Source organism: Actinomadura sp. CNU-125, assembly GCF_001942465.1.
Taxonomy (GTDB): domain Bacteria; phylum Actinomycetota; class Actinomycetes; order Streptosporangiales; family Streptosporangiaceae; genus Spirillospora.
Window position 1 is genome coordinate 1 of sequence record NZ_MKJY01000111.1, and the last position, 194,872, is coordinate 194,872.

Below are 194,872 nucleotides of genomic sequence, written 5' to 3' on the forward strand. Positions count from 1 at the left end.
CGGTAGTGCTTCAGCAGCAGGTACTTCGCCATCGTGTCTCTCCTCGATGCTCGTACGACCCATTCTCGGCCGCGCTCGCCCCGGGGACGGAGCCGGTGACGGATTCTCGACATCCCCGTCCGGGATTTTTTGCGTTCCGCCGCGCGGTCAGGCGCGGCGGCGGGCGGCGCGCAGGAGCAGCAGCCCGCCGGCCAGCACCGCGGCGGCCGTCGCGCCGTGGACTCCGAACGCCGCCGCCTTCGAGCCGCCGTGGGCGAGGATCGTCAGCATGTCCCCGGCCGGGATCGTCGAGAACGCGAGCATCACCCAGCCGAGCGCCGCGCGCTTGCCCGCGGCCAGCAGCGCGAAGACGGTCAGGCCCGTGCCGAGGTCGCGCACGCCCTTGATGTTCAGCCACGCGGCGGCCTCGCCCTCCGGCCAGGCGGGCAGGCCGAAACCCGACGCGGTGGCCACCGGGTCGATGAGGAAGCTCAGCCCGACGTAGGCGATGCCCGCGCCGGTGAGCGCGGCGAGCGCGGTGCCGGTACGGGACGTGCGGACGTCCTCGCGGAGCCGCCGCATCCGGGCGGCGTGGTGCCGCGCGCCGAAGCGCCGCCAGATCGTCCCGGCCGGGGCGGGCAGCCCGGCGAGGAACTCCGCGCGTTCCCGCGGCGTCGCGTCCTCCAGGACGACGCCGAGCAGGGTGAGGATCTTCGTCTTGGGGGTGGCCTCGGCGAAGTGTTCGCCCTGCGCGTTCCATTCGGCCTCGGTGAGGTGCCGTTCGGCGATCGGCAGGAGGTTCGCCTCCTCGTCGTCCAGGTGCTCGGTCAGGACGACCAGGTGTTCGGCGAGCGCGGCGGCGAGGGCGTCGCGGGCGGCGGCGTCGGCCGTCCGCGCCCACGGCCCGGCGAGTTCGCGCAGCCGCGCGATGGTCGCGGCGACCTTCTCGTGCTGGGCCTCCATCCGCAGCACCACCTCGGCGTCCAGGTCCACCCGCGACAGCAGCAGCGGCCAGATCAGCTCGTCCTCGCCGTGGTGGTGGTTGTGCAGGCCGAGCAGGTAGTCGTCGAGGTGCGCGACCAGGGCGCGGGCGCGGCGGCGGTCGCCGGGCCGGGCCGCGCCGACCAGCTCGGCCAGCAGGCGCGCCTCGCGGCGCATCCCGCGGTGGATGACGACCATCGAGTGGGTGAACGGGGTCTTGGAGATCGTGTCGCTGTTCATGTCCCCAAGGCTGCGCGGGGCGTCTTGGAACCGGCTTGGAGCGCGACTTGGAACGCGACTTGGAACCGGCATGGGGTGAGGGGACGAACGGTTAAGATCACCCCGACATGGTGCGGATTCGGGTGTTCGGGACGTTCGAGGCCGAGGTGTCGGGCGTCCGGGCGGCGCTCGGCGGGCCCCGGCAGCGGGCGGTGCTCGCGCTGCTGGTCGCCGCGGGCGGGCGCGTCGTCCCGGTGGACCGCATGATCGAGGAGCTGTGGCACGGCGAGCCCCCGGCCCGGGCCGTCACGACCCTCCAGGCGTACATCTCCAACCTGCGCAGGCTGCTGGAACCCGATCGGGCGCGCGCGCACCCGCGCGGATACTCGTGTCGGCCGCGCCCGGCTACGCGCTGCGCCTCCCGGACGACGCCGTGGACGCGTGGCGGTTCGGCGCGCTCGTCCGCGCCCCCGGCCGCGCGGCGGAGGCGCTGGCCCTCTGGCGGGGCCCGGCGTTCGCGGAGTTCGCCGACGACGAGTGGGCGCGGGCCGAGATCGTCCGGCTGGACGGGCTGCGGACGGCCGCCCGGGAACGGCACGTCGCGGACCTGCTGCGCGCGGGCGACGCCGCCGGGGCCGTGTCCGAGGCCGAGCTCCTCACCCGCGACGAGCCGCTCCGCGAGGAGGGGTGGCGGCTGCTGGCGCTGGCACTGCGGGGCGCGGGCCGTCAGGCCGACGCCCTCGCCGCCCTCCGGGAGGCCCGCGCGATGCTCGCCGACGAGCTGGGCCTCGACCCGGGGCCCGCGCTGGCCGACACCGAGACGGCGATCCTGCGGGGCCGCGCCGACGCCCTCGACGTCCCCGCGCCCGCCCCGCCGCCCGCGCCGGAACCGGCCCCCGAGCCCGAACCGTTCTTCGGACGCGACGACGAGCTCGCCGCGCTGACCGGGCTCGCCGACCGCGGCGACCTGCGGGTCGCGCTCGTCACCGGCGAGGCCGGGCTCGGCAAGACGGCGCTGCTGGACCGCCTCTCGGACGACCTGGAGCGGCGCGGCCGCCTCGTCGTGACCGGCCGCTGCCCGGAAAGCGACGGCGCGCCCGCCGCCTGGGCGTGGACGGAGGCCCTCACCGCCCTCGCCCGGCACGTCCCCGCACCGGACGACGTCGCGCCGCTGCTGCGGGACGCGTCGGCCGCCGGGCCCCGCGACACCACCGGCGGACGGTTCCGCCTGCACCGGGCCGTCTGGACGTGGCTGGCCGACGCGGAGCGGCGCCGTCCCCTCGCCGTCATGCTCGACGACCTGCACTGGGCCGACGCCGAGACCCTCGCGCTGCTCGCCGCCGTCTCCGGCGACGGGCCCCTGCTCGTGGTCGCCGCGTTCCGCGCGGAGGAGACCGGCGCCCGGCTCACCGAGGCCCTGGCCGTCCTGGCGCCGGTCGCCGCTGCGGCTGCCGCTGCGCGGGCTGCCCGAACCGGCCGTCGCCCGGCTCGTCGCCGCCGAGGTGCCCGCCGGGGTCGACGCCGGCACGGTCGCGGCGCTCGCCGAACGGACCGGCGGCAACCCCTTCTACGTGCGGGAGAGCGCGCGCCTCCTCGGCGGCGAGGGCGCCCTGGTGGCGACCTCGCAGGTCCCCGAGGGGGTGCGGGACGTGCTGCGCCGCCGCCTCGCCCGGCTGCCCGAACCCGCCGTCGCCGTGCTGCGCCTCGCCGCGCTCGCGGGCGGCCGAAGCCGACGTCGACGCGCTCGTCCTGGCCGCCGACACCGGCGAGGACGGCGTGCTGGACGCGCTCGACGCGGGCCTCGTCGCCGGGCTGCTCACCGAACCCGCGCCGGGCCGCGTCCGGTTCGCGCACGCGCTCGTCCGGGACACCATGATCGCCGACCTCAGCGCGCTGCGCCGCGCCCGCATGCACGCCCGGCTCGGCGCGGCCCTCGAACGGCTGACCCCGGACGACGCGCCCGCCCTCGCGCACCACTTCCACCGCGCCGCGTCCGCGAGCACCGCCGCCAAGGCCGTCCGGTACGCGATCCGGGCCGCCGAGCAGGCCGAGCACCGCTACGCGCACGACACCGCCGCCGGCCTGCTCGCCCGCGCGCTGGAGGCGTTCGACCGCAGCCCGCGACGGCGACGACGACGGCGGCGTCGGCCTCCTCGGCCGCCTGCTGCGCGCGCAACTGCGCGCCGGGGCGCTCCAGGAGGCCCGCGCCACCCGCGACCGGGCCGTCGACCTGGCCGAACGCGCCGGACGCGACGACCTGCTGCTCGCCGCGTTCACCGCGTGGACCGAACCCGTCCCCTGGATGCAGCGCGCCTACGACACCGTCGACGACCGCATCGTCGGCCTGCTCTCCCGCCTCCTCGACCGCGACGACCTCGCCCCGGACGTCCGCTGCCGGCTCCTCGACGCCCGCGCCGCCGAACTGTCCGGCGACGAACGCGCCCTGCCGCAGGCGGCGCAGGCCGCCGCGCTCGCGCGCGACCTCGGCGACCCCCGGCTGCGCGTCCTGACGCTCTTCACGCTCGCCCGCGAACTCGACGTCCCCGACACCGCCCGCATGAGGGAGTGCGCCCACGAGCTCCGCGACCTCGGCGCCGAGCACGACATGCCCGCCGCGCGCTGGTCGGGCACCTACAACCTCGCCGCGCTCGCCGTGCACGAGCAGCGCCCGGACGAGGCGCGCCGCCGCGTCGACGAGGCCGCCGAACTCGCCCGCCGGTACCGGATGCCCGAGGCCGCCGCCGTCTCCGAGACCGCCGCCGCCGCCCTCGCCCACGCCGCCGGGCGCCTCGACGAACGCCGAAGCCCGCTACCTCGCGGCGACGACGCGATGGCCGCCCAGGGCTCCCTGCACGCCACCGGGTTCGCGCTGCTCGCACGCGCGACGCTGGCCGTGTCGCGGGGGACCCTGCACGCGTTCGCGGACGAGGCGGGGGACGTCCCGTCCGATCTGCTCCCGGTCGTCGCCGACATCCTCGCCGCCGCGCACGCCGCCGCGGGCCGTCCCGACGAGGCACGCCGCCTCCACCGGTCGGCGCTGACGGCCCACCCCGGCTACTTCTTCACGACGTTCCGCACGTTCCGGGCGATGACGGTGCTCGCCCTCGGCGACGCGGCGGAGGCGGCGGAGGTGTACGAGGCGCTGCTCCCCTACCGGGACGGCCCGCCCGCCGGGCTCGAAAGCCTCTCGGTGGCCCTGCCGCCGCCCGCCCGCACCCTCGCCGACCTCGCCCGCATGCTCGGCCGCGACCCGTCCGTCCACCTCGAACGCGCCGCCGAGATAACCGCCCGCTGGGCCGCGGACTAGCCCGCTCATAGCCGCGTTGCCGCAGCAATGGCGAGAATGACGAGTTCTGTGCGTACCTTCGCGGTGGTCCAGCCCCGGTGTTCCCAGGCCGCACCGGACAGATCGTCCCCGGCGTAAAGGTACTGGCAGAACTTCACCCTGCGGAATCGGGCAACGGCGAGGAAACCGCAGAAGTTTCAACCGAAGGTTCAACGATACGGTCGAGGCAAGAGCCGCCCCTACGTAAGAGGCCGAGCCATGCCGGACGACTCCATCACCTTCGAACTCACCATGCCGGAACTCCGCGAGGTCGCCGGCTACGCGGCGGCGTGCGCACGGCCCGCCCTCGCGGTCTTTGAACGTGCGAACCCCGGCGACGGGCGCCCGCGGGCCGCGATCGACGCCGCGCAGGCGTTCGCGGACGGCGCCGCGCGCACGAAGGCGCAGCGCGACACCGCCTGGGCGGCGCACCGCGCGGCCCGGGAGTCCCGCGACGCGGGACGGGCCGCGGCGGGCGAAGCCGCACGCGCGGCCCTGGCCGCCGCGAGCGCGGCCTACCTCCACCCGCTGGCGAAAGCCACCCAGGTCAAGCACATCCTCGGGGCGGCCGCGCACGCCGCGCGGCGTCGAACTCGCCGCCGGAGACGACCCCCGCACCGGAGCCGAACACATCGCGAAGGCGCGGGCCCTCGCGCGTCCCACCGTCGCGGACGTCCTCAGGCGCTACCCGCCCGCCCCGCCCGGCGGCGGACGCCCCGGCGAACTGCTCCGCCTGCTGGACGCGTCACTCCGCTGAGTCGCCCCGTCCGACCGGCGCGAGCGTCATCAGCGGCAGGACGTGTTCGGCGATGTACGCGCGACCGGGGGGAGCACCGTGCAGGAGGAGATGCTGGACGATCAGCGCCGGGCCGGCGTCGACGCGGGCGGGCAGGTCGGGGACGGGCCCGATCATCCGCTCCAGGAGGAGCCGGACGGCGTCGCGGACGGGTTGCAGCTTCGCCTCGCGCACCGCCGCGGCCACCTCCGATTCCGGGTGGGTCAGCAGCACCGACAGCAGCGCGCCGTGCCCGGCGAGTTCGTCGGCGAGCCCCAGCAGGACCGCGACCAGGCCGTCGGCCGGGTCACCGGCGGGCTCCGCCGCGGGGGACGGCGCGGCGGCGCGCAACGCGTCGACGACCAGGGCGTACTTGGTCGGCCAGCGCCGGTAGAGCGCGCCGAGGCCGAGCCCGGCGGAGCGGGCGACGTCGGCGACGCGCAGCCCCTCGTAGCCGCCGTCGTCCAGCCGGGCCATGGTCTCGCGCAGCACGGCACGGTCGGCGGCGGCGTCCCGGGGCCGTGCCGGTCTCCTGTCGGCGCACATCATCGGGAGTTTAACGGGCGCCCCGCTCCCGGCCGCCGCGGCGGGCGGCGCCTCACGGCAGCCGCTCGTAGAGGACGAGCGGGTTGCCCGCGGGGTCGCGGACGACGATCCGGCGCTCGTGCGGACCGGCGACCGGTTCCCCGGCGGACAGCCGCGCGGCGACCGCGTCCAGATCGTCGACCTCGATGCCGAGCATCGTCCGGCCCGCGACGGGCTGCTGCGACTCGTCCGCCAGTCCGATGACGGTCGTCCCGTCGGTCAGTGCGGCGTACCGCTCGCCGTCGCGGAACTTCACCGCCAGCCCGAGCGAGGCGTAGAACGCGACCTGTTCGTCCATTCCGGCGGACGGGACGATGACGTGACCGATCTTCATGGGCGGAACCTCGGCATCACCTCGCGCGCGAACCGTTCCACGATCTCGACGGAGCGCTCGATCGGCAGGCCGAGCCACTGCGCCCGGAAGACGAAGTGATCGAACCCGGCCTGCGCGAAGTCCTCGATCTTGGCGGCGATGTCGTCGGGCGAGCCGAAGAACAGGGCCTTGTGCTTGATGCCCTCCCACTGCGTGTCGAAGTAGTCCATGCCGTACTGGACGTACTCGCCGTAGGACGCGCGGACCGCGGTGCCCGCCGTCGCGTACGCGTCCTCGAACGAGTCGGCGACGCACAGGTCGCGGTGGATCGGGAAGACCGCGCCGTCCTCCCCGAATCCGGCCTCCTTCCGCGCGGCGCGGTAGTCGGTCAGGTTGCCGACCGCCCAGTTGCGGCGGACGTTCGACGGCGCGATCCACGGCAGCCCCTGCCCGGCGATCCGCTTGATGCCGACCGGGCCGTTCGCGCCCACCCAGACGGGCGGCCCGGGCCGCTGCGCGGGCAGGACGCTGCACCGCACGCCGTCGAGCTCGAAGTGCCGTCCGTGGTGCGTGACCTCCTCGCCCGTCCACAGTTTGCGCATCACGTCGAGCGACTCGTTCATCCGCGAGACCCGGGTGCGCCGCTCGATGCCGAACGACCTGAACTCGTCCTCGCGGTACCCCGACCCGATGCCCAGCACGAACCTGCCGCCGGACATCTGGTCGATGGTCGCGATCTCCTCCGCCCAGTGCACCGGGTGCCCCATCGGGAGGATCAGGATGCCCGTCCCGAGCTGCATGTCGCCCGAATGGTCGATGAGCCGTGACAGCAGCGGGAGGGGTTGCGGGGTGCTCAGCGACGACAGGTAGTGGTGGATGCCGAACACCGAGTCGTAGCCGAGGTCGCGGATGTGCTGGGTGAACTCGACCAGTTCGCCGGTGCGGCGGTGGATGTCGTCGCCCCGTTCGTACTGGTGGTCCAGCAGGACGCCGAACTTCACGCCGGGTCCTGCCCGTCCCGTCCGTCCCGCCCGTCCCGTCCGTCCTCGGCCGAGCGGGTCTCGCTGAGGCGGAAGTACGGCGCGACCAGCCGGTCGCGCTCCTCCAGGGCCTTCGCGACGCCCACCTCGCGGCGCCGCTTCAGGAAGTTCCAGTCGCCGTCCTCGAAGGCGACGTTGGTGGCCCAGCCGTGCCCGACCCAGCCGGTCATGGCGCCCAGCCCCTTGCCGCGGGCCTCCAGCATGACCTGCATCATCGACTTGCCCATCATCAGCGAGTCCAGCGGCATGACGGCGATGGCCTCGGCGTAGTCGGCCACCCACCGGTCCAGCTCGTCCGGCTCGACGACCTTGGTGACCAGGCCCTTGCGCTCGCCCTCTTCGGCGCCGATCGCGCGCATGGTGAGCATGACGTCCTTCATGGTCGTCAGGCCCACCTTCTCGATCCAGTGGTACATGTCCTGCGGGCCCGGCCCGAGGTACCGGAACGCCGGGTGGGTGAACCGGGCGTTCGGCGTCGCGATGACGATGTCGGCCGACAGCGCGATCTGGAAGTGGCCGCCGTAGCAGTAGCCCTGCACCTGGCAGATCGTCGCCTTCAGCGACTCGATGATCGGACGGGTGAAGCCCGAGCTGAGCACGTTGCGGTCCGGGAGGATCCGCTGGCGCTGGGCCGGGCGGCGGCGCGACGCCTTGTCGGTGCCGGACTTGTAGCCGATGTAGTGGCCCAGCTCGGCGGCGTCCGCGCCGGTGCCGAAGTGGTCGCCCTCGCCCTTGAAGACGATGACCTTGACGCGGTCGTCGGCCTCGGCCTCCCGGACCAGGTCGCCGACGCGCTCGAAGGCGGCGACCGGGACGGCGTTGAGCCGGTCCGGACGGTCGAAGGTGATGGTGGCGACCGAGCGGCGCTCGTCCACGTCGTACCGGACGTACGAGGCGAGGACCTCCGGGTCCACCTCCATGTTCGCGACGTCCCACTGGTTCTCCAGCAGCTCTGCCTCGGTCTTCTTCATGGTTCTCCTTGCCTGTTCGTCGATGGTCGGTGCGGGGGGCGGCCCGTGGGCGGGGCCGGGGTCAGCGGAACGCGGGGAAGACCTCCGCGGCGAACAGCCGCAGCGAGTCGCGGACGCGGTCGGCCGGCATCCCCAGCCAGCCCGGCCGGAAGATGAGGTGGTCGAACCCGAGGTCGCGCAGCGCGGAGATCCGCTCGATGAGGAACTCCGGGGAGCCGAGCAGCAGCGTGTCGCGCACCAGGTCGTCGAACCGGTCGCGCTGCCACCGCAGGGCGGGGTACTCGGCGTAGGTGGAGTACTCGACGCGGGCGTGCGGCAGCGCCGTCTCGACGGCCCGCTCGGTGGTCGGCGCGCAGTACAGCTCGACCCCGACCGGCCGCTCGACCGACGCCGGGTCCCGCCCGGACTCGGCGAGCGCCTCGTCGTAGACCGCCACGTGCTCGGCCAGGTATCCGCGTTTGGGCGAGTTGCCCGGCGCGTACCAGGCGTCGCCGAGCCGCGCCGCCCGCCGCACCGACTTCTTCCCGCCCGCGCCCACCCAGATGGGCGGGCCGCCGGGGGTCAGCGGACGGACGCCGATGGACGCGTCGGCGAGCGGGTAGAACTCGCCGTCGTGGTCGACGGGCCCGCCGGACCACAGCGACCGGATGAGGCGGATGCTCTCGTCGAACCGGCGGAACCGCGTCGCCGGGTCGACGCCGAACGCGGCGAACTCGTTCTCGCGGTAGCCCGCGCCGACGCCGAGGACGACCCGTCCGCCGGACAGGTGGTCGAGGGTGGCGAACTCCTCCGCCACGTGCGCCGGGTGGAACAGCGGCAGGAGCAGGATGCCGGTGCCGAGCGTCATGTCCCCCGACCGCGGGATGAGGCTCGCCATCATCGAGATGGGCTGCGGGGTCGCGAGGTTCGACTGGAAGTGGTTGATCGTCCACACCGAGTCGTAGCCGAGCTCCGCGGCGAGCTCGACCGTCCCGAACAGGTCGTTCAGGTGCGCGCCGAGGTCGTCGGAGTGCGGGTACTGGTGCGAGGCCATGATCCCGAACTTCATGCGGACGGCTCCCCTTCCGGGCCGGGCACCGCGGCGCGGCTGATCTTTCCGGTGGCGCTGCGTTCCAGTTCGGGCACGAACTCGACCCGGCGCGGCGTCTTGAAGTGGGCCAGGCGGTCGCGGGCGAACGCGACGAGGTCCGCCGCGAGCGCGTCGGCGGAGACCGGCCCGCCGTTGGGCCCGCCACCGGACGCACCGCCGGACGCACCGGCCTCGCGGACGACGAGCGCGACCGGGATCTCGCCGAGCCGGTCGTCCGGACGGCCGTGCACGCGGACGTCGCGGACGAGCGGGTGCTCGCGCAGCGCGTCCTCGATCTCCTCGGGCCACACCTGGAAGCCGCCGCACTTGATCATGTCGCGCTTGCGGCCCGCCAGCCACAGCACGCCGTCGGCGTCGACGCGGCCCATGTCGCCCGTGTGCACCCAGCCGTCGCGGACGAGCGCGGCGGACGCCTCGGCGTCGTCGACGTAGCCCTTCGTCAGCTCGGACCGGACGACGACCTCGCCTTCGGAGCCGGCGGGCAGCGCCGTCCCGTCGTCGGCGCGGATCTCCAGCTCGCGCCCGGGTAGATCCGGCCCGCCGAGCCCGGCTTCCACAAGCCCGCCTTCATGTCCTTGCCGGTCCAGCCCGCGATGTGGCCCGACTCGGTCGACCCGTAGTTGACCAGGATCGGGACGCCGTAGCGCAGCTCGAACTCGCGGCGCAGCGGCCACGAGATCGCCTGCCCGGCGACGAGGACGTGCTTCACGCCCGCGAACGGCAGGTCGCGTTCGGCGTGCACGATGTCGTAGACCATCGTGGGCAGCAGGAAGAGGTTGTCGAACGCGAACCGGTCCATGAGCGCGGCGAGGCGGTCCACCCCGAACCGTTCCCAGACGACCGCGCCGCGCCCGACGAAGAACGCGAACAGCAGCGAGTGCTGGCCGCCGGAGTGGAACAGCGGCAGCGCGATCAGGTTCGGCTTCGCGTCCGCCGCGGCCGTGCCCTGCTCCTCGCCGCCGGTCGACACGCGGGCGAGCCGCCGCAGCGACCCGAGGGTGCCGCCGTGCGTGACGCTGACCGCCTTCGGGCGTCCGGTCGTCCCGCCGGTGAACAGGATGCACGATTCGGCGTCCGCCGCGACGTCGGCCGACGCGACGCGGGACCGCGCCCCCCACTCCAGCGGACGGACGCCGCCGTCGTCCGCCGCGCCCGGGCCCGCCGGACCCGCCGGGCCGACCGACCGGACCGCCGCCCCGGCGGCGTCGAAGCCCCCGTCGAGGACGGCGGTGCGGTGCGCGTCGACCAGGAGCAGCTTCGGGGACGTCTTCGCGACCGACTCCGCCAGCTCCGCCGCGTTGTACAGGCTGCTGATCGTGACCGGCACCGCGCCGAGCTTCCAGGCGCCGAACAGGAAGAACACGATCTCCGGGCCGTTGGTGAGGTAGCACGCGACGCGGTCGCCCGCGCCGACGCCCGCCGCCGCGAGCGCCTCGGCGACCCCGCCCGCGAGGAGGTCGATCTCGTCGAACGTCCAGGACCGCCCGTCCTCGCCGTGCAGGCCGACGGCCCGCCCGCGGTCGGCGGCGCGCGCCTCCAGGACGCGGGCGAGGTTCGCGCCGCTCATCGCGCTCCCCCGTCCCCCGCCGCGGCGAGGCGCGGGACGACTTCGGCGCCGAATCGCCGGATCTGCTCCATGGTCTCCTCCTGCCCCGCGCCCACGAACTGGAGCCGCAGGCACACCTCGGTGATGCCGAGTTCGTTCTCCCATCGGCGCAGCTTGGCCACGATGTCGTCGGCGGTGCCGACGAGGCAGTCCTCGGCCATGTACCGGTCGATGTCGAGCGTCTGCGCGTCCTCCCACGACCGGTATCCGGCGTACTGCCGCTCCATGTGGGGCCGGACGCCCGCGAACGCCGCCGCGCGCGTGTCGGCGACGAACGCCTCGCGCGACATGGGGTACTCGCGGTCGAGCGGGAACCCGTGTTCGGCCAGGGTGTCGCGGTAGATCGCCAGCATCGCCGCGATCTCCGCGTCGGCGCCCTTCGGCCCGATGAGCCAGGGGGCGTCCAGGCGGGCCGCGCGGCGCACCGCGGGTTCGGCGAACGCGCCGATCCAGATCGGCGGGCCGCCCGGCTGGACGGGCCGCAACGGCAGCGCCGCGCCGGGCGCCTCGCCCCAACTGCCCGCGGCGTCGACCGTCTCGCCCCGCCACAGCGACCGCAGCAGCGGGACGTACTCGCGCAGCCGCCGCAGGCGGTCCTCCCACGCGACGCCGAACGCGGCGGTCTCGCGCCTGCGGTAGCCCGCGCCGATCCCCACGGTGAGCCGTCCCCGGCTGATCACGTCGAGGGAGGCGAGGTCCTCGGCGAGCGCGATCGGGTTCAGCAGCGGCGCCAGCAGGACGCCGAAGCCGATGCGCAACCGCGCCGTCGCGCCCGCCAGGTGCCCGGCGAGCGGGATCGGCTGGACGAACGCGGACTTCGCCAGGTAGTGGTGCCCGAGGTAGACGGCGTGGAACCCGGCCTCCTCGGCGGCGACCGCCTGCCGGACGACGCCGTCGAGCCCGTCGGCCGCCGGCGCCGACGGATCGAACTGGGCGCTCAGAAAGGCGCTGATCTTCACCCGGCGACCGCCCGCCCCATCGAACCCGCGCCCGCCCTGCCCGCCGCTCCGGCGGCCGGTCCGGCGGCGGAGGCGGCCTGCTCCTGCGCGCGGAAGTGCGGGATGACCTTCGCGGCGAACTCCTCCATCGACTTGAGGGCGGCCTTGCGGTCCAGGCCGGGGATGCGCAGCCAGCCGATGTAGTGGTTGATGCCGAGCTGCTCGCGCAGCTTCTCGATGGTGTCGATGACCTGCTGGGCCGAGCCGAAGTTGCCGCCGTGGGTGAGGGTCTGTTCGAGCGTGAGCAGCTCGATGTTCTTGGCGACGGCCTCGTAGTAGGCCCGCTCCTTCTCCATGGCCTGCTCGGACCCGGGGATGACCTTCCCGACCGTCCGGTAGTAGCCGAGCGCGGCCTCGGCCGCGGCGGTGAGGCCCGCCTCCCCGTCGCCGCACCAGACCTGCTGCATGAACGGGAGGTCGTAGGACGAGACGTCGAAGCCGTTCTCCGCCATCGCCGTCCGGTACAGGTCGAAGTTCTTCTGCATGATGCCGAGGGGCGTGAAGTTCGGCGAGGTGATGATGGCCTCGCCGATCGCGCCGCGGTCGCGGAAGCTGTCCGGGGACACGGTTCCCTGGAGGATCGGCGGGCCGCCCGGGGTGAACGGGCGCGGGTACGTGGTGATGCCGTCGTAGTGGAGCACTTCACCGTGGTAGCTGAAGTTCTCCCGCGTCAGGGCGAGCCGCAGGACGTCCAGGGTCTCCTTGTACCGGACCTTGGACTCTTCGAGCGGAATCCCGAACCCCGCGAACTCGCTCGGCTGGTAGCCGCGGCCGACGCCGATGGTGACCCGGCCGCCGGACAGGACGTCGAGCGCCGCGATGTCCTCGGCCAGCCGGAGCGGGTCGTGCAGCGGCAGGACCAGGACGGCGGTGCCGATGGTGATCGACTTGGTGCGTTCCGCGACGGCCATCGCGAAGCTCACGGGACTGCCGAGGATGCCGTACTTGGAGAAGTGGTGCTCGGCCAGCCAGACCGAGTCGAAGCCGAGCTCGTCGGCGAGCTCGATCTCCTCGAGCGTCTCGCGCAGCACCTGGTGGTCCGACGCCCCGTCGCTCACGGGAAACAGGTTCATGATCCCGAACTTCACTGCCACTCCTTATATTCCGACCAGTCGGTATCTTATCTGTCGATGACGGCGGCCCGGCGCCGTCCGCCACCGGACGGCCCCGGGCCCGGCTACGCGCCCCGGCGCCGCCGGACCTGCAGCTCGCCGACGCGGCGCCGGTGCCACGAGCCGCGGCCGAGCCGCGCGTCGAGCACGTGCGCGCGGCGCAGGAACAGGTGCGGATCCGCCTCCATCGTGATGCCCATGCCGCCGTGCACCTGGACGCAGCGCTCGGCGGCGAACACCGCGGCGTGCCCGGCGGCCGCCTTCGCGGCGTGCACCAGGTCCGCCGCCTCGGGCCGGTCCCGGTCCACGGCCCAGGCCGCGTACAGGGTCAGGTCCCAGGCCGCCTTCCGGTGCTTGACGGCGTCCGCGAGCTGGAACGCGACCCCCTGGAAGGAGCCGATGACCCGGCCGAACTGCGTCCGGGTCCGGGCGTGCTCCGCCGCGAGGCCGATCGCCCCGGCGGCGACGCCGCACAGCTCCGCCGCCGCGACGAGCGCCGCGCGTCCCGCGCCCGGCGCCGCCGGCGCAGACGTCCCCGCCGGTAGGACGACGTCGGACAGCGGGACCGACGGGTCGAACGACTCCCGCACGGTGACCTCCCCCGGGGCGATCCGGACGCCGTCCGCGGCGAGCACCGCGAACGCGTCCGCCTCGGCCGCGTACGGCACGAGCGTCCGGACGAGCGTCCCGGCCGCGCCCGTCCCGGCCGCGCCGGGTTCGGCGGTGCCGGGCTCGGGCCAGCCGGGCGCGCCCGGCACGTCGACCGCGGGCGTCAGGACCGTGCGTCCGTCGAGCACGTCCGCGGGCAGCTCGCCGAGCCCGGCGGCGAGCTGGACGGCGGCGGCGTGCGCCGGGAACCGGCTCGGCACCAGGCGCTCGCCCAGCACCTCCACCGCGACCAGCAGATCGATGAGGGACGACCCCATACCCCCGGCGGACTCGGGCACGCCGAGCAGCCCGAAGTCGGCGAGCAGGACCGCGTCGCAGCCGGGCGGGCTCCAGCCCCCCGCGAGCGCGTCGCGCGCGGTGGCCTTCTCCTCCTTGACGATCGAGCGGACGGACGCCTCGATGTCCGCCTGCTCCCGGGTGAACGTCGCTTCCATGACCGGTACTCCGCTCAGCGTGAACGGGGCAGGCTCAGCACCCGCTCCGCAAGGATCGACTTCTGGACCTCTTCGGTGCCGCCCTCGATGGTGTGGGCGCGCGAGCGCAGGTAGTGGCGCATCCGGGCGGCGGCCCCGCCGCCGTCGAGGAGGACGCCGCCCGCCCCGTCCAGGCGCACCGCGAGGCGGTTCGCGTCCTGCACCACGCCCGCCCACAGGCTCTTGAGCGCGGACGTCTCGGGCCCGGGGGCACCGCCCGCGCGGGTCTCCCCGACCATGCGCAGCGAGCCGATCCGGACGGCCTCGGCGTCGCAGCGCAGCGCGCCGACCGCGTCGAGGAACGCGGTGTCGTCCGCCATGCCCCGCTCCAGGGCGAGGTCGGTGAGGCGGTCGACGGCCTGCCGCGCCCACACCCACAGGCTGAGCGCCATGCTGCCGCGCTCGAACGCCAGCGTGGTCAGCGCGACCCGCCAGCCGTTGCCGACGCCGCCGAGCACGTCCTCGTCGGGGACGAACACGTCGTCCAGGAACATCTCGTTGAACTCGGTGTCGCCGTTGATCATGACGAGCGACCGGACCTCGAAGCGGTCCATCGGCGCGAGGAAGTAGGTGATGCCCGCGTGCTTGGACGCGTCCGGGTCGGTGCGCGCGAGCAGGAGGCATTTCGACGCGTTGTGGGCGTTCGACGTCCAGATCTTCGCGCCGTTGACCCGCCAGCCTCCGTCGACCTTGACCGCGGACGTCTGGAGGCTCGCCAGGTCCGAGCCGGAGCCGGGTTCGCTGAAGCCCTGGCACCAGTAGTCGGTCCCGTCGAGGATGCCCGGCAGGTGCCGGGCCCGCTGCTCGTCGGTGCCGTGCGCGATCACGGTCGGCCCCGCGAGGTACATGCCGACGCCGTTCAGCGCGTACGGGGCGCCGCGCAGCTCGGCCTCCTCGTTGAAGATCGCCTGCGCGAGGGCGTCCATGCCGCGGCCGCCGTGCTCGACCGGCCAGGACAGGCCCGCCCAGTTCGCCGCGCAGATGCGGTCCTGCCACACCCGGGACCAGGCGGTGCGCTCCTCCTCGGACAGGTCCTCCTGGTCCGGGACGTCGGCGAGCGCCTCGTCGAGCCAGCCGCCGACCTCCCGGCGGAACGCCCGCTCCGCGGGGCTGTCATCGAAGTCCATCATCACCTGCCGGCTCGCTGTATCGGAAAGGGAGAAATACGGAAGTAGCGGTCACGCGGAAACCTCCACGACATCCCCGGCGTCCCCGGCGTCCGCGGGGGTCGTGAGGCGGGCCTTGTAGAGCTTCCCGTTCGGGTCGCGCGGCAGTTCCGCGTGCACGAAGTACCGGCGGGGCAGCTTGGGCGCCGCCAGCCGGGCGGCGAGGTGCGCGCGGATCCCGGCGACGGCGGACGGGACGTCCGGTGCGTCGTCGGCCAGCACCAGGTGCGCGACCGGGACCTCGCCGTACTCGGGGTCCGGGCGCCCGACGACGCCCGCGTCGCGGACCCACGCGTGCCCGGCGAGGGCGCCCTCGATCTCGGCCGGGTAGACGTTCACGCCGCCCACCAGGATGAGCTCGGCGGCGCGGCCGGTGATGAACAGGAAGCCGTCCTCGTCGACGTGGCCGACGTCCCAGACGGTCATCAGGCCGTGCCGCCGCGCGCCGCCGGTCTTGCCGGGATCGTTGTGGTACTCGACCGTGTCGGAGCCCTGCCGCATGTAGACGATGCCGGTCTGCCCGGCCGGAACCTCGTTGCCGTCGTCGTCGAGGATCTTCAGGGTCGAGATCGACGCGGGCCGGCCGACGGTTCCGGGACGCTCCAGCCACTCGTGCGGCCGCGCGATCGTGGTGCCGACCTCGGTGGAGCCGTAGTACTCGTAGACGACCGGGCCGAACCAGTCGAGGATCCGCTGCTTGACCTCGACCGGGCAGGGCGCGGCGCCGTGCAGCACGTAGCGCAGGGACGACACGTCGTAGGCCGCGCGGACCTCGTCCGGCAGGTGCAGCAGCCGGTGGAAGTGCGTGGGGACCATGCTCGTGCCGGTGACCGCGTGCCGCCGCACGCGCTCCAGGAAGCCCTCGGGCGTCCAGCCGTCCATCAGGACGAGCGTGCCGCCCCAGTTCAGCGCGCCCATCGCGGGCGTGATGTTGGCCGAGTGGTACATCGGCGCCGACACGAGCCAGGAGCCGAACGCCTCGCGGCGCATGCCGAACTCCTCGAACAGCCACACGTACGTCAGGGCGCCCTTGTCCGCGTCGATGCCGCTGAGCGGGCGCTTGACGCCCTTCGGGCGTCCGGTGGTGCCCGACGTGTACATCATCAGCGACCCGTGGGGCGTCCGCTCCGGGTCGGTCGGCGGCATGCCGCGGGTCAGTTCCGCCAGCGCGCGCGCCCGTCCGGTGGTGTCCGCCGGGGTGCCGTCGACGTACACCTCGACGCCGGCGGGGGCGGCGGCGAGCACCGTGGCCTCGACCCGCTCGGAGCACAGGACGGCCTTCGCCGCGGAGTCCTCAAGGATGTACGCGATCTCCGGGGTCGTCAGGTGGTAGTTGACGGTGACGAGGTAGAGCCCGGACTGCATCGCCGCCAGGTAGGCCGCGACCAGGGCCGCGCTGTTGGCCAGGACGACCGCCACCGTGTCGCCCTCGGTCACCCCGCGGGCGCGCAGGCCGTGGCAGATCCGGTTCACCTCGGCGAACAGTTCGCCGTAGGTGATGCGCGCGTCGTCGGCCGTGATGATCGCGCAGAGGTCCGGGTCGGACACGGCCCACAGGCGGAAGCCGATCTGCTCCTGCGGCTGCTCGCTCATCTCGCTCCCTTGAACAACATTCCGACCATTCGGTATCTTTTATCGCAGAGTAGAGGGGATCCGCCACCATGTCCATACCTGCGGGCGGCCGACGCGCCGCCGACCACCGGGCCCGTGAGCTGCGGGAACCACTGCGGGAACCGCAGCGCGAGCCCCTTAGCGAACCCCTCAGCGAACCGCTGGACGAACCGCTGCGGGTCGCCGACGGCGTCTGGGCCGTCCCGGTGCCCCTGCGCGGCAGCCCCTTGCGGTCCGTCACCGTCTTCCTCGTCGAGACGTCCGACGGGCTCGTCCTCATCGACGCCGGCTACGACCACCCCGCCTGCTGGGACGCCTTCACCCGCGGCCTCGCCGAGACCGGGCACGCGCTCGACGCCGTCCGGCTGGTGCTGCTCACCCACAACCATCCCGACCACGTCGGCTTCGCCGGGCGGGTCCGCGACCTGACCGGCGCCCGCGTCGTCATGGGACGCGACGACGACTTCGAGCACCAGCGCCGCGTCCGCGGCGGCGGCTTCCTGGTCCAGCTCCGCGCGACCCTCGACCGGACGGGCGCGCCCCCGGACGTGATCGAGAAGATGTACACCGGGGCGCTCGGGATCGCCGAGCACGCCGAGGACCTGCGCCTCGACCTCGCACCCGAGCGCGACTCCGAGCACGTCCTCGGCGACGTCACGATCCGCGGGCTGCACGCCCCCGGGCACACCCACGGCCACACCGTCTACGTCGACGACGCGCGCGGCGTCGTGTTCACCGGCGACACGCTGATGGCCGAAGGCCCCACCCAGCTCGCCGTCCCGAGCCTGCCGGGCGACGACCCCGCGGGCGACCTGCTCACGTCCCTGGACCGCCTCCGCGACCTCGGCGCCGGACTCGCCTGCCCCGCGCACGGGCGTCCCTACCGGGACGTCGCGCGGCGCGCCGAGGAGCTGAAAGCCTTCCACCTGGCCGAACTCGACACCGTGGCGCGGCTCCTGCCCGACCGCGGGACGGCGTGGGAGATCGCACCGTTCCTGACCCGCGGCAAGCCCTGGACCGAGCTCGGCACGGGCGGCAAGCGGTTCGCCCTGATCCATACGCTGTCACTGATCCTCGGCGTCGTCGCCCGCTGACCCGTCGCCCGCCGATTCGCGGCCCGCCGGCCGGTCCGGGTAGGACCAGTCGGGGGCCAGGGTCGGGCGGAGGTCGCGCAGCACCCGTTTGAGGACCTTCCCCGACGGGTTCACCGGGAACTCCTCGACGATGTAGATCTCCTTCGGCACCTTGAACCGGCCGAGCCGTTCCCGGGCGTGCCGCACGAGATCGTCCGCCTCCAGGCCCGGCCTGCCGACGACGAACGCGACCGGCATCTCGATCCACACCGGATGCGGCGCCCCCACCACGGAGGCCGCGAGGACCAGCGGGTGATCGGCCAGGACGTTCTCGATCTCGGCGCTCGACATGTTCTCGCCGCCGCTGCGGATCATGTCCTTCAGCCGGTCCCGGATGTAGAGGTAGCCGTCCTCGTCGAGGCTGCCGACGTCACCGGTGTGGAACCAGCCGTCGCGGAACGACTCCGCGGTGGCGGCGGGATCGTCGAGGTACCCGGGGCTCACCTTCGGCCCGCGGGCGATCACCTCGCCGCTCTCCCCCGCACCGACGTCGTTCCCGGTCTCGTCCACGACCCTGACGTCCACCCAGGGGACGGGGACGCCGACGGACCCCTGCTTGCTTTCCATGTGGGCCTCGTCCAGGTAGGTGAGGCCGCTGCAAGTCTCGGTGAGGCCGTAGCCCTCGATGAGGCGCGCGCGCGGAAACAGCTCCCGGGCGACCTTGAACAACGCGGACGTCACCTGGGAGAAGATCAGCCAGCGCACCGAGGACAGGTCCGCGTCCGCCGCGCCGGGCGCGCGGCGGATCATGTCGAGCATGGTCGCCGCGACGACCATCCCGGTGATGCGCTCGGTCTCGATCGCGGCCAGGATCGCGGCCGGGTCGAACCGCCGCTGCAAAACCATGCGGCCGCCGACATGCCAGATCGCGTACCCCGGCAGGTCCGTCCCGCCGACGTGGTAGAGCGGCGCGAAGTTCAGGATCCGGTCGTCCGCGCGCAACCCCAGCTCGACGATCTGGGCGTGCATGTTCGCGTTCACGTTCCCGTGCGTCAGCAGCACGCCCTTCGGCAGGCTCGTCGTCCCCGACGTGTAGACGATCCGCTGCAGGGCCGCGTCGTCCAGTTCGGCGTCCGGGACGCGCTCGCCCCGGTGGGCCTCGATGAGCGCGCGCACGTCCGTCCAGCCGGGCCCGCCCGGTTCGCCCGGCTCCGCGACGGGTTCGAGGGCGAGGCGGCGGACCGCCGGGAGACCGGCGACGGCGCGCGCCGTCCGCGCTCGAACTCCGGGACGGTCGCGACCGCCGCCACGCCCGCCCGCTCGATCAGCCGCCCCAGCTCGCCCGGGGCCAGCCGGTAGTTCAGCGGGACGCACACCGCGCCGAGCCGCGCCAGGGCCAGCGACAGCAGCAGGAACTCGGGGACGTTGTCGGCCACGACCGCGACGCGGGTGCCGCCGGTGACGCCGTCCGCGGCGAGGCCCGCGGCGAGCGCGTGCACGTCCGCGTCCAGCTCGCGGTACGTCCAGCGCAGGTCCCCCGCGACGAGCGCGTCCGCGGCGGCGAAGCGGGCCGCGCCCGCGCCGAGCATCCGGGCCAGGTTCGCGGTGCTCACGACGCCGCCGCCGGCGCGTTCTCCAGCTCCCGGAGCCGCTTCTTCAGGACCTTGCCCGAGTCGTTGCGCGGCAGGGAATCGACGATCGCGACGTGCTTCGGCACCTTGTACTTGGCGAGGTTGTCCCGGCAGTGCCGCCGGATGTCCTCGGGCGTCGCCGCGCCGGGCGCGCGCAGGATGACGAACGCCTTCGGCACCTCGTCCCACCGCTCGTCCGGGACGCCGATGACCGCGACCTCCGCGACGTCCGGATGCCCGGCGATGACGCGCTCCACCTCGGCGCCCGCGATGTTCTCGCCGCCGGACTTGATGAGGTCGGTGCGCCGGTCGACGAACCACAGGTAGCCGTCCGCGTCGATCCGCCCGACGTCGCCGGTGCGGAACCAGCCGTCCCGGCGGGTGGCCGCGGTGGCCTCGGGGTCCTTCCAGTATCCGGGCGAGACCTTGTCGCCGCGGATGACGATCTCGCCCTCGACGTCCGCCGGGACCTCCGCGAAGTCCTCGTCGACGATGCGGACGTGCACCCCCGGGAAGGGAGCGCCGAGCGCGCCTACCTTGGACTCCTCGTGGGCCGCGTCCATGTAGCAGACGCCGTTGCACAGCTCCGTCATGCCGAACGTGTCGATCGTCCGGACGTGCGGGAAGCGCCGCTTCACGTCGCGGCGGACGCCCGGCGCCACCCCGGCGAACAGCAGGTAGCGCAGCGCGCCGAGGTCGGGACGCGGGTCGAGGTCCATGAGCGCGAAGAGGATCTGGGCGGCCAGCACCATGCCGGTGACGCGTTCCGCGGCGGCGATGCGGGCGATGTCGTCCGCCTTGAACGTCGGCGTGAGGATCATCGTGGCCCCGGCGGTGAACGTCGCGAGGCCGGGCGCTTCCAGGCCGCTGACGTGGAACAGCGGGGCGGTGACGAGGATCCGGTCGTGCTGCGTGAGCTCCAGTTCGAGGAGCTGCGCCCACTGGTTGGCGTGCACGTTGCCGTAGGTGTGGATCACGCCCTTGGGGCGGGCGGTGGTCCCGGACGTGTAGAGGATGCGGTGGACGTCGTCCGGTCCCTTCTCGGCGTCCGGGACGCGCACGCCGCGCGGCTGCGCGTCGAGCAGGGCGTCCAGCGACGCGGCGCCGGGGACGGCGTCCCGCCCGTTCGCGACGACGACCCGCAGGCCGGTGTTCGCGCGCAGATGATCGGCCTCGGCGCGGAAGTCGTCGTCGTACAGCAGGCAGGTGATCCCGGCCCGGTCCACGACGTACGCCTGCTCGGTGGCGTGCAGGCGCCAGTTCAGCGGCACCCCGACGGCGCCGAGGCGGCTGATCGCGAGCAGTTCGAGGACGTAGCGGGCGGTGTTGCGGCCGAGGACGCCGACCAGGTCCGCGGGCGTCGCCCCGGCGGCGCGGAGGGCGGCGGCGTGCCGGTCGACGTCGGCGTCCAGTTCGGCGTAGGTCCACCGCCGGTCGCCGTCGACCAGGGCTTCGCGGTCGGCGCGGCGCAGCGCCTGGACGCGGAGCGTCTCGCTGGTGTTGCTGGTCGCCACGGCCGTCAGCCCTCCGCCCCGGCGCGGAACGCCAGGACCTCCGCCCGGCTGGGCAGGCTCACGAACTCCAGCAGGTTGCCGTCCGGGTCGCGGGCGGCGAACGCGGTGATGTGCCCGTAGTTCTCGAGGAGCTGCCGGTGCGGCGGGCGGACGCAGTCGGCGCCGAGGCTCACGAGCCGCTCGTACACCTCGTCCATCTCCTCGGCGGGGACCTGGAAGCTCAGCAGGAACGTGCCGAGTTCGAGGTGCCCGGCGGTCGCGGTGCGCCGCTTCGTCCCGTTCCATTCGATGAGTTCGAGCTGCCCGATCCGTGTCGGGCCCTGGAGGTACTGGACCTTGCCGGTGGTTCCCGCGGGCAGCCCGAGGGACTCCTCGATCCCGGCCCCGCCGACGTCGGTGCGCAGCGTCTTCCGGTAGCCGAGGGCCTTCTCGTAGAAGTCGGCGGCGCGGTCGAGGTCGGACACGGTCATCGCTACGTGGTGGACTTCGCTGACGGGCATGTTTCCTCCTGGACGGCGGCGGCGGGGGCGGGGCGGTTGCGGGACGGGACGGAGCCTGAGGACGGCTACGTGCCGAGCACCCGCTGGATGAGCGCGACCTCGTCCTGACCGCTCGACGGGACGATGTGCTCGTCGAGCGAGACGATGTCGTCGATCGCGGCGGCGACGCCGGCGGGCGACGCCGGCTCCGGGCCCGAATACCAGCCGGGGGTCACGCCGAGGAAGATCCGCCCGACGCGGCCGCCGCCGACCGTGAGGATGTGCCGGTTCAGCCCGCACCGCTCGGACGCCAGGTACGTCGCGACCGCCGCGACGTGCCGCGGGTCGAACCGGTCGGCGAGGTCGCCGAGGAGCCCCTCGGTCATGCGGGTCGCGGCGGTCGGCGACAGCGCGTTCACGAGGATCCCGTTGCGGGCGCCCTCCAGCGCCAGCACGTTCATCAGCCCGACGAGGCCCGCCTTCGCCGCCGCGTAGTTCGCCTGCCCGAACGTCCCGAGCAGCCCCGACGAGGACGTGGTGAGGACGACCCGTCCGTACCCCCGTTCGACCATGTGCGGCCACGCGGGGCGCAGCACGTTGAACGCGCCCCCGAGGTGGACGTCGAGGACGGCGGTGACATCGTCGTCGGTCATCTTCGCGAAGGTGCGGTCCCGCAGGATCCCCGCGTTGTGGACGACGGCGTCGATCCGCCCGTACTCCTCGACGGCCCGCGCCACCAGCGCGGCGCCGCCCTCGACGGTCGCGACCGAGTCCGCGGACGCGACGGCGTCGCCGCCGCGCTCGCGGATCTCCCGGACGACGTCCGCGGCGGCGCCGGACGAGCCCGTCCCGGCGACCGTCCCGCCGAGGTCGTTGACGACGACGCGCGCGCCGTGTTCGGCGAGCGCGAACGCGTGCGCGCGTCCGATGCCGTTCCCGGCCCCGGTGACGATGACGACCCGGCCGGTGAAGTCGATGGTCTCGCTCACAGCTCGCTCCCGAGGACGGCGACGAATGCGACGGACGAGCCGGGCTGCCCGCCGAGGTTCTGCGCGACGGCGAGCCGCGCGTCCGGTACCTGCCGTTCGCCCGCCTCGCCGCGCAGCTGGGCGAAGCATTCGAACATCATGCGCAGGCCGGTGGCGCCGACGGGGTGCCCGAACGACTTGAGCCCGCCGTCGGTGTTGACCGGCAGGTCGCCGTCGAGGTCGTAGCGGCCGTCGAGGATGTCGCGCCACGCCTTGCCGCGCTCGGAGAACCCGAGGTCCTCCATGAGGACGACCTCGGTGGGGGTGAAGCAGTCGTGCACCTCGGCGAGCGAGATCTGCGTCGCCGGGTCGGTCACCCCGGCCTGCGCGTACGCCTCCCGCGCGGCGGCGACGACCTCGGGGAACGTGGTGAAGTCGTAGCCGCCGGACGCGAGCCCGGCGCCGGATCCGGCGATGAAGCCCATCCCCCGCAGGAACACGGGGCGGTCGGTGTACTCGTAGGCGTCCTCGGCGCGGACGATGACGGCCGCGGCGGCCCCGTCGGACACGCCGGAGCAGTCCAGGACGCCGAGCCGGCCCGCGATGCGCGGGGACTTCTCGACGGCCTCGGCGGTGACGGGACGGCGGAACTGGGCGCGTTCGTTGAGCGCGCCGTTCGCGTGGTTCTTCACCGCGACGTGCGTCAGCGCGCTGCGCATGTCGGCCTCGCCGACGCCGTGCGCCGCCTGGTAGGCGGGGTCGAGGAGGGAGAACCCGGCGGGCGCGTCCAGTCGACGTCGGTGCCGTCGGCGGGCGGCAGGACGGCCGACAGGCCGGACTGCGAGCTGTCCTTGAGCTTCTCGACGCCGGTCGCCATGACGATGTCGTAGGCGCCGGACGCGACGCCGAAGACGGCGTTGCGGAAGGACTCCGAGCCGGTCGCGCAGTAGTTCTCGACGCGGGTCACGGGCTTGCCGGACAGCCGCAGCGGCCGGGCGAGGACCTGCCCGGACAGGCCCGTCCCCTGGGTGCCGACCCAGAACGCGCCGATGTCGTCGAGGGTCAGCGCGGGCAGCGCGGCCATGCATTCGGTGACCGCGTCGACGAGGAGGTCGTCGGCGGACGAGTTCCAGTGGTCGCGGAACGGCGTGCAGCCCATCGCGACGATCGCGACGTCGTGGGTCGTCCGCCTGCCCGTTGCGGGCCCGCCCGTTCCCGGCCTGCTCGTCCCTGATCTTTTCGTCACCGGTCGTCGCCCTCCCACGGACGGAGCTTCCAGAAGTAGTTGTGGATCGCGTCGGTGGTCCACAGGCGGCGGAACACGGGCCGCATCTTCATGCCCACGCGGACGGCGTCGGACCGCACGTCGGTCGCGTAGGCGCACAGCCGCCCGCTTCCGCCGCCGTCCGCGTCGTCGAAGTCGGCGACGACGACGGCGACGTCGGTCTCGGGCATGGTGGTCAGCCGGTCCCGGGTGACCGAGACGACGGTGGCGACGCGGTCGCGCAGCGAGACCTTGCCGGGCGCGGCCGGGTCGCCGGGGACGCCGCAGACCGCGCAGACCCGGCTCGGCGGCGTGGTGACGCCGCCGCACGCGTCGCAGCGGGCGCCTTCCAGCCGGTACTTCCACCCGGCCCGCCGGTACATCGGCGGGGCGGCCGGGGACGGCGCGGCCGGACGGGCCGGGCCCTGCACGTCGAGGAGGCCGCGCCAGCGCAGGTAGCGGCCGTAGCCGAGGTCCTCCCGGTCGGCGAGTTGCGCGCGCACCGGCCGTCCGCCGCGGGCGTCCCGGACGCCGTCGCCGACCCGGAACACGAACGCGTCCGCGCCCTCGGCCGCCGACAGCAGCAGGACCGTCTCGCCGGGCCGGGCCGTGTCGAGGGCCGCGGCCAGCAGCAGTCCCGGGTGGGCGGCGCCGGTGTCGCCGGTGAGCCGCTCGATCTTCCGCGTCCGTGCCGGAGCCGCCGAACGCGCGGCGCAGCGCCGCGGCGGCGCGGGCGTGGCGGACGCGACGGCGACGTGGTCGACGGCGTCGAGCCCGGCGTCGGCGAGCGCCCGCCGCGCCGCCTCCCGCCCGGCCGCGACCAGGATCTCGGCGGTGAACCGCTCGTCCCAGACGCGGTCGTGCCGCTCGCCGGGCAGCCGCCAGCGGTCCAGCACCTCGGCGGTCCGCCCGGCCCGCGCCAGCAGCACGGCCGCGGCGGTGCCGGGGACGAACCCGGCGGCGGCGTCGCCCCGCGCCAGCTCGTCCGGTGCGCCGGGCCGGGCCGTGCGGACGTCGGCGAGCGCCGCGCGGCCCGGCGTGCAGCACCAGGTCGAGCGCGGTCGCGCCGGACCGGTGGCCGTGCAGGTCGGCGGCGGCGACGCCGAGGTCGAGCCCGAGGGCTTCGTGGACGATCCCGGCCGCGGTCTTGCCGTCGTAGGGCGCGGCGGTCGTGGCGAGCAGGAGCCGGCCGCCGGGCGGCGGCTGCGCGGTGATCTCCCGGAGCGCCTCGACCGCCATCGTCACGGCGTCCTCGTCGTAGGCGGCGACGCCGCGGGCCGGGCCGCCGGGGCGCGGCGCGTCCCGTCGAGGGACGTGCCGGTCAGCGCGTAGGCGGGCAGGTGCACCGCGTACGCGCCGATGCCGTTGAGTTCGGGCATGGGTGGGTCGTGCCTCCTCAGGTCCAGGTGGGGACGGACGCGAGCAGCCGCCGGGTGTAGTCCTCCCGGGGCCGGTCGAGCACCTCCTCGGCGGGGCCCTGCTCGACGACGCGGCCGCCGTTCATGACCGCGATCCGGTCGCACAGGTCGCTGGCCAGCATCAGGTCGTGGGTGACGAACAGCAGGCCGATGCCCAGTTCGTCCGTGAGCGTCCCGAACAGTTCGACGACCTTGGTCTGCGTGGTGACGTCGAGTGCGGTGGTGCATTCGTCGGCGATGACCAGCGACGGCCGGGTGACGACGGCGAGGCCGATCGCGACCCGCTGCCGCAGGCCGCCGGAGAGCTGGTGCGGGTAGCTGTCCAGGACGCGTTCGGCGTCGGCGATCCGCATCTGCTCCAGCACCTCGACGGAGCGGCGCCGGACGTCGTCCTTGCCGATCCCCCGGACGTGCCGCCGCAGCACCTCGGCGAGGTGCGCCCGCACTTTCAGGAGCGGGTTCAGGGACCGGGACGCGTCCTGGAACACCATGCCGACGGCGGAGCCGCGGACCCGTCCGGTGCGTTCGACGCCCGGCGCGACGATCCGCTCGTCCCCGAGGGAGATCGAGCCGCCGTCCACCCGGACGTTCTTCTCCAGCAGCCCCACGACGGCCCGCGCGAGGGTGGTCTTCCCGCTGCCGGACTCGCCGACGACGCCGACGACCTCGCCGCGCCCGACCGTCAGGTCGACGTCGTCCAGCAGCGTCAGGTCGCCGTGCGCGACACGGGCCGTGATCGTGAGGCCCGAGACGTTCAGTAGCTCGGTCATCGGCGCCGCTTCCGTGGGTCGTGGTGGGTGAGCAGTGCGTCGCCCAGCAGGTTCACCAGCAGGACCAGGACGGTGATGGCGAGCCCCGGGAAGAACGCGATCCACCACGCCTGCCCCAGCTCGTCCTGCCCGGACGCCAGCATCGAACCCCAGCTCGACCGGGGCGGCACGACGCCGAGGCCGAGGAAGCTGAGCGCGCTCTCGACCAGGATCGCGGTCCCGACCTGGAGCGTTCCCAGCGCGACGATCGTCCCGGCGAGGTTCGGCAGCACGTGCCGGAACACGATCCGGCCCTCCGACGCGCCGACGGCGCGCAGCCCGAGGACGAACTGCCGTTCCCGGATCGCCAGGGTCGACGCGCGGGTGACGCGGGCGCAGGACGCCCAGCCGGTGAGCGCCAGGACGATGAACAGCACCGGCAGCGAGCTGCCCCGGTTCGCGATGATCGCCAGCGCGATGAGGATGAACGGCAGCGCGAGCTGCGCGTCGATCACGATGGAGATCACCCGGTCGGCCCAGCCGCGGAAGTACCCGGCGAGCAGGCCGACCAGGACGCCCGGCACGATCGCGGCGAGCGCGCCGACCAGCCCGATCATGATCGTCAGCCGGCCGCTGGTCACCAGCTCGGTGAGGATGTCCTGGCCGCGCTTGTCCGTGCCGAGGGGATGGTCCCAGGTGCCGCCGGACAGCAGCGCCGGAGGCAGCCGCGTCTTCGACAGGTCCTGCCCGCCCTCCGGCAACAGACCGGTCAGCGGCAGCACGAAGACGAGCGCCGCGACCGCCACGAGCGGCACCGCCAGCCAGAACACGGCCGTGCGGGGACGCCGCGGACCGCGGGCCCGCCCGGACGGCGGGTTCTTCCCGGCCGCCCGCCCGGCGACGGGGACGCCCGGGGCGTCGGGGGCGTCGAGTTCGGTTCGGCTCATCGCGCGTTCACCTCACCCTCGGGTCGACGACGGAGTGGACGACGTCGACGAGCAGGTTCAGGCAGACGAACACGACCGCGCCGAACACCACGATGGCCTGGACCAGCGGGAAGTCGCGGAACTGGACCGCCTGCAGGGCGAGCTGCCCGAGGCCGGGCCACGAGTAGACGTACTCGATCGCGACGGCGCCGGACAGCAGGATTCCGGTCTGCAGGACGACGACCGTCAGCACGGGCATCATCGCGTTCTTGAACGCGTGCCGCCAGACGACGCGCACCCGTCCGATCCCGCGTGCGCGGGCGGAGTCGACGAACGGCTCGGCCAGGGCCTCGCTCATGGACGCCCTGGTCAGCCGGGCGATGTGCGCCATCGGATACAGCGACATCGTCAGGCTCGGCAGGATGAGATGCTTCGGCGTCCCCGACTGGCCCGCCGGGAGCCAGCCGAGCTTCACCGCGAACAGGACGACGAACATCATCCCGAGCCAGAACACCGGGATGGACTGGCCCAGCAGCGCCACCGTGGACGCCGCCCGGTCCCACCAGGTGCCCTCGCGGGTCGCCGCGAGGACGCCCAGCGGCACCCCGACGAGGATCGCGACGGCCATGCCCGCCCCGACGAGCTGCAGCGTGAACGGCACCCGCTCGAAGATCATCGTGGTGTTGGCCTGGTAGAACTGCAGCGATTCGCCGAGGTCTCCGGTGAACACGCCGCGCAGGTAGTCGAAGTACTGGGTCGGGAGCGGACGGTCGAGGCCGAGCTGCGCGCGCAGCGCCGCGCGCTGCTCGGGCGGCGCGGTCGGCCCGAGGATGTTCGCCGTCGGGTCTCCCGAGAGCCTGCCGAGGACGAACGCCATGGTCAGCGCGATGTACAGGGAGGCGAACAGCGTCGCGAGGCGGACGGCGACGCGTCTGAGGCGTCCGGTCGTCATCGGCGGGCCCTCCAGCGTGCGCCGGGCATCGCCGCGAGCAGCTCGCGGGTGTAGCCGTCGGCGGGGTCGGTGAAGACGGTCTCGCACGGCCCGGACTCCACGGCCTTCCCGCCCCGCATGACGTGCACGGAGTCGCAGACCGACCGGACGACCGCGAGGTCGTGGCTGATCATCAGCAGTGCGGCGCCGGTGCTCTCCCGCACCTCGCGGAGCAGTTCGAGCACGTCGGCCTGCACGGAGACGTCCAGGCCGGAGGTGGGCTCGTCCGCGACGATCAGCCGGGGCCGCATGAGCAGCGCGCGGGCGATGCAGACCCGCTGCGCCTGCCCGCCGCTGAGCTGGTGCGGATACCGGTCGAGCAGGTCCGGGGAGAGCCGGACCCGTTCGAGGAGCGCGGCGTCGTCGATCCACGCGGTGCGTTCGCGTTGCAGCCCGCGCAGTTCCCGCAGCCCCGACCGGACGGACTGGCGCGCGTCCAGCGACCCGTGCGGGTCCTGGAACACGACCTGGACGTCGGGGCGCAGCGCCCGCAGCCGCCTGCGGCCGAGCGTCGCCAGCGAGTGCCCGAGCAGCCGGACGTCCCCGGCGGTGCGGGGTCCGAGCCCGATGGCGGCGAGTGCCAGGGTGGTCTTGCCGGAGCCGGACTCGCCGACCACGGCGCTGCTCTCGCCCGCGCCGACGCGCAGCGACACGCCGTCCACGGCCCGGAAGACCTTCCCCGTGGTCCGGTCGCGGTGCTCGACGACGAGCCCGTCGACGACGAGCGCCGGTGCGTCCGCCGGGCCGGGGAGGTCCCGGCCGGTGCCGGCCGGGGTCTCCTTCTTCAGCGTCTCGGCCATGGTCAGCGCGTCGTGTTCGTGAAATCGACGGAGTTCAGCGGCCCGTAGACGACGCCCTGCACGCCCTCGCCGAGGCCGTAGTTGTAGACCTGCTTGTAGAGGGGGACGTAGCAGTGCTTCTCGACGACGCCGAGCGTGTTGAGTTCCTCGTAGATGGGCTTCGCGGCGGCGGCGTCGTCCTGCTCCAGCGCCTCGGCGACCAGCGCGTCGATCTTCGGGTCCGGGCAGTTGCCGGTGATCGACTTCGTCTTCATGAAGCCGCTGGCGAAGAAGTCGGGGACGGCCACGTTCGGCACCCCGGCGAACAGGTACAGGCCGTCGATCTGCTTGCCGCCCACCTGCTTGACCAGCGTTCCGTAGTCGACGGGCAGGTACTTCACCTTGAACCCGGCCTCTTCGAGGCTGGCGCCGACGGCTTGGGCGACCTCTTCCATGTTGGTGTACTGGGCGGCCGGGTAGGTGAGGTTGACGGACGGCGACGACGACCCGACGAGCCGCTTGGCCTTGGCCGGGTCGGCGGTGACCGCCTGCGCGGGCTCGGTACCGGGCTTCACGTTGAGCAGCCCGCCGTCCGCCACGGCCTGGCCGTCGAAGATGCCCTGGACGATCTGGTCGCGGTCGATCGCGAGCGCCGCGGCTCGCGCAGCTTCGGATCGTCGAAGGGCTCCTTGGTCGACTCCAGGAAGCCGGTGATCTTCAGGGCGGACTCGGTGCTCACGACCTCGATCCCGGCGTCCTTCGCCTGCGCGGCCTGCGCCGGAGGAAGGTCGAACGAGACGTCCACGCTGTCGCTCTGGAGCAGCGCGAGCCGCTGCGACGCCTCGGTCGCCCAGGTGAAGGTGACGCCGCTGTTCGCGGGCTTCTCGCCCCAGTAGTCCGGGTTCGCCTTGACCGAGATCTCGCGCCCGGCCTTCGCGCCCTCGAACACGTACGGGCCGGTGCCGACCGGGGCGGCGGAGAAGCCCGCCGCGCCCTTCTCCGCGTAGTACTTCGGCGGGAGGAGGTACACCGTGGTGAGCAGGTTCGGGATGTCGTACTGCGGGGTCTTCGTCTTGACGACGAACGTCGTGGCGTCCGGCGCCTCGAAGGACTCGACGTTCCCGAAGTAGGACTTCAGGATCGAGGTGTCGGCGTCGCGCGTGAGCTTCAGCGTGGCGACGGCCGCGGCGGCGTCCGCCGCTTCACCGTTGCTGAACTTCAGGTCCGGACGCATCGTGAACGTCCATTCGGTGGGGGACGTGCGTTCCCAGCCGGTGACGATCCCGGTCTCGTCGGGCTCCAGGTCCTCGCCGGTGGCGACGAGCGGTTCCACCATCGTCGCCCAGACGACCTGCGCGGAGCGCGCCCCGGCGATCGGGTCGAGGGTGGCCGGCTGCGCGTTGAGCAGCGCCCGGACGTGCGAGGTGTCCGACGAGCCGCTCGGCGACCCTCCGCACCCGGCGACGCCGATCGCCACCGCCGCCGCGACGGCGACGCCCGCCAGCCGCCGCAGGGTCAGGCCGTTCTTGATCATTTGGATCCTCCTCGGCGTCGAAGTGTCCGCGGCTTCGGGGTGACGGCGTGCACATGCCGCCCGGTGCCGAATCCCGTGACGCCGGTCACAAAGTACCGACCAGCCGGTATCAAGTCAATCGTCCTTCGCAGGTCATGATGCCGGAAGACGTCCAAAAAACCCAGGTCTGGGGCTTACTTCATACCGACCGGCATGTATGATTTCGCCATGCCGATCACGATGACGACCGAGCGTGACGGACGCGTCGCGAGGGTCACCTTCGACAACTCCGCGCGGGGAAACTGCCTCGACACCGCGCTCCTGCGGGAACTCGCCGAGGCCCTGGAACGCGCCGCCGCGGACCCGGCGCACGTCGTCATCCGCCTGGAAATGGCCGGACGGCACTTCTGCGGCGGCTGGGACACCGCGTCGTTCGCGGGGCTCGCGGACGAGCCCGCCGAAACCGTCGCCGAACGGCTCCGGGAGAGCGACGCCCTCGTCGACCGGATCCGGCGGCTGCCCGTACCGGTGGTCGCGGGCGTCCGCGGCCGGATCGTCGGGTTCGGCCTCGGCCTGCTGGCCGCCGTGCACCTGCCGGTCGCCGCCGCCGAGGCCCGCGCGTCCCTGCCGGAGGCCCGGTTCGGGTTCGCGCCCGCCGGGGTCGGCCACACGGTGGCCCGGGCGCTGCCGCGCGCGCAGGCGTACGCGCTGCTGTGCGGCCTCACCACGGCGACGGGCCGGCAGCTCTCGGCGTGGGGCCTGGTCGCCCGGGTGGCGCCGGAGGCTCAGCTCGACGCCGCCGTCGAGGAAGTGCTCGACGGGCTGCTGGAGATACCGGGCGGCACACTCCGCGGGATCGTCGAGGTCGTCGGATCGAGCGTCGACACCGGCCGTCCCGACCGCGCCTACGCGGTCGCCGCCCGGACGATCGTCGCGGGGGCCGGGTCATGACCGAACACGCGTTCCGCGCGGGCGAGGCGGTCTGGGTCGAGCTGTGCACGCCCCGTCCCGAGGCGGCGGAGGAGTTCTACACCGCGCTGCTCGGCTGGACGGTACGGCACGAACGGCTCGGCGGCTCGACGTACCGGATGTGCTCCGTCGCCGGACGCGACGTCGCCGGGATCTCCGACGCGGCCCTGCACGGCGGGCGGCCGCGCGGCTGGCTCACCTACTTCGCCGTCGACGACATCGACGCGGCGGCGCGCGACGCGGTCGCCCTGGGCGGCGAGCTGCTCACCGCCCCGCGCTACCTCCCGGCGGCCGGGACGGGCGCGACGGTGCTCGACCCCTTCGGCGCCGCCTTCGGCCTCTACCGGGGCGAGGCCCGCGCGGGCGTCCAGCTCCTCAACCTCCCCGGGGCGCTCTGCTGGAACGAACTGGACACGGGCGAGCCGGAGAAGTCGGTGGCGTACTACCGGTCGCTGTTCCGCTACGGGACCGAGTCGCGCGACGACGCCCCGACCGGGCGCCCCTACACGGTCCTGACCCTCGACGGCGTCCCCGTGACGGGCGTGCTGGAGATGGACAGCGCGTGGCCGAACCTCGTGCCGTCGAAGTGGATCACCTACTTCGCCGTCGCCTCGCTCGACGCGGCGATCGCCGCGGCGGTCGAGCTCGGCGGCACCCCGACCGTCGGGCCGGTCGACGGCCCGCACGGTCCGCTGCACCTGGTGAAGGACCCCGGCGGCCACACGGTGGCCCTGATCCGGCTCGACGGCGGCCTGCGCCCCGACCGGACCCCTTCGCACGTCCCTTCTCCCCCGGCGGTGACCCGATGACGACCGAGCCGTTGTTCGACTCCACCCGGTTCCGCCGCGTGTGCGGGCAGTTCCCGACCGGCGTGACGGCGGTGACCGCGGTGACCGCCGACGGGAGGGTCGCCGCGCTGACGGTGAACTCCTTCACGTCGGTGTCGCTCGAACCCGCGAAGGTGCTGTTCTGCCTGGCTGACTCCTCGTCGAGCTACCCGCTGCTGACGGAGGCGGAGCGCATCGCGATCCACATCCTGAGCCGCGACCAGGAGGACGTCGCCCGGCGGTTCGCGACGTCCGGGCTCACCGGCGCGCAGCGGCTGGCGGGCGTCGGCTGGACCGCGGGCCCCGGCGGCGTCCCGCTGCTGCCCGACACCCCGGCGATCCTCGCCGGCCCGCCCGGCGAGATCATCACCAGCGGCGACCACGCGATCATCCTGGTGGCCGTCGACCACGTCCACCTGAAGCCGAGCGACACGCCCGCCCTGTCCTTCTACCAGGGGCGTTTCACCACGCCGGTCGTCGCCCGGGCGGAGTGACCCGGACGCTGCGGACGGCGCGGACGGCCCGTCCGCGCCGGACGACCATCACTCGCTGAGGAGCCCCATCAGGACCAGTTCGCAGAACTGGTCGGCGACCTCGCCGATCCCGAGGCTGCCGTCCGGCTTGTACCACTGGAACGCCGACGCGCACATGCCGACGATGCCGAAGGTGATGACGCGCTCGCTCATCGCCGGGCGGAACGCGCCGGCGTCGATCCCGCGCTGGACGACCTCGCGGAACATGGTTTCGAGCATGTCCCGCTTCTCGGTGACCGAGCGCAGCCGCTCCCCGGTGAGGTGCCGCCGCTCCTGGTAGAAGATCGCGACGTGCGCCCGGTACGCGGCGACGCCCGCGAGGCTGAGGCCGATCAGGGAGCGGAGCTGCTCGACGGGGTCCGCGCCGTCGTCGAGGATCTCGCGGGCCGACTCGATCTGGGTGTCCAGGTACTCGTTCTGGATCTGCCAGAGCAGGTCTTCCTTGCTCTTGAAGTGGTGGTAGAACGCACCTTTGGTGAGGTTCGCGTTCACGACGATCTGCTTGAGCGTCGTCCGGTCGAAGCCGTCGCGTTCGAACAGCTGGAGCGCGCTGTCGACGATCTCCCGGCGGGTCCGCCGCGGATCGTAGCCGTCGGACCAGCGCCAGCCGGCTTCGGCGGCGCGGGAGGGCACCGCCTCCTCCGCCGTCGTGGCCGGAGCGTCGCCCGGCGCCGTGACTGCGGATTCCTCTGTCATCGCGCTCCTTGCCGTCTCGGTCACGGATAGTAGCGAAACAGGATCTCCGCCACGCAGCACGTGGTGGCGTCGTCCGCGAACTCCACGGTCACGGACGCCTTGGCCTGCACTCCCTCGGCCCCGCCGCCCCCCGCGGGGAGCCGCACGGCCGACGTCAGCTCGGCCACGCCCTGGATCTCGGTGCCCGGCGGGAGCGGCTTGACGAACCGCACCCGGTCGAGCCCGTAGTTGATGCCCATCGAGAAGCTTTCGATCGTGAGAACGTCCTCGAGGAGGCGGGGAACGAGGGCGAGGGTCAGAAAACCGTGGACGATGGTACCCCCGAACGGCCCGGCCTCGGCCCGTTCGACGTCGACGTGGATCCACTGGTGGTCCCCGGTGACGTCGGCGAACCGGTCGACGTCGTCCTGGGTCACCACCCTGGGTTCGCTGGCGCCCAGTTCCGTGCCGACCAGGCCGAGCAGTTCGTGGGGTTCGCGGAGGACGGTTCGCCGCGGTGTCCGCATGGTGGAGACTCCATTCCGACTGGTCGCAATGTAATTGTACGGTGTCACTTCGGTCGCCGAGCGTTCCCGGAACCGGCGATCTGGTCGTCGATGTGCGCCCGGAGCACGGCCGCCTCGCGTGCCCACGCCCGCTCGTCCAGCGGCGGCCGGGCGACCTCCAGCATCCGGGCGACCGCGGCGGCGTCGAGTGCCGCGATGTCGCACGCGAGGTCGGCGGCGCGCTCGTCGAGCCCGGCGTCGTCCACGACCTCGCCGACGAGGCCGCGGCGGGCGGCGTCGTCGGCGGACCACGTCTCGCCGGTCAGCAGCAGCCTGCGCGCGAGGGCGGGCCCCACCGCCAGGGGGAGCATGACGCTGCTTCCCCAGCCGGGCACCTGCCCGACCGCCGCATGGCGGTCGCCGATGCGCGCGCTCCGGGCGGCCACGGCGATGTCGCAGGCCAGGAGGAGTTCGAGCCCGCCCCCGTAGGCCGCCCCGTTGACGGCGGCGATGGTGGGCCGCGGCGCCGCCCGGAGCCGCCGGACGAGGTCGCGGCCGCGGTCGAGGAACGCCCGCAGCGCGGGCGGGTCGCCGAGCAGGGCCCGCCCCTCGGCGAGGTCCGCGCCCGCGCAGAAGGCCCGTCCCGTGCCGGTGAGGACCAGGACGGCGACCCCGGGGTCGGCGGCGCGGTCGAGCCAGTCCTCCAGCCCCGCCATGACCGCGGAACCGCAGGCGTTGCCCGCTTCGGGACGGTCGATGCGGGCCCAGAGCGCGGCCCCGCGGCGCTCGACGGCGACGGGGCTCATCGGACGGTCACGCAGAGCTTGCCGAAAGCGTCCCCGCCGAGCATCCGCCGCACCAGCGCCGGGACGTCGGCGAGCCCGGCCGTCCGGTCGATCACCGGCCGGAGCCGGTGCCGCTCGACGAACCCGACGAGGTCGGCGAACTCCTCGCGCGTCCCCATCGTCGAGCCGTGCACGGTGATCTCGCGGGCGAACAGCCGGGCGAGGTGCAGCGGCGCGGTGAACCCGGTCGACGCGCCGCAGACGACGATCGTCCCGCCGGGCCCGACGGACCGCGTCGAGTGGTCGAAGGTCGCCGGGCCGACGGACTCGATCACGACGTCGACGGGTTCCGGGACGCGCTCGTCCGTGCGGAGAGCGGCGTCGGCCCCCGCCCGGAGCGCGCGCTCCCGCTTCGCCGCCGAGCGGGAGGTGACGGCGACCGAGGCGCCCGCCGCCTTCGCGAGCGCGATGACCGCGGTGGACACTCCCCCGCCCGCGCCCTGCACGAGGACGCTCTGCCCCGCGCGCAGCCGGGCCTTGGTGAACAGCATCCGGTAGGCGGTGAGCCACGCGGTGGGGAGGGCCGCGGCCTCCTCCCAGGTCAGGTGCGCGGGTTTCGGGACGAGCCCCGCGGCGGGCACGACCGCCTGCTCGGCGAGCAGCCCGTGCCCCCGGTCGCCGAGCAGTTCGGTGTGGCCGACCGTCCGGCCCGGCACCGGGAGCACCGGATAGACGAGGACGTCGCGGCCGTCGCAGACCCCGGCCCCGTCGCTGCCGAGGACGCGCGGCGTCCCGGCGGGTCCTCCGGCGACGCCGCGCAGCGTCCACACGTCGTGCATGTTGAGCGCGCCCGCGCGGACGTCGACGCGGCACCAGCCGTCCGGTGGCCCGGGCACGTCGAGGTCCCCGACCTCGACGGCGCCCGCGGGATCGTCCGCCGAGGGGGCGGTGACGTAGGCGGCTCTCATCGGCCTTCCTCTCCGATCGGCAACTTCATACCGACCGGAAGGAATCTATCATCAGCGGCTCAGCGGGGTCTCCGTCTCCACCCGCGCCCGGCTTCGCGGGGTTGCGCACGTGGTGGGCGCCGGTGACCAGGCGCTGCAGGTCACCGGTCCCGACCGCCCGATGGGCCGCGGACCAGCGCACGCGCGTCCCGCGGTCATCGACGTCCTCACGCGATGCCCGCCCCGCCCGGCGGCGGACGCCCCGGGGAGCCGCACCGTCAACTGGACGCGTCACTCCGCCGATCACCGGCGAGGTGCGCGATCTCCGCGCCCGCCCGGCTCCTCCGCCGAGGTCCGCGGAACATCGCCTCAGACGCGGCCTCGGCCGAACGTCCGCTGCACCGCGATGCGCGCGAGCCAGCCGAGTCCGGCGGTGAAGAGCGGCGGCCACACGATGGGTCCGAAGGTGTAACCGACGATCACCGCGAGCGGGATCCACACGCGGTTGACGGCCTGGTAGAGGACGCCCGGCGACCGCGCCCCGGCGAACCGCGCCAGGTCGGGCAACGCGAAGAACAGCAGCGCGGCGCCTGTCGTCGGCAAGCCGTACTTGAAGCTTTCGAAAGCCGCGAACGCGACCAGGAACAACGCGAACGCTCCCCAGCCGATCTTCCGCGGCAGACCGACATCACCCGAAACGCCCTGTTGCGGATCGTCCGGCGCATGCTCAGCGGTCACGCGTTGAGTCTAAGCCCAAGATCGTCCCGTGGCCCCGGGGTCGTTCCCCATCAGCGGCTCAGCGGGGTCTCCGTCTCCACCCGCGCCAGCTTCTCGGGGTTGCGCACATGGTAGGCGCCGGTGACCAGCCCCTCCTCGACCCGCACCGCCACCACGCCGTCGACCTCCCCGTCGATCCGGACGAGCAGCCCCGGGCCGCCGTTGACCTGCACCAGCTCGACCGTCCTGTGCGCCCGCTTCCACCAGCCGACGGCCAGCAGGCGGGCGACCTCGTCCGCGCCCACGACGGGGCGCGGCAGTGCGTGCGTGACTCCGCCGCCGTCGCTGAGGGCGACGACGTCCGGCGCGAGGACGTCGAGCAGACGCTGCAGGTCGCCGGTTTCGACCGCCCGCTGGAAAGCCTGCAGCGCCGCCCGGGTCTGGGCCGGGGACGCGACGCCGCGCGGGCGGCGCGCGGCGACGTGCGTCCGCGCCCGGTAGGCGAGCTGGCGGACCGCCGCCGGGGACTTGTCGACGGCCTCCGCGATCTCGTCGTACCCCAGGTCGAACACCTCGCGGAGCACGAACACCGCCCGCTCCACCGGCTGCAGCGTCTCCATGACCAGCAGCATCGCCATCGACACGTTCTCGGCCAGCTCGACGTCGTCGGCCACATCGGGCGCGGTCAGCAGCGGTTCGGGCAGCCACGGCCCGACGTAGGACTCCCTGCGCCGGCCGAGCGCCCGCAGCCGGTCCAGCGCCTGCCGGGTGACGATCCGCACCAGATAGGCCCGCCGGTCCCGGACGCCGCCCAGATCGACGGCCACCCACCGCAGCCACGTCTCCTGCAGGACGTCCTCGGCGTCCGCCGCCGAACCGAGCATCTCGTACGCGACCGTGAACAGCAGGTTGCGGTGCGCGACGAACACCTCGGTGGCCGAGTCGTCCGTGCCCGTCGATCGTTCGCTCATACCCGGCTCCCGCCCGTCCGCTCGTCCCGGCAACACGCACTAGACGACGCTCGCCGCCGATTTGTGACATCCGCGCGCGATGAACCACGTCACACTTCCGCGCCCGTTACGGGGCCCGGCCCACCGGCGTCTCGTGAACGTCAGGACACGAGGAACCACGAGCAAGGACGAAGTCATGGCAACCACGAAGGCCCAAGCCTCCCCGCGCCGCTGGGCCGCGCTGTTCTTCATAGCGTTGGCCCAGCTCATGATCGTGCTGGACGGGACGGTCGTGAACATCGCGCTGCCGTCGCTCCAACGCGACCTGGGGATCTCCGACGGCGACCGGCAGTGGATCATCACCGCCTACACGCTCGCGTTCGGCAGCCTGCTGCTCCTCGGCGGCCGGATCGCCGACTACACCGGCCGCAAACGGACATTCCTCATCGGACTGCTCGGCTTCGCCGCCGCCTCCGCGCTCGGCGGCGCGGCGAACGGCTTCGAGATGCTGCTGATCGCCCGCGTCCTGCAGGGCGCGTTCGCCGCGCTGCTCGGACCGTCCGCGCTGTCCCTCCTCACCGTGACGTTCACCGACCCGAAGGAGCGCGCCAAGGCGTTCGGGGTCTGGGGCGCCGTCACCGCCGTGGGCGGCGCGATCGGGCTGCTGGCCGGCGGCGCGCTCACCGACTACCTGGACTGGCGCTGGTGCCTGTACGTCAGCGTCCCGATCGCCCTGATCGCGGCCGTCGGCGGGTACGCGCTGCTCGCCGAGTCGCGGAGCGAGGGCGCGGCCCGCCTCGACGTCCCCGGCGTCGTGCTGGTGACGGGCGGACTCGTCGCGATCGTGTACGGGACGGGCCGGGCGGAGTCCGACGGCTGGGACTCGGCGATCGTCCTCGGCCTCCTGGCCGCGGGCGCGCTGCTGCTCGCCGCGTTCGCGCTCGTCGAGAGCCGGGTGCCGCAGCCGATGCTCCCGCCCCGCCTGATCGCCGACCGGACCCGCGGCGGCGCCTACCTGAGCGTCGGACTCGCCATGCTCGGCATGTTCGGAGCGTTCCTGTTCATGACCTACTACGCGCAGGCCGTCAAGGGATACTCCCCGATCCGGACGGGCGTGGCCTTCCTCCCGATGACCGTGGCGGTCCTGGTGTCGGCGGGCGGGCTCACCACCCGCCTCCTGCCCAAGGTCGCCCCGCGAACCCTGATCGTGCCGGGCCTCCTGCTGATCGCGTCCGGCATGCTGTGGCTGCGCACGATGGAGACCGACACGTCCTATGTCGAAGGCATGCTGGCCTCGGGCCTCCTGCTCGGCCTCGGAGCGGGCATGATCATGCCGGTGGCCTTCAACTACGCCACCCACAACGTGGACGAACGCGACGCGGGCATCGCCTCGGCCAGCGTCAACACCGCGCAGCAGGTCAGCAGCTCGATCGGGACCGCGCTGCTCAACACCATCGCCACCGGCGCCACCGCGACCTACCTGGCCGCGCACGGCCCGTCCCTGGCCAGGGAAGCGATGCTGGAAGGCTTCATAACGGCCGGCACGTGGGCCGCGGGCATCCTCCTGACCGGCGCTCTGATCGTCGCCGTCCTGATGAACACCCCGCGCCCCGCGACGTCGCCCGAACCGACATCGCCGAAACCCCAACGGTCACCGGCCCGTCACGTGTAGGCGATCAGCCGCCCGCAGACGATCACGATCGTCCAGGTGGCGAGGGAGACGAGCCCGGCCGCACGGGCGGACGGCGGCGGCCGGGCGTCGACGTCCCAGTCCCGAACCGTGCGGAACACACCGGTGTGGAAGAGCCAGATGTTCAGGCCCGCCGCTCCGATGAGGAGGACCTTGACCTGGAACGCGGTGTTGTGCGCGACCTGCGAGGCGTTGGCCGAGAACAGGAGGAACCCGCTCGACGCGGTGAGGGCGAAGGCCGCGCGGGACCACGGGAGCGCGTGCCGGGCCAGCGCCGTGACCGGCAGCCGCCGGGAGGCGCCCAGCAGCCGCAGATCGAAGATCGCGATCGCGCCGAACAGCATCGCCAGCCCGACGAGGTGGACCGACCCGGTCAGCGCGTACGTCCACCGCCCGTCGCGCACCGCGACGGCCGGCGCGGTCCCTTCGAGCCAGACCAGGACGCCGTCCGGGCTCACTGCCCGGCCCGGCGGTTGCGCAGCCGGATCAGGCCCGCCACCGCCCCCGCCGCGACGAGCGCGCCACCGCCCAGCAGGAACACCGGCGGGTCGTCGTCCGAACGGGCTCCCGGGCCGGGCCGCCGGGCGGTGTCCAGGCAGCGGTCCACGATGCGGGTGATACTGCCCCGGTACCGGTGGGCGCCTCCCGCCGCGTAGATCATCTGGACGCGCAGCTCGCCCGAGTACTCGTCCCCCTCGGTGTCGCACCGCCGGTAGACGATCGCCGCGACCTCGTCCCCCACGTTCGGCCGTCCGGGCAGGTCGCCCAGCGTTCCGGTGATGTCGGGCGGGAGCAGGAGGTCACGGACCTGCCCCGCCCCCTCCGGCACCGGCGGCCCGCCCCACGCGTCGTGCCCCCGCAGCCGCTCCGCGCCGGGCAGCCGGGACGGGACGGTCAGCCCGGCCGGGACCTCGATCCGCAGTTGCGCGTGCGGATACCCGTACCGCGCCTGGATCACCTGTCCCCGCAGGTAGAGCGGCCTGCTCGCGTCGTTAGCTCCCGCCGCCCCCGTGGTGCGCGAGCACGCCGTACGACGCGAGGAACCCGATGGGCAGCACCATGCGCCCCCTCCTTTATGCGCGAATGCCCCTTTTCTAGAGAGACCCGCATAAAGAAGCGCGAAAGACGGTGGCCCGGAGGCCGTCGGGTTCAGCCTTGCTCGGATTGGCGCGCCGCGCGCTCCAGCCGTCCGCGGTAGTCCGCCCACCAGGCTTCGTCGCCGGGCGCCATGTTGTCGTTGCCGGGCCGCAACCCGACGGTGCCGTCGATCAGTTCGCGGACGACGTCGGCGTGACCGGCATGCCGGTCCGTCTCGGCGATCACGTGCACCAGGATTCGGTGGAGCGTCACCTCGTCCCGTCCGGCTCGCCAGTGCGGCACCCGGCCGACCGCGTCCAGCGCCAGCGCGTCGAGCGTGGCGTCGGAGTGCATCCACGCCCGGCGATACAACCCGAGGATCTGCTCGCGGGACTCGTCGGCGGTCGCCCACATGTCCGCGTTGATCTCGGCGCCCTCCTCGAACCATGGCATCGCCTCGCCGGACGGCCGACCGAACGTGTCACCGAAGTAGATCAGCTCCATGCTGGCCACGTGCTTGACCAGGCCCAGCAGGTTGGTGCCGGTCGGCGTCACCGGACGACGGACGTCGTACTCCGACAGCCCGTCCATCTTCCAGACCAGGGCATCGCGCCCCGCCTGCAGGTAACGCCGAAGGTCCGCCTTGGGATCCGATCCGCTCACGCCCGCACTCTCCCACCAACACAGCCAGACAGATCACCGCTCCAGGTCGCCACCAAGGCCCCATGGTTCCGTTGACCTGCGGCGTGTTGCCCTAACTCGGACGCCCATAAGGGCAACACGCCGCAGATCAACATCTGGGCCGTCACCCCAGCGGACGTTCGTGGACGCCGCACCCCTCGACGGAGTCGGGCTTGGACGGGCGGGTCAGCGCTTCAGGTCGGCCACCAGCGCCGCGAACACATCCCGACGCACGAGCAACTTCGCCCCGTCCGGATCCTTGCTGTCCCGGACACCGATGTTTCCGGAGAGGGACGCAACCTCCACGCAGTCGCCCCCTTGGGCGCTGCTGTACTTCGACTTACGCCACTTGATCACGTCCACGTTCATGGCTTCAGATTGACGTCTGAGATTGCCTGGTGACAAGGACGTAGGGCGCACGAGCGCCGGCCCTGGGGGATCCGAGGCTTGGACGGGCGGTCAGCGCTTCAGGTCGGCCACCAGCGCCGCGAACGCGTCCCGACGCACGAGCAGTTTCGCCCCGTCCGGATCCTTGCTGTCCCGGACAACAACCCCGTCGGCGTACTCGGCCAATTCCACGCATTCACCCCCGGTCGACGTGCTCTGGCTCGCCTTGCGCCAGACGACTTTGGTCATCTCCACGCCTCCACCTTGGTACGGATCTCGGTCAACGACTGGGCCACAGGGAGCGCAAGCCCCTGAACCTGTCGGAGTGCCTTGCCGAAGGCTACAAGATCGGACGGTTCGGACATGGTGTATCCCCGTGCGACCGTCTCGACATACGCCACTTGCTGCATGTCCTCCAACGTGGCGATTGTGAATGAGTGCGTGTTCCCGAGGTGGGTTCCGTCTGACGGGACGACCTGTATCTGCATCCCCTCTTCGATCTTGGCGGCCAGGTGTTCGAGTTGCTCCACCATCACTTCCGGCTCGCCGACGGGGCGGGTGAGCACCTGGGCGTCCAGGAGGAACAGGACATCCGGCGGTGGCGGGTCCGACCGGGTGAAGATGGCTTGCCTCGACATGCGGGCGCTCACCGCGTCCTTGTCACCGTGCAGCATCGCCGCCGCGTAACTCGGAACCTGGAGCAGCCCGTGGACGACGGTGAGGCTGTAGGACGCGAGCATGATGGCGTCGCTCTCGACGGCCACCCAGTCGAACCAAACGGGGAACGCCGAGTCCATGGCGAGGTCGTGCCATAGACCGAGGAGCTCTCCGTTCGCCCCGAGCACTTCGTCCATTTCGGCGGCGAACTTTTCCGTGCACCTGGCGCGTCCGTTCTCGATGGCCCCGATGTACTGGGCCTTAACGCCAGCGCCGTTGTGCGCGCGCGCCGCGAGTGCCTCTTGGGTTAGGAGCTTCGCGTCGCGGAAGCGCCGGAAGCGTCTTCCGAACGCGAGAAGCGTTGGACTGGTCGAACTCCTTCTACGGCGACTGCTCATGCGGCGCCTCCCGTCGGGACAGGGCCAAGCGCGCCTCAACCGGACTCAACCGCTTGGGGGGCCGACTGCGCGACTTGGGGTCAGGACTCCAGTGCTTTGTTACGCAGAGTACATGTCCGGTGGCTCAATGGGACGCGGAATGGCAACCCGATCAGAAGGGCATACCGATGACACTCACAACACCGGCGCCGGAGGTTCCTACGCTGGTTCTCGAATCGAGTGAGCGGGCGCCGAAGGCGGCTCGGGAATTCGTGGGCGAACGAATGCGCGAATGGGGTATTTCCGACGACTACCTCGCACGGTTGGTCACGTGCGAGCTCGTCACCAACGGCTTCCAGCACGGGGAAGGTCCGATCGTCGTGCGGGTGTTCCGGGACGAACGGGACGGCCTCGTCGTCATCGACGTGTGGGACGGCGGCGCGGGACGTCCGGTGGTGCGTCCCTCGAACTGCGCCGCGACGTCGGGGCGCGGGCTGCTGCTCGTGTCGGAGCTCGTGCACTCGTGGGGCGTCCGCGAACTGAACGAGGGCGGCAAGGCCACGTGGGCGAAGCTCCTCGCGGGGTGAGCGACGACATCGTGCTGCTGTTCCTCCGACATCTCCTCCCCGAATGGGCGATCACGCGGGACGTCCACGGCGTCTGGCGGACGATCGGACGGGTGCACGGTGCGGCGTCGTCCGTCGACGGGCTGCTCGACGTGATCCGCGCGGCGGATCCCGGCGGGGTGGAGCGGGCCGCCCGTCGGCTCGGCCATGGTGTTGACAAGGTTGGCTAATGCCCTTAGCCTTTAGCTAATCGAGTTAGCCGGAGGATGTCATGACCGAGCACCTGACCGTCGAGGGCGGCACGCTTGCTTACGAGGTCACGGGGACGGGCCCGCTGATCGTGCTCGCGCACGGCATGGGCGACAGCCGGGCGGCCTACCGCGCCGTGATCCCGCGGCTGGTGGCGGAGGGGTTCCGGGTCGCCGCGGTCGACCTGCGGGGCTTCGGCGAGTCCAGCGTCGACTGGCCCGAGTGGAGCCGGGCCGCGGTCGCGGACGACCTGCTCGCTCTCATCCGCGAGCTGGGCGGCCCGGCCGTGCTCGTCGGGCACTCGTTCGCCGGTGGCGCCGCCACGATCGCGGCGGCGCGGGAGCCCTCGCTGGTCACCGCGGTCGTCGAACTCGCGCCGTTCACCCGCAAGCAGTCGATCCGTCTCGGCGATCTGAAGGTGAAGCGCTTCCGGCGCGGGATGCTGCGGCTGCTCGGCGCGGGCACGCTCGGCAGCGTGCCGCTCTGGCGCTCCTACCTCGACGTGGCCTACCCCGGCGCGAAGCCGGACCACTGGGACGAGCGAATCGGCCGTATCGACGCCATGATGCGCGAGCCCGGCCGGATGAAGGCCATGCAGGGCATGGGCCGCAGCGCCCCCACCGACGCGGGTGCCCGGCTCGGCGACGTCCGGTCCCCGGTTCTGGTCGTGATGGGCACGCTCGACCCCGACTGGGCGGACCCGCGGGCCGAGGGGTCGGCGATCGTCGACGCCCTGCCGTCCGGCATCGGCCGCCTGGAGATGATCGAGGGCGCCGGGCACTACCCGCACGACCAGTTCCCCGACCGGGTCGCCTCGCTCATCGCCGGCTTCGCGGCGAAGGCCGCCGGTGCCTAGGGCCGGTCTGGACCCCGCGGCCGTGGTCGCCGCCGGTGCCGCGCTCGCCGACGAGCTGGGCCCGGCCGGGCTCACGATGGGTTCGCTGGCCGAGCGGCTCGGCGTGCGCACCCCGTCCCTGTACAAGCACGTCGGCGGTCTCGACGATCTCAACCGGCGCATCGCGGCCCTGGCGTTGCACGAGGCCGCGGACGCGGTCGGCACGGCGATCCAGGGGTACGCGGGACGGGACGCCCTGGCGGCGGCCGCGCGCGCCTTCCGCGCCTTCGTCGTGGAGCACCCCGGACGGTACGCCGCGTCGATCGGCGTGGAACCGTCCGGCCCGGACGATCCGGTGGCGGAGGGGAGCCGGCGGCTGGTCGACTCGTTCACGGCGGTGCTGCGCGGCTACGACATCGCGGATTCCGACGCGGACCACGCCCTGCGCATGATCCGCAGTCTCTTTCACGGTTTCGCCACGTTGCAGGCGGGCGGCGGGTTCCGGTGGAGCGCCGACGTCGACGAGAGCTTCGAGTGGCTGATCGCCTTCACCGACCGGGGCCTGCGCACCGGTTGAGGCCCACGCGGCGTCCGCCCGGCGGCCTTAGGAGCGGTGGTTCAGGCGACACGCGGGTCGATCCGGCGGGTGAGGGTGTAGCGGGCGGGCGCGAAGCCGTGACCGCGCCAGAAGGCGTCGCCGACCAGGTTCGCGGAGGTCCATTCGGCCCCGCAGGCGCTGAAGCCGCGACCCGCCGCCCAGTCCACCACCCCGGACAGCAGGGCGGTGCCGACCCCCTCGGCCCGGACCGCGGCGGTCACCACCGCGATCCCGATCGTCGCCGCCTTGAGATGGCGGCTGTCGGGATCCGCCACCATCACCCCCACGGGACGTCCTTCCGCCTCGGCGACCAGCACGAGGCGCCGTTCGTCCGCGATGGCCGCGTGCAGGTCGTCCTTGAGCGGGTGCAGGTCGGGCGGAGCGGGCCTGAGGATCGGCGCGGCGGCGTGGAATCGCTGTAGTTCCACGGTGAGGCGGACGATTTCCGCCAGATCGTCCGGACGCGCCTGGCGCATGCGAACCCGCGGCGCGGAGCGGCGCGGCGGCGTCAGGGGACGGAAGCCCTTGATCTGATCGATGCCGAAGCCGAGTTCGACGAGACACGCGATGGTGTCGCGGTGGGCGGCGACCACAACGGTGTGCTCGAAGCAGCCGATGCCGGCCAGGTCCCGGGAGAGGGCCTGGTACAGATGGCGGTAGGTCGAGCGCAGGTCGTCCGGGACGGCCGCGTGGTGCGGCAGGCGGATGCGCCCGAGCGGATCGCCCGGGCCTCTCGCCAGCGTGGCCGCCATGAAGCCGACGAGGACCCCGCCGCGCAGCGCGGCCACCGCCGGGCCCGCGGTGTCCCACCCGTCCAGCTGCGCACGAGCCACGCCGGGGTCGGCCAGGTCCACGGCGGGGGCCGTCGCGTGGGCGGCGGCCAGCAGAGCCGCGGCCCGGTCGACGAAACGGTCCTCGAACGGAACGATGTGGAGCGCCACCGGCTCACCTCGGTTCTCCGATTCCGGGTGCCACCCTAGCCTTCGGCCCTCGGACGCCCGTGGCGATATGCCCGGACGCGTCCGTGCCCTCGGCGGTGCGGCGCCCGTTCACCCGACGGTCATCCGGCGCGTCATTCGCGTCGGCTACCGTGCGGACCCCGCGCGGGCATCGCCGCGCCACGCCCCGAAGCCGAGGAGGGCCACGCCGGTGGCCGATGCCACGTACGTGATCGTGCGGCGCGACGGCGAAGACCTGACGCGCCTCGACCCCGACCCGCTCCGGATCGTGGAACCGCCGGCGGGCTCCCGCCGCCTCGCCGGGATGCTCGTCGTCGCGATGCTGCTCACGGCGGGTGTCGCCTTGTACGTCACGTGGACGGTGTCCCGCGTGGTGCATTCGGAGACGAGCCCGGGGAGCGAGAGCGAGCTGGGCGTCGCGTTGTCCCTTGCCGGGATCTTTCCCGCCGTCGCCGCCACGGCGGGAGCATGGTTCCGCTACCTGCGCGAAGCCGTCGGCCGTACGGGGCGGGCCGATCTCGTCGCGGCGTACGGCGTCCTCTGCGCCGCCGAGCCGAGCCCGCGGTTGGGAACCGTGCGGGGCAGCACGTACGACTCGAACGAGACCTCGCGCGCCTACCGCTGCGCGGTGACGGTACGGCTTGCGGACGGGACGACGCTCCGGGCGCACGAGCACCGGCGTCTCCCCGCACGCACCGCGGACCGGGCGCCGACCCGCTACACCCCGTTGCAGGTGCCCCGGTTCGGGGACACCGTCACCGTGTTCACCGGCCCCGAGGCCGGGGGTATCACCGTCGTGCAGGCCAACCACTCGTGGAGTGCGCTGCGGAAGGCCACCGGTCGGCGCTGACGCGCGGCGCGCGCGTCCGGGCTCGCGCTCTTCGACGCCTTCGCCTCACGCCGATACCGGCCGGGGCGCGGCGGGAGCCGCGCCCCGGCGGTCAAGCGAAGACGGCCCGGCCGCCCGACAGGACGGTGCGGTCTTCAACCGAGGCTTCGAACAGGATCGCGCCGTCGTCCGACCATGTCTCGATCGTCAGCTCGTCGCCCGGGAAGACGGGCGACGCGAAGCGTCCGTCGAGTTCGGACAGGTCCGCTGGGTGCCGCTCGTGGGCTTCCGCGATGGGCAGCGTCACCGCCGCGAGGGTGCACAGGCCGTGCATGAACGGGCGGGGCATTCCGGCCGCTTTGGCCGCTTCGGGGTCGATGTGCATGTGGTGCCGGTCGCCCAGGAGGCGGTAGAGCGCCGCCTGGTTGCCGGTGGTCCGCAGGGTGAGCGTGCGGTCCGGTTCCGTGGACGGGCGTCGCTGCGACGACGGGCCCCGTTCGCCCCCGAAACCGCCCGAGCCGGGCGCGAAGATCGACCAGGTGGCGTCGAAGTACTCGCTCTCGACGACGACCTCGAAGACGGCGGCGCGTCCCTTGTCCCAGACCTCGCCGACGCGGGCCCGCATCTCGACGGTGCCCGCGGACGGCAGGGGCTTGCGGACGCGGAGGCGCTGCGAGCCGTGCACGGCGGTGGACATGTCGAACGCGCCCGCGGGGCCGAGTTCGTCCGGCGCCCACTGCGCGAGGGTGAGCGCGAACGTGGGGAGGACGCGCAGGTTCTTCTCGAAGACGAGGTCGAGCGCGTCCGCGGGCGCCCCGACGGCGAGGGCGTAGAGGATCGCGCGGGTCTCGTCGTGGGTGGTCTCGCGGGTGCCGAGGGTCCGGCCGCGCCAGTCGCTCATCCGTCCGCTCCGAGGATCAGGCCGCTGGTCGGGACGCCGGTGCCGGCGGTGACCAGGACGTTGTGGACGTCGCCGGGCTGGTTCGGCGAGCTGCCGCGCAGGAGCCGGACGCCTTCGGCGATGCCGTTCATACCGTGGATGTACGCCTCGCCGAGCTGGCCGCCGTGGGTGTTGACCGGCAGGCGGGCGCCGACTTCGAGGTTGCCGTCGGCGATGAAGTCCTTGGCCTCGCCCTTGGGGCAGAAGCCGAGCTCTTCGAGCTGGGGCAGGACGAGCGGTGTGAAGTGGTCGTAGAGGATCGCGGCCTGGATGTCGGCGGGGGTCAGCTTGCTCTGCGCGTAGAGCTGGCGGCCGACGAGTCCCATTTCGGGGATGCCGCTGATTTCGGAGCGGTAGTAGCTCGTCATCATGTGCTGGTCGTTGCCGGAGCCCTGCGCGGCGCCCCAGATGAGGGCGGGACGGTGCGGCAGGTCGCGCGCGCGCTGGGCGGACACGACGACGATGGCCTGGCCTCCGTCGCTCTCCTGGCAGCAGTCGAGGAGGCGGAGGGGTTCGGCGATCCAGCGCGACGCCTGGTGGTCTTCGAGGGTGATCGGGCGGCCGTGGAACCACGCGGCGGGGTTCTTCGCCGCGTGCTTGCGGTCGACGACGGCGACGCGGCCGAAGTCCTCGCTGGTCGCGCCGTACTCGTGCATGTACCGCTGGGCGAACATCGCGACCCACTGGGCGGGGGTGTTCAGCCCGTACGGGGTCATCCACGAGTAGGCGGCGCGGTCGGCGCTGACGTCCATCGGACGGTCGGCCTGGCCGAGCCCGTAGCGGACGCCGGACCGTTCGTTGAAGGCGCGGTAGCAGACGACGACGTCGGCGACGCCGGTCGCGACGGCCATCGCGGCCTGCTGGACGGTCCCGCAGGCGGCGCCGCCGCCGTGCCCGATGCGGGAGAAGAACTTCAGCTCGCCGATGCCGAGGTTGCGGGCGATGTGGATCTCGGAGCTGGTGTCGGCGGTGAAGGTGACCATGCCGTCCACGTCGGACGGCTGCAGCCCCGCGTCGGTGATCGCGGCGAGGACGGCCTCGCAGGCGAGGCGCAGTTCGCTGCGGCCGGACTCCTTGGAGAACTCGGTGGCGCCGATGCCCGCGATCGCGGCGGCTCCGGGCAGCACGCTCATGCCTTCTTCCCTTGCAGCTGGACGACGACGGTGCCGGTCACGTGCGGGCCGAGCGCGTTCACGCCCTTGACGGCGATCTCGACGGCGTCGCCGTCGGCGGCCGTGACGGTGCCGGTCAGCCGCATCGTGTCGCCCGGGTAGTTGGGCGCGCCGAGGCGGATCCGGATGGCCTTGACGACGCAGGACGGCCCGGCCCACGCGGTGACGTACCGGTCGACGAGCCCGTTCGTCGTGAGGATGTTCATGAAGACGTCCTTCGAGCCGCGCTCGACCGCGAGGGACGGATCATGGTGGACGTCCTGGTAGTCGCGGCTCGCGAGGGCGGTCGCGACGATCATCGTGCGGGTGAGCGGGACGTCGAGGGGCGGCAGCTCGTCGCCGACGGAGACGTTCACAGCGCGGCCCCCAGGAGTGCGAGGTCGGCGGAGGCGCCGCCGAGGGTGCCGGCGATCTGCTTGCCCCACAGGAAGTAGCGGTGGATCGGGTAGTCGACGTCGACGCCGATGCCGCCGTGCAGGTGCTGGGTGCGGTGCACGACGTTGAGGCCGCCGTCGTCGGACCACCACTTCGCGACGAGCGTCGCCTGCTCGGCGTCCTCGCCCGCGGCGGCGAGGGAGATCGCGTGCCAGAGGCAGACGCGCAGCGCGTCGATCTCGATGTAGGAGTCGGCGAGCTGGTGCTGCACGGCCTGGAAGGTGCCGAGGGGGCGGCCGAACTGCTCGCGGGCGGACAGGTAGTCGGCGGTCATCCGCAGGGCGCCTTCGGCGACGCCGAGCTGGACGGCCGACAGCGCGATCCGCGCGAGCCGCAGCGCGGTGCGCAGGGCGGCGCCGCCGAGGTGCTCGGCGGGCGCGCCGTCGAGGGTGACGGTGCCCGCGATGTCGTGCGTGGTGGTGCGCGCCTGCTCCCAGGTCGTGCCGGACGCGCCGGTGTCGACGGCGAACAGCGCGGGGCCGTCCGGGGTCGTCGCGGACACGAGCATCTTCGACGCGAAGGACGCCGCGGGGACGACGGCCTTCGTCCCGGTGAGCCGCCACGCGCGTCCGTCCCGACGGCTTCGCAGCGGGGTTCGGCCGGGTCGTGCGGGCCGAACTCTTCGAGCGCGAGCGTGTACCGCAGGGTGCCGTCGGCGACCTCGGGCGGGCACGTGCCGTGTTCGGCGAGCGTCAGGCCGGCGACGAGCGCGGGCCAGATCGGGACGGGCGCGACCGTCCGGCCCTGCTCTTCGAGCAGGACGCACAGGCCGGAGACGCCGAGGCCCGCGCCGCCCGCGGATTCGGGGAGCGCGACGCCGAGCAGGCCCGCGGCGGCCAGCTCCTTCCAGAGCGGCTCGTCCACGCCGGTCTCCTCGGCCGCGCGGACGCGCTCGGGGGTCGCGTGGTCGGTGAGGATCTGCCGGGCCAGGTCCCGGACCGCTTCCAGTTCCTCGCCAAGGGTGAAGTCCATCAGCTCTCCTTCGGGCGGAAGATCGGCAGGGACAGGTCGGGGTCGGCGTCGAGCCAGTCGAGGACGACCGGCATGCCGATCTCGACGTCCTCGGGTGCGACGCCCGTCATGTTCGCGATGAGGCGGGTGCCCTCGGCGAGCTCGATCACGGCGACGACCAGCGGATACTCGAACGCCGGGTGGCGCGGGTGATGGTTGACGGTGAACGTGTAGACGTGTCCGTCGCCCGACGACTCGACGGTGTCCCACCGGAACGAGCCGCACTGCGGGCAGGCGGGGCCGGGCGGGTGCCGCAGCGACTTGCAGTCGGCGCAGCGCTGGACGACCAGGCGGTGCTCGCGCGCGGCCTCGAACCAGAACGCGTTGTCGGGGTTGATCGCGGGACGCGGGCGCAGCGGCTTCGGTGCCGGCTTCTCGGCCGGGCGGAAGCGCAGCAGGCGCCACCGCTGGGTCGCCACGATCTCGCCGGACGCGTCCCGGTACGTCCGGATCGTGCTGACGAACCGTCCCGCGCCGAGGCCGGTCTTCTTCTCCGGGGAGATCGACTCGACGCTCTCCTCGACACCGACATGGTCGCCGGGGACGAGTTCGCGGTGGAACTCGAAGTCGGAGTCGGTGGCGACGACCGACGTGTAGCCGCCTTCGGCGAGGAGGTCGGTCAGCTCGTCCATGCCGCCGGGCACGGGCTCGGGGTGGACGTGCGCCGCGTAGCCGCGCATCGTCCACGCCTGCACCATCGACGCGGGCGCGACGATCCCGTCGCGTCCGGTGGCGCGTGCGGCCTCGTCGTCCAGGTAGACCGGGTTGTCGTCCTCCATGGCCTCGACCCAGTGGCGGATCATGGGGACGTTCACCGGGTCCTGGCCGCGCCGCGGCTCGCCGAGCTTGCGGCCGACCCACGCCTGGAGGCGCTCTTCGTAGTCGTTCATCGCGTCGTCGCTCATGCGCGCTTCCCCCGGGGGAGTCCGAGGCCCTGGACGGCGACCATGTCCCGCAGGACCTCGTTGACGCCGCCGCCGAACGTGTTCACGATGCCCTGCCGGGAGAGCTGCTCGATCTGCCCGTGCAGGACGGCGCCGGGCGATTCCGGACGGATCCGGCCCGCGGCCCCGAGCACGTTCGTCAGCGTGCGCTGGACGTCGATGTGCGTCTCCGTCCCGTACGACTTCGCCGCCCCGGCCTGGGCGCCGGTGAGGGTGCCGTGTTCCACGGCCATCGTCATCTTCCAGTTCATCAGCCGCATCGCCTCCAGCTTGGCGTGCGTCCGGGCGAGGTCGCCGCGCACCCACGGGATGTCGATGACGCCCTCGTCGCGCGCCCACGCGGCGACGTCCTCCCAGAGGCGGATCATCCGGCCGCCGAGCGCGGCGAGGCCGATGCGCTCGTGGTTGAGCTGGGTGGTGATGAGGCCCCAGCCGCCGTCGACGTCCCCGACGACGGACGAGGCGGGCACGCGCACCTCGTTGTAGTACGTCGCGGTGACGATCATGCCGCCGACGCACTGGATCGGGCTCCACGAGAACCCGTCGGCGTCGGTCGGCACGATCAGGATCGAGATGCCCTTGTGCTTCGGCGCGTCCGGGTTCGTGCGGGCGGCGAGCCAGACGTGGTCGGCGGTGTTCGCGCCGCTGGTGAAGATCTTGTTGCCGTCGACGACGTAGGTGTCGCCGTCGCGGACCGCGCGGGTGCGCAGGGACGCGAGGTCGGTGCCCGCGTCGGGCTCGGTGTAGCCGATCGCGAAGACGAGGTCGCCCGACAGGATCCCCGGAAGGTATTTCTTCTTCTGCTCGTCCGTGCCGAACCGCATCAGCGTGGGGCCGACGGTGTTGACGGTGACGAACGGGAACGGCAGCCCGGCCCGCTGCACCTCGTCGAAGAAGACGTACTGCTCGGCGGTCGAGCGGCCCTGGCCGCCGTACTCGACCGGCCAGCCGTAGCCGAGCCAGCCGTCGTCGCCGAGCAGCTTGACGATTTCGCGGAACCGGTCGCCGCCGACGCCCTCCTCGCCCGCGCGGCGGCGGACGTCCGGGGGCAGCAGGTTCGCGAAGTACGCCCGGAGTTCGGCCCTCAGTTTCCGATGTTCGGCGGTCTCGCGCAGGTCCATCAGGCGCTCTCTTTCTCAGGGGAGGAAGCGGCGGCGGCCGTTGGCGATGAACTCCTCGCGCAGTGCCGTCTTGTCGTCGTCGGTCATCGGCGCGTAGGCGGGCCCGCCCCGCCCGGTCCAGCGGTACACGGGATCGGTGGTCCGCCAGCCTTCGAGCTGCATCTCCTTCTTGCGCAGCTTGCCGGAGCCCGTGGTCGGCAGGGAGTGCGAGACGCGGACGAACCGGGGCGCGCCCTTCGTGCCCAGATCGTCCTGCGCGGCCAGGAAGGCGCCGAGGTCGAGGTCGTCGAACCCGACGCCCTCGGGGATCTCGATCGCGGCCATCACCTGGTCGCCGGAGCGCGGGTCGGGGACGCCGAACGCGACCGCGTCGACGATCTTGGGGTGGCGGCGGACGACGAGCTGGGTGAGCAGCGCGGAGATGTTCTCGGAGTCGACCCGGATCCAGTCGCCGGAGCGGCCGCCGAAGTACAGGTAGCCGTCGGCGTCGATGTAGCCGAGGTCGCCGGTCCAGTACCAGCCGTGCCGGACGCGTTCGGCGTCGGCCTCCGGGTTGTTGTAGTAGCCCTCGAACTTCGCGGCACCGTCGACGTCGATGATCTCGCCGACGGCCTGCTCGGCGTTGACGACGCGTCCGTGGTCGTCCAGGACGGCGACGTCGCAGGTCTCGCGCGTCTCCGGGTTGACGATCCGGACGCCGCCGTGCATGGGTTTGCCGAACGCGGTGGGCGGCGTGTCGGGGTCCTGCTTGATCATCCCGGCGCTCTCGCTGGAGCCGTAGCCTTCGACGAGGCGGGCGCGAAGCGGCGGCGGAACTCGATCTTGTCCTCGGGGGACGCCTCGGTGCCGAACCCGTGCGTGAGGGTGTTGCCGGAGTCGTCCGGCTGCTCGGGGGTGGCGAGGACGTAGCCGATGGCCTTGCCGACGTAGGTGAAGAACGTCGCGCCGAAGAACCGGACGTCCGGGATGAAACCGGATGCGGAGAACTTCGGCGTCAGGCACACGCAGCCGCCGGCGGCGAGGGTCGGCGCCCACAGCGCCATGAGGCGTTGCCGTGGAACAGCGGCATCGGGCAGTACGAGATCTCGTCGCGCTTGATGTCGTACTTCGCGGAGTTGTTGCGCCCCAGCTCGGCGAGCCGCCCCTGCGAGCAGCGGGCCGCCTTCGACGCGCCCGTCGTCCCGGACGTGAACAGCAGGAGCAGCTGCGTGGCCGGCGTGACGGACGGGTCGGCGGCGGGCTCGGCGCCCGCGTGCGCGGCCACGCGCGACGCGTACGTCCCGTCGTCCACCAGCAGGAACCGGTCGCGGGGGACGCCGATGTCGAGGCCGTCGAGCAGTTTCGCGCCCGCGGCGTCGGTGACGATCAGCTGGAGGTCGGTGTGCCGGACCTCCTGCTCCAGGTAGGCGCCGGTGCGGGTCGGGTTGATGCCGACGATGGTGGCGCCGCCCAGCGCCGCCGCGCCGAGCCACAGGATGTACTCGGGCACGTTGTCGAGCAGGACGCCGATGTGGAACGGACGGTCGGCGCGGCGCAGCTCCCGCGCGAGACCCGCGCGGGCCGCGCCCTCGCGGACGACCTCGTCCCACGTCCACGTCCGGTCGCGGCTGCGCAGGCCGGGACGGTCGTCGCCCAGCCGCGCGAGCAGCAGCCCGGCGATCGTCTCGTCGCGCCCCGGCACCGGCACGACCGCCGCGTGCGCGGGAACTTGCGATGTCATGGGCTCCTCCGTCAGCGCGTTCTCCAACAGGTCGAACGTAATGAGCGGGATGCCCGGACGGTCCGGGCATCCCGCTCACTGGGAGCGACGGGCGCTGCCGCGCCGGGCCGCTAGACCGTCTCGCGCTCCAGCGCGGCGGTCAGCCGGTCCGCCTGGGCCTGCGACTCCATGAGCTGCCGCAGCAGCCACAGCCGCAGGACGCGCGCCAGCACGGCGCCCAGGTACAGCGCGGCGCCCATGACGGTGACCGCCACGAACCCGGTCGCGAGCGTCTGCAGGGAGCCGACGTTGCGGATGTCGTCCTGCTGCAGCGACACGTTGTAGGTGACGAACACTCCGATCACTCCGGTGAGCATCAGCAGCGCCCCGACGATGCGGAGCGCGCCGTCGTTGCGCGACCCGTCCGTCTTGAGCTTCTGCCGTGACACGTCTTCCTTGAACTGCTCGCGTCGTTCCTCGGTCAGCATGGTTCCGTCAACCTCCCAGGTAGTCGCTGGACAGCCGGTCTTCGATCGCGGCGGGCGCGCCTACCGCGACGACCCGTCCGTGGAGCATGAGGGCGGCGGTGTCGGCGATCGGCAGCACCGCGCGGGCGAACTGCTCGGCCACCAGCACCGAGAGGCCGCCCTCGACCAGCTCGGCGACCGTGTCGTACATCTGTGTGACGATCATGGGCGCGAGGCCCATGGACAGCTCGTCGAGCAGCAGCACCGCCGGATCGGTGCCGAGCGCGCGCGACAGCGCCAGCATCTGCTGCTCGCCGCCGGACATCGACCCGGCGAGCTGGTCGCGCCGCTTCGACAGGATCGGGAAGCGGGCGAAGGCCTTCTCCTCGACGTCGGCGCGGCGGGCGCCCGTCCCGGTGGCGAGCCACAGGTTCTCCCGGACGGTCAGGTTCGGGAAGACCCCGCGCCCCTCCGGGATCGAGCACACGCCGAGCCGGGCCGCCTCCTGCGCCGACACGCCGTTGACCCGCCGCCCGGCGAACCGCAGCTCGCCGCCGGACGGGACGTGCAGCCCGCTGCACACCCGCATCGTCGTGGACTTGCCGCCGCCGTTCGGGCCGAGCAGGGCCAGCAGCGAGCCGGGGCGCAGCGCCAGGTCCACGCCGTGCAGGACCTCGATGGCGCCGTAGGCGGCCCGGACGTCCCGCAGTTCGAGCAGCGGCTCGACGCCGGTCGTCGCCTCGGCCTCCGACTCCGTTTTCGTGTCGGTGTCGGTGTCGGTCATGCCGCTTCCTCCGTCCCGATGTAGGCCGCGATGACCTCGGGCGACTCCTTGATCTCGGCCGGGGTGCCGGACGCGATCAGGGCGCCGTAGTCGAGGACGTGGATCGTGGAGCACAGCCCCATGACGAGGGGCAGGTCGTGCTCGACGAGGCAGATCGCCAGGCCCTCGTCCGCGAGGCCGGTGAGCATCGCGGCGAACGCCTCGGTCTCCTGCTCGGTCTGCCCGGAGGCCGGTTCGTCCAGGAGCAGGACGCGCGGTGACGTCATCAGCGCGCGCGCCACCTCCACGACGCGGGCCCGGCCGATCGGGATGTCGGACACCTCACGGTCGGCGATGTCCGCGAGCCCCGTCCGTTCCAGGATCTCGTCCGTGGTCTTGTCCAGGTCGAACCGCTTCCGGCTGCTGCTGCGCAGGATGTCGCCCGCGACGCGGACGTTGTCGCGCACCGACAGCGACAGGAACAGTTCGAGCCGCTGGAAGGTGCGAGCCATGCCGCGCCGCGCGCGCTTGGCCGGGGACAGTTTCGTGATGTCGGTGCCGTCCAGAAGCACCTGCCCGGACGCCGGCTTCTGCAGGCCCGTGATGGTGTTGAACATCGTGGTCTTGCCTGCGCCGTTCGGCCCGATCAGGCCGGTGATCGCGCCTTCGGCGACGGCGAGGCTGACGCCGTCCACGGCGGTGTTGCCGCCGAACTTGACGGTGACGCCGCGGGTCTCAAGCAGTGACACTGGCCTCTCCCTTCTCGACCGGTGCGGGCTCGGCGAACCTGACCGCCCGGACGGTCGCGGGCAGGCCCAGCTCCCGGTCCAGGCGCGCGCGCAGTTCGTCGGTGTACGGCTCGTCCACGCCGAGCAGTTCCGGGGGCGTCGCCCGGTTCTTACCCTCGTCCAGGTACATGCGGCCCACCACCGGCAGGACGAAGACCACGCAGATGGCGACGAGGGAGAACGTCCACACGTTGACGACACCGGTGACGGCGAGGACGTACAGCACCACTCCCAGCGCACCGGCCCCGTACAGGACGGGACGTGCCGTGCGGATCGCGCGGTACCCGTCGGCGATGTCGTGGACGACGCCGCTCGGGTTCTTGCCGACGCCCATCCCGACCAGGGCGGTGCCCACGAGCACGAGGTTGCCGAGCGCCCCGTAGACGTCCGACAGGCCCTCGTGCGACAGGGCGAGGTCGCTGAACGTCGCCACCAGGACCGCCGAGCCGACCCCGGCCATCAGCCCGCCGAACAGGGCGCCGCTGAGGTAGCCGATGCCCGCCACCACGACGAGCATCAGCAGGCTGAGGCTGCCGATGAACGTGAAGTTCTCCTGCGCCACGGTCCCGGTCGCGGCCGACATCAGCACGCCGCCGAGGCCCGCGATCGCGGCGGACAGCATGAAGACGCTCAGCTTCAGCCGGACGAGGTTCTGCCCGAGCATCGCCGACGCCGCCGGGCTGTCCTTCATCGCCGCGAGCCGCCGCCCGTAGCCGCTGCCGCGCAGCGCCGCCAGCCCGATCGCGATCAGCGCGAACAGCACGGTCGCGGTCAGCAGGAACGTCCGCCCGTCGCGCAGGTCGAGCGGGCCGACCTTGGGCGGCGGGACGACCAGCGACCCGTCCGGGAACAGCGTGAACGCCACCCCGAACCATTCGTGCTCCGTGGTGTCGCGCAGCACCATGTTCGACAGGAACTCGCCGAACGCGAGCGTCGCCAGCGCCAGGTACAGGCCGCGCAGCCGGACGGCCGGCAGCGCGACCAGCCCGCCGACCAGCGCCGCCACCGCGACGCCGAGGACGATCCCGTCGATGCCGAGCCGGGCGGCCAGGCCGCTGCCGTTCACGCCGAAGTGGTACGCCACGACCGTCGCGACCGCCGCGAACGACAGCGGCGCGAGGTTCAGCTCGCCCGCGTAGCCGGTCAGGACGGTCAGCGACAGCGCGATGATCGCGAACGTCATGCCGAGCGCGAGCGTGGTGACGCCGCCGTCCGTCAGCAGCAGGCTGTAGAGGAACACGACGCCGACCAGCACCAGCGCCCACACCGCCGCCGAGCGGACGGACGGCGGCCGGTACCGCTCGCGGGTGCGCACGGCCGCGACCCGCAGCCGGTCCTGCGGCAGCACCACCAGGACCACGAACAGCAGGATCATCGGCAGCGACACCCGCAGGTTGCCGGTGATCGCGCTGGCCGACGGGAGGTAGGCCAGCACGTAGTTCGCGATGAGGCCGAGCACCATCGCGCCGACGAACGTGCGGGGGATGCTGCGCAGCCGTCCGAACATCGCCGCCGCGAACGCGTCGATGACCAGCAGGGTCAGCATGTTGGCGTCCAGGCCGCCGCCGCTGATCGGCACGATCAGCACGCCGGCCAGCACCGCCAGCGTGGAGCCGAGCGCCCACGCCGTCATCGCCGCCCGCTCCGGGTCGTGCCCGTTGAGCCGCAGCAGGTCCGGGTCGTCGACCGAGCCGCGCATCACCACGCCCATCCGGGTGCGGGTGAACAGCAGCCGCAGCCCGACGGCGATCGCGACGGCCGCGACCAGGCAGACGATCTCGTGGAACCGGATCACGACCCCGGCGATCGTGATCTTCGATCCGGCGCCGAAGAACATCTCCACGGTGTACGGCTCGTCCGGATCCCAGAGCCACTGCGCCAGATAGACCGTTCCAAGGAGCACCGCCACCGTCACGATGATCTTCGTGACGTCCGCGGTGCCGCGCAGCCCCTTCATGATCGCCGCGTGCAGCGCCGCGCCCATCATCGGGCCGACCACGCCGACCACGGCGACCAGCGCCAGCCACGTCGGCCAGCCCCACTGCGTGAACTGCCAGTAAAGGAACGTTCCGAACATCGCCTGCGCGCCGTGCGCGAAGTTGAAGATGCCCGAGGTGTTGTACGTCAGCACGAGGCCCGAAGCGGCGATGGAGTACACCGCGCCGAGCACGAGCCCGAGGATCGTGTAGGTGAGGAACGTCGTCATGTTTCACCCGTCATGAGTCACCCTTTGTGGGTCCCGCCTGAGCGGGCGCCGGTCAGGACGTCTTGGGCTTGATGACGTCGTCGGTCAGGAACTTCTTCGAGATCCGGTCGTCGTTCAGCTCCGCGCCCCAGGTCTTCGGGTCCGTCTCGACGACGAACTCCTCACCGCACTCGAACTCGCCGGTCTCCTTCGGGAAGACCTGCTTCCACTCGTCGCCGGTCAGCTTCACCATCAGCGCGCACTCGGCGGGCTTGTTGGCGCCCGGGTCGGTCGGCGCGTGCAGCCCGCCGCCCGTCCACTCGTGGATCGTCGACAGCTCGTTGATCACGCACTGCCGGGTGAGGTCGGAGCCGCACTCGTCCGCCGCCGTCGCCCACAGCAGGAACGCCGACGTCGCCTGCATGCCGAGCAGCGCGACCTTGCCGTCGCTCTTCTCGACGAGGTCCACGTACTGCTTGACCGCCGGGACCTTGTCGGCGTTCTCGAACGGCTGGAAGATCATGCGACGTGGATGCCGTCGCCCGCGCCGCCCTTGTTCCACTCCGACACCTTGGTGCTGTACCAGGTGGCCTCAAGGAGGTACTTCGGGTCCGCGCCCGCCCGCTGCACCGACTCCAGCAGGCTGAACTGGCCCGGGTCCGGCGTCTCCGACGACCACATGTAGCCGACGCCGCACTTCTTGATCTTCTCCGCGAACGGCATGTAGCTGCTCTCGCCCGCGTCGTTCAGCCGGACGCCGCACTCCATCGGCTCGACGCCCATGCCCTTCAGCGCCGACGCGACCTTGTTGACGCCCGTCGTCACCGCGGGCGACGTGGACAGCAGCACGTCCGTCTTCTCCTTGAAGTCGGAGAAGAGCTTCCCGGCGATGACCGGGCCGCCGACGTTCAGCATGTCCACCGGGTACGGGACGGCCTCGTACTTCATCGGGCCCATCGCCGCGTTCGGGCCGACGGTGTAGCCGGCGACCGTCGGCAGCTTGCAGGCCACCCGGTACTGCTCGGCGGCCTCGTCCATCGCGAAGCCCTGGCCGACCAGCATGAAGTCCTGCTTGCACGACTCCTGCATGACCTGCGCGGACTGCGTGTAGGCGGCGTCGTACTGGTTGCCCTTGATCTTGCGGCCGTTGATGCCGCCCTGCTCATTGCACCACTCGATCATCGCCGAGACCGCGTCGCCCATCTCCTTCGACAGGCCCGGCGCGGAGGCGAAGCCCCGGTCGTCACCGAAGCCGATCGTGATGGCGTCGTCGGTGATGCCCTGGTCGGTGGCGCCCTTCGCGTCGCCCGGGCCGCACGGCGACGCGAGCGTCCCGAACTTCCCGGCGGACGCGGCGGCCTGCCCGCCGCCGTCCGCACCGCCGCCCTGGATCATCGCGGTGCCCGATCGTTCGGTGGTGCACGACGCGACCATCGCGATCGCCAGGGCGCCCGCCGCGAGGCGCCCGATCTTGCGGACCTTCATCGGTCGTCTCCTTTTGGAGTGAATGGGGTGGTGTGGCGGGGGGCGGGATCCGCCGGTGGCAGAGGTCCTCGGGACGGCGAGCGTCGGCCGAAGAGCGTCAGCCGAAGAAGGCCTGGCCTCCGTCCAGGGGGATCGTGGCGCCGGTCAGGTAGCGCAGGTCGGGCTGGACGAGCGCGAGCACCGCCCGGCCGATGTCCTGCTCGCAGTCGCCGATGTAGCCCAGCGGGATCGTCTTGCGGAACTCCTCGGCCGCCTCGGGGAACGCGTCCGCCCACCGCTTCAGGCCGGGCGACAGCGCGTGCGGCGCGATCGAGTTCGCGCGGATGCCGTCGGGGCCCCACTCGGCGGCGGCCGTCCTGGTCAGCGACCGGAGCGCCTGCTTGGCCGCCGCGTACGCCCCGTAGGTCTTGGGGTCCCAGCGGACCATCGCCGAGGTGACGAGGTTGACGATGCTGCCGCCGCCGCGCGCCTTCATGAGCGGATGGCACGCCTTCATGAACGCGAACGCCGCGAACGGCCCCGTCTGGAAGCCCTTCCGGAAGTCGGCGTCGCTCATCTCCAGCAGCGGCCCGTACTTCCCCGAGTAGGCGTTGTTGACGAGGATGTCGACACCGCCGAGCCGCTCCGCGATCGCGTCCACCAGGCCGGGGATCGCGTCGGTGTCGGCCACGTCGCAGGCGAACGGCTCGGCGCGTCCGCCGCGTTCGCGCACGAGCCCGCACGTCGTGTCGAGCTTGGCCTCGGTCCGTCCGAGCACGGCGATCGTGGCGCCCTCCGACGCCAGCGCCAGCGCGATGCCCTGGCCCACGCCCTGCCCGGCGCCCGTCACGATGGCGACTTTCTCGTCGAGGGTTCCCATGCTGCTCCCGCGGTTGTTCGGCGTCCCGGTGCTGGTAGCGGCCATCCGGTGCTGGTAGCGGCCATCGTGATGTGACGCGGCCCACCCGCGTCCCCCAGTCCCGCTCACCGGGAATCCGCTGCGCGACCGCGCGAACACGCCATCGGTCCCGCTCACCGGAATGTTCTGGTGCCTCCGGTCACACTGATGAGAATCTGCGGCGAGGCCAGCGAGGAGGACCTATGACGACGGCGATGGAGATCGTGCAGGGGCTGACCGGCCCCGGCGGCGAGTTCGAGCTCCGCGAGGAGGAGGTCTTGGGCGCCCGGCTGCCGGTGTTCACCGGACGGGCCGCCAACCTGCCCGCCGTCCTCGCCCGCTCCGCCGCGTACGGCGACCGCGACTACATCGTCACCGCGACCCGCCGCATCTCCTTCGCCGAGCACGCCGCGCAGGCCGCGTCCCTGGCCAAAGCCCTGCGGGACGACCACGGCGTGCGGCCCGGCGACCGCGTCGCGATCAACGCCGCGAACTCCCCCGAGTGGATCCTCGCGTTCTGGGGCGTGCTCGCCGCCGGGGGCATCGTCGTCGCCTACAACGCCTGGTGGACGCCCGCCGAGATCGAGTACGCGCTCGGCCACACCGAGCCGGTCCTCGTCATCGCCGACGCCAAGCGCGCCGAACGCACCACCGGGGTCCGGGTGCTGACCGTCGAGGACGACGTCCCGGCCCTGGCCGTCCGGTACCCGGGCGCCACACTGGACGGGCTCGGCGTGCCGGCGGCCGCCGAGGACGACCCGGCGGTCATCCTCTACACGAGCGGCACCTCGGGACGGCCGAAGGGCGCCGTCCACACGCACCGCAACCTCACGTCGTGATCGAGTACCACCGGTTCAACGACGCGATGATGCGGGCGATGGGCGTCCCCGGCGACCCCGCCGACCGCCGCTACCTGCTCGTCCTCCCGCTGTTCCACATCGCGAGCCTGCACAACCTCGCCGTCCCGCGGCTCGCCACCGGCTCCGCCGTGATCATGCACGAGGGACGGTTCGACGTGGACGCGGTCCTCGCGCTGGTCGAGCGCGAACGCGTCACGAACTGGGGCGCGGTGCCGACGATGGCGAACCGGATCGTCGAGCACGGCGGCGCGGCCAAGTACGACCTGTCGTCGCTGACGGCGTTCTCGCTGGCCACGGCCCCGTCGTCGCCCGCGTTCAAGGAGCGGCTGCGGAAGGTCTTCCCGCCCGCCAAGGACGCGCTCGTCGACAGCTACGGCCTAACCGAGTCGTGCACCGGCGTCGCCACCGCGACGCCCGCCGACCTCGCCGAGGCCCCCGGGACGCTCGGTCGCCCGATCATCGGCGTCCGGATGGAGATCCGCGACCCGGACGGCAACGCGCTGCCGGAGGGCGTCGAGGGCGAGGTGTGCGTCCGCAGCGCCTACAACATGCTCGGCTACTGGAACGACCGGGACGCCACCGACCGCGCGATCCGCGCGGACCGCTGGCTGCACACCGGCGACATCGGGATGCTCGAGAACGGGCGGGTGCGGCTCACCACCCGCCGCTCCGACCTGATCCTGCGCGGCGGCGAGAACGTGTACCCGGCGGAGATCGAGAACGTCCTCGCCGAGTTCCCGGGCGTGCGCGAGTGCGTCGTCATGGGCGTCCCGCACGCCGACCTCGGGCAGGAGGTCATGGCGGTGGTCGTCTTCGCGGACCCGGTGCCCGCGGAGGAGGAGATCGCGGCGTTCGCCCGCGAGCGGCTCTCGTACTTCAAGGTGCCTTCGCGGTGGCGCCTCACAACCGAGCCGCTGCCGCGCAACGCCACGGGCAAGGTCGTCCGGCGGGAGATCGAGCCGACGGCCTGACGCCCGACCCGGCCGCGCGCGCCGGTCCGCGGATCAGCGGGCGTAGCGGGCGGGGGGCTCCCCGACCGCCGCCGTGAAGTCGCGGACCAGGTGCGCCTGGTCGTAGTAGCCCAGCTCACCGGCCAGGGCGGCCCAGTCGACCGGGTCGCCCCGGTCCGCGCGCGTCGCGGCCTCGTGCAGCCGCGCCCGCCGCAGCACCCACTTCGGGCTCGCCCCCACGTACTCGGCGAAGAGCCGCTGGAGCGTGCGGGACGAGACGTGCAGCAGTTCGGCGGCCTGGCCGACGCGGAACACCGCCGGGTTCGCGGTGAGCCGCTCGACCATCTCGGCGACCTCGGCGCGACCGGGTCGGGCGCGGGCAGCCTGGGCAGCAGGAACTCCTCGGCCGCCGTCGCCATCAGATCGGTGTCGGACGTGCCGAGGACCTCGCGGCACGCGGCGCGGACCTCGGGGCCGAAGAACTCCGCGGCCGGGAACCTGCCGTCCGCCAGCTCGATGACCGGGCGGCCCGCCAGCGGCCGGAAGCACCCCGGCCGGAACTTCACGCCGAGGACCTGCCCCTCCCCCGTCAACCGCCGGACGAACAGGTCGCGGTCGACGCCGTAGACCAGCGGCTCCGGCTCCTCGAACACCAGATGGACGCTCGGGTGCGCCAGCACCTTCGTGTCGTACGGCTCCCGCACCCGCCACCGGACGTGCCAGTGGTGCTCCACGAACGGCCGCAGGTCCGCGCCGGGCGGGCGCCGCCGCATGTCGACCCTCAGCGCGTGCTCCTGCGGGTACAGCACGCCTCGTCCGAACTCGCCCATGTGCCCAGCATATTGGCGCTTTTCTCCAAGAGGCGGGCCGCCGCGCGACCCTACGGTCGAACACATGAACGACATCGAGCGCCATCACGCACATATGAAGGAATGCGCCGCCGAGGCCGCGCGCATCGCCCGTGCCGTCGCGGCCGCCGGACCGGACCGGCTCGGCGACCCGACCCCGTGCGCGGGCTACGACCTGCGCACGCTCGTCAACCACTGGGTGCTGTACACCTCGCACGGCCTGGAGCACCGGGCGCTGCGCGCGCAGCTCCCGGACGAGCTGACCGAACGCGACTTCACCGTCGGCGCCTCGTGGGCGGAGGAGTACGCGGCCCAGCTCGACCGCGCCGTCGCCGCCTGGGCGGACCCGGCCGTGTGGGAGGGCGACGTGGACTTCGGGGGCGGTTCCGCGCCCGCCGTCGACGTCGCCTCGATGGTGATCAAGGAGATGGCCGTGCACGGCTGGGACGTCGCCCGGACCGTCGGCGAGGACGTCCGGATCTCGCCGGAGGCGGGCGAGTTCGTCCTCGGCGTCGTCGAGGAGCACGGCGAGCTGTACCGGCAGTACGACGGTTTCGCCGACCCGGTGCCGGTGGACGCGGCCGCCTCCGCGTTCGAGCGCGCCCTCGGCTCGTCCGGCCGGGACCCGCGGTGGAGCGCCGCCTGAACCCGCGCGGCGGCGTCCCGCCCCGCCGGCGGCGGGACGGGACGGGTGCCGGGCGGACGGGCCGCCGGACCGGAGGGCGCGCGTCAGCGGGCCAGGTCGCGGCGGGTGAAGCGCCACGCGCCGACGGCCATGACGAGGAGCGTCGCGGCGGCCAGGACGGCCGCGTCGACCGGCCGCAGGCCGTTCTTCAGCGGCTCGCCGCCGATGTAGTAGTGGAACGGCGTCAGCTCGCGCAGCCGGTCGGCGCCGATCTGCGGGGCGAACCCGTTGACGGCGTAGGCCGCGACGCCGATCCCGGCGGTCACGCCGAACACCGTGGCGCGTCCCCTGCCGGTGGCCGCGCCGAGGCCGGTGGCGAGGGCGCCGAACAGCAGCGTGAGCAGGGCGAGCTGGACGGCCTGCGCCGCGAACTCCCCCGCGCTCACGGTGCCGAGCCCCGCGCTCGTCCGGACCGCGAGCAGCCCGGCGAGGACGGCCGCCGCGATCACGACCGCGCCCACCGCCAGCGCGGCGAACCGCTGGAGGAGCAGCCGGATCCGGCCGACGGGGTGCGCGAGCAGCAGGTCGAGGTGGCCGCTCTCCTCGTCGGCGGAGATCATCCGGGCGCCGGTCGCGGCGCCGTAGAACACCGCGAGCAGCGGTACCAGCAGGCCGAACACCGGGCCTTGCAGGTATCCGGCGGCCGACGACATGTCGTCCAGGCCGAACCCGCTCATCGCGTCCGGCACCGAGGCGGCCGTGTCCGCCGTCATCTGCGGGTAGAACGCCGCGTACATCGTCGCGAGCGCGCCCGTGGCCAGGGCCCAGACGGCGAACACGCGCCGGTTGTCGTACAGGGTCTTGGAGAACATGTTCGCGGTGAACAGTGAGCGGGTGACCCCGCCTGCGATGGTGGCCATCGTGACGCCCTTCAGGCGGCGCGGGCGGCTTCGCCCTGCGCGTAGTAGGTGTGGAACAGTTCGTCGAGGTCCTGCGCGTCGGCGTGCAGGCCGACGACCGTGTGCCGGGCGGCGGCCTTGACGAGCGCGTCCGGCGAGCCCTCGACCGCGCACGTGAGGACCGTCCCGTCCACCCGGAGGTCGGTGACGCCGGGGAGCGCGAACTCCTCGGCGGGGACCGGGGCGGCGAACGTGACGCGGACCCGCAGGGCCGAGCGGGCGCGCAGCGCGGCGACGGTGTCGAGGGCGACGAGCCGTCCCGCGCGGACGATCGCGACGCGGTCGGCGACGGCCTCGACCTCGCTCATGATGTGGCTCGACATGAACACCGTCCGGCCGTCGTCGCGGGCCTCGGCGACCATGTCGAGGAACGTCTGCTGCACGAGCGGGTCGAGGCCCGACGTCGGCTCGTCCAGGATCAGCAGTTCGGGGTCGTGCATGAACGCCTGGACCAGGCCGACCTTCTGCCGGTTGCCCTTCGACAGGCTCTTCACCCGGGCGCCGAGGTCGAGGTCGAGGCGGTCGGCGAGCCCGGTGATCCGCCGCGCCGGGACGCCGCCGCGCAGGTTGCCGAGGAACGTCAGGCACTCGCCCGCCCGCTGCCGCCCGTCCACGACGAAGTCGCCCGCGAGGTAGCCGGTGCGGCGGTGCAGCTCGACGGCGTCCGCGCGGGGGTCGAGGCCGAGGACGCGCGCCGTCCCGGACGTCGGGCGGATCAGGTCCAGCAGCAGGCGGATGGTCGTGGACTTGCCCGCGCCGTTCGGGCCGAGGTAGCCGAGGACCTCGCCCGCCCGCACCCGCAGCGTCAGGTCGTCCAGTCCGCGCCGGGAACCGTAGGTCTTGGTCAGCCGGTCGATGTCGATCACCGTGTCCATGCCGACGACGTTAGCACTATTTTCAGAAATCTCTGAAGACTCAGAGCTGTTAAGATTCCGTATACGCCGATGAGAAGGGGGACGACCTTGGCGGACACGACCGAGGCGGCGGAACGACTGGCGCTGGTACTGACGCAGGGCGGGCTGCAGAAGTCCACCGCGCGGGTGCTGGCCGCGTTCATGTTCGCCGACGCCGACAGCGTCACCGCGGGCGAGCTCGCCGAGCGGCTCGGGATCAGCTCCGGCTCGGTGTCCGGCGCGATCAAGATGCTGTCGACCGTCGGGCTGATCGAACGCGCGCCCGCGCCGGGCAGCCGCCGCGAGCACCACCGGATGCGCGACGGGGCCTGGGCCACCCTCATGTCGTCCCAGAACGGCATGGTGCAGGCGATGTTCGAGGCCGCCGAGCAGGGCATCGACGCCGCGGGCGAGGACACGCCCGCCGCCCGCCGCCTGCACGAGATGCGCGACTTCTACGGATACATGTTCCGCGAACTGCCCGTGCTCATCGACCGCTGGCGCGCCGAACGCGGTACCTGAAACGCGGTACCTGAAACCTGGCCGCGATCACCCGGCGGGACCGGACGGGACGCGCGGTGCCGTCCCCGCGAGGGAGAACCGGGTCGCTACCCCGGCGGGACGCCCGTCCGCACCGGCCGCTCGTAGCGTGACGATCTCCCGAGCGACAGGAGACACCATGCTGCGCGAAGCGATCGCCGTACTCGGCCTCGTCGGCGTGTCCGCCGCGGGCACCGCGGTGCCCGCGGCCGCCGCCGGCGGGGACCGGCCGCAACTCCGGCGGCTGCTGGACACGATCACCACCGAGGACGGCGCGCCCGGCGCGTTCGCCGAGGTCGGCGACCGGCACGGACGCACCGTGCTCACCAGCGGCGTCGGCGACGTGCGGACCCGCGCCCCGATGCCAGAGCGGAGCCACTGGCGGATCGGCAGCATCACCAAGACGTTCACCGCGACCGTCGTGCTGCAGCTCGTCGACGACGGGCGGATCGACCTGGACGCGCCCGTCGAGCGTTACCTGCCGGGCGTCGTGCGGGGCAACGGCAACGACGGGCGGAACATCACCGTCCGGCACCTGCTCCAGCACACCAGCGGGCTGCCCGACTACCTCGACGATCTCGGCATCGACGAAGTCGTCGAACACCCCTTCACCCACTACGAGCCCCGGGAACTGCTCGACCTCGCGCTCGGCCGCCCGCCGGGCTTCGAGCCCGGCACCGACTGGGCGTACTCCAACACCGGCTACGTCGTCGCCGGGCTCATCGTCGAGGAGGTCACCGGCCGCCCGCTCGGCGACGAGGTCGAACGGCGCATCCTCGAACCGCTGCGGCTGAACGGCACCCGCGCCCCCCGCGACTCGGCCGCACTGCCGTGGCCGCACCCCCACGGCTACGTCCGCACGGACGGGCCCCTGCTCGACCGCACGTGGCTGAACCCGTCCGCCGCGTTCGCGAACGGGAGCATGGCGTCCGGCGGGACCGACCTCAACCGGTTCTACGCCGCCCTCCTCGACGGGCGGCTGCTGCGCCCCGGAACCCTGCGGGAGATGACCACGATCACCGGGGTCAGCGACGACTACGGGCTCGGCCTGATGCGGGTCCCGCTGTCGTGCGGCGGGTACCTGTGGGGGCACGGCGGCGAAACGATCGGCTTCACCGGCTTCAGCGGCACGACCGGCGACGGGCGGAGCGCCACCGTCATGGCGAACGTGGGCCCCGAACTGGGCGACTCCGGACGCTCGCACCTGCAAGAAGCCCTCGACACCGCCCTCTGCGAGGACGCCGCCTAGTCTTGCCCGCATGTGGCGAGAGCTGGCCGAGCGGACGTACCCCGGGACCGAATTCCGTCCCCCGGTAGGCGGGCCCGCGCTGGACGCGGCGGAACGGCGGCTCGGCGCGCCGCTCCCGCCCGTCCTGCGCGACCTGCTCCGGGAAACCGACGGCCTCCTCGGACCGTACGGCCTCGACGTCGTCTGGCCCCTGGAGCGGATCGTCGAGGACAACCTGGCGTTTCGGACGGACGAGTCGTTCGCCGAGCTGTACGAGCCGTTCGACCCGCTGCTGTTCTTCGGCGACAACGGCGGCGGCGACCAGTTCGCGTTCGTCCGGACGACGCGCCGCGCGGCGACGTCCTCGTGTGGGACCACGAGGACGACGCCCGCTACCCCGTCGCCGCCGACCTGCGAAGCTACGTCGAACGCGCGCTGCCGAGCGAGGGCGACTGGTACCGGGACTGAGGCGTCAGCGGAGCGTCTCGACCTCGTGCAGGACGCCCAGTGCGTCCGGCACGAGGACCGCGGCCGAGAAGTACACCCCGACCAGGTACGAGCTGATCGCCCGGTCGTCGACGCCCTTGAACCGGACCGACAGGCCCGGCTCGCGTTCGTCCGGGATGCCGGTCTTGTGCAGGCCGATGACCCCCTGGTCGTCCTCGCCGGTGCGCATCGCGATGATCGAACTGACGCCGGTGCCGCTCACCGGGATCTTGTCGCACGGCAGCAGCGGCACGTTCCGCCAGGCCGTCACCCGGACACCGTCCACCTCCGCCCGCCCCGGGTAGACGCCCTGGCGGGTGCACTCGCGCATGAACGCCGCGATCCCCTTCGGGTGCGCGAGCAGCACCCGCGTGCCGCGCCGCCGCGCCAGCAGTTCGTCCAGGTCGGCCGGTGCGGGCGGGCCGCCCCGCGTCGTGACCCGCTGCCGCGGATCGACGTTGTGCAGGAGCCCGAAGTCGCGGTTGTTGATCATCTCGTTTTCCTGGCGCTCCCGCAGCGCCTCGATCGTCAACCGGAGCTGCTGCTCCACCTGGTCCATCGGCTTGTCGTAGAGATCCGCCACGCGGGTGTGCACGCGCAGCACCGTCTGCGCCAGGCTCAGCTCGTACTCGCGCGGCCCCGCCTCGTACTCGACGAACGTCCCGGGCAGCCGCGGCTCCCCCGAATGCCCGGCCGCGACCTCGATCGACGCCTCACCGCGCTTGTTCGCCTTCGGCGGCCCCGACTCGGCGAACCGCTCGACCTGCTCCCGCAGCGCCGCCGAACTCCCGGCGACCTCCGCGAACGCCTCCCGCGTCAGCGACAGCACCGTGCACCCCGTCACCGCCTTCGCCGTCGCGCCCCACACCGCGTCCCCGTCGGTGAGCGCCTCCGCGCCGAAGTACTCGCCGCCCGCCAGCGTCCCCAGCCGCGCGGGCTCCCCGAACGCGCCGTCCCCCAGCCGGACGACCTTCCCGTGCACGATCAGATGCACCCGGTCCGCGGGGCGCCCCGCCTCCGCGATCACGTCACCGGCCGCGTACTCCGCCTGCACGCACCGTCCCGCGAGCACTTCGAGGACGCGCGCGTCCGCGAATCCCCGCAGCGGCGCCAGCTCCGCGAGCTCCGCGGGGATCACCCGGACCCGCGCGCCCGTGTTGACGAACGTCACCCGTCCGTCCGCCACCTGGTACGCGAGCCGCCGGTTCACCCGGTACGTCCCGCCGGGAACCTGCACCCACGGGAGCGCCCGCAGCAGCCACCGCGGCGAGACGCCCTGCATCTGCGGCCGCGTCTTGGTGGTCGTCGCGAGGTTCCGCGCGGCGTCCGTCCCCAGGCTGAGCCGCGTGCCCGTCGCACCGTTCGTCATCGGTCGCCTCCCGTCGCATCACCACATGCAACGGAGAAGTTACGCTGCGCGTTCCGGCGGCTCTATGGCCGACCGGCCCGCACAGGCACACCCTCGGGACACCCACATGTCACTCCGCAGTGCCCCCGAGCAGGGGAAACCGGCCGCACGCGACATCCGGCCCCGGCACGGGCCCGGCACGTGCCCGCGCCGCGTCAGGCGGGCGCGCGGTCCGGACACGAGACGTCGTCGAACTCCCCGCCCGCCGCCTCGACGGGTTCGGCGCTCGGCGTCTCGTCCGCCCCCGGGCTCGGCGCCTCGTCGACCGCGTCGGCCGGTTCGTCCTCGGCGGCGTCGCGGTTCGCGCGGGCGCGGCGGCGGACGGCGAGAACCACAACGATCAGGGCCGCGACCAGGCCGAACAGGATCCAGGCGCCCCAGCCGAGGAGTTGTTCCAGCCGGGACGCGGAGGCGCCCGCGAACGCGCCGAGGCTGACGAACACCGCCGACCAGAGGAGCGATCCGGCGAGCGAGGCGAGGAGGAACCGCCGGTACGGGACGTTCGCGACCCCGGCCGCGGCGGGCGTCAGCGTCCGCACGACCGGGACGAGCCGCGTGACGAACACGGCGGCCGCGCCGTACCGGCGGAGCGCCCCCGTGGCGCGGTCCCAGTGCCGGACGCCGAGCCGCCGCACCGCGCGCGTCTCGCGCATCCGCTCGCCGTTCGTCCGGCCCAGCCAGTACCCGACATGATCGCCCGCCGTCACGCCCAGCGCGACGATCACGAGCATCGCCGGATAGCGGACGGGATCGGCGGCGGCGGCACCGAGGATCACGACCGCCGTCTCCCCCGGGACGACCGACCCGACGCCCAGGCCGGACTCGGCGAACGCCAGCACCCCCGCAACCGCCAGCAGCAACGGGAAGGGCAGGTCGCTCAGCCCCCGGACCCCCTCAGTGACCCACTCCATTCTTCCCATCGTCTGCGAATTCGGGCCGGTCCGAATCCGCCGAGAAGATGATGTCGGTCCTCCGCCGGAAGGCTGATTCATCCGCACGAACACCGACCTAAGACGGGTTCGCCCCCCTCCCAGAAGACACCTCCCAAGACCTTCCGCGTACGAGAGCGACCCGTCTTTCCCCTTGAGGACTTACTCGGGCACGTTATGGAGCATCGGGGGGCGGAGTCAGTCTGTAGCTGCCTGTTCGCGTGCCAGGAGGAGGGGGCCCAGGACTCGGGTGGCGGGGCCGATGCGGCCTCCGGGGCCGGGGCGCTGGTCGGTGTTGTCGACGGTGAGCTGGCCGCCGCAGTGCGCGCAGGCGAGGACGGGCGTGGTCTCGTGGCCGCAGTCGCGGTGGTGGACGCGCGCGGGCGGGCCCGCCTCTCCCGCGTACCAGCGATCGCCCCAGTTCATGAGCGCGAGCAGGACCGGGTAGAGCTCCTTGCCCTTGTCCGTCGGCCGGTAGTGCGCGCGCGGCGGATGGTCCTGGTACGGCTCGCGGACGAGGACGTCCTCTTCCACCAGGCGGGCGAGCCGTGCGGCGAGGACCTTGCGGGAGATGCCGAGGTCGCGGGCGAGGTCGTCGAAGCGGGTGATCCCGGCCAGGACGTCGCGCATGATCAGCGCCGTCCAGGCGTCCCCGAACAGGTCGGTCGCGCGGGCGATCGAGCAGGCCGCGTCGGACAGCGGGGTGCGGGTCATACCCGGCAGGCTACCCGAAGTTCCCTCAAGGAACTCAATGGGTATCCTTAAGGAACTCACGATGGAGAGGACGTCCGGCATGGGCACCGCACCGATCATCGAACTCGACTCGACCCGCCCGGAGGCCATCGACGGGCGCCGCCTGCGCGCCGTCGCCTTCCAGGACGTGCGCATGGCCTACCTCGCGGAACACGGGCCCGCGCGGGGCCGGGCCCTCGTCCTCGGCGGCGGCCACGGCGTACTGCCGCGCGGACTGGCACGGGCGGGCCTGGACGTGACGGCGCTCGACCCGTCCGAGGCGGCGACGCGCATGGCCGCGGACATCGCCACGGCGCAGAACCTCGCGATCGCGCACCGCACCGCGCGGGCCGAGGAGTTCGACGCGCCGCCCGGCTCCTTCGACCTCGTGTACGTCGCCGACACCTTCGAGATCACCGAGGACCCGAACCGCGTGGTGGAGCGCGCCGCGCGCGCCCTCAAACCCGGCGGCGCGCTCGTGTACGACACCGTCAACCGGACCGTCCCGGCGAAGCTCGTCTACCTGGGCGCCTTCCAGCGCCTCCCGTGGACCCGGATCATGCCGCCCGGCCGCTACGCGAGCGCCCGGCTGCGCCGCCCGTCCGAGGTCGAGGCCCTCTTCCGGCGTCACGGCCTGCACCCCGAGGGCGTCTGCGGCTTCAAGCCCGCGAGCGTCGCCGGCCTGGTCAAGACCGTGCTCGCCCGCCGCCGCGGCGAGATCGGCGACGACGGCGTGGCGTCCATGGCCGGGGTCGTCCTGGATCCGGACGGCCCGCCCGTCGTCACCTACCTCGGCCACGCCCGCAAGCGCGGCGCTCCGGACCGCGATGACGATGGCGCGGCGACGGGCCGGCGTGCCGGAGCCGGCGGCCTCTCGGGGGCGCCCGGGTCCTTCCCCGGCCGGTCGCGGACGACGTCTGCGCGCGATGGGCCGTTCGGCGATGATCGGAACCGCCGCGCGGGCGGGCGCGGCCGGGTCATTTGCGTCGGCCGAGGGCCTTGGCCCGGCCGTGCGCCCATCCCGCGAGGAGCGCGCCGACGACGGTCGCGGCGAGGTAGCCGGTCAGGGCCGCGGGGAACCCGCCGGGGATCCCGCCGAGCAGGCCCGTCTCGTCGTGGTCGATGAGCAGCCGGATCGCTCCCTGGGCGCCGAGGACGAGAAGGAGCATCCCGGCGATCTGCAGTGCGTCGAACTTCATCGGAACCTCCCGGGCTCGTTACAATGCATCTGCATGGTAACCGCCGGGGAGTGCGGTTGCAATGCGACCGCATTGCGAAAGGGAGGGCGCGTGCCGAAGGTCGTCGATCACGAGGAGCGCAAGCGGCGGCTGGCGGAGGCCGTCTGGTCGCTGACGGTCCGCAGCGGCCTGGAGAGCGTGACGCTCCGGAAGGTCGCGGCCGAGGCGGGCGTGTCGATGGGGCAGGTCCAGCACTACTACGCGACGCGGTCCGAGCTGGTGTCGGACGCCGTCGCCCGCGCGGTGCGGGCGCTCAACGCCCGGATCGAGACCTCGATCCGGGCGGCGGGCGCCGAAGGCGACCCGGAGACGATCCTGCGCGAATGCCTGTACGCGATCCTGGCCAGGGACGAGGAGGGCCTGCGGCTGCTCCGGCTCTCCGTCGCGGTGCTCGGTCAGGCGGTGTCCGACCCGGCCATGGCCGCCGTGCTCGCGCCGGGCGACGACGAGCTGGTGTCGTTCACGGCGGGCCTCATCGCCGCCGCCCGCCACGACCGCGGGTCGGCCGCGCGCGACGACGACCGGATCGCGGCCGACATCTGCTGGACGCTCGCCACCGGCCTCGGCGTCGACGTCGCACTGGGGCATCGTTCCCCGGACGTCGCCAAACGGGTCCTCGACCACCACATCGACACCGTCCTCGGCGGAATGGGCGGCTGACGCGGGACGGGGCCGGTCAGAGCGCCCACCGGCAGTACAGGCGCAGGCCGTTCGCGCGTGCGCGGCGGGCGAGGCCCGCGAGGAGGATCGCCGCCTCGGCCCCCGTTTCGGGCGACACCCCGCCGGCGCATGTCCGGCGGACGGTCAGGTGCGGGCGGCGGGGCGGCGGACGGCGCGGGCGAGGAGGGCCGCGGCCGGGCCGGTGGGGGTGGTGCCGGTCCGCCAGACGGCGCGCAGGGACCGTTCCAGCGTCATGCCCTCGATGGGGATCTCGAACGAGCGTTCCGGCGGCCAGGTCGGGGCCCACGACTAGTTCGCTGATCAGGGCGGGTCCGGCGCCCGCGGCCACGGCGTTGCGGACGGCCGTGCCGGAGCCGAGTTCGAGGAGCGGCGGCGCGAGGTCGAGGTCGTGGGCGGCCATCGCCTGGGCGGCGGCCTGCCGGGTGCCGGATCCGGCTTCGCGGCTGATCAGCGGGGTGGCGGCGACCTCGGCGGGCAGGACGGGACGGCGGCGCCGCGTCCAGCGGTGCCCCGGCGGGGCGACGAGGACGAGCCGGTCGCCCGCGACGGCCCGGCTGCGCAGACCGGACGGGCGTCCGGGCGACTCGATGAAGCCGATGTCGACGTCGCCGTGCCGCGCGAGTTCGCAGACCCGGGACGAGTTCGTCACCTGCATGCCGACGTGCAGGTCGGGGTCGTCGCGGCGGAGTTCGCCGATCCACGCGGGCAGGAGGTGCTCGGCGACGGTGAGGCTGGCCGCGACCGTGAGCCGTCCGGTGCGTTCGCGGCGGAGCGCCTCGGCGCCGTCGGTGAGGGCGGCGAGGTCGTCCAGGACGCGCTGCGCCCAGCCCGTCACGACCCGTCCGGCGGGGGTGAGGGCGGAGCCGCGGCGGGTGCGGTCGACGAGCCGCAGGCCGAGCCGCCGTTCGAGGCGGGACAGCCGCTTGCTCGCGGACGGCTGGCTGATGCGGAGTTCGGCCGCCGCGGCGGTGAGGCTGCCCTGCTCGGCGACCAGGACGAGGAGCCGCAGCGAGTCGATGTCGGGCGGCGCGGTCATGCCCTGAGGCTATGACGTGAGGTCGAACCGGCCGGTACCGGGATCCGCCGGACGGCTGAAGGCTCGGACGCATGGATCCTGTACACGCCGACGCGGCCCCCGAATCGAACATGACGCGCATGCGGGCGTGGTGGGGGCGGGTCGGGCCGGGTGTTTCGGTCGCGGTGACCGGCGCGGGCGCGGCGATGGTGCTCAACCGGTTCGTGCCCGCGGTGAGCGCCCTCACCGTGGCGGTGCTGCTGGGGGTGCTGCTGGGCGGCGTGCTGCCCGGGCGGGCGTCGGACGGGCTGGAGTGGGCCACGCGGAGGTTCCTCAGGGTCGGGGTGGTGCTCCTCGGGTTGCAGCTCAGCCTCGGTGAGGTGCTGCGGCTGGGGCCGGGGACGATCGCGGCGGTGGTCGTCACCGTGGCGGCCGGGTTCGCCGGGACGCTCGCGCTCGCGCGGGTCCTCGGGGTGTCGCGGGGGCTCGGGTTGCTGGTCGCGACGGGGTTCTCGATCTGCGGGGCGTCGGCGATCGTGGCGATGGACGGCGTCGCGCGGAGCGAGCGGGAGGACGTCGCGAGCGGTGTCACGCTCGTGACGATCTACGGGAGCGCGGCGATCGTGCTGGTACCGTTCCTCGGCACCCGGGTGTTCGGCCTGGACGGCGAGGCGCTCGGGATGTGGGCGGGGCTGAGCGTGCACGAGGTCGCGCAGGTCGTCGCGGCGGCGTCCCCGGCCGGTGCGGCGGCGGTGGGGACGGCGGTGATCGTGAAGCTCACCCGGGTGGTGCTGCTGGCGCCGATGGTCGCGGGGGTGGGCGTCCTGCGGCGGCGGGACGGGGAGGTGTCGCGGCCGCCGATCGTGCCCCTGTTCGTCGTCGGGTTCCTGGCCGCGATGCTCCTGCGCAGCGCGGACGTCGTGCCCGGGGCCGTCCTCGCGGGGGCGCGGGACCTGTCGACGGTGCTGCTGGCGACCGCGATGTTCGGGCTGGGGTCGTCCGTGCGGATCGGGCGGCTGCTGCGGACGGGACGGCGGGGGCTCGCGCTCGGCGGGCTCTCGACGCTCCTCGTGGGGGCGGTCTCGCTCGGGGCGCTGGCTCTGGTCTAGTCGAAGCCGAGGCCGCGGAGGGCGGCCTGGCAGCCGTGGGCGACGTGCATGCGGGTCATCGCGACGGCGCCGACGGTGTCGCCGGTCTCGAAGAACCGGACGAGTTCGGCGTGCTCCCGGTAGGCCTGCTGCAGGCGGTCGCCGCGGGCGGACGCGTTGATGTAGCGCTCGCAGGCGTGCCACAGCATCTGCGAGGTGCGGCGGAGCATGCCGGGGCCGAGGGCGGCGAACACCTCGAAGTGGAACGCGCGATGCGCGAGGAGGTGTTCGAGGGGGTCGGGGTCGGTGGCGAGCTCCTTGAGCCGGAGCAGGTGGGGGCGCATGCGTTCGGCGGTGTCGGCGGAGGCCGTGGCGGCGACGCGTTCGGCCGCCATGACCTCCACCTCCTCCAGCATGCGGTAGCCGTCCTCGACGTCGTGGCGGCGGATGTCGGACACGACGGCGCCGCGCCGGGGGTAGACCTCGGCGAGGCCCTCGGCGAGGAGTTCGCGGAACGCCTCCCGGACGGGGACGCGGCTGACGTCGAGTTCGGCGGCGAGCGGGTCGACGCGCAGCTTGGTGCCGGGCGGCAGCCAGCCGAGCACGATGCGCTTGCGGATCTCGTCCGCGGCGAAGTCGGTCAGCGTCGCGTCGCGGCCCGGCCCGGTCGGCCCCACGGGTCCCCCTCTCGCCCCCGGCATGATCTCACGCGAACGGCCAGCCGAGCGGTGGGCCGATGTAGCTCTCGGCGAAGTTGCGGGCGTAGGCGGTGGAGTGTTCGAGCTGCCACAGCCGGGAGCGCTGCAGCTTCTGCCGGAACGCGGCGTCGGGCGAATCGCTCTCGTAGGTGTGCATCATGTGGATGAGCGCGTGGCTGAACTCCTGCGCCTTCCAGATGTCGGGGAGGCGCGCGCGGAGTAGACGTCGAGGTCCGTTTCGTCCCCGGATTCGGCGAAGCGGGCGAGGACGGCGTCGAGTTCGGCGGCGTCCGCCATCGCCAGGTTCATCCCCTTTCCGCCGGACGGTGTGATGATGTGCGCGGCGTCGCCGAGCAGGAACACGCGTCCGTGCCGCATCGGCTCGCACACCTTGCTCTGCATCTCCAGCATGTTCTTGCTGAAGACGGGCCCCTCGTTGAGGGTCCAGCCGGGCTGCGCCAGGCGGATCCGGAGCTCGTGCCAGATGCGGTCGTCGGGCCAGTCGTCGACGGTGTCGGCGAAGGGGACCTGCAGGTGGAAGCGGGTGACGGTGTCGGAGCGCAGCAGGTGCCCGGCGAACCCGGCGGGGTGGACTGCGTAGATCGTCGAGTCGGAGGACGGCGGGGCCTCGGCGAGCAGCGTCAGCCAGCGGAACTCGTGCTGCATGCGGTATTCCGTGAACAGCTCCCACGGCGCGGACGCGCGGGCGGCGCCGTGCTGGCCGTCGGCGCCCGCGACAAACTCGGCGTGCACGACCGTTCCGTCCGCGCACTCCACGCGGGGCGACCCCTCCCATTGCAGGACTTTCGTGGCGGTCGTCTCGTACAGGGCGGTCCCGCCGCCGCTTCGAAGCCGTCCAGGAGGTCCGACACGACTTCCTGCTGGGGGAAGACGTAGTGCGGTTTGTTGTCGTACATGGCGGAGTAGTCGGCGAAGAAGCTTTCGCCCTCGACGCGGAACTCGCAGCCGTGGTGGACGGCGCCTTCCTTGTGCAGCCGGTCGGACAGCCCCATCTGGTCCATCAGTTCGACGGTCCGGTGCTCCAGCAGTCCGCGCGCGCGCGGCCGCGGATGGATTCGGGGTTGAACTTGTCGAGGACGACGCAGGAGACCCCACGGCGTTGCAGCAGGTTCGCCAGGGTGAGACCGGCGGGGCCGGCGCCCACGATGGCGACCGTGGTGTGCAGTTCACGAGCCACGTACGGCTTCCTTTCGTGTTCAGCGGCGGGACGCCGGCTGCATTTCGGGGACGACGACGTCGCCGTCCAGGACGATCGGGTCGTCGTCCAGGAAGAGGCTGCAATCGCGCATGGGAATGTCGAAGTGGCAGGCCGTGTCGTTGGGTCCGCCCAGTTCGTTGTTGGGTCCGATGGAGAACATGACGTTCCCGTAGACCGCGCGGGGTTCCATGCCCATGCCGCCTGGGAAGGCCGGGGGCAGCAGCCCGTGCCAATGCGCGTTCTCGTTGAGGCCCCAGCCGACGTGCGACATGCCGTAGCCGCGGGGGTCGTCGAACGACTCGATGTAGGAGCGGAGCATGTGCGCGTCCAAGTCGCCCCGGATGTCGGTGATGAACCCCTTCTCGACGGTGATCTCGACGGGGTTCCGCACGTAGGTGTTGAACGGGAGGAGGACGTCGCCGGGCGCGAGCACGATGCGTCCGTCCACTCCGTCGTCGTCGCCGCCGGTGAACACGAAACCGGACGGCCAGTGGTCCCAGCGGCCGGGCTCGTCGGTGTACCCGTACTCGGTGATCGCCGGGTAGCGGCCGAGACGGTACGTGACGTCGGTGCCGAGCGCGTTCGTGAACCGGAGCGAGCGCGCCCCGCGCATCAGCTCCTGCCCGACTTCGACGCGTTCGCGCAGTTCCTCCGTCGGGAACAGGCGGGCGAGCAGCTCCGGCGGCTCGACGGCCGACAGCACGCGCGTCCCGGCGTCCTGGATCGCCGTCTGCTCCTTGGAGAACAGCAGGAAAATCAGGTCGACGAGCATGTCGGAGCGCTTCAGCGCCTCGACGGCCTCCGGGTTGGACGCGAGCCCGGAGGCGCCGACCGCCCACGCGCCCCCGGCGGCGCCCGGGGCGGGCAGCCGCAGGTGGTAGGCCTTCGCGCCGAGCGACCGCGCCGCGTTCAGGAACGCGTCGGCGTAGTTCATCCGCTCGTCGCCCTGCGACAGAACGGTCACCGACTCGCCCTCGTGGACGCCGCTCAGTGCGAGCTGCCTGCGGCAGAGTTCGGTGAACGCGACCTGGTCGATCATCGTGGGCCTCCCATCGCCCGGGTTTCCTGCAGAAATGCGCGGACGGCCGTGACGAACCCGTCGAACTCGTCCCACGGGATCATGTGGCCCGCGCCCGGCACGTCCACGACCGGGACGCCGCCGTTCGTCCGGCGGAGCTCGGCGGCGCCCGCATCGGTCACGACGGGGCTCGCACCGCCCCGGATCAGCACCGCCGGACGTCCGAGCCGCTCCCAGTACGGGAAGAAGTCCTCGGTCTCGAACCCCTCGTGCGTCTCGCGGACCGCCGTCTCGTCGCACGACGGGAGCTCCTGCGCGCGGATCAGCAGCTCCCGTTCCGGCCATTTCGGGTAGAAGCGCCGCATCTCGTCGGGGGTGGTGCCGCGCCGCGCCTCGTCGAGCTGCGTCCGGAACGCCTCCCAGCCCGTCGGGTACGGGCCGCGCCCCGGCCCGGACAGCGGCGGGTCCGCCAGGACGAGCGGGCCCCGCGCCCCGTGCAGGACGTGCCGCGCCGCGGCGATCCGCGCGCCCATCGAGTGCCCGAGGACGATCGGGTCGCCGAGGCCGAGCGCGTCGATGACGCCCGCGAGGTCGTCCGCGTAGTGGCGGAGCGTGTAGTTCCCGGCGGGCGGTGCGTCCGATTTGCCCCGGCCGCGCACGTCCAGCACGTACACGCGGTGGTCGCGGGCCAGTTCGAGGGCGACGAACTCCGCCGTCAGTGCCGGGCTCGTGATGCCGGGGACGATCACGAGCGGGTCGCCCGCGTCGCCGTAGCGCAGCAGGTGGTGCCGCAGGCCACCGGCGGTGACGAACTCGCTGGTCCCCTCCGGTTCGATCATGCCGGCACCAGGGGTCCGTCGAGGAGGGCGCCGCCGCCGGGGACGCGCGGGTCGAGGGCGAGCGCGTCCAGCAGCTCGCGCGTCGTCGCGGTCGCCGCCGAGAAGACCGGCAGGCCGAGGGAGTCCTGCGCCGCGGTGACGGCGGCGAGCGACGGCATCTGCACGCACGCCGACAGCACCACGCCCTGCGCGTCCCCGAGGTCCAGGTCGCGGGCGTGCCGCAGCGGCGCGAGCGGGTCGAGCCGCCCGACCTCCCGGTTGTCGGTGACCGACAGGCTCCGGACGGCCGTCACCTCGATGTCGTACGCGGCGAAGTACCGGACGACCATGTCGGTCAGCTCCGGCGCGTACGGGGCGACGATCGCGATCTTCGACAGGCCGAGCCGCCGCACCCCGCGCACCAGCGCCCCCGCGCTGCTGGTCACCGGCGCCTCGCAGCCGCCGCCGACGCCGCGTCGCGCAGCCGCCGCTCGGCGTCCTCGTGGGCCCTCGGGCCCTGCGCCATGACCGCGATCAGGCACGCGTACGCGATCGCGTCGACGCCCGCGTCCGCGACCTCCGCCGCGCACCGGTCGGCCTGCCCCGCCATCGCGCGCAGCGAGTCCGCGTCGACCGTGTGCAGCACGGCGCGGCTCGAATGGAACGTGAACCGCTCGTCCCCCGGCCGCCGGGCGAGCAGTTCGGGGACCTCGGTCTCCATCGTCGTGTTGGAACTCGGCACGATCAGGCCGATCCGGCGATAGTTCACTGCACCTCCACATAGTCGAGCGCCTGCTCCAGCGACACCACGTCGGCGTACTTGGCCTGGACGTCGACGAGGGTCGCGTCGTGCGCGGACCGGACCCGGTCGGCGACGGCGTCGGCGACCACCAGCGTCGGGAACCCGTACTGGACCGCGTCGACGGCCGTCGCCCGCACGCACCCGCTGGTCGTGGCGCCGCAGACCACGACGGTGTCGGCGCCGTAGGCGCGCAGCAGCCCGGCGAGGCCGGTGCCGAAGAACGCGCTCGCGCCCGTCTTGGTCACCACGGGATCCGCCTCGCGGCGCGGCAGCCGCTCGTCGATCTCGACCAGCCGGGTGCCCTCCCGCAGGACGCCCAGCCCGGGCGCCTTGTCCAGCCACGCGCTCGGCGCGTGCCCGGCGAAGGCGATGGTCGTGAAGACGACGGGCGCCGCGGCCTCGTGGAAGGCCCGCACGAGCCGTCCGGCCGCCGCGATCTCGTCCGGCATGTCGGCGCCGACGGGGACGGACGGGTCGGTGAAGCCCTTCTGCAGGTCCACGACCACGAGCGCCGGGCGGCGCCCGCGCCGGACCGTCCCGCCGAACCCGGCACGGACGTACCGGTCATGCACGTCGTCGGTCATCAACGCTCCTCTCCGAAGCCTTCGGCCGCGGTCGAGCGTCACCATAGATTTAATTAAATCTTGCCGTCAAGAGCAGCGACAGCCACCCTCGACAACCCCACAACATCGGATGTACTTGCAGTTCAAAACATGTCTTCCAGGAAGATTCGCCCCCGCTCGCACCGGAAGCACGGATCGACCCTTGACAGGATTGCATTAAACATACGAGCATCCTCGGAACCAACGGCCGGTGCTGCCCCGCACGGCGACCCACCGGCGAGCGTCTAGAGCGAGGTTCGACATGGTGAACGCTCAAGACCGTCCACCCACCCCCACCCCGTCCGTCCCCCACTACCGGACCCTGTGGCTGGTCCTGTTCGCCGGCTGGCTGTTCGCCTACGCCGACCGGGCGATCACCGGCCCCGTGGTCACCTGGATGATCGACAACGACGTCGACTTCCTGCAGGCGGCGGAGAATCCGCACGCCCTCGGCGGCCTGATCGGCAGCCTCTTCTTCGCGGGCTACATGCTCACCCAGCTGCCGAGCGGCCACCTCGGCGACCGCTACGGCCACGCGGCCGTCCTCACCGTCTCGTTCGTGTGGGCCGGCGTCGCGACGATCGTCAGCGGGCTCTTCGCGGGCCTGTTCACGTTCGTGGCGCTACGCGTGATCACCGGGCTCGGCGAGGGCGCGTTCTACTCCAACGACCGTTCCCTCGTCGTCACCCACACCCCCGAGCACAAGCGCAGCCTCGGCCTCGGCGTCGCCATCACCGGCCTCGCCTTCGGGCTGACCGTGGCGAACATCGCCGCTCCCCCGCTGCTGAACCTCGGCGAGGACGTCCTCGGCCGCAACGACGCGTGGAAGCTCCCGTTCCTGGTGTTCGGCGGCCTGACGCTGATCCTCTCCGGGTTCATGTGGCGCTTCATGCGGCGGCTCGTGCAGCGCCCGCTGCGGCTGCGCGCCCCGTTCGGCCGCCTCGCCGCCATGGCCGTCGTGTTCTGCGCGCTGATCATGGCGCTGTTCTGGGCGAGCGACCGGCTCGGCATCCCCGAGTGGCTCGCGGCCGTCGCGCAGATCGTCCTCGCGCTCGCCATCGTCGCGGTCATGCAGCGCCGCCGCGGCGTCCAGATGGCGTCCGCGCTGCGCGACCGCGACACCATGCTGATCTACGTCGCGGCGATCTCGATCCTGTGGAGCATCTGGCTGTTCGGCTACTGGTCGGTCGCGATCGTGTCGTCGGCCGCCGACAGCTCGCTCGTCGAGGCCGGGCTCACCGCCGCGTTCAACGCGGGCGCGGGCATCATCGGTTTCCCGGTCGGCGGCTGGCTGTCGGACGTCGCGCAGCGCCGCGGCCTCGGCCGCCGCAACCTGCTCATCGCGGCGACGGTCGGGCAGGGCGTCCTCGTCCTCCTCTTCGGCCTCTACCTGCAGTTCGTCGGAGAGCCGTCGCTGTGGGTGATGGGCGTCCTGATGTTCGGCACCGGCCTGTTCCTCAACGCCGTCCAGCCGATGTCGCAGGCCCTGACCGCCGACCTGGTGCGGCCGGAGAACCACGGCTCGGCGTTCGGCATGTGGAACCTCATCGCGGAGATCGGCGCCGTCGCCAGCCCGGTCGTCAGCGGCGCCCTCCGCGACGCGACCGGAAGCTGGACGACCGCGATCTACCTCGACGCGGCGCTCGTCCTCGGCAGCGCGTTCCTCTACCTGGGCGTCCGCCGCACCGGACCGCTGCGGGAGGACGCGTCCGTCCCGTCCATGGCGGGCGGCGCGACCGCGTGACCGTGCCGGGCGGGGCCGCCCGCCCCGCCCGGCACGGCGTCACCGCGGCCCGGCCCACCAGTCGCGCTGCCGAGTGTGGCGCATGGCACCGACAGTTCCGGACGGCTAGGCGGGCGCGGGCGCGCGGCCGGGGGTCAGGACGAGCGCGGCCCGCGCGCCCGCGGCGGCGGCGATCGCCGCGAGGGCGTACGCCTCGGTGAAGCCGTCGAGCGTGGTGCCGACCAGGCTCGCGGCGGCGACGCTCGACACGACGGCGGCGCCGAAGGACGCGCCGAACTCGTGGAACGTGCTCACGATGCCCGAGGCGACCCCGGCCTCGTGCGGCGCGACCCGTCCGAGGGCGTCGCCGAGGCGACGACGAACAGGGCGCCGGTGCCCGCCGCCGCGAACGCCACCCCGGAGGCGACGGCGACGGGGTTCAGCGAGATCGCCGGGACCGCCATGCCGAGCGCCGCGATCACCAGTCCCGCGACGGCCGGTGCGCGCCCGCCCCACCGGCCGAGCACGCGTCCGGTCAGGTCGGCGCCGAGCATCGTGGCCAGCGCGACCGGGAGGAACAGCAGGCCGGTCCGGAGGGCGCCGTAGTCGCGAGCGTGCTGGAAGTAGAAGGTGCCGAGGAAGAACACCGCGATCATCAGTGCCGTCGCCATGAAGATGAGGAACGCGCCCGTCGCGACGGGACGCCGGGCCAGGAGCCGGACGTCCATCAGCGGCGACGGGGCGCGCCGCTGCCAGAACCCGAACAGGGCGTACCCCGCGGCGGCGGCGAGGACGAGCCCGCCGGTGCGGGCGGTGAGCCAGCCGTCCTCGCCCGCGCCGATCAGCGCGTAGATCAACGCCGCCGTGGAGGCCGTCACGAGGACGGCGCCGGGGACGTCGACGCGGCCGCGTGCGGCGGCCGGGGGCGCGGCGGGGAGCATGACGGCGAGGGCCACGGCGATCACGGCGCCGATGGGCACGTTGACGTAGAAGACCCATTCCCAGCCGGGACCGGCGGTGAGCAGGCCTCCGAGCAGGACGCCGAGGGCCGCGCCGCCGCCGCCGAGCGCGGACCACACGCCGAGTGCCTTGTTGCGCTCGTCCCCGTCGAACAGCGCCACGACCAGGGACAGCGCGGCCGGGGACAGCAGCGCCGCGCCGACGCCCTGCGCGACGCGCCCGCCGAGCAGCATTTCGGCGGACCCCGCCAGGCCCGTGACCAGCGAGGCCACGGTGAACAGCACGAGGCCGGCGAGCACGATCCGGTTGGCGCCCGCGAGGTCGGCGAGGCGGCCGCCGAGCAGCATCAGTCCGCCGAAGGTGAGGGTGTAGGCGCTGACCGTCCAGGTCAGGGTCTCGCGGCCGACGCCGAGGTCGGCCTCGATGTGGGGCAGCGCGATCGCCACGACCGTGACGTCGAGGATCAGCATCAGCTGCGCCACCCCGAGGAAGCCCAGCACGCGCCACCGTGCCGGGTGCGGTCCGTCGAGGGATTTCATCGGGTCCTCCCGTAGCCGTAACTCGTACGTCTGGATACGAGTTCTTCGGCCAATCTAATTCGTACTCCTGCATACGAATTCCCCGAGGGCCGCAATAACTCGAACATGGCCGTACGGGTTAGGGTGGTTCGCGTGACCGCACCGTCCGCCCGTCCCCGGCGCCGCGCCGACGCGGAGCGCAACATCGCCCGCATCGTGTCCGCCGCGCGCACCTTGCTGAGCTCCGACCCGAACGCGAGCACGGACGACATCGCCCGTGCGGCGGGCGTCGGGCGGATGACCCTCTACGGGCACTTCCGCACCCGCGCCGACCTGGTCGAAGCCGCTCTGACGGACGCGCTGCGCGACGGCGACGAGGTCCTGGCGGCCGTCGATCTCACCGGGGACGCCCGCGCGGCGATGGGCCGCCTGCTCGCGTCGAGCTGGCGGCTCGCGGCCGAGTCCGGGTCCCTGCTGGCCGCCGCCGAGGGGGTCCTCCCGGCGGGCCGGATGCGCGAGCTGCACGACCCGCCCGCACGGCGGATGGCGGACCTCGTCCGGCGCGGCCGGGAGGAGGGCGTCATGCGCACCGACCTGAGCGAAGCCTGGCTGGTGAGCGTCGTCCACTACATCGTGCACGGCGCGGCGAACGAGGTCCGGGCGGGCCGCCTCGCCGCCGAGGACGCCGCCGACACGGTGACGAAGTCGGTTCTGTCCGTTCTTACGGCTTAGCGGTCGAGGGGGAAGCTCATACCGGGACGGTGCCGCGTCCCGTTCTCCTGCTCGACGGCGTGCCGAACCCTACGGCGCGTCCGGCCGTTACAGGTCGCGGATCACCTTGGCCGGGGTGCCCACGGCGACGACGTCGCGGGGAACGTCCTTGGTGACGACCGCCCCGGCCCCGATGACGCTGTTCGCGCCGATCGTGACCCCGGCGAGGACGATCGCGCCGCCGCCGATCCACACGTTGTCCTCGATGACGATCGGGGCGGCGCCCTCGATCTTCGCGCGGCGCTGCTCGGGGTCGAGGGGGTGGGTGGGGGTGAGCAGCTGGACGTTCGGGCCGATCTGCACGTCGTCGCCGATCGTGATGCGCGCGACGTCCAGAGCGGTCAGCCCATAGTTCGCGAACGTGCCCGAACCGACCGTGATGTGGGAGCCGTAGTCGACGTACAGCGGCGGCCGGATGTGCGCGTCGGGGGCGATCGACCCGAGCAGTTCCTCCAGGACGGGACGGGCGGCGCCCTGGTCGGCCGGGTACACCTCGCCGTACCGGTGGGCCAGCGCGATCGCGCGTTTCGACGCGGCCTCCAGTTCGGGGTCGTCCGCGATGTACGGATCCCCGGCCAGCATTCGCTCACGGTTGGTGCGGGTGTCCCCGGCGAAGAAGTCGGTCACGGGGACGAGCCTACGAGCCGTCCGCGCCGAGCAGGCGCAGCAGCGTGGTGCGGAGCGCCTCGTCCGCCTCGGCGGCCGACAGCCGCCCGGCGTCCCGCTCCTCGCTCGCGGTGTGGCCGAGCGTGATGATCACCGTGACGAGCCAGTCGACGGGGAGCCGGTCGTCGAATTCCCCGGTCCGCCTGCCGCGCCGGACGATGCGGCGGAGCCGGTCGGCGATCGCGGTGTGGCGCTGCGCGTCCTCCCCGGAGTCGGCGGGCAGCGCGGCGAGCGCCCGCATGAGGACGGGGTGCCGGCCGGCCGTCCGCGCCCGCGTCGAGCAGCCGCAGCAGCGCCTCGGCGGCCGGTCCGGTGTCGAGGTCGGCGGCGTCCATCTCCGCGACGGTCGCCGCGGTGAGGTGGTCGAGGACCCCCGACAGCAACCGGTCCCGGGTGGGGAAGTGGGCGTAGACGGTCTGGCGGGTGACGCCCGCGGCGGTGGCGACGGCCGCGACGCCCGCGTCGGGCCGGGCGTCAGGACCCGGACGGCCGCGTCCAGGATGGCCGCCCTGCTGCGCAGGGCGTCGGCACGGCGGTTGCGGGCCGGGGACGAGGTCATCTCTTACACCTTGCCAAAGTTGTCGACTGCTGCATATTTTACACACTGTAAGAGTTAAAGCCGATTCCTACCGGCGGGAGTGCCGTGCGTCCCTTCGACGACATCGACCCCGGGAAGTTCATCGCGGACTTCTTCACCGACTACACCGCGGACCTCCTGCGCGAGGAGGAGGATCCGGCGGTGGTCATCGACCGCTACCACACGCCGGACATCGTCGAGGTGGCCGACGGTCACCGCATGGACCGGGACAAGCTCATCGCGCACGCCCGCCCCGTGCGCAAGAACCGTCCCAGCCAGCGCATCGACGTGCACGAAGCGGCCGCGAACGGCGACCGGCTCGCCGCCCGGTACACGCTGCACGTGCTGCAACGCGGAAAGAAGCTCGACATCGAGGTCTACTTCTTCGGGCGGTTCGCCCCCGACGGGCGGATGCGCGAGGCGCACATGCTCACCCGCACCGTTCCCGCCGGCGGACCCGAGTCGGCACCGGCGGGAACGGGCGCGGCCACCGCGTGACCCGCGGCTAGGCGTCCGTCCGGGCCGGGACGGACGCGGGCGGCGCGGCGGGCGGTTCGGCGGGCGCTTCGATCGACAGGTGCGGCAGGCGCGCGTCCAGCCATCGCGGCAGCCACCAGTTCGCGCGGCCGAGGAGGTGCATCACCGCCGGGACGAGCACGGTGCGCAGGACGAACGCGTCCAGTGCGACCGCGGCGGCGAGGCCGGTGCCGAACATCGCGATCACCCGCTGGCCGCCCAGGACGAACGCCGCGAACACCGCGATCATGATGGTGGCGGCGGCGGTGATGACCCGCCCGGTGGACGCCTGCCCGACGATCACCGCGCGCCCGTTGTCGCGGTGGTGCGTCCACTCCTCGTGCATGCGGCTGACCAGGAACACCTGGTAGTCCATGGAGAGGCCGAACAGCACGGGCAGCATCAGCACCGGCAGGAACGTCTCCACCGGCCCGGTGCCCAGCCCGAACGGTTCGGAGATCCAGCCCCACTGGAAGAACGCGACGACCACGCCGATCGACGCGCCGGCGGCGAACAGGTTCATCACCGCGGCCGTCGCCGGGACGACGAGGCTGCGGAACGCCACGAACAGCAGGAGGAAGCCGAGGCCGACGATCACGCCGACGAACAGCGGCATCCGGCCCGCGAGGACGTCGGCGAAGTCGTCGTTGACGGCCGTCTCGCCGCCCACGTGGACGCGGAGGCCGGTGCCGCGCTCGGCGTCCGGGATCTCCTCCGCGCGCAGCCGCTCGATCAGCTCGGACGTGCGGGGCGACTGCGGCGAACTCGTGGGGATCACCTCGACGACGCCGACGGACGCGCCGTCGCGCATCGGCATCGCGGTCGCGCTCGCCACGCCCGCGGCGCCGCGCACGTCCCCGACGAGCGCGTCGAGCGCCGCCCGTCCGCGCTCGTCCGGCACCTCGGCGACCAGGTACAGCGGGCCGTTGAACCCGGGGCCGAACCCGGCGGCGAGCATGTCGTAGGCGGCGCGGGTCGTCGTGCCCTGCGGGTCGTTGCCCTGGTCGGACGAGCCGAGCCGCATCCCGAAGACCGGCACGGTGAGCACCGTCATGACGACCAGCGCCACGGCGGACAGCGCCCGGGGGCGCCGCCGCACCGTGCCCGCCCAGCGCGCCCAGAAGCCGGTGGCCTCGGTCTCGGCGACGGGACCGTGCGCGGCGAGGGCGGCGGCGCTCGCGGCGGGCGAGGGTGCGGGTGCCGAGGAAGCCGAGCATCGCCGGGAGCAGCGTGACGGCGGCGACGGCGGTGAGCGCGACCGTCAGCGCGGCGCCGATCGCCACGCCGTTCAGGAAGGACAGCCCGAGGACGAGCATGCCGAGCAGCGACACGACGACGGTTCCGGCGGCGAACAGCACGGCCCGTCCGGACGTCGCCACGGCCGCGGCCACCGATTCCTGCACGCCGCGTCCGGCGCGCAGCCCGGCGCGGTGGCGGGTGACGATGAACAGGGCGTAGTCGATGCCGACGCCGAGCCCGATCAGCGTGCCGAGCGTGGGGGTGAGGTCGGCGAGCGTGAACGCGTTGCTGAGCAGGCCCATCGTCAGGATCGCGGTGCCGAGCCCGGCGATGGCGGTGACGAGCGGGAGGACCATCGCGAACAGCGACCCGAACGCCAGGAACAGCACGATGGCGGCCGCGACGACGCCGACGAGTTCGGCGGTGCCGGTGCTCGGTTCGCTGATCCGGGTGAGGGCCGGGCCGCCGAGCTCGACGCGGACGCCGTCGGCGGCGCCCCGCGCGGCGGTGTCGGCGACGCGCTCGACGTCGTCCGGCGCGAGCGCCTCGGTCTGCGCGCCGAACGCGACGTGGGCGTAGGCGGTGCGGCCGTCCCGGCTGATCTGCCCCTCCGCGCCCGGCACGTACGGTCCGCGCACGTCCCCGACCCCGGGGAGGCCGGAGATCTCGTCGAGCGCGGCGGACATCTTCTCCCGGACGGCCGCGTCGCGGACCGTCCCGCGCTCCGCGCGCCACACGACGGTGGCGGTGGATCCGGATTGTTCGGGCGATGTTCGCTGGAGCAGTTCGAGAGCCGTCTTGGACTCGGTTCCGGGTAGTACGAGGTCGGTGCTGTAGGAGGTGCCGATCGACTGGGACGCGACGCCCAGCCCGACCAGCGCCCCGAGCCAGAGCAGCACGACGACGAGACGCCGCCGGTAGCACCAGCGTGCGAGAGCGGACATGGTTCCCCTAAAAGAAGGCATGCGAAAGCAGACGTACGTGCTTTCGGAGTGGAAAAAGGGACGGGTGTCAGCGGGGGCGGGCCGCGGCGAGTTCGGCGGGCTCCTCCTGGCCGATCATCTCCAGCGACAGGTCCCACAGCCGCGCGGCCGATTCGGGGTCGCGGGCCCGGGCGCCCGGCGTCTGGCGCGCCGGTTCCCCGCCGAACCCGCGCCGGGGGCCGTACAGGTCCCCGTTGCGGGCCAGCGGATCGGTCGCCGCGCGCAGGGTGGGCCGGGCGCGCCCGCGGGCGGTTGCGACGGGATCAGCACCGAGAGCCGGGCCAGCACGCGCATCACGCCGCCGTTCTGCTTCGTGCCCAGCTCGGTGCGGGCGCCGCCGGGATCGGCCGACAGCGCGAGCGTGCCGTGCCCCGCTCCGTCGAGCCGCCGCGCCAGTTCGGCGGTGAACAGGACGTTGGCCAGCTTGGACTGGGTGTAGCCGCGGGTGCGGCTGTAGCCGCCCGCGGCGAAGCACGGGTCGGTGTGCCGGATGCGGCCCATCCGGTGCCCGACGCTGGTGACGGTGACGACGCGGGAGTGCTGCGTCGCGACGAGCGCGGGCAGCAGGCGCAGGGTGAGCGCCATGTGCCCGAGGTGGTTCACGCCGAAGTGGGTTTCGAAGCCGTCCGCGGTGCGGCCCCGGTCGACGAACGCCAGTCCCGCGTTGTTGATGAGCAGGTCGAGCCGGTCCGCTTCGTCGAGGAACTCCTCGGCGAACCTGGCGATTCCGTACAGATCTCCCAGTTCGAGCCGCCGCACGATCAGCCGGTCCGCGCCGACGCCCGTGCCGTCCAGCATCTCGCGGCGCGCGGCCTCGGCCTTCGCGCGGTCGCGGCAGGCCATCACGACGCGGGCGCCGCGCAGCGCCAGCGCCTCGGCCGTCGCCCGGCCGATTCCCGTGTTGGCGCCGGTGACGATCGCCGTGCGGCCGTCGAGGCCGGGCAGGCCGGCCGCGCTGTGTTCGGGCACGGATCCTCCATAACCTGAACGTAGGTTCACGATATATGGTGAACCATAGCTCATCTTGTGGAGTTCGCGGAAGGGACGGTGATTCCATGGGGCTGCGCGCCGACGCCGCGCGGAACCGGGCCAACATCCTGCGCGCCGCGCGCACGCTGATCGCTGCGCGCGGCGAGAGCGCCGGAATGGACGACATCGCCCGCGAGGCGGGCGTGGCCGTGGGCACCCTCTACCGGCACTTCCCGACCAAGGCCGACCTCGTGAACGCGATCGTGGACGAGATGTCCGCCCGCATGTTCGAGACCCTCGACGCCGCCGTCGCGCGCGTCGACGCGGGCGGCAGCGCCGTCGCCGCGCTGACCACCCTGTTCGAATGGGCCAGCGAAGCCGTCGGCCACGACCGCGGCGTGAAGGCCGCCCTGCGCAACCTCGGCGTCGGCGACCGTCCCGACCTGGCGGAACGCGCCCTCGGCGGGCTCTCGCGCATCGTCGAGGCCGCGTCCCGCGAGGGCACCCTGCGCCCCGACGTCACCGTCGGGGACCTGGTGCTGCTGATGAGCACCCTGCCGGACGACGACGTCCCCGAACCCGCCCGCCGCCGCTGGGTCGAGCTGGCGCTGCGCAGCCTGACGAGAGGAACCGCGCCATGACCGCCCTCGACCACCTCGTGTACGCGGCGCCGGACCTCGCGGCCGCGGTGGAGCGGGTCGCCGAACGGACGGGCGTGCGTCCGGTCGAGGGCGGGCCGCACGTCGGCCTCGGCACCCGCAACCACCTGCTCGGGGTCGGCGGCCGCGCCTACCTGGAGATCGTCGGACCGGACCCCGACCAGCCCGAACCCGCCGCGCCCCGCCCGTTCGGCGTCGACGACCTGGCCGCGCCCGCTCTCGTCGGCTGGGCCGTCGCGACCGCCGACATCGACGCGGCCGTCGCCCGGGCCCGCGCCGCGGGCGTCGGGCTGGACGACGCGCGCGAGATGTCGCCGGCGGCGCCCCGACGGCACGCTCCTGACCTGGCGGCTCACCCCGCCGCTGCCCGGCGTCCGGCCGTTCCTCATCGACTGGGGAACGGCCGACCATCCGGCGGACGCGCTGCCGGTCGTCCCGCTCCGCTCGTTCGTCGTCGCCCACCCGTCCCCCGCCGCGCTGCGCACCGAACTGGCCGCGCTCGGCGTCGCACCGGACGTCCGGCGGGGCGAACGCGCGGGCCTGACCGCGCGCCTGGACGGGCTCGAACTCGGCCCGCCTTGACGGTCCGCGCGAGCGAGAGATCTGATGGCCGTATGAAGATCCGCATCGGTGTGGGGGACGTGCCCGAACGCGGCGCGGCGGACGATCCCGGGCTCGGCGGGCTCGCGGCCGACCTGGAGGCGCGCGGGATCGACTCGCTGTGGCTGTCGGACCTGGTGTCCGCGCCCGGCTCGGTCGACCCCCTGGTCGGCATGGCCTACGCGGCGGGCCGCACCGAACGGCTGAAGCTCGGAACCGGCGTGCTGGTGCTCCCCGGACGCAACCCGGCGGTCGTCGCCGCACAGCTCGCCGGGCTCGCGGCGCTCGCACCCCGGCGCGTCCTGCCCGTCTTCGGCGTCCGTCCCGCCCGGCGCGGCGACCGTCCCGTCTTCCCCGTGGACGGCGGCCGCGCGGAGGTGTTCGAGGAGGCGCTGCAGGTCGTCCGGGCGCTGCTCACCCGCCCGTCCGTCACCCATCGCGGCCGGTTCTTCACCTTCGAGGACGCGTCGGTCGCGCCGCTGCCCGCCAAGCCCCTCGACCTGTGGCTGGGCGGCCGCGTCCCCGCCGCGATGGACCGGATCGGACGGCTCGGCGACGGCTGGCTCGCCGGCACGATCACCCCCGCCGACGCCGAGACCGGCCGCGAGCGGATCCTGGCCGCCGCCGACCGAGCGGGCCGGACGATCGACGCGGACCACTACGGCACCTACCTCACGATCGTCCCGGACGACGCCCCCGAACGCACCGTGGACGCCCTGCTCACCCGGCTCCGCGCGGACCGTCCCGACGTGGCCGACCCGCGCGACCTCGTGTGCTGGAGCTGGGACGACGCCCGCGAACACCTCCGCCGCTTCATCGACGCGGGGCTGTCGAAGTTCGTCGTCCGCCCGGCGGGCCGCGTGACGTCCCGTCCGGCCTGGCTCGACGCATTCGCCGCCGAACTGCTCCCGGTCGAGAACCACTGAAAAACCGATCGCCGGACGAACGTCCGCCTGCCACGATGACCGGATGCGACTGGCGATCCGGCCCCTGGCCCCCCGCGACCACGACGCGGTGGTCGATCTTTCCCTGCGCGCGTGGGAGCCGGTCTTCGCCTCGCTGGCGAACGTCCTGCGACCGTCCGGCCTGTTCGAGCTGATGCACCCGGACTGGCGTGCCGACCAGCGCGCGGCCGTCCTGTCCGTGTGCGCGGGCGGGGACGTGTGGGTCGCCGAACTCGACGGCCGCGTGATCGGCTTCGTCGCCGTCCGGCTGCACCCGGAGGACGAGATGGGCGAGATCTACATGATCGCCGTCGACCCCGACCACCAGCGCGGCGGTGTCGGGTCGCGGTTGACGTCGTTCGCGCTGGACCGGATCAAGGACGCGGGCCTGCCGCTCGCGATGGTGGAGACCGGCGGCGACCCCGGCCACGCCCCCGCCCGCCTCACCTACGAGCGCGCCGGGTTCGTCGAACTCCCGATCTCCCGCTACTTCAAGCGGCTCTGACGTCCCGCGCGGCCGGAGGTCACGCCGGGCCGTCGCGGGCCGGGACGACGCGACGACCGCGTCCGGCCCGCCTTCCGGCTCCGATCGTTCGGAAGTGTGCCCCCTCCCTCGCGGGACCGGTCCCGGGCCGCCGGTCAGCCGTCGTCGGGGAGCCAGTTGCCGTGGAAGCCGGGCGGTACGCGGACGGGCAGGTGGACGACGGCCACCGGGTCGCCGGTGAAGTCCTGCGCGGAGACGACGACCAGGTCGGTGGCGCCGCGTTCGGCGTCGTAGGCGAGGGTCATCAGGTAGCCGTCGTCCTCGCCGGAGCCGGGCGCGGCCGGGACGAAGACGGCCTCGCCGACCGCCGAACCGGCCGGGAAGAGCCGGGTGTCGCCGCGTCCCGTCCGGTAGTCGTACTTGAGGAGCGCCTCCCCGCCGAGATCGTCGCCGACCGCCTGCGACGCGACGGTGTAGCCGTAGCGGTGCGGCAGGGACGTCAGTCGCTCGTCGACGCGGGGGAACTCCTGGGGACGGTCGTCGAGGGTCTGCCGCGCGACCGTGCCCGCGGCGGGATCGATCGTCCAGCGGTCGAGCACCGGCGGCGGGTTGCCCTCCAGGCGGCCGTCCCGCAGGAAGCTGGGGAACTTCACGAGGTCCAGGACGATCCGGTCGCCGTCGTCGTAGGCGTTCATCGTGTGGAAGACCCAGCACGGCTCGATGTCGATCCACCGCACGTCCGTCGCGTCGCCGGTGCGGGGAAGCAGGCCGATCCTCGCCGGGTGCGCGTCGTTCCACGCGTACGGGAGGGCGGCGCCGGACATCGCCATGTCCATCGAGAACGTGACGGGCAGGTCGTACACGATGACGTACTTCTGCGTCAGCGCGAGGTCGTGCACCATCGGGCCGTCCTCGACCGGGATCTCCAACGAGCGGGTGACGAGCCCGGACGCGCTCAGCACCGTGTACTCCAGGTGCTCCCACCCGAAGTAGTACCCGACGGCGTGCAGTTCGCCGGTCGCCGGGTCCTTCTTCGCGTGCGCGGTGTAGCCGCCCTTGAGCGTGCCGCCGAAGTCGCACGGCCCGAGCGTCCCGAGGTCACGGCTCAGCTCGTACGGCCTGGACCCGGCCTCCATCAGCGCGAACGTCCGGCCGCCGTGGCCGATCACGTTGGTGTTCGGGGCGAAGTCGAAGTCGTCGAAGACCGGCCCCGCGGGCCATTCCTCGCCGAGCTTCGCCGCGACCCGCCGCGACCGCACCCAGCGGTTGCGGTACCACTCGGCGCGTCCGTCGCGCAGCCGCACGCCGTGCACCATGCCGTCCCCGGTGAACAGGTGGTACGACTCCGGGTCCTCCAGCCCGAGGGGGTTGGGGCCGACCCTCAGGTAGCGGCCGTTCAGCTCGGACGGGACGCGCCCGGTGACGGGCACGTCGTGCGCGGTGACCTCTTCGGTGACGGGGGCGAGAAGACCTTCCAGGTACGGATTGGACATCGGGGCCTCGCTTCTCTATTTGCGGAACAGTCCGATTCCCATGGCGATGAGGGTGGCGTCGAAGATCTCGTCGGCGTCGTCCGGCAGGTGGCCCGCCAGTTCGAGGCTCACCACCCCGTGGATGGCGGCCCAGAGCGACGCGGCGAAATGGCGCGGGTCGCCGTCGACGAGGAGCCCGGCGGCGGCGCAGTCGGCCAGGGCGTCCTCCAGGATCGCGAAGGTCGCCGCGGCCCGCACCAGCGCGTCGTCGCTCGCCCGGAACCCCGGGACGGGCTCGCCGAACATCAGCCGGTAGTAGTTGCGCTCGTCCAGTGCGTTGGCGCGGTAGGCGCGCCCAAGGTCGGTGAGGTAGGCCAACGGGTCGTCCCGTTTCGGCACCGCGGCCAGCCGCCGCCGGAACCGCTCGAACGCCTCGACGTACAGGGCCTCCACCAGCCCGGCCTTCCCGGCGAACATCCGGTACAGGACGGTCGTGGAGCAGCCGACCTCGGCGGCGATCCGCCGCAGCGCCAGCGCCCCCGGCCCCTCGACGGCCAGCAACCGGCTCGCGGCGTCCAGCACCGACGTGCGCACCGCCTCGTCCCCCAGCCGCTGCGCCAGCTCGTACGCGCTCGAAGCCATACCGTCCTCAATAACAGCGTTATTTACCAGTAACGCTGTTATTGCACACCCCGGAGGCCGCGTCAATGACCTCGCCCAAAGTCGGCGCGGCCCATCCCCCGAGGGCGTTTTCCCCCGGTAGATCACCGAAGCCACTACTTTCTGAGGCGGGAGGGGCGATGGGCGAGATGGCACGGCGGGGCTTCTTGATCGCCGCGGGCGTGTTCGCGGCCGGCGGAGGCGTCGCGGCGCTGGTGGAAGCGGGCGTGCTGCCGGGCAAGGAACGCGCCGCGCGGGCCCTCGGACGCTGCGGCGACATGCCCGCTCCCCCGCCGACCCCAGCCGGCCCGGTGCAAGAGCACACCCTGCGCGCGGGCGGCGAGTCCGTCCGCGTCGTGATCGGCCGCCCGCCCGGTACACGTTCGCCGCTGCCGGTCGCCGTCCTGCTGCACGGCGGCGGTGGGAACGCGCGCACCCCGTTCGACGTGTACGCGATCCAGAACTACCTGGCCGACGCGGTGGGCAAGGGGACGCCGCCGTTCGCCGTGGCGTCCGTGGACCGCTGGTACACCGGTGGCCTCGTCATGAACCACCTGCTCCCATTCCTGGCCGAACAAGGTTTGGAGACCGGACGGTTCGGCCTGCTCGGCTGGTCGATGGGCGGCGACGGCGCGCTGCGCCTGGCGTCCGAGCAGGGCGCCTCGAAGGTGGCCGCGCTGGTGGCGACGTCACCGGCGATCAACGACGCGGACGCGCGGCACTACGGCCGACGACTGACCGGGATCCCGACGTGGGCCGGATGCGGCGACCACGACTCCTTCGCCGACCCGACCAAGGAACTTCTGGCGACCCTGCGCGACGCGGGCGAGCAGCCGGAAGGCGGAATCTACTCCGGCTGCCACGACGCGGCGTTCCGCCGCAAAATGCTCCCCCGCCAACTAGCGTTCCTGGGCCCCCACCTGACCACCCCGCCCGGCAGTTGAGCGCCCCCAGTCGTCAGGCCGACGGCCTCCTAACGTTGATCTGCGGCGTGTTGCCCTAACTCGGGCGCCCATAAGGGCAACACGCCGCAGATCAACGAACCCCGATGACTAGCACGTGAACTCGTCCCGCTTCGCACGGGCGAGGAGATCGGCGAACGCCGAGGAGGCAAGGGATAGGTGGCCGGCCTCGGGTGCCTTGCTGTCGCGGATGCCCAAGCGTCCATGCAACTGAGCGACTTCGACGCATTCTTGCCCACCTGAGCCGCCGCCGCCGCTGTAACTGGACTTACGCCAAATGATCATGAAACCCTCTCCATCGCTCGCTCGATGAGGTCTCGTGACGAGTCCCACGGCAGGGCACTCGCACCGATCATGTCCCAACGTATCGCGAAATCGCGGACCTCTGTGCTGCCCTGAATCAGCCTCCCCCCGCCGGGAGCCTCAACGAACACCGACTCCCCTGCCGCCATGGCCAGCATGTTGAACGAGCCATCGAGCCCGAGATAAAAGCCACCGTGTTGAGGGATGACTCGTATCGTTACGTTTGACAGCCCAACCGCCTCGCGCAGGCGAGCAAGTTGGCCGCGCATCACCTCTGGGCCTCCCACGGGACGATAGAGAACGTTCTCGTCCAACAAGACCCAAAACAGTGGCGGCTTGCTTCTGGCCAGGACTTCCTGCCGCCCCATCCGGCTCTCAACCGCCGCCTCAATGTCGTCAACCAGGCGAGCGGAGGTAAGCAAAGCCCGGGCGTACTCGGGGGTTTGAAGGAGTCCAGGCATCAGAGACAGTCGGTATGTCCTAATTATAACGGCCTTGGCCTCATATTTTGCATACTCCGCAAACCAGTCAGGGTCATGGGCGGTTCGAGCATACCGAACCAATCGACCAAAATGCCCGTTAAGGTGCAGATGCGCATCCAGCTTGGACGCCTGATCCTCATTCATGTTCCAGCCATCGCGGGCGTGCTCGATGTTCGACACAGTGTGGCGACTGCATCCCATCACCCTTCCCATCTGAGCCAGGGAAAACTGCAAGCCTTCACGATAAAACCGCAGGTCAGAGGCGATCCAATGCTTAAAAGACGAGTCTGGATCCAGCCGCTCGATGGCGGACATCGCTTCACCTCCGGTGTATCGGATGTGTTATCGACACGCGACAACCTAACTCGGCACGGCCACTCTTGTCTCGAGAAAAACGAGAAGAGAGGCAGGTGACATGGCATGAAATCGACCCAATCAAACAATCTGGACATATCGTGTCTCGCGGCTCAGAGTACGCCGGGGATGGTTCGGACGCTCGTGGGGTTTCGGGTGGACGAGTGGGGGCTGCGGACGATCTCCGACGAGGTTTCGCTGATCGTCGCGGAATTGGTCACGAACGCGGTTCGCAGTGTGCCGGATTCGATGATTCGGGTTCGGTTCACGCGGGAGGTCGGGTGCGTTCTCGTCGCCGTTTGGGACGCGTCGGACGCGATGCCGGTCGCGCGGCCGCTCGTCCCGGACGTCCCGCCCGACCCCATGGCGCTGGAGCCCGGGCACGAGGACGGCGGACGCGGGCTGCATCTGGTGCGGGCGCTCGCCTCGGAGTGCGGGGCTTGCAAGACCGAGCCGTCCGGCAAGTGGGTCTGGGCGAAGGTCGCCGCCGGATGAGCCGACGGCTCGTGCGGCGGCGGCTCGACGCGCTCGCCGAGGGCGTGAAGGCGCGCGGCGGACGGTGCGTCAAGTTCTACGACGTCCGTCCGCCGGTGCTGTGGGTGTTCGGGCGGGACCCGGCGGACGGCGTGCAGGTGAGCGGACGGGTGATGCCGGACGGTACGTGGGCGTATGTCGAGGAGCGTCCGATCCTCGCGTGGGGCGACGCGGCGGCGGAGGCGGTCGTGGCCCGGGTTCCGACGCGTTGACGGGGGCATTACTTAACCGCTATCTATTGGGGGTCGTCGAGGAGGGTGGTCCGTGCAGGACGTGGTGCTGGCGCTGCTGACCAAGGAGCCGTCGCACGGGTACGACCTGCGCAGACGGCTGGTGGCGGCGCTCGGGCCGGTGGGCGAGTCGCTCAACGCGGGCCAGGTCTACGTGACGCTCACCCGTCTGGAGAAGGCGGGCCTCGTCGTGTTCGAGCGTGAGGACGTGCCGGTGCGCGGGCCGCGGCGCAAGGTGTACGCGCTGACGCCGGACGGGCGGGAGCGGGTGGCCGCGTGGCTCGCCGAGGGGCTCGGGCCCAGGGCGGACGTGACGGAGTTCCACCTGAAGCTGGTCGCCGCCGCCGAGTCGGGGCTCGCCGATCCGCTCACGCTCGTGGACGCGCGGCGGCGGGAGCTGATGCGCGATCTGGCCGAGGCCCAGCAGGCGGTCCTCGCGCACGAAGAGAACTCGGAGGCCGGGCTGCTGCTGGAGGGGATCGCCCTCCGGGTGCAGGCCGATCTGCGCTGGCTGGAGGCGTGCGAGCGGGCCTGGTCCGCGCGTGGGAAAGGTGGAGCGAGGCGTTGAACGGAGATCCGGTGCTGCGGGCGTCCGGCCTGTCGCGGGCGTACGGGCGGGACGAGAGCATGGTGTGGGCCGTCGACGGCGTCGACCTGGACGTGCCGGCCGGGCAGACGCTCGCGGTGACCGGCCCCAGCGGCTGCGGCAAGTCGACGCTGCTGCAGCTCCTCGGCGGGCTCGACCGGCCCAGCGAGGGCGAGGTGTGGCTCGGGGGAAGGCGCATCGACCGGCTGGGCGAACGGGCGCTGGCCAGGTTGCGGCGGCGTGCCGTCGGCTTCGTGTTCCAGTCGTTCCACCTGATGGACGAGCTGACGGCGGCGGAGAACGTCGAGCTGCCCGCGCTGCTCGCCGGTGCGGCGCCGCGCACCGCGCGGCGGCGGGCCGCCGGGCTGCTCGACCGGGTGGGGCTCGCCGAGCGGACCCGGCACCGGCCCGGGCAGCTGTCCGGCGGGCAGCGGCAGCGGGTGGCGATCGCCCGCGCGCTGGTCAACGAGCCGCTGGTGGTCTTCGCGGACGAGCCCACCGGGAACCTCGACAGCGCCGCGACGCACGATGTGCTGCGGCTGTTCGGCGAGCTGCGCTCGGCGGGCCAGACGCTGGTGATGGTCACCCACGACGAGCGCGTCGCCGCCACCGCGGACCGCGTCGTCTCCCTGCGGGACGGGCGGGCCGCCGGCGACGACCGTCCGCACGAGCGTCCGGACGGTCGCCGCACCGGGCTCGGCGCGCTGCTGAACTGGGAGGAGTGACGATGGGACGCCTACTGCTGATGTGGCGGCTGATCGCTTCCGACCTGCGCCGCCGTCCCGGCGAGGCGGTCATGTTCGTCGTCGCCGTCACCGCCTGCACGGCCTTCCTGACGCTCGGGCTCACGGCCAACAACGCCATCGTCAACGGCTACCTGAAGACGCGGGCGGCGACCGCCGGGCCCGACATCACCGCCATCACGCCGTCCACGGACCCCGCTCCCCTGGCCGAAGCGATCGCGGACGCGCCCGGTGTGGACGCGCAGTCCGGCCCGATCTTCGCGTTCGACACCGAGGTCCGGGCGAACGGCCGTACGGCGTCGACGTCGGTCGAGGGGCGCGACGCCGCGCCGTCCGCCGTGGACCGGCCGCTGGTGACGTCCGGGACGTGGGTGCGGCCGGGCGGCGCGGTCGTCGAGCGCGGCTTCGCAAAGGCGCTCGGCGTGGACGCCGGCGACCGCGTCACCATCGGCGGGCGCGCCTATCCGGTGGTCGGGACCGCGATCAGCGCGGCCACGCCGGTGCATCCGTGGAGCAACTGGGCCCAGATCGGGCCGAGCGACCGGGGCGGCCGGATCTGGTTCACCACCGCGGACGCGCGCGCGGCGCGGGCGACGCGCCCGCCGTGTACCTGGTGCACGTGAACCTGACCGAATCCGACGCCGCCTCGATCGTCCGGTGGCGCGAGACGGTGTTCACGCCCGACCGCCGGGACGTCTACGGGGCCACCACCCGCAACTGGCAGACCGTCCTCCGCACGGACCTGAACATGATCCACGGCAGCCAGCCCTCCCTGGTCGTGGGCGGCTGGCTGCTCGCCGTGGCGGCGACCGTCACGCTGGCCGCGCTCGCCGCGGTGCGCGCCGCCCGCGACAACCGGCGGGCCGGGCTGCTCAAGGCCGTGGGCGCGGGTCCCGGCACGGTCGCGGCCGTCCTGCTGGCGCAGTACCTGCTGCTGACGGCCGTGGCGACCGCGCTCGGGCTGGCCGCCGGGTCGCTCGCGGCGCCCGGACTCGCCGATCCGAGCGCCGGGCTGCTCGACACCGCCGGGCCGCCGAGCACCGCGATCGTCGTCGCGGCGGCCGTCCTCGGGGTTCTGGTCGCGGTGGCCGGGACGCTCGGCCCCGTCCTGCGGGCCGCCCGCACCAGCACCGTGGCCGCCCTCGCCGCCCCGGCGCACCCGCACGCGCACCATCCGTGGGTGACCGCCGTGACGGCGTACCTGCCCACGTCGCTGCTGGTCGGCGTGCGACTGCTCGTGCGCCGGCCCGGACGCGCCGTCCTGACCTTCGTCGGGACGGCCGCGACCGCCGTCACGGTCACCGCGATGCTCGGCTACCGCACCGCCGTCGCGACCGACCCGGGCACCGGGCTGACCGCCGCCGCCATGGAGGCGGTGAACGACCGGAACGCCCAGGTGATCCTCGGCATCACGCTCGCGCTGGCGGCGCTGTCGGCGGTCAACACCGTGTTCCTCGGCTGGAGCGCCGCGGTGCAGGCCCGGCGCTCCCTGGCGGTCACCCGTACGCTCGGCGCCACGCCCGGCCAGGTGGTCGCGGCGATCTGCACCGCGCAGCTCCTGCCCGCCGTGCCCGCGCTGCTGGTGGGCGCGCCGAGCGGGAGCGTCCTGCTCTGGCTGGTCGGCGGCAGGCTGGTCACGCCCCCGGGGTCGTGGCTGCTCGCGGCCGCGGCCGTCATCCTGCTGGCGGCCGCGGCGCTGACCGCTCTGCCCGCGTGGCTGCAGGCCCGCGGCCCGGCCGGGCGCGCCCTCGACGCCGGTCCCGCCTGACGGATCAGGCGCCGGAGGGGTCCCCGCCCAAGGACGCATCCGGCCACCTGAGCGCACGCCCGGCCCCGTGGGTTTCCCGGCGGGGCGCCCGGATCGGCGATGTCGGACCCTGCTGGCACGATCCGTGCGGAGCCGCAGCGTTCGCTGTCGGACCGGCTTAGAGAGCAGTGGAAGATGAGCAGTACCGGATCACACGAGCGGGCCACACGGCCGGAGGACCTGAATCGATTGGTGGTCGAGCGGCTCAACGAGGGCGATGTCGACGGACTGGTGGCACTCTATGAGCCGGACGCGGTACTGGCTCTGCCCGGTGACCGGGTCGCCACCGGTAGCCAGGAGATCCGTCGGGCGTACGAGCAGATCGTGGCCGACCGTCCGGTGTTCACTCCCGGCGAGCAGCAGCCGACGCTCCACAACGGCGATCTCGCCCTGACCTCGGTGCGCCTGCCCGATGGCGGGGCGACCGTCGAGGTGGCCCGCAGGCAACCCGACGGCACCTGGCTGTGGGCGATCGACCAGCCCAGCATCCTCGGATAGCACCCCGGCGCGGCGTCCCGCCCCGCGTCCCGGCCCGCCACCGCGGCGCCGACGGTAGCGAGAGGGCAGCCGTCGCGGTAGCCGGACTCCTCCAGCGTCGCGCCTAGCAGGCCCGCGATGCCGTGGGCGGCCGCCGCGATGTCCGCGCTGTCCGCGAGGACGGCTTCGATCGCCGCGGCCCACGCGTCGGCGGCCCGTTTGACCGTCTCGGCGGCGAACTGTTCCTTGCCGCCGGGAAAGTGGAAGTACAGCGACCCCTTGGGCGCCTGGGCTTCGGCCAGGATCTGGTTCAGCCCCATGGCGTGGTGGCCTGGCGCTGGAACAGGTTCTGGGCCGTGTCGAGGATGCGGTTCCTCGTCTCTTCCCGGGCCGCCGTCAGGCGGCCGGGGTCCGGTCGAACTCCACCGGGTCGTGCGCGCAGACGACGTCCGCTTTCCCGGTGAGCGCCAGCTCGTTGAGGCGGCGCAGGTTGCGGCGGCGGGCGTCCCGGTCGGTCTGCACGAAGGACTGGAAGGCCCGGATCGCGGGAGGGCAGGACGGGTCGGGCTCCATCTGGCCGCGGTTGAAGTAGGCGTCGCCCGCGTGCAGCAGCCAGCGGCCGTCGCGGTCGACGGCGACGCCGGTGTGCCCGCGCGTGTGCCCGGCGAGGGGGACGAGCAGGATCGTGGGCGGCAGCCCCGGCAGGTCCCGGACGGCCGAGAAGCCGAACCAGTCGTCCCCGCCCGCCGTGTGCTCGACCCAGTCGGGGCCGTGCGCCCACTGGGCGGGGTGGTAGCGGAAGCGGTCGAGGGCGGTGGCCGGACGCCGCGCGGCTTCGAGTTCGGCGGCGTGGACGTGGACCTTCGCGTGCGGGAAGTCGCCCAGGCCGCCCGCGTGGTCGACGTCCAAGTGGGTCAGCACGATGTGCCGGACGTCGGATGGTTCGTAACCGAGCTCGACGACCTGGCGGGCGGCGGTCTCGGCGGCGTCCAGGACCGGCCTGGAGTACAGCCGGAAGCTTCTTCGCAGCCGTTCCGGACGGGCCACGTCGTCGAGGCCGTACCCGGTGTCGACCAGGACCAGCCCGTCGTCGGTCTCGATGAGGAGGCAGTGGCAGATCAGCCGCGCCAGGGAGAACGGGCTGCCGATGCCGGTGACCAGGCTCCCACCGGCCGGGCGGGAGGTCCCGCAGTTCAAATGGTGAACGCGCATGGATTGGACTATAGAGACCGGTCTAGTTAATTACTAGACCAGTCTCTATATTTTCGGATGGGAGATGATGGACGGGTGCGTACGTTCGAGGAACTGGTCGCGGAGGCCGAGGCGGAGCCCGTCGAAGGGTGGGACTTCTCGTGGTTCGAGGGACGGGCCACCGAGGCGCGGCCTTCGTGGGGGTATCAGCGGTCGATGAGCGCCCGGCTGGGCACGGTCGATGCGGCGCTGGACGTCCAGACGGGCGGCGGCGAGGTGCTCGCGGGGGCCGCGTCGTTCCCCCGGACGATGGTGGCCACCGAGGGGTGGCCGCCGAACGTCGCGAAGGCGACGCGGACGCTGCATCCGCGCGGGGTCGTCGTGGTGGCGGATCCGGACGAGCCGCCGCTGCCGTTCGGCGACGCGGCGTTCGACCTCGTGACGAGCCGGCATCCCGTGACGGTGTGGTGGGACGAGATCGCGCGGGTGCTGCGTCCGGGCGGAACCTACTTCGCGCAGCACGTGGGGCCCGGGAGCGTGTGGGAGGTCGTGGAGTTCTTCCTCGGCCCCCAACCGGACGCCGAGCAGGCGCGGCACCCGGACGCGGAGCGGGCCGGTGCGGAGGCCGCGGGGCTGGAGGTCGCCGACCTGCGGATGGAGCGGCTCCGGATGGAGTTCTTCGACGTGGGGGCCGTCGTGCACTTCCTGCGGAAGGTCGTGTGGACGGTCCCGGGGTTCACGGTCGAGGGACATCGGGAGCGGTTGCGGGAACTGGACGAGCGGATCCGGGCGGACGGCCCGTTCGTCGCCCATTCGACGCGGGTGCTCTTCGAGGCGCGCAAGCCCGCGGGGTGAGTCCCCGGGCCGCGCGGGCGGCCCGGGGACGTCCCGTCAGCGGGGGCGGGGCGGGTACTTCGCGATGAACAGGCCCTCGGCGGTGACGCAGTCGCGGCCGTTGTGCCGGATGGCGCCGACCGTCCGGATCTTGCGGCCGTCCACCGACACCTGGCGGGCCGAGACGGTCAGCGGCTCGAACAGCGGCGTGAGGCGGTGGTAGCGGAGGGTCAGTTCGGCCGTCATGCCCGAAACGCCCGCCCAGCCGTTCGCGACGCCGAGGGTGTGGTCGAGCATCAGGGCGGAGATTCCGCCGTGCACGCTCGACGGCGGCCCCTGGTAGGGGAGGTCGAGGGTGACGTCCGCCGAGATGCCGCCGTCGGCCGTGCCCTCGTATTCGAGGGGCGGGGCGATGGGGTTCTCGGGGCCGGTGGCCGGGTCGTGGCGGGTGTTGCCGTCGCCCTGCCACATGTCGACCAGCCGGTCGCCGAGGGGCGGCGCCGTCGCTTCGAGGTCGTCGGCGACGGCGTTCAACCGGTCGGCGATGTCCGACATGTCGGCCGTGGAGATGTCTCCGGCGCGGACGAGCGCGGCGATGACGCGGCGGGCGGCGGCGGACGCGCCGTCGACGCCGCAACCGCGCGCGGACGCCTGCAGGTCGATCGTCATGCGGGCCTCCCCGTCGGCTGCGGATCGCGCGGCAGCCCGAGGATCCGCTCGCCGATGATGTTGAGCTGGACGTCGGTGGTGCCACCGGCGATCGACATGTTGCGGGAGTTCAGGAACATCCACGTGGGGTCCTGCATGCCGCCGGGGCCTTCGCCGGTGAGGGCGTCCGGGCCGATCCAGTCGACGGCGGTCTCCCACACCTGCTGGAGGTGCTCGACGCCGATGAGCTTGCCGATGGACGACTCGGCGCCCGGCTGCCCACCGGCGAGGGAACGCAGCGTGGTGCGGAGCCCGAACAGGCTGCTGGACTGCGCGTCGCAGAGCACCCCGCCGAGGGTGGTGAGGCGCTCGTCGTCGTCCTGCTGGACGAGTTCGAGGAGGGCCTCGCCGCCGCTGCCGAGGGACGAGTCGTTCGACAGCGACACGCGCTCGTTCGCGAGGGTGGTGCGGGCGAGTTTCCAGCCGTCGCCGGGGCTCGCGACGAGGAGGTCGTCGGGGATGAAGACGCCGTCGAGGAACACCTCGTTGAACAGGGTGTCGCCGGTCAGCTCCCGCAGGGGGCGGATGTCGATCCCGGGCGACTTCATGTCGAGGAGGAAGTACGACAGCCCCTTGTGCTTGGGGACGGACGCGTCGGTGCGCGCGAGGAGGATGCCCCAGTCGGCCTCGCGGGCCATGGACGTCCAGACCTTCTGCCCGCTGATCTTCCAGCCGCCGTCGACCTTCTCCGCGCGGGTGGTGAGGGCGGCGAGGTCGGAGCCCGCGCCGGGCTCGCTGAACAGCTGGCACCAGCGGATGTCGCCGCGCAGGGACTTCGGCAGGAACCGCTCGTGCTGGCCGGACGAGCCGTGCGCGATGAGCGTAGGCACCACCCAGTTACCGATGATCATGTCGTGGGCGCGCAGGTCCGCGGCCCGCATCTCCTCGGCGATGACGAGCTGGGTGACGGCGTCCGCGCCCTTGCCCCAGGGGGCGGGGAGGTGCGGCGACGTGTAGCCGCGGTCGGCGAGGTAGTCGATCCGCTCCTTGCCGTCGAGGGCCTTGGCCGGTTCGAGCTCGGCGGGGATCCCGGCGCGGATCGTCTCGGCTTCCGGGGGCAGCTCGACCGACAGCTCGCGGCGGACGCCGTCGAGGGTGAGGCGCGCGACGCGGCGGCGCCAGGCGCCGGTGGAGCCGAGGACGACGCGCAGCGTCTGCGTCCGGCGCAGGTAGAGGCTCGCGTCGTGTTCCCAGGTGAAGCCGATGCCGCCGAGCGTGTTGATGCAGTCCTTCGCGGTGGTGAAGGCGGCCTGGACCGACGTCGCGCCGGCGACGGCGGCGGCGAGGGACGCCTCGCGGGGGTCGCCGTCCTGGGCGCGGGCGGCGTCCCACGCGCAGGCGCGGGCCTGCTCGGCGTGGGCGAGCATGCGGGCGCAGCGGTGCTTGACGCCCTGGAACTGCCCGATCGGACGGCCGAACTGCTCGCGGACCTTCGCGTAGTCGGCGGCGGTCGCGGTCGCCCAGTCGGCGAGGCCGGAGGACTCGGCCGCGAACAGGACGGCGGCCAGGTCGAGGACGGCCTGGTCGTCGAGGTCGAGGATCGCGTCCGGGACGATGCCGTCGGCGCGCAGGCGGCCGAGGCGGCGGGTCAGGTCGTGGCTCGGCAGTTCCTCGGCGGACGCACCGGTGACGACGGCCCACGCGGTGCGCTCGCCGTCGCGTGCGGGCACGACGAGGACGTCCGCGAGGTGCGCGCCGATGATCGGCTCGGACGTCCCTTGGAGCGTTCCGTTCGCGGTGAGTTCGAGCCCGCCGGGGCGCAGCGCGACGGCGCCGAGCGTCGTCCCGGCCGCGAGCCCTTCGAGGTGCCCGCGGTGACCGGCGCGGTGCAGGACGGCGCTGGCCAGCACGGTCGGCAGGAACGGGCCGGGGGTCATCGCGCGGCCGAGTTCCTCCAGGACGACCGCGAGTTCGAGCAGCCCGTAACCGGCGCCGCCGAGGTCCTCGGGGAGGTGCAGGCCGAGCAGGCCCTGGCCCGCGAGGTCGTCCCAGAACGGCGGGACCTTCTCCCGGTCGGCGTCCACGGCGGTGCGCACGGCGGCCTGCGTCACCTGGCGGTCGGTGAGGGCGCGCACGGCGTCGCGGAGGTCGCGGTGCTCCTCGGTCAGTCCGATGGTCATGCTCAGATCCGTTCGATGATGGTGGCGGTGGAGTGCGCGCCGCCCGCGCACATGGTGACGAGCGCCGTCGACTTGTCGGCGCGCTCCAGCTCGTTCACGGCCTGCGTGATCAGGCGGGCGCCGGTGGAGCCGACCGCGTGGCCGAGGGCGATCGCGCCGCCGTTGACGTTGACCTTGTCCATGTCGGCGCCGAGGACGCCCGCCCACGACAGGACGACCGACGCGAACGCCTCGTTGATCTCGACGAGGTCGATGTCGGACAGCTTCATCCCGGCGCGGCCGAGGACGTCGCGGGTGGAGTCGATCGGGCCGTCGAGGTGGTAGTGCGGGTCGGAGCCGACCATGGTGGACGCGACGATGCGGGCGCGGGGCCGCAGGCCGAGTTCGTCCGCGCGCTCGCGCGACATCAGCAGGACGGCGGCGGCGCCGTCGCTGATCTGCGACGAGTTCCCGGCGGTGTGGATACCGTCCGGAACGACCGGGTTCAGCCCGCCGAGCTTCTCCAGCGACGTCTCGCGGAGGCCCTGGTCGCGGGTGACGGTCGCGGTCTCGCCGGTCGGGCCCTCCTTCGTCATGACGGGGGCGTCGATCTCGACGATCTGGCCCGCGAAGCGGTCCTCTGCCCAGGCGCGCGCGGCCTTCTGCTGGGAGGCGAGGCCGAGCGCGTCGGCGTCCGCGCGGGTGATCCCCCGGTTCTTCGCGATGCGCTCGGCGGCGGTGAACTGGTCGGGGTAGTCGAAGTCCCAGCCGTCCGGCATGGGGCTGCCGGTCTCGGGGGTGAGGGCCTGGCCGAGGAAGACGCGGCTCATCGCCTCGACGCCGCAGCCGATGCCGGTGTGGATCGTTCCGGCGGCGATCAGCCCGGCGACGAGGTGGACGGCCTGCTGGGACGAGCCGCACGCGCAGTCGATGCTGGTGCAGGCGGTCGTGTAGGGCAGGCCCGCGTACAGCCAGGCGTTGCGGGTGACGTTGTTGGCCTGCTCCCCCGCCTGGGTGACGCAGCCGCCGACGACCTGCCCGACGGTGGACGGGTCGACGCCGAGCCGGTCGAGGAGCCCCTTCTGCGCGGCGCCGAGGAGCTGCGCGGGGTGCAGGCCGGACAGGGCGCCGTGGCGCTTGCCGACCGGGGTGCGGACGGCGTCGACGATGACTGCTTCAGGCATGGGGGTTTCCTTCCTGACCGGTCAGGACGCGCTTGGCCCAGCGGTAGTCGGCCTTGCCGCTGGGCGAGCGCATCACGGCTCCGGTGAACGTGATGTGCGCAGGGATCTTGTAACCGGCGAGGTGGTCGCGCAGGTACGCGCGGAGTTCGTCGACGGACGGGCCGGTGCCCGGGCGGGCCTCGACGACGGCGGCGACGCGCTCGCCGAACCGTTCGTCGGGGACGCCCGCGACCAGCGCGTCCATGACGGCCGGGTGGGACTTGAGGGCCTGCTCGACCTCTTCGGGGAAGACCTTCTCGCCGCCGGTGTTGATGCAGCCGGAGCCGCGGCCGAGGACGATCACGGTGCCGTCGGCCTCGATGCGGGCCATGTCGCCGAGGAGCGTCCAGCGGACCCCGTCGATGACGGGGAACGTGGCGGCGGTCTTGTCGGGGTCGTTGTGGTAGCCGAGCGGGACGTGCCCGCTGCGGGCGATGTACCCGATCTCGTCCGAGCCGGGCGCGATCGGCTTCATCGCGCCGTCCACGACGGTGACGAGGGGGTTCGGGGCGAGCCGCATGAGGCCGTCCGCGCCAACGGTGATGGTGCCGTCGACGCCCGACTCGGACGCGCCGAACCCGTTGTTGACGAACAGGCCGGGGAACAGCTCGGCGAACTCCTCCTGCACGCTGCGGGAGAGGATGGCGCCGCCGGAGCCGAGCACCTTCAGGGACGACAGGTCGTGGTCCGCGCCGTGCGCGCGGATCGCGTCGGCGAGCGGGCGGGCGATGGCGTCGCCGACGACCATGACGATCATGGGCTTCTCGCGGTCGATGAGGCGGAGCGTCTCGAGCGGGTCGAAGCGGCGCATCAGCACGGTCAGCGAGCCGGTCAGCAGCGACGTGAGCAGGTTGTAGCTCGCGGCGCCGTGCATCAGCGGCGCGGTCACCAGGTAGGTGATCGGGTCGCCGGCGACGGCGGCGGCGGTGAGCGCCTCGGCAGTGCGGTGCGGCTCGCCGTAGTGGTTCCCGCCGCGCAGGGCGGCCATGTAGAAGTCCTCGTGCCGCCAGACGACGCCCTTCGGCAGGCCGGTCGTGCCGCCGGTGTAGATGACGATGCGGTCGTCGGCGGAGCGGTCGTCGCGCGGGGCCGCGCCGTCCGGCGCGTCCGGTGCGTCGGCGAACCCGGCGACGGCGACGCGGACCCGGCCAGGACGGCGCCTGCGCCGGGGCTTCGGCGGGGGCTTCGCCCGTCCGGACGACCACGGCGAGCGCGCAGCGCGGGGCAGCCGTCGGCGACGCGGGCGGCGGCGGGCGCGAACTCCTCGTCGACGAACAGGGCGGCGAGGCCCGCGTCGGTGTAGAGGTGGTGCAGCTCCCGGTCGGTGTAGCGGTAGTTGATGTTGACCGGGACGGCCCGCGCCTTCAGGCACCCCAGCAGCGCCTCCACGTACTCGACGCCGTTGAGCATGTGGAGGCCCACGTGCTCGCCGGGCCCGACACCGGACGCCCGCAGCCGGGCGGCCTGCGCGTCGCGGCGGTCGAGCTCGGCGAAGGTCGCCCGCCGGTCGCCGCAGACCACGGCGGGACGGTCCGGCAGCGCCGCGGCCACCGCCTCGAAGAGTGTCGCCAGCTGAAGCGTCATGGTGGCGAAGTTAGAATTCGTTCTCGTCCCGGGCAAGGACAGTCTCACTGAGTGGTTAGGACGGGCGTCAGCCGGGGCTTCCGGTCCGCTGAGCGGGATCGGCGCGCCGCGGAAAATAGAATTCGTACTAGCCTCCGGGGCGCCACGTGAACCACCCGACGGGAGCACCCGATGAACGCTGACCTCACCCTGGCGGACCGGACCGCCATCGTCACCGGCGCGGGCGCCGGTCTGGGCCGCAGCGAGGCCCTCGCGCTGGCCGGGCAGGGCGCCGCGGTCGTCGTCAACGACATCGGCGCGGCCGCCGAGGACGTCGCGGCGGAGATCCGCGCCGCGGGCGGCAAGGCCGTCGCCGTGGCCGGGGACGTCGGCGACTGGTCCCTCGGCGAGAAGCTCGTGCGGACGGCCGTCGAGACGTTCGGCGGACTCGACGTGCTGGTCAACAACGCGGGCGTGCTCCGCGACAAGATGCTGTTCAACCTGGCCGAGTCCGACTGGGACGACGTGATCCGCGTCCACCTGAAGGGCCACGCGTCGGTGTCGCGCGCCGCCGCCGTGCACTGGCGGGCGGCGAGCAAGGCCGCGGGCGGGCCGGTGTACGGACGGGTGATCAACACGGCGTCCGAGGCGTTCCTGTTCGGCTCCGCCGGGCAGCCGAACTACTCGGCGGCGAAGGCCGGGATCGTCGCGCTGACCCTGTCCACGGCGCAGGGCCTCGCCCGGTACGGCGTCCGCGCGAACGCGATCTGCCCGCGCGCGCGCACGTCCATGACCGAGGCGTCGTTCGGCGAGGGCACCTCCCCCGGCGGCCTGGACGTCATGGCGCCCGAGCGCGTCGGGACGTTCGTCGGCTACCTCGCGTCCCCGGCCGCCGCGAAGATCAGCGGGCAGGTGTTCGTCGTGTACGGCGACATGGTCGCGCTGATGGCCGCGCCGACCGTCGAGCAGAAGTTCACCGCCGCGAGCGGCGTGTTCTCCCCCGAGGAGTTCGCCGCGCAGGTCACCCCGTACTTCGAGGACCGCGAGCCGCACCGCACGTACGCCGCGTGGGACGTCGCCGCCCTCGACACGACCGGCACCGGCCCCCAGGGCTGACCGCCCGCTCCGTTGACCTGCGGCGTGTTGCCCTTATCCGGCCGCGGATAAGGGCAACACGCCGCAGGTCAACGAAAAGCGCGGGACGTCAGTAGGTGGCCGGGCCGCGCAGGGTGGCTTCGGCGCCGCCGTCCACGTAGACGACCTGCCCCGCCATGTGGGAGTTCGCCGGGGAGATCAGCCAGGCCAGCGCCTCGGCGATGACCTCCGGCTCGGCGTAGCCGTTGAGCGGCATCGGCACGGCCCGGTCCATCACCGCGCGCATCTTCTCGTCGGCGAACAGCGGGTCGCTCATCGGCGTGCGGACGACGCCCGGCGCGACCGCGTTCAGCGGGATGCCCGCGCCCGCCCACTCCGGCGAGACGGACGCGGCGCGCAGCCACCGGGCCAGCGCCGACTTCGACGACGGGTACAGCCGGTTGCCCTCGCCGCGCTCGATCACCTTCGCGGCCGCCGCGAGCGCCGCGGGCTCGTCGCCGTCCAGGCAGGCCCGCAGGACGTCGTCGTCCACCGGCTGCGTCCCGGAGATCGACCCGACGGCGGCGGCGCGCGGCGAGCGGCGCGGGCGAGCGCGGGGCGCAGCCCCTCCAGCAGGGCGAGCACGCCGAAGTGGTTCACGGTCACGGTGAGGGGCGTCGGGCCGGACACGCCCGCGCACGCCACGACGCCGTCGAGCGTCCCGCCCGACCGGTCGAGGACGGCGGCGACGGCGGCGTCGCGCCCCTCCGGCGTGCCGAGGTCGGCGCACACGTCGGCGTCCCGCAGGTCGACGCCGATGACGTCGTCGCCGCGGTCGCGCAGGATCCCGGCGAGCGTCCGGCCGATGCCGGAGGCGGTGCCGCTGATCGCGATCGTTCGTCCCATGCTGCGGGTCTCCTTCACATGTTGGAGCCGCCGTCGACCCGCAGGTCGACACCGGTCTGGTAGGCGGCGTCGGACGAGCCCGCGTACGCGATCACGGCCGCGATCTGGTCGGGCCGGGCCGCCCCGAAGGGCGCGGCGAGCCGTCCGAAGTACGTCGGGTCCACGCCCTCGGGGAACATGTCGGGCGACCTGGTCAGCGGGGTGTCGGTGCTGCCGGGCGAGACCGACAGGACGCGGACGCGGCGCTGGCTCAGCTCGGCGGCCAGGCTCAGCGAGAACGAGAGCACCGCGCCCTTGGACGCCGAGTACGCCGACATGTACGGGTTGCCCTGCACCGCCGACAGGGACGCGACGTTGACGATCGCGCCCGTCCCGTCCGGGAGGTGCGGGGCCGCCTCGCGGCAGAACAGGGCGGTTCCGACCAGGTTGACCTGGAACAGGCGCATGAGGTCGTCGACGGTGAGGGCGCCGAGCGGCGTGGTCTTGTGGATGCCGGCGACGTTCACCAGGACGTCGATGCCGCCGAGCGCCGCCGCCGCGTCCCGGACGGCGGCGATCACGGCGGGCTCGTCGGTGACGTCGGCGACGTGCGACGCGAACGTCCCGGGGCCGCCGATCGCGGCGGCCGTCTCGGCGAGTCCGGCGGCCGACAGGTCCACCCCGTACACGGCGGCGCCCTCGCCGGTGAGGCGGCTCGCGGTGGCCCGCCCGATGCCCGACGCGGCACCGGTGAGCAGCACTTTCACACCGTCATAGCGATTCATGACCGAAAGCTAGCGCCGTTCGGGCGGGCGTCGCCGGGGCCGTCCCGGCCACCGGAAGACCGATCAGTTCCCGGGCGCGTTGGAGCGGGGCGCGAGGAGCAGGCGGCACGCCATCCGGATGTCGCTGTCGACGTCCGCGAGGGACGCGCGCCCGTTCAGGCTCATCTGCAGCACCCCGTACCAGCACTGCATGAGCAGCCGCACCAGCCGGACGTCCTGCGCCGTCGGCACCTCGATGCCGATGGCCAGCAGCACGATCTCCTGGAACGTGGTGTCTATCTTGGCGGTGTCCACGACGGTCGCGACGTTGGCGCTGTTGGCCGCCTGCAGCATCGACGCCGACAGCAGCGGCTGCGCCATCAGCGTCCGGCTGGCGGCGACGAGCAGGTCGGCGACCGCGTCCTCCGGGTCGATGCCGGGGCCGGGCGGGCCGACGCCCTCCCCGAACCGGTCCACCTGCGCGGCCATCACCGCCGTGAACAGGTGCACCTTCGAGGGGAAGTACCGGTACAGGGTGCCGATGGCCACCCCGGCGGCCTTGGCGACCTCGTGCATCTGCACGCGTTCGAGGGGCTTCTCGCCGCCGATGCGCATGGCGGCGCGCAGGATGCGCTGCCGCCTGTCGTGCTGCTCCGGCGAGCTGGGCTCGGCCGACAGCCTGGCCGACGCGATCCGCGCCACGATGTCCCCCTTCCGGCTCCTGTACCGCCACGACCTTACCCAGCGACCGGCCCGGACCCGCGTTCGGCGATACCGCTCAGTGGGACGCGCCGGGCCGGGCGGCCGCGCCGCGCTTACGTTCGTCGCGCCGAGAGAGGGGACGTCAGTGGGCGAATGGTCGGACGAATACGACGTGGTGGTCGCCGGTTCGGGCGCCGGGCGGGGCGCTGGCCGGCGCGCTCGCCGCGGCGGCGGGCGGGCGGCGCACGGCCGTCCTGGAGAAGACGGCGCTGCTGGGCGGGACGAGCGCCTACTCGGGCGCGTCGATCTACCTGCCGGGCAGCCGAGTGCAGCGGCGCGCCGAGATCGACGACTCCACCGAGTCGGCGCGCACCTACCTGAAGGCGCTGCTCGGCGACGACACCGCCGCCGAGCTGCGGGAGGCGTTCCTGGACGCCGCGCCCCGGGTCGTCGAGTTCCTGGAGAACGACCCGGACATCGAGTTCGAGTGGCAGGCGTTCCCCGAGTACTACGAGGCGCCCGGACGGACGGCGCGCGGCCGCTCGTTCGTGCCGCTGCCCATCGCGGCCGAACGGCTCGGCGCGCTCGCCGCGCTCGTCCGTCCGCCCGTGGACCGCGACCGGGCCGGGCTGTCGCACGACCCGTCCGCCCCGCTGGCGCAGGGCCGGGCGCTGATCGGGCGGCTGGCGCTGGCGTTCACGAACACCGGGCGCGGCGACGTCCGTACCGGCACGGCGCTGACGTCGCTGATCGTTGAGGACGGGCGGGTCGTCGGCGTCGAGGCGCAGGGCCCGGACGGGCCGGTGCGGCTGCGGGCGCGGCACGGGGTGCTGCTCGCGGCGGGCGGGTTCGAGTCGTCGGCCGCGCTGCGGGCCGAGCGGTCGGTGCCGGGGTCGGCGGAGCGCACGATGGCGCCGGACGGCGCCGCCACCGGCGACGCGATCACGGCGGCCGTCGCGGTCGGCGCGGCCACCGGCAACCTGGACCAGGCGTGGTTCTGCCCCGGCCTCGCCACCCCGGACGGGCGCGCCGCGTTCACGCTCGGGTTCCGCGGCGGCCTCATCGTGGACGGGACGGGCGGCCGGTTCGCCAACGAGTCGCTGCCCTACGACCGGATGGGCCGCGAGATGGTCGCCGTGGACGACCGCGGCCCCATGCACCTGATCTTCGACTCGAAGTCGAAGGGGCTGCCCGCGATCGCCGTCCCCCCGGCCGTCCCCGAGGAGCACCTCGCGGCCGGAACGTGGGTGAAGGCCGACACGCTGGACGAGCTGGCGGCGAAGATCGGCGTCCCGGCCGACGCGCTCGCCGCGTCCGTCGAACGGTTCAACGGGTTCGCGGCCAAGGGCGTCGACGAGGACTTCCACCGGGGCGAGGACCCCTACGACCGGTACTTCACCGGCGGCGGGCACGGCCTGGTCGCGGTCGACGAGGGCCCGTTCTACGCGGCCCGCATGGTCGTCAGCGACCTCGGCACCAAGGGCGGGCTCCGCATCGACCCCGACGCGCGGGTGCTCGACGCGTCGGACCGTCCGATCCCCGGCCTGTACGCGGCGGGCAACACCACCGCGTCGTTCACCGGCCCGGTCTACCCGGGGCCGGGCGTCCCCATCGGCACCGGCATGGCGTTCGCGTACCGGGCCGTCCAGGCCATGGCTTCCGAGGAGAAGTGACCGTGACATCGTTCAGGACGCGGGCCGCCGGGCTCGCCGCCGCAGTGGTGTGCGCCGCGACGTTCGGGGCGGCCGTCCCCGCCCAGGCGGACGTCGCCCCGGGCCAGCGCGGCCGTCTGCTGGCCGCCGGGCCCGTCGCCGGGACGGCGGCGCTGCCGAGCGCGGCCGTCAACCGGAAGATCGGCTACACGTCGGAGGGCGCGAACGGCCGGAAGATCACCGTGACCGGCACCGTGGCGGTCCCGAAGGGGACGCCGCCGCGCGGGGGCTGGCCGGTGCTGAGCTGGGCGCACGGGACGACCGGTACCGCCGACGTCTGCGCGCCCTCCGCCGACACCGCGGACGGCCCCGCGCACGACTACCTGTCGGTCACCGAACGGTACCTCGACCGGTGGGTCGCGAACGGATACGCGGTGGTGCAGACCGACTACGAGGGACTCGGCACCCCCGGCGGCCACCCGTACATGCACGGGACGAGCGAGGCGAACGCCGTCGTCGACATCGTCCGCGCCGCCCGCGACCTCGACCGCGGCATCGGCCGGAACTGGTACGTCGCCGGGCACAGCCAGGGCGGGCACGCGGCGCTGTTCACCGCCGCCGCCCGGCAGACGCCCCGCGACGTGCGGCTCCAGGGCGCGCTGGCGCTGGCCCCCGGCTCGCAGACCAGCGCGACGCCCGAGTACGTCAAGGCCGGGTACCCGGGCGCCGAGGCGGCGATGCCGTTCCTGTTCGTGCTGCTCACCGGCGCCGAGGCCGCCGAACCGTCGATCGTCCCCGAGGACCTGCTGACCGACGAGGCCCTCCCGATGCTGGAGGCCGCGCGCACGTCCGCCTGCACCTTCGGGCTGCGGCGGATGGCGGAGGGCTTCGACCCGACGAAGGTGTTCAAGCCGGACGCGGACCTGGGGCCGTTCACCGAGTACCTGCGCTCGCAGGAGCCGACGGGCCTGAACCTGCGCGTGCCGACGCTCGTGCTGCAGGGCACCGCCGACACGATGGTCACCCCGGACGCGACGAAGCTGCTTCTCGGCGATCTCTGCGAGCGGCAGGACACGATCGCGTACCGCGAGTACGAGGGCGCCGACCACCGCGAACTGCTCGACGCGTCGTTCGCCGACGGCCTGCGGTACACCGAGAGCCTGCGCCGGGGCGAGACGCCGCCGTCCGACTGCTGATCGGGACGCGCGATCGGCGCGCCGCCCGCCCGTCCAGCCGCCCGCCCGCCCGTTCACATCGGGCGGCGGGCGGTGCGCCGGCCGGGGTCCTCAGACGAGGTTGTCCTCGACGGCGAGGCCGAACTGGCCGCGGCCGTACATGGACAGGGCGCGCTCGACGTCGTTGGCGACGTGGACGCTGCCCGCGTGGGCGTCGCGCCAGGCGCGCTCGATCACGTGGCCGCGGCGCAGCGAGTTCCCGCCCGCGGTCTTGAACAGGATGTCGATGGCCTCGATGGCGCGTTCGGTGCCGCGCACCTGGTCGCGGCGGGCGCGCAGGCGCGACTCCATCGGAATCTCCTCGCCGCGCACCGCGTGGCCGTAGATGTCGCGGACGTTGCGTTCGGTCTGCAGGACGGCCGCGTCGATCTCGGACGCGGCGCGGGCGACGGCGACCTGCGCGAACTCGTCCTCCACGAAACGGCCGCCGCCGAGGCTCAGCCGGATCCGGTCGCGCATCTGCGCCACGTACGAGCGGTAGCACCCGGCGGCCATCCCGATCACGCTGGACGAGACCGTCGTGGTGAAGATCGTCCCGAAGGGGAGCCGGTACAGGGGGCCGGTGTTGACCTTGTGGCCGGGGGCGCGGAGCCGCGCCTGGTCGTAGTTGCGCATCGCGCGGTGCGCCGGGACGAACGCGCGGTCGACGACGATGTCGTCGCTGGCGGTGCCGCGCAGGCCCATCGAGTCCCAGACCTCGCGGACCTCGTAGTCGGCGCGGGGCAGCAGGACGGTCATGAAGTCGACGGGCCGGCCCTCGGCGCCGACGACCAGGCCGCCGAGCAGGACCCAGGACGCGAACTCGCAGCCGGAGGAGAACGCCCACCGGCCGGAGATCTCGAAACCGCCCTCGACCGGGACGAGCCGCCCGATCGGGGCGTAGGAGGAGGCGATGAGCGTGTCCGGGTCGTTCTCCCACACCTCGCGCTGTACCGCGTCGGGGAACAGGCCGAGGTGCCAGGAGTGGACGCCGAGGACGGCTGTCACCCAGCCGGTGGATCCGCAGGCTCCGGAAACGTCGCGGACGACGGCGTAGAAGTCGGACGGATCGCCCTCCGCGCCGCCGTACCGGGCGGGCTGCAGCATGCGGAACACGCCCGCGTCGGTCAGCCCGCGGACGGTCTCGGCGGGAATGCGGCCCTTGTCGTCCACGGCCCGGGATTTCTCGGCGATGCCCGGCAGCAGTTCGCGCACGCTGTCCAGGACTTCACTGCTCATCTGCCCTCCTTGTCCGTTCGTGCAGCAGACCACGCGCCGCCGGACGGGCGTGCGGAAACGTCCCGGCCAGCGGGACCGGCCCCCGTAGGTCGTGACCTGCGACATAGCGTTCGGACATCTCGTCCATAGCCGAAGGGATGATCCACCGTGACCGCTGCCGAGTCGGACGCGATCCGCCGCATCGAGGCCGAGGCGATTTCCAGCCGGTTCGCCCGAGGATGGCATTGCCTGGGCCTCGCCGAGAAGTTCAAGGACGGCAAGCCGCACACGATCAACGGGTTCGGCCAGAAGCTCGTCGTGTTCATGGGCGAGGACGGCAAGATCAACGTGCTGGACGGCTACTGCCGGCACATGGGCGGCGACCTGTCCGCGGGCACCGTCAAGGGCAACACGATCGCGTGCCCGTTCCACGACTGGCGCTGGGGCGGCGACGGCCGCTGTAAGGGCATCCCGTACTCGCGTCGGGTGCCGCTGCGCGCGCGCACCGCCGCCTGGCCGACCATGGAGCAGGACAAGCTCCTGTTCGTCTGGAACGACCCGGAGGGCAAGCAGCCCCCGGCGGACGTGACGATCCCCGTCATGGAGGGCGCCACCCGCGACGACTGGACCGACTGGCGCTGGACGGAGCAGGTCGTCCACACCAACGCGCGCGAGGTCATCGACAACGTCGTCGACATGGCGCACTTCTTCTACATCCACCAGTCGTTCCCGACGTTCTTCAAGAACGTGTTCGAGGGCACGAGGCGACGCAGATCATGAAGGGCGTGACCCGGGAGGACTCCCGGCGGCAGCGCGAGGGAAGCAGCGGCGGCGGCGGGCCCCGGATGCTCGGCAACACCTCGATCGCGACGTACCACGGCCCGTCCTTCATGATCGACGAGCTCACGTACCACTACGAGGGCTACGACCTGAAGTCCGTCCTGATCAACTGCCACTACCCGATCGACGAGAACTCGTTCTCGCTGCACTCGGGCATCATGGTCCAGCACAGCGAGGCGCTGCCGCCCGCCGCCGCCGAGGCGACCGCGGAGAAGCTGTCGACGTTCATCCTCGCGGGCTTCCAGCAGGACGTGGAGATCTGGAAGAACAAGACCCGCATCGACAACCCGCTGCTGTGCGAGGAGGACGGCCCCGTCTACCAGCTCCGCCGCTGGTACGAGCAGTTCTACACCGACGTCGCCGACGTCACGCCGGAGATGACCGACCGGTTCGAGTACGAGATCGACACGACCCGTCCGGTCGAGTCGTGGCAGAAGGAAGTCGACGCGAACATGGCCCGGATGGACGCCGAGGAGGCCACGGCGTGACGGTCCGCTCCGACGAGCGGCTGGACGGGGCGCCGCTGCGCCCCGTCCGGTGCCGCCGCTGCGCCGGGGAGGTGCTGGCGCGCAAGGCGAGCTGGGAGCAGACCAGCATCCAGTGGACGGCCGAGGCGCGCGCCGCGTGCACCGGCCTGGACGAGGACGAGCACGGCACGTGCCCGGCGCTGCGTTCGGCGATCCAGGAGGCGGCGCTCAACGGGAAGATCGAGGTCCTCGATGACTGACGCTCCGGGGCGGCGGCCCCGGGGGCGGCTCGCCGGGCGCGTCGCGGTCGTCACCGGCGCCGGGGACGGCATCGGGCGGGGCGTCGCGCGCCGGTTCGCCGCCGAGGGCGCGCGCGTCCTGGTCGCCGAGCTGAACGCCGACGCCGGTGCGAAGGCCGCCGCGGAGCTGACCGCGGAATTCGGCGCCGACGCCCGGTTCGTCCACACCGACGTGACCGTGAAGGCGCAGGTCGAGGCGATGGTCGCGACCGCCGTCGACACGTGGGGTTCGGTGGACGTCCTGGTCAACAACGCGTGGGGCGCGGGCACGACGAGCCGCGTCGAGACCAAGACCGACGAGCAGCTCGCGCGGGGCTTCGCGATGGGCTACTACGGGCCGCTGTGGGCGATGCAGGCCGCGTTCCCGCACATGAAGGCGCGCGGCTGGGGCCGTGTCATCAACATGTGCTCGCTCAACGGCGTCAACGCGCACGTCGGCACACTGGAGTACAACTCCGCGAAGGAGGCGCTCCGGACGCTGACCCGGACGGCCGCGCGCGAGTGGGCGCCGACCGGCGTCGTCGTCAACGCGCTCTGCCCTGGCGCCAAGAGCGCGGCGTTCCGCCGCACGGTGGCCGAGCATCCCGAGATCGAGGCCGCCGCCGACGCCGCCAACCCGATGGGCCGGCTCGGCGACCCCGAGGACGACATCGCGCCCGTCGCGCTGTTCCTCGCGAGCGAGGACGCCCGCTACCTGACCGGCAACACGCTGTTCGCGGACGGCGGTTCGCACATCAACGGAGTCGCGTGGACTCCCGACCTGGACGGAGAAGGATGATCGACAAGTACGGGCCGTGGGCCGTCGTCGCCGGAGGTTCGGAGGGCGTCGGTTCCGCGTTCGCGCACCGGCTGGCGGACGCGGGCGTCAACCTCGTGCTGATCGCCCGCAAGCCCGGCCCGCTCGCCGAAACCGCCGAGTCCGTCCGGAAGAAGGGCGTGCAGGTCCGGACGCTGGAACTCGACCTGGTCGCCGCGGACCCGGTGAAGGCCGTCCGGGAGGTCACCGACGACATCGAGGTCGGGCTGCTGATCTTCAACGCGGGCGCCAACAGCTACGGGCACGAGTTCGTCACCGGCGACCTCGACCGCTTCCAGGGCGTCATCGACCTCAACATCACCGCGCAGCTCGCGCTGACGCAGCACTTCGCCGCGCCGATGAAGGAGCGCGGACGCGGCGGCATCCTGCTGGTGGCTCGCTCGCCGGATACATGGGCCAGGCGCAGATCAGCGTGTACTCGGCGGTCAAGGCGTTCGGGCGCGTGTTCGCCGAGGGCCTGTGGCTCGAACTGCGCGAGCACGGCGTGGACGTCCTGGAGCTGGTGCTCGGCGTCACCCGCACGCCCGCGATGGAACGTGCCGGCCTCAACATGGACATCCCGGGCATGAACGTCGCCGACCCGGACGACGTCGCCCGCGAGGGCCTCGAACACCTCGGCGACGGACCCGTCTGGGTCGCCGGCGGCAACTACCAGGCCGCGCAGAAGCGCAGCGGCTTCCCGCGCGCGGACAAGGTCGCGGGCGCGCACGAGGCGATGAAGCGGATGCTCCCGCCCGAATCCGGCAAATAGCCGGGACGGCGGGCGTAGGGCGGCTCGCATGGACGCATACGTAGTGCAATCGGTTGACCACGTCGAGTATTGACTTCAAGGTCGCTCCGGGATGTGATTCATGGTGATCAGCCGTTCGAATCCGGAGGTGTCACCATGCGTTTTCGCCTGCCCGCCGTCCTTTCCGCCGCCGTTTCCACGGGTCTCGGGGCCGCCGTCGCGGTCGTCCTGACAGGACCCGCCGCGTACGCCGAGCCCTACCCGCCGGGCGACTACCTGATCGGGACGGGCGACGGCGAACAGTGCCTCAACAGCGCCGCCGAAGCCGACGCGCTCGCCACGGTCGGCTCCTGCGACACCGTCTGGCGCTTCCGCCTCATGTCGGACGGCATCCAGATCATCCGCGCGGAACCCGACGACTGCCTGGGCGTCGACCCGGCCGAAGTGTGGCCGCGCAACCTCGCGATCCGCTCGTGCGAGGAGGAGCCGACCCTCTGGTACGCGACGCACGCGGGCGACGACCGCTACGTGATCTCGCTCGCCACCGACGGTCAGCTCCTCACCTGGCAGGACGACGAGGAGAACGCCTTCCTCGTCCCCGAGCGCGCCGACCACGACCACCAGCTCTGGGTGTTCGAGCCCGTGGAGAACTGACGTTGACTTGCGGCGTGTTGCCCTTATCCGGTCGCTCATAAGGGCAACACGCCGCAGGTCAACGAACCGGCTCCAGCGGGACGAACTCGTCCGATCGGCGCACGTAGACCGGATCGCCGGTCGTCCAGGCCGCGTCCCGCAGGGTCCGCTTGACGACCTTGTTCGTCGGGGTGCGGGGCAGTTCCGCCATCACGCGCACGTACCTGGGCGCCTGCTTGGTGCCCAGGTCGGGCTGCCCCGCCAGGAACGCGGCGAACCCGGCCGGGTCGAACGGGCGCCCGGGCGCGAGCGTCACCGCCGCCATCACCTGGTCGCCGACGCGCTCGTCCGGGACCGCGTACACCGCAACGTCGACGAACCCGTCGAACCGGGCGAGCAGCCGCTCCAGCGGCGCGGCGGCGAAGTTCTCGCCGTCCACGCGCAGCCAGTCGTCGCCGCGCCCCGCGAAGTACCAGTAGCCGTCCGCGTCGCGGTAGGCCAGGTCGCCCGACCACACCCACCCGTTCCGGACGCGCTTCGCCGTCGCCTCCGGGTTTCGGTAGTACCCCTCGAAGCGCGCGCCGCCCCGCGTGTCGACGATCTCGCCCACGGCGTCGCCGGAGTTGGTGAGGCGACCGTGCTCGTCGAACTCGGCGGGCGGGCACTCGCGCAGGGTCTCCGGGTCGGCGACGATCACGCCCTCCTCCGCGACGCCCAGCGAGCCCGGCGGCGTCCCGGGGACGCGCCCGATGCGGATCTCGCCCTCGCTCGACCCGTACGAATCGATGACCGTGCACCCGAACCGCTCGGTGAACGCGTCGATGTCGCGCTGCGCCGCCTCGTTGCCGAACGCGATACGGAGGGGATTGTCCGCGTCGTCCGGCTTCTCCGGCGTCGCGAGGATGTAGCTGAGCGGCTTGCCGACGTAGTTGAAGAACGTGACGCCGTACCGCCGCACGTCCGGCAGGAACCCCGACGCCGAGAAGCGGCGCCGCAGCACCAGCCGCCCGCCGGTCGCGACGGCCGGGGCGATGCCCGCCATCAGCGCGTTCGAGTGGAACATCGGCATCGCCACGTAGAACACGTCGTCGCGGCCGAGGCCGCGCCGCGCCGCCTGCTGGACGGCGATGCGGCCGAGCCGTCCCTGGCTGCAGACCACCGCCTTCGGCGCCGACGTCGTCCCGGACGTGAAGATCAGGCAGAACACGGTGGCCGGATCGGCACCCGGCACCCCGTCGAGCGGCTCCGTGCGCGCGAGCCGTCCGGTGTGCTCGCCGGTGTCGATGACCAGCGGGGGCACGCCGGTCAGGCCGTCGAGCAGCGACGCCCGCGCCGTCTCGGTCACGACCGCGCCGCAGTCGGTGTGCGCGATGTCGCGCGCCAGCTCGGCGCCGCGCCGCGTCGGGTTCAGCTCCACCACCGCGACCCCGGCGAGCGCCGCCCCCAGCAGCCAGAACAGGTGATCGGGCCCGTTGTCGAGGAACAACCCGACATGCCAAGCCCCCGGCTCCCCGGCGGACGGGGCGCCGGTGCGCAGGTCGCGGACGAGCCCTGCCCGCAGCCGGGCCTCCGCGACGACCTCGCGCCACGTCCACGAGCGGTCCTCGAACGACAGGCCCGTCCGGTCGTCGCCGCCGCGCGCCGCGACCAGCTCGGCGAACGTCGGATCGTCCGCCGGGCGGTCGTCGCCCAGCACCCTGTCCTCGGCCATGCTCCTCCTTCGCCGACGCGTCCAGGCAGCGTCCGGCAGGAGGCCGGGGGCGGCGGAAGGTGATCCCACTGAGTGGGACCCGCTCCGTCCGGCGCCGGATGTGCTGTTTGTCTCGGTCCCGCCTTTGAAGGCGTTTCGGACCGCAGGAAACGCGGCCCGACGGCCACCACCTGGAGGGACGTGCAGACTTCCGCGAGCAGACGCTTCCGGCACGCCGCCGGGCTCATCGCCGTCGCGACGGCGGCGACGGCGTGCGCCTGGCAGTCCGGCGGCGGAACCGTCCGCGAGGACGTCCGGCCCGCCGAGTACCGCGTCGGCATGATCGGGAAGCAGCCGGGCGGGACGCCCGTGGACGGCGGCACCCTCACGGTCGCCGCCTACGCCGAAGCCGGGCTCCTCGACCCCGCCGAGACGATCGTCGCCGGGACCACCGGCGGCATCGAGATGGCCGCCGTCTACGACGTCCTCATGCGCTGGGACCCCGAGAGCGGCGAAGTCGTCCCGCAACTCGCCGAAAGCCTCGAATCCGCCGACGACGGCACCACCTGGACCCTCAAGCTCCGCGACGGCGTGAAGTTCAGCGACGGCACCGAACTGGACGCGGCCGCCGTGAAATGGAGCCTGGACCGGTACGTGCGCAAGGGCGCCGACGAGGCCGCGCTGTGGAAGGAGAACGTGCGGGCCGTCAAGACGCCCGACGACCGGACCGTGGTGTTCGAACTCGCGCACTCCTGGCCGTCCTTCTCGTTCATGCTGACGAGCGGACCCGGGATGATCGTCGCGAAGTCGTCCGACAAGGGCGAGAAGTTCGAGCCGGTCGGCGCCGGTCCGTTCACGTTCGAACGGTACGCGCCGGACGAGGAGATGGTCCTCAAGGCCAACGACCGGTATCGGGACGGCCGCCCGCACCTCGACCGCGTCCGGCTCGTCTACGTCGACGACCCCGACGCGCCCTCGCCACCCTCGACAGCGGGCGGATCCAGGCCGCGGTCCTGCGCGACCCCGTCATCGTCCAGGACGCGCTGAAGGCCGGCTACTCCGGATACCTCAACATGGTCTCGCTCGGGAACACCGCCGTCATCAACGCCACCCCCGGCCACCCCGGCGCCGACCCGCGCGTCCGCAAGGCCATGCACCTCGCCATGCAGCCCGAGGTGATCTACCGGCGCGCCTACCCGGGGACGGGCCTGGCGAGCAACGCGCTGTTCCCCGAGTTCTCCCGCTGGCACACCGACGCCGAGCCGCTCCCCTACGACCCCGGCAAGGCGCGCGAACTGCTCGCGGCGGCGAAGGCCGACGGCTACGACGGCAAGGTCACCTGGCTGGACGCACAGGACCCCGCGTCCCGCACCACCGCGCTCGCCGCGAAGGCGATGCTGGAGAACGTCGGCTTCGACGTCGAACTCGACCTCGTCCGGTCCATCGCCGACCAGATCACCAAGGTGTCGGTGAAGAAGACCTACGACGTGTCCGGCTGGGGCATCAGCTGGCGCGAGGCCGGGCCGTTCGCCCGGATGTACGCCACGCTGCACGCCAAGGGCAACCTCACCGTCGGCATGGCCACCACACCGAAAATGTCCGCGCTAATCGAGGAACTGCGCGGCGCCGAAGGCGAGGAGGAGCAGCGCGCCGTGATGGGCCGCATCCAGGAGCAGTGGAACGAGGACGTCCCCGCGCTCGCGCTCGGGCCGCAGCCCGAGCTGATCGCCTGGCCCGAACGCGTCCGGGGCGTCACCGGAACCGTGAACAGCATGGTCCTGCTGGACGACGCGTGGCTCGCGCGAGACTGAACCGGAGGTGAGCGTGCGCGACGCGGTGAGACGGCTGGTCGAGCTGGTGCTCGTCCTGCTCGTCGTCAGCATGGGCGCCTTCGCGCTCGTCGATCTGATGCCCGGCGACCCCGCCGTGGCCGTCCTCGGCGAGGGCCACACGCCCGCCGAATACCAGGCGCAGCGGGCGGAGATGGGGCTGACCGACCCGCTGCCCGCCCGGTACGCGCGATGGGTCGGGGACGCCGTCACCGGCGACCTCGGCACCTCGTTCGTCCCGCCCTACAACGACGTCGCCGGACGGATCGGCGCCGCACTCCCGGTGAGCATCGAACTCGCCGTCCTGGCGCTGCTCATCGCGCTGGCCGTCGCCGTGCCGCTGGCCATGTGGTCGGCGTACCGCGCGGGCGGACGCGTCGACCGGCTCGTCAGCGCGGGCACGTTCGCGATCCTGTCGGTGCCGAGCTTCCTCGCCGGGATGCTGCTCATCGCGCTGTTCGCCGAACGGCTCGGCTGGTTCCCGCGGCTCGAATGGGCGCGGCTCTCCGACGGGCTCGGCGACAACCTCTACCACGCGATCCTGCCCGCGCTGACGATCGCGCTCGTCGAGGTCGCCACGTTCACGCGCGTCCTGCGCGGCGACCTCATCACCACCCTGCGGGAGGACTTCATCCTCGCGTCCCGCGCCAAGGGCATGCCGCCCGTCCACGTGCTGCTGCGGGACGCGCTGCGCCCGTCCTCGTTCTCGCTCGTCACCCTGCTCGGCGTCAGCCTCGGCCGGCTCATCGGCAGCACGGTGATCGTCGAGCACCTGTTCGCGCTGCCCGGGATGGGCACGCTGATCATCGGCGCGGCCGACGCCGGGGACGTCCCCACGGTGCAGGGCGCGGTGCTGGTCATCGCCCTCATCTACGTGCTGGTGAACGCGCTGATCGACGTGTCCTACGGACGTCTCGACCCACGAATCAGGCGGGCCCATGTCTGACGCCTCCATCCTCTCGGCACCCGGGACCGGCCCGGCACGCTGGATCGGCCCGGCCGTCGCCGTCCCCGGGCTCGCCGTGCTCGGCGCGTCGGTGACGGTGCTCGCCGGCACCGGATGGCCGCAGCTCGCCGCCGTCCTCGTCGGCCTCGCCGCGTCCTACGCCGGCCTCGACCGCACCGGCCGGGCCCTGTTCGGCCCCGGCTTCGACCTGCTGTTCTGGCTGTGCGGCGCGTGGCTGATCGCCCTCGTCGGCGCCGCACTCCTCGCCCCGGTGCTGCCGCTCGGCGAGCACCAGGACATCGTCGCGACCCTCGACTCCCCCGGCATGGCCGTCCCCGACCTGTCCACCGCGCACCCGCTCGGCACGAACAACTTCGGGCTCGACCTGCTCGGCCGCCTCGTCTACGGGGCGCGCTCGTCGCTCGTGGTGTCGCTCGGCGCCGTCCTCATCGGGATGATCGTCGGCGGCGCCGTCGGGATCGCCGCAGGATACCTGCGGCGCGCCGACGCGCCCGTCGGCGTCCTCACCAACTCGCTGCTGGCGGTGCCGCCGCTCATCCTGCTGATCGCGCTCGGCACCGTGCTCGAACCGACGCTGACCAACATCGCGATCGCCCTGTCCCTGCTCGCGATCCCCAGCATGATCCGGATGGCGCGGGCGAACACCCTCGCGTTCGCGCAGCGCGAGTTCGTCCTCGCGGCGGAGATGCAGGGCGCGTCCCGGTGGCGCATCGCGACCCGCGAACTGCTCCCGAACGTCGTGCCGCCCCTCGCGTCCTACGGGATGGTCATGGTGTCGGTGCTGATCGTCGCCGAGGCGTCGCTCAGCTTCCTCGGGCTCGGCGTCCAGCCGCCCGCACCGTCCTGGGGCAACATGATCGCCGAGGGGGAGCAGAACAACGCGTTCACCGACCACCCGCACATCGTGCTCGTCCCCGGCATCACCCTCTTCCTGACCGTCTTCGCGTTCAACCTCGTCGGCGAGAAGGCCCGCAAGCGGTGGGACCCCCGGCAGGCGAAGCTCTAGGAGCGACGATGAATCCCCTCCTCACGGTCGACGACCTGCGCACCGAGATCGCCACCCCGCGCGGCCCCCTCAAGGCCGTCGACGGCGTCTCCTTCACCGTCGCCCCGGGCGAGATGTTCGGCATCGTCGGGGAATCCGGGTCGGGCAAATCCGTCCTCGGCCGCACCGTCATGGGCCTCTACACCACGGGGCCCGACATGACCGTCACCGGACGGGTCGTGCTGGACGGCACGGACGTGCACGCGCTCGCGCCCGCCGACCGCCGCCGCCTCTGGGGCACCCGCGTCGGCATGGTGTTCCAGGACCCGGGCACCGCACTGAACCCCGTCAAGAAGATCGGCCGGCACCTCACCGAGAGCCTGCGGCGGCACGGCCGCTCCCGCGCCGACGCGCGCGCCCGCGCCGAGGAACTCCTGCGCCTCGTCGGCATCCCCGAGCCCCGCCGCCGCCTCGGCCAGTACCCGCACGAACTGTCCGGCGGCATGCGGCAGCGCGTCGTCATCGCGATGGCCCTCGCCGGGGAACCCGACCTCCTCATCGCCGACGAGCCCACCACCGCCCTCGACGTCACCGTGCAGAAGCAGATCCTCGACCTGCTGGGGAAGCTGCAGTCCGAACTCGGCACCGCGATCGTCCTGATCAGCCACAACCTCGCGGTCGTCGCGGGCCGCGCCGACCGAGTCGCCGTCATGTACGCGGGACGGCTCGCCGAACTCGCCCCCGCCCGCACCCTCTTCGACGACCCGCGCCACCCCTACACCGAAGCCCTCCTCGCCTCGATCCCCCAGCTGCACGACCCGCCCCACACGATCCTGCGGGCCATCGACGGCGCCCCGCCGAACATGGCCGCCCCGCCGCCCGGCTGCCGCTTCGCGCCCCGCTGCGGGTACGCGACCGACGCCTGCCGCGCGGACGCACCACCGCTCGTCCCGTCCGGCGACCGCGCGTTCGCCTGCCACCACCCACGAGGAGGCGCCTGATGGCCGGAACCGGCACCGCGCACCTGCGCCCCGACGCCGCACCCGTCCTCGCCGTCCGCGACCTCACCGTCGAGTTCTCCGCGGGACGCGGCACCGTGCACGCCGTCTCCGGCGTCAGCTTCGACCTCCTCGACGGCGAGACCCTCGGCATCCTCGGCGAGTCCGGCTGCGGGAAGTCCAGCGCCGGACGCGCGTCCTGCAGCTGCCGCCGCCGACGTCCGGTTCGGTCCGCCTCGGCGACACCGAACTGACCGGGCTGCCCCGCGCCCGGCTGCGCGAACAGCGCGAACGCATGCAGATGATCCTGCAGAACCCGGTCGCCGCGCTGAACCCGCGCCGCCGCGTCCGCGACCTCGTCGCCGAGGGCCCGACGATCCGCGGCGCGCGCCCGTCCGCCGAACGCGTCGACGAGATCCTGCGCGCGGTCGGGCTCGACCCCGCGACCGTCCGCGACCGGCGGCCGCACGAACTGTCGGGCGGCCAGTGCCAGCGCGTCTGCATCGCCCGCGCGCTGATGACGGACCCGGACGTCCTCATCTGCGACGAACCCGTCTCGTCCCTCGACGTCTCCGTGCAGGCCCAGATCCTCAACCTGCTCGAACGCACCCGGGCCGAACGACGGCTGAGCATGATCTTCATCGCGCACGATCTGGCCGTGGTGAAGAACATCAGCGACCGCGTCCTCGTGATGTACCTCGGGAAGATCTGCGAGGTCGTGCCCTCGTCGTCGCTCGCGGGCGCCGCCCTGCACCCGTACACGCGGCTCCTCCTCGACTCCGTCCCCGAGGCGTCCGGCACGACCGCCGCCGTGGCGAGCACCGACCCGCCGTCCCCCCTCGACCCGCCGAGCGGCTGCCGCTTCCGCACCCGCTGCCCCCTCGCCACCGACCGCTGCGCCACCGAGGAACCCGAACTCCGCGAGCACGCCGACGGCCACCACATCGCCTGCCACCACGCCTGACTCAGCAAGCACTCCCGTAGGACCGATGCCGGTAGAACCGCCGGTCGACGGCGTCGTCGGGGATCAGCCGCCGCATGGCCTCGGCCCGTTCGGCGACCTGCCGCGCCTGCGCGGCGGACAACCGCCGCACCTCCCACAGCAGCGCGGCCACATCGGCGGCCGCGAGGTCTTCCGGAGGCTTCCCGCCGGGCATGCCGGTGACGGCCGCCAGGTCACCGGCGGGAACATCGAGCAGCGTGGCCAGGCCGGCCAGCCGGTCCGCGGTCAACTCGACCCGGCCCGACCCGATCCGGAAGATCGTGGAGGGCGACACGTACATGCGACCGTTCGAACCGGCCGCGAGAGCCTTCGCCGCCGCCGACGTCCGACCGAAGTTCCGGTTGGCGAACACCATGTTCGCGACCATCGCACCGAACCCTCCCTCGGACGGGTCGTACACCTTCCACGCCGCGTAAACCGCTCGGCGCGGCTCCTGTGGAAGGTCCTGCGCCAGCTCGCGCAACCGGGACCGCTGGTCGGCCGGGAGGCAGACGGCGTCGGTCACCAGGTCGCCGAGGAACTGCCCAGCGGACGCGTCCAGCGGGGCCAGCGCGTCCGGCACCGGCCGACCGGCCATCACGAACAGGTCCGCCGCATGCCAGTCCAGCGCCGGAGCCAGCGCCCGCAGTAAGGACGGGTCGGGACGGACGCCGTCGACGACGCTCCGCAGGTCGTCCTCCGAGACTCCGGCGTCCCGCGACAGCCGCCCGATTCCCACCCGCCGATGGTCGAGCAGCCGCCCCAACAACGTGCCGAAATCCGGAAACATCGCCATTCCTGGAGGTTAGTTCGCCGGGCACGGCAACGCCCCGCACCGAGGGTGCCGGTCAGCCGGGTATGCGGATTAAACCTGTGATCGGAGCAGAGGTAGCCGAAAACCGTGATGCCGATGGCCTGGACGACGCTTCCCGATGAAGTGCCCGGTCGCCGGGCGTCATGTAGCGGAGCTCAGTAGCGGTTCTTCTTCGCGTCCAGGTTGAGACCCGCGTCGATCACCTTGGCGGGAACTCCCTTGACGCCCATCTGGTCCTTGATGATCCGGCCGAGCGTGGGGAGGCTCCCGCGGTCGGGCCAGGTCTCGGGCTCCCACAGCGCGGAGCGCAGGAACGCCTTGGCGCAGTGCATGTACAGCTCCTGCACCTCGACGAGGAGCGCCAGCCGCGGCCGCTTGCCCTGGACGACCATGTCATCGAAGAACGGGGCGTCCGCGACGAGCGTGGCACGGCCGTTCACCCGGAGCGTCTCGTTCATCCCCGGGACGATGAACAGCAGCCCGACGTGCGGGTTGTGCAGGACGTTGCGGAAGTTGTCGACCCGATGATTGCCGGGGCGATCGGCGAGGGCGAGGCGGCGGTCGTCCAGCACCAGGACCGACCCGGGCGGGTCTCCCCTGGGGGAGACGTCACAGGTTCCGTCCGAGTTCGAGGTGGCCAGCGCCAGGAAGGGCGAGTGGGCGATGATCGTGCGCGCGTGCTCATCGATCCGAGCGATGTCCTTGTCCCAGATCGTCTGAGCCGGCTCCTTCACGATCTTCCGGAGCTCGGCCTCGGACGTCACCTCACGGATACCGGAGAGATTCATCTGGCGACTATAAGGCAAGCCTTACCTAAAAAGACACCCTTGTCCTCTCCCGTTCGACCGCCGCAGAGCGTGTCCGAGCCCGAGCGAGCCGGCCCCGCACCAGAGGTGCAGGGCCGGGAGACCGTCAGCGAGAAGTTGCGTGGTTGAAGCGGTACTTCGACCAGAGGTAGCCGAAGATCGTGATGCCGACGCACCAGCCGACGGCCTGGGCGCCGCTGTCTCCGATCGGGGCGCCCAGGAGGAGGCCGCGCAGGGTCTCGGTGAGGGGCGTGAACGGCTGGTACTCGGCGAACCAGCGCAGCGCGGTGGGCATCGTGTCGGTGGGGACGAAGCCGCTGCCGAAGAACGGCAGGAGCATGAGAAACATCGGGGAGTTGCTGGCGCTCTCGACGGTCTTGGCGGCGAGCCCCAGCCCCACGGTGAGCCAGGTGAGGGCGAGCGCGAAACCGATGAGCAGGCCGATCGCCGCCAGCCACTCGATCGGGGACGCGTCCGGCCGGAAGCCGATCGCCAGGGCGACGCCGACGACGACCACGATGCCGATCACGGCCTGGACGACGCTCCCGATGACGTGTCCGGTCAGGACGGACGGGCGCCAGATCGCCATGGTGCGGAAGCGGTCGATGATGCCTTCGGTCATGTCCCGTGCGACCGACACCGCGGTGCCCTGCGCCGCCGTGCCCATCGCCATTAGGATGATGCCGGGGGTCACGTAGTCGACGTAGGCCGCCCGCCCGCCCTCGCCGCCCGCGATGCCGTTCCCGAGGGTGCCGCCGAAGACGTAGACGAACAGGAGCAGAAACAGCACCGGCATGCCGATGAGCATCACCGTCATCGACGGGTAGCGCTGCATGCGCCGCAGGCTCCGGCGCAGCATCGTCGCCGAGTCGGTCAGGGAGTAGGCCACAGTGTTCATCGGTTCTTCTCCAAGGAGGCTCCAGCCTTCAGGCCGAAGAGGATTTGGACCTTCTGCGGAGCAGGGCAGGGGCCGTGTGTCCGCCCTGGGCGGATACGAGGCGACCGGCACGGCTCGCAGGCTGTTCGGGTCGGGTTTCGGGTCGGGTGGTGTAGGCGTAGCCGTCGGCGCGTTGCAAGAGGCGGACGTGGCGGTGGCCGATGCCCTGGACGGTCTCCGTGCCGGTGGTGATGTTGAACCGGCCGGTGGCGCGTACGGCCACCCGCCCGGTATGGGTGCCGGCTTTCTTCCCGGTGGGGACGACGGCGCGGACCAGGTCCCCGGTCTGGAAGCCGAAGAACCCCTTGACGCGGGGCAACCGCAACCGGGGGAACCCATGCCGGTCGGTACGGGTGCGGGCGTAGGAGCCGCGCCCGGCGCACCCAGCCACCAGGACCGTGTCGACGGTTCCGGTGATGCTGTCGAGGGTGCCGACGGCCAGGGCGTCCAGGGTGTGGGATTTGGGCAGCCGGCTGCGGGTGCGGTTCCATTTGGTGCGCCCGCCCGAACCGACGCTTGTGGGGAGGCGTTCGTCCAGGGCGCGCCACAGCACCCACCGGGTGGACTGCACCGCCGCCGCGTCCCGCAGCGGCGCCTTCGCGCGGGCTTTGATCGCGGCGGCCCTGCCGGGGGCGAACTCCTGCACGGGACGGTCGCTCTTGGCCCGGTTGCACGGGATGCAGGCGAGCACCAGGTTCGACACCCGGTCCGACCCGCCTTGAGAACGGGGGTGGACGTGGTCGATGTTGACCGGCACGCCGGCCGCGTCGCAGTAGACGCACGCCCGCCCGAATTTGGCCAGCAGGTACTCGCGGACTTCGAAGCCGTGCAGGGTGCCGTGCTGGTACTCGACTCCTTCCAGGGGGCGTCCGGCGGTGAGGGCGTGGGTGTCGAACGCGACCCGCTCCACGTGCACCGCCCGGACGGGGGCCCAGCGGGTGAGGCGGTCGATCCAGGAGACGGTGGTTTCCACTCGGTGCCGCAGCGACGGTGGCAGCCACCCTGACGGGCGGGCCCGGTCGCTGAAGCGGGGCGGCCGGTGCCGCAGGTTCCGCGTGCGGCGGCCACGCCGGTAGGCGGCCCGCTGCCGGAGTTTCTTGGTGATGGCCGCGCCGCGGTGGTCGAGCCGGATCGCGTACCGGCCGCGCCGCTCCCCGCCGCGGGCGGTGAACACCGCGATGCCGGTGTGCCGGGAACCGGGGTCGACACCGACTTCGACCCCGTCGATCTGTGATCGTTCGGCGGTGCGGTCTTTGAGGCGGATGACGAACGGGGTGTGGCGCGCCACCACCGCCCGTCCGGCATTGAGCAGCTTGCGTGCCCGGGCGGGTGTGGTGGGTTGCAGGGGTGTGCCGTGCTTGTCCAGGACGAACACGGCGGGTGGACGTGTGCGGGCCTCACGGCCCTGCTCCCCGGCCCCGGAGGGGCCGGGGGTGACGCCACCGCCGCCGGGTGGGGCGGCGGTGGTCTCCCCTCGACCATGGTGGACACCAGATGCCGCCTCGGCGGCGTCCACGCCCCGTTTCGTCCCTACTCCGGGGGTGTCTACTGACGCGGATTCCAGAGCGGCGGGCTGAGGAAGCACCCGCCGGTGGGTCTGCTGCCTTGTGTCCAACGTAGCCATCAAGGTCACCTCTCCTCTGCTGATGGCTGGGTCTGGTCAAACCGGCCTACCGGTCGGCTACGGCGATACGCCGTCACCTCGCGGCAAGCCCCGGCATTCAAGCCGGGGAGCGTTTGACGTCCATCGCGACCGACACCGCGCAGTGCCCTGCACCGCCGCGGCCTTCGCCATCAGGATGGCCGTTCCCGAGGGTGCCGCCGAAGAGGTAGACGAACAGGAGCAGGAACAGCACCGGCAATGCTGATGAGCATCACCGACCGGTAGCGCTGCATGCGCCGCAGGTTCCGGCGAAGCATCGTCGCCGAGTCGGTCAGGGAGTAGGCCACGGTGCTCATCGCTGCGGCTCCTGGTCGTTCCGGCCGGTGAGAGTGAGGAAGACGTCGTCGAGGTCGGGGGTGTGCACGGACATCTCCTCGACCTCGATCGACAGCTTGTCGAGGCGGGCGAACAGCTCGCGCATCGAGCGGACGCCGCCGTCGCTGGGCACCCGCAAGGACAGTTCGTCCTCGCCGAGCGCGGCGCCGTGCAGGCCGGTCGCGGCGGCGGAGAGGGCGGCGGGGTCGGCGAACCGCAGCTCGATGTGGCCGCCGGGGACGAGACGCTTGAGCTCGTCGGCGGTGCCTTCGGCGATCAGGCGGCCGTTGTCGAGGACCGCGATCCGGTCGGCGAGCTGGTCGGCCTCGTCCAGGTACTGGGTGGTGAGGAAGATCGTCACGCCGCTCGCGACGAGGTCGCGGATGGTCTCCCACATGGTGCGGCGGCTGCGGGGGTCGAGGCCGGTGGTGGGCTCGTCCAGGAAGATGACGGCCGGGCTCCCGACGAGGGTCATCGCCAGGTCGAGCCTGCGGCGCATCCCGCCGGAGTAGGTGGAGGCGGGTTTGCGGCCCGCCTCCACCAGGTCGAACCGTTCGAGCAGCTCGTCGGCGCGGCGCCGGGACGCGGCCCGCCCGAGATGGTGCAGGTCGCCCATCAGGGCGAGGTTCTCCCGGCCGGTGAGCAGGTTGTCGACGGCCGAGTACTGGCCGGTCACGCCGATCGCCGCGCGGACGGCGTCGGCGTCCCCGGCGGGGTCGTGCCCCACGACCCGCATCCGGCCGGCGTCGGCGGGGATCAGCGTGGTGAGGATCTTCACGATGGTCGTCTTGCCCGCGCCGTTCGGGCCGAGCAGGGAGAAGATCGTCCCTTTGGCGACCCGCAGGTCGACGCCGTCCAGCACGATCTTGTCGCCGTACGATTTGCGTAGGCCGGTGGCCGTGATGACGGGTTCCACTGTGATTACTCTCCGTAGTCAATGAGGGGTGCGGGAGGTCCGCAGGGCCCGGACCGGCACGTCGTGCCGATCCGCGGGCGCCTGCCGGTCAGGTGTGTCGGTGGTTCTGGGACGACCCGGCGGTCGTCGTCCGAGCGTTCTCGGGGCAGCCCGAGATGGGGCGTCGGCGAGGACGCCCGGTCATGGGCGGCGCGTTCGGCGCGGATCGATCGTGGTGGGGGCGGGGCTCAAGTCAGGCTCTGGACGAGGTCGAGCGCCGCTCGATCGTTGTCGGGGGCGGGGGTCAGGCTCGGCGGACGAGGATGTCGGCGTAGCGGGTGCGGGCGCGGATCTCGACCAGTTCGGTGGCCTGGCCGGGATCGTCGGCGGCCTCCAGTTCGCTTCGTACGTTGCCGTGCTCGGAGTTCACCTCCAGCCAGGCCGCGGTCCCTTCGAGGACGCCGACCTCGATCTCGCCGAAGCCGGTTTCCAGCACGGCGCCGCCGCCCGCGGCTTCGCTGATCCGGACGCTGCCGTGCGCGGACTTCGCGTGGAGTTCGGCGTGCGAACGGCCGACCAGGACGTCGCCGTTCGCGGTGACGAGACTCGCCTGCCCGGTCACCGTGCCGACGGTGATGTCGCCGTTGGACGTCTTCACCGTCGCGGTCCCGTCGATCTCACCGAGCCGGATCTTCCCGGTGGCGCTCACCACTTCGATGTGGCCGGTGGCCCGGTTGACGGAGATCTCACCGGCGGCGGCGCGCAGTTTCAGGCGTCCCGTCTCCTGCAGCCGGACGTAGCCGGCGGCGGTTTCGAGGTCGGTGTCGCCGAGCCTGCCCTCGCCGCGGAAGTGGCTCCCGCTCCTGCCGGTGACCTGGGAGCCGGCGGGGAGGTCGATCGTCACCTCGATCGATGGCATGTTGCCGACGAGCGAGCGGACCTTGTAGCGGGGGGTCTTGACGGTCAGGCGCCCCGCCTCGAACTCGACGCGGCTCTGCTCGGCGGCCTGCACGTCGAGGTCGCGGGTGGGGTCGCTCGGCCGCACGTCCACCACGGTGTCGGCACGGTTCCCGGCGCGCAGGACGACCATGCCGCCCGCGACCTCGACGACGGCGACGATCGGGTCGGGGGTGTCGAACGTGTACGTGCGGACACCTTGTTCGTGTCCTTCGGGGTCGGTCTGCATCTCGTCAGCGCACCCATCCGGTGTAGTTCCGCCCGATCGGCCGTCCCCCGCCTCTGTCCTGCGGGGGGCCGCCGGGGTCGAGGGCGGCGGTCACGGCTCGGACCAGCCAGGCGTTGACCGACAGGCCCATCCGTCCCGCCGCCTCCTCGATCTGCGGTTTGAGGTGCTCCGGCAGGCGGAGCGTGATCCGCGACGTGCCGCCGCCCTCCTCCGGCTCGGGCACCGGCGCCCGGACGCCCATCGACACTTCGAGCGCACCGGCGAGCGCCTGCCGGAGCCCGCCCTGCGCGCCTCCGGCGGCGGCCCGGGCGCGCGGGTGGCGGCGTCACGACGAAGTCGGGGTCGCGGCCGCGCAATCGGACCTCGACCGAGCCGGGAGCGAGGTCCCGGGTGATCTCGTCTGCCGCGTCCGACAGCGCCTCCAGCAGGACGAGACGGACCGCGGCCTCCAGCGGCGAGGTGAGCCGCTCCGCGAGGGCGCGGGCGTCCTCCCCTCCCGCCTCGGCCGCGACGGCCAGGTCGCGCCGAAGGCTTTCGACGTACGTCGCGATATCCATGACGTCATCATGGCGTCATGAGTGACGTCATGTCAAGTCGGAGGATTGGGCCAGGTGACGTCATGGCCGTCGAGATCGGCTTCCGGCGGCCTCGCCTTTCGTGCGGCTGCGCGCAAATGCCCAGGTCAGTGTGGGTGCGAGTGTTGAGGGTGCCGATTGTGCGGCGACGGCGTCAGCAGGGGCGTCGGCATGACATCACGAGCGACTGCACGGTGACGTCGGTGGTGACGTCGCACGCGAACGCGGCGGCGCGCTTGGCGGGCCGGGGCGTTCGGGGGTGGATCAGGCGCGGTGGGGGCGGTTGGTCCAGCCCTTGTCGTCGGCGCGGACGAACCAGCCCGAGGCGGCCAGGGTGCCGCCGTCCACGGGGATGGTGTGGCCGGTGACGAAGCGGGCCTCGTCGGAGGCCAGGAAGGCGACGACGGCGGCGTAGTCGTCGGGTTGACCGAAGCGCGCCATGGGGACCCAGGTGTGCATCAGGTCCGGGTCGTAGTCGCGGAGCATCCAGGCGGCGGGGGTCTGCTCGGTGTCGGCGAGGTCGGGGGCGATGGCGTTGACGCGGACGCCGTGGCGGCCGACGGCGACGGCGAGGCTGCGGGTGAAGGCCGAGACGCCCGCGTTGAACGCCGAGTAGACCGGGTGCTGCGGGATGCCGCGGAACGCCTCGACGGTGGAGTTGTTCACGATGGCGCCGGAGCCGTGCTCGATCATCGCGGGGAGCAGGGCGTGGGTGAGCTTGAAGACGTGCAGCAGGTTCAGCTCGTAGAGGCGCTGCCACTGGTCGGGGGTGCTGTCCTGGAAGGACGGGGCGGCGGGGCGGAAGTCGCCGACGTTGTTGACGAGGACGTCGGCGCGTCCGGCGGCGCGGGCGACGTCGGCGACGGTGGCGTCGTCGACGATGTCGCCGACGACGGTGACGCAGCGGCCCCCGGCGGACTCGATGTCGGCGCGGGTGCGGTCGGCGGCGCCCGGGTCGATGTCGTTGAGGACCACGAGGGCGCCGTCGGCGGCGAGGCGGCGGGAGATCGCGCCGCCGATGCCGAGGGCGCCGCCGGTGACGACGGCCACTCGCGTCATGATCGGACCTTTCGGACGGGACGGGTCTCGATCCAGTCGATCTGCAAGCTGCGGCGGGCTATCCGCCACGCGCCGTCGTGGCGGGTGTACGCGTCGGTGTAGTGCAGATGCCAGGCCAGGTCGGTGAGCTTGCCGTCGTGTTCGGTGATGTGGTGGGCGACGCAGGTGATGTGGCCGGTGGCCGTGTCGCCTTCGGCGTCGAACACCTCGCCCGCCAGTTCGTGGGACGTGACCGGGACGTCGTCGAGCGTCGACAGGGCCCGCACGATCGCGTCGCGTCCGGTGAACGTGCGGGCGGGGCCGAGCTTCGCGGGGGGATCGGGCAGGACGAGCGTCCCGGAGGGGGCGAAGAGGTTCGCGATGGCGTCCGCGTCGCGGCGGTCGGTGTACAGCGCGTAGCGGGCGACCAGGTCGCGCAGGTCGATCCGGTCGCCCGCCGTGAGGACGGTCACGAAAGGCCGAGACGTTCGGCGCAGGCGGACAGTTCGGCCTTCGCCTCGTCGAGGTCCTGGGTGGCGGTGGCGCGCAGGACGAGACGGTCGGCGCCCTGGGCCGCGAGCTTCTCCGCCTTCTCCGGGGTGACCTTGGCCAGGGTGTGGCCGAGGGTCACCTGGAGGACGCCCGGGTCGCGGCCCGCCCGCTCGGCTTCGTCGCGCATGAGCTTGATCAGCGCCTGCAGTTCGTCGCCCGCGACGCCGAGGGGCTGCAGGCCGTCGCCGAGGCGGCCCGCGCGGCGGGCGCGGCCTTGCTGTGGCCGCCGACGTGCAGGGGGACGCCGTCCTTCTGCGCGGGCTTCGGGTAGCTCATCGCGTTGCGGAAGCTGAAGAACTCGCCGTCATGGGACGCGCCGTGGGGCGCGGTGTCGGCCCAGAGCGCGCGCAGGACCTCGATCTGTTCGTCTGCGCGGCGGCCGCGGGTGTCGAAGTCGGCGCCGCAGGCTTCGACCTCTTCGCGCATCCAGCCCATGCCGACGGTGATGCGGAGCCGTCCGCCGGAGAGGGCGTCGATGGTGGCGAGGCGCTTGGCGAGGACGACCGGGTGGTGGTTCGGCAGGACGAGGACGCCCGTGGCGAGCCCGATCCGGGACGTGCGGCCCGCCAGGTAGGCGAGGAGGTCGAGCGGGTCGGGAATGTCCAGGTCGTCGGCGAGTTCCATCTTCCCGGACGAGTCGTACGGGTAGACGCTGTCGTAGCGGCTGGCGACGACCGCGTGCTCCACGGCGACCAGGGACTCGAAGCCGCACGCGTCGGCGTGCTCGGCGTAGCCGCCGATCCAGGCGGGGTTCGCGGTGACCCCTGCGGCTACGGGCGCCAGGACGGCGTACTTCACTCGTTCTCCTTTCGTGCGGCGGCGCGCCCGGCGCGGCGGCCGAAGAAGGTGCCGTCGCCCAGGGACGTGCCGCTGATGTAGCCCTCGCCGTGCATGCCGGAGGACGCGCGTCCGGCGGCGTACAGGCCGGGGACGGCGGCGCCGGAGTTGTTCAGGACCTCGCCGTCGACGGTGGTGTGCAGCCCGCCGAGGGTGAATCCGGCCGCACCGGATCCCTTGCCGCCGCCGCCGTCGAAGAAGCCCGCGCGGGGGTCGATCGCGGCGAACGGCGGCTTGAGCGGCCGGAGCCACTTGGGGTCCTTGTGGAAGTAGGGGTCCTCGCCCCGCTCGGCGTGCCGGTTGTAGGTCTCGACCGTGGTCTCCAGGGACCCGGCGGGCATGCCCAGTTCCCGCTCCAGTTCGGCGAGGGTCTCGGCGGCGTGCGCGGGCCGCAGGCCCCACCGGTCGGCCTCGGGGACGCTCTCGAAGCCCTCTTCGTCAATGATCGTCCAGTAGGGGCCGGGCTGGTGCTTGACGGCGTGGACGCTGAAGTGGCCGGGGTAGACGTCCTCGTTGATGAACCGGCGGCCGAGCCCGTCCACGAGCATTCCGCGGTTCACCATGGCGGGCAGCGCGGTGAGGGCGATCTCGACGACGGACATGCGGCGGACGGCGGCGCCCGCGGCGGTCGCCATCCGGATGCCGGAGCCGTCGTCGAGGCCGTCGCTGACCTTGCCGTGCCCGAGCAGGAGCGGTGCGTGGTCGGCGAGCATCTCCTCGTTGTCGACGAACCCGCCGCTGGTGATCACGACCGCCCTGCGCGCCCGGTAGGTGACGGTTTCGCCGTACTTGCGCGCCACGACGCCCGCGACCCTGCCGCCGTCCATGACGAGGTTGGCGGCCTGGGTGTCGGTGTGGGCGACGGCGCCCGCTTCGGTGGCGGCGGCGGTGAGCTTCTCCATCAGGAGGGCACCGGCGAAGCCGGGCGCGGCGGGGCGGTGGCCGCGGGGGGCGGGCTTGGCGAGGGTGTTGTACGGCCAGGAGTTCTCGCCCAGCCACATCAGCCCGTCGTCGGTCATCGGCATCCAGACCGGCGACTCGTAGAGGGTGGCGTTGAACGGGACGCCGCGCTCGCGGAACCACTCGAAGTGCTCGATGCTCCCGTCGCAGTACAGCCGGAGCTTCTCGGTGTCGGCGTTCGGGCCGAGGGCCGCCTCCAGGTAGGCGTACATGTCGTCGGCCGTGTCGTCGAAGCCGCACGCCTTCTGGATCTCGGTGCCGCCGCCGAGGTACAGCTCGCCGCCGGACTGCGCGGACGAGCCGCCGGGGCCGCTCGCCCGCTCCAGGACGACGACGTCCGCGCCAGCGGCGGCCGCCTCGTAGGCCGCGGCGGCGCCCGCGCAGCCGAAGCCGACGACGAGCACGTCGCATTCGTGGTCGAAGCCGTCGCCGATCTCGGCCGCGGCGACCGGTTCCACGGAGGTTCGCCGGCTCACTCGGTCACTTCCCCTTCGGGGTGAACGCGGCGAGCGGCTCGGAACCGGACCAGTCGTGGCCCCAGTAGCTGTCGGCCGTGATCTCCTCGGCGGTGTAGTACGACTCGTCGACGAGCATGCCTTCGCAGCCGTACTCGATGTCCCAGCCACCGGGAGCGCGCACGTAGAACGACACCATCTTGTCGTTGGTGTGGCGGCCGAGGGTGGAGGAGATCGAGAAGCCCGCCTTGGCGACGTTGTCGAGGGCCTGGCCGACGGCGTCCAGGGTGTCGACCTCCACCATGAGGTGGACGAGGCCCGGGTCGCCGTCGTGGGGGGCGGGCGCGATGGCGAGGCTGTGGTGGCGCTGGTTGACGCCCATGAACCGGATGCGCATCGGGTTCTCCGGGTCGCGGCTGGCGTTGAACGCGCCGCGCGGGAGGAAGCCGAGGACCTCGGTGTAGAACTTCACCGCGTCCGGCTGGAGCGGCGTGGGCAGCACGACGTGGCCCATGCCCTGCGCGCCGGTGATGAACTTCTGCGCCTGGCCGGTGCGGACGGGCGAGTGGTCCAGGATCGGCCCGAAGAACACCTCGACGGGGGTGCCGCCCGGGTCCTTGAACGCGATGACCTGCTCGGCGCCGCGGTCGGCGCAGTCGCGCAGGGACAGCTCGGCGACCTCGACCCCGGCCTTCTCGACGTCCTCGCGGACGGCGGCGAGCGCGAACTGGTCGCGCACCTCCCAGCCGATGGCGAGGACCTTGTCGGTGTCTCCGGGCAGGACGGCGAGGCGGTGCCGGCGCTCGTCCATGCGCAGGTACAGGCCGTCCGGGTCGCGGCCGGTGCCCTCGGCGAACCCGAGCGCGCCGATCGTCAGTTCGCGCCACCGCTCGATGTGCTGCGTCTGGACCTTGAGATATCCGAGCCCACGGATGTGCGTCACTGTCCTCGATCCCTTCGAAGTAGCGGCCCCGCGCCGGCCTGCCACGGCCGTCCAAGGCCAAACGTGTCAAAGCGAGCGCCCGCGTGCGCGCCGCTTTCCCGCTCAGTGAGAACCGGTGCGCGCGGGATCGGCGCGTGGGGCTCTGATCGCCGTAAGGAGGTCTGAATGACGAACACGAACCCGGTCGCGCTCGTGACCGGGCCAGCCGCGGGATCGGGCGGGCGACGGCGCTGGCGCTGGCCGCCGCGGGCCACGACGTGGCGTTCACCGCGCGGACGGCCGAGGAGGGCGCGGGCCGGATCCCGCCGCGGCACGGCGCGGGCGCGGACATCGCCGTCCCCGGGAGCCTGGCGCGGACGCGCGCGGAGATCGAGGCGCTCGGGGCGCGGGCGCTGCCCGTCCGGATGGACCTGCTGGACGCGGGGAGCGTGCGGGCCGCGGCCGAGACCGTCCACCGGGAGTGGGGCCGGGTGGACGTGCTGGTCAACAACGCGGTCGCGCACATCGGCGGCAACCACGCGCGGCTGCTCGACCTGGACGTCGACGTGGCGGAGCGGACGATGACGGGCAATTACCTGCATCAGCTCGCGCTGGTGCAGGCGGTGCTGCCCGGGATGGTGGAGCGGGGCGGCGGGACGATCGTGAACCTGTGCTCCGGGTCGGCGACGACCGACCCGCCCGCGCCGCCGGAGAGGGCGGCTGGGGGCTGGCGTACGCGGCGTCGAAGGCGGCGTTCGGACGGCTCGCGGGTGCGGTCAACGCGGAGTACCGGGAGCGGGGCGTCCGGGCGTTCAACCTCGATCCCGGGTTCGTCGTGACGGACGCGGGGGCGGCGCGGGGCGGCGTCGACACCATCGCCGGGAAGGGGTTCGAGCCGACGCCGGAGAGCGCGCCTGGCGCGGCCGTCGTGTGGTTGGTGACCTCGCCGGACGCGGACCGGTTCCTCGGCAAAGTGATCTGGACGCCGAAGCTCGTCCGGGACGTCGGCCTCAAGACGGATTGAGCGCGCGCGCCTGAAACCCCGCCCGGCCGTCCGGCCGGGCGGGGAGAGCGTGGGTCCCGCTCAGATCATCGAGCGCATGGGCCCCTGCGGGGGCTCGATGTCCAGGTCGGTGAGGGCGGAGACGTGGTAGACGGCTCCCGGGACGTGGATGGCGTGGGCCAGGCCGACGTGGGCGTCCCGCCAGAACCGCTGGATCGGGTTGTCGATGCGCATCGCGTTGCCGCCGGAGCGGACGACGATCTCGTTCATCGCGTGGACGGCCCGCCACGCGGCTCGGACCTGCGTGCGGCGGCCGGCGGCGCGCTCGGCGAACGAGAAGTCGTGGCCCGCGGCGGCCTTGTCGTACATGCGCGAGGCGTTGTCGATCAGCGCGGTGCGGGACGCCTTGATCTCCTCGGCGGCCTCGCTGATCGCGTACAGCACGTACGGGTCGTCCTTGATCTTGGTGCCGGTGATCTGGACGCGCTGCCGCTGGTAGGCGAGGTGGTGGGCGAGGGCGCCTCGGCGATCCCGATCACGGCGGAGGTGATACCGAGGGGGAAGGCGCAGGAGAACGGCATGAGGTAGGTCGGGTTGGTCAGCCCGGCCTCGCGCGGCGCCGTACCGTCGATGATCTTGTTGAACGGGATCGTCCGGTACTCGGGGACGAACGCGTCGCGGACGATGATGTCCTTGCTGCCGGTGCCCTTCAGCCCGGCGACCTCCCACGAGCCCTCGACGATCTCGTAGTCGGAGCGGGGCAGGATCATGTGCAGCGAGTTCGGCGGCTGCGCGACCTTGCCGTCCTTGTCGCCCAGCATGGCGCCGAGGAAGATCCAGTCGCAGTGGTCGGTGCCGGAGGAGAACTGCCAGCGGCCGTTGAAGATGTACCCGCCGTCCACGGGACGGGCCACGCCCATGGGCGCGTACGGGGACGCGATCCAGGTTTCGGGGTCGTCGCCCCAGATCTCCTGCTGCACCTTCGGGTCGGCCATGGCCATCTCCCACGGGTGCAGGCCGACGATCCCGGCGACCCAGCCGGTCGAGCCGTCCAGGGAGGCGATCTGCATGACGGTCTCGGCGAACTCCCGCGGGTGCACTTCGAGCCCGCCGTGCGTCGCCGGCTGCAGCATCTTGATGACGCCGGCGTCGCGCAGCACCTTGGCGGCCTTGTCGTCGAGCTTGCCGAGCTTCTCGTTGACGGGGCCGAGCTCGCGGATCTCCTCCGCGTGTTCCATGATCGTGTCGAGGACGCGGTTGGTCATCGCCTGTCTCCCGTGATGTCGTGCGCGGTGCCGGGGCGCCGCGGTCAGCCGTCGTATGTGATCTTGAGCCGGTCGCCGACCGCTCGGGCCTGGCAGGCGAGGACGAGCCCGTCCGCGAGGTCCTGTTCGTCGAGGACGGTGTTGGCGTCCATGGCCGCCTCCCCCTCCAGGACGACGCAGGCGCACGCGGCGCACGAGCCCTCGCGGCACGAGAAGGGGGCGTCGACCCCGGCCCGCAGCAGGGTGTCGAGGAGCAGTTCGGACCGGGGCCAGGGCAGCGTGCGGGTCTCGCCGTCGAGCTCGACCTCGATCTCGGCGGGTTCGCCCGCGTCGCCGTCGCCGCCCGCCGTCCCGTCGCCCGCCTCGGCCGGGCCGGGGCCCTCCGGGGTCTCGAACGGGTCGGCGGCGAGCGAGAAGAACCGCTCGACGTGGACCTTCATGCCGAGGCCCTTGAGCGCCGCCGACGTGAGGTCCATGAACGCGCCGGGGCCGCACACGAACACCTCACGGTCGGCGTGCGCGCGCGCCAGCGCGCGTATGCCCGACTCAGTGGGAAGCCCCTGCACCGACTCCAGCCAGTGGACGACCGTGAGACGTTCGCCGTGCTCGGCGGCGAGCGCCCGCAGTTCGTCCGCGAAGATGACGGACCGTTCGTCCCGGTTCGCATAGATGAGGACGACCGACCCGGTGTCCCCGGCCAGGCACGACTTCAGGATCGACATGACCGGGGTGATGCCGCTGCCGCCCGCGAGGAGCAGCAGGTCCGCGTCCAGCGACGCGGGGGTGAACGTGCCGGACGGCCGCAGCACCTCCAGCACGTCGCCCGCGGTGACGTTGTCGCAGATCCAGTTGGACCCGAGCCCGCCCGCGACCCGCTTCACCGTCACCTTGAGCCGGTCGTCGGTGACCGGCGAGCTGCACAGCGAGTAGCAGCGCGCCGCCCAGCCGTCCGGCGCCGGCACCCGGACCGTCAGGAACTGCCCGGGCTTGTACCGGAACCGGTCGCGGTCGCCCTCGGCCGGTTCCAGGACGAGCGAGTGCGCGTCGGCCGTCTCGCGGACGACCTCGACGACCCGCGCCTTGAGCGACGTCATGCCCGCTCCGCCTTGCCGGCCGGTGCCCCGGCCGCCTCCTGCCCGCCCTCGGCCGCGGCGTGCCGGACGGCGATGTAGCCGAACACGATGGACGGGCCGATGGTGGCGCCCGGTCCCGCGTACTCGTTGCCCATCACCGACGCGGACGTGTTGCCCGTCGCGTAAAGGCCGGGGATCACCGAACCGTCCGCGCGCAGGACCCGGCTGTGCTCATCGCACACCAGGCCGCCCTTGGTGCCCAGGTCGCCGACTTCGAGCCGGAACGCGTAGTAGGGGGCGGACTCGATGACGTCCAGGTTCGGGTTCTTCAGGTTCGGGTCGCCGTAGTAGTGGTCGTAGGCGCTCTCGCCACGGCCGAACTCCGGGTCCTTGCCCGCGCGCGCGTACTCGTTGAAGGTCCGGACGGTCTCGCCCAGTGCGTCCGCAGGGACGTCGATCTTCTTCGCGAGTTCGTCCAGCGAATCGGCTTTGAACACGATTCCCTTGTCGTAGAACCCCTTCGGGATGGGTGCACCCGGGAGGATCTGCGCGAACGGGTAGCGCGCGCGCGTCTTGGCGTCCATCACGAACCAGCACGGGACGTGCCCGCCCTCAAGCTGGTCGTGGACGAAGTTCACGTACGGGGCGGCCTCGTTCGTGAACCGCTTCCCCTCCGTGGACACGATGACCATTCGCGGGATGGCCCGTTCGGACACCAGCGGGATCGTCGCCCCGGCCGGTGCCGCACCGCGGGCATCCACCAGGCGTCGTCCATGAAGTCCAGCGCCGCGCCCAGGCCCTCGCCGAGGCGGATGCCGTCGCCGGTGTTCTCCCGCGCGCCCATCGCGAAGTCCTCGCGGCCGCCCTCGGGGAGGTACTCGTCGCGCATCCGCTGGTTGTGGTCGAACCCGCCGGTCGCGAGCAGCACGCCGCGCCGACCGCGCAGCCGCACCGGCGCGCCGTCGCGCTCGACGACGATGCCGGTGACCGTCCCGTCCTCGGCCGTGACGAGTTCGGTCATCTTCGTCTTCAGCCACAGCGGGATCCCGGCGTCCTTGAGCGCCATCCGCATCCGCGCGACGAGCGCGCGCCCGCCGGTCGACATGTGGCGGCGGCGGATCATGTTGGACGACACGCGCCACGCCGCGATCATCGTCGCGCGGCGGCCCGCCCACGTCCGCTTGGCCATGGCCAGGTCGTGGTAGTCCTTGCTGGTGATCCACAGGCCCAGCGGGCCCTTCATGTTGTTGGGCCGCTGGTACTTCTCGTCGTCGCCGAGCTTGCGCGTGTCGAACGGCTTGGCCTCGATGGACCGGCCCAGCGGCCGTCCGCCCTCCAGCTCGGGGTGGTAGTCGGCGTAGCCCTTGGTCCAGAAGAACTGCATCCACTTGCTCTTGGAGATCAGTTCCATCGCGGCCGGGCCGTTGTCGACGTAGGCGTCGAGGCGGGCGGCGGGGACGCGCCCCTCGGTCAGCAGGTCGAGGTAGCGGCGGATCGACTCGCGGCTGTCGTCGTGGCCGCGCGCCCGCAGCGTCGGGTTGTTGGGGATCCAGATCCCGCCGCCCGACAGCGCGGTGCTGCCGCCGAACTTCTTGCCCTTCTCCACGACGAGGACGCTCAGGCCCTCCTCGTGCGCGGTCAGCGCCGCGGCCATCCCGCCGCCGCCGCTGCCGACGATGACGAGGTCGTATTCGTGGTCCCAGCCGGTCTCCGCGCTCACGAGCCGCTCCCCTCGCCGAGGGGGCCGGTGAGGAACGCCAGGACCGCGCTCTCCCAGGCGGCCTTCTGCTCGATCATCACCCAGTGCCCGCAGTTCGGAAAGATGTTGACCTGCACGTCCGGGATGGTCCGCATCGGCACCAGCATCATGTCCATGGGGCTGACGCGGTCGTCGCGGCCCCAGGTGATGAGGGTGCGGGCCTGGAGCTTGTGCAGCATCGCCCAGTACGGCGGCTCGTCCGACTTCGCCTGCGCCTTGAAGGTCGCGGCCATCGCGCCTTGCCGTACATGCGCCGGGCGGCGGCCAGGGTGTCGGGATCGGTGGCCTGCTTCCACCGCTCCTCGATGAGCTCCTCGGTGACCATCCGCCGGTCGAACACCATCGAGTTCAGCCACTGGACGAGACGCTCGCGGCTGGGCTCCTCGGTGAACTCCATCAGCAGGTTGATGCCCTCGCCGGGCGACGGGCTGAAGATGTTCCGGCCCATGCCGCCGATCGTGACGAGGCTGCCGACGCGCTCGGGGTGCGCCAGCGCGAACCGCGTCCCGACGATGCCGCCCATCGAGTTGCCGATGACGTCGACCCGGTCGAGGCCGAGGCCGTCCAGGAACCGCGACACCGCGGGAAGCGCGGCCATCATCGGGTGCTGGTCGGTCGGATCGCTCACCCCGAAACCGGGGAACTCCAGGATCAGGCAGCGGAAGTGCTTGGAGAACAGCGGCAGGTTGTCGCGGAAGTTCCGCCAACCCGTCACGCCCGGACCCGAGCCGTGCAGCAGCAGCAGGGGCGGGCCCTCACCGGCCTCGTGGTAGCGCAGGACGCCCTGGTCGGTGGCGAGCTCGCGCAGCGTCGCGTCGTACGTCAGCTCCGTTGGCATGGCCTCTCAGTCCTTCAGGGTGGCTTGACCGGAACGTATGCCCGGGGGTGGCTCGATCACCGCTACGGATCCCGATCAGCGGGACATCCCGCCCCGCGCCGCCCGCCTCCGGCCGCGCCGGATCCCGTTCCGCTCAACGGGATCGGACGCACGCCGCGGGCCGGGCGGAGCTTACGTTCCGAAGCAGTACAGCGACGACCCGAGGTGCCTCGATGCCAGCCGAACCAGCGCTCAGCACGCCGCCGCACAGCGACCCCATGACCGTCGCGCCCGAACCGGCCGAGTTCCGCCGGGCGATGTCCGAATTCGCCACCGGCGTCACCGTCATCACCGCGATCGACGGCGGCGAGCCGATCGGCTTCGCCTGCCAGTCGTTCACGTCGGTCTCGCTGGAGCCCCCGCTGATCCTGTTCTGCGCCGACCGGCGCGGCCGGTCCTGGCCACGGATCCGCGCCGCCGGGCGGTTCTGCGTCAACGTGCTCGGCGAGGACCAGCGCGACCTGTGCCAGCGGTTCGGGTCGAGCCGGGGCCGCAAGTTCGAGGAGCTGGCCTTCGACGTCTCCCCGTGGGGGTACGCCGCGCTGCGGGACGTCCTGCTCGGCGTCCACGCCGAGGTGCAGGACGTGCACCACGCCGGCGACCACGACGTGGTGATCGGCCGGGTGCTCGCCGTGCAGCGGCCGGAGGACCGGCTCGAACGTCCGATGGTCTTTTTCCGCAGCCGCTTCGGCGTGGACGAGCCCGTCGGCCCGGAGGCGCCGGACGCGCCGGACGCGTGGTGGGCCGGGCAGTGGGGGTGGATGTGACGCCGTCCCCGGCGTCACATCCCATCTCGTACGGGTTTCCGGCCGGAACTCCGGCTGGGGTTCCGTCACATCCAGTCGCCGCGGCCGTCCACGGCCAGCAGCCGGTTCATCGTCTCGGCGGACCAGCACTCCCGTTCGGACGAACGGTCCACTGCGGGCCGCCGCGCGCGGACCTCCCGTCCGGACGGGACGGGGCCGAACCGGGGAACAGCACCTGCGACGCCTCGCGGGCGGCGGTGACGACGAGCGGCGCGACGTTCTCCAGCGGCGCGCGGACGTCCCCGACCAGCGAGATGCCGGCGACCGGCCCCTCGGCGCCGCGGATCGCGGCGGCCACGCAGGCGATGCCGGGGAACGACTCGCCGCGCTCGAACGCCAGGCCGCGGCGCTGCCGGATGCGGTGCAGCTCCTGGTGCAGCGTGCCCAGCTCGCCGATGGTGCGGCTGGTCATCCGGGCGATCTCCGAGCCGAGCAGCGCGTCGACCTGCTCGGGCTCCAGCCACGCCAGCATGGCCTTGCCGAGCGCGGTCGAGTGGGCCGGGGCCCGGCCGCCGACCCGCGACGGCACGGACGTGGCGAGCCGGCCGCCCAGCTTGTCGAGGTAGAAGACCTCGGCGCCGTCCAGCACGGCCAGGTGCGCGACCAGGCCGGTGGTGACCTGCAGCTCGTGCAGCAGCGGCGCCGCCGCCTCACGGATCTTGCCGTGCCCGCCGTCGCGGCCGCCGAGCCCGAGGGCGCGCTGGCCCAGCCCGTAGCCGTAGGAGTGATGCGACAGCCAGCGCTGCCGGACGAGCTGGTCGAGGATCCGGTGGGCCGTGGAGCGCGGCAGCCGGGTGCGGCGCGCGACGTCCTCCAAGGTCAGCCGGGCCGACGGACCGTTGAACGCGTCGAGGATCAGGGTCATCCGCTCGACCATCGAGGGCGGCGTCTCCCGCCGTCCGGCCACCGTGAGCTCGGTCATCGCACCTCCCGGGGAACATGACTGAAATGAATTCTTGTTACCCCGAATGTAGCAAGCGCTGGGTGGCAACGGAAGGGGTCACGTAAGACCAGGTCAGCCAAGCATGTAGAACCTTGTCCAGGGCGAGGACGCTCTCCGCCCGGCAGCTAGAACGTTTTCCTACCGAAGGGAGCCGCGCCGATGCGCGTCGGCATCGTCACGCCCGTGGTGGCCCAGCCGCCGCTCGGGCACGCCGCCTGGGAGCGGCACGCGGGCATCGAGGAGATCGCCCGGATCGTCGAGACGGCCGACCGCCTCGGCTACCACCACGTCACCTGCAGCGAGCACGTCGCGGTCCCCACCGAGGCCGCCGAGCAGCGCGGCGGCGTCTACTGGGACCCGCTCGCCACCTTCGGCTACCTGGCCGCCCGCACCACCCGCATCCGCCTCGCCACCCAGGTCTTGGTGCTCGGCTACCACCACCCCCTGGCGATCGCAAAGCGCTACGGCACGCTCGACGTCGTCAGCGGCGGACGCGTGACTCTGGGCCTCGGCGTGGGCAGCCTCCAGGAGGAGTTCGACCTCCTCGACGCGCCCTTCAAGGGACGCGGCGCGCGCGCGGACGACGCGCTGGCCGCCCTCCAGGCGTCCCTGTCCCAGCGGACACCCGAATACCACGGCCCCCACTACGACTACTCGGGACTCGTGGTCGAACCGCACGCCGTCCAGAAGCACGTCCCCATCTGGATCGGCGGCCGCACCGCCCGTTCCCTCCGCCGCGCCCTGAACGCCGACGGGTGGGTCCCCTTCGGACTCCCCCTCGACGAGCTCAAGTCGATGCTCGCGGACGCCGCACCGCCCGCCGGCTTCGAGGTCGTCCTCGGCCCGTCCCGTCCGCTCGACCCGGTCAAGGACCCGGACGCCGCCGCGTCGGCCCTGCGCCGGCTGCGGGACGCGGGCGCGACGGTCGCGGGCGTCCGGCTCGTGTCCGACTCCCCCGACCACTACCGCGAGCAGCTCGCCGCCCTGCGCGAGCTCGACTGCGGCCTGACCTTCGGAGACGTCCGATGAGCGAACCCGGCACCGGCCACGAGGCCCGCCTCGCCGCCCTGGAGACCCGCCTGCGCGCGCTTGAGGACGAGCGCGAGATCACCCGGCTGATCCTGTCCTACGCGCCCCTCGTCGACAGCGGCCGCGCGCCCGAGGTCGCGGCCATCTGGGACGAGGACGGCGTCTACGACGTCGACGAGATCCTCATGAGCAGCCCGGCGGAGATCGAGGCCATGGTCCGTTCGGCGAACCATCAGCGGTGGATCGCCGGCGGCTGCGCGCACTTCGCGGGCCCGCCGCACGTCACCGTCACCGGCGACGACGCCACCGCCGTCGGCTACACGCTCATGATCGTCAAGACCCCGGACGGCTTCGTCCTGCGCCGCGCCACCGCGAACCACTGGAAGCTGCGCCGCACCCCGGCCGGTGGCGGGCCGTCACCCGCACCAACCGCGTCCTGGACGGCCGCGAGGAGTCCCCCGCGCTCCTGTCCTCCGCCTTCCCGGCGTAACCGCCCCGGGCGGTCAGGTGGTCAGGGCCATGTTCGCGAGGATGCGGGAGGCGAGGTCCGGGTCGCCCTTCGTCCGGACGGCGACGGCCTCCGGCGCGCAGCGCCCGGCGGCGAGCCGGAGGTAGGTCTCCAGGTCCATGTCCAGCTCGACGGTGAACTCCGCCGGTTCGGGGTCGGCCGGAACGCCGCGGCCGTCGGCGTTCACGGCGATCGCCGACCGGAACGACGGCGGCCCCGCGATCGTGAACAGGACGGACGCGCCCGGCCCCGCCTTCGCGAAGCGCGCGACGACGAGGGGCAGCCCGATCCCGAGGATGCTCCACAGGCAGTGCGCCGCGGGCGCGTCCAGGTTCCCCGGACGGCCGGCGGCGCGCCGCACGTCCTGCTCGTGCGTCCAGCAGTCCATCGCGCGGAACGCCATCAGCCGGGCGTAGGTGCCCTCCTTGCCGTTCGGGAGGGTCAGCGCCTGCCCGCCGTCGATGCCGGGCAACTGGGCGAGGCGGCGGTCGAGGGTCTCGGCGAGTTCGGCGGCGACCTCGGGGCCGGGCACGCCGCGCCGCGCGTGCACCGCGACTTCGAGGGCCCTGCCGAACTCGCTGCGGACGTGGTCGAACTCGGGCACGTCGAGCCGCGGCTCCGGGTCGCCCAGCAGCGCCCGCTCGATGCCGACGAGGTGGGAGAACTGGTCCTTGACCGTCCATCCCGGGCATTCGGTCGGACGGTCCCAGTCGGCGGCGTCGAGCGTCGCCGCCAGATCGAGGGACGACCGGAGGGTCTGCTCCCATGCGTCCGTGTTCGCCCGCATGTCCGCCTGTACCGTCTCGCCCATCCGGAACCTCCCACGACGTGACTTCGGGGCCACATTACGGGAGCGCTCCGGCGCCGCGTTTCCCCGACCCGCCCCCGCGCCGTGTCATCGCGGAGTAACTTTCGGTGGCGTCATGCCGGTCGGCTACCGCGCCCCGAACATCAACGCCCGCAGCGTGGGCATGCAGCTCCGGAAGATCCGCGAGATCCTGGAGCTGTCGTACGGGGACGCCGCGGGCGTGCTCGACCGCGACGCGGACTGGCCGGCCCGCGTGGAGACCGGCTTCGAGCCCGTCGCGCCCGAGCAGGTCCGCGAGATCCTCGACGGGTACGGCGGCCCTACAGCCCGCCGTGGCTCGCACGGCACGTCGGACGGCTGAAGGCGCTCGTCCGCGACCTGCTCACGCTCGAATCGGAGGCGACGCGGATCCGCACGCTCGGGCTCCGGCTCGTCCCCGAACTGGTCCGCACCGAGGCGTACGGCGCATGGGCTTCTGGGCCGACGACCTGGGCCTCGACGAGGACGAGGAGTGGGACCTGCTCGACAACCGGCAGCGCCGGCGGCCCGGCGGGCGGCCCCGGACCTACGACGTGATCGTCGACGAGTCCGCGATGTCGCTGCCGACCGACGACACGTCCGTCATGCGCGGGCAGCTCGACCGGCTGCTCGACCTCGGCGCGGCCGAACGCGCTCGGAACGCGGCACCGTCCGCGTCATCCCGACGTCCGTCGCGCCCACGCCGGGCTGGACGGCTCGTTCGACATCCTGGAGTTCCCGGTCGTCGACGACCGGGTGTGCCTCGTCCACGGCGCCCTCGGGATCGGCGTGGCCGCCGCCGACCTGCTGGACACCTGGGAGCGCCTGGAGGAGGCGGCGCTCTCCCCGGACGAGTCGCGCCGCCTCCGCACCGGCCTGCGCGACGCGCTCCCGGCCTGACCGCCCGGTCCGGTCGGCGCGGCGACGACCGGGCCCGGCTCCCGTCAGACGAGGTCGGCCGCGATGTGCGCGGGGACCTCGGCGTAGGAGTCGAACTCCATCGTGAAGACCGCGCGGCCGGACGTCATGCCGCGCAGGTCGCCGACGTACCCGAACATCTCCGCCAGCGGCACGAGCGCCCGGACGACCCGGGCGCCGGCGCGGTCGCGGGTGTCCTCGACGCGGCCGCGGCGGGCGTTGAGGTCGCCGATGACCGCGCCCATGTGCTCCTCCGGGGTGGTGACCTCGACGGACATCACCGGTTCGAGCAGGACGGGCGCGGCCCGCCGGACGGCCGCGGCGAACGCGTGCGTCGCCGCGATCTTGAACGCGAGCTCGGACGAGTCGGTGACGTGGAAGTCGCCGTCGACGAGCGTCACGCGCACGCCCGTCAGCTCGTGCCCGGCGAGGACGCCCGCGCCCATCGCCTCCTGGCAGCCCGCGTCCACGGAAGGGATGTACTCCTTCGGGATACGGCCGCCGGTGATGCGATTGACGAATTCGTAGCCGTCCGCAATGGGTTCGACCGAAATCTTCACCTTCGCGTACTGGCCCCTTCCTCCTGTCTGCTTGCGGTGCAGGTACTCGACGTTCGCGACCGGGCGCCGGATGGTTTCGCGATAGGAGACGCGAGGACGTCCGACATTGGCCTCGACGCCGGATTCCTCCTTCATCCGGTCGACCAGGATCTCCAGGTGGAGTTCCCCCATTCCGCCGATGACGGTCTGCCCGGTCTCGGCGTCGGCGCGCACCCGGAAGGACGGGTCCTCCTCGGCGAGCCGCCGGATCGCGGTGCCGAGCCGGTCGGTGTCGGCCTTGGTGCGCGGCTCGATCGCGACCTCGATGACCGGTTCGGGGAAGTCCATGGACTCCAGGACGACCGGGTGCGCCTCGGCGCAGAGCGTCTCGCCGGTCGTGGTCTGCTTGAGCCCCATGACCGCGACGATGTCGCCCGCCCCGGCAGCGCCGATCTCGCGGCGCTCGCCCGCGTGCACCCGGTAGACCTTGCCGATCCGCTCCCGTCGGCCCTTGACGCTGTTCAGCACCGTGCCGCCGGATTCGAGCAGGCCCGTGTAGACGCGGACGTACGCGAGCCGCCCGAGGTGCCGGTCGCTCGTGATCTTGAAGACGAGCGCGGACAGCGGCGCCGTCGCGAGGTCGGCGTCCCCGACATCGAGCGGCGAGGGCAGGTACCGGACGATCGCGTCCAGGAGCGGCTGCACGCCCTTGTTCTTGAACGCGCTGCCGCACAGGACGGGCGTGACGGTGACATCGCCGTCCTTCGAAGCGATCGTCAAGCGCCGTATCGCCGCGTGCACCTGCTCTTGGGTCGGTTCTCCCTCTAGGTACTGCTCCAGGAACCGGTCGTCGTGCTCGGCGATCGTGTCGACGAGCCGGGCTCGCCACGCGCGGGCCTCGCCGTCGAGGTCGTCCGGTACCGCGGTGACCTCGTACGGCTCGTCCGCCTCGTCCGTCCACACGTGCGCGCGGAGCGCGACGAGGTCGACGACGCCCGCGAACCCGGCCTCGGCGCGATCGGCAACTGCAGGACGAGCGGGACGGCGCCGAGCCGGTCGCGATCATGCCGACGCAGCGCGCGAAGTCGGCGCCCGCGCGGTCGAGCTTGTTGACGAAGCAGACGCGCGGAACGCCGTACCGGTCGGCCTGCCGCCACACGGTCTCCGACTGCGGCTCGACCCCGGCGACGCCGTCGAACACTGTGACGGCCCCGTCGAGGACGCGCAGGCAGCGTTCGACCTCGATCATGAAGTCGACGTGGCCCGGGGTGTCGATCAGGTTGACGGTGTGGTCGGCGCCGTCCACGGACCAGTGGAAGGTCGTGGCGGCGGAGCCGATCGTGATGCCGCGATCGCGTTCCTGTTTCATGAAGTCGAGCGCGGCGGCGCCGTGATGCACTTCGCCGATGCGGTGCGAGACGCCGGTGTAGAACAGGATCCGCTCGGCGGTCGTGGTCTTCCCGGCGTCGATGTGGGCCATGATGCCGATGTTGCGAACCCCGGCCGCACCCAGGAAAGTTGTGGTCATCGAAATCTGCCCTCCTTCGGGTCTCGGGAATGACGACCTGCCGCGCACGCGGATACGCCGCATCGCGGCCCCGTGACCGTAGCCGGTGGAATGGCCGGAGAGCGACCGATTTTTCCGGGTGGGATCGGGAGGGATTTCGAAGGGATTCCGGGGGGAATTGTCAGCGGTTGTCTTCGGGCAGCACCTTCGGCAGCGTCTCCAGGACGCTCCCGAGGTGCGCGCGCGCGGCCCGTTCGGCTCCGGCCGGGTCGCGGTCGGCGATCGCCTCGATGATCGCGAGATGCTCGGGCAGGGACGTCTGCGGGCGGCCCGGGTGCATGGCGAGCCTGAACTGGTGCCGGACGTTCTGCGCGCGGAGCCGTTCGAGGACGTCCGACGCCGTCCCCTGCCCGCTGATCTCGCGGACGCGCCCGTGCAGCCGCTGGTTCAGCCCCGAGTAGCCGAAGACGTCGCCGGACGCGACGGCGGCCCGCATTCCCTCGCCGATGCTCCGCAGGTCGGCGATGTCGGCGTCGGTGGCGCGCTCGGCGGCCTTGGCGGCGCACAGCCCTTCGAGCACCATCCGGACCTCGGTGATCTCGATGGCCTCGGCGAGGGACACGGCGCGGACGCGGGCGCCGCGGTTCTGGACGCGCTCGATGAGGCCCTCGTTGGCCAGTTCGAGCAGCGCGGCGCGCACCGCTGCGCGTCCGGCCCCGAACCGGTCGGACAGGTCGGCCTCGATCAGGCGCTGGTTCGGGACGAACTCGCCGGCGAGGATCGCCTCCCTGATCCGGGCGGCCACCGGGGCGGTCGGGCTTGACTCCGGCACTGACCCTCCAGATTGTCGCCAATTTTGTTGATGACCTACCCTATCCGGAGACGAGTTCGTACGCCCAGCAGGGAGAGGTCACATGTCCGGCGACCCCATCATCACGGTTCTGGGCCTCGGCGAGGCGGGCGGGGCGTTCGCCCGCGATCTGGTCGACGCGGCGCGCGCGTCCTCGGCTACGACCCCGCCGTCGCGCGCCGGACGGTGTCGCGCCGCGGCGAGCGAGGCGGAGGCCGTGGCCGGTGCCGCGCTGGTGCTGAGCGTCAACAGCGCCCACGACGCCGTGGACGCGTTCCGCAACGGGGCCGAAGGGCTCGGCGAGGCCGCCGACGGAGTCGTCTGGGCCGACCTCAACACCGGGCTGCCCAGCCTGAAGCGGGAACTGGACGGGCTGGCGGGGGCGCGCGGCGTCCGGTTCGCCGACGTGGCGATCATGGCGCCGGTGCCCGGCCGCGGGCTGCGCACGCCCCTGCTGGCCAGCGGCGGCGCGGCCGCGGACGTCGCCCGGGTGCCTGACGTGCTCGGCGCGTCCGTCGAGGTGCTGCCCGGCGAGGCGGCGCGGCGGCGGGCCGCAAGCTGCTGCGCAGCGTCTTCTTCAAGGGCCTGGCGGCCTCGGTCGTCGAGGCGCTGGAGGCGGCGCGGGCCGCCGGGTGCGAGGACTGGCTGCGCGACAACATCGTCGACGAGCTGGTCCGCGCGGGCGAGCCGACCGTCGACCGGCTGGTGAGCGGGACGTACAAGCACGCCGTCCGGCGGGCCGCCGAGATGCGCGCGGCGGCGGACATGCTGGACGAGCTCGACGTGCCGAACGCGATGGCCGCGGCGAGCCGCGACCTGCTGGAGCGGCTCGCCGCGGAGAAGTGATCGTCAGGGCACCGGCGGGGTGCCGTGGGTGTGGAACGACTCGATCGTCCGCAGCCCCCACGCCTGCCCCTTGGCGCGCTCGGCCTCCGTCCAGGTGATCGTCCGCCAGTCGGGGGCGAGGATCAGCCGGCGCCCGGGTTGCACAGTTCGATCCGGTTACCGCCCGGCTCGTAGACGTACAGGAAGAACGTCTGCTGGATGGCGTGCTTGTGCGGGCCCGTCTCGATGAAGACGTCGTTGTCGAGGAAGATGTCGGCGGCGCGGAGGATGTCCTCGCGGGTGTCGGTCGCGAACGCGATGTGGTGCAAGCGCCCGTTACTGCCCGTCCGGTCGCGCGTGTAGACGAGGTCGTACGACTTGTTCGTGAACGTCATCCAGCGACCGGCGATCACGCCGTCGTCGAGCCTGATCTGCTCCGTGGGCCGCGCCCCGAGGACGTCCCGGAGGAACTCGGTGCTCGGTTCCACCTCGGCCGCCAGGAAGTTGACATGGTCGAGCCGCCGGACGCACACCCCGAGCGCCGGGTACGCCTGCGCCTGGTTCTTCAGCGACGGCGCCAGCTCGGGCGGCGCCTCGTACCACTCCGACTCCCAGTAGATCTCCAGCTCGTGCCCGTCGGGGTCGCGGAACACGTAGGCGGGGCCGAGTCCGGGGTCGCCGTCCCGCCAGCCGATGCCGAGCCCCGCGTCCTCGATCGCCCGGACGCGCCGGTCGAGCGCCTCCCGGCTCGACGTCCGCAACCCGGTCCGCCCGATCCCGGACGTGCGGTGCGCGGTGAGCTTCAGCGAGTGGTGCTCGTAGTCGTCCCACGTGCGCAGGTAGACCGAGTCGCCCTCGGTCCCGTTCTCGGTGAGGCCCATGACGCGGGTGAAGAACCACAGGCTCTTCTCCGGCTCGGGCGTCAGCAGCTCGACGTGGCCGACGTGCGCGATCTCATGGGCGGGGGCTTGGACAGGCGGACGGTCAGGTTCCATGGGGGGCTCCGGGGGGTCTCGGGAACACGGTGCCGTCGAAGAGCTTGCGGGCGGTGCGGACGATCGCGGCCCGCCGCACGCGCGGGACGCCGCCGTCCCCGGCGTCGAGGCGGATGTCGACGTCGAGGCGTCCGGTGGGGTGCTCGATGCCGAGCGGCTCGCCGAGGACGGGGAGTTCGGCGAGGTCGTGGCCGACGGCGCCGTCGAGGAGCACGGCGGTCGCGACCGTGACGGCGCCCAGCACCCCGATGGAGGCGTGGACGCGCAGCGGGATGAAGGTGCGGGTGCCGATCGTCCCGCCGGCGCGGGGCGGGGCGACGAGGGTGGTCTTGGGGACGGACGCGCCGGTGACGTCCCCGAGCCCCATCAGCCTCCCGGCCTGCACGCGGAGCGACTGGACGCGGTCACCGAGCCGCTCTTCGAGTTCGGCGGGGGTCTCGTCGCCGGTGACGCCGAAGTCGGACGCGGCGGCGACCACGACCGGCATCCCGTTGTCGACGCAGGTCACCTCGATGCCGTCGATGACGTCGCGGACGCGTCCGGTGGGCAGCAGCGCGCCGGTCGCCGATCCCTCGGTGCCCTCGAAGTCGAGCAGGATCGGCGCGGCCGTGCCGGGCACCCCGGAGATCGCGGTGCCGCCCGCGTACTCCGGGCGGCCGCCCGGCGTGGCGAACGTCGCGGTGGCGATGCTCCCCGAGTTCAGCATCCGGATGCGGACGATCGTCTCCGCGGCGCCGGGTTCGACGAGGCCGCGCTCCACGGCGAACGGCCCGATCCCGGCGAGCAGGTTGCCGCAGTTCTGCCGGTCGCCGACAGTCGGCTCGTCCACGCCGAGCTGCAGGAAGAGGTAGTCGACGTCGGCGTCCGCGGCGTCCGACCGCGACACCACCGCGACCTTGCTGGTCAGCGGGTGGGCGCCGCCGATCCCGTCGATCTGCCGCGGGTCGGGGGTGCCCATGACGCGCAGCAGCAGGTCGTCGCGTTCGGCGGGGTCGGATGGCAGGTCGTCCGCGCGGAAGTACGCGCCCTTCGACGTCCCGCCCCGCATGAGCATGCACCGCACGCCGTCCCCGCCCACGCCGTCCCCGCCACCGCCCCCGCCGTGACGGTCGGTCACGCGCGCCGCCCCGTCCTCGGCGGCGCGTTCCGCCTCGTAGTCGGCGTACGTCACGTACTCGATGCCCATCCCGGGGAGGCGGTCGCGGAGCCCGTACCGGTCGAGGCCGAGCTCGCCGCGCCGGAACGCGGCGCGCGTCGCCTCCTCCTTCTCCTCGCGCGCGTGCGAGGCGGCGACCGCGTTCGGGACGCGCCCGCGCGGGACGCACATGACGCCGTCGTCGTCGGCGATGATCGCGTCGCCGGGGCGGATCACCTGCCCGCCGATGGTGACCGGGACGTTCACGGCGCCCGGCGTCGCCTTCACCGTGCCCTGCGCGCAGACCGCCGCCGACCACACCGGGAACTCCATCGCGTGGAGTTCCGCGACGTCCCGCACGCCCGCGTCGATCACCAGGCCCCGGACGCCCCGGTGCTGCAGGGCCGTCGCGAACAGCTCGCCGAACATGCCGTCGGTCGAGGGCGAGGTCGTCGCCACGACGAGGACGTCGCCGGGACGGCACTGCTCGACGGCCACGTGGATCATCAGGTTGTCGCCGGGCCACGACAGGACCGTCACGGCCGTCCCGGCGATCCGCGACCCGAGGTGCACGGGCCGGATGCCGGGGCCGAGGCAGCCGGTGCGGCCGAGGGCCTCGTGCACCGTCGCAACGCCGAACGCGGCGAGCACGTCCACCTGCGCGAAGTCGGCGCGCGGCGGGTCGGTGACCACGACCGTCCTCATGCCAGCTCCCCCGTCGTCTGCGGGTACAGCCGGACGTACGCCTCGGCCATCGTGTCGACGGGCAGCCCCAGGTTCGGGCCCGCGTTCCGCTTGAGCTGGACGCCGCGGCGCTTGGCGAGCGAGGTGTAGTAGTCCCACATGTGCTGCTGCGCGGGCAGGCACTCCATCGCGCGCCGCTTGCGCTCGAACACCGGGGTGATGTCGAGCAGCACGTTCGGCTTGAAGTCGCACTGCTCGGGCTGGTGCGGCTCGAAGAAGAACACCGGCGGCGCGCCCAGCGGCTCGCCCGGCGCGTCGTAGCCGATCGCCTGCGCCAGCACCCGCGCCTGCAGCGCCATCCGCGCGGCGGCCGGGTGGTCGCCGTTGTAGGGGTCGACGAGGGGGTGGGTCAGGACGACCGTCGGCTCGACCTCGCGGTAGACGCGCACCAGCCGGTCGACCAGCTCGGGGCTCTCGATCAGGGGGTAGTCGCCGGCGTCCAGGAACTCGATCTCCGCGCCGAGCGCCGCCGCGGCGGCCTCGGCCTCGGCGCGCCTGATCTTCTTGATCTCGTCCAGCCGCTTGCCCTCCCGCCACGCGCGCGCGGACTCGCCGCGCTCGCCGTAGCTGAGGCAGACGACCTTGGCGCGGTCGCCGCGCTCGGCGGCCAGGGCGATCGCGCCCGCCGCCCGCCAGACGAAGTCGCCCGCGTGCGCGCTGATCACGAGGAGGGGACCGGAGGATTTCGCAATGCTCATGGCACCTAGATTCACCTCTGTAACCCAAATTGTCAACAATTATGGCGACAGGACGAGGAGGGTGAGCCGCGACACCCTGAGCAGCTCCCGATGCGGGTCCCAGATGCTCGGGAAGTCGGTCGCGGTCCCCTCGAACGGCCGCTGCAGCTCCCGCTGCAGTTCACCCGCGCGGTCGCAGGCCGCCTCGGCCGCCTCCGCCGACCCGCCCGTCCCGGCGGGCTGACAGCGGACGACGTCGGCGAGCGCCCGCACCAGCTCGGCGTACCCCGCCCGGAACGTCCGGGTCAGGCGCAGCTCCCCCGAATCGGACTCGGTCGCCTCCCGCAGCGTCTCCGCGATCGAGCGCACGTCGGCGGTCACGTGCTCCAGCGTCGTCATCTGGCGCGGTGTCCCCCACTGGTCGGCCATGCGCCTGCGCAACCGGAATCCCTGCAGCCGCGCGCGGGGATTGCCGCGCAGGCTCTCGTAGCCGCGGTCGACGGCGAACCGCGCCTGGTCGACGACGTACCCGAGCCGCGGCTCCGCGTCGTCCCACCGGTTCCGCCAGTCCTCCTCGGAGTCGGCGACGCCGCGCGCCAACTCGTCCATCGCCTCCGCCAGGCGTCGCGCGCCTGCGCGACCGCGTACTCGCCGCGCCGCAGGTACAGCGGCGGGAACAGCACGAAGTTGACGATCAGGCCGACCGCGAGCCCCACCGCCACGTCGGCCAGGCGCGGACGGACGTACCCGGCGACCTCGTTCCCCCCGACGAGCAGCGCGAACAGCGCCGTGAACGCCACCTGGGACGACTGGTTGCCGAACCCGCGCCAGCTCGACAGCAGCAGCCCGACCACCAGGACGGCGGCGATCCCGGCGGCGTTCGGCCCGATGAACGTCCCGACCGGGATCGCCAGGCCCGCGCCGACCAGGAACCCCGCGGCGTAGCCGATGCTCTCCCGGACCGACCGCGCCACCGTCGGATACACCCCGAGCAGCGCCGCGAGCGGCGCGAAGTACGGCATCGCGTGCCCGACGAGGTGCGCGGCGATCAGCCACGCGGCGACCGCCGCGACGACGCCCTTGACCGTGACCTTGAGCCGGTCCTCCCAGGACCGGCGGTCCGTCCGCGGCGCGAGGCGCCGCACCTTGTCCCCGACTCGCACCGCCGTGCACTGCCCGCCGTCCGGCCCTTCAATCCCGGTACGGGCGCGCGGGCGGGTCCGTCAGGGCGCGTACCGCGGATCCGGGGTGATCACGGCCAGCCGCGCGCCGGTCGGGTCGGCGATCCCCGCGAACCGTCCGGGATCGATGTCGGTCGGCGGGATCGTGACCCGCCCGCCGAGCTCGGTGGCCTTCCACACCGTGGCGTCGCAGTCGGTCACCCAGAAGTAGGGGGTCCAGTAGGCGCTCCAGTGCGGCGGCCAGCGCTCGTCCATGAAGACCATGCCGCCGCCCACCGGACGGCCGTCGGTCTCCCATTCGGTGTAGGGCGCGGCGCGGTAGTACCGGCGGTCCAGCGCCCGCCAGCCGAAGACGTCGCCGTAGAAGCGCCGGGCGCTCCAGATGTCGCGCGACGCCAGCTCCACCCAGCACATCGCCGACGGCTCCCGGAGGATCTCCATGCCCTCCCGCCCGAACGGCTGCCAGACGGCGAAGTCCGCGCCCTCCAGGTCGGAGTACATCGCCACGCGGCCGAGGTGCATGCCCTGCATGGGGTCGAGGAGCTCCTGGCCCCCCGCGGCGGTCACCGCCCGGCCGACCGCGTCGACGTCCTCGACGCGGAAGTAGACCGTCCAGGTCGGCGGCTGCGTCTCGTCGACGAGCCGGTACAGCCCGGACGTGCTCGGCCCCTCCGGCCCGCCGAGCGTGAAGACCTCGTAGTCGGGGAACGCGTCCTGCGTGATCGTGTACGAGGACCAGCCGAACAGCTCGCGGTAGAACCGCTTGGACGCCTCGAGGTCGGGGCTGGCGAGATCGAGCCAGCACGCCATGCCGGGCTGGTAGTCCGTCACCGTCGGCATCCGCCGCTCCCTCGCCTCTACCGGGCGGCCCGCGGGCTGAGCAGCCCGAGCCGCGCGCCGGTCGGGTCCATGATCACGCCGAACCGGCCGGGGTCGATGTCGTCCGGCCAGACGACGACGCTCGCGCCGAGCTCGACGCTCCGCCCGACGGTCGCGTCGCAGTCGGCGACCTGGAAGTAGGGGATCCAGTCGCCCGGCCACTCGGGCGGCCACGTCCCGTCCATGTAGACCATCCCGGCCACCGACCAGCCGTCGATCTTCCAGTTCGTGTAGACGTAGTCGCGGTAGTAGTGGCGGTCCACCGCGCGCCACCCGAAGACCTCGCCGTAGAAGCGCCGCGACTTCTCGATCTCCCGGGAGGCCAGCTCCACCCAGCACATCGCCGACGGCTCCCCGACGACCTCCGCGCCCTGCACCTCGCGCGGCATCCAGACGGCGAAGTCCGACCCCTGGGTGTCGACGAACATGGCGATGCGCCCGAGATGGGCGATGTCCATGGGCGCGACGACCTCCCGCCCGCCGGCCGCGAGGACCCGCCGCGCGACGTCCTCCACGTCCTCGACCCGGAAGTAGCACGTCCACGACGGCGGCTGCGTCTCGTCGGCGAGCGTCTGCATCCCGGCGACCGTCGGCCCCTCGATCCCGCCGAGCGTGAACATCTCGTAGTCGTCGAGAGTGTCGACGGTCATCGTGTACGAGGACCAGCCGAACAGCTCGCGGTAGAACCGCTTGGACGTCTCGGGGTCCGGGCTGGCGAGGTCCAGCCAGCACGGCGTCCCCGGTTCGAAGGCCGTCACCTCCGGCATCGGCCGCTCCCCGTCGCAGACATGGGAACCACGCTACGAACGGGGACGCCAATCACGCCCGACGCGACCTCAACGGTTTCACCAGGGCGCCGTCAAGGCTTCGCCAAACCGGAGGCTCAGAGCTTCTTCGCCCCGATCGCACCGGCGACCATCGGGAAGCTCTTCGCCAGCTCGGGGCGCCAGTACTTCCAGTTGTGCATGCCCTTGCCGTACAGGCTGTCGGTGACCTCGACGCCCGCCTTCTCCGCCGCCTCGATGAAGTTGACGTTCATCCGGTAGGCGAGCCGCTCGCCGACCCGTCCGGCGTCCCACATCGCCGCGTTCGGGTTGTCGTGCGGGCCCGGCTCGCCGTTGCCGCACGAGACGTACACGCCGACGCCCTTGAGCTTCTCCACCATGACCGTCGCGTCGTGCTGCCGCCAGACGTTCCGGTTCGTGAGCGGGTCGCCCCAGATCTTGGTGCCCGCCTCCTTGTTGATGGAGACGAGGAACGCCGGGACGCCCGGCGCGGTGATGTTCAGCGCACCGCTGTACGACGCGACGTACTTGAACAGGCCCGGGTTCCGCTGCGCATACGTGATGGCGCCCTGCCCGCCGGACGACAGCCCGATCGCGGCGCGGCTCGTCCCGGCGTGGAAGTTGCGCTCCATCAGCGGGATGACCTCCTCGATGTGGAAGGTCTCCCACATCGGAATGCCGCCCTTGCCGTCGTTCCACCAGTTGCTGTACGAACCCTGCCAGCCGCCCTCGGGCATCACGACGATCGCGTCGTAGTCGTCCACGACCTGCTCGATCTGCGAGTCCTTGGTCCACGACTGGTAGTTGTTGTTGCCGCCGTGGTACGCGTAGACGACCGGCCAGGACCGCTTGGCACCGGCCTTCCACCCCTTCGGCATCAGCATCCGCGTCTTGACCGTCGCCCCCAGCGCCGGGGAGGCGATGGAGACGTCGTACATGCGCGTGCCGACCTTCTTCACGCCGGTGATCTTCGCGCCGTCGTTCGCCTTGGCGTACTTGCTGGGCGCGTCCGCGACCTTGTCGGGCAGATGGGGCTTCTTGCCGTGGCTGCTCGCGTTGGTGTCGGGGTCGTTCGACGCCGGCTCGCCCGAGCCCGTGTTGAACGGGTCGGTCGACATCGGCCGACTCGGCAGCTCGGGAATCGGCGACGCCGTCGGCGACGGCGAACCGGGCCCCGTCGGCATCCCGGGCGCGCCAGGCTGCGTCGCCGGGCCGAACGACGGCACGGGCTGCGACGCCCCCGCGTTCTCGGAGTCCGTCATCGGCACGCCCACGCCCGCCTGCGCGAGGCCCACCATCAGGGCCGGCAGCAGGACGGCGGCCGTCGCGGTGCCGATGATGGCGATCTTCCGGTCGGTACGCTTCTTCATGGGCTCCCCAGCAGCCGATGGCTCCCAAGCCGATCAGGCCGTGCTGTGCTCCGCGCCCCGGCCCGCCACTACTCACTCGCGGATGAAACTACTGTCCCGAACGTCCCATTCGCAAGTATTGGCAACGAATGCAATAGCAGCGTTACCCCAACCCGTAACGCACAGTGACTTCACACGTTCCACCGCCCCTGCCGCCGTAGACACCGATCGACGCGGGCGTCCGGCGTTCGCTTCGCTCGAACCGTTTCTTCGATTCCCTTCCCTGGTGAGCGCTCTCCTTCTGTCGCGCGATCGGCCGCCGCCCGAAAGAATGGCGCGAAACCCGGACGCGCGGCACCGGCCGTCCGGCGTCAGCGGCGGACGGGCAGGGCGGCCCTGGCCACGGCGTCGCGTTCGGCCGCGTCGCGGCGCGCCGCCGCTTCCTCGGCGAGGACGCGCGCGTCGTAGGCGGAGCGGGCGGCGGCGATCGCGTTCTGGTGCTCCTCGGTCCAGGTGACGAGCGCGCGGATCGTGTGGTGCAGCGTCTCGCCCATCGGGGTGAGGGCGTAGTCGACGCGCGGCGGAACCGTCGGATGGACGGTCCGGGTCACCAGCCCGTCGCGTTCGAGGTGCCGCAGCGTCCGGGTGAGCATCCGCTGGCTGATCCCGTCGATGCGGCGGCGCAACTCGGTGAACCGGAGGGTGCAGCGCTGGTCGAGGAGGGCGATCACCAGCAGCGACCACTTGTCCGCGATGCGGTCGAGGATCTGCCGCACCTCGCAGTCGTTGCGGGTGTCCCACTGCAGGACGTCCTCGTCGTCAACGGTATCCCCGCAGTAACCGAGGGACTCGAAAGTTCCGTCTTCCATGACCCCCAATGGTCACCCACGATGGGGCCGGTTACAAGAGGGAACCGGCCCCCACGGCGGGAACCGGCCCTCTCTTCGCGAAGGGAACGGGTCATGTCAGCTTCCGCCGCCCGGACGGACGGGCGCACCTGGGCGATGCTGCCGGTGCTATGCGGCGCGATCTTCCTTGAGGGGATCGACGTGGCGATGCTCAACGTGGCGCTGCCGTCCATCCGGGACGACCTCGGTCTGTCGACGGGGATGCTCAGCGGGGTGATCAGCGCCTACGTGCTGGGCTACGGCGGGTTCATGCTGCTGGGCGGGCGCGCCGCCGACCTGCTCGGCCGCCGCCGCGTCTTCCTCGCCTGGCTCGTCGTGTTCATGCTGTTCTCCGGCCTCGGCGGATTCGCCACCGAGGGCTGGATGCTGCTGGTGTCCCGGTTCGTCACCGGGGTCGCGTCGGCGTTCATGGCACCGGCCGGGCTCGCGCTGATCACCGGGGCGTTCCCGGCCGGTCCGGCGCGGACCCGCGCCCTCGGCATCTACGCCGGGACGGCGGCGGGCGGTTTCACCCTCGGCCTCGTCGCGGGCGGGCTGCTCACCTCGCTCGGCTGGCGCTGGGTGTTCTTCGCGCCCGTCGCACTGTCCGCGCTGATCCTGGCGGCGGCCGTCCCGCTGGTGCGGGAACCGGACGCGCCAGGACCGCGGACGCCCGGCGGGTTCGACCTCGCGGGATCGTTCGCCGTCACCGGGGCGATGCTGCTGCTCGCGTACGGGACCGTCCGGCTGGAGCACCCCGGCGAGGGCACCGGGACGACGGCGGCGGTCTTCGCGGCGGGCGCGGCGCTGCTCGCGGTGTTCGCCGCGATCGAGCGGACGTCGCGCAGCCCGCTCGTCCGGCTCGGGCTCCTGCGGTCGGCCGCGCTGGTGCGGACGGACGTGTCCGCGCTGCTGTTCCTCGCGGCGTTCGCCGGCTTCCAGTTCGTGCTGACCCTCTACCTGCAGGATCTGCGCGGCTGGACGACGTGGCAGACGGGGCTCGCCATGCTCGCCCTCGGCGTCGACGTCGTCCTGGCGCCCACGCTGACGCCGTACCTGGTCGGCCGGTTCGGCAACACGCGGGTGCTGTTCGGCGGGCTCGTCCTCGCCGCGCTGGCGTACGGGCTGTTCCTGCCGCTCGGGCCCGACTGGGCCTACGCCCTGATGTTCCCGCTGATGCTGCTGCTCGGGGTGGCGTTCGCGCTGGTCTACGGCCCGCTGACGATGGCGGCGACGGACGGCGTGGACGAGCGCGAGCACGGCGTCGCGGGCGGGCTGCTGTACACCGCGATCCAGTTCGGCATGGCGCTCGGGCTGTCGGCGGTGACGGCCGTGCAGGTCGCGGCCCTCGGGGACGCCGGGTCGGCGGCGGCGCGGATGGACGCGCTGCGGACGGCCCTGACCGTCCCGTTCGCGGCCGCGCTGCTCGCCGTCGCCGTCACCGCGTTCGGGTTCCGCACCCGGCGGCGCGCCGCCCGCCGGTCCGACGCCGTGCCCGAGGGGCGCGTCCCGTCCGCGGTCTGAGCGCAGGCGGTCCGGCCGCCGCCCATCGCCTACGGGGCCGTCGCGGTCACGCCGCCGTTGGTGCTGGTCAGGGCGAGGTGGTGGACGGCGGACGGGCCGGTGGGGACGGTGATGCGCTCGCGGCCGTTGCCCGCGGTCGCCGAGACCCGGTAGGGGCCGCCCGCGACGGTGACGGTGATGTCGCCGTTGGACGTCACGGCGCGGACGTCCGCCGGGACGGACGGGACGAGCGTGATGTCGCCGTTCGCCGTCTCCGCGAGGATCCGCTCGGCCCGCAGGTCGTGCCCCTCGATGCGGCCGTTGGACGTCCGCGCCTTGATCGGCCCCGTGACGCCCGCGAGGCCGATCGAGCCCGCGCCGGTGGTGACGTTTACCTCGCCGGCCCCGTGCAGGTGCAGGGAGCCGCCGGACGCGCCGCCGCTCACCGGGACGCCCGCCGGGACGTCGACCGTGTAGCTCACCGAGCAGTCGCGGGGGCAGCCGCCGAGGATCAGGACGCCGTTCTCGACCCGGTGGGTGGCGCCTTCGGGACGGTCGTCGCGGTACCGGACGGTGCGGCGCAGGTTCGGCTTCGCGTCGCCGCCCCGCACCGTCACGCCGCCCTCCGCGACGTCGATGCGCACGGCGGTGATGCGGGACGGGAGTTCCGTTCCGTCCCGGAAGGTGCCGCCGGGGCCGAGCGAGGCGAACGAGACGTCGCACGCGGCCAGCGCGATCGTCCCGGCGGTGGTGACGGCGAGGGCGAAAAGGAGCCGGAACACGTGGTCCTCCCGGGTTCGTGTACCACGAAATTACGAACCCGGGAATCGGACCGTCGCCACGCCGGGGAGCCATTACCGGTGTGGCTCGCAGGTCTCAGCCGAATCGTTCTCGAAGGGCGGGCAGAAGCTCCATCTCCGCCCAGGTGCGGAAGTCCTTCTGCTGCTCGGCGCCGGACTGCGCGAACGCGATGTGGGTGAACCCCGCGTCGGCGAACTTCTGGACCGCCTCCAGGTAGTCGTTCACATTGTTGCCGCACGGAACGGACTCCGCCACGTCCTCTGGACGGACGGTCTTCGTCGCGGCCTCGAAATTGACCGGCCCCGGAAGTTCGGCCATCACCTTCCACGCCGAAGCGGAGAACTTCCACACGCGGTGGGCTCGCTGCTTGCACTCCTCGTAGTCCTGACCGAAGGCGACCGGGATCTGGCCGTAGACGGGTTTGCCGCCGCCGCCCTCGTTGTTGAAGAGCGACACGACGTCGCCCACCGGCTGGTCGGAGATGAGCAGGTCGCCGTGCCGGGCGGCGAGCCGTCCCGCGCGCGGGCCGTACGCCGCCATGCCGATGCGGACCGGCTCGGCCGGCAGGTCGTACAGCTTCGCGGAGTCGACGGTGAAGTGCCGGCCCCGGTAGTTGACGTAGTCGCCGCCGAACAGCGCCCGGATGATCTCGACGGCCTCGGCGAACATCTCGTGCCGCACGTCCACCGACGGCCAGCCCCGGCCGACGATGTGCTCGTTGAGGTTCTCGCCGGCGCCGAGGCCCAGCGTGAACCGCCCGTCCGACAGCACGCCCATCGTGGCGGCCTTCTGCGCCACCACGGCCGGGTGGTAGCGCATGATCGGGCACGTCACGAAGGTCATCAGCGGGATGCGGTGGGTGGCGTGGGCGAGGGCGCCGAGCACCGACCACGCGTACGCCGAGTGCCCCTGCTCTTCGAGCCACGGGAAGTAGTGGTCGGAGATGACCGAGTAGCCGAAACCCGCCTCCTCCGCCTCCACCAGGTCGGTGACCAGCTGTTTCGGCGGCGTCTGCTCGCAAAGGAGCGTGTATCCGAATTCCATGCCGCCCCGCATACCCGGCGCACCCGGGACGACACGGGCGCCGTTCAGTTTCCGAGGAGGTCCATCAGGTCGTCGGCGTGTTCCTCCTCCTCGGCGAGGATGTCCTCCATCAGGCGGCGGGTGGTGACGTCGCCGTCGCCGAGCCAGCGGATGATCTCCTGGTAGGACTCGATGACGATGCGTTCGGCGACGAGGTTCTCCTCCAGCATGCCGCGCAGGTCGTCGTCCTTGAACGTCGCGTACGTCGTGTGCGAGCGGCGCGCGATGGTCTCGGGGTCGAAGTCGGGGTCGCCGCCGAGCTGGCTGATGCGTTCCGCGGCGCGCAGCGCGTGGTGGCGTTCCTCGTGGGCGTGCTCGTTGAACTCGTCGGCGACCTGCGCCCGGTTGATCCCGGTCGCGCTGATCGCGTGCTGGGCGTAGCGCATCCAGCAGACGATCTCGGTGGCCACCACGTCGTTGAGGACGCCGATGACCTCCTCGGTGCTCCGCCCGTAGCCGTCGGTCACCGGCCCCTGGCTCATCTTCCGCCGGGCGCGCTCCCGGATCGCCGCCACGTCGATGCTGAAGCTGTCGTCGGCCATGCCCGCTCCTCGCTGATCTCGCCGATCGCCCCTGCCGATCGGGCTTTCCCGTCCCCCCTCCTACCCAGCACGGCACGGTCATGCGCCGGACGGGACGACGACACGGAGGTGACGACGTGTAGCGTGTCGTGCACGCTCCGAGTTGGCACGGTCAGTGATGCGTGCTATACGTAGAGCTACCTCGCTGCGACCCCGCGGCGAGGAAGGGACATCCGGTATCCACCTTGGAAATCCGGGCCTGACAAGGAGAAAAGGAACCACATGAAGTCCTTCAGCTACACCGAACTGGACATGCTCGCCGGCGAGGTTCTGCCGGAGCGCGCCGTGCTGTCCACCCTTCTCGTCGGTGGCGGCGACGAGAACGAGAACGCCAACGTGAACCACCTCGGCGGCGGCGAGGGCGACGACAGCACGGTCGTCAGCTCCTGCTCGGCGAACAGCAACCAGCCGGCCACCGGCCTGCTCACCATCATCAACGGTGTGCCCGCGGCCAACTCGCAGATCTGCACCCCGGCCGCGGTCGCCGGCTGACCTCAGGTCTGACATCGCGAGCTTCGCGGCTCGTACCGGAAGGGCCGGCGTTCCGTACGCCGGCCCTTCCCCCTTCTCATCGATGAGCACCTGCTCAACGGACCGATCCCGAAAGGGAGCCATGAACCACCAGCAGATGACGTACGCCGACCTCGACCGGCTGACCGGCGAGATACTGCCGCGGCGGGTCGCGCTGTCGGCCGGCATGTCGGCCCCCGGCCACGACGCGGCGGGCGGCCACGGCGGGGGCGGCGACGGCGACACGGTCATCGCGTACGCCTGCCAGGCGACGTCCTCCTCGGGCACCACCGGCATCCTCGGCACCGGGCTGCTCGCCCAGCCGGCGCACTCCACGCTGACGTGCATGCCGGCCGCCGTGGTCCACGACGACGGCGCATGAGCACCGGCCCGATACCGGCCGTGGACGGGGCCGGCCCGCCCGCGGTCCTCACGCTGCCGACGCTCGCCGACGGCACCGAACTGGTCGGCGAGTACAAGAACTCGGGCTACCGCGAGCCCCCGCAGCTCGTCAGCCTGCCGAACCGCCAGCTCGTCCGCCTCCCGCCGCTGCTCTTCCACGTCGTCAAGGCGCTGCACGACTACCGCCACCTGGCCGGGACGGCCGACGTCGAGACCGCCCTCGACCGGGTGGCCGCCGCCGTCTCCCGCGAGGCCGACGCGCGGCTCACCGGGGAGCAGATCGTCTACCTGGTCGACCGCAAGCTCGCCCCGCTCGGCGTCACCACCTACAGCGACGGGACCCCGCCGCCGGTCATCAAGGCCAACCCGTTCCTCGGGCTGAAGTTCAAGGTGGCGGTGATCCCCGAGCGGGTCAGCTCCCTGCTCGGCGGGATGTTCGCCTGGCTGCTGAGCCCCTTCGCGATGATCCCGCTGATCGCGGGGCTCGTCCTCAGCGAGGTCTGGGTGTTCGGCACCCAGTCCGTCACCGGTGCGCTCCGGCACTCCATCCTCAACCCCGTCGGCATCCTGGCGATCATGGGGCTGGGCGTGCTGTCGGTCGCGTTCCACGAGGTCGGCCACGCCGCCGCCTGCCGGTACGGGGGCGTCAAACCGGGCCCCATGGGGTTCGGCATCTACATCGTGTGGCCCGCGTTCTACACCGACATCACCGAGTCCTACCGGCTCAGTCGTGGCGGACGGCTGCGCGCCGACCTCGCCGGCGTCTACTTCAACGGCGTCTTCATCGTCGCGCTGACGATGCTCTACCTGCAGACGGGCTACGAGCCGATCCTCGTCGCGATCCTCTACGTGAACCTGGAGATCGTGCAGCAGCTGTTGCCCACCATGCGGTTCGACGGCTACTACATCATGTCCGACCTGGCCGGAATCCCCGACCTGTTCAAGTACATCAAGCCGATCCTGCGCCGGACGCTGCTGCGGCGTCCCCCCGACGCGCTGCTGCGCGACCTGAAGCGCTGGCCACAGGTCTTCGTCGCGTTCTGGGTCCTCGCGGTCTTCCCGGTGATGATCGTGCAGCTCTTCCTGATCGCGCTCCGGGTGCCCGACCTGATGTCGCTGGCCTGGTGGAAGGTGCAGAAGCTGTTCGATGACGCCATGGCGGGCGACGGCCCGCTGGACATGACCGTGGCCGTGCTGCAGACGCTGCTGATCGTGCTGCCGGTCGCCGGTCTCGTGCTGATCACTTTCTCGATCGGACGCAGACTGGTGCGGTGGGCGATCGGCTACGTGCGCGGTCCCGCCGGTAACAAGGGCCCCGCCACCGGCCCGTTGCCGGGCGCCTGACCGGTGCGCGCGGTCCCCGCACGACAGCCGCGCGCTTGACGGCGCGGCGAGCGCCGGACGCCCCCGGGCGTCCGGCGCTTCGTCGTCTCCGCACCCGCGTATAAAATGCCTCGAACCATCGGCAATGCATTTTATACGCTTTTCTTCGGCCGCATTCATTGCGGACGGACCGGGAACCTACTCAGAGTAAGTTCGCTTTCTCGAAAGGCTCCCGCCTTGTTCCGCCGCAACTCCGCCGCCGCATGCGCGGCGATTCTCGCCCCGCTCGTCTCCCTTTCGCTGGCCGCCCCGCCCGCGCACGCGACGCCGCCGAACGCGTCCGCCCCGTCGGCGGCGCACGCGACGCCGTCCGGGGCGCGGGTCGTCGCGGAGGAGTTCGTCGACCACCGGACGCTGGACCTGACGATCGAGTCGCCCGCGATGGGGCGCCGCGAGAAGGTGCGGCTGCTCCTGCCGCCCGGCTGGTCCGCGGACGCGCGCCGCGCCTGGCCCACGCTGTGGCTGCTGCACGGCGGCGTCGACGACTACACCGCCTGGACGCGCGACACCGACGTCGCGGAGCTCACCGCCGACTCGGACGTCATCGTCGTCATGCCGAACGGCGGCCGGTGCGGAAATTACTCCGACTGGTGGAATTACGGCGACGGCGGCCCGCCGCGCTGGGAGACGTTCCACATGACCGAGGTCCGCGAAATCCTGGAACGCGATTACGGTGCCGGGAAACGGCGGGCGATCGCGGGCAATTCCATGGGCGGGCTCGGCGCCATGCTGTACGCGGCGCGCTTCCCCGGCATGTTCGAGGCCGCCGCGTCCTTCAGCGGCTACCTGCACACCCTGGACGGGCACACCCCGGGCGACGACTCCGTCGGCTGGGGCCCGTCCCTCTCCTGCCCGGGGACGGACTGGCGGCGCGTCTGGGGCGACCCCGACGACCAGGCCGCGATCTGGCACGCGCACAACCCGACCGACCAGGCCGGACGGCTCGCGGGGGTGCGGCTGTGGGTGGCGAGCGGCGACGGGCGGCGCGGCGACCTCGGCGGCTGGCCGTTCACCGACCCGGTGGAGGCGGGGACGTACCGGCACAGCCGCGCGTTCACCGACCGGCTGCACGACCTCGGGATCCCGGTGACGACGCGGTTCTTCCACGGGCAGCACAGCTGGCCGTACTGGGAGCGCGACCTGCACGAGGCGTACCCGATGCTGATGCGGGCCCTGCACGGCTGACGGACCGTCCGGGCGGACGCGACGGACCGTCCGTCAGGTCTGCGTGATCGCTTCCACGCCGGTCTCGCTGCCGACGCCCGGCGGCCCGTGCCACTCCAGCACGAGGACGGTGGCGTCGTCGTCGAGGCGTCCCTCGTGGTGCTCCAGGATGCTGTGGATCAGCCGCCGCAGCGTCTCCGGGACCGGCAGGCCGTCGGCGCTGTGGCGGATGATGAAGTCGACGAACCGGACGAGGCCGAACTCCCGTTTGTCCGGGTCGCGCGCCTCGACGATCCCGTCGGTGTAGAGCAGGACGCGGTCGCCCGGCTGCAACTGCTCCTCGCACACCCGCGGGACGATGCCGAGGTCGGTGCCGAGCGGCGTGCCGGGCAGGCAGTCGAGCTGCGTCACCCACCGGCCGCCCCGGATGACGACCGGCGGCGGATGCCCGTAGGTCGTCCACGACAGCAGGCCGGTCCGCAGTTGCAGGCAGGACAGGACGCCGGTGACGAACCGGCCGGACGAGTCCTGTTCGAGCAGCTCCTTCTCGATCGACTCGCCGATGGCGGCGAGCCCGGTGCCCTCGACCCGGGTGTTGCGGTACGCGGCGACGGCGAGGTTGGACGTCAGCCCGGCGCCGGTGTCGTGCCCCATGGCGTCGAATACGCCGAGGTGCACGGTGTTGCCGGCCAGCCCGTAGTCGAAGGTGTCGCCGCCGAGCCGGTAGGCGGGTTCGAGCGCCGCGCTGATGACCACCTGGTCGTTGGCGAAGGTCATCGGCGGCAGCGCACGCCACTGCATCTCCGCCGACACCGTCATGGGCCGCGTCCGCACCAGCCGGGCGAGCGTGTCGCTCGCGGTGCTCTTGCTGACGATCATCAGGGCGATCAGCCCGGCCAGCGACTCCGCGCGCGGCACGGCGTCGGGATCGCCGTCGGACGTCACCACGTGCAGGACGCCGATCCGCTCGGTCCCGTCGAGCAGCGGCACCCACCACTCGCGGCCGTCGCCGTCGATTCCGGCGATTTCGCCGACGAGGTGGCCGCGGGCGGGGGCGACGTTCTGGAACGCGCGTCCGGCGAGGGTCCCCTCGATGCGCAGCTCGGCCGAGTCGCCGCCCGCGCCGTCCTGTCCGGGGAGCAGGCACAGGACGGTCTGCTGCAGGTCGGCGACGTACATGCGCAGGTCGTGCAGCCCGGCCCGCCCGGCGTGCTCGGCGACCACGCCGGGCATCTGCTCCAGCGACATCAGGTGGCTGGCGGCGATCAGCTCGCTCAGCATCCGCTCGCCGGTACCGTCCACGATCGTCCCCCCGGTCGGAGTGCGGATACCGCGGTATCCGCCATACCCCGTGGCCCCGAGAGAACACGGCCCGCGGACGCGGCGGCGCGGGCGGACGCGGGAGGCGTGAGATGGGACACACGAACCTGTGTCCGGACACACCGGCCCGCCGATTTTGGAACGTTTGAAAGCACAGGTCACCGCCCCCCTTCATCAGTTTCTGATAAATCGACGGGGAAAGGTACGTCGCGAATTGACGGAAGGGATGTGCTAAAAACCCGTCTTGAGTTCGCCTAGGCGGAGGGACGTCCATGAGTGCGGCGCGGACACTGGAACGGGCGATCGACGCCGAACGCTATCCGCTGGCCGAACCGGCGAGCGCCGGCTGGGACGCGGTCGTCTCCGCGACCCGGGCCGAGCTGGCGGAGACGGGCTGCTGCGTGCTTCCCGGCTTCGTCCGTCCGGAATGGCAGGAGACGCTGCGGGACGAATGCGCGTCCGTCGAACGGGACGCGCATTTCGATGTCGAAACGGTGAACGCCTACAACATCGACGTGCACACTCCGCTGCCGGACGGCCATCCGGGACGGCTCACGGTCGAGCGCGGCAACGCGTTCGTCGCCCGCGACCGCCTGCCCGCGCAGCACATCGTGCCCCGCCTTTATTCGAACCCGCTTTTCCAACATTTCGTGGCGAGCTGCTTCGGGCTGCCGGAGGTGCACGAGCTGGCCGATCCGCTGTCGGGGCTCGTGCTGAACGTCGTCCGGCCCGGCATGGAGCATCCCTGGCACTTCGACACCAACGAGTTCACGGTCAGCCTGCTGACGCGGGAGGCGGAGGGCGGCGGCGCCTTCGAGTACTGCCCGAACATCCGGTCCGCGGAGGCGGAGAACTTCGACAACGTACGGCGCGTGCTCACCGGCGAGGGCGCCCACCTGGTCCGCAGCCTCACGCTGCGGCCCGGTGACCTGCAATTGTTCAAGGGACGCTACTCGCTGCACCGGGTGAGCGCCGTGCGCGGCGCGATCTCCCGGCACACCGCGATCTTCGCCTACAGCGAGCGTCCCGGAGTCGTGGGCAGCGTGGCCCGCACGCGGCAGCTCTTCGGCCGCGTCCTGCCCGAGCACCTCGCGGCCGAGGGCCGCGCCGTCCGGGTGGACGCGCTGCTCGACTGAGCCCCCCCTCAGCGCCCGTCCCGTTTCGAGCCCGCTCCTCCAGTCCCCGGAAGGACCGCGATCCGTGCGCGTCGACACGTCCGGAAAGATCTCGCTCGACCACATCTACACGCAGCCCGACCCCCGCGCCTACTTCACGACGCTGCGGGATCTCGAATACCACATCCCGCAGCTCGCCCGGCCGCACTTCGCCGAGCTGATCGGCGAATACCGGAAGGCGCGCAACGTCGCGGTCCCGACGGTTCTCGATATCGGCTGCTCCTACGGCATCAACGCGGCCCTGCTGAAATACGGAATCACGATGGGCGACCTGTACGAGCGCTACAGTGGCGCGACGCCCACCGGCGGACGCGCGAATCGCTGCTGGCCCGCGACCGGGAGCTGAGCCGCCGCGAACCGCGCACCGCCCCCGCGCGCTTCCTCGGTCTGGACGCCTCCGACGATGCCCTCTCCTACGCGCTCGACGCCGGTTTCCTGGACGGCGCCGTGCACGCCGACCTCGAACGCGACGACCCGACCGGCCCGCAGCGGGAACTGCTCGCCGGGACCGACCTCGTCGTGTCCACCGGCTGCCTCGGTTACGTCACCGAGCGGACGATCGCGCGCGTCGTCGCGGCGTGCGGCCCGCGGCGTCCCTGGATGGCGCACTTCATCCTGCGCATGTTCCCGTTCGCGCCGATCGCCGACACGCTCGCCGCGGCCGGTTACGAGACCGTCCGCCGCGAGGGCCTGTTCCGGCAGCGCCGGTTCGCCACCGCGCAGGAGCGGGAGAACGTGCTGCTGCGGCTCGCGGAGGCCGGGATCGACGCGCAAGGGCTGGAAAGCGACGGCTGGTACTACGCCGAGCTGTACGTATCGCGCCCCCGACCCCACGACTCCGAAATCGAGGACCGACGTTGAACGAACCCTCCGCCCGCACCTTCGGCAACGAGGACGCGCTGCCGCGGGTGCCGCTGCCGGCGCTCGACGAGACCCGCGCGCGGTTCCTGCGGTGGTGCGAGCCGCTGCTCACCGCGGACGAACTCGCCCGCACCGAGGCCGCGCTGGACGAGTTCGTCCGACCGGACGGTCCGGGACCGCGGCTGCACGCGGCGCTCGAACGCTACGACGCGAGCGAGGGCGTGCACAGCTGGCTCGACACGTTCTGGCCGTACCGGTACCTGGGGCGCCGCGACCGCATCGCGCTCAACGCGAACTTCTTCTTCCTGTTCGGTGACTCCGGGGAGACGCAGGTCGCGCGGGCGGCCGGGCTGATCGCGGGCGCGCTGGACTACAAGCTGCGGCTGGACGACGAGCGGGTGCCGCCGGTCGAGCAGCGCGGACGGCCGCTGTCGATGGAGCAGAACAAGTTCCTGTTCTCGACGACGCGGATCCCCGGGGCCGAACAGGACACCGTCCGCGCCCCGTACGACGAGGGAGGCCCGTCCACGGCGCGGCACATCGTCGTGTTCTTCCGCGGCAACATGATGCGGCTGGACGTGATCGGCCCGGACGGGCTGCCGCACACCCTCGACGAACTCGCCGCGGCCCTCGGCACGATCATGAAGGCGGGGCCGACGGCGGAACCGTCCACCGGCCACCTGACGACGAAGGCGCGCGCCGAGTGGGCGGCGAGCCGGGACGCGCTGCTCGCACTCGACGGCCGCAACGCGCGGGCCCTCGACGACATCGAGACCGCGCTGTTCTGCGTCTGCCTCGAGAACTTCGCCCCCGCGTCGACGCAGGAGGCGTGCGACAACCTGCTGCACGGCGACAGCGCGAACCGCTGGTTCGACAAGGCGGTGTCGTTCGTCGTGTTCGCGGACGGTTCGGCGGGCATCAACGTCGAGCACTGCGGGCTGGACGGCACGACGATCCTCAGCTTCGTGGACGCCCTCCTCGGCGAGCCCGCGGCGGTGCAGTCGGCGCGGTCTGGCGCGCGGAGCCAGGGGCTCCCGGCGGTCGAGCCGATCGAGTTCGTCCTGGACGACGCGCTGCGCGCGGACGTGCGGGCGGCGGGCAGGTCGTTCGCCGACTACGCCGCCGCGACCGCGACGGCCTGCGTGTCGTTCGACGACTTCGGCTCGCGGGACGCCAAACGCCTGCGGATGTCGCCGGACGCGTTCGTCCAGATGGCGTACCAGCTCGCGCACAAGCGCGCGAAGGGACGGATCGGCGCGACGTACGAGTCGATCGCGACGCGGCAGTACCGGCGGGGCCGCACCGAGGCGATGCGGGTCGTGACGCCGGAGGTGCTGCGGTTCGCCGAGGTCATGGACGACCCGTCCGCCGGCGCGGACGCTCCCGCCGCGACGCGCTGCGCGCCGCCGCCGACGCGCACGTCCGGCGGGCCAAGGAGTGCCGGTCGGGGCAGGCGCCGGAGCAGCACCTGTGGGAACTGCAGCTCATCGCGAAGCGGCGGGGGGACACCGAGCCGCTGCCGCTGTTCGACTCCCCCGGCTGGACCGTCATGCGGGACGACTACCTGAGCACCAGTTCGGCGCCGTCGACGAACATCCGGTACTTCGGGTTCGGGTCGACGAGCGAGCAGTGCATCGGCGTCGCGTACGTCCTGCTCCCGGACCGCTTCAACGTCTACCTGAGCACGCCGCGCCCGGTGGCGGACGCCATGTACGGCTTCGCCGACCGCCTCCGCGAAGCCGTCCGCGAACTGCGGGAACTCCTGGAGGGGGCGACTGGCTAGTGCCCGGGGCGGGCCGCTCGGGGCGTCCGCCGCACGGGGTACAGCCAGCGGCGCAGCAGTCGGCTCAGCCCCGGCATGATCAGCAGCGTGAGGAGCGGGACGACGATCGCGGGGAACATCATCGCCTTCAGCGGCAGCGGCCAGCCCTGCGCGTGCGGGGTGACGAACGCCTGCAGCAGGAGGCTGAGCGGGTAGACCGCGCAGAACGTCACGACGATCATCTTGAGCCTGGACGGCGCGGGCACCGACTCCCCCGGGAGGCTGAACCACGTCTCCAGGCCGGTCGTGTGGTGCCGGTGCTCCTCGGCGATGCCGCCGAGCCGTCCGAGCAGGTCGTGGCGTTCGGGCGAGTCGAGCCAGGTGTCGAGGCTGTCGCGGTCGTCGAACCGGACGAGCGTGTAGTAGCGGTGCCGACCGCCTTCGGCGCGCAGCCACATCGCGTCCTCGTGCCCGGGATACCGGCTCGCGGCGTCGTGGATCGCCCCCGCCCAGCGTTCGAAGTCGCGCTCGCGCCCGGGCTTGACGTCCCAGGTGAACACGACCGTCACGGGCTCCCGCTGCTCCATACCCGGAACCTCACCGCTGCGGCGCGTCCCAACCTCCGTTGAGCTGCGGCGTGTTGCCCTTATGAGCGGCCGGATAAGGGCAACACGCCGCAGGTCGACGGGAGGACGGTCAGCTCGCGAGCGCCTCGGTCGGGGAGAGGCGGGAGGCGCGGATCGCCGGGTAGAGGCCGGCGACGGCGCCGATGAGGAGGGTGGCGAGGATCCCGCCGCCGACCGCCCAGAGCGGCACCACCACCGGCCAGCCCTGGTACATCGCGTAGATCGCGGTGATCAGGGTGCCGATGAGCGCGCCGCCGAGCCCGCCGAGCGAGGACAGCAGCAGCGACTCGGTGAGGAACTGGGTGCGGATCTTTCCGCGGGTGGCGCCCAGCGACCGGCGCAGGCCGATCTCCGCGCGCCGTTCCAGCACCGAGATGACCATCGTGTTGGCCACGCCGACGCCGCCGACCAGCAGCGCGACCGCGCCGACGCCCAGCAGCAGGCCGGTGAACGCCTCGCCCGCGGCCTGCCGCGCGGCGAGCGCGTCGGACGGGCGCGACACCTCGACCTCGTTCGGCGCCTCCGGGTTCGCGGTGGGGCCGAGCACGCCGCGGACGGCCTCGACCGCGGACTCCCGCGACCGGGTGTAGACGGTCGTCGCGTGCCCGTCGAAGCCGAGTTCGGCGCGCGCCGCCCGCCAGCCGACCAGCGCGGCGGCGTCCAGTTCGGGCGCCAGGGCGGCGGGCCGCAGGATGCCGATGACGGTGAAGTACTCGCCGCCGATCAGGACCTGGACGTCCGGTCCGGCGCGTCCGATGCCGAGCCGCTCGGCGGCCTTCGCGCCGAGGACCGTCGTGGGGAAGCTTCCGGTCGCGTCGTTCAGCCAGACGCCGCTCGCCAGCTCGGCGCCGACGGCGGCGCGCAGGTCGGTGCGGGCCGCGTACGCGCCGATGCCCTTGGTGTCGCTCTCGGGGATCTCGCGGGTCCGGTACACGCCGACGTCCTTGAGCAGGGCGATCGCCGACACCTCCCGCACCGGCGCGATCCGCTCCACCATCGTCTCGGCCGCCAGCGGAAGCTGCGCCTCCTCGCCGCTCATGGTGCTGCCGGGCCCGACGGTGAGCAGGTTCGTGCCGAGCGCGTCCAGCGCGCGGTCCAGGTCCGCGCGGGACGAGGACGACACACCGACGACGGCGACCATCGCGGCGATGCCGATCGCGATGCCGAGCGCGGACAGGAACGCCCGCATCGGCCGCGTCCGCAGCCCGACGGCGCCGACCCGGACGACGTCGCGCGGCCACATCCGGGCGGGCTGCAGGCTCATCGCCCCACCCCCGCCCGCCCCGACGCCGGATCGGCCGCCGGGTCCGTCGCCGGGTCCGTCGCCGAGTCGGACCGGACGAGGCCGTCGCGCATCCGGACGCGGCGCGGCAGCCCGGCCGCGATCTCCCGGTCGTGCGTGATGACGACGACGGTGGTGCCCGCGCCGTTCAGCTCGCGCAGCAGCGCCATCACCCCGTCGCCCGAGACGGAGTCGAGCGCGCCCGTCGGCTCGTCCGCCAGCAGCAGCGCCGGTTCCCCGGCGAGGCCCGTCGCGATCGCGACGCGCTGCCGTTCGCCGCCGGACAGCTCGTGCGGCTCGTGGTCCAGGCGGTGGCCGAGCCCGACCCGGTCGAGCGCGGCGGCGGCGCGGTCGCGGCGGGCGCCGAGCCGCAGCCCGCGGTAGAGCAGGCCGTCGGCGACGTTGTCGAGCGCGCGCGTCCCGGACGCGAGGTGGAACTGCTGGAAGACGAACCCGATCGTGGACGCGCGCAGCGCCGACAGCTTCGCGTCCGGGAGCCGTCCCACGTCGTGCCCGTCGATGTGGACGGTGCCGGACGTCGGGCGGTCGAGCGTGCCGAGCACGTGCAGCATCGTCGACTTGCCGGAGCCGGACGGCCCGACGATCGCGACGAGCTCGCCCGCCGCGACGTCCAGGGACACCCCGCCGAGGGCCCGGACACCGCCGGGATACTCCTTCGTCACGTCCCGCAGCGCGATCATTCCGACGTCCCCACGACCGTGCCCGCGGCGATGCCGGGGCCGGAGATCTCGACCTTGCCGTCCGCGAACAGTCCGGTCTCGACCGGGACGAACGCCGACGTCGAACCCTTGACGACCTCCACGCCGAACCCGCCCTCGCTCAGCGCCACCAGCGCCGTCACCGGGACGGTCAGGACGTTCTCGCGCTGCCCCGCGGTGAACGTGACGTCCACCGAGGCCAGCGCGTACTCCTTCGCGGCCTTCGCGGCCGCGCCGGAGTCGAGCCACACGGTCACCTCCACCTTCGTGGTCGGCTCCGCGCCCTGCTCTCCCGGATCGATCACGGTGGTGACCTCGTCGATCTCCGCCTCGACCGTCTCGTTCTCCGGCAGGACGACCTCGACCGCCGACCCCTTCTTCGCCATCCGCTGCTCGGAGGTTTCGAGTTCCACCGTCACGGCCTTCACGGTGCCGGTGTAGTCGAGCACCTTCGTGCCGGGGCCGACGGGCGCGCCGACGTCCGCCTGGAGGCTGTCCACCCGGACGGCGCCGCGCGCGAACATCACCCGTCCCGGTTCGACGATCCCGGTCTCCTCGACGCCGATGTCCTCCTGCCATTCCCGGACGGCCGCGGCGGTGGCGCTCGAATACTCGTCGTCGACCGTGAAGCCGTCGTAGCCGAGCGCGCTCAGGTTCACCTCGAACCGCTTCACGTCCGAGCCGTCCGTCCCGACGGTCAGCGGCCGGTAGGCGGGCTTCGACCCGTACATCAGGACGACCGGGTCGCCGTTCACCTCGTACAGTTCGCGGCCGCGATCGATCACCGAGCCGCTCGCGGGCAGGTCGGTGAGGGTGCCTTTCACCCCGGCGGACGCGGTGTAGGTGGGGCCGTAGCCGAGTTCGCCGTCGACGGTCTCGGTGTCCTTGAGCGTCTGCTCGGCCACCTCGGCGGTGTGCGGCGGGAGCCCGGTCGCGGCCGCCTCGCCCGTCCCGCCGCCGCCGTTCAGCGCGACGAACGCGGCGGTCCCGCCGACGGCGGCGACGGCCGGCTCGCGAGCGCGATCCGCAGCCGCGGCCTGCGGCGGCGGGACGCGCGCCGTCCCGCCGCCTCGCCGTTCTCCTTGCCGTCCCGACCCGGGACGGTCCGCGCGGCCGGTTCCGCGGGCGCGGTGCGGGCGGCGGGCCGGATCCTCACTGCCCGACCTTCCGTCCGCCGCCGCCCTGCAGCACCTCCTTGCATTTATCCTGCGCCGCGTCGAAGTCGGGATCGCCGCCGACCTTCTGGTCGATCCGGATGCCGCGCTGGTTCGGCTCCGGGTCGGGGAAGGCCTCGACGCCGTTCTCCCGCATGCACTCGGCGTGCTTGCGCGCGCGTTCCTGGTCCTCCGCGTTGGGCGGGCCGCCGCCCTGCTCCATCGGGTTGAACTCGCGGCACGCCTCCTGCGCCTTGTCCATGACCTCCTTCTTGATCCCCTTCGCGTTGAGCCTGAGCGCCCCGTCGGGGCCCGGGTCGTCCATCTGCACGCCGTTCTCGCGCATGCACTCGGCGAACTTCACGCCCATCTCCTGCGGGCTGAGGCTGCTCTTCCCGGCACCGGCGCCGCTCCGGCGGCGGTCTCGCCGCCCGCCGACGCCACGCCGGGCTCCTCGCCGTCGCCGCCGCACCCGGCGAGCGTCAGGGCGAAGGCCAGCGGCAGCGCCGCGAGGACGCCACGGGTCCGTAGTCGCATATCGGTCGTCTCCTCGTTCCGCGACCGGATCGATTCCGGCCGGACGGAAGGCGATGCAACCGGTCCGCGCGTTTCCCCTCCGTTTCCTGCGGCCGCTCCCCGATTCCTTACGGAAAGGAAACGCGGCACGGAGCACCATGTCCCTCGTCCGTCGAACGGAGAGGCGACACATGCGGGTGCTGGTGGTGGAGGACGAGCGGTTGCTCGCCGACGCGATCGCGGAGTGGCTGCGCGGCGACGCGCACGCCGTCGACCTCGCCCACGACGGGGCCGCGGCGCTCGAACGCGTCCACGTCAACGACTACGACGTGGTCGTCCTGGACCGCGACCTGCCGCTCGTGCACGGCGACGACGTCTGCCGCGCGCTCGTCCGGGCCGACGCGTCCGCGCGGGTGCTGATGCTGACCGCCGCGGCGGAGATCACCGACCGGGTGGACGGGCTCGGCGTCGGCGCCGACGACTACCTCACCAAGCCGTTCGCGTTCCCGGAGCTGGCCGCGCGGGTGCTGGCGCTCGGCCGCCGGTCCCGCCCGGCGCGCTTGCCGACGCTGCGGCGCGGCGGCATCGCGCTGGACCCGGCGCGCCGGGAGGTGTTCCGCGACGGCCGGTACGTGCCGCTCGCCCGCAAGGAGTTCGCGGTGCTCGCCGAGCTGCTGCGCGCGGACGGCGGGGCGGTGTCGGCGGAGCGGCTGCTGGAGAAGGCGTGGGACGAGCACGCCGACCCGTTCACCGGCGCGGTGCGGCTCACGATCCTGAAGCTGCGGCGCAAGCTCGCCGACCCGCCGGTCATCGAGACGATCAAGGGAGCGGGGTACCGGATCCGGTGAGCGACGCGGCGCGCGTCCGGCAGGTCTCGTTGCGGGCCAGGCTGACGCTGACCTACGGCGGCCTCTTCCTGGTCGCGGGGGTGGTGCTGCTCGGCGTCACCTACGCCCTGTTCACCCAGGAGATGTCGAAGACCCCGAACGCCACGTATCTCGCCAAGACGTCCGCCCCGCCGACGTCGGACGGCACGGCGGGGCGGCCCGTCCGGACGGCGGCCGCGGAAACCGACGCGGCCCCGGACGGTGAGCTCCACATCACGATGGAAAGGCTCGTGCGCGCCCAGCGGAAGGAGGTGCAGGACGCGGCCGTCACCTCGCTCGTCACGCAGGGATCGCTCGCGCTGCTGGTCGTGGGCGGGGCCGCGGCGGGGTTCGGGTGGCTGATCGCCGGGCAGATCCTCGCGCCGCTGCACCGGGTCACCGACACGGCGCGGCGGATCGCGGCGGCGCCCGCCGCCGACCGGGGCCTGCACGAGCGGATCGCGCTGCGCGGGCGGCGCGACGAGGTCCGCGAGCTGGCCGACACCTTCGACACGATGATCGACCGGCTCGACCGGTCGTTCGACGGGCAGCGCCGGTTCGTCGCGAACGCCTCGCACGAGCTGCGCACCCCGCTGACCCTGGGCCGGGCGATGGTCGAGGTCGCGATGCACCGCCGGTCGGCGTCGCCGGACGTCCTGGCGCTGGGCGAGACGCTGCTGCAGATCAACGCGCGGCACGAGCGGCTGATCGGCGGGCTGCTGCTGCTCGCCCGGTCGGAGAACGAGATCGTGAACCCGGCGCCGCTGGACCTCGCGGACGTCGTCGCGCACGTCGCCGAGCAGACCGGGGGCGAGGCGGCGACGGCGGGCGTGACGGTGCGGGCCGACGCGGACGAGGCCGTCACGTCGGGGGACGCGCTGCTGCTGGAACGTGTCGTCCAGAACCTGGTGGAGAACGGCATCCGGCACAACTCGGGCGAGGACGGCTGGGTGCGCGTCGCGTCGCGGACGGCGGGGGCCCGCGTGGTGCTGGAGGTCGCGAACTCGGGCCCGCCCGTGCCGCGCTACGAGGTCCCGGCGCTGTTCGAGCCGTTCCGGCGGCTCGATGACGACCGGGTGGTCACAACGAAGGGCGCGGGGCTTGGGCTGTCGATCGTCCAGTCGATCGTGCGGGCGCACGGCGGCACGGTGACCGCCCGGCCGCGGACCGGCGGCGGCCTCGACGTCACCGTCACGCTCCCGGGCTGCCGTCAGCCGCTCCCCGCCTGATCGCGCCGGGCGGCGCGCCGCAGCTCGCGCGGGCTCACCCCGAAGCGGCGCCGGAACGCGGTGCTCAGCGCCCCGGCGGAGGAGAACCCGGCGGCGTGCGCGAGGTCGGGGTGATCGACACGCCGCGGTCGGCGGGGTCGCGGAGCCGGTCGCGGACGAGCCGCAGCCGCTCCTCGCGGATGAGCGCGCGCGGCGTCGTCCCCGCGCGCTGCAACGCGAGCTGGATCTGCCGCAGCGACCAGCCGAGCTGCTGCGCCATCACGCGTCCGGTGAGGCCCGGGTCGGTGGCGTGCGCCCGCACGTAGCGGCGCACGACCGTCTCGACCGCGGCGAGGTTCCCGGGCGCGGCGGAACGTTCCGCCGCACGACCCGCGACGACCATGCGGAGCAGCTCGCCGATCCGGTCGCAGGCCGCGTCGAACTCGGGCGCGCCGAGCACGTCCGCCTCCGCCGCCACGGCCCGCACCATGTCGGCGACCACCCTGCCGAGCCCCGCCGACACGTCCACGAGAACGACCGACGACCGCGCCGCGGCCGCCAGCTCCCCCACCGGAACGGCCAACCCCACGACCTCCCCGGAGACGGCGCGCACAAGGTCGGATCGCCCGACGGACGATCCCCCCGCGAGCGGCCGCTGGGCACCGGCGCGTTCGGGGGGTACGCGGGCCGGTGGCGGGGGGAGCAGGGCGGCGGTTCCGGGGGGCAGGCGGGTTTCGGTGCCTTCCCAGGCCAGGACGGCTTCGCCGCCGGGGGGCGGGAGCAGGAGGCGGCCGGCGTCCGGGGGCGGAGCGGCGGGGTCGTCTGGCCGGTACCGGACGATCCGGTAGGCGACGCCGTCGCCCATCCGCGCCTCCGCCCGCACCCGCCGTTCAGCTGCCGTACCGCCGCAGGTCAGCGTAGCGGGATCAAGGCCGGAAACCCGGGCAAACTACCGGAAAGTAACTCCATTACGGGGGACGGAGATCATCCGTGCGCGTGCGGGCGGGTTTTCTGCGCGCGCGCACAAGCACCCAGGCCCGGGGCGTCCTACGGTCACCAAATCGCGACATTTCATCACTGTCCGATAACCCGCCCCCGGCCTCGGACGGCCCGCACCCGCCGCGGCCGTTCTCCCCTGCGCACGAGGAATCGATGGAGCACATCCTGTGGGCGGTGGCACTGGCCGCCGTGGCCTGCGCCGCCGCCGTCCTGCTGGCCCGGCAGCGCCGGTCGACCGCCGGGCTCCGCGACCGCAACGCCGAGCTGTCGGACACGCTCGAACTGCGCGAGCGGGAGCTGCGGCATCTCGCCGCGGTGCGGTTGCCCGAGCTGTCGGAGTCGCTGCAGAACTCGGCCGTCCGGGTGAGCGGTCCGCTGCATCACCGGCTCGACCAGAAGGACCCCCGGTTCGCGCAGGACGTGCAGAAGATCATCGACCTGTTCGGCGGGTCGGTCCGGCGGGTCGGCGAGCACGCCGCGCTGGCGAGCCGCTCGGCGGGACGCTCGATGATGCGCACGATGCAGAGCCTCGCCAACGAGCAGCAGCTCGCCATCTCCACCATGCAGGAGCGGCACGACGACCCCGACGTGCTCGAAGGGCTGCTGCGCATCGACCACATGAACGCGCAGATCGGCCGCCGGGCGCAGGCCATGGCGGTGCTGAGCGGGTCGTGGCCGGGCCAGCAGCGGTCGGCGTCCTCGCTGAGCGACGTGGTGCGCGGCGCCACCTCGCGCGTCCGCGACTACCTGCGCGTCAACGTGCAGAACCCGGTGAACCTGGCGGTGACCAGCCGGGCCGTGGAGCCGGTCGTGCTGGCCGTCGCCGAGCTGCTCGACAACGCCGCCCGGCACTCCCGGCCCGACACGATGGTCGAGGTCAACTTCCAGACCACGCACAACGGCGTCGCCATCATGATCGACGACGCCGGGGTCGCGATGACGCCCGAGGAGCTGCAGCGGGCGGGCGAGCGGCTGTCCGGCGAGGTGCCCTCGGACGTGCAGTGGCTCGGCGACCCGCCGCAGGTCGGGTTCGCGGTCGCGGGCGTGCTCGCCGCCCGGTACGGGTTCTCGGTGTCGGTCGACACCCGGTCCCCGTACGGCGGGGTGCGCGCGGTGGTGCTCGTGCCGAACGCGCTGCTCACCCCGGTTCCGGACGGTCCGCGCACGGGCTCGGCTGCACAGCAGCCCGCCCGCCGTCGCGTCCGGTGGACGCGGGGCCGTCGCGCGGCAGCGGCGCCGAGACCGTCACCGCGGGCGGGCTGCCGAAGCGCAGCCGGGTCGCGGTCGCCGAGCGGGAGCCGGTCGAGGAGCCGCGACGGGCGCGACGGGCGCGACGAGGGCCGGCGCGGGCGCCGGTGACGAACCGCCGGCGCGGCCGGCACGAGAGATCGCCGCGGGCCTCGGCGCCTGGCAGCGGGGAACGCGGTCCGGCCGCGAACCGTCCGATGACGCGGGCGCCTCCGATGACGCGGGCGCTCCGAGGGCGGGGACGCGCGGCCATGAACGAGGGGTGGAACGGCTCGATGGACGACGGTGTGAACCGGCTCGGCTGGATGCTGGACGACGCCCTGCGAATGCCCGGGACGCGGTACGCGATCCTGCTGTCGGCCGACGGGCTGCTGATGGCGCACTCGGAGCGCATCGGACGCGACGACGCCGAGCGGCAGGCGGCGGGGATGGCGGGGCTGCAGTCGCTCGCCCGCAGTACCGCCGAGTTCTGCGGGGATCCCGGCACCACCTGGCGGCAGACGATCAGCGAGTTCGACGACGGGTACGTGTTCCTCGTCGCGGCGGGCCCCGGCGCCTACCTGGCGGTGTCGGCGGGGCTGGACGTCGACATGGAGACCGTGTCGTTCCGGCTGCAGGAACTCGTGCAGCGGCTCGGCAAGGAGCTGACGAGCCCGCCCCGACCGGACGCGGGCGGCGCGGCGTGAACCGCCGCCGCAACGAGCGCGCGCTGGTGCGTCCGCACGTCGTCACCGGCGGCCGGGCGCACCCGACCCGCAACGTCTTCGACCTGGTCACGCTGGTCACCGCGAACCTCGACCGGCCGCTGACCGGGCTCAGCCCGGAGAAGCTGCGGATCGTGGAGCTGTGCCGCGGCGGCGCCCTGTCGGTCGTGGAGATCTCCGGGCATCTGGAGCTGCCCGTCGCCGTCACCAAGGTGCTGCTGTCGGACCTGGTCGACGACGGCCACCTCACCACGCGGGCCCCGGCGCCCGCGGCGCGGACCCAGGCCCGGCTCCTGCAGGAGGTGCTCGATGGACTCCGCGCGACCCTCTGACCCGTCCGGCGACGGCTCCTACCCGGGCGGACGGTACGTGCGCGACACCGTCCGGACGGCCGTGAAGGTCCTCATCGTGGGGCATTTCGCCGTCGGCAAGACCACCTACGTGGGGACGCTGTCGGAGATCCGGCCGCTGCGCACCGAGGAGCGGATGACGCAGGCCGGGGCGACCGTGGACGACCTCGCCGACATCAGCGGCAAGACGACCACGACCGTCGCGATGGACTTCGGGCGGCTGACGCTCAGCGACGACCTCGTCCTGTACCTGTTCGGGGCGCCCGGGCAGCAGCGCTTCACCCGGCTGTGGAACGACCTGGCGCGCGGGGCGCTCGGCGCGCTGATCCTCGTCGACACGGCCCGGCTGGACCAGTCGTTCGCCGTCATGGACATCGTCGAGAAGCAGGGCCTGCCGTACGCGATCGCGGTCAACCAGTTCGAGGGCGCGCCGTCGTTCCCGGAGGAGGAGGTGCGCGAGGCGCTCGACCTCGCCCCGCAGACCCCGCTGGTGACGTGCGACGCCCGCGACCACGCGTCGTCCACCAAGGCCCTGATCGCGCTCGTCGACCACCTTCTCTTCCTCGACCGGGAGGCCATGTGAGCGCGTCGGGCGGCGGGCCGGAGCGGACGAAGCTGTACGGCCCGGAGTTCGCCCGCGATCCCGGCGCGATCTACGACCGGCTGCGCCGCGAGCACGGCGAGCTGGCCCCGGTGGAGTTGGCGCCGGGCGCGGACGCGACGCTCGTCATCGGGTACGACGCGGCGCTGGAGGTCATGCGCGACACCGGCACGTTCCCGCGCGGCGGCGCGGAGTGGCAGTCGACCCTGCCGCCGGACTGCGCGGTCCTGCCGATCCTCCTGGACCGTCCGAACACCCTGTCGGCCAACGGCCCGGTGCACGCCCGCCTCCGCACGGTCATCACCGACAGCCTCGCGCGGGTCGACACGTTCGCGCTGCGCGGCTACGTCGAGACCAGCGCGGACCGGCTGATCGACGCGTTCGCGGGGAAGGGCGCGGCGGACCTGGTCGCCGACTACGCCCGGCCGCTGCCGCTGCTGGTGTTCAACGAGCTGTTCGGCTGCCCGTCGGAGATCGGCGACCGGCTGCTGCGCGGCGTCAGCGGCATCTTCGACGGCGGCTACGACGGGCTGACGGTCGAGGAGGCCAACGCCATGCTCGGCAAGGCCGCCCGCGACCTGGTGTCGCTCAAGCGGGAACGGCCGGGCGCGGACGTGACGTCGTGGATGATGAACCATCCGGCCGGGCTCGACGACGAGGAGATGGCCGAGCAGCTCACCCTCCTGCTCGGCGCGGGCACCGAACCCGAGCAGAACCTCGTGGCGAACGGGCTGCGGCTGCTGCTGTCGGACGACCGGTTCGGCGGCAACCTCGCGGGCGGCAGCCTCCCGGTCGAGGACGCCCTCGACGAGATCCTGTGGACCGACCCGCCGATGGCGAACTTCGGCGCCACCTACCCGCGCCGCGACCTGAACTTCCGCGGCCACTGGCTGCCCGCGCACCTGCCCGTCGTGATCAGCTACGCGGCCGCGACCACCGACCCGACGCGCGCGTCCGCACGCGCCGCCGGGAACCGCGCCCACCTGGCGTTCGCGGCCGGCCCGCACGGCTGCCCCGCGAAAGGCCAGGCGCGGGTGATCGCGTCGCTGGCGATCGAGCGCCTCCTCGACCGGCTGCCCGATCTGGACCTGGCCGTCCCGGTGGACGAACTGCGGTGGCGTCCGGGCCCGATCCACCGCGCGCTCGTCGAACTGCCCGTCACGTTCCCGGTGGAGGACGTTTTCCCGTCCGCGCGATGATTCCGCCGTGTGCCGCCGGTCACTCCTTCGACGAACCGGACGATCGGAGAAGCGATGCGCAACACCGGACTCGAAAAGCTCGACGGGCTCGTCGGCACGTGGACGATGAACCTGTCGGACGCCCCGTTCCTGCCGCCCGGCACCGAGGTCCCGGGCACCGCGACGGTCGAGTGGCTCGGGGAGGCGTTCCCGATCATGCGGATGGAGTTCGACGAGGGCGGTACCACCTCGGAGACGACCGTCGTGTTCGGGCGCAGCGACGCGAACGACGCCTACGTCGCGCTCTACCACGACGAACGCGGCGTGTGCCGTGAGTTCGCGATGACGTTCGAGCACGGCCACTGGACGATGCTGCGCGAGGACCCGGACTTCCACCAGCGTTTCGTCGCCGACGTCGAGCAGGACCGGATCCTCGGCCGCTGGGAGGCGTCCGAGGACGAGGGGAAGACCTGGCGGAAGGACTTCGACCTCACGTTCGTCCGCGCCTGAACGGACGGGCCGCGTGGGAGACTCGCCGGATGAGCGCCGATCTCCGGCTGACCGTGCTCGGCTCGGCCACCCCCTACCCCCGCCCGGGCAACCCGTGCTCCGGATACCTGATCTCCGCCGGAGAGACCCGCCTGTGGACGGACGCGGGCAGCGGGACGCTCGGCGAGCTGCGGCGGCACGTGCGGCTCGACGAACTGGACGGCGTCTGGATCTCGCACCTGCACGCCGACCACGCCGCCGATCTGCTCACCGCCTACTACGGCCTGCTCTACGCCGACATCGAACGGGCCGCGCCGCTCCCGCTGTTCGGCCCGCCGGGGATCGCCGACCGGCTGGCCCACTTCCTGACGAACACCTCGCGGCGCAGCCCGGTCGAGTCGGCGTTCGCCGTCCACGAACTGCACGACGGGCACCGGGCGTCGGTCGGCGAACTGGAGCTGACGTCGCGGGCGGTCGAGCACGGGATGCCCGCGTTCGCCCTGCGGGCCGAGGCGGGCGGCCGGTCCCTGGTCTACTCGGGCGACTGCGCGCCCTGCGACGGCCTCGCCGCGCTCGTCCCGGGCGCGGACGCGCTGCTGTGCGAGGCCGACGGGCCCGAGCCGAGCCCCGCGCACCACACCCCCGAGCAGGCCGGGGACGGCGCCGCCGGGGCCGGACGGCTGATCGTCACGCACGTCGGGCCGTTCCTCGCCCCCGGCGACGCGGTCGAGCGGGCGGCCGGACGGTTCGACGGCCCCGTCGAGCACGCGGAACCGGGCGCGACGTTCGTCCTCTGACGCCCGGCCCGGTCACGCCCGGGGGCGGCAGTGCACCTCCAGGCCGGGGACCGCGTCCCAGCCGATGAGGCGGACGAGCCGGTCGATGTGCGCCGACACCGAGTGCAGGACGAGCAGGTGGCCGTGGTCGCCCAGGTCGCGGGCGGCGCGGGCGAACGCGCGCAGGCCCGCGACGTCCACGAAGTCGACGCCGCGGAGGTCGATGTGGACGTCGCCGCCCGCGCGCGCTGCGCACCGCGCAGCGCGCGGGTCAGGGCGGGCACGTTGGAGACGTCGATCTCGCCGGTGAGCCGCAGCCACGGCGAGCCGGTACCGGCCGCGATGTGCAGCAGCGGCGAGTCGAGTTCGACGAGGTCGTAGCGGGGCGACGCCCGCTCGGGACGCGGCGCACCCGATTCGGAATCCCCGCCGGTGATCCGCCAGACCGTCATCCGCTCCTCGCCTTTCGGGCGGGACGCTCGCATCACTTCGATGCCGCCGGAGCGGACCCGCATGTCCCAGGTTCTCACCTCGTCCGGCTCCGTGCCCTCACCTGACGGGAAAACGTGGGGCGTTCGGTTGATCACATGATCAAAGTTGTGGGAGCAGACGTGCCGGAGTGATCGGCAGATCCCGGACACGGACGCCCGTCGCGTGGTGGACGGCGTTGGCGATCGCCGCCGCCGCGCCCACGATGCCGATCTCGCCGATGCCCTTGGACCCCATCGGGTTGAGATGCGGGTCGATCTCCTCGATCCACGCGGCGTCGACGTTGCGGACGTCCGCGCAGGACGGCACGTGGTACTGCGCGAGGTCGCGGTTCAGGTAGTCGCCGAACTCGTCGTCCATGACGCTCTCCTCCATCAGCGCCATGCCGATCCCCATCGTCATGCCGCCGATGAACTGCGAGCGCGCGGTCGTCGGGTTGATGATCCGCCCGGCCGCGAACACGCCGAGCATCCGCGGGACGCGGACCTCGCCGGTGTCGACGTCCACCTCGACCTCCGCGAACTGGGCGCCGAACGCCTGCCGCGCGTACTCCTCGCGGGCCTTCAGCTCGGCGGCGGTGTCGGCGGCCGCCTCGATCCCCGCGGGCGGCACCTCCCCGTTCAGCCGTCCGCGCAGCGACTCGCAGGCGCGCACCACGGCCGTCCCCCAGCTCGCGGTGCCCGACGAACCGCCCGCGACGGACGCGGCGGGGTGCGCGCTGTCGCCCAGCTCGATCCGGACGGCGTCCAGGTCGCCTTGAGCGTCTCCGCGGCGATCATCCCGAGGGCGGTGCGGGCGCCGGTGCCGATGTCGGCGGCGGCGATCCGGACGGTGAACGTCCCGTCGGGCTCCGCGCGGGCGATGGCCTTGCCGGGGCTCTGGTAGGCGGGGTAGGTGGTGGCGGCGACGCCCGTGCCGAGCAGCTTGCGGCCGACCCGGCGGACGCCCGGCGCGGGGTCGCGGTGGTCCCAGCCGAACCGCTCGGCGCCCTCCCGCAGGCAGGCGACCAGGTTGCGGGAGCTGAACGGCTTGCCGCTCTCCGGCTCGGTTCCGGTGTCGTTGCGGACGCGCAGCTCGATCGGGTCGACGCCGGTCGCGACCGCGAGCTCGTCCATCGCCGACTCCAGCGCGTACATGCCGGGGGTCTCGCCGGGCGCCCGCATCCACGACGGCGTCGGCACGTCCAGCGCCACGAGCCGGTGGGACGTGCGGCGGTGCTCGGCCCGGTACATCGTGCGGGTCGGCGTCGCGGTCTGCTCGGCGAACTCCGTGACCGTCGAGGTCTGCTCGAACACCTCGTGCGTGATCGCGTTGAGGCACCCGTCGGCGTCCGCGCCCAGCCGGAGCCGCTGCACCGTCGGGGTGCGGTAGCCCGTCGTGGCGAACATCTGCTGGCGCGGCACCGCGAACTTCACCGGACGCCCGACGGCCCGCGCCGCCATCGCGGCGAGCACCACGTTCGGACGCGGCGTCCCCTTCGACCCGAACCCGCCGCCGACGTGCGGCGACACGACCCGCACCCGCGACGGGTCGAGGCCGAAGATCGGCGCGAGGGTCGACTGCACGGCCGACGCGCCCTGGTTCGAGTCGTACAGGACGAGACTGCCGTCCTTGTCCCAGTACGCGAGGGTCGTGTGCGGTTCCATCGGGTTGTTGTGCTCGGCCGGAGTCGAATAGGTCGCGTCGATGCGCACGACGGACGTGGAGAAGCCCCGGTCCGGGTCGCCCTTCTCGGTGTCGGGCGTGAAACCCGCGTTGACCGCGTCCGGCCGGTACATCCCCGGATGGTCGGCACGCAGCCGGACGTCCGGCTCCTCCTCGGCGTACTCCACCCGGACGTGCCGCGCCGCCTCGACCGCCGTCTCCAGCGACTCGGCGACGACCGCCGCGACGAACTGCCCCCGGTACGACACCGTCCGCGACTGGAACACCGCCAGCTCGCCCTCCGACGCGTCCTCCAGCCGCGGCGCGTTCTCGCACGACAGGACGTCCAGAACGCCCTCCATCGCGCGGGCGCGCGCGTCGTCCACCCACCGGATCTCGCCCTTGCCCACCGCCGCCTGAACCGCCGCCGCGTACGCGACGCCCTCGACCGGATACTCGTAGGCGTACCGAGCCGCCCCGGTGACCTTCTCCCGACTCTCCAACCGCTCCGTCATGAGGCAGCCTCCTGCAACTCGATCAACGTCCGGACGATCAGGTTGCGGGCGAGCGTCACCTTGTAGCCGTTGTCGCGCAGCGGCTCGGCCGCCTCCAGCTCCGCCTCGGCGGCGCGCATGAACGTCTCCTCGGTCGCGGGCGCGCCGCGCAGGACGTCCTCGGCGCGGCGGCACCGCCACGGCTTGTGCGCGACGCCGCCGAGCGCGAGCCGGACGTCGCGGACGACGCCGCCCGTACCGTCCGGGACCGTCTCGCCCACCGTGCGGATCGCCGCCGCGACCGAGACCAGCGCGAACGCGAACGAGGCGCGCTCGCGCACCTTCCGGTACCGGGACGGCATCCGCAGCGGCGGCACCTCGACGGCCGTGACGAGATCGCCGTCCCGCAGGTTCGAGTCGCGTTCCGGTTCGTTGCCGGGGAGCCGGTGGAACTCCTCGAACGCGATGGTGCGTTCCCCGTCGCGGCCCTGCACGCGCACCGTCGCGTCCAGTGCGGCCAGCGCCACGGCCATGTCGGACGGGTGCGTCGCCACGCACGCGGGGGAATGCCCCAGGATCGCGAGGTTGTGGTGTTCGCCCTCCCTGGCCGGACACCCCGTCCCCGGGTCGCGCTTGTTGCACGGCTTGGACGCGTCCTGGAAGTAGGAGCAGCGCGTGCGTTGCAGGAGGTTGCCCCCCACGGTGGCGCGGTTGCGGATCTGACCGGACGCCCCCGTCAGGATCGCCTGCGCCAACAGCGGGTGGGTTTCGCGGACGGTCCGGTCTGCGGCGAGGTCGCTGTTGCTTACGGCGGCCCCGATGACGAGCGTCCCGTCCGCCAGCACCTCGACCTCGTCGTACGGAAGTCGGGAGACGTCCACGAGACGGGTGGGTTCCTCCACCCCGAGACGCATCAGGTCCACCAGGTTGGTTCCGCCGCCCAGGTACAGGGCTCCGTCCTGGTGCAGTTCCAGGGCGTCGGCCGCGTTCGCGGCGCGCTCGTACACGAAGGGCCTCATGTGCGGGACGCCTCCCTGATCCGTTCGGCGACCGCGCCCGGGTCCCGCGCCGCCCGGTTCGTCTCCCCCGCGACGTCGCGCACCGCCGCGACGATCCCGACGTACGCGCCGCACCGGCACAGGTTGCCGCTCATCCGCTCGCGGATCTCGTCGTCGTCGAGGAAGGGGTCGCGCGCGACGTCCGCCGTGACCGCGCTCGGCCAGCCCCGCCGCGCCTCGTCCAGCATCGCCGTCGCCGAGCACAGCTGGCCCGGCGTGCAGTACCCGCACTGGAACGCGTCGTTCTCGACGAACGCCTCCTGCAGTTCGCTCAGCCGCCCGTCCCGCGCGAGCCCCTCCACGGTGACGATCTCCGCGCCGTCGTGCGCGACCGCGAGCGCGAGGCACGCGTTCGCGCGGCTCCCGTCCAGCAGCACCGTGCAGGCGCCGCACTGCCCGTGGTCGCAGCCCTTCTTGGAGCCCGTCAGCCCGAGCGTCTCGCGCAGCACGTCGAGCAGCGACGACCGCGTGTCCACGCGGAGCCGATGCTCGGTCCCGTTCACGATGAGGGTGCGTCCGCGTGCACCGGCCGCACTTCACTGTCCATGGGACCGCCCGTACCCCGTTTCGCGGTCGTGTCACTAGGCTCGGCCGGGAAGCAAAGACTCACCCTAGGTAACTTTGCGCCTGCTGTAAGTTGCGGACCGTCCCCGATGAAAGGCCGGTCGATGCAACCTTTCGAGCTGCCCGACTTCTACGTCCCGTACCCGGCGCGCCTGAACCCGCATCTGGAGGGCACGCGGACGCACAGCAAGGCGTGGGCCCGCGACATGGGCATGCTGGACGAGACGCGCGACCCCGGAACCCCCGATATCTGGGACGAAGCGGAACTCGACGCGCACGACTATCCGCTCCTCTGCGCCTACACCCACCCGGACTGCGACGGTCCGGAACTCGACCTCGTCACCGACTGGTACGTGTGGGTGTTCTACTTCGACGACCACTTCCTCGAAGTTTTCAAAAAGCCGCAAGACCACACGGGCGCGCGCGCGTACCTCGACCGGCTTCCCCTGTTCATGTCGCTGGAGCCCCCGGAGGCGACCAACGCGGTCGAACGGGGCCTCGCCGATCTGTGGGCACGGACCGTCCCGTCCAAATCGGACGCCTGGCGCGAGCGGTTCGCGATCAGCACCGACAACCTGCTCCGCGAGTCGCTGTGGGAACTGCGCAACATCAGCGACGGCCGTGTGCCGAACCCCGTCGAGTACATCGAGATGCGCCGCAAGGTCGGCGGCGCGCCCTGGTCGGCCGACCTCGTCGAGCACGCCGCCGGCGTCGAGATCCCCGAACGGGTCGTGCACACGCGGCCGCTGCGCGTCCTGAAGGACACGTTCTCCGACGCCGTCCACCTGCGCAACGACATCTTCTCCTACCAGCGCGAGACCGAGCGGGAGGGCGAGATCAACAACTGCGTCCTCGTCATGGAACGCTTCCTGGACGTCGCCCCGCAGGCCGCCGCCGACACCGTCAACGACCTGCTCACCTCTCGGCTCCGCCAGTTCGAGAACACGGCCCTCACCGAACTCCCCCAGCTGTTCGAGGACGCGACCCTCGACCCGTCCGAACGCGCGGCCGTCGCCGCGTACGTCAAGGGCCTGCAGGATTGGCAGTCCGGCGGCCACTCGTGGCACGAGTCGTCGAGCCGGTACATGAACGCCAAGAAGCCGATCGGCATGTCGGCCCGCCTGCCTGCGCTCCTCAAGTCGGTCCGGCTGAGCATCCCGCACGTCCCGCACCAGAAGGTGGGCCCGACGCCCCTCCCCGACTTCGACGTCCCATATCTCCCCAGGGTCAACCCGCACCGGGAGCGCGCGGGCCGCAACTGCGTCGCGTGGGCCGCCGAGATGGGAATGTTCTCCCCGCATCCCCGCCTGCCGTCCCGGTCTGGTCCGCCGAGAAACTGCGGGGCTGCGCCCTGGAGATCTGCGCGGCGTCCATCTCCCCCGACGCGTCCGCCGACGCCCTCGACCTCGCCACGCAGTGGCTCGCCGTCGGCACCTACGGCGACGACTACTTCCCCGCCGTCTACAACCGCGACCGCGACATGGCCGGCGCGAAGCTGTTCAACGCGCGCGTCCCCGGCTTCCTCCCCCTCGACCTCGGCGAGACGCCCGCGCCGGAGAACCCCTTCGAGCGGGGCCTGGCCGACCTGTGGCGCCGCACCGCCGCCCCCATGGACGATCGCGGACGGCGCGAGTTCCGCGCCGCCGTCGAGCACATGGTGGAGAGCTGGGTCTGGGAGCTGAACAACCACCTGCAGGGCCGCGTCCCGGATCCCGTCGACTACGTCGAGATGCGCCGCCACACGTTCGGCTCCGAGATGACGATGGCCCTCTCGCGCATCGAGCACTCCACGGAGATCCCCGCCGAGGTGTTCCGCACCCGCACCCTCCGCGAACTCGACGTCTCCGCGATGGACGTCGCGTGCCTCATGAACGACGTCTTCTCGTACCAGAAGGAGATCGAGTACGAGGGAGAGCTGAACAACGGCCTGCTCGCCGTCCAGCACTTCTTCGACTGCGGACGCGACGAGGCCCTCCCGATCGTGAACGACCTCATCACGTCCCGCCGCCGCCAGTTCGAGCACCTCGTCGCGAACGAGATCCCCGCCCTGTGCGACGACCTGGCCCTCGACGCCCGCGCCCGCACGGCCCTCGACGCCTACGTCGAGGAGATCCGCGACTGGATGGCCGGGATCCTCAAGTGGCACCGCGAGTCCGACCGCTACGACGAACGCCCCGTCCGCCCCCGAGACCTGCGCCCCACGGGCCTGGGAACCTCCGCCGCCCGCATGTTCCACCCCCACCCCACCCGCACCTGACCCCGCCCCGGCGGTGGCCGCGTGGGGCGGCCACCGCGGGCCAGGGGTAGGGTGGGTTCAGGAGGGTTTGGGCGGTTGTGAAGGCGGCTACCGCGAAGACGAAGAGGGCGAACCAGCGGCGGAGGCGGTCGGCGTTCACGCGGTGCGCGGCGCGGGCGGCGGCGAGCGAGCCGGCGACCGCGGCGGCGGTGAAGCCGCCGAGGATCATCGGATCGAGGGCGGCGTCGCCCGCGTGGACGGCGAACCCGGCGGCGGCATTGGCCGTGACGATGACGAGCGAGGTGCCGACGGCGGCCGCCATCGGCAGCCCCAGGCCGAGGACCAGCGCGGGGATGACGAGGAAGCCGCCGCCGACGCCGAACAGTCCGGTGAGGAGGCCGACGGCCGTCCCGGCGGCGAGGGACTTCGGCAGGCAGCTCCGCCAGTCGACGCCGCCGCCGGGCAGGGCGCAGGCCCCGCCGGACGGGACGTCGCCGGTGAGCATCCGCGCTCCGGCGACCACCATGAGCGCCGCGAAGCCGAGCATGATCGCGGTGTCGGGGAGCAGGCGGCCCAGGGCGGCGCCGCCGACCGCCGTCGACCGCGCCCGCGCCGCCGACGACGCCCGCGATGCGCCAGCGGACTTCGCGCAGGCGCGGGAGCGCGGCGGTCGCGGAGGAGATCCCGACGACGAGGAGCGACGCGGGGATCGCGGCGGCCGGTGCGAGGCCCGCCCCGTAGACCAGGGCGGGCACCGCCAGGATCGAGCCGCCGCCGCCCAGGAGGCCCAGCAGGACGCCGATCACCGCGCCGAGGGCGAGGACCGTCACCATGGGGCGCGGCTCACCGGTCGCCGAGGGCCGCGCGGACGTCGCCGATGCCGATCCGGGGGCCGCGGTTGTGCGGGAGCTTCGACAGGGCGGTCCCCATCGCGCAGGTGCCGGACAGCCCGGCGAACGTCAGGCCGCCGCCGATGGCTCCGGCGACCCACTTGGCGCGGGGCACGAAGACGCTGGTCAGGACCGAGGTCAGCACGATCGAGCCCGCGACGAGCCGCACCTGGCGTTCGAGGTCCCAGCGGGGGCGTCCGGTCTCGACCGGGGCGTCCGCCGCCTGCCAGGCGGTCAGGCCGCCGGACAGGACGCGCGGCCCGTCGACGCCGAGCGCCTCGGCCGCCTGCTCGGACCGGACGCCGGAGCGGCAGACCAGGACGGTGCGTGCGCCGAGGCGTTCGCGCAGTTCGGCGCGGTGCTCGCGGAGCAGGTCGAGCGGGACGTTCAGCGACCCGGGGATGTGCAGGCTCTCGAACTCGGCCGGGGTCCGGACGTCGACGACGAGCGGTGCGTCCGGGGAGTCGAGCAGGTGGCGGAGGGCGGCGGTGTCCAGGACGTGCGGGGTCACGTTGGTTCCTTTCGTCAGGCGGCGAGGCCGGTCGCGTGGGCGTAGGCGTCGTCGATGTGGACGACGGTGCGTCCCGCTCGTTCGAGGAGGGAGGCGGCGGCCGCGGCGCGGTAGCCGGAGCCGCAGTGCACCCAGACGGTCCCGGACGGGACGTCGCCGAGGAGCGGGCGGGGAGTTCGGGCAGCGGGACGTGGACGGCGCCGGTGACGTGGCTCTCGCGGAACTCGCCGGGCAGCCGGACGTCCAGGACGACGTCGGGGGCGGGGAGGTC

Annotated in this window: 218 protein-coding genes and 22 pseudogenes; 88 read left to right on the forward strand and 152 right to left on the reverse strand. The window is 72.7% G+C overall.

The window, feature by feature from the left end; translation table 11 throughout:
- Positions 1 to 147: 147 nt before the first annotated feature.
- The gene (locus BJF79_RS14340) at positions 148 to 1,200 is read right to left on the reverse strand and encodes a DUF4267 domain-containing protein (protein WP_262401996.1); all 1,053 of its coding nucleotides are present in this window, start codon (positions 1,198 to 1,200) and stop codon (positions 148 to 150) included.
- A gap of 107 nt (positions 1,201 to 1,307) precedes the next feature.
- Between BJF79_RS14340 and BJF79_RS66845 the strand changes: the two are divergent.
- The 4 genes and pseudogenes from BJF79_RS66845 to BJF79_RS66850 all read left to right on the forward strand — a co-directional run.
- Positions 1,308 to 1,481: pseudogene (locus tag BJF79_RS66845) on the forward strand (response regulator receiver protein); the annotation flags it as partial.
- Positions 1,482 to 1,567: 86 nt separating this feature from the next.
- Complete coding sequence (locus tag BJF79_RS59825) at positions 1,568 to 3,055, forward strand: BTAD domain-containing putative transcriptional regulator (protein WP_262401998.1); 1,488 nt, start codon at positions 1,568 to 1,570, stop codon at positions 3,053 to 3,055.
- Positions 3,056 to 3,481: 426 nt separating this feature from the next.
- A complete protein-coding gene (locus tag BJF79_RS59830) occupies positions 3,482 to 4,486 on the forward strand; it encodes a hypothetical protein (protein WP_262401999.1) in 1,005 nt (334 codons plus the stop codon).
- Positions 4,487 to 4,756: 270 nt separating this feature from the next.
- A pseudogene (locus tag BJF79_RS66850) lies at positions 4,757 to 5,026 on the forward strand (putative immunity protein); the annotation flags it as partial.
- Between the two features lie 223 nt (positions 5,027 to 5,249).
- Here the strand turns inward: BJF79_RS66850 and BJF79_RS14355 are convergent.
- The 12 genes from BJF79_RS14355 to BJF79_RS14410 all read right to left on the reverse strand — a co-directional run bounded on the left by BJF79_RS14355 (position 5,250) and on the right by BJF79_RS14410 (position 16,895).
- The gene (locus tag BJF79_RS14355) at positions 5,250 to 5,771 is read right to left on the reverse strand and encodes a TetR/AcrR family transcriptional regulator (protein ID WP_158079176.1); all 522 of its coding nucleotides are present in this window, start codon (positions 5,769 to 5,771) and stop codon (positions 5,250 to 5,252) included.
- 106 nt (positions 5,772 to 5,877) lie between these two features.
- Positions 5,878 to 6,198, reverse strand: a complete 321-nt coding sequence (locus BJF79_RS14360) for a VOC family protein (RefSeq protein WP_075897830.1) — start codon at positions 6,196 to 6,198, stop codon at positions 5,878 to 5,880.
- A complete protein-coding gene (locus BJF79_RS14365) occupies positions 6,195 to 7,178 on the reverse strand; it encodes an LLM class flavin-dependent oxidoreductase (protein ID WP_075897833.1) in 984 nt (327 codons plus the stop codon). Before BJF79_RS14365 ends, BJF79_RS14360 begins: the two co-directional genes overlap by 4 nt.
- Positions 7,175 to 8,188: an enoyl-CoA hydratase/isomerase family protein gene (locus BJF79_RS14370; RefSeq protein ID WP_075897835.1), complete on the reverse strand. Its 1,014-nt coding sequence runs from the start codon at positions 8,186 to 8,188 to the stop codon at positions 7,175 to 7,177. The genes BJF79_RS14365 and BJF79_RS14370 overlap by 4 nt, the downstream gene beginning before the upstream one ends.
- Before the next feature lie 61 nt (positions 8,189 to 8,249).
- Positions 8,250 to 9,236 carry an LLM class flavin-dependent oxidoreductase gene (locus BJF79_RS14375; RefSeq protein WP_075897837.1) on the reverse strand — a complete coding sequence of 329 codons (987 nt, stop codon included), beginning with the start codon at positions 9,234 to 9,236 and terminating at the stop codon, positions 8,250 to 8,252.
- Positions 9,233 to 9,835: a class I adenylate-forming enzyme family protein gene (locus BJF79_RS14380; protein WP_075897839.1), complete on the reverse strand. Its 603-nt coding sequence runs from the start codon at positions 9,833 to 9,835 to the stop codon at positions 9,233 to 9,235. The genes BJF79_RS14375 and BJF79_RS14380 overlap by 4 nt, the downstream gene beginning before the upstream one ends.
- The gene (locus BJF79_RS14385) at positions 9,718 to 10,845 is read right to left on the reverse strand and encodes an AMP-binding protein (protein WP_075897841.1); all 1,128 of its coding nucleotides are present in this window, start codon (positions 10,843 to 10,845) and stop codon (positions 9,718 to 9,720) included. Before BJF79_RS14385 ends, BJF79_RS14380 begins: the two co-directional genes overlap by 118 nt.
- Complete coding sequence (locus BJF79_RS14390) at positions 10,842 to 11,843, reverse strand: LLM class flavin-dependent oxidoreductase (protein WP_075897843.1); 1,002 nt, start codon at positions 11,841 to 11,843, stop codon at positions 10,842 to 10,844. The genes BJF79_RS14385 and BJF79_RS14390 overlap by 4 nt, the downstream gene beginning before the upstream one ends.
- Positions 11,840 to 12,970, reverse strand: coding sequence for an LLM class flavin-dependent oxidoreductase (locus BJF79_RS14395; protein ID WP_075897845.1), 1,131 nt, complete (start codon positions 12,968 to 12,970; stop codon positions 11,840 to 11,842). The genes BJF79_RS14390 and BJF79_RS14395 overlap by 4 nt, the downstream gene beginning before the upstream one ends.
- A gap of 89 nt (positions 12,971 to 13,059) precedes the next feature.
- The gene (locus tag BJF79_RS14400; protein ID WP_075897847.1) at positions 13,060 to 14,097 is read right to left on the reverse strand and encodes an acyl-CoA dehydrogenase; all 1,038 of its coding nucleotides are present in this window, start codon (positions 14,095 to 14,097) and stop codon (positions 13,060 to 13,062) included.
- A gap of 14 nt (positions 14,098 to 14,111) precedes the next feature.
- Positions 14,112 to 15,266, reverse strand: a complete 1,155-nt coding sequence (locus tag BJF79_RS14405) for an acyl-CoA dehydrogenase family protein (protein WP_083733435.1) — start codon at positions 15,264 to 15,266, stop codon at positions 14,112 to 14,114.
- Between the two features lie 48 nt (positions 15,267 to 15,314).
- Positions 15,315 to 16,895, reverse strand: a complete 1,581-nt coding sequence (locus BJF79_RS14410; RefSeq protein ID WP_075897851.1) for an AMP-binding protein — start codon at positions 16,893 to 16,895, stop codon at positions 15,315 to 15,317.
- Between the two features lie 68 nt (positions 16,896 to 16,963).
- Between BJF79_RS14410 and BJF79_RS14415 the strand changes: the two genes are divergently transcribed.
- Positions 16,964 to 18,007, forward strand: a complete 1,044-nt coding sequence (locus tag BJF79_RS14415) for an MBL fold metallo-hydrolase (protein WP_075897853.1) — start codon at positions 16,964 to 16,966, stop codon at positions 18,005 to 18,007.
- On the opposite strand, the gene BJF79_RS14420 is transcribed toward BJF79_RS14415, so the two are convergent.
- The 8 genes from BJF79_RS14420 to BJF79_RS14450 form a co-directional block, all read right to left on the reverse strand.
- The gene (locus BJF79_RS14420) at positions 17,978 to 19,150 is read right to left on the reverse strand and encodes a class I adenylate-forming enzyme family protein (RefSeq protein ID WP_262402065.1); all 1,173 of its coding nucleotides are present in this window, start codon (positions 19,148 to 19,150) and stop codon (positions 17,978 to 17,980) included. The two genes, BJF79_RS14415 and BJF79_RS14420, sit on opposite strands and share 30 nt — an antisense overlap.
- Complete coding sequence (locus BJF79_RS59835) at positions 19,039 to 19,599, reverse strand: AMP-binding protein (RefSeq protein WP_075897857.1); 561 nt, start codon at positions 19,597 to 19,599, stop codon at positions 19,039 to 19,041. The genes BJF79_RS14420 and BJF79_RS59835 overlap by 112 nt, the downstream gene beginning before the upstream one ends.
- Positions 19,596 to 21,131, reverse strand: coding sequence for a class I adenylate-forming enzyme family protein (locus tag BJF79_RS14430; RefSeq protein ID WP_083733436.1), 1,536 nt, complete (start codon positions 21,129 to 21,131; stop codon positions 19,596 to 19,598). Before BJF79_RS14430 ends, BJF79_RS59835 begins: the two co-directional genes overlap by 4 nt.
- Positions 21,132 to 21,136: 5 nt before the next feature.
- Positions 21,137 to 21,631 (reverse strand): VOC family protein, encoded by a 495-nt coding sequence (locus BJF79_RS14435; RefSeq protein WP_083733437.1) that lies wholly within the window; start codon positions 21,629 to 21,631, stop codon positions 21,137 to 21,139.
- Positions 21,632 to 21,696: 65 nt separating this feature from the next.
- Positions 21,697 to 22,599 carry an SDR family NAD(P)-dependent oxidoreductase gene (locus BJF79_RS14440; protein ID WP_075897861.1) on the reverse strand — a complete coding sequence of 301 codons (903 nt, stop codon included), beginning with the start codon at positions 22,597 to 22,599 and terminating at the stop codon, positions 21,697 to 21,699.
- Complete coding sequence (locus BJF79_RS59840) at positions 22,596 to 23,297, reverse strand: thiolase C-terminal domain-containing protein (protein WP_262402000.1); 702 nt, start codon at positions 23,295 to 23,297, stop codon at positions 22,596 to 22,598. The genes BJF79_RS14440 and BJF79_RS59840 overlap by 4 nt, the downstream gene beginning before the upstream one ends.
- Positions 23,282 to 23,824 (reverse strand): hypothetical protein, encoded by a 543-nt coding sequence (locus tag BJF79_RS59845; RefSeq protein ID WP_262402001.1) that lies wholly within the window; start codon positions 23,822 to 23,824, stop codon positions 23,282 to 23,284. The genes BJF79_RS59840 and BJF79_RS59845 overlap by 16 nt, the downstream gene beginning before the upstream one ends.
- Entirely contained in the window at positions 23,821 to 24,771 is a 951-nt protein-coding gene (locus BJF79_RS14450; RefSeq protein ID WP_083733440.1) for a Zn-ribbon domain-containing OB-fold protein, read from the reverse strand. Before BJF79_RS14450 ends, BJF79_RS59845 begins: the two co-directional genes overlap by 4 nt.
- Before the next feature lie 10 nt (positions 24,772 to 24,781).
- Between BJF79_RS14450 and BJF79_RS50905 the strand changes: the two genes are divergently transcribed.
- Positions 24,782 to 25,174, forward strand: coding sequence for a hypothetical protein (locus BJF79_RS50905; RefSeq protein WP_083733441.1), 393 nt, complete (start codon positions 24,782 to 24,784; stop codon positions 25,172 to 25,174).
- A gap of 64 nt (positions 25,175 to 25,238) precedes the next feature.
- Here BJF79_RS50905 and BJF79_RS50910 read toward each other — a convergent pair whose 3' ends face one another.
- The 5 genes and pseudogenes from BJF79_RS50910 to BJF79_RS66855 all read right to left on the reverse strand — a co-directional run bounded on the left by BJF79_RS50910 (position 25,239) and on the right by BJF79_RS66855 (position 30,239).
- Positions 25,239 to 26,030 carry an ABC transporter ATP-binding protein gene (locus BJF79_RS50910; RefSeq protein ID WP_083733442.1) on the reverse strand — a complete coding sequence of 264 codons (792 nt, stop codon included), beginning with the start codon at positions 26,028 to 26,030 and terminating at the stop codon, positions 25,239 to 25,241.
- Positions 26,027 to 26,956, reverse strand: coding sequence for an ABC transporter permease (locus BJF79_RS14465; protein ID WP_083733443.1), 930 nt, complete (start codon positions 26,954 to 26,956; stop codon positions 26,027 to 26,029). Before BJF79_RS14465 ends, BJF79_RS50910 begins: the two co-directional genes overlap by 4 nt.
- Before the next feature lie 7 nt (positions 26,957 to 26,963).
- The gene (locus BJF79_RS14470) at positions 26,964 to 27,887 is read right to left on the reverse strand and encodes an ABC transporter permease (RefSeq protein ID WP_075897863.1); all 924 of its coding nucleotides are present in this window, start codon (positions 27,885 to 27,887) and stop codon (positions 26,964 to 26,966) included.
- Positions 27,884 to 28,726: an ABC transporter ATP-binding protein gene (locus BJF79_RS14475; RefSeq protein ID WP_083733444.1), complete on the reverse strand. Its 843-nt coding sequence runs from the start codon at positions 28,724 to 28,726 to the stop codon at positions 27,884 to 27,886. Before BJF79_RS14475 ends, BJF79_RS14470 begins: the two co-directional genes overlap by 4 nt.
- 2 nt (positions 28,727 to 28,728) lie before the next feature.
- Positions 28,729 to 30,239 (reverse strand): annotated as a pseudogene (locus BJF79_RS66855) (ABC transporter substrate-binding protein).
- A gap of 207 nt (positions 30,240 to 30,446) precedes the next feature.
- On the opposite strand from BJF79_RS66855, the gene BJF79_RS14490 reads away from it, so the two are divergent.
- The 3 genes from BJF79_RS14490 to BJF79_RS14500 are packed head-to-tail and all read left to right on the forward strand — an operon-like array spanning position 30,447 to position 32,508.
- Positions 30,447 to 31,169, forward strand: a complete 723-nt coding sequence (locus BJF79_RS14490; protein WP_075897869.1) for an enoyl-CoA hydratase/isomerase family protein — start codon at positions 30,447 to 30,449, stop codon at positions 31,167 to 31,169.
- Positions 31,166 to 31,996: a VOC family protein gene (locus BJF79_RS14495; protein ID WP_075897871.1), complete on the forward strand. Its 831-nt coding sequence runs from the start codon at positions 31,166 to 31,168 to the stop codon at positions 31,994 to 31,996. The genes BJF79_RS14490 and BJF79_RS14495 overlap by 4 nt, the downstream gene beginning before the upstream one ends.
- Entirely contained in the window at positions 31,993 to 32,508 is a 516-nt protein-coding gene (locus tag BJF79_RS14500; protein ID WP_075897873.1) for a flavin reductase family protein, read from the forward strand. Before BJF79_RS14495 ends, BJF79_RS14500 begins: the two co-directional genes overlap by 4 nt.
- Positions 32,509 to 32,556: 48 nt before the next feature.
- Here the strand turns inward: BJF79_RS14500 and BJF79_RS14505 are convergent, their stop codons facing one another.
- From BJF79_RS14505 to BJF79_RS14530, 6 genes are all read right to left on the reverse strand, one after another.
- Positions 32,557 to 33,243, reverse strand: coding sequence for a TetR family transcriptional regulator (locus BJF79_RS14505; protein ID WP_075897875.1), 687 nt, complete (start codon positions 33,241 to 33,243; stop codon positions 32,557 to 32,559).
- 20 nt (positions 33,244 to 33,263) lie between these two features.
- Positions 33,264 to 33,749, reverse strand: coding sequence for a MaoC family dehydratase (locus BJF79_RS14510; protein WP_075897877.1), 486 nt, complete (start codon positions 33,747 to 33,749; stop codon positions 33,264 to 33,266).
- Positions 33,750 to 33,793: 44 nt separating this feature from the next.
- Positions 33,794 to 34,534, reverse strand: a complete 741-nt coding sequence (locus BJF79_RS14515) for an enoyl-CoA hydratase/isomerase family protein (RefSeq protein WP_075897879.1) — start codon at positions 34,532 to 34,534, stop codon at positions 33,794 to 33,796.
- A complete protein-coding gene (locus tag BJF79_RS14520) occupies positions 34,531 to 35,481 on the reverse strand; it encodes a zinc-binding dehydrogenase (RefSeq protein ID WP_075897881.1) in 951 nt (316 codons plus the stop codon). Before BJF79_RS14520 ends, BJF79_RS14515 begins: the two co-directional genes overlap by 4 nt.
- 348 nt (positions 35,482 to 35,829) lie before the next feature.
- Positions 35,830 to 36,198: a hypothetical protein gene (locus BJF79_RS14525; RefSeq protein ID WP_083733447.1), complete on the reverse strand. Its 369-nt coding sequence runs from the start codon at positions 36,196 to 36,198 to the stop codon at positions 35,830 to 35,832.
- A gap of 50 nt (positions 36,199 to 36,248) precedes the next feature.
- Positions 36,249 to 37,148 (reverse strand): RNA polymerase sigma-70 factor, encoded by a 900-nt coding sequence (locus tag BJF79_RS14530; protein ID WP_075897883.1) that lies wholly within the window; start codon positions 37,146 to 37,148, stop codon positions 36,249 to 36,251.
- 175 nt (positions 37,149 to 37,323) lie between these two features.
- On the opposite strand from BJF79_RS14530, the gene BJF79_RS14535 reads away from it, so the two are divergent.
- Positions 37,324 to 38,799, forward strand: coding sequence for an MFS transporter (locus tag BJF79_RS14535; protein WP_075897885.1), 1,476 nt, complete (start codon positions 37,324 to 37,326; stop codon positions 38,797 to 38,799).
- Here the strand turns inward: BJF79_RS14535 and BJF79_RS14540 are convergent.
- The 6 genes from BJF79_RS14540 to BJF79_RS14565 all read right to left on the reverse strand — a co-directional run bounded on the left by BJF79_RS14540 (position 38,790) and on the right by BJF79_RS14565 (position 42,017).
- Positions 38,790 to 39,275 carry a DUF6644 family protein gene (locus BJF79_RS14540; RefSeq protein WP_075897887.1) on the reverse strand — a complete coding sequence of 162 codons (486 nt, stop codon included), beginning with the start codon at positions 39,273 to 39,275 and terminating at the stop codon, positions 38,790 to 38,792. The two genes, BJF79_RS14535 and BJF79_RS14540, sit on opposite strands and share 10 nt — an antisense overlap.
- Positions 39,272 to 39,775: a hypothetical protein gene (locus BJF79_RS14545; protein ID WP_075897889.1), complete on the reverse strand. Its 504-nt coding sequence runs from the start codon at positions 39,773 to 39,775 to the stop codon at positions 39,272 to 39,274. Before BJF79_RS14545 ends, BJF79_RS14540 begins: the two co-directional genes overlap by 4 nt.
- A gap of 191 nt (positions 39,776 to 39,966) precedes the next feature.
- On the reverse strand, positions 39,967 to 40,557 hold the full coding sequence (locus BJF79_RS14550) for a DinB family protein (protein WP_075897891.1): 591 nt from the start codon (positions 40,555 to 40,557) through the stop codon (positions 39,967 to 39,969).
- Positions 40,558 to 40,761: 204 nt separating this feature from the next.
- Complete coding sequence (locus tag BJF79_RS14555; protein WP_075897893.1) at positions 40,762 to 40,944, reverse strand: DUF397 domain-containing protein; 183 nt, start codon at positions 40,942 to 40,944, stop codon at positions 40,762 to 40,764.
- 90 nt (positions 40,945 to 41,034) lie between these two features.
- The gene (locus tag BJF79_RS14560) at positions 41,035 to 41,211 is read right to left on the reverse strand and encodes a DUF397 domain-containing protein (RefSeq protein ID WP_075898115.1); all 177 of its coding nucleotides are present in this window, start codon (positions 41,209 to 41,211) and stop codon (positions 41,035 to 41,037) included.
- Positions 41,208 to 42,017 (reverse strand): helix-turn-helix transcriptional regulator, encoded by an 810-nt coding sequence (locus tag BJF79_RS14565; protein WP_075897895.1) that lies wholly within the window; start codon positions 42,015 to 42,017, stop codon positions 41,208 to 41,210. Before BJF79_RS14565 ends, BJF79_RS14560 begins: the two co-directional genes overlap by 4 nt.
- Positions 42,018 to 42,184: 167 nt before the next feature.
- Here BJF79_RS14565 and BJF79_RS14570 point away from each other — a divergent pair, with 167 nt between their 5' ends.
- From BJF79_RS14570 to BJF79_RS14585, 4 genes are read left to right on the forward strand one after another with little or no spacing between them, the layout of a single operon-like run.
- A complete protein-coding gene (locus BJF79_RS14570; protein WP_143219933.1) occupies positions 42,185 to 42,583 on the forward strand; it encodes an ATP-binding protein in 399 nt (132 codons plus the stop codon).
- A complete protein-coding gene (locus BJF79_RS14575; RefSeq protein ID WP_075897897.1) occupies positions 42,580 to 42,792 on the forward strand; it encodes a hypothetical protein in 213 nt (70 codons plus the stop codon). The genes BJF79_RS14570 and BJF79_RS14575 overlap by 4 nt, the downstream gene beginning before the upstream one ends.
- A 41-nt stretch (positions 42,793 to 42,833) precedes the next feature.
- Complete coding sequence (locus tag BJF79_RS14580; RefSeq protein WP_075897899.1) at positions 42,834 to 43,667, forward strand: alpha/beta fold hydrolase; 834 nt, start codon at positions 42,834 to 42,836, stop codon at positions 43,665 to 43,667.
- Positions 43,660 to 44,223 (forward strand): TetR/AcrR family transcriptional regulator, encoded by a 564-nt coding sequence (locus BJF79_RS14585; RefSeq protein ID WP_262402002.1) that lies wholly within the window; start codon positions 43,660 to 43,662, stop codon positions 44,221 to 44,223. The genes BJF79_RS14580 and BJF79_RS14585 overlap by 8 nt, the downstream gene beginning before the upstream one ends.
- Positions 44,224 to 44,264: 41 nt before the next feature.
- Here BJF79_RS14585 and BJF79_RS14590 read toward each other — a convergent pair whose 3' ends face one another.
- On the reverse strand, positions 44,265 to 45,185 hold the full coding sequence (locus BJF79_RS14590) for a GNAT family N-acetyltransferase (RefSeq protein ID WP_075897903.1): 921 nt from the start codon (positions 45,183 to 45,185) through the stop codon (positions 44,265 to 44,267).
- Between the two features lie 208 nt (positions 45,186 to 45,393).
- Between BJF79_RS14590 and BJF79_RS14595 the strand changes: the two genes are divergently transcribed.
- On the forward strand, positions 45,394 to 46,053 hold the full coding sequence (locus BJF79_RS14595; protein ID WP_075897905.1) for a hypothetical protein: 660 nt from the start codon (positions 45,394 to 45,396) through the stop codon (positions 46,051 to 46,053).
- A gap of 91 nt (positions 46,054 to 46,144) precedes the next feature.
- On the opposite strand, the gene BJF79_RS14600 is transcribed toward BJF79_RS14595, so the two are convergent.
- The 17 genes from BJF79_RS14600 to BJF79_RS14660 form a co-directional block, all read right to left on the reverse strand.
- The gene (locus tag BJF79_RS14600) at positions 46,145 to 46,933 is read right to left on the reverse strand and encodes a MaoC/PaaZ C-terminal domain-containing protein (RefSeq protein WP_075897907.1); all 789 of its coding nucleotides are present in this window, start codon (positions 46,931 to 46,933) and stop codon (positions 46,145 to 46,147) included.
- Positions 46,930 to 48,105 (reverse strand): lipid-transfer protein, encoded by a 1,176-nt coding sequence (locus BJF79_RS14605; RefSeq protein ID WP_075897909.1) that lies wholly within the window; start codon positions 48,103 to 48,105, stop codon positions 46,930 to 46,932. The genes BJF79_RS14600 and BJF79_RS14605 overlap by 4 nt, the downstream gene beginning before the upstream one ends.
- The gene (locus BJF79_RS14610) at positions 48,102 to 48,500 is read right to left on the reverse strand and encodes a MaoC family dehydratase (RefSeq protein WP_075897911.1); all 399 of its coding nucleotides are present in this window, start codon (positions 48,498 to 48,500) and stop codon (positions 48,102 to 48,104) included. Before BJF79_RS14610 ends, BJF79_RS14605 begins: the two co-directional genes overlap by 4 nt.
- The gene (locus BJF79_RS59855) at positions 48,497 to 48,928 is read right to left on the reverse strand and encodes an acyl-CoA dehydrogenase family protein (protein WP_262402067.1); all 432 of its coding nucleotides are present in this window, start codon (positions 48,926 to 48,928) and stop codon (positions 48,497 to 48,499) included. Before BJF79_RS59855 ends, BJF79_RS14610 begins: the two co-directional genes overlap by 4 nt.
- Complete coding sequence (locus BJF79_RS14615) at positions 48,850 to 49,551, reverse strand: acyl-CoA dehydrogenase family protein (protein ID WP_262402003.1); 702 nt, start codon at positions 49,549 to 49,551, stop codon at positions 48,850 to 48,852. The genes BJF79_RS59855 and BJF79_RS14615 overlap by 79 nt, the downstream gene beginning before the upstream one ends.
- Positions 49,551 to 50,495: a bifunctional MaoC family dehydratase N-terminal/OB-fold nucleic acid binding domain-containing protein gene (locus BJF79_RS14620; RefSeq protein WP_262402004.1), complete on the reverse strand. Its 945-nt coding sequence runs from the start codon at positions 50,493 to 50,495 to the stop codon at positions 49,551 to 49,553. Before BJF79_RS14620 ends, BJF79_RS14615 begins: the two co-directional genes overlap by 1 nt.
- Positions 50,492 to 51,655, reverse strand: a complete 1,164-nt coding sequence (locus tag BJF79_RS14625) for an acyl-CoA dehydrogenase family protein (RefSeq protein ID WP_075897913.1) — start codon at positions 51,653 to 51,655, stop codon at positions 50,492 to 50,494. The genes BJF79_RS14620 and BJF79_RS14625 overlap by 4 nt, the downstream gene beginning before the upstream one ends.
- A gap of 15 nt (positions 51,656 to 51,670) precedes the next feature.
- The gene (locus BJF79_RS59860) at positions 51,671 to 52,411 is read right to left on the reverse strand and encodes an AMP-binding enzyme (protein ID WP_262402005.1); all 741 of its coding nucleotides are present in this window, start codon (positions 52,409 to 52,411) and stop codon (positions 51,671 to 51,673) included.
- The gene (locus BJF79_RS59865; protein WP_262402006.1) at positions 52,408 to 52,698 is read right to left on the reverse strand and encodes a hypothetical protein; all 291 of its coding nucleotides are present in this window, start codon (positions 52,696 to 52,698) and stop codon (positions 52,408 to 52,410) included. The genes BJF79_RS59860 and BJF79_RS59865 overlap by 4 nt, the downstream gene beginning before the upstream one ends.
- Positions 52,650 to 53,375, reverse strand: coding sequence for an AMP-binding protein (locus BJF79_RS59870; RefSeq protein WP_262402007.1), 726 nt, complete (start codon positions 53,373 to 53,375; stop codon positions 52,650 to 52,652). Before BJF79_RS59870 ends, BJF79_RS59865 begins: the two co-directional genes overlap by 49 nt.
- A 110-nt stretch (positions 53,376 to 53,485) precedes the next feature.
- Positions 53,486 to 53,842, reverse strand: coding sequence for a hypothetical protein (locus tag BJF79_RS14635; protein WP_075897915.1), 357 nt, complete (start codon positions 53,840 to 53,842; stop codon positions 53,486 to 53,488).
- A 7-nt stretch (positions 53,843 to 53,849) separates the two neighbouring features.
- Entirely contained in the window at positions 53,850 to 54,605 is a 756-nt protein-coding gene (locus BJF79_RS14640) for an ABC transporter ATP-binding protein (protein ID WP_075897917.1), read from the reverse strand.
- Positions 54,602 to 55,333 carry an ABC transporter ATP-binding protein gene (locus tag BJF79_RS14645; protein ID WP_075897919.1) on the reverse strand — a complete coding sequence of 244 codons (732 nt, stop codon included), beginning with the start codon at positions 55,331 to 55,333 and terminating at the stop codon, positions 54,602 to 54,604. Before BJF79_RS14645 ends, BJF79_RS14640 begins: the two co-directional genes overlap by 4 nt.
- Positions 55,320 to 57,578, reverse strand: a complete 2,259-nt coding sequence (locus tag BJF79_RS14650; protein ID WP_075897921.1) for an ABC transporter permease — start codon at positions 57,576 to 57,578, stop codon at positions 55,320 to 55,322. Before BJF79_RS14650 ends, BJF79_RS14645 begins: the two co-directional genes overlap by 14 nt.
- 52 nt (positions 57,579 to 57,630) lie before the next feature.
- A complete protein-coding gene (locus tag BJF79_RS59875; RefSeq protein WP_262402008.1) occupies positions 57,631 to 58,080 on the reverse strand; it encodes a hypothetical protein in 450 nt (149 codons plus the stop codon).
- Complete coding sequence (locus BJF79_RS14655; RefSeq protein WP_262402009.1) at positions 58,077 to 59,042, reverse strand: hypothetical protein; 966 nt, start codon at positions 59,040 to 59,042, stop codon at positions 58,077 to 58,079. The genes BJF79_RS59875 and BJF79_RS14655 overlap by 4 nt, the downstream gene beginning before the upstream one ends.
- A gap of 97 nt (positions 59,043 to 59,139) precedes the next feature.
- Complete coding sequence (locus BJF79_RS14660) at positions 59,140 to 60,057, reverse strand: SDR family NAD(P)-dependent oxidoreductase (protein WP_262402010.1); 918 nt, start codon at positions 60,055 to 60,057, stop codon at positions 59,140 to 59,142.
- Between the two features lie 65 nt (positions 60,058 to 60,122).
- Between BJF79_RS14660 and BJF79_RS59880 the strand changes: the two genes are divergently transcribed.
- Positions 60,123 to 60,758, forward strand: a complete 636-nt coding sequence (locus tag BJF79_RS59880) for an AMP-binding protein (protein ID WP_262402011.1) — start codon at positions 60,123 to 60,125, stop codon at positions 60,756 to 60,758.
- Positions 60,755 to 61,750 (forward strand): class I adenylate-forming enzyme family protein, encoded by a 996-nt coding sequence (locus tag BJF79_RS59885; protein ID WP_262402012.1) that lies wholly within the window; start codon positions 60,755 to 60,757, stop codon positions 61,748 to 61,750. The genes BJF79_RS59880 and BJF79_RS59885 overlap by 4 nt, the downstream gene beginning before the upstream one ends.
- A 33-nt stretch (positions 61,751 to 61,783) precedes the next feature.
- On the opposite strand, the gene BJF79_RS59890 is transcribed toward BJF79_RS59885, so the two are convergent.
- Positions 61,784 to 62,074, reverse strand: coding sequence for a helix-turn-helix domain-containing protein (locus BJF79_RS59890; RefSeq protein WP_262402013.1), 291 nt, complete (start codon positions 62,072 to 62,074; stop codon positions 61,784 to 61,786).
- Between the two features lie 212 nt (positions 62,075 to 62,286).
- A pseudogene (locus BJF79_RS65565) lies at positions 62,287 to 62,634 on the reverse strand (DUF6597 domain-containing transcriptional factor); the annotation flags it as partial.
- Here BJF79_RS65565 and BJF79_RS14675 point away from each other — a divergent pair.
- Positions 62,624 to 63,223, forward strand: a complete 600-nt coding sequence (locus BJF79_RS14675) for a TIGR03086 family metal-binding protein (RefSeq protein WP_075897925.1) — start codon at positions 62,624 to 62,626, stop codon at positions 63,221 to 63,223. The pseudogene BJF79_RS65565 and the gene BJF79_RS14675 overlap by 11 nt on opposite strands.
- A gap of 83 nt (positions 63,224 to 63,306) precedes the next feature.
- On the opposite strand, the gene BJF79_RS14680 is transcribed toward BJF79_RS14675, so the two are convergent.
- Both BJF79_RS14680 and BJF79_RS14685 read right to left on the reverse strand, forming a co-directional pair.
- Positions 63,307 to 64,122, reverse strand: a complete 816-nt coding sequence (locus BJF79_RS14680; protein WP_075897927.1) for an ABC transporter permease subunit — start codon at positions 64,120 to 64,122, stop codon at positions 63,307 to 63,309.
- A gap of 11 nt (positions 64,123 to 64,133) precedes the next feature.
- On the reverse strand, positions 64,134 to 65,036 hold the full coding sequence (locus tag BJF79_RS14685) for an ABC transporter ATP-binding protein (RefSeq protein WP_075897929.1): 903 nt from the start codon (positions 65,034 to 65,036) through the stop codon (positions 64,134 to 64,136).
- An 87-nt stretch (positions 65,037 to 65,123) separates the two neighbouring features.
- On the opposite strand from BJF79_RS14685, the gene BJF79_RS14690 reads away from it, so the two are divergent.
- From BJF79_RS14690 to BJF79_RS66860, 3 genes and pseudogenes are all read left to right on the forward strand, one after another.
- Positions 65,124 to 65,576, forward strand: coding sequence for a GbsR/MarR family transcriptional regulator (locus BJF79_RS14690; RefSeq protein ID WP_262402014.1), 453 nt, complete (start codon positions 65,124 to 65,126; stop codon positions 65,574 to 65,576).
- Between the two features lie 157 nt (positions 65,577 to 65,733).
- Positions 65,734 to 66,843, forward strand: a complete 1,110-nt coding sequence (locus tag BJF79_RS14695; RefSeq protein ID WP_075897933.1) for a serine hydrolase domain-containing protein — start codon at positions 65,734 to 65,736, stop codon at positions 66,841 to 66,843.
- A 10-nt stretch (positions 66,844 to 66,853) separates the two neighbouring features.
- Positions 66,854 to 67,144, forward strand: a pseudogene (locus BJF79_RS66860) (SMI1/KNR4 family protein); the annotation flags it as partial.
- Positions 67,145 to 67,294: 150 nt separating this feature from the next.
- Here the strand turns inward: BJF79_RS66860 and BJF79_RS14705 are convergent.
- From BJF79_RS14705 to BJF79_RS14715, 3 genes are all read right to left on the reverse strand, one after another.
- Positions 67,295 to 68,677 (reverse strand): family 2B encapsulin nanocompartment shell protein, encoded by a 1,383-nt coding sequence (locus tag BJF79_RS14705; RefSeq protein ID WP_075897935.1) that lies wholly within the window; start codon positions 68,675 to 68,677, stop codon positions 67,295 to 67,297.
- A gap of 194 nt (positions 68,678 to 68,871) precedes the next feature.
- On the reverse strand, positions 68,872 to 69,627 hold the full coding sequence (locus BJF79_RS14710) for a DedA family protein (RefSeq protein WP_075897937.1): 756 nt from the start codon (positions 69,625 to 69,627) through the stop codon (positions 68,872 to 68,874).
- 216 nt (positions 69,628 to 69,843) lie between these two features.
- Positions 69,844 to 70,359 carry a winged helix-turn-helix transcriptional regulator gene (locus BJF79_RS14715; protein ID WP_075897939.1) on the reverse strand — a complete coding sequence of 172 codons (516 nt, stop codon included), beginning with the start codon at positions 70,357 to 70,359 and terminating at the stop codon, positions 69,844 to 69,846.
- A gap of 61 nt (positions 70,360 to 70,420) precedes the next feature.
- Here BJF79_RS14715 and BJF79_RS14720 point away from each other — a divergent pair, with 61 nt between their 5' ends.
- Positions 70,421 to 71,503 (forward strand): class I SAM-dependent methyltransferase, encoded by a 1,083-nt coding sequence (locus BJF79_RS14720; RefSeq protein WP_262402015.1) that lies wholly within the window; start codon positions 70,421 to 70,423, stop codon positions 71,501 to 71,503.
- A gap of 163 nt (positions 71,504 to 71,666) precedes the next feature.
- On the forward strand, positions 71,667 to 72,275 hold the full coding sequence (locus BJF79_RS14730) for a TetR/AcrR family transcriptional regulator (protein WP_075897945.1): 609 nt from the start codon (positions 71,667 to 71,669) through the stop codon (positions 72,273 to 72,275).
- 16 nt (positions 72,276 to 72,291) lie between these two features.
- Here BJF79_RS14730 and BJF79_RS14735 read toward each other — a convergent pair whose 3' ends face one another.
- Entirely contained in the window at positions 72,292 to 73,332 is a 1,041-nt protein-coding gene (locus BJF79_RS14735) for a LysR family transcriptional regulator (protein ID WP_262402016.1), read from the reverse strand.
- 71 nt (positions 73,333 to 73,403) lie between these two features.
- On the opposite strand from BJF79_RS14735, the gene BJF79_RS14740 reads away from it, so the two are divergent.
- The gene (locus BJF79_RS14740; protein ID WP_262402017.1) at positions 73,404 to 74,420 is read left to right on the forward strand and encodes a YeiH family protein; all 1,017 of its coding nucleotides are present in this window, start codon (positions 73,404 to 73,406) and stop codon (positions 74,418 to 74,420) included.
- Here the strand turns inward: BJF79_RS14740 and BJF79_RS14745 are convergent.
- Genes BJF79_RS14745 through BJF79_RS14770 form a run of 10 tightly spaced genes read right to left on the reverse strand, consistent with a single transcriptional unit; the run spans position 74,417 to position 79,538 of the window.
- Positions 74,417 to 75,076, reverse strand: a complete 660-nt coding sequence (locus tag BJF79_RS14745; protein WP_262402018.1) for a GntR family transcriptional regulator — start codon at positions 75,074 to 75,076, stop codon at positions 74,417 to 74,419. The genes BJF79_RS14740 and BJF79_RS14745 overlap by 4 nt on opposite strands.
- A gap of 28 nt (positions 75,077 to 75,104) precedes the next feature.
- The gene (locus tag BJF79_RS59895) at positions 75,105 to 75,257 is read right to left on the reverse strand and encodes a hypothetical protein (protein ID WP_262402019.1); all 153 of its coding nucleotides are present in this window, start codon (positions 75,255 to 75,257) and stop codon (positions 75,105 to 75,107) included.
- Positions 75,254 to 75,850 carry an FAD-dependent monooxygenase gene (locus tag BJF79_RS59900; RefSeq protein ID WP_262402020.1) on the reverse strand — a complete coding sequence of 199 codons (597 nt, stop codon included), beginning with the start codon at positions 75,848 to 75,850 and terminating at the stop codon, positions 75,254 to 75,256. Before BJF79_RS59900 ends, BJF79_RS59895 begins: the two co-directional genes overlap by 4 nt.
- Entirely contained in the window at positions 75,739 to 76,119 is a 381-nt protein-coding gene (locus tag BJF79_RS66865; protein WP_410050085.1) for a hypothetical protein, read from the reverse strand. The genes BJF79_RS59900 and BJF79_RS66865 overlap by 112 nt, the downstream gene beginning before the upstream one ends.
- On the reverse strand, positions 76,119 to 76,295 hold the full coding sequence (locus tag BJF79_RS59905) for an FAD-dependent monooxygenase (RefSeq protein WP_262402021.1): 177 nt from the start codon (positions 76,293 to 76,295) through the stop codon (positions 76,119 to 76,121). The genes BJF79_RS66865 and BJF79_RS59905 overlap by 1 nt, the downstream gene beginning before the upstream one ends.
- Positions 76,296 to 76,314: 19 nt before the next feature.
- Positions 76,315 to 77,355, reverse strand: coding sequence for a leucyl aminopeptidase (locus tag BJF79_RS14755; protein ID WP_143219934.1), 1,041 nt, complete (start codon positions 77,353 to 77,355; stop codon positions 76,315 to 76,317).
- Complete coding sequence (locus BJF79_RS14760; RefSeq protein ID WP_075897951.1) at positions 77,352 to 78,173, reverse strand: alpha/beta fold hydrolase; 822 nt, start codon at positions 78,171 to 78,173, stop codon at positions 77,352 to 77,354. Before BJF79_RS14760 ends, BJF79_RS14755 begins: the two co-directional genes overlap by 4 nt.
- Complete coding sequence (locus tag BJF79_RS59910; protein WP_262402022.1) at positions 78,170 to 78,598, reverse strand: hypothetical protein; 429 nt, start codon at positions 78,596 to 78,598, stop codon at positions 78,170 to 78,172. The genes BJF79_RS14760 and BJF79_RS59910 overlap by 4 nt, the downstream gene beginning before the upstream one ends.
- Entirely contained in the window at positions 78,595 to 78,921 is a 327-nt protein-coding gene (locus BJF79_RS59915; protein ID WP_262402023.1) for a hypothetical protein, read from the reverse strand. The genes BJF79_RS59910 and BJF79_RS59915 overlap by 4 nt, the downstream gene beginning before the upstream one ends.
- Positions 78,918 to 79,538: an isochorismatase family protein gene (locus BJF79_RS14770; RefSeq protein ID WP_075897953.1), complete on the reverse strand. Its 621-nt coding sequence runs from the start codon at positions 79,536 to 79,538 to the stop codon at positions 78,918 to 78,920. Before BJF79_RS14770 ends, BJF79_RS59915 begins: the two co-directional genes overlap by 4 nt.
- Positions 79,539 to 79,818: 280 nt before the next feature.
- Between BJF79_RS14770 and BJF79_RS14775 the strand changes: the two genes are divergently transcribed.
- Positions 79,819 to 81,300 (forward strand): MFS transporter, encoded by a 1,482-nt coding sequence (locus BJF79_RS14775; protein WP_075897955.1) that lies wholly within the window; start codon positions 79,819 to 79,821, stop codon positions 81,298 to 81,300.
- A 105-nt stretch (positions 81,301 to 81,405) separates the two neighbouring features.
- Here BJF79_RS14775 and BJF79_RS59920 read toward each other — a convergent pair whose 3' ends face one another.
- Together BJF79_RS59920 and BJF79_RS14780 are read right to left on the reverse strand one after the other, a co-directional pair.
- Positions 81,406 to 81,594 carry a hypothetical protein gene (locus BJF79_RS59920; RefSeq protein ID WP_262402024.1) on the reverse strand — a complete coding sequence of 63 codons (189 nt, stop codon included), beginning with the start codon at positions 81,592 to 81,594 and terminating at the stop codon, positions 81,406 to 81,408.
- Entirely contained in the window at positions 81,591 to 82,778 is a 1,188-nt protein-coding gene (locus BJF79_RS14780) for an MFS transporter (protein WP_262402025.1), read from the reverse strand. Before BJF79_RS14780 ends, BJF79_RS59920 begins: the two co-directional genes overlap by 4 nt.
- A gap of 132 nt (positions 82,779 to 82,910) precedes the next feature.
- Between BJF79_RS14780 and BJF79_RS14785 the strand changes: the two genes are divergently transcribed.
- Positions 82,911 to 83,489: a TetR/AcrR family transcriptional regulator gene (locus tag BJF79_RS14785; protein WP_262402026.1), complete on the forward strand. Its 579-nt coding sequence runs from the start codon at positions 82,911 to 82,913 to the stop codon at positions 83,487 to 83,489.
- A gap of 87 nt (positions 83,490 to 83,576) precedes the next feature.
- On the opposite strand, the gene BJF79_RS14790 is transcribed toward BJF79_RS14785, so the two are convergent.
- Positions 83,577 to 84,110: a sugar O-acetyltransferase gene (locus tag BJF79_RS14790; protein ID WP_143219944.1), complete on the reverse strand. Its 534-nt coding sequence runs from the start codon at positions 84,108 to 84,110 to the stop codon at positions 83,577 to 83,579.
- A 41-nt stretch (positions 84,111 to 84,151) separates the two neighbouring features.
- Positions 84,152 to 84,799 (reverse strand): TetR family transcriptional regulator, encoded by a 648-nt coding sequence (locus tag BJF79_RS14795; RefSeq protein ID WP_262402027.1) that lies wholly within the window; start codon positions 84,797 to 84,799, stop codon positions 84,152 to 84,154.
- 38 nt (positions 84,800 to 84,837) lie between these two features.
- On the opposite strand from BJF79_RS14795, the gene BJF79_RS14800 reads away from it, so the two are divergent.
- Positions 84,838 to 85,269, forward strand: coding sequence for a nuclear transport factor 2 family protein (locus BJF79_RS14800; RefSeq protein ID WP_075897961.1), 432 nt, complete (start codon positions 84,838 to 84,840; stop codon positions 85,267 to 85,269).
- Between the two features lie 7 nt (positions 85,270 to 85,276).
- Here the strand turns inward: BJF79_RS14800 and BJF79_RS59925 are convergent, their stop codons facing one another.
- The 3 genes and pseudogenes from BJF79_RS59925 to BJF79_RS14810 all read right to left on the reverse strand — a co-directional run bounded on the left by BJF79_RS59925 (position 85,277) and on the right by BJF79_RS14810 (position 88,478).
- A complete protein-coding gene (locus BJF79_RS59925) occupies positions 85,277 to 86,356 on the reverse strand; it encodes an MMPL family transporter (protein WP_262402028.1) in 1,080 nt (359 codons plus the stop codon).
- A 148-nt stretch (positions 86,357 to 86,504) separates the two neighbouring features.
- Positions 86,505 to 87,491: pseudogene (locus BJF79_RS66870) on the reverse strand (MMPL family transporter); the annotation flags it as partial.
- A 93-nt stretch (positions 87,492 to 87,584) separates the two neighbouring features.
- Positions 87,585 to 88,478 (reverse strand): SDR family NAD(P)-dependent oxidoreductase, encoded by an 894-nt coding sequence (locus tag BJF79_RS14810; RefSeq protein WP_262402030.1) that lies wholly within the window; start codon positions 88,476 to 88,478, stop codon positions 87,585 to 87,587.
- 86 nt (positions 88,479 to 88,564) lie between these two features.
- Between BJF79_RS14810 and BJF79_RS14815 the strand changes: the two genes are divergently transcribed.
- The 4 genes and pseudogenes from BJF79_RS14815 to BJF79_RS14830 all read left to right on the forward strand — a co-directional run bounded on the left by BJF79_RS14815 (position 88,565) and on the right by BJF79_RS14830 (position 91,186).
- Positions 88,565 to 89,119, forward strand: coding sequence for a TetR/AcrR family transcriptional regulator (locus BJF79_RS14815; RefSeq protein WP_075897963.1), 555 nt, complete (start codon positions 88,565 to 88,567; stop codon positions 89,117 to 89,119).
- Positions 89,116 to 89,719 (forward strand): annotated as a pseudogene (locus BJF79_RS66875) (VOC family protein). Before BJF79_RS14815 ends, BJF79_RS66875 begins: the two are co-directional and overlap by 4 nt.
- A 32-nt stretch (positions 89,720 to 89,751) precedes the next feature.
- Positions 89,752 to 90,663, forward strand: coding sequence for a TIGR03854 family LLM class F420-dependent oxidoreductase (locus BJF79_RS66880; RefSeq protein WP_075897965.1), 912 nt, complete (start codon positions 89,752 to 89,754; stop codon positions 90,661 to 90,663).
- 43 nt (positions 90,664 to 90,706) lie between these two features.
- Positions 90,707 to 91,186, forward strand: coding sequence for a GNAT family N-acetyltransferase (locus tag BJF79_RS14830; RefSeq protein WP_075897967.1), 480 nt, complete (start codon positions 90,707 to 90,709; stop codon positions 91,184 to 91,186).
- 134 nt (positions 91,187 to 91,320) lie between these two features.
- Here the strand turns inward: BJF79_RS14830 and BJF79_RS14835 are convergent, their stop codons facing one another.
- Both BJF79_RS14835 and BJF79_RS14840 read right to left on the reverse strand, forming a co-directional pair.
- On the reverse strand, positions 91,321 to 92,658 hold the full coding sequence (locus tag BJF79_RS14835) for a carotenoid oxygenase family protein (RefSeq protein ID WP_075897969.1): 1,338 nt from the start codon (positions 92,656 to 92,658) through the stop codon (positions 91,321 to 91,323).
- Between the two features lie 15 nt (positions 92,659 to 92,673).
- A complete protein-coding gene (locus BJF79_RS14840) occupies positions 92,674 to 93,279 on the reverse strand; it encodes a TetR/AcrR family transcriptional regulator (protein WP_083733450.1) in 606 nt (201 codons plus the stop codon).
- 158 nt (positions 93,280 to 93,437) lie between these two features.
- Here BJF79_RS14840 and BJF79_RS55400 point away from each other — a divergent pair, with 158 nt between their 5' ends.
- Entirely contained in the window at positions 93,438 to 94,241 is an 804-nt protein-coding gene (locus BJF79_RS55400) for a hypothetical protein (protein ID WP_075897971.1), read from the forward strand.
- 108 nt (positions 94,242 to 94,349) lie between these two features.
- Here the strand turns inward: BJF79_RS55400 and BJF79_RS14850 are convergent, their stop codons facing one another.
- Positions 94,350 to 94,544, reverse strand: a complete 195-nt coding sequence (locus tag BJF79_RS14850; RefSeq protein WP_075897973.1) for a DUF397 domain-containing protein — start codon at positions 94,542 to 94,544, stop codon at positions 94,350 to 94,352.
- Positions 94,541 to 95,359, reverse strand: a complete 819-nt coding sequence (locus BJF79_RS14855) for a DUF5753 domain-containing protein (protein WP_075897975.1) — start codon at positions 95,357 to 95,359, stop codon at positions 94,541 to 94,543. The genes BJF79_RS14850 and BJF79_RS14855 overlap by 4 nt, the downstream gene beginning before the upstream one ends.
- A gap of 195 nt (positions 95,360 to 95,554) precedes the next feature.
- On the opposite strand from BJF79_RS14855, the gene BJF79_RS14860 reads away from it, so the two are divergent.
- The 7 genes from BJF79_RS14860 (at position 95,555) to BJF79_RS14885 (ending at position 99,796) form a co-directional block, all read left to right on the forward strand.
- Positions 95,555 to 95,893: an ATP-binding protein gene (locus tag BJF79_RS14860; protein WP_075897977.1), complete on the forward strand. Its 339-nt coding sequence runs from the start codon at positions 95,555 to 95,557 to the stop codon at positions 95,891 to 95,893.
- A complete protein-coding gene (locus tag BJF79_RS14865; RefSeq protein WP_075897979.1) occupies positions 95,890 to 96,144 on the forward strand; it encodes a hypothetical protein in 255 nt (84 codons plus the stop codon). The genes BJF79_RS14860 and BJF79_RS14865 overlap by 4 nt, the downstream gene beginning before the upstream one ends.
- A 52-nt stretch (positions 96,145 to 96,196) precedes the next feature.
- Positions 96,197 to 96,730: a PadR family transcriptional regulator gene (locus BJF79_RS14870; protein ID WP_075897981.1), complete on the forward strand. Its 534-nt coding sequence runs from the start codon at positions 96,197 to 96,199 to the stop codon at positions 96,728 to 96,730.
- A 59-nt stretch (positions 96,731 to 96,789) separates the two neighbouring features.
- The gene (locus BJF79_RS14875) at positions 96,790 to 97,473 is read left to right on the forward strand and encodes an ABC transporter ATP-binding protein (RefSeq protein WP_083733468.1); all 684 of its coding nucleotides are present in this window, start codon (positions 96,790 to 96,792) and stop codon (positions 97,471 to 97,473) included.
- Positions 97,474 to 97,475: 2 nt separating this feature from the next.
- Entirely contained in the window at positions 97,476 to 98,114 is a 639-nt protein-coding gene (locus BJF79_RS59940) for an ABC transporter permease (RefSeq protein ID WP_262402032.1), read from the forward strand.
- Positions 98,096 to 99,259, forward strand: a complete 1,164-nt coding sequence (locus tag BJF79_RS14880) for an FtsX-like permease family protein (protein WP_262402033.1) — start codon at positions 98,096 to 98,098, stop codon at positions 99,257 to 99,259. The genes BJF79_RS59940 and BJF79_RS14880 overlap by 19 nt, the downstream gene beginning before the upstream one ends.
- 174 nt (positions 99,260 to 99,433) lie before the next feature.
- Entirely contained in the window at positions 99,434 to 99,796 is a 363-nt protein-coding gene (locus BJF79_RS14885) for a YybH family protein (protein ID WP_075898125.1), read from the forward strand.
- 375 nt (positions 99,797 to 100,171) lie between these two features.
- Here BJF79_RS14885 and BJF79_RS14895 read toward each other — a convergent pair whose 3' ends face one another.
- Positions 100,172 to 100,987, reverse strand: a complete 816-nt coding sequence (locus tag BJF79_RS14895; protein ID WP_075897987.1) for an MBL fold metallo-hydrolase — start codon at positions 100,985 to 100,987, stop codon at positions 100,172 to 100,174.
- Between the two features lie 57 nt (positions 100,988 to 101,044).
- Between BJF79_RS14895 and BJF79_RS14900 the strand changes: the two genes are divergently transcribed.
- Entirely contained in the window at positions 101,045 to 101,821 is a 777-nt protein-coding gene (locus BJF79_RS14900) for a class I SAM-dependent methyltransferase (RefSeq protein ID WP_075897989.1), read from the forward strand.
- Positions 101,822 to 101,857: 36 nt separating this feature from the next.
- Here the strand turns inward: BJF79_RS14900 and BJF79_RS14905 are convergent, their stop codons facing one another.
- The 5 genes and pseudogenes from BJF79_RS14905 to BJF79_RS59950 form a co-directional block, all read right to left on the reverse strand.
- On the reverse strand, positions 101,858 to 102,469 hold the full coding sequence (locus BJF79_RS14905) for a PaaI family thioesterase (protein ID WP_075897991.1): 612 nt from the start codon (positions 102,467 to 102,469) through the stop codon (positions 101,858 to 101,860).
- On the reverse strand, positions 102,466 to 104,628 hold the full coding sequence (locus BJF79_RS14910; RefSeq protein WP_075897993.1) for an acyl-CoA dehydrogenase: 2,163 nt from the start codon (positions 104,626 to 104,628) through the stop codon (positions 102,466 to 102,468). The genes BJF79_RS14905 and BJF79_RS14910 overlap by 4 nt, the downstream gene beginning before the upstream one ends.
- A gap of 2 nt (positions 104,629 to 104,630) precedes the next feature.
- Positions 104,631 to 105,791 carry a steroid 3-ketoacyl-CoA thiolase gene (locus BJF79_RS14915; RefSeq protein WP_075897995.1) on the reverse strand — a complete coding sequence of 387 codons (1,161 nt, stop codon included), beginning with the start codon at positions 105,789 to 105,791 and terminating at the stop codon, positions 104,631 to 104,633.
- Positions 105,784 to 107,202: an AMP-binding protein gene (locus tag BJF79_RS14920; protein ID WP_262402035.1), complete on the reverse strand. Its 1,419-nt coding sequence runs from the start codon at positions 107,200 to 107,202 to the stop codon at positions 105,784 to 105,786. Before BJF79_RS14920 ends, BJF79_RS14915 begins: the two co-directional genes overlap by 8 nt.
- Positions 107,142 to 107,414: pseudogene (locus tag BJF79_RS59950) on the reverse strand (AMP-binding protein); the annotation flags it as partial. The gene BJF79_RS14920 and the pseudogene BJF79_RS59950, both read right to left, overlap by 61 nt.
- A 171-nt stretch (positions 107,415 to 107,585) precedes the next feature.
- Here BJF79_RS59950 and BJF79_RS14925 point away from each other — a divergent pair.
- Positions 107,586 to 108,509, forward strand: a complete 924-nt coding sequence (locus tag BJF79_RS14925) for a 3-oxoacyl-ACP reductase (RefSeq protein WP_075897997.1) — start codon at positions 107,586 to 107,588, stop codon at positions 108,507 to 108,509.
- Between the two features lie 88 nt (positions 108,510 to 108,597).
- On the opposite strand, the gene BJF79_RS59955 is transcribed toward BJF79_RS14925, so the two are convergent.
- The 4 genes from BJF79_RS59955 to BJF79_RS14940 form a co-directional block, all read right to left on the reverse strand.
- Positions 108,598 to 109,020: an SDR family oxidoreductase gene (locus tag BJF79_RS59955; protein WP_262402036.1), complete on the reverse strand. Its 423-nt coding sequence runs from the start codon at positions 109,018 to 109,020 to the stop codon at positions 108,598 to 108,600.
- Entirely contained in the window at positions 108,948 to 109,373 is a 426-nt protein-coding gene (locus BJF79_RS59960) for a hypothetical protein (protein ID WP_262402037.1), read from the reverse strand. The genes BJF79_RS59955 and BJF79_RS59960 overlap by 73 nt, the downstream gene beginning before the upstream one ends.
- A 14-nt stretch (positions 109,374 to 109,387) precedes the next feature.
- Positions 109,388 to 110,137 (reverse strand): SDR family NAD(P)-dependent oxidoreductase, encoded by a 750-nt coding sequence (locus tag BJF79_RS14935; protein ID WP_075897999.1) that lies wholly within the window; start codon positions 110,135 to 110,137, stop codon positions 109,388 to 109,390.
- Positions 110,138 to 110,200: 63 nt separating this feature from the next.
- Positions 110,201 to 110,818: a TetR family transcriptional regulator gene (locus tag BJF79_RS14940; protein ID WP_075898001.1), complete on the reverse strand. Its 618-nt coding sequence runs from the start codon at positions 110,816 to 110,818 to the stop codon at positions 110,201 to 110,203.
- Between the two features lie 254 nt (positions 110,819 to 111,072).
- On the opposite strand from BJF79_RS14940, the gene BJF79_RS14945 reads away from it, so the two are divergent.
- A complete protein-coding gene (locus BJF79_RS14945; RefSeq protein WP_262402068.1) occupies positions 111,073 to 112,491 on the forward strand; it encodes an FAD-binding protein in 1,419 nt (472 codons plus the stop codon).
- A gap of 2 nt (positions 112,492 to 112,493) precedes the next feature.
- Positions 112,494 to 113,666 (forward strand): alpha/beta hydrolase family protein, encoded by a 1,173-nt coding sequence (locus BJF79_RS14950; protein WP_075898127.1) that lies wholly within the window; start codon positions 112,494 to 112,496, stop codon positions 113,664 to 113,666.
- Positions 113,667 to 113,756: 90 nt separating this feature from the next.
- On the opposite strand, the gene hsaA is transcribed toward BJF79_RS14950, so the two are convergent.
- The gene (gene hsaA, locus BJF79_RS14955) at positions 113,757 to 114,923 is read right to left on the reverse strand and encodes a 3-hydroxy-9,10-secoandrosta-1,3,5(10)-triene-9,17-dione monooxygenase oxygenase subunit (RefSeq protein WP_075898129.1); all 1,167 of its coding nucleotides are present in this window, start codon (positions 114,921 to 114,923) and stop codon (positions 113,757 to 113,759) included.
- Between the two features lie 147 nt (positions 114,924 to 115,070).
- Between hsaA and BJF79_RS14960 the strand changes: the two are divergent.
- The 7 genes and pseudogenes from BJF79_RS14960 (at position 115,071) to BJF79_RS14980 (ending at position 118,709) form a co-directional block, all read left to right on the forward strand.
- Positions 115,071 to 116,230 (forward strand): annotated as a pseudogene (locus tag BJF79_RS14960) (Rieske 2Fe-2S domain-containing protein).
- Positions 116,227 to 116,469 (forward strand): ferredoxin, encoded by a 243-nt coding sequence (locus tag BJF79_RS14965; RefSeq protein ID WP_075898003.1) that lies wholly within the window; start codon positions 116,227 to 116,229, stop codon positions 116,467 to 116,469. Before BJF79_RS14960 ends, BJF79_RS14965 begins: the two are co-directional and overlap by 4 nt.
- Positions 116,462 to 117,286 carry an SDR family NAD(P)-dependent oxidoreductase gene (locus tag BJF79_RS14970; RefSeq protein WP_075898005.1) on the forward strand — a complete coding sequence of 275 codons (825 nt, stop codon included), beginning with the start codon at positions 116,462 to 116,464 and terminating at the stop codon, positions 117,284 to 117,286. Before BJF79_RS14965 ends, BJF79_RS14970 begins: the two co-directional genes overlap by 8 nt.
- A pseudogene (locus BJF79_RS14975) lies at positions 117,283 to 117,639 on the forward strand (SDR family NAD(P)-dependent oxidoreductase); the annotation flags it as partial. The gene BJF79_RS14970 and the pseudogene BJF79_RS14975, both read left to right, overlap by 4 nt.
- A 77-nt stretch (positions 117,640 to 117,716) precedes the next feature.
- Positions 117,717 to 117,803, forward strand: a pseudogene (locus BJF79_RS66885) (short-chain dehydrogenase); the annotation flags it as partial.
- 72 nt (positions 117,804 to 117,875) lie between these two features.
- Positions 117,876 to 118,076, forward strand: a complete 201-nt coding sequence (locus BJF79_RS59965) for a hypothetical protein (RefSeq protein WP_262402074.1) — start codon at positions 117,876 to 117,878, stop codon at positions 118,074 to 118,076.
- A gap of 135 nt (positions 118,077 to 118,211) precedes the next feature.
- Positions 118,212 to 118,709, forward strand: coding sequence for a hypothetical protein (locus tag BJF79_RS14980; RefSeq protein WP_075898007.1), 498 nt, complete (start codon positions 118,212 to 118,214; stop codon positions 118,707 to 118,709).
- A gap of 58 nt (positions 118,710 to 118,767) precedes the next feature.
- Here BJF79_RS14980 and BJF79_RS14985 read toward each other — a convergent pair whose 3' ends face one another.
- Entirely contained in the window at positions 118,768 to 120,399 is a 1,632-nt protein-coding gene (locus BJF79_RS14985; protein WP_075898009.1) for an AMP-binding protein, read from the reverse strand.
- Between the two features lie 468 nt (positions 120,400 to 120,867).
- Between BJF79_RS14985 and BJF79_RS66890 the strand changes: the two are divergent.
- From BJF79_RS66890 to BJF79_RS15010, 6 genes and pseudogenes are all read left to right on the forward strand, one after another.
- Positions 120,868 to 122,189 (forward strand): annotated as a pseudogene (locus BJF79_RS66890) (ABC transporter substrate-binding protein).
- 13 nt (positions 122,190 to 122,202) lie between these two features.
- The gene (locus BJF79_RS14995; protein ID WP_262402039.1) at positions 122,203 to 123,153 is read left to right on the forward strand and encodes an ABC transporter permease; all 951 of its coding nucleotides are present in this window, start codon (positions 122,203 to 122,205) and stop codon (positions 123,151 to 123,153) included.
- Entirely contained in the window at positions 123,146 to 124,180 is a 1,035-nt protein-coding gene (locus BJF79_RS15000; protein ID WP_075898013.1) for an ABC transporter permease, read from the forward strand. Before BJF79_RS14995 ends, BJF79_RS15000 begins: the two co-directional genes overlap by 8 nt.
- Before the next feature lie 8 nt (positions 124,181 to 124,188).
- Positions 124,189 to 125,160: an ABC transporter ATP-binding protein gene (locus BJF79_RS15005; protein ID WP_075898015.1), complete on the forward strand. Its 972-nt coding sequence runs from the start codon at positions 124,189 to 124,191 to the stop codon at positions 125,158 to 125,160.
- Complete coding sequence (locus tag BJF79_RS59980) at positions 125,160 to 125,411, forward strand: ATP-binding cassette domain-containing protein (RefSeq protein WP_262402040.1); 252 nt, start codon at positions 125,160 to 125,162, stop codon at positions 125,409 to 125,411. Before BJF79_RS15005 ends, BJF79_RS59980 begins: the two co-directional genes overlap by 1 nt.
- Before the next feature lie 5 nt (positions 125,412 to 125,416).
- Positions 125,417 to 126,121, forward strand: a complete 705-nt coding sequence (locus BJF79_RS15010; protein WP_262402070.1) for an ABC transporter ATP-binding protein — start codon at positions 125,417 to 125,419, stop codon at positions 126,119 to 126,121.
- A gap of 1 nt (position 126,122) precedes the next feature.
- Here BJF79_RS15010 and BJF79_RS15015 read toward each other — a convergent pair whose 3' ends face one another.
- From BJF79_RS15015 to BJF79_RS15070, 14 genes are all read right to left on the reverse strand, one after another.
- Positions 126,123 to 126,929: a hypothetical protein gene (locus tag BJF79_RS15015; RefSeq protein WP_143219938.1), complete on the reverse strand. Its 807-nt coding sequence runs from the start codon at positions 126,927 to 126,929 to the stop codon at positions 126,123 to 126,125.
- A 179-nt stretch (positions 126,930 to 127,108) separates the two neighbouring features.
- Positions 127,109 to 127,741, reverse strand: coding sequence for a pyridoxamine 5'-phosphate oxidase family protein (locus tag BJF79_RS15020; protein ID WP_075898017.1), 633 nt, complete (start codon positions 127,739 to 127,741; stop codon positions 127,109 to 127,111).
- 124 nt (positions 127,742 to 127,865) lie between these two features.
- Positions 127,866 to 128,657 carry an ABC transporter permease gene (locus BJF79_RS15025; RefSeq protein WP_075898019.1) on the reverse strand — a complete coding sequence of 264 codons (792 nt, stop codon included), beginning with the start codon at positions 128,655 to 128,657 and terminating at the stop codon, positions 127,866 to 127,868.
- 28 nt (positions 128,658 to 128,685) lie between these two features.
- Entirely contained in the window at positions 128,686 to 130,212 is a 1,527-nt protein-coding gene (iscB, locus tag BJF79_RS15030) for an RNA-guided endonuclease IscB (protein WP_262402041.1), read from the reverse strand.
- A 205-nt stretch (positions 130,213 to 130,417) separates the two neighbouring features.
- The gene (locus BJF79_RS59985) at positions 130,418 to 130,552 is read right to left on the reverse strand and encodes a hypothetical protein (RefSeq protein WP_262402042.1); all 135 of its coding nucleotides are present in this window, start codon (positions 130,550 to 130,552) and stop codon (positions 130,418 to 130,420) included.
- A gap of 99 nt (positions 130,553 to 130,651) precedes the next feature.
- On the reverse strand, positions 130,652 to 131,590 hold the full coding sequence (locus BJF79_RS15035) for an ATP-binding cassette domain-containing protein (RefSeq protein ID WP_262402043.1): 939 nt from the start codon (positions 131,588 to 131,590) through the stop codon (positions 130,652 to 130,654).
- A gap of 283 nt (positions 131,591 to 131,873) precedes the next feature.
- Positions 131,874 to 132,755 carry a DUF4097 family beta strand repeat-containing protein gene (locus BJF79_RS15040; RefSeq protein ID WP_075898023.1) on the reverse strand — a complete coding sequence of 294 codons (882 nt, stop codon included), beginning with the start codon at positions 132,753 to 132,755 and terminating at the stop codon, positions 131,874 to 131,876.
- A gap of 4 nt (positions 132,756 to 132,759) precedes the next feature.
- Entirely contained in the window at positions 132,760 to 132,996 is a 237-nt protein-coding gene (locus tag BJF79_RS59990) for a CopG family transcriptional regulator (protein ID WP_262402044.1), read from the reverse strand.
- Between the two features lie 598 nt (positions 132,997 to 133,594).
- The gene (locus BJF79_RS15050) at positions 133,595 to 134,389 is read right to left on the reverse strand and encodes an SDR family NAD(P)-dependent oxidoreductase (RefSeq protein WP_075898025.1); all 795 of its coding nucleotides are present in this window, start codon (positions 134,387 to 134,389) and stop codon (positions 133,595 to 133,597) included.
- The gene (locus BJF79_RS15055; RefSeq protein WP_075898027.1) at positions 134,386 to 134,841 is read right to left on the reverse strand and encodes a nuclear transport factor 2 family protein; all 456 of its coding nucleotides are present in this window, start codon (positions 134,839 to 134,841) and stop codon (positions 134,386 to 134,388) included. Before BJF79_RS15055 ends, BJF79_RS15050 begins: the two co-directional genes overlap by 4 nt.
- Positions 134,838 to 135,047 carry a hypothetical protein gene (locus BJF79_RS59995; RefSeq protein ID WP_262402045.1) on the reverse strand — a complete coding sequence of 70 codons (210 nt, stop codon included), beginning with the start codon at positions 135,045 to 135,047 and terminating at the stop codon, positions 134,838 to 134,840. The genes BJF79_RS15055 and BJF79_RS59995 overlap by 4 nt, the downstream gene beginning before the upstream one ends.
- 8 nt (positions 135,048 to 135,055) lie before the next feature.
- Positions 135,056 to 135,718, reverse strand: a complete 663-nt coding sequence (locus tag BJF79_RS15060; protein ID WP_262402046.1) for a TIGR03619 family F420-dependent LLM class oxidoreductase — start codon at positions 135,716 to 135,718, stop codon at positions 135,056 to 135,058.
- Entirely contained in the window at positions 135,715 to 137,175 is a 1,461-nt protein-coding gene (locus BJF79_RS15065) for an FAD-dependent oxidoreductase (protein ID WP_075898029.1), read from the reverse strand. The genes BJF79_RS15060 and BJF79_RS15065 overlap by 4 nt, the downstream gene beginning before the upstream one ends.
- 22 nt (positions 137,176 to 137,197) lie before the next feature.
- Positions 137,198 to 138,115 (reverse strand): VOC family protein, encoded by a 918-nt coding sequence (locus tag BJF79_RS15070; RefSeq protein WP_075898031.1) that lies wholly within the window; start codon positions 138,113 to 138,115, stop codon positions 137,198 to 137,200.
- A gap of 212 nt (positions 138,116 to 138,327) precedes the next feature.
- Between BJF79_RS15070 and BJF79_RS15075 the strand changes: the two genes are divergently transcribed.
- Positions 138,328 to 138,933 (forward strand): SDR family NAD(P)-dependent oxidoreductase, encoded by a 606-nt coding sequence (locus BJF79_RS15075; RefSeq protein WP_410050086.1) that lies wholly within the window; start codon positions 138,328 to 138,330, stop codon positions 138,931 to 138,933.
- Positions 138,930 to 139,118, forward strand: a complete 189-nt coding sequence (locus tag BJF79_RS60000) for a hypothetical protein (protein WP_262402048.1) — start codon at positions 138,930 to 138,932, stop codon at positions 139,116 to 139,118. The genes BJF79_RS15075 and BJF79_RS60000 overlap by 4 nt, the downstream gene beginning before the upstream one ends.
- A 60-nt stretch (positions 139,119 to 139,178) precedes the next feature.
- On the opposite strand, the gene BJF79_RS60005 is transcribed toward BJF79_RS60000, so the two are convergent.
- From BJF79_RS60005 to BJF79_RS15095, 7 genes are read right to left on the reverse strand one after another with little or no spacing between them, the layout of a single operon-like run.
- Positions 139,179 to 139,574, reverse strand: coding sequence for a hypothetical protein (locus BJF79_RS60005; protein ID WP_262402071.1), 396 nt, complete (start codon positions 139,572 to 139,574; stop codon positions 139,179 to 139,181).
- A complete protein-coding gene (locus tag BJF79_RS15080; RefSeq protein ID WP_262402075.1) occupies positions 139,484 to 140,362 on the reverse strand; it encodes a hypothetical protein in 879 nt (292 codons plus the stop codon). The genes BJF79_RS60005 and BJF79_RS15080 overlap by 91 nt, the downstream gene beginning before the upstream one ends.
- Positions 140,363 to 140,406: 44 nt before the next feature.
- A complete protein-coding gene (locus tag BJF79_RS15085) occupies positions 140,407 to 141,456 on the reverse strand; it encodes a ferredoxin--NADP reductase (protein ID WP_075898033.1) in 1,050 nt (349 codons plus the stop codon).
- A complete protein-coding gene (locus tag BJF79_RS60010) occupies positions 141,453 to 142,118 on the reverse strand; it encodes an FAD-binding protein (RefSeq protein WP_262402049.1) in 666 nt (221 codons plus the stop codon). The genes BJF79_RS15085 and BJF79_RS60010 overlap by 4 nt, the downstream gene beginning before the upstream one ends.
- Positions 142,070 to 143,155, reverse strand: coding sequence for an FAD-dependent oxidoreductase (locus tag BJF79_RS60015; RefSeq protein ID WP_262402050.1), 1,086 nt, complete (start codon positions 143,153 to 143,155; stop codon positions 142,070 to 142,072). The genes BJF79_RS60010 and BJF79_RS60015 overlap by 49 nt, the downstream gene beginning before the upstream one ends.
- The gene (locus BJF79_RS60020) at positions 143,152 to 143,310 is read right to left on the reverse strand and encodes an alpha/beta fold hydrolase (RefSeq protein WP_262402051.1); all 159 of its coding nucleotides are present in this window, start codon (positions 143,308 to 143,310) and stop codon (positions 143,152 to 143,154) included. The genes BJF79_RS60015 and BJF79_RS60020 overlap by 4 nt, the downstream gene beginning before the upstream one ends.
- Positions 143,301 to 144,032: an alpha/beta fold hydrolase gene (locus BJF79_RS15095; RefSeq protein WP_262402052.1), complete on the reverse strand. Its 732-nt coding sequence runs from the start codon at positions 144,030 to 144,032 to the stop codon at positions 143,301 to 143,303. Before BJF79_RS15095 ends, BJF79_RS60020 begins: the two co-directional genes overlap by 10 nt.
- Positions 144,033 to 144,244: 212 nt before the next feature.
- Here BJF79_RS15095 and BJF79_RS15100 point away from each other — a divergent pair, with 212 nt between their 5' ends.
- Entirely contained in the window at positions 144,245 to 144,838 is a 594-nt protein-coding gene (locus BJF79_RS15100; protein ID WP_075898035.1) for a flavin reductase family protein, read from the forward strand.
- A gap of 106 nt (positions 144,839 to 144,944) precedes the next feature.
- Here the strand turns inward: BJF79_RS15100 and BJF79_RS15105 are convergent, their stop codons facing one another.
- A complete protein-coding gene (locus BJF79_RS15105) occupies positions 144,945 to 145,799 on the reverse strand; it encodes an IclR family transcriptional regulator (RefSeq protein WP_187357004.1) in 855 nt (284 codons plus the stop codon).
- A 180-nt stretch (positions 145,800 to 145,979) separates the two neighbouring features.
- Between BJF79_RS15105 and BJF79_RS15110 the strand changes: the two genes are divergently transcribed.
- Both BJF79_RS15110 and BJF79_RS66895 read left to right on the forward strand, forming a co-directional pair.
- Positions 145,980 to 146,849 (forward strand): TIGR03619 family F420-dependent LLM class oxidoreductase, encoded by an 870-nt coding sequence (locus BJF79_RS15110; RefSeq protein WP_075898037.1) that lies wholly within the window; start codon positions 145,980 to 145,982, stop codon positions 146,847 to 146,849.
- Positions 146,846 to 147,196, forward strand: a pseudogene (locus BJF79_RS66895) (nuclear transport factor 2 family protein); the annotation flags it as partial. The gene BJF79_RS15110 and the pseudogene BJF79_RS66895, both read left to right, overlap by 4 nt.
- Before the next feature lie 156 nt (positions 147,197 to 147,352).
- Here the strand turns inward: BJF79_RS66895 and BJF79_RS15120 are convergent.
- Entirely contained in the window at positions 147,353 to 148,168 is an 816-nt protein-coding gene (locus BJF79_RS15120) for a maleylpyruvate isomerase family mycothiol-dependent enzyme (RefSeq protein ID WP_075898039.1), read from the reverse strand.
- A gap of 112 nt (positions 148,169 to 148,280) precedes the next feature.
- Here BJF79_RS15120 and BJF79_RS55405 point away from each other — a divergent pair, with 112 nt between their 5' ends.
- From BJF79_RS55405 to BJF79_RS55410, 4 genes and pseudogenes are all read left to right on the forward strand, one after another.
- The gene (locus tag BJF79_RS55405) at positions 148,281 to 148,526 is read left to right on the forward strand and encodes a helix-turn-helix domain-containing protein (RefSeq protein WP_075898041.1); all 246 of its coding nucleotides are present in this window, start codon (positions 148,281 to 148,283) and stop codon (positions 148,524 to 148,526) included.
- Between the two features lie 17 nt (positions 148,527 to 148,543).
- On the forward strand, positions 148,544 to 148,741 hold the full coding sequence (locus tag BJF79_RS66900; RefSeq protein WP_410050087.1) for a Scr1 family TA system antitoxin-like transcriptional regulator: 198 nt from the start codon (positions 148,544 to 148,546) through the stop codon (positions 148,739 to 148,741).
- Positions 148,681 to 148,821, forward strand: a pseudogene (locus BJF79_RS66905) (Scr1 family TA system antitoxin-like transcriptional regulator); the annotation flags it as partial. The gene BJF79_RS66900 and the pseudogene BJF79_RS66905, both read left to right, overlap by 61 nt.
- A 55-nt stretch (positions 148,822 to 148,876) precedes the next feature.
- Positions 148,877 to 149,083, forward strand: a pseudogene (locus BJF79_RS55410) (Scr1 family TA system antitoxin-like transcriptional regulator); the annotation flags it as partial.
- Between the two features lie 44 nt (positions 149,084 to 149,127).
- On the opposite strand, the pseudogene fusA reads toward BJF79_RS55410, so the two are convergent.
- Positions 149,128 to 151,168: pseudogene (gene fusA / locus BJF79_RS15130) on the reverse strand (elongation factor G).
- Between the two features lie 160 nt (positions 151,169 to 151,328).
- Positions 151,329 to 151,979: a GntR family transcriptional regulator gene (locus BJF79_RS15135; RefSeq protein WP_075898043.1), complete on the reverse strand. Its 651-nt coding sequence runs from the start codon at positions 151,977 to 151,979 to the stop codon at positions 151,329 to 151,331.
- Positions 151,980 to 152,061: 82 nt separating this feature from the next.
- Here BJF79_RS15135 and BJF79_RS15140 point away from each other — a divergent pair, with 82 nt between their 5' ends.
- Both BJF79_RS15140 and BJF79_RS60025 read left to right on the forward strand, forming a co-directional pair.
- Positions 152,062 to 152,706, forward strand: a complete 645-nt coding sequence (locus BJF79_RS15140) for an NAD(P)-binding domain-containing protein (RefSeq protein ID WP_262402053.1) — start codon at positions 152,062 to 152,064, stop codon at positions 152,704 to 152,706.
- Positions 152,667 to 152,843: a DUF1932 domain-containing protein gene (locus BJF79_RS60025; protein ID WP_262402072.1), complete on the forward strand. Its 177-nt coding sequence runs from the start codon at positions 152,667 to 152,669 to the stop codon at positions 152,841 to 152,843. The genes BJF79_RS15140 and BJF79_RS60025 overlap by 40 nt, the downstream gene beginning before the upstream one ends.
- Positions 152,844 to 152,846: 3 nt before the next feature.
- Here BJF79_RS60025 and BJF79_RS60030 read toward each other — a convergent pair whose 3' ends face one another.
- The 10 genes from BJF79_RS60030 to BJF79_RS15190 form a co-directional block, all read right to left on the reverse strand.
- On the reverse strand, positions 152,847 to 152,987 hold the full coding sequence (locus BJF79_RS60030) for a hypothetical protein (protein ID WP_262402054.1): 141 nt from the start codon (positions 152,985 to 152,987) through the stop codon (positions 152,847 to 152,849).
- Positions 152,966 to 153,817: a VOC family protein gene (locus tag BJF79_RS15145; RefSeq protein WP_262402055.1), complete on the reverse strand. Its 852-nt coding sequence runs from the start codon at positions 153,815 to 153,817 to the stop codon at positions 152,966 to 152,968. Before BJF79_RS15145 ends, BJF79_RS60030 begins: the two co-directional genes overlap by 22 nt.
- The gene (locus BJF79_RS60035) at positions 153,807 to 155,657 is read right to left on the reverse strand and encodes a 4-oxalomesaconate tautomerase (RefSeq protein ID WP_083733456.1); all 1,851 of its coding nucleotides are present in this window, start codon (positions 155,655 to 155,657) and stop codon (positions 153,807 to 153,809) included. The genes BJF79_RS15145 and BJF79_RS60035 overlap by 11 nt, the downstream gene beginning before the upstream one ends.
- Entirely contained in the window at positions 155,654 to 156,394 is a 741-nt protein-coding gene (locus BJF79_RS15160) for a PIG-L deacetylase family protein (protein ID WP_075898045.1), read from the reverse strand. Before BJF79_RS15160 ends, BJF79_RS60035 begins: the two co-directional genes overlap by 4 nt.
- A gap of 39 nt (positions 156,395 to 156,433) precedes the next feature.
- Positions 156,434 to 156,772 (reverse strand): hypothetical protein, encoded by a 339-nt coding sequence (locus BJF79_RS15165; RefSeq protein ID WP_075898047.1) that lies wholly within the window; start codon positions 156,770 to 156,772, stop codon positions 156,434 to 156,436.
- The gene (locus tag BJF79_RS15170) at positions 156,769 to 157,536 is read right to left on the reverse strand and encodes an FUSC family protein (protein ID WP_158079180.1); all 768 of its coding nucleotides are present in this window, start codon (positions 157,534 to 157,536) and stop codon (positions 156,769 to 156,771) included. The genes BJF79_RS15165 and BJF79_RS15170 overlap by 4 nt, the downstream gene beginning before the upstream one ends.
- Positions 157,537 to 157,596: 60 nt before the next feature.
- Complete coding sequence (locus BJF79_RS15175) at positions 157,597 to 158,394, reverse strand: VOC family protein (RefSeq protein ID WP_075898051.1); 798 nt, start codon at positions 158,392 to 158,394, stop codon at positions 157,597 to 157,599.
- Positions 158,395 to 158,411: 17 nt separating this feature from the next.
- Positions 158,412 to 159,200: a VOC family protein gene (locus BJF79_RS15180; RefSeq protein WP_075898053.1), complete on the reverse strand. Its 789-nt coding sequence runs from the start codon at positions 159,198 to 159,200 to the stop codon at positions 158,412 to 158,414.
- Between the two features lie 116 nt (positions 159,201 to 159,316).
- Entirely contained in the window at positions 159,317 to 160,588 is a 1,272-nt protein-coding gene (locus BJF79_RS15185) for an alpha/beta hydrolase (RefSeq protein ID WP_083733458.1), read from the reverse strand.
- A 350-nt stretch (positions 160,589 to 160,938) separates the two neighbouring features.
- The gene (locus BJF79_RS15190; RefSeq protein ID WP_075898055.1) at positions 160,939 to 161,436 is read right to left on the reverse strand and encodes a winged helix-turn-helix transcriptional regulator; all 498 of its coding nucleotides are present in this window, start codon (positions 161,434 to 161,436) and stop codon (positions 160,939 to 160,941) included.
- Between the two features lie 93 nt (positions 161,437 to 161,529).
- On the opposite strand from BJF79_RS15190, the gene BJF79_RS15195 reads away from it, so the two are divergent.
- Positions 161,530 to 162,978, forward strand: coding sequence for an MFS transporter (locus tag BJF79_RS15195; protein ID WP_075898057.1), 1,449 nt, complete (start codon positions 161,530 to 161,532; stop codon positions 162,976 to 162,978).
- A gap of 29 nt (positions 162,979 to 163,007) precedes the next feature.
- On the opposite strand, the gene BJF79_RS15200 is transcribed toward BJF79_RS15195, so the two are convergent.
- From BJF79_RS15200 to BJF79_RS15210, 3 genes are all read right to left on the reverse strand, one after another.
- Positions 163,008 to 163,739, reverse strand: coding sequence for a DUF4097 family beta strand repeat-containing protein (locus tag BJF79_RS15200; RefSeq protein WP_075898059.1), 732 nt, complete (start codon positions 163,737 to 163,739; stop codon positions 163,008 to 163,010).
- A gap of 94 nt (positions 163,740 to 163,833) precedes the next feature.
- Positions 163,834 to 164,802 carry a TIGR03557 family F420-dependent LLM class oxidoreductase gene (locus BJF79_RS15205; RefSeq protein WP_075898137.1) on the reverse strand — a complete coding sequence of 323 codons (969 nt, stop codon included), beginning with the start codon at positions 164,800 to 164,802 and terminating at the stop codon, positions 163,834 to 163,836.
- Positions 164,803 to 164,846: 44 nt separating this feature from the next.
- Entirely contained in the window at positions 164,847 to 165,383 is a 537-nt protein-coding gene (locus tag BJF79_RS15210; RefSeq protein WP_075898061.1) for a bacterioferritin, read from the reverse strand.
- A gap of 261 nt (positions 165,384 to 165,644) precedes the next feature.
- Here BJF79_RS15210 and BJF79_RS15215 point away from each other — a divergent pair, with 261 nt between their 5' ends.
- The 4 genes from BJF79_RS15215 (at position 165,645) to BJF79_RS15230 (ending at position 168,902) form a co-directional block, all read left to right on the forward strand.
- A complete protein-coding gene (locus tag BJF79_RS15215) occupies positions 165,645 to 165,914 on the forward strand; it encodes a hypothetical protein (RefSeq protein WP_075898063.1) in 270 nt (89 codons plus the stop codon).
- Between the two features lie 121 nt (positions 165,915 to 166,035).
- Complete coding sequence (locus BJF79_RS15220) at positions 166,036 to 166,314, forward strand: hypothetical protein (RefSeq protein ID WP_083733459.1); 279 nt, start codon at positions 166,036 to 166,038, stop codon at positions 166,312 to 166,314.
- A complete protein-coding gene (locus BJF79_RS15225) occupies positions 166,311 to 167,678 on the forward strand; it encodes a hypothetical protein (protein WP_075898065.1) in 1,368 nt (455 codons plus the stop codon). Before BJF79_RS15220 ends, BJF79_RS15225 begins: the two co-directional genes overlap by 4 nt.
- A gap of 216 nt (positions 167,679 to 167,894) precedes the next feature.
- Positions 167,895 to 168,902 carry an alpha/beta hydrolase gene (locus tag BJF79_RS15230; RefSeq protein ID WP_075898067.1) on the forward strand — a complete coding sequence of 336 codons (1,008 nt, stop codon included), beginning with the start codon at positions 167,895 to 167,897 and terminating at the stop codon, positions 168,900 to 168,902.
- Positions 168,903 to 168,935: 33 nt separating this feature from the next.
- Here the strand turns inward: BJF79_RS15230 and BJF79_RS15235 are convergent, their stop codons facing one another.
- Positions 168,936 to 170,183: a PP2C family protein-serine/threonine phosphatase gene (locus BJF79_RS15235; protein WP_262402056.1), complete on the reverse strand. Its 1,248-nt coding sequence runs from the start codon at positions 170,181 to 170,183 to the stop codon at positions 168,936 to 168,938.
- A 290-nt stretch (positions 170,184 to 170,473) separates the two neighbouring features.
- On the opposite strand from BJF79_RS15235, the gene BJF79_RS15240 reads away from it, so the two are divergent.
- The 5 genes and pseudogenes from BJF79_RS15240 to BJF79_RS60050 all read left to right on the forward strand — a co-directional run bounded on the left by BJF79_RS15240 (position 170,474) and on the right by BJF79_RS60050 (position 174,020).
- Positions 170,474 to 171,337 (forward strand): arpA protein, encoded by an 864-nt coding sequence (locus BJF79_RS15240; RefSeq protein WP_075898069.1) that lies wholly within the window; start codon positions 170,474 to 170,476, stop codon positions 171,335 to 171,337.
- A 64-nt stretch (positions 171,338 to 171,401) separates the two neighbouring features.
- Positions 171,402 to 171,722, forward strand: coding sequence for a hypothetical protein (locus BJF79_RS60040; protein WP_262402057.1), 321 nt, complete (start codon positions 171,402 to 171,404; stop codon positions 171,720 to 171,722).
- A gap of 101 nt (positions 171,723 to 171,823) precedes the next feature.
- Complete coding sequence (locus BJF79_RS60045; RefSeq protein WP_262402058.1) at positions 171,824 to 172,237, forward strand: hypothetical protein; 414 nt, start codon at positions 171,824 to 171,826, stop codon at positions 172,235 to 172,237.
- 47 nt (positions 172,238 to 172,284) lie between these two features.
- Positions 172,285 to 173,550 (forward strand): annotated as a pseudogene (locus tag BJF79_RS15250) (choline/carnitine O-acyltransferase); the annotation flags it as partial.
- An 83-nt stretch (positions 173,551 to 173,633) separates the two neighbouring features.
- Entirely contained in the window at positions 173,634 to 174,020 is a 387-nt protein-coding gene (locus BJF79_RS60050) for a choline/carnitine O-acyltransferase (protein WP_262402073.1), read from the forward strand.
- On the opposite strand, the gene BJF79_RS15255 is transcribed toward BJF79_RS60050, so the two are convergent.
- The 7 genes from BJF79_RS15255 to BJF79_RS60055 all read right to left on the reverse strand — a co-directional run bounded on the left by BJF79_RS15255 (position 174,017) and on the right by BJF79_RS60055 (position 178,317).
- A complete protein-coding gene (locus tag BJF79_RS15255; protein ID WP_075898071.1) occupies positions 174,017 to 174,586 on the reverse strand; it encodes an antibiotic biosynthesis monooxygenase in 570 nt (189 codons plus the stop codon). The genes BJF79_RS60050 and BJF79_RS15255 overlap by 4 nt on opposite strands.
- Positions 174,587 to 174,695: 109 nt before the next feature.
- Positions 174,696 to 175,889, reverse strand: a complete 1,194-nt coding sequence (locus tag BJF79_RS15260; protein WP_075898073.1) for an ABC transporter permease — start codon at positions 175,887 to 175,889, stop codon at positions 174,696 to 174,698.
- Positions 175,886 to 176,608, reverse strand: coding sequence for an ABC transporter ATP-binding protein (locus BJF79_RS15265; RefSeq protein ID WP_075898075.1), 723 nt, complete (start codon positions 176,606 to 176,608; stop codon positions 175,886 to 175,888). Before BJF79_RS15265 ends, BJF79_RS15260 begins: the two co-directional genes overlap by 4 nt.
- The gene (locus BJF79_RS15270; RefSeq protein WP_262402059.1) at positions 176,605 to 177,531 is read right to left on the reverse strand and encodes a peptidoglycan-binding domain-containing protein; all 927 of its coding nucleotides are present in this window, start codon (positions 177,529 to 177,531) and stop codon (positions 176,605 to 176,607) included. The genes BJF79_RS15265 and BJF79_RS15270 overlap by 4 nt, the downstream gene beginning before the upstream one ends.
- A 59-nt stretch (positions 177,532 to 177,590) precedes the next feature.
- Entirely contained in the window at positions 177,591 to 177,782 is a 192-nt protein-coding gene (locus BJF79_RS53285; protein ID WP_143219942.1) for a hypothetical protein, read from the reverse strand.
- Positions 177,779 to 178,144, reverse strand: coding sequence for a hypothetical protein (locus BJF79_RS15275; protein WP_262402060.1), 366 nt, complete (start codon positions 178,142 to 178,144; stop codon positions 177,779 to 177,781). Before BJF79_RS15275 ends, BJF79_RS53285 begins: the two co-directional genes overlap by 4 nt.
- Entirely contained in the window at positions 178,141 to 178,317 is a 177-nt protein-coding gene (locus BJF79_RS60055) for a hypothetical protein (protein WP_262402061.1), read from the reverse strand. The genes BJF79_RS15275 and BJF79_RS60055 overlap by 4 nt, the downstream gene beginning before the upstream one ends.
- A 170-nt stretch (positions 178,318 to 178,487) precedes the next feature.
- Here BJF79_RS60055 and BJF79_RS15280 point away from each other — a divergent pair, with 170 nt between their 5' ends.
- Entirely contained in the window at positions 178,488 to 179,144 is a 657-nt protein-coding gene (locus tag BJF79_RS15280) for a response regulator transcription factor (protein ID WP_075898077.1), read from the forward strand.
- Complete coding sequence (locus BJF79_RS15285; protein ID WP_075898079.1) at positions 179,141 to 180,391, forward strand: sensor histidine kinase; 1,251 nt, start codon at positions 179,141 to 179,143, stop codon at positions 180,389 to 180,391. The genes BJF79_RS15280 and BJF79_RS15285 overlap by 4 nt, the downstream gene beginning before the upstream one ends.
- Positions 180,392 to 180,455: 64 nt before the next feature.
- Here the strand turns inward: BJF79_RS15285 and BJF79_RS60060 are convergent, their stop codons facing one another.
- Positions 180,456 to 181,235, reverse strand: coding sequence for an AraC family transcriptional regulator (locus BJF79_RS60060; protein WP_262402062.1), 780 nt, complete (start codon positions 181,233 to 181,235; stop codon positions 180,456 to 180,458).
- Positions 181,236 to 181,522: 287 nt separating this feature from the next.
- Here BJF79_RS60060 and BJF79_RS15300 point away from each other — a divergent pair, with 287 nt between their 5' ends.
- The 7 genes from BJF79_RS15300 (at position 181,523) to BJF79_RS15330 (ending at position 186,736) form a co-directional block, all read left to right on the forward strand.
- Positions 181,523 to 182,728: an ATP-binding protein gene (locus BJF79_RS15300; protein WP_075898083.1), complete on the forward strand. Its 1,206-nt coding sequence runs from the start codon at positions 181,523 to 181,525 to the stop codon at positions 182,726 to 182,728.
- A gap of 140 nt (positions 182,729 to 182,868) precedes the next feature.
- Positions 182,869 to 183,303: a roadblock/LC7 domain-containing protein gene (locus BJF79_RS15305; protein WP_262402063.1), complete on the forward strand. Its 435-nt coding sequence runs from the start codon at positions 182,869 to 182,871 to the stop codon at positions 183,301 to 183,303.
- The gene (locus BJF79_RS15310) at positions 183,300 to 183,653 is read left to right on the forward strand and encodes a DUF742 domain-containing protein (protein ID WP_075898085.1); all 354 of its coding nucleotides are present in this window, start codon (positions 183,300 to 183,302) and stop codon (positions 183,651 to 183,653) included. Before BJF79_RS15305 ends, BJF79_RS15310 begins: the two co-directional genes overlap by 4 nt.
- The gene (locus BJF79_RS15315) at positions 183,631 to 184,254 is read left to right on the forward strand and encodes a GTP-binding protein (protein WP_075898087.1); all 624 of its coding nucleotides are present in this window, start codon (positions 183,631 to 183,633) and stop codon (positions 184,252 to 184,254) included. Before BJF79_RS15310 ends, BJF79_RS15315 begins: the two co-directional genes overlap by 23 nt.
- Positions 184,251 to 185,471 (forward strand): cytochrome P450, encoded by a 1,221-nt coding sequence (locus tag BJF79_RS15320; protein ID WP_075898089.1) that lies wholly within the window; start codon positions 184,251 to 184,253, stop codon positions 185,469 to 185,471. The genes BJF79_RS15315 and BJF79_RS15320 overlap by 4 nt, the downstream gene beginning before the upstream one ends.
- Positions 185,472 to 185,525: 54 nt before the next feature.
- A complete protein-coding gene (locus tag BJF79_RS15325) occupies positions 185,526 to 185,960 on the forward strand; it encodes a hypothetical protein (RefSeq protein ID WP_143219943.1) in 435 nt (144 codons plus the stop codon).
- A 29-nt stretch (positions 185,961 to 185,989) separates the two neighbouring features.
- Positions 185,990 to 186,736, forward strand: a complete 747-nt coding sequence (locus BJF79_RS15330; protein WP_075898093.1) for an MBL fold metallo-hydrolase — start codon at positions 185,990 to 185,992, stop codon at positions 186,734 to 186,736.
- A gap of 12 nt (positions 186,737 to 186,748) precedes the next feature.
- On the opposite strand, the gene BJF79_RS55415 is transcribed toward BJF79_RS15330, so the two are convergent.
- From BJF79_RS55415 to BJF79_RS15350, 4 genes and pseudogenes are all read right to left on the reverse strand, one after another.
- Positions 186,749 to 187,036, reverse strand: coding sequence for an STAS domain-containing protein (locus BJF79_RS55415; RefSeq protein ID WP_075898095.1), 288 nt, complete (start codon positions 187,034 to 187,036; stop codon positions 186,749 to 186,751).
- Between the two features lie 270 nt (positions 187,037 to 187,306).
- Positions 187,307 to 189,363, reverse strand: a pseudogene (locus tag BJF79_RS15340) (xanthine dehydrogenase family protein molybdopterin-binding subunit).
- The gene (locus BJF79_RS15345) at positions 189,360 to 190,361 is read right to left on the reverse strand and encodes an FAD binding domain-containing protein (protein ID WP_075898097.1); all 1,002 of its coding nucleotides are present in this window, start codon (positions 190,359 to 190,361) and stop codon (positions 189,360 to 189,362) included. Before BJF79_RS15345 ends, BJF79_RS15340 begins: the two are co-directional and overlap by 4 nt.
- Complete coding sequence (locus BJF79_RS15350) at positions 190,358 to 190,903, reverse strand: 2Fe-2S iron-sulfur cluster-binding protein (RefSeq protein ID WP_262402064.1); 546 nt, start codon at positions 190,901 to 190,903, stop codon at positions 190,358 to 190,360. Before BJF79_RS15350 ends, BJF79_RS15345 begins: the two co-directional genes overlap by 4 nt.
- Before the next feature lie 273 nt (positions 190,904 to 191,176).
- Here BJF79_RS15350 and BJF79_RS60065 point away from each other — a divergent pair.
- Together BJF79_RS60065 and BJF79_RS60070 are read left to right on the forward strand one after the other, a co-directional pair.
- Positions 191,177 to 191,839, forward strand: a pseudogene (locus tag BJF79_RS60065) (terpene synthase family protein); the annotation flags it as partial.
- Between the two features lie 392 nt (positions 191,840 to 192,231).
- Positions 192,232 to 192,918, forward strand: a pseudogene (locus tag BJF79_RS60070) (terpene synthase family protein); the annotation flags it as partial.
- A 181-nt stretch (positions 192,919 to 193,099) separates the two neighbouring features.
- Here the strand turns inward: BJF79_RS60070 and BJF79_RS50925 are convergent.
- The 4 genes and pseudogenes from BJF79_RS50925 to BJF79_RS15375 all read right to left on the reverse strand — a co-directional run.
- Complete coding sequence (locus tag BJF79_RS50925) at positions 193,100 to 193,747, reverse strand: sulfite exporter TauE/SafE family protein (RefSeq protein WP_075898099.1); 648 nt, start codon at positions 193,745 to 193,747, stop codon at positions 193,100 to 193,102.
- Positions 193,748 to 193,862: 115 nt separating this feature from the next.
- Positions 193,863 to 194,033 (reverse strand): annotated as a pseudogene (locus BJF79_RS60075) (sulfite exporter TauE/SafE family protein); the annotation flags it as partial.
- Between the two features lie 10 nt (positions 194,034 to 194,043).
- Positions 194,044 to 194,601: a rhodanese-like domain-containing protein gene (locus BJF79_RS15370; protein ID WP_075898101.1), complete on the reverse strand. Its 558-nt coding sequence runs from the start codon at positions 194,599 to 194,601 to the stop codon at positions 194,044 to 194,046.
- Positions 194,602 to 194,615: 14 nt separating this feature from the next.
- Positions 194,616 to 194,872 (reverse strand): annotated as a pseudogene (locus tag BJF79_RS15375) (hypothetical protein); the annotation flags it as partial.

Excerpts from the sequence above, each read along its gene's own strand:
- BJF79_RS14655 (WP_262402009.1), bottom strand. The coding sequence starts at position 59,042 with ATGAAGGTCCGCAAGATCGGGCGCCTCGCGGCGGGCGCCCTGGCGATC.
- BJF79_RS59840 (WP_262402000.1), bottom strand. The coding sequence starts at position 23,297 with ATGCGCAGCGCGCTGACGCACGTCGCGGTGAAGAACCACGCGAACGGC.
- BJF79_RS14635 (WP_075897915.1), bottom strand. The coding sequence starts at position 53,842 with ATGCTGACCGAGGAACGACGCGAGCAGTTCAAGGAAGACGTGTCACGG.
- BJF79_RS15305 (WP_262402063.1), top strand. The coding sequence starts at position 182,869 with ATGAACGAGGGGTGGAACGGCTCGATGGACGACGGTGTGAACCGGCTC.
- BJF79_RS14850 (WP_075897973.1), bottom strand. The coding sequence starts at position 94,544 with ATGATCATTTGGCGTAAGTCCAGTTACAGCGGCGGCGGCGGCTCAGGT.
- BJF79_RS66880 (WP_075897965.1), top strand. The coding sequence starts at position 89,752 with ATGAAGATCCGCATCGGTGTGGGGGACGTGCCCGAACGCGGCGCGGCG.
- BJF79_RS59895 (WP_262402019.1), bottom strand. The coding sequence starts at position 75,257 with ATGATGCACACCTACGAGAGCGATTCGCCCGACGCCGCGTTCCGGCAG.
- BJF79_RS59875 (WP_262402008.1), bottom strand. The coding sequence starts at position 58,080 with ATGATCTTCCAGCCGTTCGAGAACGCCGACAAGGTCCCGGCGGTCAAG.
- BJF79_RS15020 (WP_075898017.1), bottom strand. The coding sequence starts at position 127,741 with ATGAATCTCTCCGGTATCCGTGAGGTGACGTCCGAGGCCGAGCTCCGG.
- BJF79_RS14385 (WP_075897841.1), bottom strand. The coding sequence starts at position 10,845 with ATGAGCGGCGCGAACCTCGCCCGCGTCCTGGAGGCGCGCGCCGCCGAC.
- BJF79_RS14720 (WP_262402015.1), top strand. The coding sequence starts at position 70,421 with ATGGAGAGGACGTCCGGCATGGGCACCGCACCGATCATCGAACTCGAC.
- BJF79_RS14735 (WP_262402016.1), bottom strand. The coding sequence starts at position 73,332 with ATGACCGCGCCGCCCGACATCGACTCGCTGCGGCTCCTCGTCCTGGTC.
- BJF79_RS14905 (WP_075897991.1), bottom strand. The coding sequence starts at position 102,469 with ATGACGATCGACCTGCAGGCGTCCGCGCGCGGTTGCGGCGTCGACGGC.
- BJF79_RS15165 (WP_075898047.1), bottom strand. The coding sequence starts at position 156,772 with ATGACGACGCTGGAGCACGTGACCGCCGACGTGCGCTCGATCGCGGAG.
- BJF79_RS14465 (WP_083733443.1), bottom strand. The coding sequence starts at position 26,956 with ATGAGCCGAACCGAACTCGACGCCCCCGACGCCCCGGGCGTCCCCGTC.
- BJF79_RS14625 (WP_075897913.1), bottom strand. The coding sequence starts at position 51,655 with ATGGACCTGCGCGAGACCGCCGAACATCGGAAACTGAGGGCCGAACTC.
- BJF79_RS14500 (WP_075897873.1), top strand. The coding sequence starts at position 31,993 with ATGACGACCGAGCCGTTGTTCGACTCCACCCGGTTCCGCCGCGTGTGC.
- BJF79_RS59865 (WP_262402006.1), bottom strand. The coding sequence starts at position 52,698 with ATGGCGCTGTGGGCGCCGACCCTCGCCGCCGGCGGCTGCGTGTGCCTG.
- BJF79_RS14435 (WP_083733437.1), bottom strand. The coding sequence starts at position 21,631 with ATGCCCGTCAGCGAAGTCCACCACGTAGCGATGACCGTGTCCGACCTC.
- BJF79_RS15120 (WP_075898039.1), bottom strand. The coding sequence starts at position 148,168 with ATGGGCGAGACGGTACAGGCGGACATGCGGGCGAACACGGACGCATGG.
- BJF79_RS15255 (WP_075898071.1), bottom strand. The coding sequence starts at position 174,586 with ATGGAGCAGCGGGAGCCCGTGACGGTCGTGTTCACCTGGGACGTCAAG.
- BJF79_RS14530 (WP_075897883.1), bottom strand. The coding sequence starts at position 37,148 with ATGAGCGAACGATCGACGGGCACGGACGACTCGGCCACCGAGGTGTTC.
- BJF79_RS14685 (WP_075897929.1), bottom strand. The coding sequence starts at position 65,036 with ATGGACACGGTGATCGACATCGACCGGCTGACCAAGACCTACGGTTCC.
- BJF79_RS15225 (WP_075898065.1), top strand. The coding sequence starts at position 166,311 with ATGAGCACCGGCCCGATACCGGCCGTGGACGGGGCCGGCCCGCCCGCG.
- BJF79_RS14505 (WP_075897875.1), bottom strand. The coding sequence starts at position 33,243 with ATGACAGAGGAATCCGCAGTCACGGCGCCGGGCGACGCTCCGGCCACG.
- hsaA (WP_075898129.1), bottom strand. The coding sequence starts at position 114,923 with ATGAGCAGTGAAGTCCTGGACAGCGTGCGCGAACTGCTGCCGGGCATC.
- BJF79_RS14710 (WP_075897937.1), bottom strand. The coding sequence starts at position 69,627 with ATGGAGTGGGTCACTGAGGGGGTCCGGGGGCTGAGCGACCTGCCCTTC.
- BJF79_RS14650 (WP_075897921.1), bottom strand. The coding sequence starts at position 57,578 with ATGACGACGTTCCTCACCTACACGATCCTCGGGCTCGTGCTCGGCGCG.
- BJF79_RS59990 (WP_262402044.1), bottom strand. The coding sequence starts at position 132,996 with ATGGGCGTCCGGGCGCCGGTGCCCGAGCCGGAGGAGGGCGGCGGCACG.
- BJF79_RS15345 (WP_075898097.1), bottom strand. The coding sequence starts at position 190,361 with ATGAGGCCCTTCGTGTACGAGCGCGCCGCGAACGCGGCCGACGCCCTG.
- BJF79_RS59880 (WP_262402011.1), top strand. The coding sequence starts at position 60,123 with ATGACGACGGCGATGGAGATCGTGCAGGGGCTGACCGGCCCCGGCGGC.
- BJF79_RS15025 (WP_075898019.1), bottom strand. The coding sequence starts at position 128,657 with ATGAACACTGTGGCCTACTCCCTGACCGACTCGGCGACGATGCTGCGC.
- BJF79_RS14760 (WP_075897951.1), bottom strand. The coding sequence starts at position 78,173 with ATGATCGAACCGGAGGGGACCAGCGAGTTCGTCACCGCCGGTGGCCTG.
- BJF79_RS14695 (WP_075897933.1), top strand. The coding sequence starts at position 65,734 with ATGCTGCGCGAAGCGATCGCCGTACTCGGCCTCGTCGGCGTGTCCGCC.
- BJF79_RS15325 (WP_143219943.1), top strand. The coding sequence starts at position 185,526 with ATGCGCAACACCGGACTCGAAAAGCTCGACGGGCTCGTCGGCACGTGG.
- BJF79_RS55400 (WP_075897971.1), top strand. The coding sequence starts at position 93,438 with ATGGGCGAGATGGCACGGCGGGGCTTCTTGATCGCCGCGGGCGTGTTC.
- BJF79_RS50925 (WP_075898099.1), bottom strand. The coding sequence starts at position 193,747 with ATGCTCGGCTTCGCGGCGCTCATGGTGGTCGCCGGAGCGCGGATGCTC.
- BJF79_RS15100 (WP_075898035.1), top strand. The coding sequence starts at position 144,245 with ATGCCAGCCGAACCAGCGCTCAGCACGCCGCCGCACAGCGACCCCATG.
- BJF79_RS15215 (WP_075898063.1), top strand. The coding sequence starts at position 165,645 with ATGAAGTCCTTCAGCTACACCGAACTGGACATGCTCGCCGGCGAGGTT.
- BJF79_RS14470 (WP_075897863.1), bottom strand. The coding sequence starts at position 27,887 with ATGACGACCGGACGCCTCAGACGCGTCGCCGTCCGCCTCGCGACGCTG.
- BJF79_RS15160 (WP_075898045.1), bottom strand. The coding sequence starts at position 156,394 with ATGAGCATTGCGAAATCCTCCGGTCCCCTCCTCGTGATCAGCGCGCAC.
- BJF79_RS59870 (WP_262402007.1), bottom strand. The coding sequence starts at position 53,375 with ATGACATCGCAAGTTCCCGCGCACGCGGCGGTCGTGCCGGTGCCGGGG.
- BJF79_RS60055 (WP_262402061.1), bottom strand. The coding sequence starts at position 178,317 with ATGCGACTACGGACCCGTGGCGTCCTCGCGGCGCTGCCGCTGGCCTTC.
- BJF79_RS14495 (WP_075897871.1), top strand. The coding sequence starts at position 31,166 with ATGACCGAACACGCGTTCCGCGCGGGCGAGGCGGTCTGGGTCGAGCTG.
- BJF79_RS15265 (WP_075898075.1), bottom strand. The coding sequence starts at position 176,608 with ATGATCGCGCTGCGGGACGTGACGAAGGAGTATCCCGGCGGTGTCCGG.
- BJF79_RS14715 (WP_075897939.1), bottom strand. The coding sequence starts at position 70,359 with ATGACCCGCACCCCGCTGTCCGACGCGGCCTGCTCGATCGCCCGCGCG.
- BJF79_RS15300 (WP_075898083.1), top strand. The coding sequence starts at position 181,523 with ATGGAGCACATCCTGTGGGCGGTGGCACTGGCCGCCGTGGCCTGCGCC.
- BJF79_RS15185 (WP_083733458.1), bottom strand. The coding sequence starts at position 160,588 with ATGAAGAAGCGTACCGACCGGAAGATCGCCATCATCGGCACCGCGACG.
- BJF79_RS15140 (WP_262402053.1), top strand. The coding sequence starts at position 152,062 with ATGTCCGGCGACCCCATCATCACGGTTCTGGGCCTCGGCGAGGCGGGC.
- BJF79_RS14985 (WP_075898009.1), bottom strand. The coding sequence starts at position 120,399 with ATGGCCGAGGACAGGGTGCTGGGCGACGACCGCCCGGCGGACGATCCG.
- BJF79_RS14935 (WP_075897999.1), bottom strand. The coding sequence starts at position 110,137 with ATGAATCGCTATGACGGTGTGAAAGTGCTGCTCACCGGTGCCGCGTCG.
- BJF79_RS14515 (WP_075897879.1), bottom strand. The coding sequence starts at position 34,534 with ATGAGCCCCGTCGCCGTCGAGCGCCGCGGGGCCGCGCTCTGGGCCCGC.
- BJF79_RS14580 (WP_075897899.1), top strand. The coding sequence starts at position 42,834 with ATGACCGAGCACCTGACCGTCGAGGGCGGCACGCTTGCTTACGAGGTC.
- BJF79_RS14410 (WP_075897851.1), bottom strand. The coding sequence starts at position 16,895 with ATGAGCGAGCAGCCGCAGGAGCAGATCGGCTTCCGCCTGTGGGCCGTG.
- BJF79_RS60060 (WP_262402062.1), bottom strand. The coding sequence starts at position 181,235 with ATGGGCGACGGCGTCGCCTACCGGATCGTCCGGTACCGGCCAGACGAC.
- BJF79_RS14600 (WP_075897907.1), bottom strand. The coding sequence starts at position 46,933 with ATGAGCGACTGGCGCGGCCGGACCCTCGGCACCCGCGAGACCACCCAC.
- BJF79_RS14815 (WP_075897963.1), top strand. The coding sequence starts at position 88,565 with ATGGGGCTGCGCGCCGACGCCGCGCGGAACCGGGCCAACATCCTGCGC.
- BJF79_RS14415 (WP_075897853.1), top strand. The coding sequence starts at position 16,964 with ATGTCCATACCTGCGGGCGGCCGACGCGCCGCCGACCACCGGGCCCGT.
- BJF79_RS15190 (WP_075898055.1), bottom strand. The coding sequence starts at position 161,436 with ATGGAAGACGGAACTTTCGAGTCCCTCGGTTACTGCGGGGATACCGTT.
- BJF79_RS14900 (WP_075897989.1), top strand. The coding sequence starts at position 101,045 with ATGGGAGATGATGGACGGGTGCGTACGTTCGAGGAACTGGTCGCGGAG.
- BJF79_RS59860 (WP_262402005.1), bottom strand. The coding sequence starts at position 52,411 with ATGATCAAGCAGGACCCCGACACGCCGCCCACCGCGTTCGGCAAACCC.
- BJF79_RS14615 (WP_262402003.1), bottom strand. The coding sequence starts at position 49,551 with ATGGACTTCACCCTTGGCGAGGAACTGGAAGCGGTCCGGGACCTGGCC.
- BJF79_RS14970 (WP_075898005.1), top strand. The coding sequence starts at position 116,462 with ATGACTGACGCTCCGGGGCGGCGGCCCCGGGGGCGGCTCGCCGGGCGC.
- BJF79_RS14875 (WP_083733468.1), top strand. The coding sequence starts at position 96,790 with ATGGTGTGGGCCGTCGACGGCGTCGACCTGGACGTGCCGGCCGGGCAG.
- BJF79_RS15000 (WP_075898013.1), top strand. The coding sequence starts at position 123,146 with ATGTCTGACGCCTCCATCCTCTCGGCACCCGGGACCGGCCCGGCACGC.
- BJF79_RS14790 (WP_143219944.1), bottom strand. The coding sequence starts at position 84,110 with ATGCTGGCCGGGGATCCGTACATCGCGGACGACCCCGAACTGGAGGCC.
- BJF79_RS14680 (WP_075897927.1), bottom strand. The coding sequence starts at position 64,122 with ATGGCCACCATCGCAGGCGGGGTCACCCGCTCACTGTTCACCGCGAAC.
- BJF79_RS14925 (WP_075897997.1), top strand. The coding sequence starts at position 107,586 with ATGAACGCTGACCTCACCCTGGCGGACCGGACCGCCATCGTCACCGGC.
- BJF79_RS14855 (WP_075897975.1), bottom strand. The coding sequence starts at position 95,359 with ATGTCCGCCATCGAGCGGCTGGATCCAGACTCGTCTTTTAAGCATTGG.
- BJF79_RS15315 (WP_075898087.1), top strand. The coding sequence starts at position 183,631 with ATGGACTCCGCGCGACCCTCTGACCCGTCCGGCGACGGCTCCTACCCG.
- BJF79_RS14555 (WP_075897893.1), bottom strand. The coding sequence starts at position 40,944 with ATGAACGTGGACGTGATCAAGTGGCGTAAGTCGAAGTACAGCAGCGCC.
- BJF79_RS14840 (WP_083733450.1), bottom strand. The coding sequence starts at position 93,279 with ATGGCTTCGAGCGCGTACGAGCTGGCGCAGCGGCTGGGGGACGAGGCG.
- BJF79_RS55405 (WP_075898041.1), top strand. The coding sequence starts at position 148,281 with ATGCCGGTCGGCTACCGCGCCCCGAACATCAACGCCCGCAGCGTGGGC.
- BJF79_RS59995 (WP_262402045.1), bottom strand. The coding sequence starts at position 135,047 with ATGCGCGACGAAGCCGAGCGGGCGGGCCGCGACCCGGGCGTCCTCCAG.
- BJF79_RS14755 (WP_143219934.1), bottom strand. The coding sequence starts at position 77,355 with ATGATCGACCAGGTCGCGTTCACCGAACTCTGCCGCAGGCAGCTCGCA.
- BJF79_RS15205 (WP_075898137.1), bottom strand. The coding sequence starts at position 164,802 with ATGGAATTCGGATACACGCTCCTTTGCGAGCAGACGCCGCCGAAACAG.
- BJF79_RS15280 (WP_075898077.1), top strand. The coding sequence starts at position 178,488 with ATGCGGGTGCTGGTGGTGGAGGACGAGCGGTTGCTCGCCGACGCGATC.
- BJF79_RS14780 (WP_262402025.1), bottom strand. The coding sequence starts at position 82,778 with ATGAAATCCCTCGACGGACCGCACCCGGCACGGTGGCGCGTGCTGGGC.
- BJF79_RS14885 (WP_075898125.1), top strand. The coding sequence starts at position 99,434 with ATGAGCAGTACCGGATCACACGAGCGGGCCACACGGCCGGAGGACCTG.
- BJF79_RS14405 (WP_083733435.1), bottom strand. The coding sequence starts at position 15,266 with ATGATGGACTTCGATGACAGCCCCGCGGAGCGGGCGTTCCGCCGGGAG.
- BJF79_RS15180 (WP_075898053.1), bottom strand. The coding sequence starts at position 159,200 with ATGCCGGAGGTGACGGCCTTCGAACCGGGGACGCCGTGCTGGCTGGAC.
- BJF79_RS14775 (WP_075897955.1), top strand. The coding sequence starts at position 79,819 with ATGGTGAACGCTCAAGACCGTCCACCCACCCCCACCCCGTCCGTCCCC.
- BJF79_RS14915 (WP_075897995.1), bottom strand. The coding sequence starts at position 105,791 with ATGCCTGAAGCAGTCATCGTCGACGCCGTCCGCACCCCGGTCGGCAAG.
- BJF79_RS14400 (WP_075897847.1), bottom strand. The coding sequence starts at position 14,097 with ATGGAAGCGACGTTCACCCGGGAGCAGGCGGACATCGAGGCGTCCGTC.
- BJF79_RS15110 (WP_075898037.1), top strand. The coding sequence starts at position 145,980 with ATGCGCGTCGGCATCGTCACGCCCGTGGTGGCCCAGCCGCCGCTCGGG.
- BJF79_RS14830 (WP_075897967.1), top strand. The coding sequence starts at position 90,707 with ATGCGACTGGCGATCCGGCCCCTGGCCCCCCGCGACCACGACGCGGTG.
- BJF79_RS14375 (WP_075897837.1), bottom strand. The coding sequence starts at position 9,236 with ATGAAGTTCGGGATCATGGCCTCGCACCAGTACCCGCACTCCGACGAC.
- BJF79_RS14980 (WP_075898007.1), top strand. The coding sequence starts at position 118,212 with ATGCGTTTTCGCCTGCCCGCCGTCCTTTCCGCCGCCGTTTCCACGGGT.
- BJF79_RS66865 (WP_410050085.1), bottom strand. The coding sequence starts at position 76,119 with ATGGACCAGATGGGGCTGTCCGACCGGCTGCACAAGGAAGGCGCCGTC.
- BJF79_RS59980 (WP_262402040.1), top strand. The coding sequence starts at position 125,160 with ATGGCCGGAACCGGCACCGCGCACCTGCGCCCCGACGCCGCACCCGTC.
- BJF79_RS14770 (WP_075897953.1), bottom strand. The coding sequence starts at position 79,538 with ATGACCGACGACGTGCATGACCGGTACGTCCGTGCCGGGTTCGGCGGG.
- BJF79_RS15145 (WP_262402055.1), bottom strand. The coding sequence starts at position 153,817 with ATGGAACCTGACCGTCCGCCTGTCCAAGCCCCCGCCCATGAGATCGCG.
- BJF79_RS59960 (WP_262402037.1), bottom strand. The coding sequence starts at position 109,373 with ATGGGACGAACGATCGCGATCAGCGGCACCGCCTCCGGCATCGGCCGG.
- BJF79_RS14835 (WP_075897969.1), bottom strand. The coding sequence starts at position 92,658 with ATGTCCAATCCGTACCTGGAAGGTCTTCTCGCCCCCGTCACCGAAGAG.
- BJF79_RS50910 (WP_083733442.1), bottom strand. The coding sequence starts at position 26,030 with ATGACCGAGCTACTGAACGTCTCGGGCCTCACGATCACGGCCCGTGTC.
- BJF79_RS15095 (WP_262402052.1), bottom strand. The coding sequence starts at position 144,032 with ATGCCAACGGAGCTGACGTACGACGCGACGCTGCGCGAGCTCGCCACC.
- BJF79_RS15040 (WP_075898023.1), bottom strand. The coding sequence starts at position 132,755 with ATGCAGACCGACCCCGAAGGACACGAACAAGGTGTCCGCACGTACACG.
- BJF79_RS14620 (WP_262402004.1), bottom strand. The coding sequence starts at position 50,495 with ATGAGCGACGACGCGATGAACGACTACGAAGAGCGCCTCCAGGCGTGG.
- BJF79_RS14570 (WP_143219933.1), top strand. The coding sequence starts at position 42,185 with ATGACACTCACAACACCGGCGCCGGAGGTTCCTACGCTGGTTCTCGAA.
- BJF79_RS15260 (WP_075898073.1), bottom strand. The coding sequence starts at position 175,889 with ATGAGCCTGCAGCCCGCCCGGATGTGGCCGCGCGACGTCGTCCGGGTC.
- BJF79_RS59890 (WP_262402013.1), bottom strand. The coding sequence starts at position 62,074 with ATGGTCGAGCGGCTCACCGCGAACCCGGCGGTGTTCCGCGTCGGCCAG.
- BJF79_RS14490 (WP_075897869.1), top strand. The coding sequence starts at position 30,447 with ATGCCGATCACGATGACGACCGAGCGTGACGGACGCGTCGCGAGGGTC.
- BJF79_RS14705 (WP_075897935.1), bottom strand. The coding sequence starts at position 68,677 with ATGACGAACGGTGCGACGGGCACGCGGCTCAGCCTGGGGACGGACGCC.
- BJF79_RS14475 (WP_083733444.1), bottom strand. The coding sequence starts at position 28,726 with ATGGCCGAGACGCTGAAGAAGGAGACCCCGGCCGGCACCGGCCGGGAC.
- BJF79_RS15085 (WP_075898033.1), bottom strand. The coding sequence starts at position 141,456 with ATGACGTCGCTCAAGGCGCGGGTCGTCGAGGTCGTCCGCGAGACGGCC.
- BJF79_RS60035 (WP_083733456.1), bottom strand. The coding sequence starts at position 155,657 with ATGAGGACGGTCGTGGTCACCGACCCGCCGCGCGCCGACTTCGCGCAG.
- BJF79_RS14510 (WP_075897877.1), bottom strand. The coding sequence starts at position 33,749 with ATGCGGACACCGCGGCGAACCGTCCTCCGCGAACCCCACGAACTGCTC.
- BJF79_RS15050 (WP_075898025.1), bottom strand. The coding sequence starts at position 134,389 with ATGACGCGAGTGGCCGTCGTCACCGGCGGCGCCCTCGGCATCGGCGGC.
- BJF79_RS15240 (WP_075898069.1), top strand. The coding sequence starts at position 170,474 with ATGAGTGCGGCGCGGACACTGGAACGGGCGATCGACGCCGAACGCTAT.
- BJF79_RS59940 (WP_262402032.1), top strand. The coding sequence starts at position 97,476 with ATGGGACGCCTACTGCTGATGTGGCGGCTGATCGCTTCCGACCTGCGC.
- BJF79_RS14520 (WP_075897881.1), bottom strand. The coding sequence starts at position 35,481 with ATGAGAGCCGCCTACGTCACCGCCCCCTCGGCGGACGATCCCGCGGGC.
- BJF79_RS15005 (WP_075898015.1), top strand. The coding sequence starts at position 124,189 with ATGAATCCCCTCCTCACGGTCGACGACCTGCGCACCGAGATCGCCACC.
- BJF79_RS15330 (WP_075898093.1), top strand. The coding sequence starts at position 185,990 with ATGAGCGCCGATCTCCGGCTGACCGTGCTCGGCTCGGCCACCCCCTAC.
- BJF79_RS14340 (WP_262401996.1), bottom strand. The coding sequence starts at position 1,200 with ATGAACAGCGACACGATCTCCAAGACCCCGTTCACCCACTCGATGGTC.
- BJF79_RS59830 (WP_262401999.1), top strand. The coding sequence starts at position 3,482 with ATGCAGCGCGCCTACGACACCGTCGACGACCGCATCGTCGGCCTGCTC.
- BJF79_RS14370 (WP_075897835.1), bottom strand. The coding sequence starts at position 8,188 with ATGAAGAAGACCGAGGCAGAGCTGCTGGAGAACCAGTGGGACGTCGCG.
- BJF79_RS14565 (WP_075897895.1), bottom strand. The coding sequence starts at position 42,017 with ATGAGCAGTCGCCGTAGAAGGAGTTCGACCAGTCCAACGCTTCTCGCG.
- BJF79_RS14560 (WP_075898115.1), bottom strand. The coding sequence starts at position 41,211 with ATGACCAAAGTCGTCTGGCGCAAGGCGAGCCAGAGCACGTCGACCGGG.
- BJF79_RS15210 (WP_075898061.1), bottom strand. The coding sequence starts at position 165,383 with ATGGCCGACGACAGCTTCAGCATCGACGTGGCGGCGATCCGGGAGCGC.
- BJF79_RS14865 (WP_075897979.1), top strand. The coding sequence starts at position 95,890 with ATGAGCCGACGGCTCGTGCGGCGGCGGCTCGACGCGCTCGCCGAGGGC.
- BJF79_RS59965 (WP_262402074.1), top strand. The coding sequence starts at position 117,876 with ATGGACATCCCGGGCATGAACGTCGCCGACCCGGACGACGTCGCCCGC.
- BJF79_RS14535 (WP_075897885.1), top strand. The coding sequence starts at position 37,324 with ATGGCAACCACGAAGGCCCAAGCCTCCCCGCGCCGCTGGGCCGCGCTG.
- BJF79_RS14605 (WP_075897909.1), bottom strand. The coding sequence starts at position 48,105 with ATGAGCGTGCTGCCCGGAGCCGCCGCGATCGCGGGCATCGGCGCCACC.
- BJF79_RS15015 (WP_143219938.1), bottom strand. The coding sequence starts at position 126,929 with ATGTTTCCGGATTTCGGCACGTTGTTGGGGCGGCTGCTCGACCATCGG.
- BJF79_RS14910 (WP_075897993.1), bottom strand. The coding sequence starts at position 104,628 with ATGACCATCGGACTGACCGAGGAGCACCGCGACCTCCGCGACGCCGTG.
- BJF79_RS15080 (WP_262402075.1), bottom strand. The coding sequence starts at position 140,362 with ATGACCAACCGCGTCCTCGACACGATCATGGAACACGCGGAGGAGATC.
- BJF79_RS14675 (WP_075897925.1), top strand. The coding sequence starts at position 62,624 with ATGAACGACATCGAGCGCCATCACGCACATATGAAGGAATGCGCCGCC.
- BJF79_RS14360 (WP_075897830.1), bottom strand. The coding sequence starts at position 6,198 with ATGAAGATCGGTCACGTCATCGTCCCGTCCGCCGGAATGGACGAACAG.
- BJF79_RS15195 (WP_075898057.1), top strand. The coding sequence starts at position 161,530 with ATGTCAGCTTCCGCCGCCCGGACGGACGGGCGCACCTGGGCGATGCTG.
- BJF79_RS15220 (WP_083733459.1), top strand. The coding sequence starts at position 166,036 with ATGAACCACCAGCAGATGACGTACGCCGACCTCGACCGGCTGACCGGC.
- BJF79_RS15175 (WP_075898051.1), bottom strand. The coding sequence starts at position 158,394 with ATGCCGACGGTGACGGACTACCAGCCCGGCATGGCGTGCTGGCTCGAT.
- BJF79_RS14740 (WP_262402017.1), top strand. The coding sequence starts at position 73,404 with ATGGATCCTGTACACGCCGACGCGGCCCCCGAATCGAACATGACGCGC.
- BJF79_RS15105 (WP_187357004.1), bottom strand. The coding sequence starts at position 145,799 with ATGACCGAGCTCACGGTGGCCGGACGGCGGGAGACGCCGCCCTCGATG.
- BJF79_RS14895 (WP_075897987.1), bottom strand. The coding sequence starts at position 100,987 with ATGCGCGTTCACCATTTGAACTGCGGGACCTCCCGCCCGGCCGGTGGG.
- BJF79_RS14640 (WP_075897917.1), bottom strand. The coding sequence starts at position 54,605 with ATGACCGACACCGACACCGACACGAAAACGGAGTCGGAGGCCGAGGCG.
- BJF79_RS60020 (WP_262402051.1), bottom strand. The coding sequence starts at position 143,310 with ATGGACATGATGCTGGTGCCGATGCGGACCATCCCGGACGTGCAGGTC.